Source organism: Streptomyces inusitatus (assembly GCF_014651115.1).
GTDB classification, from domain to species: Bacteria; Actinomycetota; Actinomycetes; order Streptomycetales; family Streptomycetaceae; genus Streptomyces; species Streptomyces amakusaensis.
On the sequence record NZ_BMWG01000002.1, the window covers coordinates 539,864 to 766,266 of the forward strand.

211 protein-coding genes, 1 tRNA gene, 1 other RNA gene, 1 pseudogene and 1 riboswitch (2 of these 215 running past the window's edge) are annotated in these 226,403 nt (G+C 71.2%); of the genes and pseudogenes, 126 read left to right on the forward strand and 88 right to left on the reverse strand.

The window, feature by feature from the left end; genetic code table 11:
• Positions 1–1,141, reverse strand: the 5' portion of a protein-coding gene (glnA2, locus tag IE247_RS06275) for a gamma-glutamylpolyamine synthetase GlnA2 (protein ID WP_190121865.1). The gene continues 221 nt to the left of window position 1, outside the view; only the first 1,141 of its 1,362 coding nucleotides appear in the window; it begins with the start codon at positions 1,139–1,141; its stop codon lies beyond the left edge, outside the window.
• A 240-nt stretch (positions 1,142–1,381) separates the two neighbouring features.
• Here glnA2 and IE247_RS06280 point away from each other — a divergent pair, with 240 nt between their 5' ends.
• From IE247_RS06280 to IE247_RS06290, 3 genes are all read left to right on the forward strand, one after another.
• Complete coding sequence (locus IE247_RS06280; RefSeq protein WP_190121866.1) at positions 1,382–1,753, forward strand: hypothetical protein; 372 nt, start codon at positions 1,382–1,384, stop codon at positions 1,751–1,753.
• A gap of 76 nt (positions 1,754–1,829) precedes the next feature.
• Positions 1,830–2,477 (forward strand): thioredoxin-like domain-containing protein, encoded by a 648-nt coding sequence (locus IE247_RS06285; RefSeq protein ID WP_190121867.1) that lies wholly within the window; start codon positions 1,830–1,832, stop codon positions 2,475–2,477.
• Between the two features lie 5 nt (positions 2,478–2,482).
• Positions 2,483–3,148, forward strand: coding sequence for a DUF305 domain-containing protein (locus IE247_RS06290; protein WP_190121868.1), 666 nt, complete (start codon positions 2,483–2,485; stop codon positions 3,146–3,148).
• A 60-nt stretch (positions 3,149–3,208) separates the two neighbouring features.
• Here IE247_RS06290 and IE247_RS06295 read toward each other — a convergent pair whose 3' ends face one another.
• Complete coding sequence (locus IE247_RS06295; RefSeq protein ID WP_190121869.1) at positions 3,209–3,637, reverse strand: DUF5990 family protein; 429 nt, start codon at positions 3,635–3,637, stop codon at positions 3,209–3,211.
• A 145-nt stretch (positions 3,638–3,782) separates the two neighbouring features.
• Between IE247_RS06295 and IE247_RS06300 the strand changes: the two genes are divergently transcribed.
• Positions 3,783–4,202 carry a CBS domain-containing protein gene (locus tag IE247_RS06300; protein ID WP_190121870.1) on the forward strand — a complete coding sequence of 140 codons (420 nt, stop codon included), beginning with the start codon at positions 3,783–3,785 and terminating at the stop codon, positions 4,200–4,202.
• On the opposite strand, the gene IE247_RS06305 is transcribed toward IE247_RS06300, so the two are convergent.
• The gene (locus IE247_RS06305) at positions 4,187–5,068 is read right to left on the reverse strand and encodes an alpha/beta fold hydrolase (protein WP_190121871.1); all 882 of its coding nucleotides are present in this window, start codon (positions 5,066–5,068) and stop codon (positions 4,187–4,189) included. The two genes, IE247_RS06300 and IE247_RS06305, sit on opposite strands and share 16 nt — an antisense overlap.
• The gene (locus IE247_RS06310; protein ID WP_190121872.1) at positions 5,068–5,742 is read right to left on the reverse strand and encodes a DUF998 domain-containing protein; all 675 of its coding nucleotides are present in this window, start codon (positions 5,740–5,742) and stop codon (positions 5,068–5,070) included. The genes IE247_RS06305 and IE247_RS06310 overlap by 1 nt, the downstream gene beginning before the upstream one ends.
• Positions 5,743–5,834: 92 nt before the next feature.
• On the opposite strand from IE247_RS06310, the gene IE247_RS06315 reads away from it, so the two are divergent.
• The 3 genes from IE247_RS06315 to IE247_RS06325 all read left to right on the forward strand — a co-directional run bounded on the left by IE247_RS06315 (position 5,835) and on the right by IE247_RS06325 (position 9,862).
• A complete protein-coding gene (locus tag IE247_RS06315) occupies positions 5,835–6,263 on the forward strand; it encodes a DUF6153 family protein (protein ID WP_229868715.1) in 429 nt (142 codons plus the stop codon).
• A gap of 79 nt (positions 6,264–6,342) precedes the next feature.
• Positions 6,343–7,953, forward strand: coding sequence for a multicopper oxidase family protein (locus tag IE247_RS06320; protein ID WP_190121873.1), 1,611 nt, complete (start codon positions 6,343–6,345; stop codon positions 7,951–7,953).
• 154 nt (positions 7,954–8,107) lie between these two features.
• Positions 8,108–9,862, forward strand: a complete 1,755-nt coding sequence (locus IE247_RS06325; RefSeq protein WP_190121874.1) for an NAD+ synthase — start codon at positions 8,108–8,110, stop codon at positions 9,860–9,862.
• Between the two features lie 97 nt (positions 9,863–9,959).
• Here the strand turns inward: IE247_RS06325 and IE247_RS06330 are convergent, their stop codons facing one another.
• A complete protein-coding gene (locus IE247_RS06330) occupies positions 9,960–10,991 on the reverse strand; it encodes an endonuclease/exonuclease/phosphatase family protein (RefSeq protein WP_190121875.1) in 1,032 nt (343 codons plus the stop codon).
• A gap of 378 nt (positions 10,992–11,369) precedes the next feature.
• Here IE247_RS06330 and panB point away from each other — a divergent pair, with 378 nt between their 5' ends.
• From panB to IE247_RS06345, 3 genes are all read left to right on the forward strand, one after another.
• On the forward strand, positions 11,370–12,230 hold the full coding sequence (gene panB, locus IE247_RS06335) for a 3-methyl-2-oxobutanoate hydroxymethyltransferase (protein ID WP_190121876.1): 861 nt from the start codon (positions 11,370–11,372) through the stop codon (positions 12,228–12,230).
• Positions 12,231–12,342: 112 nt separating this feature from the next.
• Positions 12,343–13,356: an ATP-binding cassette domain-containing protein gene (locus IE247_RS06340; RefSeq protein WP_190122109.1), complete on the forward strand. Its 1,014-nt coding sequence runs from the start codon at positions 12,343–12,345 to the stop codon at positions 13,354–13,356.
• On the forward strand, positions 13,353–14,234 hold the full coding sequence (locus tag IE247_RS06345; protein ID WP_190121877.1) for an ABC transporter permease: 882 nt from the start codon (positions 13,353–13,355) through the stop codon (positions 14,232–14,234). The genes IE247_RS06340 and IE247_RS06345 overlap by 4 nt, the downstream gene beginning before the upstream one ends.
• 36 nt (positions 14,235–14,270) lie before the next feature.
• Here IE247_RS06345 and IE247_RS06350 read toward each other — a convergent pair whose 3' ends face one another.
• On the reverse strand, positions 14,271–17,576 hold the full coding sequence (locus IE247_RS06350) for an ATP-binding protein (protein ID WP_190121878.1): 3,306 nt from the start codon (positions 17,574–17,576) through the stop codon (positions 14,271–14,273).
• 128 nt (positions 17,577–17,704) lie between these two features.
• Between IE247_RS06350 and IE247_RS06355 the strand changes: the two genes are divergently transcribed.
• The gene (locus IE247_RS06355) at positions 17,705–18,517 is read left to right on the forward strand and encodes a site-2 protease family protein (protein ID WP_190121879.1); all 813 of its coding nucleotides are present in this window, start codon (positions 17,705–17,707) and stop codon (positions 18,515–18,517) included.
• Between the two features lie 35 nt (positions 18,518–18,552).
• Here the strand turns inward: IE247_RS06355 and IE247_RS06360 are convergent, their stop codons facing one another.
• Together IE247_RS06360 and npdG are read right to left on the reverse strand one after the other, a co-directional pair.
• The gene (locus IE247_RS06360) at positions 18,553–18,732 is read right to left on the reverse strand and encodes a hypothetical protein (RefSeq protein WP_308433195.1); all 180 of its coding nucleotides are present in this window, start codon (positions 18,730–18,732) and stop codon (positions 18,553–18,555) included.
• An 84-nt stretch (positions 18,733–18,816) separates the two neighbouring features.
• Complete coding sequence (npdG, locus tag IE247_RS06365; RefSeq protein ID WP_190121881.1) at positions 18,817–19,512, reverse strand: NADPH-dependent F420 reductase; 696 nt, start codon at positions 19,510–19,512, stop codon at positions 18,817–18,819.
• Between the two features lie 106 nt (positions 19,513–19,618).
• On the opposite strand from npdG, the gene IE247_RS06370 reads away from it, so the two are divergent.
• Both IE247_RS06370 and IE247_RS06375 read left to right on the forward strand, forming a co-directional pair.
• Positions 19,619–20,224 carry a hypothetical protein gene (locus IE247_RS06370; RefSeq protein WP_190121882.1) on the forward strand — a complete coding sequence of 202 codons (606 nt, stop codon included), beginning with the start codon at positions 19,619–19,621 and terminating at the stop codon, positions 20,222–20,224.
• Positions 20,225–20,319: 95 nt separating this feature from the next.
• On the forward strand, positions 20,320–21,600 hold the full coding sequence (locus IE247_RS06375; RefSeq protein WP_190121883.1) for an MFS transporter: 1,281 nt from the start codon (positions 20,320–20,322) through the stop codon (positions 21,598–21,600).
• A gap of 44 nt (positions 21,601–21,644) precedes the next feature.
• On the opposite strand, the gene IE247_RS06380 is transcribed toward IE247_RS06375, so the two are convergent.
• Positions 21,645–21,896, reverse strand: a complete 252-nt coding sequence (locus tag IE247_RS06380) for a hypothetical protein (RefSeq protein WP_190121884.1) — start codon at positions 21,894–21,896, stop codon at positions 21,645–21,647.
• A 77-nt stretch (positions 21,897–21,973) separates the two neighbouring features.
• Between IE247_RS06380 and map the strand changes: the two genes are divergently transcribed.
• Together map and IE247_RS06390 are read left to right on the forward strand one after the other, a co-directional pair.
• A complete protein-coding gene (map, locus tag IE247_RS06385) occupies positions 21,974–22,831 on the forward strand; it encodes a type I methionyl aminopeptidase (protein ID WP_190121885.1) in 858 nt (285 codons plus the stop codon).
• 93 nt (positions 22,832–22,924) lie between these two features.
• The gene (locus tag IE247_RS06390) at positions 22,925–23,653 is read left to right on the forward strand and encodes a biliverdin-producing heme oxygenase (RefSeq protein WP_190121886.1); all 729 of its coding nucleotides are present in this window, start codon (positions 22,925–22,927) and stop codon (positions 23,651–23,653) included.
• A 69-nt stretch (positions 23,654–23,722) separates the two neighbouring features.
• On the opposite strand, the gene IE247_RS06395 is transcribed toward IE247_RS06390, so the two are convergent.
• The 3 genes from IE247_RS06395 to IE247_RS06405 form a co-directional block, all read right to left on the reverse strand.
• Positions 23,723–24,478 (reverse strand): PhzF family phenazine biosynthesis protein, encoded by a 756-nt coding sequence (locus IE247_RS06395; RefSeq protein WP_190121887.1) that lies wholly within the window; start codon positions 24,476–24,478, stop codon positions 23,723–23,725.
• 113 nt (positions 24,479–24,591) lie between these two features.
• Positions 24,592–26,301: an HtaA domain-containing protein gene (locus IE247_RS06400; protein WP_190121888.1), complete on the reverse strand. Its 1,710-nt coding sequence runs from the start codon at positions 26,299–26,301 to the stop codon at positions 24,592–24,594.
• A 23-nt stretch (positions 26,302–26,324) separates the two neighbouring features.
• Positions 26,325–27,788: an HtaA domain-containing protein gene (locus IE247_RS06405; RefSeq protein WP_190121889.1), complete on the reverse strand. Its 1,464-nt coding sequence runs from the start codon at positions 27,786–27,788 to the stop codon at positions 26,325–26,327.
• A 200-nt stretch (positions 27,789–27,988) separates the two neighbouring features.
• On the opposite strand from IE247_RS06405, the gene IE247_RS06410 reads away from it, so the two are divergent.
• From IE247_RS06410 to IE247_RS06430, 5 genes are all read left to right on the forward strand, one after another.
• Positions 27,989–29,044, forward strand: a complete 1,056-nt coding sequence (locus IE247_RS06410; protein ID WP_190122110.1) for a heme/hemin ABC transporter substrate-binding protein — start codon at positions 27,989–27,991, stop codon at positions 29,042–29,044.
• Positions 29,045–29,046: 2 nt separating this feature from the next.
• Complete coding sequence (locus tag IE247_RS06415) at positions 29,047–30,183, forward strand: FecCD family ABC transporter permease (protein ID WP_190121890.1); 1,137 nt, start codon at positions 29,047–29,049, stop codon at positions 30,181–30,183.
• Entirely contained in the window at positions 30,174–31,103 is a 930-nt protein-coding gene (locus IE247_RS06420; RefSeq protein ID WP_190121891.1) for a heme ABC transporter ATP-binding protein, read from the forward strand. The genes IE247_RS06415 and IE247_RS06420 overlap by 10 nt, the downstream gene beginning before the upstream one ends.
• An 82-nt stretch (positions 31,104–31,185) precedes the next feature.
• Positions 31,186–32,160 carry an FTR1 family protein gene (locus IE247_RS06425; RefSeq protein WP_190121892.1) on the forward strand — a complete coding sequence of 325 codons (975 nt, stop codon included), beginning with the start codon at positions 31,186–31,188 and terminating at the stop codon, positions 32,158–32,160.
• On the forward strand, positions 32,051–33,049 hold the full coding sequence (locus tag IE247_RS06430; RefSeq protein ID WP_190121893.1) for an SCO2278 family lipoprotein: 999 nt from the start codon (positions 32,051–32,053) through the stop codon (positions 33,047–33,049). The genes IE247_RS06425 and IE247_RS06430 overlap by 110 nt, the downstream gene beginning before the upstream one ends.
• 21 nt (positions 33,050–33,070) lie before the next feature.
• Here the strand turns inward: IE247_RS06430 and IE247_RS06435 are convergent, their stop codons facing one another.
• Positions 33,071–33,862, reverse strand: a complete 792-nt coding sequence (locus IE247_RS06435) for a bifunctional DNA primase/polymerase (RefSeq protein ID WP_190121894.1) — start codon at positions 33,860–33,862, stop codon at positions 33,071–33,073.
• A 129-nt stretch (positions 33,863–33,991) separates the two neighbouring features.
• A complete protein-coding gene (locus tag IE247_RS06440; protein WP_190121895.1) occupies positions 33,992–34,609 on the reverse strand; it encodes a TetR/AcrR family transcriptional regulator in 618 nt (205 codons plus the stop codon).
• Between the two features lie 176 nt (positions 34,610–34,785).
• On the opposite strand from IE247_RS06440, the gene ddaH reads away from it, so the two are divergent.
• Positions 34,786–35,616, forward strand: coding sequence for a dimethylargininase (ddaH, locus tag IE247_RS06445; protein WP_373305514.1), 831 nt, complete (start codon positions 34,786–34,788; stop codon positions 35,614–35,616).
• Between the two features lie 45 nt (positions 35,617–35,661).
• Here ddaH and IE247_RS06450 read toward each other — a convergent pair whose 3' ends face one another.
• From IE247_RS06450 to IE247_RS06460, 3 genes are all read right to left on the reverse strand, one after another.
• The gene (locus IE247_RS06450; RefSeq protein WP_190121896.1) at positions 35,662–36,699 is read right to left on the reverse strand and encodes a small ribosomal subunit Rsm22 family protein; all 1,038 of its coding nucleotides are present in this window, start codon (positions 36,697–36,699) and stop codon (positions 35,662–35,664) included.
• A gap of 41 nt (positions 36,700–36,740) precedes the next feature.
• A complete protein-coding gene (locus IE247_RS06455) occupies positions 36,741–38,234 on the reverse strand; it encodes a multidrug effflux MFS transporter (RefSeq protein ID WP_229868717.1) in 1,494 nt (497 codons plus the stop codon).
• 80 nt (positions 38,235–38,314) lie between these two features.
• Positions 38,315–40,009 carry an alkaline phosphatase D family protein gene (locus IE247_RS06460; RefSeq protein WP_190121897.1) on the reverse strand — a complete coding sequence of 565 codons (1,695 nt, stop codon included), beginning with the start codon at positions 40,007–40,009 and terminating at the stop codon, positions 38,315–38,317.
• A 40-nt stretch (positions 40,010–40,049) separates the two neighbouring features.
• Here IE247_RS06460 and IE247_RS06465 point away from each other — a divergent pair, with 40 nt between their 5' ends.
• From IE247_RS06465 to IE247_RS06490, 6 genes are all read left to right on the forward strand, one after another.
• Entirely contained in the window at positions 40,050–40,838 is a 789-nt protein-coding gene (locus IE247_RS06465; protein WP_190121898.1) for an SDR family oxidoreductase, read from the forward strand.
• A 51-nt stretch (positions 40,839–40,889) separates the two neighbouring features.
• Complete coding sequence (locus tag IE247_RS06470) at positions 40,890–41,219, forward strand: MazG-like family protein (RefSeq protein ID WP_190121899.1); 330 nt, start codon at positions 40,890–40,892, stop codon at positions 41,217–41,219.
• A 329-nt stretch (positions 41,220–41,548) separates the two neighbouring features.
• Positions 41,549–42,100, forward strand: coding sequence for an Rv1352/Rv1906c domain-containing protein (locus IE247_RS06475; protein ID WP_190121900.1), 552 nt, complete (start codon positions 41,549–41,551; stop codon positions 42,098–42,100).
• Between the two features lie 445 nt (positions 42,101–42,545).
• Positions 42,546–45,938 (forward strand): S8 family peptidase, encoded by a 3,393-nt coding sequence (locus IE247_RS06480; protein WP_308433196.1) that lies wholly within the window; start codon positions 42,546–42,548, stop codon positions 45,936–45,938.
• 231 nt (positions 45,939–46,169) lie between these two features.
• Complete coding sequence (locus IE247_RS06485) at positions 46,170–46,739, forward strand: hypothetical protein (protein ID WP_190121901.1); 570 nt, start codon at positions 46,170–46,172, stop codon at positions 46,737–46,739.
• Between the two features lie 100 nt (positions 46,740–46,839).
• Positions 46,840–47,436 (forward strand): dihydrofolate reductase family protein, encoded by a 597-nt coding sequence (locus IE247_RS06490; protein ID WP_190121902.1) that lies wholly within the window; start codon positions 46,840–46,842, stop codon positions 47,434–47,436.
• A gap of 92 nt (positions 47,437–47,528) precedes the next feature.
• Here the strand turns inward: IE247_RS06490 and IE247_RS06495 are convergent, their stop codons facing one another.
• From IE247_RS06495 to IE247_RS06510, 4 genes are all read right to left on the reverse strand, one after another.
• Entirely contained in the window at positions 47,529–48,167 is a 639-nt protein-coding gene (locus IE247_RS06495; RefSeq protein ID WP_190121903.1) for a choice-of-anchor C family protein, read from the reverse strand.
• Between the two features lie 540 nt (positions 48,168–48,707).
• A complete protein-coding gene (gene rph, locus IE247_RS06500; RefSeq protein WP_190121904.1) occupies positions 48,708–51,359 on the reverse strand; it encodes a rifamycin-inactivating phosphotransferase in 2,652 nt (883 codons plus the stop codon).
• 245 nt (positions 51,360–51,604) lie between these two features.
• On the reverse strand, positions 51,605–52,360 hold the full coding sequence (locus IE247_RS06505) for a class I SAM-dependent methyltransferase (protein ID WP_190122114.1): 756 nt from the start codon (positions 52,358–52,360) through the stop codon (positions 51,605–51,607).
• A gap of 755 nt (positions 52,361–53,115) precedes the next feature.
• Complete coding sequence (locus tag IE247_RS06510; protein WP_190121905.1) at positions 53,116–53,586, reverse strand: NUDIX hydrolase; 471 nt, start codon at positions 53,584–53,586, stop codon at positions 53,116–53,118.
• A gap of 294 nt (positions 53,587–53,880) precedes the next feature.
• On the opposite strand from IE247_RS06510, the gene IE247_RS06515 reads away from it, so the two are divergent.
• From IE247_RS06515 to IE247_RS06535, 5 genes are all read left to right on the forward strand, one after another.
• A complete protein-coding gene (locus IE247_RS06515; protein WP_190121906.1) occupies positions 53,881–54,150 on the forward strand; it encodes a hypothetical protein in 270 nt (89 codons plus the stop codon).
• Positions 54,128–54,640: a DUF6879 family protein gene (locus IE247_RS06520; RefSeq protein WP_190121907.1), complete on the forward strand. Its 513-nt coding sequence runs from the start codon at positions 54,128–54,130 to the stop codon at positions 54,638–54,640. Before IE247_RS06515 ends, IE247_RS06520 begins: the two co-directional genes overlap by 23 nt.
• A 78-nt stretch (positions 54,641–54,718) precedes the next feature.
• Positions 54,719–55,513 carry a helix-turn-helix domain-containing protein gene (locus IE247_RS06525; protein ID WP_373305515.1) on the forward strand — a complete coding sequence of 265 codons (795 nt, stop codon included), beginning with the start codon at positions 54,719–54,721 and terminating at the stop codon, positions 55,511–55,513.
• 874 nt (positions 55,514–56,387) lie between these two features.
• The gene (locus IE247_RS06530) at positions 56,388–57,176 is read left to right on the forward strand and encodes a hypothetical protein (RefSeq protein ID WP_190121909.1); all 789 of its coding nucleotides are present in this window, start codon (positions 56,388–56,390) and stop codon (positions 57,174–57,176) included.
• Between the two features lie 82 nt (positions 57,177–57,258).
• A complete protein-coding gene (locus tag IE247_RS06535; RefSeq protein ID WP_190121910.1) occupies positions 57,259–57,855 on the forward strand; it encodes a GNAT family N-acetyltransferase in 597 nt (198 codons plus the stop codon).
• A gap of 280 nt (positions 57,856–58,135) precedes the next feature.
• Here the strand turns inward: IE247_RS06535 and IE247_RS06540 are convergent, their stop codons facing one another.
• From IE247_RS06540 to IE247_RS06565, 6 genes are all read right to left on the reverse strand, one after another.
• On the reverse strand, positions 58,136–58,711 hold the full coding sequence (locus tag IE247_RS06540) for a TetR/AcrR family transcriptional regulator (protein WP_190121911.1): 576 nt from the start codon (positions 58,709–58,711) through the stop codon (positions 58,136–58,138).
• Positions 58,708–59,808: a saccharopine dehydrogenase family protein gene (locus IE247_RS06545; RefSeq protein WP_190121912.1), complete on the reverse strand. Its 1,101-nt coding sequence runs from the start codon at positions 59,806–59,808 to the stop codon at positions 58,708–58,710. Before IE247_RS06545 ends, IE247_RS06540 begins: the two co-directional genes overlap by 4 nt.
• 40 nt (positions 59,809–59,848) lie before the next feature.
• Positions 59,849–60,172, reverse strand: coding sequence for a nuclear transport factor 2 family protein (locus IE247_RS06550; protein ID WP_229868719.1), 324 nt, complete (start codon positions 60,170–60,172; stop codon positions 59,849–59,851).
• A 144-nt stretch (positions 60,173–60,316) separates the two neighbouring features.
• Entirely contained in the window at positions 60,317–61,207 is an 891-nt protein-coding gene (locus IE247_RS06555; protein WP_190121914.1) for a S1 family peptidase, read from the reverse strand.
• 771 nt (positions 61,208–61,978) lie between these two features.
• A complete protein-coding gene (locus tag IE247_RS06560; protein WP_190121915.1) occupies positions 61,979–62,251 on the reverse strand; it encodes a DUF397 domain-containing protein in 273 nt (90 codons plus the stop codon).
• Between the two features lie 4 nt (positions 62,252–62,255).
• Positions 62,256–63,140, reverse strand: a complete 885-nt coding sequence (locus tag IE247_RS06565) for a helix-turn-helix domain-containing protein (RefSeq protein WP_190122115.1) — start codon at positions 63,138–63,140, stop codon at positions 62,256–62,258.
• Between the two features lie 244 nt (positions 63,141–63,384).
• Here IE247_RS06565 and IE247_RS06570 point away from each other — a divergent pair, with 244 nt between their 5' ends.
• Positions 63,385–63,861, forward strand: coding sequence for an ATP-binding protein (locus IE247_RS06570; protein ID WP_190121916.1), 477 nt, complete (start codon positions 63,385–63,387; stop codon positions 63,859–63,861).
• 82 nt (positions 63,862–63,943) lie between these two features.
• Positions 63,944–64,480 carry an NUDIX hydrolase gene (locus IE247_RS06575; RefSeq protein WP_190121917.1) on the forward strand — a complete coding sequence of 179 codons (537 nt, stop codon included), beginning with the start codon at positions 63,944–63,946 and terminating at the stop codon, positions 64,478–64,480.
• Positions 64,481–64,644: 164 nt separating this feature from the next.
• On the opposite strand, the gene IE247_RS06580 is transcribed toward IE247_RS06575, so the two are convergent.
• Positions 64,645–66,081, reverse strand: a complete 1,437-nt coding sequence (locus IE247_RS06580; protein WP_229868721.1) for an APC family permease — start codon at positions 66,079–66,081, stop codon at positions 64,645–64,647.
• 189 nt (positions 66,082–66,270) lie between these two features.
• Between IE247_RS06580 and IE247_RS06585 the strand changes: the two genes are divergently transcribed.
• From IE247_RS06585 to IE247_RS06610, 6 genes are all read left to right on the forward strand, one after another.
• Positions 66,271–67,059: a polysaccharide deacetylase family protein gene (locus IE247_RS06585; RefSeq protein WP_190121918.1), complete on the forward strand. Its 789-nt coding sequence runs from the start codon at positions 66,271–66,273 to the stop codon at positions 67,057–67,059.
• Positions 67,056–67,829, forward strand: a complete 774-nt coding sequence (locus IE247_RS06590) for an SDR family NAD(P)-dependent oxidoreductase (RefSeq protein WP_190121919.1) — start codon at positions 67,056–67,058, stop codon at positions 67,827–67,829. The genes IE247_RS06585 and IE247_RS06590 overlap by 4 nt, the downstream gene beginning before the upstream one ends.
• The gene (locus IE247_RS06595; RefSeq protein WP_190121920.1) at positions 67,826–68,548 is read left to right on the forward strand and encodes an SDR family NAD(P)-dependent oxidoreductase; all 723 of its coding nucleotides are present in this window, start codon (positions 67,826–67,828) and stop codon (positions 68,546–68,548) included. Before IE247_RS06590 ends, IE247_RS06595 begins: the two co-directional genes overlap by 4 nt.
• Positions 68,545–69,684: a C45 family autoproteolytic acyltransferase/hydrolase gene (locus tag IE247_RS06600; protein ID WP_190121921.1), complete on the forward strand. Its 1,140-nt coding sequence runs from the start codon at positions 68,545–68,547 to the stop codon at positions 69,682–69,684. Before IE247_RS06595 ends, IE247_RS06600 begins: the two co-directional genes overlap by 4 nt.
• Before the next feature lie 132 nt (positions 69,685–69,816).
• Positions 69,817–70,878, forward strand: coding sequence for an SGNH/GDSL hydrolase family protein (locus IE247_RS06605; protein WP_190121922.1), 1,062 nt, complete (start codon positions 69,817–69,819; stop codon positions 70,876–70,878).
• 201 nt (positions 70,879–71,079) lie between these two features.
• Positions 71,080–71,517 carry an NUDIX hydrolase gene (locus IE247_RS06610; RefSeq protein ID WP_190121923.1) on the forward strand — a complete coding sequence of 146 codons (438 nt, stop codon included), beginning with the start codon at positions 71,080–71,082 and terminating at the stop codon, positions 71,515–71,517.
• Positions 71,518–71,523: 6 nt separating this feature from the next.
• Here IE247_RS06610 and IE247_RS06615 read toward each other — a convergent pair whose 3' ends face one another.
• Positions 71,524–72,144 (reverse strand): hypothetical protein, encoded by a 621-nt coding sequence (locus tag IE247_RS06615; RefSeq protein WP_190121924.1) that lies wholly within the window; start codon positions 72,142–72,144, stop codon positions 71,524–71,526.
• Between the two features lie 179 nt (positions 72,145–72,323).
• On the opposite strand from IE247_RS06615, the gene IE247_RS06620 reads away from it, so the two are divergent.
• A complete protein-coding gene (locus tag IE247_RS06620; RefSeq protein WP_190121925.1) occupies positions 72,324–73,352 on the forward strand; it encodes a hypothetical protein in 1,029 nt (342 codons plus the stop codon).
• A 26-nt stretch (positions 73,353–73,378) separates the two neighbouring features.
• Here the strand turns inward: IE247_RS06620 and IE247_RS06625 are convergent, their stop codons facing one another.
• A complete protein-coding gene (locus IE247_RS06625; protein ID WP_190121926.1) occupies positions 73,379–75,097 on the reverse strand; it encodes an ABC transporter substrate-binding protein in 1,719 nt (572 codons plus the stop codon).
• 271 nt (positions 75,098–75,368) lie between these two features.
• On the opposite strand from IE247_RS06625, the gene IE247_RS06630 reads away from it, so the two are divergent.
• The gene (locus IE247_RS06630; RefSeq protein ID WP_190121927.1) at positions 75,369–75,908 is read left to right on the forward strand and encodes a hypothetical protein; all 540 of its coding nucleotides are present in this window, start codon (positions 75,369–75,371) and stop codon (positions 75,906–75,908) included.
• An 80-nt stretch (positions 75,909–75,988) separates the two neighbouring features.
• Here IE247_RS06630 and IE247_RS06635 read toward each other — a convergent pair whose 3' ends face one another.
• The 3 genes from IE247_RS06635 to IE247_RS06645 form a co-directional block, all read right to left on the reverse strand.
• Positions 75,989–79,771 (reverse strand): nSTAND1 domain-containing NTPase, encoded by a 3,783-nt coding sequence (locus tag IE247_RS06635; RefSeq protein ID WP_190121928.1) that lies wholly within the window; start codon positions 79,769–79,771, stop codon positions 75,989–75,991.
• A gap of 67 nt (positions 79,772–79,838) precedes the next feature.
• Positions 79,839–80,300 carry a hypothetical protein gene (locus IE247_RS06640; RefSeq protein ID WP_190121929.1) on the reverse strand — a complete coding sequence of 154 codons (462 nt, stop codon included), beginning with the start codon at positions 80,298–80,300 and terminating at the stop codon, positions 79,839–79,841.
• A gap of 46 nt (positions 80,301–80,346) precedes the next feature.
• Positions 80,347–81,621 carry an MFS transporter gene (locus IE247_RS06645; protein WP_190121930.1) on the reverse strand — a complete coding sequence of 425 codons (1,275 nt, stop codon included), beginning with the start codon at positions 81,619–81,621 and terminating at the stop codon, positions 80,347–80,349.
• 195 nt (positions 81,622–81,816) lie between these two features.
• Between IE247_RS06645 and IE247_RS06650 the strand changes: the two genes are divergently transcribed.
• Entirely contained in the window at positions 81,817–82,740 is a 924-nt protein-coding gene (locus IE247_RS06650) for a LysR family transcriptional regulator (RefSeq protein WP_190121931.1), read from the forward strand.
• A gap of 209 nt (positions 82,741–82,949) precedes the next feature.
• Here IE247_RS06650 and IE247_RS06655 read toward each other — a convergent pair whose 3' ends face one another.
• Positions 82,950–83,114, reverse strand: coding sequence for a hypothetical protein (locus IE247_RS06655; protein ID WP_190121932.1), 165 nt, complete (start codon positions 83,112–83,114; stop codon positions 82,950–82,952).
• Positions 83,115–83,496: 382 nt separating this feature from the next.
• On the opposite strand from IE247_RS06655, the gene asnB reads away from it, so the two are divergent.
• The 11 genes from asnB (at position 83,497) to IE247_RS06710 (ending at position 98,091) form a co-directional block, all read left to right on the forward strand.
• Positions 83,497–85,356 carry an asparagine synthase (glutamine-hydrolyzing) gene (asnB, locus tag IE247_RS06660; RefSeq protein WP_190121933.1) on the forward strand — a complete coding sequence of 620 codons (1,860 nt, stop codon included), beginning with the start codon at positions 83,497–83,499 and terminating at the stop codon, positions 85,354–85,356.
• A 72-nt stretch (positions 85,357–85,428) separates the two neighbouring features.
• Positions 85,429–86,811 carry an aspartate aminotransferase family protein gene (locus IE247_RS06665; RefSeq protein WP_190121934.1) on the forward strand — a complete coding sequence of 461 codons (1,383 nt, stop codon included), beginning with the start codon at positions 85,429–85,431 and terminating at the stop codon, positions 86,809–86,811.
• Between the two features lie 3 nt (positions 86,812–86,814).
• Entirely contained in the window at positions 86,815–87,843 is a 1,029-nt protein-coding gene (locus IE247_RS06670) for an ABC transporter permease (protein ID WP_190121935.1), read from the forward strand.
• Positions 87,840–88,679 (forward strand): ABC transporter permease, encoded by an 840-nt coding sequence (locus IE247_RS06675; RefSeq protein WP_190121936.1) that lies wholly within the window; start codon positions 87,840–87,842, stop codon positions 88,677–88,679. Before IE247_RS06670 ends, IE247_RS06675 begins: the two co-directional genes overlap by 4 nt.
• Positions 88,676–90,430: an ABC transporter ATP-binding protein gene (locus tag IE247_RS06680; protein ID WP_190121937.1), complete on the forward strand. Its 1,755-nt coding sequence runs from the start codon at positions 88,676–88,678 to the stop codon at positions 90,428–90,430. The genes IE247_RS06675 and IE247_RS06680 overlap by 4 nt, the downstream gene beginning before the upstream one ends.
• Positions 90,427–92,037: an ABC transporter substrate-binding protein gene (locus tag IE247_RS06685; protein WP_190121938.1), complete on the forward strand. Its 1,611-nt coding sequence runs from the start codon at positions 90,427–90,429 to the stop codon at positions 92,035–92,037. Before IE247_RS06680 ends, IE247_RS06685 begins: the two co-directional genes overlap by 4 nt.
• 134 nt (positions 92,038–92,171) lie before the next feature.
• Positions 92,172–93,503, forward strand: a complete 1,332-nt coding sequence (locus tag IE247_RS06690) for an LLM class flavin-dependent oxidoreductase (RefSeq protein WP_190121939.1) — start codon at positions 92,172–92,174, stop codon at positions 93,501–93,503.
• A gap of 93 nt (positions 93,504–93,596) precedes the next feature.
• Positions 93,597–94,319: a hypothetical protein gene (locus IE247_RS06695; RefSeq protein WP_190121940.1), complete on the forward strand. Its 723-nt coding sequence runs from the start codon at positions 93,597–93,599 to the stop codon at positions 94,317–94,319.
• A 51-nt stretch (positions 94,320–94,370) separates the two neighbouring features.
• Positions 94,371–95,561 (forward strand): 3-deoxy-7-phosphoheptulonate synthase, encoded by a 1,191-nt coding sequence (locus IE247_RS06700; RefSeq protein WP_190121941.1) that lies wholly within the window; start codon positions 94,371–94,373, stop codon positions 95,559–95,561.
• 50 nt (positions 95,562–95,611) lie between these two features.
• Positions 95,612–96,700 carry an AMP-binding protein gene (locus tag IE247_RS06705; RefSeq protein ID WP_190121942.1) on the forward strand — a complete coding sequence of 363 codons (1,089 nt, stop codon included), beginning with the start codon at positions 95,612–95,614 and terminating at the stop codon, positions 96,698–96,700.
• The gene (locus IE247_RS06710) at positions 96,700–98,091 is read left to right on the forward strand and encodes an aldehyde dehydrogenase family protein (RefSeq protein WP_190121943.1); all 1,392 of its coding nucleotides are present in this window, start codon (positions 96,700–96,702) and stop codon (positions 98,089–98,091) included. Before IE247_RS06705 ends, IE247_RS06710 begins: the two co-directional genes overlap by 1 nt.
• Positions 98,092–98,275: 184 nt before the next feature.
• On the opposite strand, the gene IE247_RS06715 is transcribed toward IE247_RS06710, so the two are convergent.
• On the reverse strand, positions 98,276–99,286 hold the full coding sequence (locus IE247_RS06715) for a DUF4928 family protein (protein ID WP_190121944.1): 1,011 nt from the start codon (positions 99,284–99,286) through the stop codon (positions 98,276–98,278).
• 105 nt (positions 99,287–99,391) lie between these two features.
• Positions 99,392–100,630, reverse strand: a complete 1,239-nt coding sequence (locus IE247_RS06720) for a DNA cytosine methyltransferase (RefSeq protein ID WP_229868723.1) — start codon at positions 100,628–100,630, stop codon at positions 99,392–99,394.
• 83 nt (positions 100,631–100,713) lie between these two features.
• Between IE247_RS06720 and IE247_RS06725 the strand changes: the two genes are divergently transcribed.
• Positions 100,714–101,211 carry a very short patch repair endonuclease gene (locus IE247_RS06725; protein ID WP_308433197.1) on the forward strand — a complete coding sequence of 166 codons (498 nt, stop codon included), beginning with the start codon at positions 100,714–100,716 and terminating at the stop codon, positions 101,209–101,211.
• A gap of 292 nt (positions 101,212–101,503) precedes the next feature.
• Here the strand turns inward: IE247_RS06725 and IE247_RS06730 are convergent, their stop codons facing one another.
• The 4 genes from IE247_RS06730 to rnpB form a co-directional block, all read right to left on the reverse strand.
• Positions 101,504–103,387, reverse strand: coding sequence for a DEAD/DEAH box helicase (locus tag IE247_RS06730; protein ID WP_190121947.1), 1,884 nt, complete (start codon positions 103,385–103,387; stop codon positions 101,504–101,506).
• A complete protein-coding gene (locus IE247_RS06735) occupies positions 103,384–104,607 on the reverse strand; it encodes a ParB N-terminal domain-containing protein (RefSeq protein WP_190121948.1) in 1,224 nt (407 codons plus the stop codon). The genes IE247_RS06730 and IE247_RS06735 overlap by 4 nt, the downstream gene beginning before the upstream one ends.
• 93 nt (positions 104,608–104,700) lie before the next feature.
• Positions 104,701–105,477 carry a hypothetical protein gene (locus IE247_RS06740; protein WP_190121949.1) on the reverse strand — a complete coding sequence of 259 codons (777 nt, stop codon included), beginning with the start codon at positions 105,475–105,477 and terminating at the stop codon, positions 104,701–104,703.
• Between the two features lie 254 nt (positions 105,478–105,731).
• An RNA gene (rnpB, locus tag IE247_RS06745) (RNase P RNA component class A) lies at positions 105,732–106,142 on the reverse strand.
• A gap of 77 nt (positions 106,143–106,219) precedes the next feature.
• On the opposite strand from rnpB, the gene IE247_RS06750 reads away from it, so the two are divergent.
• On the forward strand, positions 106,220–107,035 hold the full coding sequence (locus IE247_RS06750; protein ID WP_190121950.1) for a MerR family transcriptional regulator: 816 nt from the start codon (positions 106,220–106,222) through the stop codon (positions 107,033–107,035).
• A complete protein-coding gene (locus IE247_RS06755; protein ID WP_190121951.1) occupies positions 107,032–107,862 on the forward strand; it encodes a hypothetical protein in 831 nt (276 codons plus the stop codon). The genes IE247_RS06750 and IE247_RS06755 overlap by 4 nt, the downstream gene beginning before the upstream one ends.
• Before the next feature lie 38 nt (positions 107,863–107,900).
• Here IE247_RS06755 and IE247_RS06760 read toward each other — a convergent pair whose 3' ends face one another.
• On the reverse strand, positions 107,901–109,352 hold the full coding sequence (locus IE247_RS06760) for an RNB domain-containing ribonuclease (protein ID WP_190121952.1): 1,452 nt from the start codon (positions 109,350–109,352) through the stop codon (positions 107,901–107,903).
• A 193-nt stretch (positions 109,353–109,545) separates the two neighbouring features.
• Here IE247_RS06760 and IE247_RS06765 point away from each other — a divergent pair, with 193 nt between their 5' ends.
• The 4 genes from IE247_RS06765 (at position 109,546) to IE247_RS06780 (ending at position 111,946) form a co-directional block, all read left to right on the forward strand.
• Positions 109,546–109,839 (forward strand): hypothetical protein, encoded by a 294-nt coding sequence (locus tag IE247_RS06765; protein ID WP_190121953.1) that lies wholly within the window; start codon positions 109,546–109,548, stop codon positions 109,837–109,839.
• Positions 109,840–109,940: 101 nt separating this feature from the next.
• A complete protein-coding gene (gene yaaA / locus IE247_RS06770; protein ID WP_190121954.1) occupies positions 109,941–110,741 on the forward strand; it encodes a peroxide stress protein YaaA in 801 nt (266 codons plus the stop codon).
• A gap of 62 nt (positions 110,742–110,803) precedes the next feature.
• Positions 110,804–111,424: a bifunctional 4-hydroxy-2-oxoglutarate aldolase/2-dehydro-3-deoxy-phosphogluconate aldolase gene (locus tag IE247_RS06775; RefSeq protein WP_190121955.1), complete on the forward strand. Its 621-nt coding sequence runs from the start codon at positions 110,804–110,806 to the stop codon at positions 111,422–111,424.
• A gap of 36 nt (positions 111,425–111,460) precedes the next feature.
• On the forward strand, positions 111,461–111,946 hold the full coding sequence (locus IE247_RS06780) for an NUDIX domain-containing protein (protein ID WP_229868725.1): 486 nt from the start codon (positions 111,461–111,463) through the stop codon (positions 111,944–111,946).
• Between the two features lie 31 nt (positions 111,947–111,977).
• Here the strand turns inward: IE247_RS06780 and IE247_RS06785 are convergent, their stop codons facing one another.
• The 3 genes from IE247_RS06785 to IE247_RS06795 are packed head-to-tail and all read right to left on the reverse strand — an operon-like array spanning position 111,978 to position 114,825.
• The gene (locus IE247_RS06785) at positions 111,978–113,246 is read right to left on the reverse strand and encodes a bifunctional RNase H/acid phosphatase (protein ID WP_190121956.1); all 1,269 of its coding nucleotides are present in this window, start codon (positions 113,244–113,246) and stop codon (positions 111,978–111,980) included.
• Positions 113,246–113,989, reverse strand: a complete 744-nt coding sequence (locus IE247_RS06790; protein WP_190122118.1) for a zinc ribbon domain-containing protein — start codon at positions 113,987–113,989, stop codon at positions 113,246–113,248. The genes IE247_RS06785 and IE247_RS06790 overlap by 1 nt, the downstream gene beginning before the upstream one ends.
• Positions 113,986–114,825: a Nif3-like dinuclear metal center hexameric protein gene (locus tag IE247_RS06795; protein ID WP_190121957.1), complete on the reverse strand. Its 840-nt coding sequence runs from the start codon at positions 114,823–114,825 to the stop codon at positions 113,986–113,988. The genes IE247_RS06790 and IE247_RS06795 overlap by 4 nt, the downstream gene beginning before the upstream one ends.
• A 265-nt stretch (positions 114,826–115,090) precedes the next feature.
• Here IE247_RS06795 and IE247_RS06800 point away from each other — a divergent pair, with 265 nt between their 5' ends.
• Positions 115,091–116,326, forward strand: a complete 1,236-nt coding sequence (locus IE247_RS06800) for a hypothetical protein (protein WP_190121958.1) — start codon at positions 115,091–115,093, stop codon at positions 116,324–116,326.
• A gap of 52 nt (positions 116,327–116,378) precedes the next feature.
• Positions 116,379–116,549 carry a hypothetical protein gene (locus IE247_RS06805; RefSeq protein ID WP_190122135.1) on the forward strand — a complete coding sequence of 57 codons (171 nt, stop codon included), beginning with the start codon at positions 116,379–116,381 and terminating at the stop codon, positions 116,547–116,549.
• A gap of 279 nt (positions 116,550–116,828) precedes the next feature.
• Here the strand turns inward: IE247_RS06805 and IE247_RS06810 are convergent, their stop codons facing one another.
• The 3 genes from IE247_RS06810 to IE247_RS06820 form a co-directional block, all read right to left on the reverse strand.
• Positions 116,829–117,782, reverse strand: a complete 954-nt coding sequence (locus tag IE247_RS06810; RefSeq protein ID WP_190121959.1) for a 3-oxoacyl-ACP reductase — start codon at positions 117,780–117,782, stop codon at positions 116,829–116,831.
• A 54-nt stretch (positions 117,783–117,836) separates the two neighbouring features.
• Positions 117,837–118,913, reverse strand: a complete 1,077-nt coding sequence (locus tag IE247_RS06815) for a Zn-dependent alcohol dehydrogenase (RefSeq protein WP_190121960.1) — start codon at positions 118,911–118,913, stop codon at positions 117,837–117,839.
• Between the two features lie 80 nt (positions 118,914–118,993).
• On the reverse strand, positions 118,994–119,950 hold the full coding sequence (locus IE247_RS06820; RefSeq protein WP_190121961.1) for a MaoC/PaaZ C-terminal domain-containing protein: 957 nt from the start codon (positions 119,948–119,950) through the stop codon (positions 118,994–118,996).
• Between the two features lie 356 nt (positions 119,951–120,306).
• On the opposite strand from IE247_RS06820, the gene IE247_RS06825 reads away from it, so the two are divergent.
• The 3 genes from IE247_RS06825 to IE247_RS06835 all read left to right on the forward strand — a co-directional run bounded on the left by IE247_RS06825 (position 120,307) and on the right by IE247_RS06835 (position 123,371).
• The gene (locus IE247_RS06825) at positions 120,307–121,239 is read left to right on the forward strand and encodes an ABC transporter ATP-binding protein (protein WP_190121962.1); all 933 of its coding nucleotides are present in this window, start codon (positions 120,307–120,309) and stop codon (positions 121,237–121,239) included.
• 112 nt (positions 121,240–121,351) lie between these two features.
• Positions 121,352–122,611, forward strand: a complete 1,260-nt coding sequence (locus IE247_RS06830) for a sensor histidine kinase (protein WP_190121963.1) — start codon at positions 121,352–121,354, stop codon at positions 122,609–122,611.
• Between the two features lie 127 nt (positions 122,612–122,738).
• Positions 122,739–123,371: a response regulator transcription factor gene (locus tag IE247_RS06835; protein ID WP_190122119.1), complete on the forward strand. Its 633-nt coding sequence runs from the start codon at positions 122,739–122,741 to the stop codon at positions 123,369–123,371.
• Positions 123,372–123,442: 71 nt separating this feature from the next.
• Here IE247_RS06835 and IE247_RS06840 read toward each other — a convergent pair whose 3' ends face one another.
• From IE247_RS06840 to soxR, 3 genes are all read right to left on the reverse strand, one after another.
• On the reverse strand, positions 123,443–124,876 hold the full coding sequence (locus tag IE247_RS06840; protein ID WP_373305517.1) for an MFS transporter: 1,434 nt from the start codon (positions 124,874–124,876) through the stop codon (positions 123,443–123,445).
• A gap of 67 nt (positions 124,877–124,943) precedes the next feature.
• Positions 124,944–126,149 (reverse strand): thiolase C-terminal domain-containing protein, encoded by a 1,206-nt coding sequence (locus tag IE247_RS06845; RefSeq protein WP_190121965.1) that lies wholly within the window; start codon positions 126,147–126,149, stop codon positions 124,944–124,946.
• Between the two features lie 107 nt (positions 126,150–126,256).
• A complete protein-coding gene (soxR, locus tag IE247_RS06850) occupies positions 126,257–126,721 on the reverse strand; it encodes a redox-sensitive transcriptional activator SoxR (protein ID WP_190121966.1) in 465 nt (154 codons plus the stop codon).
• Positions 126,722–126,921: 200 nt separating this feature from the next.
• Here soxR and IE247_RS06855 point away from each other — a divergent pair, with 200 nt between their 5' ends.
• The 3 genes from IE247_RS06855 (at position 126,922) to IE247_RS06865 (ending at position 129,666) form a co-directional block, all read left to right on the forward strand.
• Complete coding sequence (locus IE247_RS06855; RefSeq protein ID WP_190121967.1) at positions 126,922–127,569, forward strand: class I SAM-dependent methyltransferase; 648 nt, start codon at positions 126,922–126,924, stop codon at positions 127,567–127,569.
• Between the two features lie 135 nt (positions 127,570–127,704).
• Positions 127,705–128,679, forward strand: coding sequence for an N-acetylmuramoyl-L-alanine amidase (locus IE247_RS06860; protein ID WP_190121968.1), 975 nt, complete (start codon positions 127,705–127,707; stop codon positions 128,677–128,679).
• 171 nt (positions 128,680–128,850) lie between these two features.
• Positions 128,851–129,666, forward strand: coding sequence for a hypothetical protein (locus IE247_RS06865; RefSeq protein ID WP_190121969.1), 816 nt, complete (start codon positions 128,851–128,853; stop codon positions 129,664–129,666).
• Between the two features lie 102 nt (positions 129,667–129,768).
• Here the strand turns inward: IE247_RS06865 and IE247_RS06870 are convergent, their stop codons facing one another.
• Positions 129,769–130,203, reverse strand: a complete 435-nt coding sequence (locus tag IE247_RS06870; protein ID WP_190121970.1) for a nuclear transport factor 2 family protein — start codon at positions 130,201–130,203, stop codon at positions 129,769–129,771.
• A 156-nt stretch (positions 130,204–130,359) separates the two neighbouring features.
• On the opposite strand from IE247_RS06870, the gene IE247_RS06875 reads away from it, so the two are divergent.
• The gene (locus tag IE247_RS06875; RefSeq protein WP_190122120.1) at positions 130,360–131,370 is read left to right on the forward strand and encodes an LLM class F420-dependent oxidoreductase; all 1,011 of its coding nucleotides are present in this window, start codon (positions 130,360–130,362) and stop codon (positions 131,368–131,370) included.
• 119 nt (positions 131,371–131,489) lie between these two features.
• Here the strand turns inward: IE247_RS06875 and IE247_RS06880 are convergent, their stop codons facing one another.
• The 3 genes from IE247_RS06880 to IE247_RS06890 form a co-directional block, all read right to left on the reverse strand.
• On the reverse strand, positions 131,490–132,563 hold the full coding sequence (locus IE247_RS06880; protein ID WP_190121971.1) for a prenyltransferase/squalene oxidase repeat-containing protein: 1,074 nt from the start codon (positions 132,561–132,563) through the stop codon (positions 131,490–131,492).
• Positions 132,560–133,321, reverse strand: a complete 762-nt coding sequence (locus IE247_RS06885; protein ID WP_190121972.1) for a class I SAM-dependent methyltransferase — start codon at positions 133,319–133,321, stop codon at positions 132,560–132,562. Before IE247_RS06885 ends, IE247_RS06880 begins: the two co-directional genes overlap by 4 nt.
• 145 nt (positions 133,322–133,466) lie before the next feature.
• Positions 133,467–134,804, reverse strand: coding sequence for a glycosyltransferase family 4 protein (locus tag IE247_RS06890; protein WP_190121973.1), 1,338 nt, complete (start codon positions 134,802–134,804; stop codon positions 133,467–133,469).
• 265 nt (positions 134,805–135,069) lie between these two features.
• On the opposite strand from IE247_RS06890, the gene IE247_RS06895 reads away from it, so the two are divergent.
• Positions 135,070–135,714: a TetR family transcriptional regulator gene (locus tag IE247_RS06895; protein WP_190121974.1), complete on the forward strand. Its 645-nt coding sequence runs from the start codon at positions 135,070–135,072 to the stop codon at positions 135,712–135,714.
• A 13-nt stretch (positions 135,715–135,727) separates the two neighbouring features.
• Here the strand turns inward: IE247_RS06895 and IE247_RS06900 are convergent, their stop codons facing one another.
• Both IE247_RS06900 and IE247_RS06905 read right to left on the reverse strand, forming a co-directional pair.
• A complete protein-coding gene (locus IE247_RS06900; protein WP_190121975.1) occupies positions 135,728–135,961 on the reverse strand; it encodes a ferredoxin in 234 nt (77 codons plus the stop codon).
• Positions 135,961–137,433 (reverse strand): aldehyde dehydrogenase, encoded by a 1,473-nt coding sequence (locus tag IE247_RS06905; protein ID WP_190121976.1) that lies wholly within the window; start codon positions 137,431–137,433, stop codon positions 135,961–135,963. The genes IE247_RS06900 and IE247_RS06905 overlap by 1 nt, the downstream gene beginning before the upstream one ends.
• A gap of 184 nt (positions 137,434–137,617) precedes the next feature.
• Positions 137,618–137,695, forward strand: a riboswitch (cobalamin riboswitch).
• Between the two features lie 135 nt (positions 137,696–137,830).
• Here IE247_RS06905 and IE247_RS06910 point away from each other — a divergent pair.
• The 6 genes from IE247_RS06910 to IE247_RS06935 all read left to right on the forward strand — a co-directional run bounded on the left by IE247_RS06910 (position 137,831) and on the right by IE247_RS06935 (position 144,131).
• Positions 137,831–139,051 (forward strand): SCO2321 family membrane protein, encoded by a 1,221-nt coding sequence (locus IE247_RS06910; RefSeq protein ID WP_190121977.1) that lies wholly within the window; start codon positions 137,831–137,833, stop codon positions 139,049–139,051.
• Positions 139,048–139,707: an SCO2322 family protein gene (locus IE247_RS06915; protein ID WP_190121978.1), complete on the forward strand. Its 660-nt coding sequence runs from the start codon at positions 139,048–139,050 to the stop codon at positions 139,705–139,707. The genes IE247_RS06910 and IE247_RS06915 overlap by 4 nt, the downstream gene beginning before the upstream one ends.
• Positions 139,704–140,858: a CbiQ family ECF transporter T component gene (locus tag IE247_RS06920; protein WP_190121979.1), complete on the forward strand. Its 1,155-nt coding sequence runs from the start codon at positions 139,704–139,706 to the stop codon at positions 140,856–140,858. Before IE247_RS06915 ends, IE247_RS06920 begins: the two co-directional genes overlap by 4 nt.
• Positions 140,855–142,546 (forward strand): ABC transporter ATP-binding protein, encoded by a 1,692-nt coding sequence (locus IE247_RS06925; RefSeq protein WP_190121980.1) that lies wholly within the window; start codon positions 140,855–140,857, stop codon positions 142,544–142,546. Before IE247_RS06920 ends, IE247_RS06925 begins: the two co-directional genes overlap by 4 nt.
• The gene (locus tag IE247_RS06930) at positions 142,543–143,388 is read left to right on the forward strand and encodes an ECF transporter S component (RefSeq protein ID WP_229868727.1); all 846 of its coding nucleotides are present in this window, start codon (positions 142,543–142,545) and stop codon (positions 143,386–143,388) included. The genes IE247_RS06925 and IE247_RS06930 overlap by 4 nt, the downstream gene beginning before the upstream one ends.
• 314 nt (positions 143,389–143,702) lie before the next feature.
• On the forward strand, positions 143,703–144,131 hold the full coding sequence (locus tag IE247_RS06935; protein ID WP_229868728.1) for an aggregation-promoting factor C-terminal-like domain-containing protein: 429 nt from the start codon (positions 143,703–143,705) through the stop codon (positions 144,129–144,131).
• 40 nt (positions 144,132–144,171) lie between these two features.
• Here the strand turns inward: IE247_RS06935 and IE247_RS06940 are convergent, their stop codons facing one another.
• Positions 144,172–145,341 (reverse strand): steroid 3-ketoacyl-CoA thiolase, encoded by a 1,170-nt coding sequence (locus IE247_RS06940; RefSeq protein ID WP_190121981.1) that lies wholly within the window; start codon positions 145,339–145,341, stop codon positions 144,172–144,174.
• A 275-nt stretch (positions 145,342–145,616) separates the two neighbouring features.
• Here IE247_RS06940 and IE247_RS06945 point away from each other — a divergent pair, with 275 nt between their 5' ends.
• Positions 145,617–146,906 (forward strand): cytochrome P450, encoded by a 1,290-nt coding sequence (locus IE247_RS06945; protein WP_190122123.1) that lies wholly within the window; start codon positions 145,617–145,619, stop codon positions 146,904–146,906.
• A 63-nt stretch (positions 146,907–146,969) separates the two neighbouring features.
• On the opposite strand, the gene IE247_RS06950 is transcribed toward IE247_RS06945, so the two are convergent.
• On the reverse strand, positions 146,970–149,066 hold the full coding sequence (locus IE247_RS06950; RefSeq protein WP_229868730.1) for a bifunctional glycosyltransferase 87/phosphatase PAP2 family protein: 2,097 nt from the start codon (positions 149,064–149,066) through the stop codon (positions 146,970–146,972).
• Positions 149,067–149,393: 327 nt separating this feature from the next.
• Between IE247_RS06950 and IE247_RS06955 the strand changes: the two genes are divergently transcribed.
• The 3 genes from IE247_RS06955 to IE247_RS06965 all read left to right on the forward strand — a co-directional run bounded on the left by IE247_RS06955 (position 149,394) and on the right by IE247_RS06965 (position 151,155).
• The gene (locus IE247_RS06955; RefSeq protein ID WP_190121983.1) at positions 149,394–150,095 is read left to right on the forward strand and encodes an O-methyltransferase; all 702 of its coding nucleotides are present in this window, start codon (positions 149,394–149,396) and stop codon (positions 150,093–150,095) included.
• A gap of 146 nt (positions 150,096–150,241) precedes the next feature.
• A complete protein-coding gene (locus IE247_RS06960; protein WP_190121984.1) occupies positions 150,242–150,610 on the forward strand; it encodes an antibiotic biosynthesis monooxygenase family protein in 369 nt (122 codons plus the stop codon).
• Positions 150,611–150,669: 59 nt separating this feature from the next.
• Positions 150,670–151,155: a GNAT family N-acetyltransferase gene (locus IE247_RS06965; protein WP_190121985.1), complete on the forward strand. Its 486-nt coding sequence runs from the start codon at positions 150,670–150,672 to the stop codon at positions 151,153–151,155.
• A gap of 45 nt (positions 151,156–151,200) precedes the next feature.
• On the opposite strand, the gene IE247_RS06970 is transcribed toward IE247_RS06965, so the two are convergent.
• Positions 151,201–153,264 (reverse strand): MFS transporter, encoded by a 2,064-nt coding sequence (locus IE247_RS06970; protein WP_190121986.1) that lies wholly within the window; start codon positions 153,262–153,264, stop codon positions 151,201–151,203.
• Between the two features lie 267 nt (positions 153,265–153,531).
• On the opposite strand from IE247_RS06970, the gene IE247_RS06975 reads away from it, so the two are divergent.
• Positions 153,532–154,194 carry an HAD-IA family hydrolase gene (locus IE247_RS06975; protein WP_190121987.1) on the forward strand — a complete coding sequence of 221 codons (663 nt, stop codon included), beginning with the start codon at positions 153,532–153,534 and terminating at the stop codon, positions 154,192–154,194.
• An 86-nt stretch (positions 154,195–154,280) separates the two neighbouring features.
• On the opposite strand, the gene IE247_RS06980 is transcribed toward IE247_RS06975, so the two are convergent.
• The 3 genes from IE247_RS06980 to IE247_RS06990 all read right to left on the reverse strand — a co-directional run bounded on the left by IE247_RS06980 (position 154,281) and on the right by IE247_RS06990 (position 156,278).
• Positions 154,281–154,541 (reverse strand): superinfection immunity protein, encoded by a 261-nt coding sequence (locus IE247_RS06980; RefSeq protein ID WP_190121988.1) that lies wholly within the window; start codon positions 154,539–154,541, stop codon positions 154,281–154,283.
• Positions 154,542–154,702: 161 nt separating this feature from the next.
• On the reverse strand, positions 154,703–155,287 hold the full coding sequence (locus tag IE247_RS06985; protein WP_190121989.1) for a TMEM165/GDT1 family protein: 585 nt from the start codon (positions 155,285–155,287) through the stop codon (positions 154,703–154,705).
• A 253-nt stretch (positions 155,288–155,540) separates the two neighbouring features.
• Positions 155,541–156,278, reverse strand: coding sequence for an ABC transporter permease (locus tag IE247_RS06990; protein WP_190121990.1), 738 nt, complete (start codon positions 156,276–156,278; stop codon positions 155,541–155,543).
• A 284-nt stretch (positions 156,279–156,562) separates the two neighbouring features.
• Here IE247_RS06990 and IE247_RS06995 point away from each other — a divergent pair, with 284 nt between their 5' ends.
• The 3 genes from IE247_RS06995 (at position 156,563) to IE247_RS07005 (ending at position 158,864) form a co-directional block, all read left to right on the forward strand.
• Entirely contained in the window at positions 156,563–157,234 is a 672-nt protein-coding gene (locus IE247_RS06995; RefSeq protein WP_190121991.1) for an HNH endonuclease family protein, read from the forward strand.
• 265 nt (positions 157,235–157,499) lie between these two features.
• Positions 157,500–157,967, forward strand: coding sequence for a DoxX family protein (locus IE247_RS07000; protein ID WP_373305518.1), 468 nt, complete (start codon positions 157,500–157,502; stop codon positions 157,965–157,967).
• Between the two features lie 243 nt (positions 157,968–158,210).
• Complete coding sequence (locus tag IE247_RS07005; protein ID WP_190121992.1) at positions 158,211–158,864, forward strand: DedA family protein; 654 nt, start codon at positions 158,211–158,213, stop codon at positions 158,862–158,864.
• A gap of 72 nt (positions 158,865–158,936) precedes the next feature.
• Here IE247_RS07005 and IE247_RS07010 read toward each other — a convergent pair whose 3' ends face one another.
• From IE247_RS07010 to IE247_RS34175, 3 genes are all read right to left on the reverse strand, one after another.
• Positions 158,937–159,158 carry a DUF2277 domain-containing protein gene (locus IE247_RS07010; protein ID WP_190121993.1) on the reverse strand — a complete coding sequence of 74 codons (222 nt, stop codon included), beginning with the start codon at positions 159,156–159,158 and terminating at the stop codon, positions 158,937–158,939.
• A 74-nt stretch (positions 159,159–159,232) separates the two neighbouring features.
• Positions 159,233–159,874, reverse strand: coding sequence for a DUF3592 domain-containing protein (locus IE247_RS07015; RefSeq protein WP_229868732.1), 642 nt, complete (start codon positions 159,872–159,874; stop codon positions 159,233–159,235).
• A gap of 27 nt (positions 159,875–159,901) precedes the next feature.
• Positions 159,902–160,144, reverse strand: coding sequence for a hypothetical protein (locus IE247_RS34175; RefSeq protein WP_229868734.1), 243 nt, complete (start codon positions 160,142–160,144; stop codon positions 159,902–159,904).
• A 164-nt stretch (positions 160,145–160,308) separates the two neighbouring features.
• On the opposite strand from IE247_RS34175, the gene IE247_RS07020 reads away from it, so the two are divergent.
• The 5 genes from IE247_RS07020 (at position 160,309) to IE247_RS07040 (ending at position 165,176) form a co-directional block, all read left to right on the forward strand.
• Positions 160,309–161,160 carry a nuclease-related domain-containing protein gene (locus IE247_RS07020; protein ID WP_190121994.1) on the forward strand — a complete coding sequence of 284 codons (852 nt, stop codon included), beginning with the start codon at positions 160,309–160,311 and terminating at the stop codon, positions 161,158–161,160.
• Positions 161,161–161,198: 38 nt separating this feature from the next.
• Positions 161,199–161,906, forward strand: a complete 708-nt coding sequence (locus tag IE247_RS07025) for an 8-oxoguanine DNA glycosylase OGG fold protein (protein WP_229868736.1) — start codon at positions 161,199–161,201, stop codon at positions 161,904–161,906.
• Between the two features lie 122 nt (positions 161,907–162,028).
• Positions 162,029–162,214, forward strand: a complete 186-nt coding sequence (locus tag IE247_RS07030; RefSeq protein WP_229868738.1) for a hypothetical protein — start codon at positions 162,029–162,031, stop codon at positions 162,212–162,214.
• Positions 162,211–162,498, forward strand: coding sequence for a hypothetical protein (locus IE247_RS07035; protein WP_190121996.1), 288 nt, complete (start codon positions 162,211–162,213; stop codon positions 162,496–162,498). Before IE247_RS07030 ends, IE247_RS07035 begins: the two co-directional genes overlap by 4 nt.
• Before the next feature lie 158 nt (positions 162,499–162,656).
• Positions 162,657–165,176, forward strand: a complete 2,520-nt coding sequence (locus IE247_RS07040; protein WP_190121997.1) for a right-handed parallel beta-helix repeat-containing protein — start codon at positions 162,657–162,659, stop codon at positions 165,174–165,176.
• Between the two features lie 99 nt (positions 165,177–165,275).
• Here IE247_RS07040 and IE247_RS07045 read toward each other — a convergent pair.
• Positions 165,276–165,350, reverse strand: a tRNA-Val gene (locus tag IE247_RS07045).
• Between the two features lie 344 nt (positions 165,351–165,694).
• On the opposite strand from IE247_RS07045, the gene IE247_RS07050 reads away from it, so the two are divergent.
• Complete coding sequence (locus IE247_RS07050; RefSeq protein ID WP_308433198.1) at positions 165,695–166,366, forward strand: DUF4097 family beta strand repeat-containing protein; 672 nt, start codon at positions 165,695–165,697, stop codon at positions 166,364–166,366.
• Between the two features lie 36 nt (positions 166,367–166,402).
• Positions 166,403–167,275 (forward strand): annotated as a pseudogene (locus IE247_RS07055) (IS5 family transposase); the annotation flags it as partial.
• 3 nt (positions 167,276–167,278) lie between these two features.
• Here IE247_RS07055 and IE247_RS07060 read toward each other — a convergent pair.
• Complete coding sequence (locus IE247_RS07060; RefSeq protein WP_229868742.1) at positions 167,279–167,818, reverse strand: hypothetical protein; 540 nt, start codon at positions 167,816–167,818, stop codon at positions 167,279–167,281.
• 185 nt (positions 167,819–168,003) lie between these two features.
• Here IE247_RS07060 and IE247_RS07065 point away from each other — a divergent pair, with 185 nt between their 5' ends.
• Positions 168,004–169,371 carry a hypothetical protein gene (locus tag IE247_RS07065; protein WP_190121999.1) on the forward strand — a complete coding sequence of 456 codons (1,368 nt, stop codon included), beginning with the start codon at positions 168,004–168,006 and terminating at the stop codon, positions 169,369–169,371.
• 82 nt (positions 169,372–169,453) lie between these two features.
• Complete coding sequence (locus IE247_RS07070) at positions 169,454–169,681, forward strand: FmdB family zinc ribbon protein (protein ID WP_190122000.1); 228 nt, start codon at positions 169,454–169,456, stop codon at positions 169,679–169,681.
• A 68-nt stretch (positions 169,682–169,749) separates the two neighbouring features.
• On the opposite strand, the gene IE247_RS07075 is transcribed toward IE247_RS07070, so the two are convergent.
• Both IE247_RS07075 and IE247_RS07080 read right to left on the reverse strand, forming a co-directional pair.
• The gene (locus IE247_RS07075; protein ID WP_190122001.1) at positions 169,750–170,409 is read right to left on the reverse strand and encodes a response regulator transcription factor; all 660 of its coding nucleotides are present in this window, start codon (positions 170,407–170,409) and stop codon (positions 169,750–169,752) included.
• The gene (locus IE247_RS07080) at positions 170,400–171,581 is read right to left on the reverse strand and encodes a sensor histidine kinase (RefSeq protein WP_190122002.1); all 1,182 of its coding nucleotides are present in this window, start codon (positions 171,579–171,581) and stop codon (positions 170,400–170,402) included. Before IE247_RS07080 ends, IE247_RS07075 begins: the two co-directional genes overlap by 10 nt.
• Before the next feature lie 118 nt (positions 171,582–171,699).
• On the opposite strand from IE247_RS07080, the gene IE247_RS07085 reads away from it, so the two are divergent.
• Complete coding sequence (locus IE247_RS07085; protein ID WP_190122127.1) at positions 171,700–172,347, forward strand: DedA family protein; 648 nt, start codon at positions 171,700–171,702, stop codon at positions 172,345–172,347.
• A 92-nt stretch (positions 172,348–172,439) separates the two neighbouring features.
• Here IE247_RS07085 and IE247_RS07090 read toward each other — a convergent pair whose 3' ends face one another.
• From IE247_RS07090 to IE247_RS07100, 3 genes are all read right to left on the reverse strand, one after another.
• Positions 172,440–173,279, reverse strand: coding sequence for an HAD family hydrolase (locus tag IE247_RS07090; RefSeq protein ID WP_190122003.1), 840 nt, complete (start codon positions 173,277–173,279; stop codon positions 172,440–172,442).
• Positions 173,276–175,885, reverse strand: a complete 2,610-nt coding sequence (locus IE247_RS07095; protein WP_229868809.1) for a phosphoribosyltransferase — start codon at positions 175,883–175,885, stop codon at positions 173,276–173,278. Before IE247_RS07095 ends, IE247_RS07090 begins: the two co-directional genes overlap by 4 nt.
• Positions 175,886–176,063: 178 nt before the next feature.
• A complete protein-coding gene (locus IE247_RS07100; RefSeq protein ID WP_190122005.1) occupies positions 176,064–177,230 on the reverse strand; it encodes an HpcH/HpaI aldolase/citrate lyase family protein in 1,167 nt (388 codons plus the stop codon).
• 221 nt (positions 177,231–177,451) lie between these two features.
• Between IE247_RS07100 and IE247_RS07105 the strand changes: the two genes are divergently transcribed.
• On the forward strand, positions 177,452–178,261 hold the full coding sequence (locus IE247_RS07105) for a TerD family protein (RefSeq protein WP_190122006.1): 810 nt from the start codon (positions 177,452–177,454) through the stop codon (positions 178,259–178,261).
• An 86-nt stretch (positions 178,262–178,347) separates the two neighbouring features.
• On the opposite strand, the gene IE247_RS07110 is transcribed toward IE247_RS07105, so the two are convergent.
• From IE247_RS07110 to IE247_RS07135, 6 genes are all read right to left on the reverse strand, one after another.
• Positions 178,348–179,082: a TerD family protein gene (locus IE247_RS07110; RefSeq protein ID WP_190122007.1), complete on the reverse strand. Its 735-nt coding sequence runs from the start codon at positions 179,080–179,082 to the stop codon at positions 178,348–178,350.
• Positions 179,083–179,224: 142 nt separating this feature from the next.
• A complete protein-coding gene (locus IE247_RS07115) occupies positions 179,225–180,346 on the reverse strand; it encodes a DUF475 domain-containing protein (RefSeq protein WP_190122128.1) in 1,122 nt (373 codons plus the stop codon).
• Positions 180,347–180,442: 96 nt separating this feature from the next.
• A complete protein-coding gene (locus IE247_RS07120) occupies positions 180,443–181,018 on the reverse strand; it encodes a TerD family protein (RefSeq protein WP_190122008.1) in 576 nt (191 codons plus the stop codon).
• 116 nt (positions 181,019–181,134) lie between these two features.
• Positions 181,135–181,710 (reverse strand): TerD family protein, encoded by a 576-nt coding sequence (locus IE247_RS07125; protein ID WP_190122009.1) that lies wholly within the window; start codon positions 181,708–181,710, stop codon positions 181,135–181,137.
• Between the two features lie 149 nt (positions 181,711–181,859).
• Positions 181,860–182,318 (reverse strand): peroxiredoxin, encoded by a 459-nt coding sequence (locus tag IE247_RS07130; protein WP_190122010.1) that lies wholly within the window; start codon positions 182,316–182,318, stop codon positions 181,860–181,862.
• A gap of 181 nt (positions 182,319–182,499) precedes the next feature.
• A complete protein-coding gene (locus IE247_RS07135; RefSeq protein ID WP_190122011.1) occupies positions 182,500–182,922 on the reverse strand; it encodes a DUF3052 domain-containing protein in 423 nt (140 codons plus the stop codon).
• 519 nt (positions 182,923–183,441) lie between these two features.
• On the opposite strand from IE247_RS07135, the gene aceE reads away from it, so the two are divergent.
• A complete protein-coding gene (gene aceE, locus IE247_RS07140) occupies positions 183,442–186,174 on the forward strand; it encodes a pyruvate dehydrogenase (acetyl-transferring), homodimeric type (RefSeq protein WP_190122012.1) in 2,733 nt (910 codons plus the stop codon).
• Positions 186,175–186,184: 10 nt separating this feature from the next.
• Here the strand turns inward: aceE and IE247_RS07145 are convergent, their stop codons facing one another.
• The 3 genes from IE247_RS07145 to IE247_RS07155 form a co-directional block, all read right to left on the reverse strand.
• The gene (locus IE247_RS07145) at positions 186,185–187,060 is read right to left on the reverse strand and encodes an NAD(P)-dependent oxidoreductase (protein ID WP_190122013.1); all 876 of its coding nucleotides are present in this window, start codon (positions 187,058–187,060) and stop codon (positions 186,185–186,187) included.
• A 97-nt stretch (positions 187,061–187,157) separates the two neighbouring features.
• Positions 187,158–187,562: a peptidase inhibitor family I36 protein gene (locus tag IE247_RS07150; RefSeq protein ID WP_190122014.1), complete on the reverse strand. Its 405-nt coding sequence runs from the start codon at positions 187,560–187,562 to the stop codon at positions 187,158–187,160.
• A gap of 179 nt (positions 187,563–187,741) precedes the next feature.
• Positions 187,742–189,355: an MFS transporter gene (locus IE247_RS07155; protein WP_190122015.1), complete on the reverse strand. Its 1,614-nt coding sequence runs from the start codon at positions 189,353–189,355 to the stop codon at positions 187,742–187,744.
• Positions 189,356–189,541: 186 nt separating this feature from the next.
• On the opposite strand from IE247_RS07155, the gene IE247_RS07160 reads away from it, so the two are divergent.
• The 5 genes from IE247_RS07160 to IE247_RS07180 all read left to right on the forward strand — a co-directional run bounded on the left by IE247_RS07160 (position 189,542) and on the right by IE247_RS07180 (position 194,653).
• Positions 189,542–190,198: a TetR family transcriptional regulator gene (locus IE247_RS07160; protein ID WP_190122129.1), complete on the forward strand. Its 657-nt coding sequence runs from the start codon at positions 189,542–189,544 to the stop codon at positions 190,196–190,198.
• A gap of 183 nt (positions 190,199–190,381) precedes the next feature.
• Positions 190,382–191,593 carry an alpha/beta hydrolase gene (locus IE247_RS07165; protein WP_190122016.1) on the forward strand — a complete coding sequence of 404 codons (1,212 nt, stop codon included), beginning with the start codon at positions 190,382–190,384 and terminating at the stop codon, positions 191,591–191,593.
• A gap of 75 nt (positions 191,594–191,668) precedes the next feature.
• A complete protein-coding gene (locus IE247_RS07170; RefSeq protein WP_190122017.1) occupies positions 191,669–192,538 on the forward strand; it encodes a DUF4429 domain-containing protein in 870 nt (289 codons plus the stop codon).
• 103 nt (positions 192,539–192,641) lie between these two features.
• Positions 192,642–193,976: a sensor histidine kinase gene (locus IE247_RS07175; RefSeq protein WP_229868746.1), complete on the forward strand. Its 1,335-nt coding sequence runs from the start codon at positions 192,642–192,644 to the stop codon at positions 193,974–193,976.
• Entirely contained in the window at positions 193,973–194,653 is a 681-nt protein-coding gene (locus IE247_RS07180) for a response regulator (protein ID WP_190122019.1), read from the forward strand. Before IE247_RS07175 ends, IE247_RS07180 begins: the two co-directional genes overlap by 4 nt.
• A gap of 42 nt (positions 194,654–194,695) precedes the next feature.
• On the opposite strand, the gene IE247_RS07185 is transcribed toward IE247_RS07180, so the two are convergent.
• The gene (locus IE247_RS07185; RefSeq protein ID WP_506005034.1) at positions 194,696–196,033 is read right to left on the reverse strand and encodes a tetratricopeptide repeat protein; all 1,338 of its coding nucleotides are present in this window, start codon (positions 196,031–196,033) and stop codon (positions 194,696–194,698) included.
• A gap of 202 nt (positions 196,034–196,235) precedes the next feature.
• On the opposite strand from IE247_RS07185, the gene IE247_RS07190 reads away from it, so the two are divergent.
• From IE247_RS07190 to IE247_RS07225, 8 genes are all read left to right on the forward strand, one after another.
• The gene (locus IE247_RS07190) at positions 196,236–196,748 is read left to right on the forward strand and encodes a hypothetical protein (protein WP_229868751.1); all 513 of its coding nucleotides are present in this window, start codon (positions 196,236–196,238) and stop codon (positions 196,746–196,748) included.
• A gap of 335 nt (positions 196,749–197,083) precedes the next feature.
• The gene (locus tag IE247_RS07195; RefSeq protein ID WP_190122020.1) at positions 197,084–197,590 is read left to right on the forward strand and encodes an RpiB/LacA/LacB family sugar-phosphate isomerase; all 507 of its coding nucleotides are present in this window, start codon (positions 197,084–197,086) and stop codon (positions 197,588–197,590) included.
• 38 nt (positions 197,591–197,628) lie between these two features.
• Positions 197,629–198,837 carry a DegT/DnrJ/EryC1/StrS family aminotransferase gene (locus IE247_RS07200; protein WP_190122021.1) on the forward strand — a complete coding sequence of 403 codons (1,209 nt, stop codon included), beginning with the start codon at positions 197,629–197,631 and terminating at the stop codon, positions 198,835–198,837.
• A 14-nt stretch (positions 198,838–198,851) separates the two neighbouring features.
• On the forward strand, positions 198,852–200,654 hold the full coding sequence (locus IE247_RS07205; protein ID WP_190122022.1) for a B12-binding domain-containing radical SAM protein: 1,803 nt from the start codon (positions 198,852–198,854) through the stop codon (positions 200,652–200,654).
• Positions 200,651–201,454, forward strand: a complete 804-nt coding sequence (locus IE247_RS07210) for a nucleoside phosphorylase (RefSeq protein WP_190122023.1) — start codon at positions 200,651–200,653, stop codon at positions 201,452–201,454. The genes IE247_RS07205 and IE247_RS07210 overlap by 4 nt, the downstream gene beginning before the upstream one ends.
• Before the next feature lie 64 nt (positions 201,455–201,518).
• The gene (locus IE247_RS07215) at positions 201,519–202,397 is read left to right on the forward strand and encodes a glycosyltransferase family 2 protein (RefSeq protein WP_190122024.1); all 879 of its coding nucleotides are present in this window, start codon (positions 201,519–201,521) and stop codon (positions 202,395–202,397) included.
• Positions 202,398–202,589: 192 nt separating this feature from the next.
• Entirely contained in the window at positions 202,590–203,636 is a 1,047-nt protein-coding gene (locus IE247_RS07220) for an alpha/beta hydrolase (RefSeq protein ID WP_190122025.1), read from the forward strand.
• A complete protein-coding gene (locus IE247_RS07225) occupies positions 203,633–204,841 on the forward strand; it encodes an acyltransferase family protein (RefSeq protein ID WP_190122026.1) in 1,209 nt (402 codons plus the stop codon). The genes IE247_RS07220 and IE247_RS07225 overlap by 4 nt, the downstream gene beginning before the upstream one ends.
• Positions 204,842–204,845: 4 nt before the next feature.
• Here IE247_RS07225 and IE247_RS07230 read toward each other — a convergent pair whose 3' ends face one another.
• Both IE247_RS07230 and IE247_RS07235 read right to left on the reverse strand, forming a co-directional pair.
• Positions 204,846–205,856 carry an aldo/keto reductase gene (locus IE247_RS07230; protein WP_190122027.1) on the reverse strand — a complete coding sequence of 337 codons (1,011 nt, stop codon included), beginning with the start codon at positions 205,854–205,856 and terminating at the stop codon, positions 204,846–204,848.
• Between the two features lie 13 nt (positions 205,857–205,869).
• Positions 205,870–206,295: a MerR family transcriptional regulator gene (locus IE247_RS07235; protein ID WP_190122028.1), complete on the reverse strand. Its 426-nt coding sequence runs from the start codon at positions 206,293–206,295 to the stop codon at positions 205,870–205,872.
• A 113-nt stretch (positions 206,296–206,408) separates the two neighbouring features.
• Between IE247_RS07235 and IE247_RS07240 the strand changes: the two genes are divergently transcribed.
• Entirely contained in the window at positions 206,409–206,873 is a 465-nt protein-coding gene (locus IE247_RS07240) for a GNAT family N-acetyltransferase (RefSeq protein WP_190122029.1), read from the forward strand.
• A gap of 45 nt (positions 206,874–206,918) precedes the next feature.
• Positions 206,919–207,731 (forward strand): serine hydrolase domain-containing protein, encoded by an 813-nt coding sequence (locus IE247_RS07245; RefSeq protein ID WP_190122030.1) that lies wholly within the window; start codon positions 206,919–206,921, stop codon positions 207,729–207,731.
• A gap of 36 nt (positions 207,732–207,767) precedes the next feature.
• On the opposite strand, the gene IE247_RS07250 is transcribed toward IE247_RS07245, so the two are convergent.
• On the reverse strand, positions 207,768–208,430 hold the full coding sequence (locus IE247_RS07250) for a pirin family protein (protein WP_229868754.1): 663 nt from the start codon (positions 208,428–208,430) through the stop codon (positions 207,768–207,770).
• Between the two features lie 109 nt (positions 208,431–208,539).
• Here IE247_RS07250 and IE247_RS07255 point away from each other — a divergent pair, with 109 nt between their 5' ends.
• The 5 genes from IE247_RS07255 to fabF all read left to right on the forward strand — a co-directional run bounded on the left by IE247_RS07255 (position 208,540) and on the right by fabF (position 213,505).
• Positions 208,540–209,724: a PucR family transcriptional regulator gene (locus IE247_RS07255; protein ID WP_190122032.1), complete on the forward strand. Its 1,185-nt coding sequence runs from the start codon at positions 208,540–208,542 to the stop codon at positions 209,722–209,724.
• Positions 209,725–209,813: 89 nt separating this feature from the next.
• Entirely contained in the window at positions 209,814–210,740 is a 927-nt protein-coding gene (locus IE247_RS07260; RefSeq protein WP_190122132.1) for an ACP S-malonyltransferase, read from the forward strand.
• A 17-nt stretch (positions 210,741–210,757) separates the two neighbouring features.
• On the forward strand, positions 210,758–211,759 hold the full coding sequence (locus tag IE247_RS07265; RefSeq protein WP_190122033.1) for a ketoacyl-ACP synthase III: 1,002 nt from the start codon (positions 210,758–210,760) through the stop codon (positions 211,757–211,759).
• 123 nt (positions 211,760–211,882) lie between these two features.
• Positions 211,883–212,137, forward strand: coding sequence for an acyl carrier protein (locus tag IE247_RS07270; protein WP_190122034.1), 255 nt, complete (start codon positions 211,883–211,885; stop codon positions 212,135–212,137).
• A gap of 105 nt (positions 212,138–212,242) precedes the next feature.
• Positions 212,243–213,505 (forward strand): beta-ketoacyl-ACP synthase II, encoded by a 1,263-nt coding sequence (gene fabF, locus IE247_RS07275; protein ID WP_190122035.1) that lies wholly within the window; start codon positions 212,243–212,245, stop codon positions 213,503–213,505.
• Between the two features lie 98 nt (positions 213,506–213,603).
• On the opposite strand, the gene IE247_RS07280 is transcribed toward fabF, so the two are convergent.
• Positions 213,604–214,098, reverse strand: a complete 495-nt coding sequence (locus IE247_RS07280) for a DUF3145 domain-containing protein (protein ID WP_190122036.1) — start codon at positions 214,096–214,098, stop codon at positions 213,604–213,606.
• Between the two features lie 266 nt (positions 214,099–214,364).
• Between IE247_RS07280 and IE247_RS07285 the strand changes: the two genes are divergently transcribed.
• The 4 genes from IE247_RS07285 to IE247_RS07300 all read left to right on the forward strand — a co-directional run bounded on the left by IE247_RS07285 (position 214,365) and on the right by IE247_RS07300 (position 217,911).
• Positions 214,365–215,291, forward strand: a complete 927-nt coding sequence (locus IE247_RS07285; RefSeq protein ID WP_190122037.1) for an SGNH/GDSL hydrolase family protein — start codon at positions 214,365–214,367, stop codon at positions 215,289–215,291.
• 84 nt (positions 215,292–215,375) lie between these two features.
• Positions 215,376–216,653, forward strand: a complete 1,278-nt coding sequence (locus tag IE247_RS07290) for a pyroglutamyl-peptidase I (RefSeq protein ID WP_190122038.1) — start codon at positions 215,376–215,378, stop codon at positions 216,651–216,653.
• A 188-nt stretch (positions 216,654–216,841) separates the two neighbouring features.
• On the forward strand, positions 216,842–217,174 hold the full coding sequence (locus IE247_RS07295; protein WP_190122039.1) for a hypothetical protein: 333 nt from the start codon (positions 216,842–216,844) through the stop codon (positions 217,172–217,174).
• 11 nt (positions 217,175–217,185) lie between these two features.
• A complete protein-coding gene (locus IE247_RS07300) occupies positions 217,186–217,911 on the forward strand; it encodes a carbon-nitrogen hydrolase family protein (protein WP_190122040.1) in 726 nt (241 codons plus the stop codon).
• On the opposite strand, the gene IE247_RS07305 is transcribed toward IE247_RS07300, so the two are convergent.
• Positions 217,901–218,824: an EI24 domain-containing protein gene (locus IE247_RS07305; RefSeq protein ID WP_190122041.1), complete on the reverse strand. Its 924-nt coding sequence runs from the start codon at positions 218,822–218,824 to the stop codon at positions 217,901–217,903. The two genes, IE247_RS07300 and IE247_RS07305, sit on opposite strands and share 11 nt — an antisense overlap.
• A 160-nt stretch (positions 218,825–218,984) precedes the next feature.
• On the opposite strand from IE247_RS07305, the gene IE247_RS07310 reads away from it, so the two are divergent.
• The gene (locus IE247_RS07310) at positions 218,985–221,546 is read left to right on the forward strand and encodes a M14 family zinc carboxypeptidase (protein WP_190122042.1); all 2,562 of its coding nucleotides are present in this window, start codon (positions 218,985–218,987) and stop codon (positions 221,544–221,546) included.
• 90 nt (positions 221,547–221,636) lie between these two features.
• Here the strand turns inward: IE247_RS07310 and IE247_RS07315 are convergent, their stop codons facing one another.
• The gene (locus IE247_RS07315) at positions 221,637–222,650 is read right to left on the reverse strand and encodes an NADP-dependent oxidoreductase (protein ID WP_190122043.1); all 1,014 of its coding nucleotides are present in this window, start codon (positions 222,648–222,650) and stop codon (positions 221,637–221,639) included.
• Between the two features lie 91 nt (positions 222,651–222,741).
• Between IE247_RS07315 and IE247_RS07320 the strand changes: the two genes are divergently transcribed.
• The 4 genes from IE247_RS07320 to IE247_RS07335 form a co-directional block, all read left to right on the forward strand.
• Positions 222,742–223,206, forward strand: a complete 465-nt coding sequence (locus IE247_RS07320; RefSeq protein ID WP_190122044.1) for a MarR family winged helix-turn-helix transcriptional regulator — start codon at positions 222,742–222,744, stop codon at positions 223,204–223,206.
• A 108-nt stretch (positions 223,207–223,314) separates the two neighbouring features.
• Positions 223,315–223,896 (forward strand): hypothetical protein, encoded by a 582-nt coding sequence (locus IE247_RS07325; RefSeq protein ID WP_190122045.1) that lies wholly within the window; start codon positions 223,315–223,317, stop codon positions 223,894–223,896.
• A 130-nt stretch (positions 223,897–224,026) separates the two neighbouring features.
• Positions 224,027–225,070 carry a rod shape-determining protein gene (locus IE247_RS07330; RefSeq protein WP_190122046.1) on the forward strand — a complete coding sequence of 348 codons (1,044 nt, stop codon included), beginning with the start codon at positions 224,027–224,029 and terminating at the stop codon, positions 225,068–225,070.
• A 22-nt stretch (positions 225,071–225,092) separates the two neighbouring features.
• Positions 225,093–226,403, forward strand: partial view of a GAF domain-containing protein gene (locus IE247_RS07335; RefSeq protein ID WP_190122047.1) — the 5' portion only. The gene runs 270 nt beyond the window's last position; the window shows 1,311 of its 1,581 coding nt (coding positions 1–1,311); its start codon is at positions 225,093–225,095; the stop codon falls past the right edge of the window.

Here is a 226,403-nt window from a genome sequence, read left to right on the forward strand (position 1 = left end):
CGTCGTCGTCGGCGCCGGGGGGGAGTTCGTAGCCCTCTTCGATGCCCTTGAGGCCGGCGGCGAGGAGGACGGCGTAGGTGAGGTAGGGGTTGGCGCCGGAGTCGATGGAGCGGACCTCGACGCGGGAGGAGCCGGTTTTGCCGGGCTTGTACATGGGGACGCGGATGAGGGCGGAGCGGTTGTTGTGGCCCCAGCAGATGTAGGAGGGGGCTTCGCCGCCCGCGCCGGCGCTGCGGGCGGAGCCGCCCCAGATGCGCTTGTAGGAGTTGACCCACTGGTTGGTGACGGCGGAGATCTCGGCGGCGTGTCTGAGGAGGCCGGCGATGAAGGAGCGGCCGACCTTGGAGAGCTGGTACTCCGCGCCGGACTCGTAGAAGGCGTTGCGGTCGCCCTCGAAGAGGGAGAGGTGGGTGTGCATGCCGGAGCCGGGGTACTCGCTGAAGGGCTTGGGCATGAAGGTGGCCTGGACGCCCTGCTCCAGCGCCACCTGCTTCATGACCAGGCGGAAGGTCATGATGTTGTCGGCGGTGGAGAGCGCGTCCGCGTAGCGCAGATCGATCTCCTGCTGGCCCGGCGCGCCCTCGTGGTGGCTGAACTCCACCGAGATGCCCATGGATTCGAGCATGGTGATGGCCTGGCGGCGGAAGTCCATGCCGACGTTCTGGGGGGTGTGGTCGAAGTAGCCGGAATTGTCGGCGGGCACGGGGCGGCTGCCGTCCAGCGGCTTGTCCTTGAGGAGGAAGAACTCGATCTCGGGGTGGGTGTAGAAGGTGAAGCCGAGGTCGGAGGTCTTGGCGAGCATCCGCTTGAGGACGTAGCGCGGGTCGGCGAAGGAGGGCGAGCCGTCCGGCATCAGGATGTCGCAGAACATGCGCGCGGTGCCGGGGGCCTCGGCGCGCCAGGGCAGGATCTGGAAAGTGCCGGGGTCCGGCTTGGCGATCATGTCGGACTCGTAGACGCGGGCGAAGCCCTCGATGGCCGAGCCGTCGAAGCCGATGCCCTCGTCGAAGGCCTGCTCAAGCTCGGCGGGGGCCACCGCGACCGACTTCAGGAAGCCGAGCACATCGGTGAACCACAGGCGCACGAACCGGATGTCGCGCTCCTCAAGCGTGCGGAGCACAAATTCCTGCTGCTTATCCATTTCCACCCAATCCTTGCTGGTCAAGCCGCCTGCTCCCCTGAGCATCCCATCCATGGGTTTCAGGCACATTGCGAACCCGGGCTGAGCCCCATTGTGAGTGAGCGGCCCCGGGGAAACGACCCCGGAGCCCGCCCGCCCCCGCCCGGGCGGGCCGGGGCGGCGGGGAAGGGGCCGGGGACGGCGTCTTTAAGCCGCCCCGTATGAGGTGCCCGGGGGCCCGGCTCGCTACGATCTGCGACCATGGGGGGTTCGCGCCTCGGGCCGGGAGCCCGCGTATGGCGTCCCACGGCGCTGCTGAGCGCTGTGGCGACGTTCCTCGGCGCGCTCTTCATCTGTCTGGGCCCGGCCGGTACGGACCATGCCCGGCTGCTGACGACGAGCCCCGCCGCGCAGCTGACCCCGGCGTACTCCTGTCCCTTCGACAGCGGGTCCTGCGGTGTGATGACGACGGTCACCCCCGCCGTGCTCACCCCGCAGCCGCCGGACGCCCCTCCCGTCGCCGACGCGCGGCTGCCGCGCCTCGACCGGGCGGCCCGCTCCAGGGTCCCGGTCAGTACGGCGGCCCGGCCTCGCGCCCCCGATCTGCACGTCCTTCAGGTGCTGCGGACTTAAAGCCTGTCCCGTGGGCCACGCCCCCGATCCGCACCGCCCCGTTTGATCCCCCGCTCTTCGACGAAGGACCACACCCATGGCCACGCGTAAGAACACCGACGACCGCCGCGCCCGAATAGAGGCCCTGCGCAAGGCCGAGCAGGCCCGTGAGCGCCGCAACCGCTTCATCACCATCGGCCTCAGCGCCGTGGTCGTCGCCGGACTGGTCGGCTTCGGCGTCTATGTCATCGACAAGCAGTCCGCCAAGGAGGAGCAGCGCGAGGCCCTGGCCAAGCAGCCGATCGCGGCGGAGAAGTCCTGGGACGCCAAGAAGCTGGGCCGTACCCATGTCGACAAGGCGGTGAGTTACCCGCAGAAGCCGCCGGTCGGCGGCGACCACCACCAGGCGTGGATGAACTGCGACCGCAATGTCTACAAGGAGCCGATCCCCAACGAGAACGCCGTCCACTCGCTGGAGCACGGCGCGGTGTGGGTGACGTACAACGACAAGGCTCCCAAGGACCAGGTGAAGAAGCTTGAGGACCGGGTCAAGGACACCTCGTACACGATGATCAGCCCGGTCCAGGACCAGGCCGACCCGATCATGCTGACCGCTTGGGGCAAGCAGGTGAGCGTGGACAGCGCGAGCGACAAGCGTGTGACGCAGTTCTTCGAGAAGTACATCCAGGGCCCGCAGACCCCGGAGCCGGGCGCGGCCTGCACCAGCGGCGTCAGCGGCAAGTGATGGGCATGACGCGTACGCACTGGGCGTCCATCACGGCGGTGGTGCTCGCGCTGCTCTTCGCCGGAGGCGCGACGCTGGCGACGGCCGGCGACGGCGGGTCCTCCGGGCCCGCCGCGCCGACGGCGGAGTCGGCGGACGCCGGGTTCGCGCGGGACATGTCCGTCCACCATCAGCAGGCGGTGGAGATGTCGTTCGTCGTCCGTGACCGCACGGACGACGAGGAGGTGCGCCGGCTGGCGTACGACATCGCCAATACGCAGGCCAATCAGCGCGGCATGATGCTGGGCTGGCTGGATCTGTGGGGCCTGCCGAAGGTCGCCCCGGACGCCGAGCCGATGGCGTGGATGGCGTCGGGCGGCGGGGACGGGAAGGATCCGCACGCCGGGCACTCCATGGCGAAGGCCGGGGAGGGTTCGCTGATGCCGGGCATGGCGACCGCCGAGCAGCTGGCGCGGCTGGGCCGGCTGAGCGGGGAGCGGGCGGAGATCGAGTATCTCCAGCTGATGATCGTCCACCACAACGGCGGCGTCGACATGGCCGAGGGCTGTGTGCGGCTCTGCACCGTGGGACCGGAGCGGGAACTCGCCCGGGGCATGGTGGACGCGCAGCGCTCCGAGGTCGAGCTGATGGTGGACCTGCTGAAGAAGCGGGGCGCTCAGGTCCGTACCTGATGCCTGGTACCTGATACCTGATCGCTCACGGTTCCCGGGCTGCCCGGGGACCGTGAGCGATCAGCTCGTGGACCAGCTGATCAGGGGCGGGCGGAGGGCCGCGCAGAGCGGCAGGCCCTGGGAGTCCGTGAGGGCGACGGCGGTCTCGGCGGTGCCGCCGGAGGCGATCGCCGCCTCGGGCAGGTCCGCCAGGAAGAGCTTGGCGCGGCGGAACACGGCGAACTCGCCGCCCGGCGGCAGCTCGCCCCAGGTGAGGTAGACGAAGCGCGCACCGCGCCGGCCCTGGACGTGCGGGCCCCGGAAGTCGACGCCGCCGTCGGCGGCGGTCACCGTCGACAGCGGGATCTCGAAGACGGCTTCGGCCGCGTCGGCCCGGACGAGCTGATCGGGCTCGCGGCCGCGCTGGGTGCCGATGTGCACATCGGTCCACTCCCCGCAAACGCTGCCGGGCAGCTCCCGACCGGTGATCCGCAGTGTCAGTGCCACCATGCCGCCCCTCGCTCCCTTTTCTTCATTTTTTCACTCTTTTGGCCTACACCGGTCGCGTACTCCACCTGGCCCAGCCGACGATGGGTCTGGCCCGTGCAGAAGCCACGAAGCCACCACGAAGCCACTTCGAGGAGGCGCGTACGCGATGACGACAGCAAAGGACATCATGCACGCGGGGGCCCAGTGGATCCCCGCGCACGAGACGCTCGACCGGGCCGCGCAGCTGATGCGCGATCTGAATGTGGGCGCGCTGCCCATCGCCGACGCCGATGAACGCCTCTGCGGCATCCTCACCGACCGGGACATCGTGGTCGGCTGTGTGGCCATGGGCCACGACCCGGCGAAGGTGACGGCGGGCGAGATGGCGCAGGGCACCCCGCGCTGGATCGAGTCGGACTCGGGTGTCGAGGATGTGCTCCAGGAGATGGAGTCGCACCAGATCCGGCGGCTGCCGGTGATCGAGGACAAGCGGCTGGTCGGCATGATCAGCGAGGCGGATCTCGCCCAGCATCTGTCGGACGAGCAGCTCGCGGGGTGGGTGGAGCGGGTCTACGCGAGGGGCTGAGCGGCAGCTTCGTCGGCAGCCGAGTCGTCCTCGCCGCCGCCCGCCGGGGCGTCGTCCCCGAGCACCGCGCGGGCCACCGCCTCCGGCTGGTCCAGCATCAGCAGATGGCCGGCGGGGGTGATCTCGCGGAAGCGCGCGCCGAGCGCCAGGGAGAGTTCCCGCTGCCGGGCGGTCCAGCGGCGGCCGCCCGCCGTCGCGGCGAGGACGGTGACGGGCGTACCGGCCAGCGGGTGCCGCTCACGCAGGGCGAGGAGTTCGGCGGCCACGGCACGGTAATGGGCGTTCTCCAGGAGGGCGCCCCTGACAACGCGCGAGGTGGTGTAGCAGCGGTGCACCAGCCCGGCGGGGGCCGGATCGCCGCCGCCTGTCCTGGCGAGCCGGACCGCGGCGCGCCGGGCGAGCGGCCCGAGCGCGGCGGGGACCCCGAGGGCGCTGAGCGCGCCGCCCGCCACCCGGGCGGCGGCCGTGCGCACGGCGGGCGCGGCGGGGGTGCGGGCGTCCTCCTCGACGCTGGAGTCGACCAGTACGAGGGAGGCGGTGCGGGCGGGGTGGAGCCGGGCGAAGGCCTCGGCGTGGAACCCGGCGATCGAGTGCCCGACGACGGTGGCCGGTGCGTCGAGACCGAGCGCGTCGAGCACGCCCGCGATGCGGTGGGCCTCACCGGCGGCGGACGGCGGGACGAGCGCGGGGCCGCTGAGCCCGTGTCCGGGGCGGTCGAAGCGGACCACCGTCCGGTACGGGGCGAGCAGGGGCACCACGGCGTCCCAGTCGAACCAGCCGAGCCCGAGGCCCGCGCTCAGCACACAGGCCGGTCCACTGCCCTCGGCGACCACATGGTGGGGTACGCCTCCGATCCGTACGAACATCAGCGTGCCGCCTCACTTTGGCGCTCCCGCGCCAGGGACAGCGCGAGCAGTCCCAGCCAGACTGCCACGAACAGGACCTGCGACCGCTGACCGGCTCCCAGCGCGTAGGTGCCCTCCCCGGCCGTGAAGGCGGCGACGGAGGCGAGGGTCCAGCCCGTGGCGGCGAGTTCGAGGACGACGAGGGCCGGGCCGAACCGGGCCAGCAGAGGCCAGCGGCGGTGGCGGCGGGCGGCGACGGTGAGCGCGACGATTCCGATGATCGCACCGGTCATGGCGAGGGAGGAGCTGACGGCGTGCGCGGCGTGGGTGGCGGGGACGAGCCCGGCGGTCTCCCGGGCGGCGCACTCGGGGTCGGCGGTGGGCGCGCAGCTCAGCGGCAGCCTGGAGTCGATGGCGGTGGCCGCGCCGAAGAGGGCGACGCCGCCCCAGCCGATGAGGTCCCAGGGGGTGCGGGAGGCGTGGGCGAGCGCCGTCTTCAGTGCCCAGAGCGCTCCGGCGAGGACGAGCAGCCCGGCGGCGAGGTCGGTGGCGCGGAAGAGTCCGCCGAAGGGCTGGTCTTCGGCGGCGAGTTCGCTGACGTAGGTCTGGACGGGGTCGAGGCCGGTGGTGAGGACGACTTCGAGCAGCCAGGCCGTGTAGACGAGCGCCCCGAGGGCTATCAGTACGGCGATCATATGAACAATGATCTCCGACCCGTCGGAACCGGCGGTGCGAGGACCGGACCGGGGTCCGGACACTCCTACCCGGTAGGGGTAGGATCCGCTCCATGGCAAGGGCGTGGAGGGTACGGGGGACGCGGAGGCTGTGGACGCCGCTGCTGCCGCTCGTGCTGCTGTTCGGCCTCGCCACCATGCACACCCTGGGCCATCCCTCCCCGGCCGCGGCCGCCGAACAGGCCCCGGCCCACGCGCAGCCCCACACACAGCCGCAGGCCCCCACCGTCGCCGAACACCCGGCGGCGGACGCGAACCACGGCTCCGCCGCGCCCGGCGGGCACGGCACGGACCCGTCGCTGGTCTGTCTGGCCGTGCTCGGCGTCTGGGGGATCGCGCTCCTCGGAGCCGTACGGGCGTGGCAGCGGCGGCGCGCGCGAGGAGCCGTCCGCGTGCGCGGACTCCGGCCCGGACCCGCCCCCGCACCCCGTGCCCCTCCCCCGCGCACTCTGCTGACGCATCTGTCGGTACTGCGGATCTAGAGCACCCACGCCGCCCTCGCGGCGGCGCGCGGCTCATCCGTATGCCCTTCACCGACATCACCACGAGGTGCACTCAGTCATGCGTACGCACATCACACGCCGCTCCGTCGTCGGAGCCTCCCTCGCCGTCGCCGGGACCGGTGTCCTGGCCGCCTGCTCGTCCTCCGGGGGCGAGGGGAGCGGCGGACACGGCGGACACGGCCAGAGCGGCAAGAGCGGTCAGGAGACCGAGGCCGCCGACGGGTTCGTCGAGCCCGGCGGCAAGGAGGTCGCCGACGCCGAGGCCGCCCGGCGCGGGGGCCCGGAGCGGAAGGTGCGGCTCACGGCCGCCGCCGCGCGGCTCGACCTCGGGGGCGGTCTGACCGTCCCCTCCTGGGCCTACGGGGACCGGCTGCCGGGCAAGGAGGTGCGGGCCACCGCGGGCGACACCCTGGCGCTCACCCTCGCCAACCACCTCCCCGAGCCGACCTCGCTGCACTGGCACGGGCTCGCGCTCCGCAACGACATGGACGGCGTCCCCGGGCTCACCCAGCGGCCCGTCAAGGCGGGCGCGGAGTTCACGTACCGCTTCGCCCTCGCGCACCCCGGCACGTACTGGTTCCACCCGCACTCCGGCGTGCAGCAGGACCGGGGGCTGTACGCGCCGCTGATCGTCGAGGACCCCAAGGAGCCGCTGAAGTACGACCGGGAGTGGGTCGTCGTCCTGGACGACTGGGTCGACGGGGTGGAGGGCTCCACCCCGGACGCCGTCCTCGCCGAACTCAGCAAGGGAATGCGGGGCGGGGGCGGCGGCGGGCACGAGGGCCACGGCGGCGGCATGACCCGTGCGAGCCTGACCGCGCCCGACCCCGAGGGCCCGTCGCGGATGATGATGGGCGCGCGGAGCGAGCTGCTCGGCGGCGACGCCGGGGATGTGGCGTACCCGCACTATCTGATCAACGGGCGCGTCCCCGGCGACCCGTCCGTCTTCCGCGCGAAGCCCGGCGACCGGGTGCGGCTGCGCATCGTCAACGCGGGCGGCGACACCGCCTTCCGCGTCGCGCTCGGCGGCCACGAGATGACCGTGACCCACACCGACGGCTTCCCGGTGCGGCACGCGAAGACCGACGCCCTGCTGCTGGGCATGGGCGAGCGCTACGACGTCCTGATCACGGCGGGCGACGGCGTCTTCCCGCTGACCGCCGTCGCCGAGGGCAAGAACGCCACCGCGCTCGCCCTGCTCCGCACCGGCGGCGGGGCGGCCCCGGCGGCCTCCGTGCGGCCGAAGGAGCTGTCCGGGAAGCTGCTCACCGCCGACCGGCTGCGCGCCGACGCCTCCGTGGCGCTCCCCCGCCGTACCCCCGACCGCACGATCGGGATCGAGCTGACCGGGGGCATGGCGAAGTACGACTGGGGCTTCGACGGGAAGCCGTACTCGCCCGGGCCCCGGCACGAGGTGCGCTCCGGCGAGCGGGTCCGGCTGGTCTTCAGGAACCCCACCGGGATGTGGCACCCGCTCCATCTGCACGGGCACACCTTCGCCCTCGCCAATGCCGCGGGCGGGCCGCGCAAGGACACCGCGATCGTCCTGCCCAACGGGACCCTGACCGTGGACTTCGACGCCGACAACCCGGGCCTGTGGATGATCCACTGCCACAACGTCTACCACGCGGAGGCGGGCATGATGACGGTGCTCGGCTACCGGAAGTAACCCTTACGCGGGCGGCCCGGCCGGTCCGGGCCGCCCTCGGCACCGCGCCCCCGGCACACCGCCCGCGGTCCCCGGCACCGCCCCGGCCGCCCGTGGGCGGTGCCACACCGCTCCACCAGGACATCGCGTCAGAAAGACGATTACACTGGGGGGCGTGCCTCAACTACGCCTCGCCCTGAATCAGATCGACTCGACCGTCGGCGACCTCGCCGGCAACACCGAGTCGATCGTGCACTGGACCCGGCACTCGGCCGAGCAGGGGGCGCATCTGATCGCCTTCCCGGAGATGGTGCTGACCGGCTACCCCGTGGAGGATCTGGCCCTGCGCTCGTCCTTCGTGGAGGCGTCCCGGGCCGCCCTGCGCTCGCTGGCCGCGCGCCTGGCCGACGAGGGCCTCGGCGAGCTGCCCGTCGTCGTCGGCTATCTGGACCGCTCCGAGAGCGCCCAGCCGAGATACGGCCAGCCCGCCGGCACCCCGCGCAACGCCGCCGCCGTGCTGCACCGGGGTGAGGTGGCGCTGCGGTTCGCCAAGCACCATCTGCCCAACTACGGCGTCTTCGACGAGTTCCGCTACTTCGTGCCCGGCGACACCCTGCCGGTGATCCGGGTCGGCGGCGTCGATGTGGCGCTCGCCATCTGCGAGGACCTCTGGCAGGACGGCGGCCGGGTGCCCGCCGCCCGCTCCGCCGGGGCCGGGCTGCTGCTCTCGATCAACGCCTCGCCCTATGAGCGGGAGAAGGACGACACCCGGCTGGAGCTGGTGCGCAAGCGCGCCCAGGAGGCGGGCTGCACCACCGCCTATCTGGCGATGATCGGCGGCCAGGACGAGCTGGTCTTCGACGGCGACTCGATCGTGGTCGACGCGGCGGGCGAGGTCATCGCCCGCGCCCCCCAGTTCTCCGAGGGCTGCGTCGTCCTCGATCTGGAGCTCCCCGCCGCGGGCGAGATCCCCTCCGGAGTGGTCGACGACGGGCTGCGGATCGAGCACGCCGTCATCTCCGCCGAGCCGGTCCCGGCCTATGAGCCCGAGCTGACCGGCGGCTACGCCGACCGTCTCGACGACGACGAGGAGGTGTACTCCGCGCTGGTGGTGGGCCTGCGCGCGTACGCCGCCAAGAACGGCTTCCGCTCGGTCCTGATCGGGCTCTCCGGCGGCATCGACTCCGCGCTGGTCGCCGCGATCGCCTGCGACGCGGTCGGCGCGAAGAACGTGTACGGCATCTCCATGCCCTCGAAGTACTCCTCGGACCACTCCAAGGACGACGCGGCCGAGCTGGCCCGCCGTACCGGACTCAACTTCCGCACCGTGTCGATCGAGCCCATGTTCGACGCCTACATGGGCTCGCTGGGGCTGACCGGGCTCGCCGAGGAGAACCTCCAGTCGCGGCTGCGCGGCACCCTGCTGATGGCCGTCTCCAACCAGGAGGGCCACATCGTGCTCGCGCCGGGCAACAAGTCCGAGCTGGCCGTCGGATACTCCACGCTGTACGGCGACTCGGTCGGCGCGTACGGGCCCATCAAGGACGTCTACAAGACGACGGTCTTCCGGCTGGCGAAGTGGCGCAACCGGGCCGCCGAGGAGCGCGGCCAGACCCCGCCGATCCCCGAGGCCTCCATCACCAAGCCGCCCAGCGCCGAGCTGCGCCCCGGCCAGATGGACACCGACTCGCTGCCGGACTACGACGTGCTGGACCGGATCCTCGCCCGGTACGTCGACCGGGACCAGGGCAAGGACGCCATCGTGGCCGCCGGGTACGACGAGGAGCTGGTGGCCCGGACGCTGAGGATGGTCGACACCGCCGAGTACAAGCGGCGGCAGTACCCGCCGGGCACCAAGATCTCGGCGAAGGGCTTCGGCAAGGACCGCCGGCTGCCGATCACCAACCGCTGGCGCGAGTCGACGCACTGACACACCGACGGCGAAAGGGCCCGCGGAGCGCGGGCCCTTTCCCGTCTCAGGGCACTTCCCGTCTCAGGGCACTTCCCGTCTCAGGGCACTTCCCGTCTCAGGGCCCGAGCCTCACCCGGGCCGCGATCGGCAGATGGTCGCTGTCCGTGCGGGGCAGCGTCCAGGAGGACACCGGCTCGACGCCCTTGACCATGATCTGGTCGATGCGCGCCATCGGGAAGGCCGCGGGCCAGCTGAAGCCGAAGCCGTCGCCCGCCGCGCCCTGCGTCGAACGCATCTGGGACGTCACCGCGTTGAGCGCCCGGTCGTTCATCGTGCCGTTCAGATCGCCGAGCAGCACCACCTTGCCGACGCGCTCGTCGGCGATCGCCTCGCCGAGCGCGTCCGCGCTGTCGTCGCGCTGGCCCGCGGTGAAGCCCGCGCGCATCTTCACGCGGACGGACGGCATATGGGCGACATAGACGGCGACCTCGCCCTTGGGCGTGGTCACGGTGGTGCGCATCGCCCGGGTCCAGCCCATCCCGATGTCGACGGGCTTGGTGCCGGTCAGCGGGTACTTGCTCCACAGCCCGACCGTGCCCTGCACCGAGTGGTACTTGTAGCTGCCGGCGAGCGCCCGCTCATAGGCCCTGACCTGACCCTGGGCCAGCTCCTGGAGGGCCAGCACCTCCGCGCCCGAGGCCGCGACCTTCGCCGCGGTGCCCTCGGGGTCCGGGTTCTCGGCGTTGACATTGTGGGTGGCGACCGTCAGATCGCCGCCCGCCGTGGACTTGTCGGTGAGCAGACCGCCGAAGAGATTGACCCAGACGACGGCGGGCGCGAGCACGGCGATCAGCGCCGTGGCCGAGCGCCGCCACAGCGCGGCGGCGAACAGCACCGGGACGAGGACCACCCCGAACCAGGGCAGGAAGGTCTCCCCCAGGCTGCCCAAGTTGCCGATCCGGTTGGGGATCTGGGCGTGGAAGACCATCAGCAGGGCGAACAGCACGGCGCAGACCGCCAGGACGATGCCGCGCCGCCAGATGTCGGGGTCGTCGCGCCACCGTTCGCGCGGACGCCGGGAGCGGGAATCGGTGACGAGGTCCTCCGGGCCGTCGTTCCCGGTCTCCGTCTTGTACGCCTGCACCATGGAGCTGTCCTTACTGCCTTGCCGCCGTCACACGAGCCTCGCGGATGACACTAGGCGATGACGGTACTTGTCCCGCCTCTCCGGGGGCGGCCGTTCTGTGCCGATGACGAGTGGGCGGCGCGCGTGGTTCCGGATATCGGGCCGGGTGGGGCCGGTGTGACCGAGCACGCATCCCCTCGGGCCGCCCGGCGCGCCGTCCGTACGACGTGGACACCGGCGGCCGGTGACACGCCGTGCCGTCTCACCACAGGTGCCCGCGGGGCGACGCTCCGTGAAGGGAGTGGGCCCCTTCCGTGCAGGCGGCACGAAGTGCCACCATGGGAGGTGATCCGGGGACGCCGTCAGGGCGCCTCGAGATGACACGAGGAGCCGTTGATCATGACGCTTCAGGCTGCCCAGAAGTCCGCCGACAGCAGCAAGGCGCTGTACGGAGGCAAGGGCACTAGGCGCATCACCGTCCACGACATCGCCGCCGCCAAGGAGCGCGGCGAGAAGTGGCCGATGCTCACCGCGTACGACGCGATGACCGCGTCCGTCTTCGACGAGGCCGGGATCCCGGTCATGCTGGTCGGGGACTCCATGGGCAACACCCACCTCGGCTACGAGACCACCGTGCCGGTCACCATGGATGAGATGACCCTGCTGTCCGCCGCCGTGGTGCGCGGCACCCGCCGGGCGCTGATCATCGGCGACCTGCCCTTCGGCTCGTACCAGGAGGGCCCCGTACAGGCCCTGCGCAACGCGACCCGGCTGGTCAAGGAGGCCGGGGTCGGCGCGGTCAAGCTGGAGGGCGGGGAGCGCTCCCTGCCGCAGACCGAGCTGATCGTCCAGGCCGGCATCCCGGTCGTGTCGCACCTGGGGCTGACCCCGCAGTCCGTGAACACCATGGGCTACCGGGTGCAGGGCCGCAGCGACGAGGCCGCCCACCAGCTCCTGAAGGACGCGAAGGCCGCACAGGACGCGGGCGCGTTCGCCGTCGTCCTGGAGATGGTGCCCGCCGAGCTGGCGGCCGAGGTCACCCGCTCGCTGCACATCCCGACCGTCGGCATCGGCGCGGGCGCGGGCACCGACGCACAGGTGCTCGTCTGGACCGACATGACCGGCCTCACCGGCGGCAAGGTGCCGCGCTTCACCAAGCAGTACGCGAACCTCCGGCAGACCCTCGGCGACGCGGCGAAGGCGTTCGCCGACGATGTCGTCGGCGGCGCGTTCCCGCAGGAGGAGCACACCTTCCACTGACCGCTCCCGGCACGACCGACGGCCCGCCGGCCCTCCCCCCCCCGCGGGCCGCCGGCCCGCCCGTCGGCGCTCTGTTGGGGGGCTGTTGGGGGGGGGGGCCAACCGGGGGGGCCTGGCACGGACCGGCCACAGCCCGGCCGGCGGCCGGGCATCCGCCGTCGAGGTGCGGGGGCTGGTCAAGCACTACGGCGGGACCAAGGCGCTGGACGGGGTGGACGTCACCGTCCGCGAAGGCACCGTCCTCGGCGTCCTCGGACCCAACGGGGCCGGCAAGACCACGCTCGTACGCTGCCTGGCCACCCTGATCCTTCCCGACGCGGGCACCGCCACGGTCGCCGGTCACGACGTGGTGCGCGACGCCCGGCGGCTGCGCCGGGTCATCGGGCTCACCGGGCAGTACGCCTCCGTGGAGGAACGTCTCTCCGGCTGGGAGAACCTGTACATGATCGGGCGGCTGCTCGATCTCTCCCGCCCGGCGGCCCGGCGGCGGGCCGACGAGATGCTGGAGCGCTTCGCCCTCACCGAGGCCGCGAAGAAGCCCGTGACGCAGTACTCCGGCGGGATGCGGCGGCGGCTCGACCTCGCCGCGTCGATGGTCGGGGAGCCCGATGTGCTCTTCCTGGACGAGCCGACGACCGGACTCGACCCGAGGACCCGCAACGAGGTGTGGGACGAGGTCGAGCGGATGGTCGCCGAGGGGATGACCGTGCTGCTCACCACTCAGTACATGGAGGAGGCCGAGCGGCTCGCCGACGAGCTGACCGTCATCGACCGGGGCCGGGTCATCGCGGGCGGCGGGGTGGACGAGCTGAAGGCGAAGGTCGGGGGCCGCACCCTGCGGATCCGGCCCAGCGACCCCGCCGATCTGCCCCTGATGGCGCGGGCACTGCGCGAGTCCGGTCTCGACGGGATCGCCGGGGCGAGTGCCGCCCCCGAGGAGGGACAGCTGTACGTACCGATCCTCGCCGACGAGCAGCTCACCGCCGTGGTGGGGCTGCTGGCCGCCCACGGCTTCGGCATCGCCTGGATCGACACCCGGCTGCCCAGTCTGGACGAGGTGTTCCTGGCGATCACCGGCGAGAGGTCGGCCGGGTCCGAGACGCTTCCCGAGGAGGCCGCCGTATGAGTACGAGCACGAGCACGAGCACGACCACCAGTACGGGTACGAGTGCGGGAGTCACCCCGGGGACGGCGGCGCGGACAAGGCCCCCGGCCGGCGGGGACAGCGGCCGGATCACCCCGAGGGCGCATCTGCGGCACATCGGGGCCCTGGTGCGGCGGAACGCCCTTCAGATCAAGCAGGACCCGGAGTCGATGGCCGACGCCGTGCTGATGCCGATCATCTTCACGCTGCTGTTCACCTATGTCTTCGGCGGCGCGATATCCGGCGAGGGCAACCAGGACAAGTACGTCAACTACCTCGTCCCCGGTCTGATGGCCATGATGGGGCTGAGCATCTCCATGGCGGTGGGCACCGGCATCAACACCGATGTGAACAAAGGAGTCATGGACCGCTTCCGGTCCATGCCGATCGCCCGCTCCTCGATACTGATCGCGAAGATCGTCGTGGAGGTCGGCCGGATGACGGTCGCGATGGTGATCCTGCTGGGCATGGGCTTTCTGCTCGGCCTGGAGATCAAGACGTCCGTCCTTGAGCTGCTGGCCGCGATGGGGCTCTCCCTGCTCTTCGGCGCCTCACTCATGTGGATCTTCATCCTGCTCGGTCTCGCGCTGAAGACGGCGCAGGCCGTCCAGGGAATGGCGATGCTGATACTGCTGCCGCTCCAGTTCGGATCGTCCATCTTCGCCCAGCCGTCGACCATGCCCGACTGGCTGAAGACCTTCGCCGACCACAATCCGCTCTCCAACCTCGCGGACGCCTCCCGCGCCCTGATCAACGGTGGTGAGCTGGCCTCCTCCGTCTGGGCGACCCTCGGCTGGGCGGCGGCGATCACCGTCGTCACCGCGCCGCTGGCGATCCGGGCCTTCCAGAAGAAGACCTGACCCCGGGAGCTGGGAGCTGAGCCGTCACGGGGCGGCTCAGACCAGGCCGGCGGCCTCCTCCAGAGTGAGGAGGCCGCCCTCCGCGTAGAAGGCCTCGTATGCGGCGCCGCCGAGCACCGCCCGGACCGCCGCCTCCACCTCCTCGCGGCAGGCGCGCTCGTGGGAGGAGGGGAAGTGGTCCTCGGGGACAAGCCTGTCGGAGGCCGCGAGCAGCCGGGCCGCGTCCGGGGCCCGCTCGGGGCCCCCGGCGGCCAGCGCGCCGGCCGCCGTCACCAGGTGCGACGGGGCCAGTTGGGGCGCGATCATCATGGCGAGCGGCTCCCGGGCGCTGGCGAGCGCCCGTCTGGTGTGTTCCAGCGCCTGCCGGAGGTTGCCGTCGCCGAGATCGAGCCAGGCGATATAGCCGATCATCATGCCCTTGAAGAACTCCATGGTGTGGGAGTTGAACTGGGCGAGCAGCCGCTCGATGTGCTCCCGGGCCTCGGCCCGGCGGTCGGTGCGGCCCAGCCAGAGGCAGAGATAGATCCGGGCGACGGCCGTGCTCTCGTTGTCCGGGCCCTCGTTGTCCTCAAGCACCTGACGGATCATCGCCTCGCCGCGCTCCAGCTCGCCCAGCTCCAGCAGGATGCCGCCGAGCCGGGCCCGGAGCACCCCCACATTCCCCCGCGCGCCGATCCGCTCGGCGTACTCGATGGCGAGGGCGAAGTCCTCGCCGGCCGGTCCGTACTCACCGCGCCGCTCCCTGGCCTCGCCGCGCGCGGAGAGCGCCTGGGCGGCTCCCCAGGCGTCGCCGAGGCGGCGGAATATCTCCAGTGACTCGTCGGCGTCGCGGGTCGCGTCCCCCGCCAGACGGCCCCGGTTGGCGAGGATGCCCGCGCGGGTCTCCAGCGCGCCGGCCAGCTCCCATTCGTACCCGAGGTCCCGGCAGACCCGGATGGTCTCGTCCAGCATGTTCTTGAGCGTCTCGATCTCGCCGGTCATCAGGATGGCGAAGAACCAGAGGATGCCGGGGGTGCGGCAGGTCTGCGGCAGCCCCGGGCGGTAGGCCAGGCTCACCGAGCGCAGCCGGTCCATGCTCTCCGGGCCGACCCAGGCGTCGGCCTCGTGGTTGAAGAAGATGAGATGGATGAGCGCGACGCCCCGGCGGGCCTCCTGGAGCAGCTCGGGCCCCATGGGCGGCGGGGCGTCGGTGAAACGCTCGTAGACCGGGGGCACGGGGGCGACGGGGGGCGCGAACGGGTCGGGGCCGAGCGCGGTGGCCGCCCCGGACCAGTGCCGGGCCTCGGTGCGCAGATCCCGTATCTGCCAGTACCAGAAGAGATGGAGTACGAGGGAGAGCGCCTCCTGCTCGTCCTCGGCGGCGACGGCCCGGCGCAGGGCGGTGCGCAGATTCTCGTACTCGCGCTGGAACAGCTCGATGGCGGCGCGCTGGCCGGGGCCGCGCAGCAGGGGGTCGGTGGTGCGGGCGAGTTCGCGGTAGTGGACGAGGTGGCGGCGTTCGGTCGCGGCCCGGTCGCCCGCTTCGCCGAGGCGTTCGGCGGCGTACTCGGCGACGGTCTCCAGAAGGCGGTAGCGCATGCCGTCCGGGCCGTCGGGGGCGGCGACGACCAGCGATTTGTCGATGAGCGAGCCGAGGGCGTCGGCGATGTCGACGTCCGGGCCACCGGCGCAGACGGCTTCCGCGGCGGCCAGGTCGCAGCCGCCGGAGAAGACGGAGAGGCGGCGCAGGACGGCCCGTTCGGGGGCCTCCAGCAGCTCCCAGGACCAGTCGACGACGGCGCGCAGGGTCTGCTGGCGGGGCAGCACGGTGCGGCTGCCCGCGGTGAGGAGGCGGAAGCGGTCGTCGAGGCGGTCCGCGATCTGCCGGGGGGTGAGCACGCGCAGCCGGGCGGCGGCGAGTTCGATGGCGAGCGGGAGGCCGTCGAGTCTGCGGCATATCTCGGCGCAGGCGTCCGGGTCGTCGTCGGGGGTGAAGCCGGGCCGGGCGGCGGCCCCGCGCTCGGTGAGCAGCCGCAGCGCGGTGGGCGCGGGCAGCGGGCCGACCGGCCGCAGCAGTTCGCCGGGGACGGCGAGGGGCTCTCGGCTGGTGGCGAGGATCCGCAGCCCGGGGCAGTGGGCGAGGAGGGTGTCGGCGAGCACGGCCGCCGCGTCGGCCACATGCTCGCAGTTGTCGAGCACCAGGAGCATCCGGCGGCGGGCGCAGTGCTCGGTGAGGCGTACGAGGGCGTCGTCGCCGTGGCGTTCGGCGGCCAGCAGCTCTTCGGCCCCCGCGCCGCGCAGCACGGTGTGGCGGGCTCCGAGGACGGTGAGGACGGCTTCGGCGACATCGTCCGGGTCGGTCACCGAGGCCAGTTCGGCGAACCAGACGCCGTCCGGGGCCTGTGGGGCGAGCCGTTCGGCGACCTCCTGGGAGAGCCGGGTCTTGCCGGCCCCGCCGGGTCCGGTGAGGGTGACGAGCCGGGCGGAGGCGAGATCGTCGCGCAGCACCTCGATGTCGTGCTCCCGGCCGACGAAGGAGGTGAGCCGGGCGCGCAGGTTTCCCCGGGGCGCGGCGGCCGGGGCCGCTTCCGGGGCGGGGGCCGCTTCCGGGGCTGCTTCCGGGGCTGCTTCCGGATCGGGAGTCGGGGTCGTGAGGAGTTCCCGGTGGAGCGCGCGGAGGGCGGGGCCCGGGTCGGCCCCGAGGCGGTCGGCGAGATCGCGGCGGAAGGTCTCGTACTCCGCGAGGGCCCGCGCGGGGCGGCCCGTGTCGCTCAGCGCGCGCAGCCGCAGCAGACGGAGCGGCTCGTCCAGCGGGTGGGCGGCGCAGAGGGCGGCCGACTCGGGGAGCGCCTCGGCTCCCCGGCCCAGCGCCAGCAGGGCCGTCAGCCGGGTGCGGCGGGCGTCGGTGCGGCGGGCCTCCCAGCGGGACGCCTCGGCGGCCCGGTCGGGCAGATCGGCGAGCACGGGTCCGTGCCACAGCTCCAGCGCCTGGTCGAGGAGGGTCTCCGCCGTGTCCGGGTCGCCGTTCGCGACCGCTTTCGCGCCCTGGGTCGTGAGCCGGTCGAACCGGTGCAGATCCACGTCGTCCGGCTCGGCGCACAGCCGGTAGCCGCCCTCCACGGAGGCGACGGCGGACCGGCCGAGCGCCCGCCGCAGCCGTCCGACCAGGGCCTGCACCGCCCCGGGCGCGTCGGCCGGCGGGTCGCCGTCCCACACCTCGGCCACGATGCGGCCGAGCGGGACCGGGCGTCCGGGCCGCATCGCCAGCACGGTCAGCAGGGCACGCAGCCTCGGTCCGCCGACGGCGACGGGGGTGCCGTCGGCCCGCAGGACCCTGGTGGTGCCGATCAGCGATATACGCACCCGGCCATTGTCCCCGGTGCGGGCCCGCACGGTGGCGCGGCCGAAACCGCGGGGGTTGGGGCCCACCGCGCGTCCGCCGCCTGTACGGTTCGGTCCGCCAGATCCTCGTACGTTCAGGAGTCCCGCCCATGCCCACCACATCTCGCCGCAGCGACTGGCGCGTCAGTCCCGTGTTCCTCGGGATCGTCGCGGTGATGGCGGTGACCGGCTGGGCGGTGTGGACGGACTACGCCGCCTCCGCCGGTCTCGCCGTCTTCCTCTTCGTCACCTCGGCGTGGATCGTGTCGCTCTGTCTGCACGAGTACGCGCACGCCGCCACCGCGCACCACAGCGGCGATCTGTCGATCGGGACCAAGGGCTATCTGTCGCTCAACCCCCTGGCCTACACCCACGCGCTGCTGAGCATCGTGCTGCCGGTGCTCTTCGTGATCCTGGGCGGCATCGGTCTGCCGGGCGGCGCGGTCTTCGTCGAGCGGGGCAGCATCCGGGGCCGCTGGAAGCACAGTCTGATCTCGGCGGCGGGGCCGCTGACCAATGTGCTCTTCGCGCTGGTGTGCACCGCGCCGTTCTGGCTGGACGCGCTGGACGGGGTGCCGCTGGTCTTCCAGTACGCGCTGGGCTTCCTTGCGCTGCTCCAGGTGAGCGCCGCGATCCTGAACTTCCTGCCGGTGCCGGGGCTGGACGGCTACGGGGTGATCGAACCGTGGCTGTCGTACCGGATCCGCCGCCAGGTGGAGCCGCTCGCGCCGTTCGGGCTGCTGCTGGTCTTCGCGCTGCTGTTCATCCCGGCGCTCAACGCGGTGTTCTTCGACGCGGTCGACGCGGTGCTGAGCGTGCTGGGCGTCGACGAGCTGGTGAGCGCCTGCGGCCTCGACTTCTACCGCTTCTGGGAGGGCGAGAGCGAGTACTGCGCCGCGTACACGCTCAGGCCGGCCGGGTAGCCGGGCGGCGGGGCAGCCGGGGCGGCGGGAGCGGGTCAGCCGGCGGCGGCGCGGTCGATCTTCGCCTTGCGGAAGTAGTAGATCGCCATGTTGGAGGAGAGGCCGGCCACCAGCACCCAGACGACGCCGATCCACATGCCCTGGGTGAAGGAGAGGACGGCCGCCACCACGGCGAGCGCGCAGACGACGAGTGCGAAGAGAGCGAGGCGGGGCATGGGGGGAGGCTCCTGTCGGGGTGTATGTCCGTCCCGTCCAGTGTCCCCCATGCCCCGCTCGCGGCCCGCCGGAGGGGGCGAGTGTCAGACGTCGGTGACGCGCAGGCCCGCGTGGGCCTTGTAGCGGCGGTTGACCGAGATCAGATTGGCGACCAGCGACTCCACCTGGTGGGCGTTGCGGAGCCGGCCCGCGAAGACGCCCCGCATGCCGGGGATGCGGCCAGCGAGCGCCTGCACGATGTCGGTGTCGGCGCGGGACTCGCCGAGCACCATCACATCGGTGTCGATCCGCTCGACGGAGGCGTCCTGGAGCAGGACGGCCGAGAGGTGGTGGAAGGCGGCGGCGACCCGGGAGTCCGGGAGCAGGGCGGCGGCCTGCTCGGCGGCGCTGCCCTCCTCGGGCTTCAGCGCGTACGCGCCCTTCTTGTCGAAGCCGAGCGGATTGACGCAGTCCACGACGAGCTTGCCGGCCAGCTCCGTGCGGAGGGACTCCAGGGTCTTGGCGTGCCCGTCCCACGGCACGGCGACGATCACCACATCGCTGCGGCGGGCGCACTCCGCGTTGTCCGCGCCCTCGACGCCCAGTCCGAGTTCGGCGGCGGCGCTCTCGGCGCGCTCGGCGGCCCGGGAGCCGATGATCACCTTCTGGCCGGCCTTGGCGAGCCGGTAGGCGAGGCCGCGCCCCTGGTCCCCGGTGCCGCCGAGGACGCCGACGACGAGGTCGGAGACGTCGGGGAGGTCCCACGGGTCCTTGGGCGCTGTGTTCTGAGTGGAAGTCATGGGCCGACCCTACTCGCAGGTATGGAAGGGGGCGGGGGCTCTCTAATGAGTGAGGTACGGCCGACCGCCCTCCGCGCGCGTGGCGGGTGCTGAAGGATGCGGAGGCATGGACGCCGTACGGGTGGCGCTGTTGCGCGAGGTTCTGACGGGCACCGAGTGGCCGGGCGCGGCCCGGAGGTTCGCGGGGGTGCTGAGATCGTCGGTGGTGCCGCAGGGGGGCGGGCTGCTGCTGGTGGGGACGGAGGAGTACGAGCCCTGGCACATGGCCGCGCATCTGGTGGACGAGGCCGCCTGGTCGGGGCTGCCGGAGCTGGCCCCCACGCTGGTGCGCCACCGCGCCCGGCCGGGCGACCCGCCGCATCTGGGGGTCTGCCTCGGCCGGCTGGAGAGGGTGCGGCGCGGTGAGACGCTGCTCGTGGTCGCCCCGGAGCGGCCCGAGGACGCCCTGCTGGAGCGGGTCCACGACGCGCGCAGGGCCGGTGCCACGGTGCTGGCGCTGGACGGCGGCGACGCCGAGACGCGGGGGCTCGCCCACGAGACGCTGTCGGTGGCGGCGGACGGCTCGGTGGTGGACTTCGACATGGTCCAGCATCTGGTGAGCGCCGCCGCCGGAGAGAACAGCCTCCCCGGCTCCCGCGGCTCCCGCCGCTTCCGCGACCGCCTCTCCCGCCTGGTCGACCAGCTCACCGCCCCGCCCCCGGCGCGCTGGTGAGCCCCTCCGGGGAGGTCGAACGGGGATCCGGGATCGTGTAGGTCACAAGGAATTCGGTTGCCCGGGGCAGTCGGTGGCGCGGACGATGGTCCGTTGTGACGTCGAAGCTCTCCGCGATACTCCCCGATCTCTCCCCCTGGCGGTCCTCCGCCGACTTCCGGCTGCTGTGGGTCCAGGGGCTGATCGCCTACTTCGGCAGCTCGATGGCGATGATCGCGCTGCCGCTCCAGATCAAGGATCTGACGGGGTCCCCGCTGGCGGTCGGCGCGATGGGCGCGGTGGAGCTGGTGCCGCTGATCGTCTTCGGGCTGTACGGCGGGGCGCTCGCCGACTCCATGGACCGGCGGAAGCTGATCATCGCCACGGAGGCGGGCCTCGGGGTCCTGGCGGTGATCCTGATGGTGAACGCGCTGCTGCCGGAGCCGATGCTGTGGCCGCTGTACGTGGTCGCGGCGGGCGTATCGGCGATGGCCGGGCTCCAGCGGCCGGCGCTGGACGCGATGCTGGCCCGGATCGTGCCGCACGACCAGCTGACGGCGGCGGCCGCGCTGAACAATCTGCGCTGGCAGCTCGGCGGGATCGCGGGCCCGTCGGCGGCCGGCCTGGTGGTGGCGTACTCCGGCCATGCCACGGCGTACGGGATCACCCTGCTCGGGTTCGCCGTCTCAGTGCTGATGTGTCTGCGGCTCACCCCCGCGCCGCCCGCGCACGACGCGGAGAAGCCCTCGCTGCGGGGCATCGTGGAGGGCGCGCGCTACGCCTGGTCCCGCCCGGTGCTGCTGGGGACCTATGTCATCGACCTGGTGGCGATGATCTTCGCCTTCCCGATCGCGATCTTCCCCTTCCTCGCGGACGACCTGGACGCGCCGTGGTCGCTGGGGCTGATGTTCGCCGCGATGGCGGTCGGCTCGGTGGTGACGAGCACGATGAGCGGCTGGACCACCAAGGTGCGGCGGCACGGACTGCTGGTGATCTACGGCGCGACCGTCTGGGGTCTGGGCATCGCGGCGGCGGGCTGGTTCGGCAATGTGTGGCTGGTGCTGTTCGCGCTGGCGGTGGCGGGCGCGGGCGACACACTGAGCGGACTCGGCCGGATGACGATCTGGAACCAGACGATCCCGGACGAGCTGCGGGGCCGGCTGGCGGGCATCGAGGTGCTGTCGTACAGCGTCGGCCCGCAGCTGGGCCAAGTCCGCTCCGGCGCGATGGCGGGGTGGACGGGCACCCGGGCGGCGATCTGGAGCGGCGGTGTGGTCTGTGTGGCGGGCGTGGTCCTGCTGACGGCGGCGCTGCCCAAGCTGCTGCGGTACGACTCCGACACCGACGAGGACGCGCAGCTCCGCCGCGCCCAGCGGGAGAAGGCCGCGAGCGAGTAGCCGGTTCCGGTATCGGGGGGACACCGGACCGGCTCACCCGTCCGTCAGGCCCCGGACCCGCCCTTGGGGGCGTCCTCGGGCCCGTCCTCGGGGGCGTCGTGCCACTTCGGGTCGTTCTCCCACTCCTGGTTCCGCTCCCGCGCGGTCGCCATGGCGTGCTCCGCCTCCTCCCGTGAGCCGTACGGACCGAAGCGGTCCTTCGCCGGACACTCGGGGCCCTCCTCGACCTTCTGGTGCTTGAGGCAGTAGTACCACTCGCCCGGTTTGCCCACCGTGCGCCTCTTGAACAGGGCCATCGCCCGCTCCCTTCCCGTCACACAGCCATGCCTTCGAAGGCCATGCTGCCCCACACCCCGTGGTTAGACTCGCTGGCATGTCTGGCCAGTCACTCCTCGTGCCCGGGGAACTCTCCCCCACCCGCTCCGTCCCCGCCGCCATCAGGCGACCCGAATACGTCGGGAAGCCCGCCCCGACCCCGTACAGCGGGCCGGAGGTGCAGGACTCCGACACCATTGAACGGATGCGGATCGCCGGCGGCATCGCCGCGCGGGCAATGGCGGCGGCCGCCGAGCACATCGCCCCCGGGGTCACCACGGACGCGCTCGACCGGGTCGCCCACGAGTACATGTGCGACCACGGCGCCTATCCCTCCACGCTCGGCTATCGGGGCTATCCCAAGTCGCTCTGCTCCTCGGTCAACGAGGTCATCTGCCACGGAATCCCCGACTCCACGGTGCTGCGCGACGGCGACATCGTGAACCTCGACGTCACGGCGTACATCGGCGGGGTGCACGGCGACAACAACGCCACCTATCTCTGCGGCGAGGTGGACGAGGAGTCCCGGCTGCTGGTGGAGCGGACCCGGGAGTCGCTCGACCGGGCGATCAAGGCCGTCAAGCCCGGCCGGCAGATCAACATCATCGGCCGGGTGATCGAGTCGTACGCCAAGCGCTTCGGCTACGGCGTGGTCCGTGACTTCACCGGCCACGGGATCAACACCTCGTTCCACTCCGGGCTGATCGTCCCGCACTACGACTCCCCGCACGCGACCACCGTCATCCAGCCCGGCATGACGTTCACCATCGAGCCGATGCTGACCCTCGGAACGCATGAGTACGACATGTGGGAGGACGGCTGGACCGTGGTCACCAAGGACCGCAAGCGCACCGCCCAGTTCGAGCACACGCTGGTGGTGACGGAGACCGGCGCGGAGATCCTCACGCTGCCCTGAGCGCGCGGCGGAGCGGATTTTTTTACCGACACGGCGTCGGGAACCCATTGACTTAGGTAAACCTAAGTAGGATGATCGGAGGCGGCAGCGGCCATGTCCGCGTGCCGTCCGTTCGTCCGCCCCCTGGTCCTGGAGGTCACCGCCTTGGACGCCATCGCCACCGACACGCCCACCGGTACGCCCTTCTCGACGCTCATCCGGGTCGCCTCGCACGAGCAGCACACCGAGGCGGAGGGCTCCCCCTTCATGGGCCACCTCCTCGGCGGCCGTCTCGGCGTCGACGCGTACGCCCGCTACACCGAGCAGCTGTGGTTCGTGTACCGGGCGCTGGAGGAGGCGGCCGAGTCGCTCAAGGACGACCCGATAGCGGGCCCCTTCATCCAGCCGGAGCTGTTCCGCACAGCGGAGCTGGAGCGGGACCTGGCGCATCTGATGGGCCCCCAGTGGCGTGAGCTGGCCACCGCGCTGCCCGCGACCGAGGCGTACGCCGCCCGGGTCGCGGAGTGCGCGCGCGTCTGGCCCGCCGGGTACGTCGCCCACCACTACACGCGCTACCTGGGCGATCTGTCCGGCGGTCAGATCATCCGCGACAGGGCGGAGAAGACCTGGGGCTTCGAGCGCAAGGGCGACGGCGTCCGGTTCTACGTCTTCGAGCAGATCACCAACCCGGCCGCGTTCAAGCGGGGGTACCGCGAGCTGCTGGACGGGGTGGACACCGACGACCTGGAGAAGCAGCGGATCGTCGACGAGTGCAAGCGCGCCTTCGACTTCAACGGGGCCGTCTTCCGCGCGCTGGACGGCGAGTTCCCGCTCAGCGCCTGAAGCGCCTGAAGCACCCGAGCGATCGCCGAGAGAAGCCCCGCGGGCCCGTGCCCGCGGGGCTTTCCGCCGTCAGCTCATGAGCCGCAGGGCGTCGGCGACGCTGAGGCGGCGGGCGGGGACCGGGGCCGGGCCCTCGATGCCCCGGGCCGGGACGGCGGCGGGGGACGCGAGGCGCACCCGGCCGCCGATCTCCACCGTGCCGTCGGGGCCGGGGGCCGTGAGGATCTGCGAACCCCGGCCCTGAGTGATGTTCAGGGCGCGGCCCAGCAGATCCGTGAGCAGCAGCGCGGCCCCGCCGGTCGCCTCGTCCTCCACGATCGGCCCGCCGCGCCGGGGGAAGCCGCGCGCCCGCACCCGGCCCGCCGCCTCGTCCTCCCACGCCCAGGCGTAGAGCCAGCCCTCGCCGGGCGGCGGCGCGGGCAGCGCGTCCACCTCGGCGGGGGTGGCGTACCGCTGGAGCAGCCTGGGCGGGACCCACTCGGCCCGTGCGGTGATCCAGGTGAACTCCCCGTCGCCGCGCGCCCAGACCGGGCCGGCCTGCACATACAGCTCCGGCAGATCGAGCAGCCAGGCCACGCCGACGAGCGGATGCCCGGCGAAGGGGAGGCGCTGTCCGGGGGTGTGGATGTCGACGGCGCCGCGCTCGGGGTCGTCGACGAAGACGGTCTCGCTGAAGCCGAGCTCGTTCGTGAGCTTCTGCCGGGACGCCTCGTCCGGGTAGCCGCGTGCGTCGCGTACGACTCCGAGCGGGTTGCCGTGCCGCCCGTCGGCGTCGCAGAAGACGTTGAGGACATCGAGCACATGGCGCAGGTCGCGTTCGTTCACGGGGGCATTGAAGCACCGGACGGGCGATGTCGCGCGGGCGCGCGGAACGGCGGCGGGGCCGCACCGGCGCGCGTGGCGTCGGTACGGCCCCGCCGAAAGGGTGCGGGAGCGGGTCAGGAACCGGCTCCGGCCTCCCGGCGGCGGATGGCGAGGACGATGCCCGCACCGGCCGCCGCGATGCCCGCCGAGGCGGCGATCAGCGCGGTGGCGGGGATGTCCGCGCCGGTGGAGGCGAGGGCTCCGCCGGTGGAGCCGCCGGTGGCCGCGCCGCCCGTCGTGCCGCCGGTGGTGCCTCCGGTCGTACCGCCGGTGGTCGAGCCGCCGACGGAGCCGCCGGTGGTGGAACCGGTCGTACCGCCCGTGGTGCCGCCCGTGGTGGAGTCGGTCGAACCGCCCGTCGAGCCTCCGGTGGAGCCGGTGGAGCCGCCGGTGGAGCCGGACGGCGGGGGCTCGGGGAGTTCGGCGCCCTTGTCCAGCGAGACGGCGAGGTTGACCGGGTCGATCGGCTGCTCGCCCGGCTCGTAGAAGCCGCTGAAGGCGCGGTCGTCCCCGGCCTTGGTGAGGACGCCTTTGACATCGGTGAGCTTCACGACGCTGTTCTCGACCTTGAGCGCGCCTGCCGGGACGGTCAGCGTGCCGACCTCGACGTCGTTGTGGACCTCGACCTTGCCCGTCTTCTGGTTCTTGCCCTTGACGTCGAGGACGACCGAGCCCTTGGTGCCGTTCACCTTGACCTCAAAGCCGCTGAACGTCGTGTCGAGGGCGTGGGTGCCCGTCTTCTCGCTGTAGTGGCCCAGGTAGCGGACGCTGCCGTCGAAGGCGACGGAGAGCGACTTCTTGGCCGCGTCGTAGGCGCCCTTGCCCTTGGGGAAGCGGTAGCCACTGGCGGTGGCCTTGGCGCCGCCGGAGAACTGGGCCTCGCCGTGGGCGATCGGGCCGGAGATGTACTTGCGGAAGCGCTCCATGATGCCCCAGTCGAGGTTGCCGTCGACGATCGCGCCGTCGCCGGTGGCCCGGGTCCCGGACTCGGCGGAACCGGAGACGTCGCCCTCGGGCCGGAAGCCCGGGTTCTTCGACGGCGGCGGCGCGGGACGGCCGCCCTCGGGGTCCGGCTCGGGCTCGGGCTTCGGCTCCGGGGCCGGGTCGGGCTTCTCGGAGGGGGGCGGGGACGGCCTGCCGCCGCCGGCCGCCGGCTTGACCGAGAGGGAGACGGTGTCGAGGACCTCGCCCTCCGGGTAGCGGAAGGCGGACGCGCCCTCGGCGGTCAGGGTGGCCGGGATGTCCTTGAAGACGATCGCCCCGCCGGACCCGCCGCCGCCGGGGGTCGCCCGGGTCATGTCCAGTTCGGCGATCGGGATGTCCTCGCGGACCTCGCCGTCGAGGGTGACATCGCCCTGGACGGTGCCGCTCTCGCGGTCGCTGGTCATCCGGACGTCGGAGAGCTTGAGGGTGAAGCGCTTGGCGGTGAAGACGACGCTGCCCTTGAAGGACGTCTTGTTGACATGGCCGTTCATGTCATAGGTGCCGGTGCCATCCGTGAAGGTGAACGGGCCGTTGCCCTCGGCCTGCTTCGCGCCGTCCGCGACCGCGATGTTCCCGGCGCCGACGTACTCCCGGAAGGATTCCTTGAAGCCCCAGTCCAGCGTGCCCGCCTCCAGCTTGATCGCGGAGGAGCCGGCCGGCGCGGCGGCCGCCGCCGTCTTGTCCTCGGCGGCCTTCGAGGTGTCGGCCGCGACCGCCGGGAGGGCGAGTGCGGTGGCTCCGAGCGCGGCGGCGGTGGCCGCCGCCGCGGCGATGACGATGGGTCGGCGGGTCGCTGGCATGGTGGGTGGCTCCTAAAAAAGAATCAGTTCTGGGCCGTACGGCGACGGCGCACGAGGACCAGGGCGATGCCCGCCGCGGCGAGCACTCCCAGGCCGATGGCGACGTAGACCCAGGTGAGGGAGGAGGACTCGGAGGAGTCCGCGGCGGGGGCCGCGTCGGCGGCGGGCTCGGACTCGGTCGCGGAGGGGGTGGGGGTGGGGCCCACATCGCTGCCGAGGTCGGGCAGCGCGGGGAGCGCCGCCTTGTCGTCCACGGCCACGGCGAGGGAGACCGGGTCCATGGCGGTGCCCGCCTTGTACATCGAGCCGAAGGCCTTCGCGCCGCCCTCGGTGAGGGTGGCCGGGGCCTCGGTGAGGGAGGCGAGGCCGTCCTTGGGGGCGAAGTCCTTCGCGGTGAAGGTGACCAGCGGAACGGCCTTGCGGGTCTCGCCCTCGCTGACGACGTCGGCGCTCAGGGTGCCCTTGCCGCCCTTCACCTCGGTGGTGACCTTGTCGAGGGTGAGGTCGAGGTGTTCCCCGGTGAAGCGGACGGAGCCGGCGAAGGAGGCCTTCAGGGACTGCTTACCGGCGTCGTACGTGCCCTTGCCCTTGGGGAAGCGGAAGAGCGCGCCGCCGTCCTGGGCCCCTTCGGCGAGGGTCCACTCGCCCTGCGCGATGGAGCCGGTGACGTACTCGCGGAAGGTGCGGCGCACGCCCCAGTCGACGACGGCGTCACGCACCGGGGCGGCCTTCTTCTCCGCCTTGTCGCCGGACTTCTCCGCCTTCTCCGCCTTCTCCGCGGGCTTGTCGGCGGCCGGGGACTCGGCCGACTTCTCCGGCTTCGCCTGCTCCTGGCCCTTGTCCTGGCCCTGCTCCGGCGCTCCGGCCGCGACGTCGGCGCTCAGGCTGATCGGGTCGAGCGGGGTGCCCTCGGTGTAGAAGCCCGCGAAGGCGGCGGCCCCCTGGGCGGTGAGCGTGGCGGGGACGTTGTTGAGCGCGACGGGGCTGCCGCCGCCCCTCATGTCGATGCCCGAGAGGTTGAGCGAGGCGAAGGCGACCTGGGTCATGGTGGTGACCTTGCCGCTGCCCCGGGCCTTGCTCACCATGTCGACGTGGAGCGTGCCCGCGCCGCCGGAGATCTTGACGGTGGGGCGGCTCAGGGCCAGCTCCAGCTCATTGCTTCCGTCCGGCTTGGTGTGGCCGGTGAACTGGACGCCGCCGGTGAAGGCGGCCTCGAACGCGCCGGTCTCGGGGTCGTAGGCGCCCTTGGCCGAGTGGAAGCGGAAGAGGCTGTCGCCGACGGTGGCGGCGCCCGCCGTGAGACGGAAGTTGCCGTTGGCGATGGGGCCGGTGACGTACTTCTGGAAGGACGACTTGATGCCCCAGTCGAGTCTGCCGCCCTGCACCGAGCGGTCCGCCGCGTGGGCGGTCCCGACCGGGAGCAGGGCTCCGAGCAGGGCCGCGAGAAGCGCGACGGCGAGCACACGGGCCCGTCGATACGGCAGCATGAGATCCCTCCGAGGGGGTACAGCGTCTGGCAGAGCGAGGTAAGGCTAACCTAAGCTATGTCCAGCCTGTACCGGTAGCCCCATGCATTCCGGTTTTGGCTACCGGGTCCGGTTTTCTCAACTCAGCCACCGGCCCGGAACGAGCGGGGGAACGCCCCCCGAACCATGCCGGAAACGGCGTGCCTTGGAACGACAGGACGGTGCCCTCGGTGCTCTCGCAGCCCTCCGCGCGTTCGACGCGCAGATTTCGCCAGGTGGGCGCGGCTCTGACCGCGTTCGCCTTCGCCCTGGTGGCGACGGGCTGTGCGGGTGATTCCGCTTCGCCGGCCGGGAAGGACTCCGCCGCCAAGGGGAAGCCCGCCGTGGCCGCCGACCGGGTCGAGCCGCTGAGCACGGCCGCGAAGCCGCGGCTGCCCGTGACCGTGGAGTCCGAGGACGGGAGGAAGGTCACCGTCGGCTCCACCGACCGGATCGTCCCGCTGACCGGCTCCCTGAGCGAGATCGTCTTCACCCTGGGCCTCGGCCAGAACGTGGTGGCCCGCGATGTCACCGCCACCTTCGAACAGGCCGAGAAGCTGCCCGTGGTGACCCGGGGCCACGATGTCTCCGCCGAGAGCGTGCTGTCGCTGAAGCCGACGGTCGTCCTCGCCGAGACGGTCTCCGGACCCGCCGAGTCCATCCAGCAGATACGCGATGCGGGCATTCCGCTGGTGGTCGTGAAGACCGCGAAGGGCCTCGACGACGTCGGCACCCGGATCGAGAAGGTCGCCGAGACGCTGGGCGTGCCCGCCTCGGGCGCCGAGCTGGAGAAGCGCACTCAGGACCGGATCGCGGCCGTCCAGAAGGACATCCCGCGACCCGCCGAGGGGAAGAAGCCCCGAGTGGCCTTCCTCTATCTGCGGGGCACCGCCTCCGTGTATCTCCTCGGCGGCGCGGACTCCGGGGCCTCCTCCCTCCTGGAGGCGGCGGGCGCGGTGGACGCGGGCAAGGAGTCCGGTCTGACGAAGGACTTCACCGCGATCACCAGTGAGGCGCTCGCCAAGGCCGCGCCGGACGCGATCCTCGTGATGAGCAAGGGACTCGACTCGGTCGGCGGCGTCGACGGACTCGTCAAGATCCCGGGAGTGGCCCAGACCCCGGCGGGCATGGACCGCCGGGTGGTGTCGGTGCCGGACGGGGTGCTGCTGAACTACGGCCCCCGCACCGACGAGGTCCTCACCTCGCTGGTGGACCAGCTGTACGCGAACGGCGAGTGACCATGTCGACCGAGGCCGAGTCCCGCGCCCCCGAGGCGGGCAGCGCCGAAGCGGGCACCGCCGTCCGCCCGGCCAGGACCCCCGTACCCCCGGCGGCGGTCCCCCGGGGCCGCCGCTCCACCGCGTATCTGCTCACCGCCGGACTGCTCGGCGCGCTCTTCCTCGTCGCGCTGGTGTCCGCCGGATACGGCGCGTACGACATCCCGCTCAGCGATGTCATCGCCTCCGCCCGGCACCGGATGGGCCTGGGCGGGCAGCCGCTCGACCGGGTCGGCGAGAGCGTGCTGTGGAATGTACGGCTGCCGCGTGTGGTGCTGGCGCTGCTGGTCGGAGCCTCGCTGGGATGCGCGGGCGCGCTGATGCAGGGCGTGTTCGGCAATCCGCTCGCCGAGCCCGGCATCATCGGCATCTCCTCCGGCGCGGCCGTGGGAGCGGTCGCCTCCATCGCGCTGGGGCTGACCTTCTTCGGCAACTGGACCATCACCGTCTTCGCGTTCGCCGCGGGCCTGGTGACCGTCCTCCTCGTCTACGCGCTCTCCCGCTCCGGCGGGAAGACCGAGGTCGTCACCCTCATTCTCACCGGTATCGCCGTCAACGCCTTCGCGGGCGCGCTGATCGGCCTCTTCATCTTCTTCGCCGACAACGCGCAGATCACCCAGATCACCTTCTGGCAGCTCGGCTCGCTCTCGCAGGCGACCTGGCCCAAGGTGCTCGCCGTGCTCCCGTGCACCGTCCTCGGGCTGCTGATCGCCCCCTTCTACGCGCGCAAGCTGGATCTGCTCTCGCTCGGCGAGCGCTCCGCCCGCCATCTGGGCGTCGACGTGGAGCGGCTGCGCATCGTCCTCATCCTGGTCGTCGCGCTGCTGACCGCCGCCGCGGTCGCCGTCGCGGGCATCATCACCTTCGTGGGGCTGCTCGTACCGCATCTGCTGAGGATGGCGAACGGCCCGGGCCACCGCTTCCTCGTGCCCGGCTCCGCGCTCGGCGGCGCGCTGGTGCTGGCGCTCGGCGATCTCGCCGCGCGGACCGTCGCCGAGCCGGCCGAGCTGCCGCTCGGTGTGCTCACCGCACTCTTCGGCAGCCCGTTCTTCTTCTGGCTGCTGCGCAGGACCCGTCGTAAGCAAGGTGGTTGGGCGTGAGGACTCTCTTCGGCATCCGAGGGCGCGAGCTGCCCGAGCGGCCGGCCCCGGGCGCGGTGCTCGCCGAGGCGCGCGGTCTCCATGTCCGGCTCGGGGGCCGCGAGGTGCTCGCCGGGATCGAGCTGTCGGCGCGCGCGGGCGAGGTGCTCGCGCTGGTCGGGCCCAATGGCGCGGGAAAGTCGACGCTGTTCGGGGCGCTCGCCGCCGATCTGCGGGCCGATCGGGGCACGGTACGGATCGCGGACCGGCCCGCCGGTGAGTGGAAGGCCGGTGAGCTGGCCCTGCGCCGGGCGGTGCTGCCGCAGTCCGCCGCGCTCTCCTTCCCCTTCCCGGTGGAGGAGGTCGTCCGGATGGGGCGGGCCCCCTGGGCGGGGACCGCGCTGGAGGACGAGGACGACGAGGCCGTCGCCGAGGCGATGGCGGCGACGGAGACCGCCGAGTTCACCGGCCGCACCTTCGCCGCGCTCTCCGGCGGCGAGCGCGCCCGGGTCGCCCTCGCCCGGGCGCTCGCCCAGCGCACCTCGCTGCTGCTGCTGGACGAGCCGACCGCCGCGCTCGACCTCCGCCACCAGGAACTCGTCCTGCGCATCTGCCGCGAGCGGGCGGCGGCCGGGGACGGCGTGGTCGTCGTCCTGCACGACCTCGGTCTCGCCGCCGCGTACGCGGACCGGGTCGCGGTGCTCCACGAGGGGCGGATCGCGGCCGAGGGCGAGCCCGCGGAGGTCTTCGACGACGAACTGCTGAGCCGGGTCTACCGGCAGCCGGTGGAGGTCTTCCCGCACCCGCGCTCGGGCGAGCCGGTCGTCGTCCCGCGTCGCGAGCAGCGCTCGCCCAACGCCCCGGTCCCCGCCCCGGTCCCCGCCCCGATCCCCAGCCCGATCCCCAGCCCGGCGAACCGAACGGGCGAACCGAACGGGTGAGCCGACCGAACCTCCTCGCTGATCAGAGCGTCCTTGTGAGCGGTGCTCCACGACGCGTGCGCCGATCGTCGGAGAGGGCGGGATGTTCGACAACTATCTGTTCGGGCTGGGCCAGGGGCTCGCGGCGGGCCTCGCCGTCTGCGTGCTGATCGGGTGTCTGATCCGGACCGGGCGGCGGGAGTCGCCGTATCCGCTGCTGCTCGGCGCGGGGGTCGCGGTCCTCGGCTCGCTCGGGGCGGGCTTCGCGCTGGAGTTCGGCACCCGCTCGCCGGGGCTGACGTTCGAGGCGGCGGAGGTGCTCGGCGGGTTACTCGCGATCGCGGCGGCGGCCGCCGCCGCGAGGCTGGTGCTCCGGATGACGCACGGGGAGCTGGGCGCGGCCCGGCGCGGGCTGTTCGCGGCCGGAGTGCTGCTGGTGGGGCGGGAGGGGGTGGAGAGCGCGCGGTTCGCCTGGTCGGCGGTCCGGTCGGCGATCGACCCCGACGGCTCCGCGGCGCCGCTCGCCCTGCTGCTGCTCGGGGCCGCGACGGCCGTCGGGCTCTGTCTGCCCGCGCTGCGGGCGGTACGGCGGCTCCCGGCGGCCCGCTGTATGCCGTGGACGGCCGGACTGCTGGCGATGGCCGCCGCCGGAATGCTCGGCTCCGGAGTGCGTCGGCTCCAGGAGGCGCGGCTGCTGCCCGGCGCTTCGGACAAGGCGTACGACCTCGGGTCCGCGCTGCCGCCGGACAGCTGGTACGGCACCCTCCTCACCGCGATCGTCGGCGTCCCGGCCGACCCCACCTTCGTCCAGTTCTCGGTGTGGGCGCTCTGTCTGGTCCCCGCGCTCGTGCTGCCGGGTGCCCCGGTAGGCTTCGGGCGGTCAGCCGGGGGCGAGGAGAAGACGACCGATGAGAAGGCCGATTCCGGTGAGAAGGCGGCACACGCCCGGCCCGCGGGGCCGGACCCGGATGCCGTCGGCCGCCCCGGCGGCGCTGGCACTGGCACTGGTGCTGACGGCGACCGGCTGTGTGACGGTCCACGGGGAGCTGGCCGTGGTGCCGGCCGCGACGGAGGCTGAAGCGGCCGAGGCCCTGAAGGAGTTCACCGCCGCCTACAACGCGGCGGACAAGGCGTACGACCCCGCTCTCGCCGCCCCCCGGGTCGCCGGGGCGCTCGGTTCGATCAACCAGGCCGGGCTGAAGTCACGCAGCGTCAACTATCCGGACGGCAACCCCCGGCACACGCCGCTGGAGCTGACCGACCCCCGGTTCACCATCACCAAGAAGGCCGGCTGGCCGCGCTACTTCGTCGCCGACGTCGACTCCAACCGCGACCGGGACGAGGGCGCGCGGGACAACCGCTGGGTGATCGTCTTTCTCCGCAACGGCCCCGGCCAGCTCTGGCGCGCGGCCTATCTGACGATCCTCGCACCCGGCCAGATCCCGGCCCTCAAGACCGGTCAGGACGGCTTCGCCACCCCCGTCCCCGTGGACAGCACCGCCCTCGCGCACCGGCCGCGCGGGCTGAGCGACGCGTACGCCTCCTATTTGCGGACCGGCTCGCCGGGCACCTTCAAGGACGGCCCCCACACCTCCGGCTGGCGCGCCGCCCGCGCCGAGGAGGCCCGCCGCCCCGGCCGCTCCAAGCAGTATCTGGACGAGCCGGTGACGCGCGGCGACTTCGCCCCGCTCGCGCTCGCCACCGAGGACGGCGGCGCGTTCGTCTTCTTCACGGTACGGAACTTCGAGCGGGAGACCGCCGCGAAGGGCGTCCCCATCAAGATCGCCCCCGATGTGCGGGCGCTGCTCTCCGGCCGGGTGAAGTCCTCGCTCACCAAGGAGCGCGTCTCCAGCCAGGCTGTGGTCGTGCCCCCGGCGAAGGACGGCGGCAAGGCGGACGCCAAGGGCGGCGGCAAGGTCGATGTGCTCGGCCGCCTCACGGGCCTCACCTCGGCGAAGGGCGCGTAAGCCCCCCTCGGCGGCCCTCGGTCAGCGGCGGCCCAGCGGCCAGGCGAGACGGTGGTCGGCGTGTTCGTCCTCGGCGTCCGGGTCCGGGGGCTGGTGCTCTCCGGCGTAACGGGCGCAGGCGTCGGTGAGGGTTTCGAGAAGGGTGAGCGGGTCGGGGAGGGCGTGCTCGGGGCCGCGCAGCCAGTGGACGGCGTTCTCCCCGGGGAGCAGCGCCGGGGGTACGAGGACATAGCTGCCCCGGCAGTGCCAGCGCAGGCCGGGGTGTTCGGCCATGGTCTCGGGGCGGCAGTCCAGCTCGCAGGGCCACCACTCGTCCTCGTCCTCGGGGGTGCCCCGGGTGGCGGTGAAGAAGAGGGCCCGGCCCGCTTCGCCCTCGCCGGTGGACTCGGCGACCGGTCCGACCTCGATGCCCTGGTCGAGCAGGCGCTCCAGCGCGGCGCGCCCGGCCTCCAGGGGGACGTCGAGGACGTCGTGGACCATGCCGGTCGCGGTGATGAAGTTGGCCTCGGGCTGTCCCTGGGCCCAGCGCAGGATCTGGGCGCGGTCGGTGGTGGACTGCGTCTGCCAGGCGAAGGAGACGGGGTGCCGGCCGGGCGTGGGACAGCCGATGCGCTCACAGGAGCACCGGTACGCGACGGGGTGGGCGGCGGGTGCCAGGGGCATGCCGGCCTCGGCGACAGCGAGCAGCAGTGACTCGCGGCGGGAGTCGTCGGCCTCGGTGTCCCTGGGGCGCCTGCGCAGCCACTGGGGCAGCCGGCTCTCCCAGGTGAGCCTGTTCTCCGTGCCGCTGTGGCGGCTTCTACCGTCGGCCATCTATCCCCTCACACCTCACGCTCGCCCCAGGTGGTCTCTACCATCGTCCCACCATCCTGCGCCGTGAGCGGCCACGGATCCCCACCGGGGGGCGCACACAGGGGGCGGCCGGGGGCGGGGCGGGGGTGGTCAGGCCCTGGGCGAGAGACCGCCGAGCGCGTAGTCGACCAGGGTGTCGGCGTACTCGTGGGTGAGCGGGAGGGTGCGCAGCATCCAGCGGTGGGTGAGCGGGCCGACAAAGAGTTCGACGGCGACACGGTGGTCGATCCCCGGTCTCAGCTCCCCCGCCGCCTCGGCGGAGCGCAGCCGGTCGACGTAGAGCTGGAGCGAGGGGTTGAGGAGCCGCTCGACGTAGAGGGCGCACAGGGCCGGGTCGACCACTCCCTCGGCGGTGAGTGCGCGGGTGGGCGCTTCGAAGGCGGGGTTGGTCAGCTCGTCCACGGTGGCGCGCAGCACCAGCTTGAGGTCGGCCGCCAGATCGCCGGTGTCGGGGATGACGGGGGCGGTCTCGGTGGCCTGCTCGCCGAGGTCGAGGAAGGCGTCGAGGAGGACGGCGGCCTTCGACGGCCACCAGCGGTAGATCGTCTGCTTGCCGACCCCGGCGCGGGCGGCGATTCCCTCGATGGTGGTGCGGGCGTAGCCCAGCTCGGAGACGAGCGCGAGGGCGGCGTCGTAGATGGCCCGGCGGGAGCGTTCGCTGCGCCGGCCGGCGTCGGGGGTTCTGGTGTTCGGCTGGTTCTCGTTCATGGCACTCAATCTAGCAATGATGGACCGAGACGTTTCGTCTCGATTCAGTATCGACCTTGCCCCTCCCCGGCCCGGACCTGCGACTGAACAGGACGTTCCGGCCCGATTGGCCTCACCATGGCTGCACGGCACGCGGACCGCGTGCCGCTGTCGCAGTCGTCTGTGAGGAGCCCTCATTGCGCTCATCGCTTCATGACGCATCGCCGCGCCGCTATCTGATGTGCCCACCCGCGCACTTCATGGTGACGTACTCCATCAACCCATGGATGGATCCGGCGAAGCCCGTGGATCTGCCGCTGGCCATGACCCAGTGGGAAGATCTGCGGGACCGTTACCGCTCGCTCGGCCACACCGTCGAGCTGCTGGACCCGCGCCCCGGCCTGCCCGACATGGTGTACGCGGCGAACGGCGCGACCGTCGTCGACGGCCGGGTGCTGCTCGCCCGTTTCGCCCATCCGGAGCGGGCGGCGGAGGCGGACGCCCACCGGGACTGGTTCGTCTCGGCTGGCTGGCCCGAGGACCGGATCCAGGAGCCGGTCCATGTCAACGAGGGCGAGGGGGACTTCGCCGTCACCTCGTCCTATGTCCTGGCCGGGCGCGGTTTCCGGTCGAGTCCGCTCTCCCACGGGGAGGCGCAGGAGTTCTTCGGCCGGCCGGTGATCGGCCTCGATCTGGTGGATCCGCGCTACTACCACCTGGACACGGCGCTGTCCGTCCTGGACGACGCCTCGGACGAGGTCATGTACTACCCGGGCGCGTTCTCGGCGGGCAGCCGCGCGGTGCTCGCCCGGCTCTTCCCCCACGCGCTGCTCGCCCGCGAGCGGGACGCGGCGGCGTTCGGCCTCAACGCGGTGAGCGACGGACGGCATGTGCTGCTGCCGCAGGCGGCGGTGGGGCTGTTCGAGCCGCTGCGGGACCGGGGGTACGAGCCGATCGGGATGGATCTGGGCGAGCTGCTGAAGGGGGGCGGCAGTGTGAAGTGCTGTACGCAGGAACTGCGGGAGTGATCAGCCCTGCGGGGCCCGGTCCTGGTGGGCCCGGTCCTGGTGGGGTCAGTCCTGCGGGGGCGGCCAGGGGTCGCCCCACTCCGCGTCGCGGGAGGACTTGTACAGCGGCCCCTGCCGTTTGGTGACCGTCTGCCGGGTCAGCGTCCCGTCCCGGTCGCAGAGCTCCAGCAGCACCAGGCCCTTGCGGATCTGGGGCTTGCGGGTGATCCGCGCCGGGGCGGGGTCGGCCGGGAAGCGGGTGGCCGCCACATAGCTGAACTTCTCGTCCTCGTAGGGCAGCGAGCCTCCCTTCACCTGGCGGTGGAGGGAGGAGCGGCTGACGCGGGCCGAGAAGTGGCACCAGTCGGAGCCGGGCACGATGGGGCACCCGGCACTGTGCGGGCAGGGGGCGGCGATCGTCATACCCGCCTCGATCAGCCGGTCCCTGGCCTCGATGACGCGCTGGTAGCCGTCGGGGGTACCGGGTTCGACGATCACCACGGCGTCGGCCGCGCGCGCGGCCTCGGTGACGACGGCGGCGCGGTCGGCGGCGGTCAGCTCCTTGAGCACGTACGACACGGTCACGAGATCGGTGCTCTCGATCCGGATCGCCGCACTGATACGAGAGCGTTCCCAGCGGGCGGCGCGCAGCGCGGGCACCCCGGAGGCCAGCGCCAGCTCACGCCCCAGCGCGAGCGCGGGCTCGGCCCAGTCCAGCACGGTGGTGAGCGGCCCCGCGCCCCCCTCCGTACCCCCGTCGTCCATGCCTCCGTCGTCCGCCGCCCAGGCCTCGGCCACGGCCCAGCTCGCCGCGCCCGTGCCGCCGCCGATGTCGGTGTGGGTCGCGGGCGTCCACTCGGGTGCGGCCTCGCGCAGCGCGGCGAGTGCGGACCGTACCGCCTCGAAGGTCGCGGGCATCCGGTACGCGGCGTACGCGGCCACGTCCGAGCGGTCGCGCAGCACGGGCGCGTCGGTCGGGGTGGTCCCCCGGTAGTTCGCGATCAGCCGGTCGACGGCGCGCGCGGCCTGGGTGGGCGGCAGCCCGTCGAGCAGCCCGGAGAGGGCGGCGCGAAGGGCTTCCGAGGCAGGGAGGGTGTAAGGCACCCGGAGAGTTTAGGCCGTGCGTCCTGTCCTCCCGTCCCCGGCTACACCGCCGCCGGGCCGCCCGACCGCCGTCGCCACGGGCGGCACATCCCCAGGAAGCACCCCAGCGCCGCCACCGCGCAGACGAGCTGGACCACGGCCATCGGCACGGCCGTGTCCTCCCCGGCGATGCCGACCAGCGGCGAGGCGACGGCCCCGATGAGGAAGGAGGAGGTGCCGAGCAGCGCGGAGGCGGAGCCCGCCGCGTGCGAGGCGCGGGTCATCGCCAGGGCGTTGGTGTTGGGCATGGCCAGACCCATCGCGGCCATCAGGACGAAGAGCCCCCCGGCGACGCCGATCAGTCCGACGTCGCCGAAGACGCCCGCCGTCATCAGCAGCAGCGCGAGCGCCGCCAGCGCGATCACCGACAGGCCGATCCCCAGCACCTTGTCCAGGCTGATCCGTCCCACCAGCAGCTTGCCGTTGATCTGCCCGACGGCGATCAGGCCGATCGAGTTGACGGCGAAGAGCAGGCTGAAGGTCTGCGGGGAGGCCCCGTAGATCTCCTGGACGACGAACGGCGAGGCGGCGATGTACGCGAAGAGCGTGGCGAAGGCGAAACCGCCGGTGAGCATGTAACCGGCGAAGGCCCGGTCGGCGAGGAGTCCGCGCATCGTCCGCAGGGCCTGACCGACGCCGCCGCCGTGCCGCCGCTCCGGGGGCAGGGTCTCGGGCAGCCACTTCACCACCACGAGGGTGAGCAGCACGCCGATCGCCGCGAGCACGACGAAGATGCCGCGCCAGTCGGTCAGCCGCAGCACCTGTCCGCCGATCACGGGCGCGATGACGGGCGCGACGCCGGAGACCAGCATCAGGGTGGAGAAGAAGCGGGCCATCTCCACGCCGTCGTAGAGATCGCGGACCACCGCGCGGGCGATGACGATGCCCGCCGCGCCCGCCAGGCCCTGGAGCAGCCGGAAGCCGATGAGGAGTTCGGCGGTGGGGGCGAAGGCGCAGATGGCGGTGGCGACGACATAGAGGACCATGCCGATGAGCAGCGGCCGCCGGCGTCCCCATTTGTCGCTCATCGGCCCGACGACCAGCTGTCCCAGCGCCATGCCCATGAGACAGGCGGTGAGGGTGAGCTGGACGGTCGCGGCGGGCGTGGAGAGGGATTCGGTGACGGCGGGGAGCGCCGGGAGGTACATGTCCATGGAGAGCGGCGGGAGCGCGGTGAGCCCGCCGAGGACGAGGACGAACAGCAGCCCGACGCGGCGCGCGGCGGCGACCGGGAGCCCGGGGCCCGCCGGGGTGCCGACGGCTTCCGAGGCGCGGACCTCGGGGACCCGGGCCTCGGGGACCCTGGCCTCCGGGACCCTGGCCTCCGGGACCCGGGCCTCCGGGGCCCTGGCCTCGGGGACCCTGGCCTCGGGGACCCTGGCCTCTGGAATCTGGGCTTCCGCCCCCGTACCCGCTCCGGATGCCACCGCCGCCGCGACCGCCGCGCCGGGTATGCGGCTTTTACCGTCGTCCGAGCCGCGCTCCGGCTTCCCCATGACATCTCTCCGTATCGTTGAATCCTGTCCCATGTTCTCAGCTCGCCGGACGGTCCGAGGCCGTCGCACCGGCCGGGACATCACACCGGCTTGAGCCCCGGGTCCCCCGCCTCGGTGACGAAGGACGCGGCCGTGGTGATCGGCGCGCCCGGGACGGTGACGGCGGCGACCGTCCTGAAGTCCGCGCGCGCCCGGCGCTCGGAGAGGGTGACGGTGGTGTAGCCCCGGCGGCCGTTGAAGAACCGCAGGTGCGGGTTGGCGCGGGTGAGGTCCTCGTAGTTGCCGGGCCGGTCGGAACCGTCCCCGCCGCTGCTCACCGAGGTGGTGGCGATCTCGGTGCCGAGGGTGCGGGAGCGGGGGTCGTCCCAGTCGGCCTTGAGGTCGAAGCCGTACGCGACATGCACATCGCCCGTGAGGATCATCAGATTCCCGATCCCCGCGGTCCGCGCCCCGTCGAGCAGCCGCCGCCGGGCGGCCGGATAGCCGTCCCAGGAGTCCATGTCCACCCGGTGCCCCGCGCCGGGCGCGTCCCGCCGCCGGGCGAAGGTCACCTGCTGCGCCAGGATGTTCCAGGTCGCGCCGGAGTCCCGCCAGCCGTCCAGCAGCCAGCGCTCCTGCGCCGCGCCCGTCATCGTCCGCGCCGGGTCGTCCAGCTCGGGCCCCGGCGGGTGCCAGCCGTCCCCGTACAGCTGGTCGGAGCGGTACTGCCGGGTGTCGAGCACATCGAACTGCGCGAGCCGCCCGTAGTGCAGCCGCCGGTAGAGCCGCATGTCCGGGCCCTTCGGCCGCTGCGGCAGCCGCAGCGGCTGGTTCTCCCAGTACGCCCGGTACGCGGCGGCCCGCCGCAGCAGGAACTCCTCGGGCGGCACCCCCTCGGCCTCCGCCCGCCCGGCGGCGTAGTTGTTCTCGGTCTCGTGGTCGTCCCAGGTGAGGACGAAGGGGTGGGCGGCGTGCGCGGCCTGGAGATCGGGGTCGGAGCGGTAGAGACCGTAGCGGAGCCGGTACTCCCCCAGGGTGCGGGTCTCCCGGTTGAAGTGGGCGGGGAGGGTGCGGTCGGTGTACTCGCGCGCGCCGCCCGCCGCGTTCACCCCGTACTCGTAGAGATAGTCGCCAAGATGAACGACGAGGTCGAGATCCTCGTCGGCGAGATGCCGGTACGCGGTGAAGTAGCCCTCGTGGTACGCCTGACAGGAGACGGCGGCCAGCTTCACATCGGTGATCCGCGCCGTTCTGGCGGGGGCGGTACGGGTGCGTCCGGCCGGGCTGATCCAGTCGCCCGTCCGGAAGCGGTAGTGGTAGACGCGGTCGTTGTCGAGGCCCTTGACCTCCAGATGGACGCTGTGGTGCACCTCGGGGTGCGCGGTGACCTTGCCGCGTTTGACGATCCGGCTGAAGCGGGCGTCATGGGCGACCTCCCACTGAAGCGTGATCTTGCCCTTCGGCAGTCCGCCGCCGGGTTCGTGGGGACGGGGCGCGAGCCGCGTCCAGAGCAGCACGGAGTCCGGCTTGGGGTCCCCGGACGCGACACCGAGGGTGAAGGGGTCCGACGCCAGGCGCTTGGCGTCGGCCTCGGCCTCGGCCGCGTGCGCGTGCCCGGAGCCGGGCAGCCCGATGCCGAAGGCGAGGGCCGCCACCGCGCCGCCGACGAGCCCGCGGCGCGGGAGGTACGAAGCCGTCCTCCGCTCCGCCCACCCCTCGGTGATACGGCGGGCGGCGGCGCGGAGTTCGGGGTCGTGGGTGTGGGCGTGGGTGTGGTCCTGGACGGCCTGGTTCATGGGCGCACCCCGTGTGGCCGGGGGTCTACGCTGCGGCCCCATGAACGCTGAGACTGTTTCCCCGAATTCCCCGCATTCCCCGCGCTCCTCGAAGGTCGCTGTCGTGACCGGTGCGGGTTCGGGCATCGGCCGGAGCGTCGCCGTGACGCTCGCGGACGCGGGCTGGTCGGTGGCGGCGGCGGGCCGCAGAGCCGGGGCGCTGGCGGAGACGGCGGCGCTGAGCACCGGAACGATCCTCTGTATCCCCACTGATGTGACGTCACCGACCGATGTGAACACGCTTTTTGCGACAGTATGCGAGCATTTCGAACGTGTCGACCTGTTGTTCAACAACGCGGGTGCGTCCGGGCCGCGCGGCCTCTCCTTCGAGGACATCCCCTACGACGAGTGGCGCGCGGTGGTGGACGTCAATCTGACCGGGGCCTTCCTCTGCGCCCAGTCCGCCTTCCGGGCGATGAGGACCCAGTCCCCCCGGGGCGGCCGCATCATCAACAACGGCTCGGTCTCCGCCCACACGCCCCGCCCGCGCTCGGCCCCGTACACCGCGACGAAGCACGCGATCACCGGCCTGACGAAGTCACTGTCGCTGGACGGCCGGGAGTACGGGATCGCCTGCGGCCAGATCGACATCGGCAACGCGTCGACCGAGCTGACCCGGGGAATGCGTACGGGCGTTCCCCAGGCGAACGGGGAAGTGGCCGTGGAGCCGCTCATGGCGGTGGCGGACGTGGCACGGACGGTGCTGCACATGGCCGAGTTGCCGCTTGAGGCGAATGTGCAGTTCGTGACCGTGATGGCGACAGCCATGCCCTATATCGGCCGGGGCTGAACAAGGCCCGAGGAGGGTCCTCCGCCGGGCCGCGCATGGGACGCTGAACCCATGGATCACACCACCCTCGACCCGATCTGGGACGCCGTAGACCGCCTTCACACCTGGCTCAACGACAACAACACCACCCGCCCGCGCGAGGAAGAGCTGCTGCTGCGCGTCCTCAAACTCTCCGAGGAGGTCGGCGAGGCCGCCCGGGCGGTGGTCGGGGCGACCGGCCAGAACCCCCGCAAGGGCGTCACCCACCGCTGGGAGGACGTCGAGTCCGAACTCTCCGACGTCATCATCACGGCCATGGTCGCCCTCCGCACCCTGACCCCGAACGCGGCGGCGGTACTCGAAGGGCGAGTGGGCGCGGTGGCCGCGAGGTCGCTGGGCTGAGCCTTCCCCATACCGCGCGTCACCGGCGCGTACCCCTACCGGCCGTGTGCGGCGGCCGGGAAGGGTACCCCCCCCCCGGAGCATTTCGAAGGCTTCTCCAACGCCACCGCCTGAAGGTTCGACATCTCGTCCCTCAGGCCGCCTCATGCGGGAGCGGGTCCGGCAGCGCAGGTCCGACAGTGATCACATCGCCTCCCGCCACCCGTCGTACCGGAGAGGTAACAGATCTTGGGGCCGCCACCCCCGCCCCACCCACCCCCGGATACATTCGCTGTCCCCCCACACACACCATCCGTTCACCATCCACGATCCACCAAGGGGAATGGCGCATGAGCCAGCAGTACCCCGGGCAGCAGCCCTATCCCAACCACCCCGGCTACGGCCCGCCTCCCCCGCCCCCGAAGAAGAAGCTCTCCACCGGCGCCACCGTCGCCATCGTCCTCGGCAGCGTCGTCGGCTTCTTCCTCATCCTCGGAATCATCGGCGCCGCCCTCAGCAGCAGCGACCCCACCGACAAAAAGCCCGACACCGCCAAGGCCCCCTCCATCCCGTCCGCCGCCGAGAAGCCGGAGAAGGCAGAGAAGACAGAGAAGGCAGAGAAGGCAGAGGCAGCGGAAACGGCCGAGAAGCCCGCGCCCGCCCAAAAGTCATACAGCAACGGCGACTACCTCGTCGGCGAGGACATCCCCGCCGGCACCTACACCACCCCGGGCGCCAAGAAGGGCCCCTTCGAGTTCTGCACCATCACCACCAAGCCGGCCGAGGGCGAGATGCCCCAGATCAAGAGCGCCAACGCCGACGAGCGAATCATCATCACCCTGACCAAGGCGGACGGGGTGCTCACGGTGCAGGGGTGCGAGCCCCTGACTCCGCGGAAGTAGCTCTCGCGGAGGGGGTGGGGCCCGGGGGTGGCGGGCTGGGATGGCTCGATCCCAGTGATCACAAACGTCCAATCGGCCACGCAGGCCCCGCGCGAGCGAGGGTGTTCCCGCCGTGGTCTGTTCCAGCGCCGCACGGTGCATGTCGGCCCCGCGTGTGCGGGGATGGTCCGCTGGACATGCTGGGCGTACGGCTGCGATCGCGTCGGCCCCGCGCCTGCGGCGGGGAGGCGGATTCCCCGCACCCGGCCCCCCGTACCCCCCCAAGCCAACTAGGACGGCAGCACCCCCCACCCCGTTCATCCACACCGGAAGCGCGACCAGAAGTCGCACCCCCACAATCCATTTCCAGCCATCATTCACCTTTCAATCAACCTCGGAGGCCCGAACTCCACTTCTCCCGGGGTGAGCGAGGCGGCACCGGCTCGCTCAGCCCCCAGGAGGATTTGTGTTCAACAAGCAGCAGCGCGCAGGGGTCTCGGCGCTCACCGTCGCGGTCTCGCTGGCGTTGGTCGCCGGAATGACCGGGGCGGGGACCGCGGCCGCCACCGCTTCCTCGCCGCACGGCGGCAGCAGCAGCGGCAGCGGCGGGAACAGCAGCGGCAGCGGGGTGGCGGCGGAGTGGGTCGCGCTGGTCACCGGGGACAGGGTCAGGGTGGACGGGCAGGGGAAGGTCACGGGCTTTGATCACGGCGAGGGGCGGGAGGGGATAGCCGTACAGACGTACACCGATCGTGGTCACACGTACGCGGTGCCTCATGACGCGCGTGAGCTGATAGCCGACGGCAGGCTGGACCAGCGGCTGTTCGATGTGACCGAGCTGAGCCGGCCGGAGAGCCGGAAGGCGTACCGGGACGGGCTGCGGCTGATCGTGGAGTACGGCGGGGCGGCGGCCGGGACGGGGGCGCGGAAGGCGGTTCGGGCGGCCGGGGAGACGGAGTTGAACCGGTCGCTGAGGACGCTGAACGCGGATGCGGTGACCGCGACGCCGGAGCTGTGGGAGACGCTGACCAGGGGGACGAACAGCGGGGCGCGGGCCACGGCGGCCGGGATCAGCAGGATCTGGCTGGACGGGATCCGCAGGGCGACGCTGGAGAGGAGCACCGGGCAGATCGGCGCGCCCAAGGCGTGGGAGTCGGGCTACGAGGGCAAGGGGGTGAAGATCGCCGTACTCGACACGGGGGTCGACGCCGAGCACCCCGACCTGAAGGGCCGGGTCGTCGCGGCCCAGGACTTCAGCGGGTCCCCGGACGCCACCGACCGCAACGGCCATGGAACCCATGTGGCCTCCACGGCCGCCGGCAGCGGGGCCCAGTCGAAGGGAACCCACCGGGGGGTCGCGCCCCAGGCCGAGATCCTCAACGGCAAGGTGCTGGGCGACGACGGCTTCGGCAGCGACTCCGGCACCCTCGCCGCCATGGAGTGGGCGGTGGCCCAGGGCGCGGACATCGTCAACCTCAGCCTCGGCGGCCGGGACACCCCCGAGATCGACCCGCTCGAAGCCCACATCAACAAGGCGACGGCCGAGACCGGCGTACTCTTCGCCGTGGCGGCGGGCAACGGCGGACCGCAGACGATCGGCTCGCCCGGCAGCGCCGACGGCGCTCTCACCGTCGGCGCCGTCGACCACGCGGACAAGCTCGCCGACTTCTCCAGCACCGGCCCCCGCCTCGGCGGCGGCCTCAAGCCCGATGTGGCCGCGCCCGGCGTGAACATCTCCGCCGCCGCGGCCTCCGGCACCGGAACCGGCACCACCCCGGGCTACGCCTCGATGTCCGGTACGTCGATGGCCACCCCGCATGTCGCGGGCGCCGCCGCCCTCCTCAAGCAGCGGCACCCGCGGTGGAAGGCCAAGGAGCTGCGGAGCGCGCTCGCCTCGTCCGCGCAGGACACCGGGCACACCCCGTACGAGCAGGGCACCGGCCGGATCGTCGTCGACAGGGCGATGAACCAGACCGTGGTCGCCGAGGAGTCCTCCCTCAACCTCGGCAAGCAGGCGTGGCCGCACACCGACAACACCCCGGTCACCAAGAAGATCACCTACCGCAACAGCGGTACGGCGGACATCGCCCTCGATCTGAAGATCGCCGCGCACGGCCCCGGCGGCAAGCCCGTCCCCGCCGGCTTCTTCGCCCTCGGCACGGACCGGGTCACCGTCCCGGCCGGCGGCACCGCCTCCGTCGACTTCACCGCCGACACCCGCGTCGGCACCGACAACGGCCACTTCACGGCCACGGTCGTGGCGTCGTCCGGCGACGGTCAGACCGTCCGGTCCACCGCGGCGGTCGAGCGGGAGGTCGAGTCGTACGAGGTCACCTTCAAGCACATCGGACGGGACGGAAAGCAGAGCCGGAACTTCGAGTCGACGCTGTCGTCCCGGACCGACGGGGAATGGCACTTCGTCAATTCCGCGGACGGCGATGTCACGCTCCGGCTGCCCAAGGGCGAGTACGTCCTCGACGCGCAGTCCCTGATCGACCTGGACAACCCCGACCAGGGGCGCGACATGCTGATCCAGCCCAAACTGACCGTCGACAAGACCCGGACGGTCACCCTCGACGCCCGCCACGCCAAGCCCGTGAAGATGACCGTGCCCGACAAGAAGACCTCCTTCGTCGGCGGATTCATGCAGTTCACCCGGTCCACACCGGACGGCGGCAGCTTCAACGGGTTCTACGCCACCGAGGACTTCGCCCGGTTCCGCGTCGGCCACCTCGGCCCGCAGGTCACGGACGGATCCCTGAAGCAGGTGTGGGCGGGGAACTGGCGCGGAAAGGGCGCCGCCACCGGCACCGGCACCGGCACCGGCACCGGCACCGGCACCGGCACCGGCACCGAGTACAACGCCGCCTCCGGCGGCCCGGTGAAGCGGATCGCCACCGGCTACACCCGCGCCTTCAAGGCCGAGGAATTCGCGACGGTGAAGGTCGGCATCGGCGCCTCGGCCAAGGGCAAGCAAGCCGTCCTGGGCGCGAACCTGAACATGCCGCTCGGCGACTGGGGAGTCTCCGACCTGAGCCTCGCACGCCCCCTCCCCGACACCCGCACCATGTACGTCTCCACCGGCGACAAGGCCAAGTGGAGCTTCTCCTTCCTTCAGCTCGCCGAAGGTGACCCCCAGAACGGCTACCGCGTCGACGCCGGCCTGGACTCCCGGCCCAAGACCTACCCCGCCGGCAAGACCCACAAGGAGACCTTCAACACCGCCGTCTTCAGCCCGGCACAGTCGTCCCTCGCACGCCTCGACGACCGGATGATGGCCCAGGTCCCCCTGTTCTCCGACGGCCGGGGCCACACCGGCTCCTCCGCGACCACGTCCGAGAAGACCACCCTGCACCGCGACGGCAAGCAGATCGCCGAAAGCACCAAGGCCCTGACCCGCGGCGAGCTGCTCCCCATCGGCAGCGAGCCCGGCCGGTTCAAGCTCACCACCTCCGTCACCCGCAGCGCCGCCACCGCCCGCGTGAGCACCCGTATCGACGCCGACTGGACCTTCCGCGCCGGCAAGGCCCCCGCGAACGACGTCGAGACGCTCCCGATCTCCACCGTCCGCTTCACCAACGCCAAGGTCAACAACGACAGCACCGCCCCCGCCGGCGCGACCCAGACCATCCCCCTCCACATCCACGGCGCCGCCGCCAAGGGCAACAACGTCAAGTCCCTCACCGCCCACGCCTCCTACGACGGCGGCAAGACCTGGCGCAAGCTCACCATCACCGACAACAAGGCCACCGTGAAGAACCCCGCCAAGGGCAAGGCCATCACCCTCCGCGCCCAGGTGACCGACAAGCAGGGCGGCACCGCCAAGGTGACCGTCCACAACGCCTTCTTCGGCAAGTAGGCACCGGCAGCACGCAACCGCATCCGCCACTGCGGCGGCCCGGCGGAGCACCTCGTCACGAGGGTTCCGGCGGGCCGCCGTCCGCGTTCGGGGCGCTTCGGAGTGCTTCGGAGTGCTTCAGGGTGCCGCGCGCACTCAACCTGAGGTCGTGGACGCGACTCCGCCGCATGGGGGATGAGCCCGGCCCGCGAGGGTGATCCTTTGCGGTGGTCGCCGGGCCAGGCTGAGGTCATGTCCCCGAAGCTCCTTCACACTCCCCCATCCGTCGACGACACCGAGCGCCCGGTCCCCCGCTGGGCGATGCGCCTCGCCTACGCGCTTCCGTGGCTTCTGCTGCCGTCGTGCCTGTGGCGGCTGCCCTTCGCCTTCCACTTCGAGATGGGCCAGGTCCAGGGACTCGGCATGCCGCCGTACTGGATCAGCGTTCCGTACGTTCTCGGGCTCAGCGTGCTCTCCGAAGCGATCGCGGTCCTCGCGATCGGCCTGGTACGGGGATGGGGCGAGGTGGCACCCTCCTGGATCCCGGTCATCGGCGGCAAGCGCATACGGCCGATGGCGGCCGTCGCCCCGGCCGTCATCGGCGGCCTGGCCCTCACCGCGATGTTCACCGGCATTCCCATCGGCGACGGCAACAGGCTCACCCCGTACGGCGTCATCGAAACCGTCCACTACACCAGCGACGCCTGGCAGATCCTCGCGACGGTGTGCGTCTCCCCGACCGCCCTATGGGGACCGATCATCATCGTCCTGGCCATCGCCTACTACCGTCGCCGTCGGGCAGAGCCCCGAACGGGCGAGTGAGGTGAGTGGGGCGAATGACCGGAGCCACCGGGTGCCATGATCACCCGGTGGCCCCCGGGCCGCGCCCCCGCGACAGCGTGACCAAGCGAAGGGACCTGGCATGCGCAAACTCGTCCACTACATCGGCACCACTCTCGACGGCTTCATCGCAGGCCCGGACGGCGGGGACCCCACCGGCCCGAACGGCTTCTGGCCCATAGCCGAGGACTACGTCCAGCACCTCGTGACCGAGTACCCGGAAACCCTGCCCGTCCAGGCCCGGCAGGCCCTGTCTGTCACGGCCGAGGGCACCCGCTTTGACACCGTGCTCGAAGGCCGGCGCAGCTACGAGATCGGCCTCGCCGCCGGCATCGCCGACGCCTACCCCCACCTCCGCCACCTGGTCTTCTCCCGCACCCTGACCGAGAGCCCGAACCCGGCCGTCGAACTCGTCGCCGACGACCCGGTGGCCACCGTTCGCCGGCTCAAGCACCAGGACGGCAAAGACATCTGGCTGCTCGGCGGTGCCCAGCTCGCGGGCGCCCTGTACTCCGAGATCGACACCCTGATCCTCAAAGTCGGCCCTCTGACCATCGGCAACGGCATCCCGCTGTTCTCCCGCGAAGCCGCCTTCGACCCGCGTACCTGGACACTCGCGGACCACACCGTCCTCAAGAGCGGAGCGGTGTTCCTCACTTACACGCGCGTCAGCGACTGAAGCGACCTCCCGGACAGCCGGGGGCGGCCCCTCGGCCGCGCGCTTCCGTCGAGGCGCGACCGAGGACCCGCAGAACGCCACGTACGCCCTATTTACCTGTGTGCGGCGTCGCGGTGGTCGCAGGAGGACGGGCAGGAGGAGCGGGCCTCGACACGGACGTCGTCGATCACCGGGCCGTTGGCCGCGGTGGGACCCGTGGTGCTGACGAAGGCGATGGTCGTCGTGGAGGCGTTGGCCACGAAGGCGAACTGGCGGTTCACGTACCCCATGGCCGCGTAAGTCTTGCCGGTGACATCGAAGGAGAAGTTCTGGAACTCCTGGCCGTCGATGAGTACCTTGCCCGTCTTCACGGCGGGGGCGGTGTCGGTGGGGTTGCCTGCGAGCGCGTAGGTGACGGTGTACGCGGTGCCGGGGGTGGTGGTGAAGGTCTGGCTCACGGCACTCGTGCCATTGAGATCGACGGACTGGTCCCCCTCGGCCGCCTGCCAGGTCCCGGCGCCGATCAGGTCGACCGCCCCGAGGCTCACGGACCACGGGCCGATGTCCTCTCCCGGGAAGTACGGGGTGAAGAGGTTGGCGGGGGCCCTGGGGTATTCGAAACTGCCGTCGTGAAAACGGCTGACGGGCGGCGGTGCCGCCACCGCGCCGGAGCTGACTCCCGCACCGGCCAGCAGCAGGGCGGCCACAGCGGCGGAAGCGGCGGAAGCGGCGGAAGCGCGTAACGAGAACATGGGCTCTCCCTGAGACGTGAACGCGAACGTGATCGTCAGGCTCGTACGGTCCCGGACGGGGCACTCCTCACCTGCCGGGAACCGACGGCCAGGCTACGGCGACCCGGCCTCCCGGGTGGAGACGCTGTGAGCCGCCCCGAGCGGCGCTTATGAGCGCTGAGCAGCGCTCGGTTCAGCCCCGCGCCCCTTCGACCGCCCCCGGGCGGTGGCCGGCGTCGAGGGCCGGCTGTTGCAGGGGCGGGGAGTTCGGGTGGTTGGGGCTTTCGGAAGGGGCATGCGGGTTACGGTTCTCGTGGTGCTTTTCGTCGGCTTGAGGGACGGATCCAACTGAATGAGATGGGCCTTGATCGCTGACGAAAGGCGAGGTCAGGAAGTGTCGGCCCCGCGCATGCGGGGATAGCCCGGTGATCGCGCAGGTTCCCGGCAAGCCGAACGCGTCGGCCCCGCGCATGCGGGGATAGCCCCCTCGACTCCTGGTAAAGCTGGGCGGCCAGCAGATCGGCCCCGCGCGTGCGGAGACAGCCCCTCCCCTACCAGCCGTCAGGCCAGAACCTCGATGTACCCGTCGGTCCCGTGTACGCGGATCCGCTGCCCGTCCCGGATCAGCCGGGTGGCGCGGTCCACGCCCACGACGGCCGGCAGGCCGTACTCCCGGGCGATGACCGCGCCATGGGTCATCAGACCGCCCACCTCTGTCACCAGGCCCGCGATCCCGACGAACAGCGGGGACCAGCTCGGGTCGGTGAAGGTCGTGACCAGGATGTCGCCCGCTTCGAGGTCGGCATCCGCGATGTCGAGGACGACTCGCGCCCTCCCCTCGACGGTCCCGGCGGAAACCGGCAGGCCGACGAGAGCACCGGCGGGTACGTCCTCGCGGCGGTACGCACCGGTGACGGCCTCGCCGTCCGAGGTGAGCACGCGGGGCGGGGTGAGCGCGGCGTACGAGCGGAACTCGTCCTCGCGCTGCCGGATGAGCCCGTCGTCCACGCGCTGTGAGCGCACGGCCTCGTGGAATTCCGGGAAGGTGAGGAAGAAGACGTCCTCCCGCTCGGTCAGTACGCCGGACCGCACCAGGCGCTCGGCCTCGGCGAGCAGGGCGCGCCGGTAGACGAGGTAGCGGCTGACGATGCCGTACTTCGGGTACTCCCGGTAGCCGATGAAGGTCCGTACCCGGTCGATCATCCGCTTGGTCTCGTCGGCCTTCTGGTCCCCGTCCGGCAGGGCCCGCAGACGGGACAGTACGTCGAGTTCCTTCTCCAGCGCCTTCTGCCGCCCCTGCTCGAAGCGCTGGCCTGCGGCACCCGGTCCAAAGTTCCTGACGTTGTCGAGGATCGCCGGGACGAGTGTGGCGGGCCGCTCGACCCAGCGGGGACGGGTGATGTCGATCTCGCCGACGCAGCGCATGCCGTACCGGTTGAGGTAGCCCTCCAGGGCCTCGCGCGCCTCGGCTCCGCCGGGCAGCTTCACCAACTCGTCGAGCCCGTCCCGGAAGTCCTCGTCCCCGACGCTCCGCAGGAACTCCACCACTTCCGGGTGCGGGCGGATCGCGTCGGCGACGTCGAGCAGCTCCAGTCCCATCTCTGAGGTGATGTTGCCGGGGGCGGACAGGGTGAGCGTGTCGGCCGCGTTCTTCTCACCCAGCCATTCCCGCAGCCGGTCGTTGAGCCACCAGGTGGCTTCCATCCCGGCCATGATCGCTTGAAGGCTGAGCGGATCGGCGAGCACTCGTTTGTGCTCCTCGAAGGCCTCCAGCAGGAAGTCGAACAGCGCCGGTCCGGTCTTCGTCCGGATATCGCGCTCCAGGGCCGCGACGGAGGCCCGGCTGCGTTCGACCAGCCCGGTGACGACCGCCGGATCCGTCGCGACAGGGGCGGGCGGAGCGCCCGCTGCGGCCGGCGGCCCGCTTGATTCCGGGGCCGATTCAGGGTCCGGCTCCGGTTCCGGTTCCGGGAGCAGGGGGATGAAGTCGTCGCGGTCGAGGACGGTCTCCAGCGCGTCCCTGACCAGCGGGTCATCTCTGCCGATCAGGCCCAGGAGGCCCGCCCGGCTCGCGGGCGAGGTCAGATGCCCGGTGGCGTCGACGAACAGCCGCCCGCCGGCCTCCCGCATCGGCGCCATGGCCGTCAGCTGCCACACGGACAGGCCCAGGGGCTTCATGGGGTCGGTCATCATCTGCTGATGGCCGACGGAGACGTAGACACGGTTCTCCCGGTCGCCCGCCTCGGGAACGGGAACGGGGAACAGCGTGGTGATCGGCCGGCTCTGAACGATCCGGAAACCGTCCTCCACCAGGCACCATTCGATGTCCTGCGGTCGGCCGAAGTGCGCCTCGATCCGCCGCCCGAGCCCTACGAGGCGTACGACCTGCTCATCGGTCAGCGTCGGCTGCCGCTGCCGCCGCGGGTCGACCGCGACCTCCCGGGTGCCGCCGGTCGGCAGGGCGAGTACGGCCCGCTGTTTGGCGGCGATGGTCCTGGCGACGATCTCGTCGTCCCGCACCGCGAAGACGTCCGGGTTCACCAGACCGGAGACCAGCGCCTCGCCGAGGCCGAAACCGGCGTCCACGGTGGCGACCTTCCGGTTGCCCGTGACGGGGTCGGCCGTGAACAGGATCCCGGACGCGTCCGGGAACACCATCCGCTGCACGACCACGGCCATCTGGACCGTACGGTGATCGATGCCGTTCCGCCGCCGGTAGACCACCGCCCGTTCGGTGAACAGCGAGGCCCAGCAGCGGCTGATGTGCCGGAGCAGCGACGCCGGTCCCACCACGTTCAGATACGTGTCCTGCTGCCCGGCGAAGGATGCCGTCGGCAGATCCTCCGCCGTCGCGCTGGACCGTACGGCATAGGCGGCGTCCCGGTCCCCGTACCGGGAGAGCGCGCCGATCACCGCCTCCGCGAGATCGTCCGGGACAGCCGCCTCCTCGACGGCCCGGCGGACCTCCGCGCTGAGCGTACGGATCCCCTCCCGGTCGTCCGGGTCCACCCGCGACAACCGGTCGAGCCGGTCCCCGATCGCCGGGATACCCGCCATCACCCGCCGGAAGGCATCCGTCGTCACACAGAAACCGTCCGGCACCCGAACCCCGTCGATCCGCGACAGCCCGCCCAATTGCGCGCCCTTGCCACCGACGACCGCTGTCCGCGTCTCATCGACCTCTTCAAGATCCAGCACATACATCTCAGCCATCGCGACCGGCGCCTCCCACTCCGTCGAACCACCTGCTGGTGGCGTCGGTCGACGATTTTCCGCCCAGACCGGGGCCTTGTGGCAAGCCCCCCAGTGCGCTATAAGTTGAGAACGGCAAGGAGAGCTCTATCCATCTCCTTGCCTTTGTTTTTGGTTCGGGGCCAGTAGGGCTTGGATCCGCCCCAGGACCTCCACCGGCAGTCCGCGCGGCCGTGCGGTCCGGCCAGGGACTGAGAGTCCGGTGTTCATACCTTGCTCGCGACCACCATGTAATTCTCGGCCTCAAGATCGAACGTGCTCAGTTCCGTCTGGAGTCCGACCCGGTGCAGATCGGCTTCGAGTTCCTCGTACCGGTAGGGCCAGCAGGACAGCAGTTCCGAGCGGACAAGAACCAACCCGGTCGCATCAACTTGCGCGATCGCAATCTCGATGTGGTGCTCCTCCTCCCAATGCGGCGCAATCTCCCAGCGGTAGACCACGACGGCATCGCGACCGTTCCGTCGGACGAGTCGGTCACCGATCTCCAGCCGGGAGCCTCTGGCCCTCACGAGTTCCCAAGTGCGGGATGTGAGTACCAAGCGCCCGCCGGGGCGCAGAAGCCGTGACATCGACTCCAGAGCAGCACCCCTGCCTGTCGCGCCCTCGGCGTGGTGAAGCGAGTTGCCAACGCAGAACACCATGTCGAACGTGTCGTCCTGGAAATGGTCGGGCAATTCTTCCCAGTTCGCCCGGATGGCCCGGACGGATGCCCCGAACTCCTCAGACAACTCCGCAGTCCGACGAACCATCCCCTCGCTGGCGTCAGTCGCGACAACCCGCATGCCGCGACCGGCGAGGCCAACCGCCAACTGTCCGGTTCCGCACGAACAGTCGAGGACGTGAGCGTTCGACGGCAGGAGATTGAGGACGTCGTCGTACGACGCAGCGAACTCGGCTGGAGGCAATTTTGCATCCGAGATGAGCCATTCGTACACCTCGGCAAGCACGTCATAGCCTGTCACAACCACTACCTCCGTCACTCGGCAGACTCACGGTAGGGCGCCAGTCCATCAGCGGAGCAAGCCGGATGCCAATGGTTTTCGCGGAGACGATGCGTTCAGCCTCACGGAGCAATTGGGCTGGGCTCAGGAATTGCCCTCGCACGAGCTGTCCCGTCTGACCGACCGGCCCCGCCATTCCTGCCGGACTGGCATAACCAGCCGGGCCGGCCGCTCCACCCGGCGGCCCTTGCCGTGACGGTGGTGAGGGCGGCTTCGGGGCTTTCGGCTCGTCTTTATCGGGCGCGCTTTCGTGAGCGTGCACGGCAGGCCGGTCCTGTCAGCAAAGGTGCAGAGGTGTCCAAGTCGAGCCTCTACGAACCGACGCGAGAGGATCAGGGCCATTGAGGCAGCATCAAGCGGTCCGCCGGGGGGCGGTGCTCTCTGCCCTTCCGTGCACGATGAGCTGGTTCACCGGTCTTCGGCATACTGGCGAGGAGGGGGAACGAGCAGCAGGTGTCTCGACGCGGGCAATCGGCGTTGACCGAGTTGCGGCAGCGGAGGCGGGCGGGCCTCATGCGAACTCGACATGCCGAAGTGCTATTCAGCTGACAAAAAGCCAGGTCAGGAAGTGTGGGTCCCGCGCGTGCGGGGGTGGTCCGTCCTCGTCGGAGAAGCCCAGGTCCGGGAAGGCGTGAGTCCCGCATGTGCGGGAATGTTCCTCAGTCCTGAAGGTTGCGGTTGATCCGCAGGCTACTGAGGGCGCATGGAGCCGAGGGTCACCCGAGGTAGGGAGCCGGCCGGTTCTCCAGGAAGTGGGTCAACCGCAGTCGCTGGGTGTGGTGCATGGGCAGCGCGGCCAGCTCGCCGGGGTCCACGAAGCGGAGTTCTGTGCTCTCGTCAGAGATGGTCGGCGTCCCGCCGATGACGCGCGCCCGGAAGCACACGTTGAACTGTCGCCGTACCTCCCCGTCGCTGTACGCGACGATGTGGCGTGGGTCGGTGTAGGTACCGACAAGGCCCGTGATATCTACGTCCAGCCCGGTCTCCTCCCGGACCTCCCGGACAGCCGCTCCCGGCAGCGACTCACCCATGTCCATTCCCCCGCCCGGCAGCGCCCACAGGCCGTTGTCCCGGCGACGCTGGAGGAGGATGCGGTTCTGGTCGTCGGTCACGACGGCGGATGCCGCGACGACCATGCTGTTGGGCTTCAGGGCGTTCGGGTCGTCGTAATACTCGGTCCGAGCCATGGGTTCAGCCTTCCACGGGGCGAGCGGCCTCCCGCACAGCTTCAAAGCTGCTCGCGCAGGTGTCGAACATCGCTCCTGCGCTACGCCGTGGGAGGTGCCAAAAAGAGGGCCGACAACGAAGGGATTCCGCCGCCTTCCAAAGACCCTGTTCGGATCGGTGCTCGTCGCCCCGAGACAGGCAGGTACGGACACTTCGTCGAGCCCTGGCAAGTTTCGGCAAGTTCCTCGCCTGGCAGCGAAGACAAGGGCAAGCTCAGGTTCGGGAAGTACCACCAGTACCCGAGGAGGCACGTCATGGCACTGCGCATGCTCGGTAAGGACCCGAACAGCCCCGACGGCAACTCGCCCACCGTCTACGTGGACGATGAGGCGGACCGGTACCTCGTGCAGGGGTTCAAGGTTCTGGACGAGGAGCGGCTCGGGCAGATGAACATCCCCGAGCACGAGACGGTGGTGGAGATCCCTCGCTATATGGTGCAGTTCTTCCTGCCGAGCGACAGGAAGACTGCCGCCGAGGACGCCGAGCCGGAGGTACAGAAGGGTGTCGAGTATCCCGACGTTTAAGGAGCTGTTCCGCGACTGCCAGAGGACGGCGATCCATCTGGAAGCACGCGATGCCTACAGCAAAACGGACTCGGCCTTCGTCGACTGGAAGGCCGGAGAGTCCATCGATCCCGCCGAACGCTGGAGTGGCTGGCTCTCCATCGTTTCGGAAGCGGTCTCGCGGGGTGTCGAGGTACGTCGGGCGCGCATCGTGTCGACGCCCGTCAGCGAGTACATCCGCTTTGAGCACGAGGTCACTCAGGGCCTCAACATCAAAGCGGGCGAGCAGGTGCGATGGCTCCCCCGACGGAGCGCGTCGGACCTGCTCCTTCCGGGCAATGACTTCTGGGTGTTCGACTCCCGGCTGCTGTACCTGAACCATTTCGACGGGGAGGGCGAGGCCACAGAGCCAGAGATCACTGACAACCCGGAGATGGCCAAGCTCTGCGGATCGGCCTTCGAGGCCGTCTGGGACAGGGCGATTCCACACTCAGAGTTCGAAACGCACTGACACTTCACATAGGACCGTCATCCCGCAATGGAACCGCCGGCATCTTCGAGCGCACAAGAAGCCCGTAAAGCACTCGGGATGCGCCTGGCAGAGATCCGAGCAGCGGCCGGGCTCACCAAACGAGCCCTGGCCACCATTCTGAGCTGGCACGAGTCGAAGGCTTCGCGCTTCGAGAGCGGCACTCGCACGCCCTCGGAGCGCGATCTTCGCGATTGGTGCAGGGCATGTGGCGCGGAGGGCGAGGTGGAGGATCTCGTCACGACGGCCCGCGGAATCGAGGGCATGTATGTCGAGTGGCGCAAGATGGAGCGCCATGGACTCAAATGGGCTCAGCAGTCAGCCCTACCGCTCTGGGAGCGAACGCAGCAGTTTCGCTTCTATTCACCGTGGCTCGTACCCGGCCCGGTGCAGACGGCTTCCTACATCAAGGCTCTGCTGTCCGCGATCCGAGACCGTCGTGGTGTGATCGACGACGTGGAGTCGGCCGTCGCCGTCCGCCTTGAGAAGCAGCGGATCGTACACACACCTCGCACGTTCGCCATCATCCTGGAAGAGAGTGCCCTCTACCACCGCATCGGCGGCACAGAGGTGATGGCTGACCAGCTCGGCTACCTGCTGAGCGCCATGGCCTTGCCCAGGGTGAGCCTCGGCATTATTCCCCGTACCATCGATCGCCCGCTCATGCCTGTAGAGGGCTTCTTTATGTTCGACGAGCACACAGTCAAGGTTGAACTGGTTTCCGCTCATCTCACAGTCGTCCAGAAGCATGAAATTGCCTTGTATGCAAGGACGTTCGGCGAGCTGGGCGAACTTGCCGTACACGGGGCCGCTGCACGTGAGCTCATCACCGCTGCCATCGAATCTCTAGGGTGAACACCTGGCAAGTTTCGGCACACTCCTGGAATCTCACCCCTCCCCCTTTCTAGATTTACCAGCACGGCGGAAATCGTGCTCTGGAGGGGTAAGTGATGACTGCGGAAATTACAGGCACGGCGATGCGAGACGCTGACGGCCGAGATCAATGTGAAGCAGCCGTGCGAGATCGCCGACTATACGAAGGCGTTCCAGGGGTTGGGCGGGATGGCTGTATACGGTTCGAAGGCCCGGAAGTTGATCGAGTCTGCGATCGACGCTCTCTGAGCTTGCGCGCAATTCTCCGCAACTTCGTTGCCTTCCCTCCTGCCGCATCGGCAAGGTTGTCGCACTGTCCAAGCACTGCACGAAGGGTGCTGATCCCCACCCAACGGCCCGGGCATTGGACGAAAAACTCAGCCCTGCCCTCTGACGGGCCTGTTTCCCATCCACGGAAGGAATCGCCATCTCAGTGATCGCTGCCAGAGCCGTCGCCATCATGGATCCGACCGCTCTTTACGCCACATGAGGTGATCTCGGACTTCTCGTCGGCCCTCTCGTGGAGGTCTGCGAGGAGGGACCCGCCCCGGCATCAGCTCGGGAAAGCACACCGGGGCGGGCTGTAGGTGCACAACGGCCCGCAGGCGGACTCCGGGTCGCCGTACCCCAGAGGAGGGTACCGCTTGTCCCTGAAGGAAGCACTCCCCCGCAAGGCCGCCGTCCACGGCGGCGACGACGACGCCGACAACACCGATATCGAGGACGGCGACGGCCAGGGCGGAAGCGGTTCGCCCGGCCACTGATCGCCGACGGGGCTCCGGTCGAGGATCGGGGCCCCGTCGGCCGCCATGCCGAACTGCTCACCGATGTTCTCCCTCTCTGGGGTCTCTCTGCCATGCATCTCTTGGTCGTCGACTGGGACTACTTCTTCCCCACCCCCGCGGCAGGCGGGCCACAAGGACCGCACGACGATCTTTTCAAGTGGCCGGTCGCCGAAGACGAGTTCCACACGGAAACCGTCTGGGAGGCACGGCACCGCGACTTCACAGCGGCCGGTGTCGAGCTGCCACAGGTGACAGGCTGGCGGGACTTCTGGCGCAGGTTCCGGTTCTCTGCCGGAACCGTGCTCGTCCACGCCGACAGCAACGCGTGGGCGGGACTGCTCTGGCCCTCGGACCTCGGCCGGCCCGAGGAGCGCTGGGATTCGGTGCACCTGTACGACGCCCACCATGACGCCGGGTACCGGCAGAACCACCGGAGCTTCGAGGAGTGGAGAACCTCGGGCGACGGCATCCGGTGCGAGTCCTGGATGCTCGCGCACCACTGGGCCGGGGCTTCCCTCCACGTCCGCTTCCCGCCTTGGCGACAGTCGCTCGACCGCCCTCGGGAGGAGCCACTCGTACCCGTCGACATGACGATCGACGACGGTCGGGCACCGGCCGCCGTCTTCGATCTGGTCTTCGTCTGCCGGTCCGGCGCATGGGTGCCGCCGTGGTGCGACGGGGCGTTCACCGAGTTCCTTCGCAGCGCCCCGCTGCCGAAGACCGTGTTCGGACGGAACCGCTGGGTACATCCCCGTCCGGACCCGGCCCGGATGACGGAGGTGAAGCGGGGGCTGTACGCGAAGGTCGAGGAGATGAATCGCGCCGGGGTGGGGGAGGCTCTGGGTGGGGGCAGGGAGTGAAGGAGGGCCCTGGGTAGGGGCCAAGCAACCGCAGCGGCAAAGCGCCTGATCACGTAGGGGTGCGGGTGTTACCGTCCTCCGCATGCCTGAACTGATCGCTCCTACTGGACGGTTGCATTCCTCGTGGCTCACGGCGCGGGACGAGTGGCAGCCTGGTGCTCACCAGGACGGGGCCGGCCTGCGTCTGGCCGGTGACGATGACCTGGACCGCCCAGAAGGGTTCACCTCATGGGCTGAGCGGCTGCGGCAGCAGTCGGACCGGTCGCTGCCTGTCGGGGAAGGGCGCGTCCACGCTACCCACTGGTGGATCGTGGACGGTGAGACGTACCTCGGGGCCATCGATCTTCGTCACTACCTGAACGCCCTCCTGCTGGAAGGCGGCGGACACATCGGCTACAGCGTTCGGCCCTCCGTCAGAAGACGCGGACTGGCCTCGTGGGCACTGGGAGCGGTTCTACTCAAGGCACCGGCCCTCGGTCTGGACCGGGTCCTCCTCACCTGTGACGACGGCAACGTCGGCTCAATGCGCACCATCGAAAGCAACGGTGGCGTCCTCGAAGATGTGCGCAGCACCGAGACCGGGGTCAAGCGCCGCTACTGGATCACCCTCAACGACGCCAGTCAACGACTGACGTCGAACACTGCCGTACAGGAGCTACTGCCTGGTGGTGCAGGGTAGTTCAGCCGCTTCCGCCTTCGGAGGGACCTCATGAATTATGGTGCTCGGGTGGGAGCTGGACGGACGGCTCTGGGCGCGAGCCAACTAAATGAAACGGGCCTTGATCGCTAACAAAAGGCCCGGTCAGGAAGTGTTGGCCCCGCCCGTGCGGGGGTGGTCCGCTCGGAGTCCGCCGGCGGTCCCCTACTCCTGGGTTGGCCCCGCGCGTGCGGGGGTGTTCCGATCCCAGCCACGATCGACGGGGTCCGCGCCCTGTCGGCCCCGCGCGAGCGGGGCCACCTCACCTCCCCGTCAAAATCCCCAACGCCGTCCGCAAAATCACCCCATCCGTCGCCCCCGACGGACTCCCCCCCACCCCCGACCGCATCAGCGAGCTGCCCTCGATCAGCGCGATGAAGGTCTCCGCCCGGGCCCGAACCTCCTCGGCCGGAACGTCCGGCGCGTGAGCGCCGATCCGAGCCGCGACCAGGTCCGCGTACTGGACGTAGAAAGCTCGAACCGCCGTCGCCACCGACTCGTCGCGAGCGGCGAGCGCCCAAAGCTCGACGAACACCCGAACCAACTCGGCGTCGGTCTGCTGAGCGAGAAGAACCGCGACGAGATCCCCCAGAGGCGCGTCCGGAGACGAGGGAACAGCAGCGGCCACCTCGTCCAAGGAGCGTTGGAGGATCCGGGCGAGAAGCTCGGACACCAGGGCGTCGCGGGTCGGGAAGTAGTACTGGAGGTGGCCTAGACGGACGCCCGCTGTGTCGGCGACCGCGCGGAGGGAGAGGGCTGAGTGGCCGCCTGCGATCAAAGTCGCCTCGGCGGCGTCCAGGAGGGCGGCGCGGCGGGCGGTGCCCTTGGCGGTGGTCATGCCGCCGCCTGGGAGGGGGTGTCGGCGAGGGAGGTCGAGACACCGAGGTCGGAGAGGGCACCCAGGACAGTCCCGGGGAGCGGGTGGGACTCCGGGAAGACAACGCCCGCACGGGCTGCGGGAGCGCCGTCTTCGCCGAGCACGCGGCGGAGGCCGAGGAGGCCGCCCATGGCGGTCATGTGGGCCTGGCCGAGCGGGTCGGTCACGGTTGCGGTCAGAGAACCACCAGGCCCTTGGGCCTCGATGCGGAGGATGGCGGTGCCGCCTTCGCCCGGGGAGTAGAGGAGGCGGTGGCGGAGGGGGCGCCAGCGGGGGGAGCGGGTGCGGCGGAAGAAGCCGGATTTGGCGAGGGTGAGGAGGGTGGTGGTGGAGGTGGGGTTACTGAAGCCGAGGCGGGTGGAGACGGTGTGGGGGTTGAGGGTGAGGGGGAGGGTGAATTGTTCGGGGGTGTCGATGCGGGCGACTTTGGTGCGGTGGGGGCCGATGGGGAGGGTGCGGGGGGAGGTGAGGGGGGTGACGACGGTGGGGTGGCCGGATTGGAGGATTTCGAAGTCGACGCCGAGGCGGTCCATGAACTCGACGGAGTCGACGCCGGCGCGGTCGGAGAGGTCGTAGCGGATGGCGGTGTCGAGGGTGTCGAGGCCGCCGAGGCGGTCGGCGAGGGCGGTGGCGACCAGGGGGACGACGCCGCCCATCCAGCCGGAGGAGAGGAGGACGGGGGCGGAGGGGGAGGCCAGGGAGGTGAGGGTGATGGCGCGCTGCATGCGGGCCGTCCAGCGGGTGACGTCGACGTAGGGGATGCCGCCCGCGAGGGCGGCGCGGAGGACCCGGTCGTCCGGGTCGTTCACCAGGCTGACCACCGCGCGTACGGAGGCCCCGAAGGGCTCCGGCGACGCCAGGTCCCACCGCCTGGCCTCGGCAGAACCCTCCGCCGAGATCTCGGCGCACAGGCCCGCCGCCTTCTCCGGGGAGCGCCCCGCCAGCAGCAGCGGCCACCGGCCACTCACCGCCCGGGCCAGCTCCGCCCCCACCGTTCCATACCCGCCGACCAGCAGCACCGGTCCGGCAGCGTCATGCACCAGCTCGTCATTAACCATAAGCCCGACTATAGGTCATGCGACCTAAAAACGCTCACCCTCACGCCTGGCCGGTCTCGAAGCGGGTGATTTCACCGTCTGTAACAAGAAAACGCCACTTCGTACGCATCTCTCCCCACACCTCATTCCAGAACCTCACCACCAACCCCCTCCCGTCCTCCGACTGCGACTCCACCTCCATCCGCCCGCGCGGCGCGAAGATCTCCTTCTCGGTCCACTCGGTCAGATTCCGCTCACTCCCGTCGTCCGCCATCGTCGCCCCCGGGGCCAGCGCCGCCCGGAAAGCCGCCCTGTCCCCCGCGTTCACCGCCGCCACGAACCTCCGCACGGCAGGGTCGATCAGTTCCTCCACAGTCAGCGGCACGGGAGTCTCCAAAAGCAGAAACAGACACGGGCACTCCATCCGTATCCCGGACCGCCGCTCCCCGCCCCCCGGCATACGCCAAACGCACCACAAGCGGCCCCCGCCCGAAGGCAGGGGCCGCGCGGAGCGCCGGAGGGGGAAGGCTTAGAAGACGCTCAGGCCGTGGATGCCGAGCGGGCGGGTGACCGGCTCGTAGAAGGTGATGCCGCCGGAGGTGCAGTTGCCGCTGCCGCCGGAGAGGAGGCCGTGGGCGGTGTTGCCGCTGAAGAGGGGGCCGCCGGAGTCGCCGGGCTGGCCGCAGACGTTGGTCTGGATGGTGCCGTAGACGACCTGGCCGCCGCCGTAGTTGACGGTGGCGTTGAGGGCGGTGACGTTGCCGGTGCGCCAGCCGGTGGTGGAGCCGCTGCGCTCGACGCGCTGGCCGACGCTCGGGGTGTTGGCGTTGACGATGTCGCGGTAGGTGCCGTTGTGGAGGTAGACGCGGCCGTCGGCGTTGGCGTTGTTGGCGTGGCGGATCACGCCGTAGTCGTACGTGGGGAACTGACCGGCGGCCACGTTGCCGAGGGTGCCGCCGCCGAAGGTCCAGGAGGGGCGGCCGTTGGTGCAGTGGCCGGCGGTGAGGGCGTAGTAGACGCCGCCGCCGACGACGTTGAAGCCGAGGGAACAGCGCGCACCGGCACCGTAGATGGCCTCGCCGCCCGCGATGAGACGGTTGAACTTGCCGGGGGTGTGCTTGATCTGAAGGGCGCCGGACTGGTCTCCGGCAGTCTTCTTGATCTTGGCTATCTCGGCGGCGGAGACGGTGCTGTCGACGGTGACGACGACCTTGCCGGTGGCCTTGTCGGTGTACCAGGAGGTACCGCCGATGTCGGCCTTCAGGACGCCGTCGCTCGCCTTGGCGAGCTGGGCGGCGCTGGGGGCGGCGGTCGCGTGGGAATCGGCCACGGCAGTGGGGGCGGCGAGGGCGGCGGCGGTGACCAGGCTGGCGGCGACGGCGAGCAGTCGCGCACCTCTGGTGAACTTCTTGACCTTCACAAATCCTCCAGAATCCGGGGCCCGTTCGATGTCCGGGCCCACTGCGGCGCAGACGACAGTCCCCCGACAATGCGGCAGTCATGGGCCTGTCAAACGGCGTGGTACGGATCCTGGGTGCCCTGCGCCGTCGCGACAAGCTCGCCTTTTGGCCGCACTACGCGCGTTGTGGTGGAGAAGTCCACACGGTGGCGAAATCGGGCCCCCGGCTTTCCGCAGCGAATCCAGTGGTGTGGACAACTGGCGCAAGGGCGACACCCAGCCACCGAATGGACTTTCGTCGGATTCCGGCAAATGTGTGCGCGCCGGTCAGTACCGAGTGATACGTGAAGATCCCGTGCAGGTGTTTCCATCAGGGAACTCAGAGCGGATTGGCTGCTCATCGTCCTCTTGACAAGGAGCGCAGGATCACCGGAATCAATGTCCCGCCATACGGTGTTCACTCGGGCGACGAAAGATCCACGCCATTCCGGAACGTGCCACGGGCACTGCCGACCACTCCCCCGGCCCGGTTCCTGAGAGTCGGCTGTGCGGTGCCGGGGAGATTGGGCCGTCAAGGGGCACGCGTGGCCAAATGCGAGTACGGAAAGCGCTCACCGGAATCGGCCAACGTCCGCCGTATGGGCCGATTGTCCTCTTCGATCACGGGGGGCGCGTGTCTGGTTTATGCGCGGCGCACATGCTGGGGGCGCACAACCGGAACCGGTACGCATGAGAACGGGCCACCTCGCCGTACGAAGACGAGGTGGCCCGTGGGGTGGAGCGGTACGGCTGTTAAAGATCGCCGGACTTGAGAGAGGTGACGAAGCCCGCCCATGCGGAACCCTCGAAGACGAAGGCGGGGCCGTCAGGAGTCTTGGAGTCGCGGACCGCTATCGCGTTGGGGAACAGGGCCGCCTCGACGCACTCGCCGCCCTGAGCGTTGCTGTAGCTGGAAGTGAACCAGCGGGCTCCTTCCAACTGCGCCACCTCCACGCACTGACCGCCCTGGGCGTTGCTGTAGCTGGAGGTGAACCAGCGGGCCTCAGCCAGCAGTTCATTGGTCATCTGCTCAGTACTCCTTTATCGCTTCTCGGATCATGCTCAGGGATTCCTTCGGCCCCAGAGCATCGGCTTGGAGCTCCGTGAAGGCCTCGTCGTACCGTGTCACGTCCGCTGTGCTGCGGACCACTTGAGCATCGACAAGTCCCTCCAGGTAGACGATGGGCTTCATCGCCTCACTCTCCCGGAAGCGCAGGAGGGTGAAGGCGCCATCCATACCCACATGCGCGCCGCTCTTGAAGGGGATCACCTGGACTCGGACTGAAGGCAGCGAGGACGCGACCTCGGCGATGTGCTCCAGTTGAGCCCGCATCACCGCCGGGCTAGCCGTCTGGCGGAGAAGCACCGCCTCATTGATGACTGCGGTGAAGCGGAGGGGGAGTTCCGCTCTGCGCAGGACCTCCTGGCGAGCCATCCGGACCGCCACCCACTTTTCGATGCCCTCGGCGGCGTTCCCCTTCAACACTTGCTGATGGAGCCCTCTCACATACTCCTCCGTCTGGAGCAGGCCCGGGACGTACTCCGCCTCGTACTTGTGCATCGAGGCCGCCGTCTCCTCCAGCCCCAGATACGCCTTGAACGTCGGGCTTATGGCCGGCCTGTACTCATCCGTCTGCCACCAGTCCTTCTTCGTCTTCGTCACCGCCGCGTACGCCGTCAGCAGCGCCCGCTTGTCCGCGTCCGCCCCGTACATGTCGCACAGCGCGATCACGTCCGACGGCTCCACCGACGCGTTCTCCCCCGTCTCCAGCCGGGTCAGCTTCGACGGGCTCCAGAGCAGCCTTCTCACGACCTGGTTGGCCCTCAGCTCCGCCGCCAGGCGAAGTTGCCTTAACTCAGTACCCAAGTGCAGACGGCAGAGAGCCGGCGTGGCCGACTCAATGTTCGTGATCATCTGCTTCCTCCCCGCACGCGTTATCCAGTGTGTCGGCGATGGTTCCGCCAAGGCAAGAAACGTTCTGCGCCACAGCAGGAGCTTCTGCGCTGCTTCGAACATGCCACGAAATAGAAGCAGTTCCCGCAGAACTTTGATTTCAGAAGCCCCTTGAGACGGCACCTACAGTAGCGCTCCCGGTGCCATCCTGGACGCGGATTCATCGCCCCGAAGTTCAACGAGGCACCCAGCAAAAGGATTCGCGATGCCCGGACCCTTCAACTCCCCCACCCACCGGCCAACTTCGGCCAACGGCAGCAGCACCCCGCCGCCCGGTCTCGACCCCCACACCGCCCGCATTCAGCGGATCAAGCTCTCATTCCCGCCGGAAGCCGATTGGGTCGTACGCGTCCGCCATCTCTCCGGCGCAATTCTGTATCGCAATGGACTGACCGACCCCGATCTTCTGCACACCACCGAACTCCTGGTGAGCGAGATCGTCACCAATGCCATTACCCACGGCGGCGGCGAAGAGGTCAGCTTCACCCTGGAATGCGACCCGCGCCGGGAGATCCGTATCGAAGTGGACGACCACGGGAGCGGCGTACCGAGGATCCGTTACCCCAGTCACGACGACGAAAGCGGACGCGGGATGCTGCTCGTCGACCTGCTGGCCCAAACTTGGGGAAGAAAGGGCTCTTGCACCTGGTGCACCGTGCCGACACAAGAAGTGGTGGCCTGACGATTCGATCGAGAAATATCGAATCGTCGGACGATCCGGCCGGAAGACCTGGTCGGGCGCAGCACGGAAGCAGGTGGCGTGTATGCCTGTCGCGGACAGCGACATCGTGAAGGCACTCACGAGTTATATGCATCAGCATCCGGCGGAGACAGGGGCATTGATGCCGCTGTACGACGCCATACGGGACCACTCCTCGCAAGGGGGGTGTCTCCATGAGAATCAGTGCCCGCTGGTGAAGGCGGCTGCCCTGGTGGTGGACGAGCAGGAACGGGTGCTCGCCTTCAGCCATCGGACGTGGTGGGCGCTGGCGGAGGGTTCGCCGCTGCCGCACGACGAGTCGATGGGGGCGGCGGCGCTGCGGGTGCTGGGCGAGTTCGCCGGCATGGAGGGCGTGTGGGCCGTGCCCGGGGCCGAGGATCCGATCGCGGTGGATGTGATCTGGGCGGCCCCGGAGGAGGGGCATCGGCTGAGGTTCGGGTTCCGGTATCTGTTCCGGGCGCACTCGCGGGCGCTGCCCGCCCGGCTCGTGGCCAGCGGTCGGGCCAGATGGGTGCCGATAGCGGAGATCGCCCCCCGGCTGGCGGAGCGGCTGATCGCCCGCATGGCGCTCCCGCTGTGAGTCCACGGGCCGAGCAGATCGCGTGCATCCTGTCCGTACTCGCCCTGACCGGGACGCTGGCCTGGGCGGTGCTGGGGGGTGCGCGCTGAGACGTACGGACATGGCTGTGGGTCTCTCCGGGCGGAGAGACCCACAGCGCCGTCAGACCTTCGTTCAGACCTCGTTCAGACCTTCGTACTGCCCGGAGTGATCTCCTCCGGGCCCGGGGCCAGCTCCTCGCCGCCCTCCTCCATGTGCAGCTCCGGGGGCTTGCGGGTGAAGAAGCGGGTGGAGACGGCGAGGAGGATCACGCCGACCGCCATCCAGAGGAGGCCGACGACGAAGGTGTCGCCGGTGAGGCTGGTCCAGAGCCAGACGGTGCTGGCGAAGCCCAGGCCCGGGAGCAGGCCGTTGATCAGGAGCGAGCGGGCTCCCAGGCCATTCTTGCGGCCCCGGCCGAAGAGGTAGTGCTTGATCACGCTCAGGTTGACCATGGAGAAGGCGGCCAGCGCACCGAAGTTGATCATTACGACGGCCTGGTCGAGCGTGAGGACGGTGGAGAGCAGGGCCACCGCTGAGACCGCGAGGAGCGCGCCGACCGGGGTGCCGAATCTGGGGTTCAGCCGACCGAAGAGGCGGCGGGGCAGCAGGCCGTCACGGCCCATGGAGAAGATGATCCGCGAGACGCTGGCCTGGGAGACCATCGCCGAGCCGAAGCAGCCGAGGACGTACACCGCCGTGAAGGCCCCGCTCAGGGCGGAGCCCCCGACGGTCTCCATCAGCTCCGCGCCCGCCGAGTCCGGGTTGGTGAAGTCGTTGTCGGGGCGGACGAGCGAGCCGACCCAGGCGACGAGGATGAAGAGTCCGCCGCCGATCGCGGTGGTGAGGATGATGCCCAGCGGGATCGTGCGGCGCGGGTTGTGCGCCTCCTCGGCAAGCGTGGAGACCGCGTCGAAGCCGAGGAAGCTGAGCGCCAGGATCGCCGCGCCGCCCGCCAGCAGCGACCACTGGCCGGACTCGGGGATGAAGGACTGGAGCGCGTCGCCCGCCGAGACCTGGGACTCGATGCCGCCGAGGGTGACGAAGGTGATCAGGAGCAGCGCCGTCACACCCATGACGATCGCGGTGATACGGCTGACGAACTTGACCCCGAGGACGTTGAAGACCAGCACCACCAGGAGGACCAGGACGCTCCACACGCCTTGCGGCACCCCGGGGAACTGCGCGTGCAGATAGATGCCCGCCAGCAGGAAAGACACCATGGGGAGGAAGAGATAGTCGAGCATCAGCGTCCAGCCGGTCAGAAACCCGACATGGCCGCCGAACACCTTCTGTGAATACTTGTACGCGGAGCCGGCCGCCGGAAAGCTGCGGACCATCCGGCCGTAACTGTGTGCCGTCAGCATCATCACGCCGAGTGCCAGGACATATGCCGCCGGGAGATGTCCGGCGGTCTCGTCGTTGACGATCCCGTAAGTGGTGAAGACCGCGACGGGCGACATGTAAGTGAGGCCGAAGAGCACGATCGCGGGCAGCCGCAGCACTCGGGTCAGCTTGCCTGTCGACTGTCCTGTCGGCTGGGGCGTCGGCTGGGGCGCTTTCTCAGTTTCGCTACTGGACACCGGCTTGATTCCTCTCCGCGCCCGTCGGTTCAACGGGAGTTCAATCGATGCCCGAAGAGTGGCAAAACCCGGCGGTGACCGACATACGTAATCTTACGGAGTTCGGAAAACTTCCCAGGTCGTTAGCGTGTTCCTCGTTCCCGCACGGAGAGAGGACCCCTTATGTGGCCAGCAGGCTATAGGGCGGCTTTGGCGCTGACGGTCGACTTCGACGCCGAGGAATTGTGGCTCGCCGAGGACCCCGCGAACGCCTCGCGGCCGGGGGTTCTCTCCCAGGCCCGGTACGGGGCCGAGGTCGCCGTCCCGCAGCTCCTTGAGATGCTCGACCGGCTCGCGATACCGGCCACTTTCTTCGTGTGCGGCGGCGACGCCGAAAGATATCCCTCGATCATGGAATCCATGGTCGAACGGGGGCATGAAATCGGCCATCACGGCTACTCCCACCGGTCTCCGCATCTCATGGAGCGGGACGAGGAGGCCGAGGAGCTGGCGCGCGGGCTGGCGGTGCTGAGTCAGTTCACGGACCGGGTGGCGGGGTATCGCTCCCCGTCCTGGGACATCAGCCCCCACACCCTGGATCTGCTCGTGGAGCACGGCTTCGACTACGCGTCCAACATGATGGACGCGGTCCTCCCATACCCGCATGCCCGGCACGACCTGGTGGAGATCCCCGTCCACTGGTCGCTGGACGACGCTCCGCACTTCTGGTTCGACGCGACGAGCTGGGACAAGACGATCCGGTCGGCGCGCGAGGTGGCCGAGCTGTGGGAGGAGGAGACCACCGCGATCCACGACGGCGGAGGTCTGGTGACGCTCACCGTCCATCCGCAGATCATCGGGCGGCCGGGGCGGCTGCGGATGCTGGAGAGGTTCCTCACCGGGGTGCGGGAGCGGGAGCGGGACCGGATCTGGTTCGCGCGGTGTGACGAGGTGGCCCGGGTGACCCGTACGGCTGCGGCTCCGGGGGTGCGGTCGTGAAGCGCCGTACTCGTACCGCCGTCGTCACCGGGGCCGCGCGCGGGATCGGGCACGCGATCGCCCGGCGGCTGGTGCGGGAGGGGTGGAACGTCCTGCTCTCGGACATCGACCCCGCCGTGGTCGAGGCCGCCCGGGTGCTGGGCGACTCCGCCGCCGCCGTGATCGCCGACGTGTCCAAGCCGCGCGACGCGGCGCGTACGGCGGAGGCCGCCGTGGCGGCCTTCGGGGGCGTGGACGCGCTCGTCGCGAACGCCGCCGTCGGCGGGCCCGACACCCCTCTCCTCGACACCGACGACGACGCGATCCGCCGGGTCTTCGAGATCAACTTCTTCGGGGTGCTGCACAGTGTGCAGGCGGTCCGGCCGCTGCTGGCCGAGTCCGCCGAGGGCGGCTCCGCCGGGCGCATCGTCGTCGTCGGCTCCCTCTTCGCCCAGCAGCCCACGCCCGGCGCGGGCGCGTACAGCGCTTCCAAGGCCGCTGTGCACTCCCTGATGCGCACCCTGTCGCTGGAGCTGGCCCCGCACTGCACCGTCAACGCCGTCGCCCCCGGCTATGTCATGACCGACATGCACCGCGAGGAACTCGACGCGCGGGCCCGGCGGGCCGGGCGCTCCTTCGAGGACGAACGGGACAGACTGGCCGCCGAGGTGCCCCTCCGGCGGCACGGGACGGGCGCGGACGTCGCCGACGCCGTACACCATCTGCTCTCCGGCGGCGACTACATCACCGGGCAGACCCTCAACGTCAACGGAGGAGTGTTCACCTCATGAGTTTTGTTGTTCCGGGGCCGCGCAGGCTCGTCGTCACCGGGGCCGGGTCCGGCATCGGGCGCGCCACCGCCGCGCTGGCCGCCGCGCGCGGGTGGACGGTCGCCGGGCTCGACCTCGCCGAGGTGGAAGGGCTCGTACCGTGCGACATCACGGACGAGGACTCCGTACGCGAAGCCTTCCGGCAGGTCGACTCCCTGTGGGACGGGCAGGCCCCGCACGCCCTGGTGCACTGCGCCGGCGTCTACCGCTTCAAGCCCGCGACCCTCACCACCGCCGCCGACTGGGACGCGGTCGTGAACCTCAACGCCCGGGGATCGCTGCTGGTCGCCGCCGCTGCCGCCGAGCGGATGACCGCTTCCGGCGGCGGGAGTGTCGTCCTGCTGTCCTCGATCGCCGCCGCGCGCGGGGACGCGGGTGAGCCGAGCGCCGCGTACAGCGCCAGCAAGGGCGCGGTGGAGGCCCTGACGCGTCAACTGGCGGTCGAGTGGGGACCGTACGAGATCCGCTGCAACGCGGTCGCGCCCGGGGTGATCGACACCCCGATGACCACCGTCTCCCACCATCCGGAGGCTTTCGAGCAGGTGCTGCGGCGCATTCCGGCGGGCCGACTGGGGACTGCGGAGGAAGTGGCGCGGGTCTGTCTCTTCCTCGCCTCCGAGGAGTCCGCCTATGTGAGCGGGACCGTCATCGCCGTGGACGGAGGGCAGGGCGCGTCATGAGCGAGATAGCGATGATCCGGGTGAAGGGCGGGGCGCGCGAGCGCGGGCTTGTGTATGGTCGCGCCGCCGGGGAGCGGGTGCGGCTCTCCCTGGAGAACTACGAGCGGGTGTACGCCACCTTCGCCGACCTGCGGTGGGACGCGGCGACCGCGCTCGCCGAGACGTACATCCCGGCGGTCGAGGCGTTCGACGCGAGCGCGCTGGAGGAGATGGAGGGGATCGCGCTGGGGGCGGGTGTCGCCTTCGAGGACATCCTCGCGCTCAATCTGCGGACCGAGATCCTCTTCTCCGGGAAGGCCCGGAAGCTGTCGTCTCTGGAGGCGCGCCCTCCCGGCGAGTGCACCTCCTTCTGCGATCTGCGCGGGCCCGAGCCCGTCGTGGGGCAGAACTGGGACTGGATCCCCTTCTCACACCAGACCGTCGTCGTCCTCGAAGCCGTCCCCGAGACCGGGCCCCGCTGGGTCTCGGTGGTGGAGGCCGGACTGCTCGCCAAGTTCGGCATGAACTCGGCGGGGGTGACCGTCCTGACCAACGCGCTGGTCACCTCGCTGGACCGGGGCGAGCCGGGGATGCCGTACCACCTGCTGCTGCGTGCCCTGTTGTCGTCCGAGTCCGTCGACGCCGCCGTGGAGCTTCTGCGCTCCGCGCACCGGTCGTCGTCCGCGAACTATCTGATCGTGGGCGGCGACGGGCGGGGTGTCGACGTCGAGGCGCGGCCCGGCGGTGCCGACGATCTGCGCCTGCGGCGCGTGGAGCGGGGCGAGTTCCTCGTACACGCCAATCACTTCCTCGGCGGGGACGCCGATCTCGCTTCGCGCGGCGTCGACCACGGGCCGCGCGTCATGCCCGACACCCTCTTCCGGCAGGAGCGCGCCACCGCTCTGGCCGAGCTGATGCCGGTGCCCTCGGTCGCCGGGTGGCACGAGGTGCTGAGCGACCACGCCAACTACCCGGACGCGGTGTGCTGTCACCCCGATCCGCGCGAGGAGGAGCCTCTTTCGCGGGGGTCGACGGTGGCGAGCGCGGTGATCGAGCCGGGGCGGGGGCTGATGCATCTGGTGCTGGGGCATCCGTGCGCGGAGCCGAGGGTGACGTACGACTACGGGGAGTTCCTCGGTATGAACGATCCGGCATGAAAGACCGGCATGAAAGATCTGACTACTTAGCCCGATTGGGGATCGTTGGGCCGGTTGGTCAGCGGGTGAGGCGCCTTCGCCCGGAAGGTCGTGTTCCAGTGCCGGGCGTCTTCTGCCGATCCTGGAGGATTCATGCGACCCCCTGTCCTTCTTCCGCGTACGCGAGCGCTGGCGGTGGCGCTGGCGCTGGCCGTCGGGCTCACGCTGGCGGCGTCCACGCTCGTGCCCTCCGGCTCCGCCGGGGCGTCCGATCAGTACGAGTGGGCCGCGCTGGGCGACTCGTACACCGCGGGCATCTTCATCGGCGACCCACGACCCGCGTTCGGCGACGCGTCACGGGACGGCTGCGACCGCACCACCAACGCCTACCCCGACATCGTCGACCAAGAGCTGGCCCAGTTCCCGCCGGGCAAGCCCGTCCGGCTGACCGACGTAAGCTGCGGCGCCGCCACCATCGCCCATATCGCCAACGCCCGGCAGACCCCGCTCAGCCCCGTCCAGCCCCCCACAGGCGGCTGGCCCGCGGTGGACCCGCAGACCCTGCGAGCCAAGCTGAGCGACCAGACCGACATCGTCACCATCGGCATCGGCGGCAACAGCCTGTCCTTCGGTGAGATCCTGCTGAAGTGCCTCGAACAGGGCTCGACCGGCAAGTCCTGTCGCGAGTACTACACCAACCCGCCCGAGGGCGAGGAGACCATCCAGGACAAGCTGGCCCGCGTCCAGGACGAGTACATCGAGATGCTCGCCAAGGTGCACCAGGCCGCCCCCAACGCCAAGGTCATCACGGTCGGCTACCCCGCCGTCCTCCCGGAGACGGGCAGCGACTGCGATCGCCTCTCCCTCACCGAACTCGGCGCGATCACCCACGCCGACGTCGACTGGCTCCGCGACGACGTCCTCAAGCCGCTGAACACCACCATCCAGCGAGTCACGGACTTCTTCGGCGACCGCTACGTCGACGTCTACTCCTCCAGCATCGGCCACGACGCCTGCCAACCCGCCGAAACCAAGTGGATCGAGGGCATCTGCGGCGACGCGGCCGATTACTGGCCCACCAACCTCCCCGGCGCTCTGCCGAGCTGCGCCACCATCGGCAAGCGGGCCACCGTGGTCCACCCGAACGCCGCAGGGCATGCCGATACCGCCGTGCACGTCGAGCGGGCGATCCGCATCAGTCTGTTGGAACGCTGATCGGGCGGGCGGCCAGCTTGCCACTCACAGGGCCGGCTGGTGCGATACCTACTCACCACATATCCGGACGGGAACGGCCAGGTGCGGAGCCGGGCCTCCGGGCGCGAGACCGGCCAGTCCCTCCACGTAGACGGTGGCTGGATCCTCCACTGACCCCACCAAGTCCACCAATCCCACCACCGGAAAGCCGGGACGAGCACCGTGATCGAACGAGTCCGCGCCATCCTCCTCACCCCACACAACACCGTGCTGCTCATCAAGCGCATCCGTCCGGGGACGCCCCCGTACTGGGTCGTCCCCGGCGGGAAGGTGGAGCCCACCGACGCCGGTCTCGAAGACGCGCTGCGGCGCGAGATCCACGAGGAGATCGCGGGTGTGCCCACGGTGCTCCGGCTCTTCCATACGCTGGAAAGCCCCGGTGAACGGCAGTACTTCTACCTCGCCACGATCGAGGCATGGGCGTTTGAAGCGCGGACCGGGCCGGAGTTCGGTGAGGAGGGGCGCGGGGAGTATCTGCTGGAAGAGGTCGCGCTCACTCCTGGTGCGCTGGAGGCCGTCAATCTTCAGCCGCGAGAGATCGCGTCTCTGCTCGGGCGGGCGGTCTCCGGCTCCGGCTTGGGCGTGCTGGAAAGGCCCTGATCGGGGTCAGAACGTGTCCTCGATCGCGCCGATCGGGATGCAGTCGTCCTCGGACAGGTTCTTGCAGAGGGTCGCACCGGTGAGGTCCGCTTTTTCTGGGACGAACTGCCAGACCCAGCGGTAGTAGACGGTGTTCGCGCGGAGGGTGCCGAACATCGGGACGCCGTCGGTGCTGCCGGAGAAGAGGAACTGGTCTTCTGTCATGTGGTCGGTCCCGTCTTCGAGCATGCCTCCGTTCAGATTTGGATCGTCGGTTTTGAGGCGCGGGTAATTGATCGCCAGTTCTTGGGCGACCGGTGCCTGGATGCTGCGGTTGGGCGGGTCGGCCTCCACTCGCAGCAGGAGGGTCATCGCCTTGGTCCCTGCGGGCGGGGGGTCGGCGGGGAGGTCCACCACGGTGCGGGCCGCGATGATCTGCACCTTGTAGGTGTAGTTGGCTTTTACGTGCAGGGCCGGCTTGCGGGCCGGGGGGATCGTCGGGCGGGTCGGCTGGTCGGTGGCGTTCTTGCCGGGGCCGGTGGACATGGACGGCGAGTTGGGTGAGCTGGGGGCCGAGGGCTTGGCGCTCGGTTTGTCGCCGTCGGCGGTGGACGGGGTGTCTCCGCCGCAAGCGGTCAGGGCGGTCATGAGGGCGGCAGTCGCGCACGCCCATCGCATCGGGGCGAGAGCCCCTCGGATTCTGTTCACTGTTCCCCCGGTTCGGACATATGACGATGAGCTGATGATCACTCTAAAGGTGAGTGGTCGGGTGTTGAACCGGCTCTGGGGGAAGGTCCGTTGTCAGTGGGGCTTCCTATGCTGAAGGCATGGAGATCAGCAAGGGGACGCTTGAGGATGCCTGGGGGCGGACGGCCGCCGGGCATGCGCTGCTTCACGGGGTCGGGCTGCCGCAGGTGGTGCTCTCGGAGGAGGAGTTGGACGAGTGGGAGGGGTGGGACGGGGCGGAGGGCGAGGGTCTGGCGCTGGTGCTGGACGAGGACGGCACTGTGCACGGCTATCACGGCGCCTATCGGGAGTCCTTCGTCACCCGGGACCTTGAGCAGGTGCTTTATCTGATCGCCGAGGCGGCGATACGCGAGCGCGGCGGCAGTCCGGCGGAGACCGCTGAGGCGCTGGGGCGGATTGATCCGCTCTGGGGGCGACGGTTCCGTACCGGCGGTCTGGATGGCACGGGGGTGGTCGAGGCGTGTGGACGGGACCCGCTGGAGGGGTTCGCCTGGATAGCGGATTCCTGGCGGGAGCAGATCCCCTATACGACTCTGGCCTTCTTCCGTGCCGAGCCGGGGCGGACCGTGGACGCCTCACAACTGGCTCTGTTGTACGGGGCCGATCCCGGGCAGGTCGCGGCCGGTACCCGGCTCAAGGACTTGCGGGCTGGGGACGGCGGTCGCGCCCACTGGGACCGTCAGTGGGACAGCTTCTGCTTCGGGCAGTCCGGTGAATGGGCCTTCCTGCTCTATCACGACACCCCGCCGAAGGCCCGCGCCAACAGGGCCGCGTACGACGGGCTCGGGGTCGGGGAAGGTGTGTGGCTGACCGCCACCTTGGGCAAAGCCATCTACACCTTCTCCTATGTGAAGGACGGCCAGAGCGTCAACGACGACATCGGCGCGCTGGAGCTTCTCGCGTACGACCACGGCCGCTCCCCCTATCTCCGGGGCGGGAAGCTGGACTTCCTCAACCGCGCCTTGCGCCGCGCCGAGCTGGACCATCCCGAGCTGACCAACACGTATCAGCTCTACTTCCACGCGCTGGAGGAGTCCCTCGGGCTGGGGCTGCCGCGCCGGGAGTTCGCGGAGGGGGAGGTGCGGGCCGGGTACTGGACCGGGAAGTAGCGGGGGGGCGGCGAGGGGCACCGGGCTCAGGCGATCGTCAGGATTTCCTGGCCCGCGTCGGAGAGGCGGTAGGTGAGGGTGGGCTGGGAGAGGCTCGCGTCCGCGGTGTCGTAGGGGTAGCCGCGGACGGACTGGCCGGGCTCGGCGAAGAGGTAGGTGCCGTTGACGCCTCGGTAGGCGGAGTCGCGGAGATAGCCGCCGACGGCGCCCGGGCGGAGGGAGCCGGTGACGGAGAAGGCGGCGTGGACCATGCGGATCTGGTCGTAGGCGGCGCTGGCCTGGCTGCGGCCGGGGGCGGAGCCGAAGGCGCGGGCGTAGGACTCGGTGAAGCGGCGGCCCAGGGGGTCGTCCGGACGGCCGGTGACCGTGGACCAGATCACTCGGGCGGCCGGGTGCTCGATGCGGCGGGCGAAGCCCGGTACCGAGGGGGTGTAGATGTGGTAGGTGAGCTGGTCGGGGCTGTGGGCGGTGATCGCGTTCTGGAGCGCGGCGGCGGTCTCCACGACGAGGTGGGAGACGACGACGACCTCCGGGCAGTCGGCGAGGACGCCCGCGATCAGCTCGTCCACATGGTCGACGGCGAGACCGACGCGGTGGGTCGACACGACCGTCCAGCCGATCTCGCGGGCGCGGCTCTCGAAGGTCTCGTCGGTGACCGCGCAGCCGTAGCCGTCGAGTTCGATCACGGCGATGCGGGGGGCGCGGTCGGCGGGGCCGGTGGTCCGGGAGCCGCGCAGATAGGCGAGCAGCGCCGACTGGTAGGCCGTCTCGGAGGGGCAGGTCGAGAAGACATGGCCGAGGCGGCGCGGGTCCTCGCGGACCGCGTCGACGCTGCGGGTCCAGGTGTTGGTGTGGAGGAAGGGGCGGCCGAAGCCGGCCGCGAAGTCGAAGATCCCTGAGCTGAGCGCGCTGGCGTAGCTGCTGGTGATCGCGTCGACGTCCGCGGCGACGAGCGCGGCCAGGCCCTCTCGTACGGAGGTCTCGTCCAGCGGGTCGACCTCGACGAGGACGTGTTCGAGGGGGCGGCCGCCGTCGGCGGTCAGTGTGTTGACGTCTCGGACGGCGAGGGCGGCGCCCTGCGCGGTCTCGCGGCCGTCGGCGGCGAAGGCTCCGGCGACGGCGATGGTGCCGATGCGGACGGTGTCGCGGGGTGCTTTTCGGGGCTTGGCGGTGGTGGCCGTCGCAACGGCGTCCGTGGTGGTGGCCGTGGTGGCGTGGCGCTCGACGTCCAGGACGCGGATGCCCGAGCGCTGCTCCACGCCGCCGGGGATCGGCAGCCGGATCAGATCGCGGTCGACGGCGAGGGCGCTGAGACCGGCGCGGGAGTCCTGGTCCAGCTTCTTGAGCAGCCGCTCGACCTGGGTGGTGACGGTACGGACGCTGGTGCCGAGGCGGCTGGATATCTCACGGTTCGCGAGGCCCATCGCGACCAGCGAGATGATGTCGATCTCGCGGGAGGTGAGCCCCGCGGGCGGGCCGTCGAGCGGCTCCAGGGTGACTGTGATCGTCTGCCGGTCGCGCTCGCTCGGCCCCAGCGCGCACCAGGACCAGTCGCCGTCCTCGCACCAGAGGAAGCGGGCCGCGCTCATGCCGGAGGCGTGGAATCCGGCGATGCGGCGGAGGAGGGGGGCGCTGATGCCTTCGGTGGGGGCGTTCCCGTCGGCGGGGGTGAGGGTGACATCCCAGGTGCCGGGAGTGCCGGGAGTGCCGGGAGTGCGCTCGGCTTGAGGCTTCGGCGATCGCACGGCGGCTCCTCCCTTCATCGGGACGGCTCGCGCCGGCCCGCCCTCGCGACGGAACCCCCGCGCTCAGCACGATAGCCGCGAAGGACGGCCAGGGGAATACCAGCCATGGCCTGAAATCGCGCCTGAAGTTGATCCACTGAATTGTTTCCGCTGGTGAAACGGGGTGCGCAACAAACCTGCGGCGGCGAAAGCTGATGTCGAACAGCGGGGAGCCCGCCGGATCCGACCGGCCGGACCCCACTCCTATCCACCAGTGCAAGGGGCACCACCGATGAACCGACGCCTGAGCGCCACGCTCGCCACCGCAGTCCTCGCCGGCAGCCTGACCGCGATATCGACCCCCGCTCAGGCGGCTCCCGTGCCGGGATGCGTCGACGCCGGCAAGGTCTTCCGTACGATCAGCGCGAAGTCCACCAAGTGGGTGCCGACCAACATCCACAGCGACTGGGCGCGGCCCGGCGTGAACATCACGTACGCCAAGAACAAGACCGGCTCCTGGACGCTGACGAACACCATCGGGGCGAAGGCCGAGCTGAACGCCGTCCTGGCCAAGGCGAGCGCGTCGTACGACGTCGCGCTCGCCAAGACCTGGAGCAAGTCCGACACCTGGAGGTACTCCGCCAAGGTGGAGAGGAAGGCCGGCAAGACGAAGGGCCGTCTCATGATGTTCCACGAGGCGAAGAGGTTCGCCGTGAAGAAGACCCTCGTCTACAACAAGAGCGGCCGCTGCGCGGTCAAGACGGTCTACAAGAAGACGCTCACCGCGCCGGTGAAGCGGAACGTGAATGTGTGGGGCATTCAGTACAGCTGAACCGTCTGACCGGGGGGGGGATCGGGGGACCCGGGGGGCCGGGGCGCTGCGGTACAGGGGGCCGCAGCGTCCCGGCGGGTTCAGCAGATCTCGCGGAACGGCAGGTCGGGCAGGTGGACCTGCCATTCGGCGCGGGAGAGCCCGGAGCCCGCGCGCTCGCAGACGGCGGCGGCCAGACGCGCGGGGCCCAGGTCGTACGACTGCACCTCCGTGTGCAGGCCCGCCGTGCGCAGGGTGCGGCCGTCGGAGGTGAAGGCGAGGGAGAGAACGGGGTCGCCGGGGGTGGGGAGGGGGGATCCCAAGCGGCGGCTGGACTCGACGTCCCAGAGCTGGACGCCGCCCTCGCCCTCCCCCACGGCCAGGGTCTTCCCGTCCGGTGAGAAGGCCAGGGCGGTGACTCCGTACTGGGGCAGCCGCACCAGTTCGTCAGCGGTGTAACTCATGGCGCTGTCGCTCTCGGTGCCGCCGTCGATGCCCGGGAGCCTCGCCAGACGCTTGCGCATTCGCCCGTCCCAGATGGTGACGCGGCCCTGGGCGTCGCCCACGGCGAGACGGGACCCGTCGGGGCTGAACAGAAAGGTCTGAGCGTCCTCCTCCATGAGGATCTGCGGTGTCACACGGCCGGTGCGGAGGTCGGCGACCGCGCCTCCGGTGCCGACGAGGGCGGTCGCGTCCCGCCGTACGGCCAGCGGGGAGCCGCCGATCCCGGAGAGCGTGCCCGCCTCGCGGCCCTGCCCCGCCCGGCGGATGTCCCAGATCTCCACGGTGTCCTTGTCACCCGTCAACCTGGCTGTGTAGAGCCGGTGTCCGTCGGCGCTCAGGGCGAAGGGGCCCGTGCCGGGGCGGCCCTCCCGGTCGGGGGCCGAGCGTACGGTCGCGTGCTCCCTGCGGTTCGCCACGTCCCAGACGATCAGCCGGTCGGTCGCGTAGTCCCAGTAGGCGTAGTACCGGCCGTCGGCGCTGAGCACCGAGGTGAGGTCGCAGTGCACCGCCGCGCTCTCCCCCGGCTCGGTCTCCTGCGGCACGCACGGCTGCCCGGGCGGCTCGCCGACGGTCTTGCCGCTGTCCACGTCGACCAGGCGGAACCCCTTCCGCCCGGTGGTGTTGGCCACCAGGGCGAGCGTACGGCCGTCGGCGGAGAGCTGCTTACGGACATGGTCACCCCGCGTCCACCCGCCCGCCGTCGCCCGTCCCAGATCCAGCGACCGCACCTCGTTCTCGTCCATGTAGCGCAGGACACCGGCACCGGTATCGAGGGAGAACTCCTCCACCGTCTCCACATTGACCAGGGAGTGCCGGAGCACCGGTGCCTCGTGGGACGACAGCCGCCACAGCAGCAGTTCGCCGGGGCCCGAGGTGACCAGAAACGCGCCGTCCTCACTGAACCGCATCACCCTCGGCCGTTTGCCCGGCAGCCCGGGCAGCTCCCGGCCCGAGGCGAGGGCCCATCTGCGGACCCCGTCGTCGGTGGCGACGGCGACCGAGCGGCCGTCGGGGGCGAGGGCGAAATCGCCCCAGAGGCAGGACCGCTCGCCGCCCGGCCGCTTCCCCCAGGGCGCCGCGAGCCGCTCGCGCGCGGCGATGTCCCAGACCTCCAGCGGATGTTCGTCCCCGCACAGGGCCAGCAGCCGGCCGTCCCCGCTCAGCGCCAGCTCCGAGAGGCCCGATTCCCGTTTCGGCCCCTTCACCGACAGCAGACGACGGCCGTCGCGCACGTCCCAGACAGTCACGGAACCGTTCAAGGTCTCCACGGTCAGCAGGCCGCCGTCCCGGCCGAAAGCGAGCTGCGCCACGTCCCCCACGTCGAATCGCCGGGTGATCCGGGCGGCCCGGACGTCCCAGATCGCCACCCCGCCGCCCTCGCTCAGCAGCGCCAGGCTGCGGCCGTCCGGGGCCACCTCGGCGCCCAGCCCCCAGTGGCCGACCGGACCCGGGTGGGTGCGCGTACGGCGGGGATCGCGCAGATCCCAGCTTCTGACGCGGTCCTGCCCGGCGACCACCAGCGTCCGGCCGTCCGCCGTCAGACGCACGCTCTCCTCGCCGACGGCACCGAGATCATGTGTGGTGAACGTGTCGGCCTCCCGCTGCGACACCGCCCCCAGCAGCGCCGACCGCGTCTCCGTCGTGTCCGCCAGCCGCCATGCCGCGACGCTCAGCCGCATCGCGCGCTTCGGGTCCGTGAAGCGCAGGGCCTCGGCGACGGAGGCGATGCGGCGGGCCTCGGCCTCGGTGTGGCGGCGGTCGGCGGTGGTGTTCTCCTGCCAGGCGACGACGCCGGCGATGAGGGCGAGGACGAGGAGGAGGGTGAGGGTGGTGAGGAGGGTGCGGCGGCGGCGGTGTTCGGTGGTGGCGGCGGTGCGGGCGGTGGTGAGGAAGATCTGTTCGAGGGGGGTGAGGGCGGCGGACTGTTCGGGGTGGGAGAAGTGCTGTTCGGCGGTGGCGAGGCGGGTGCCCCGGTAGAGGGCGCCGGGGTCGCGGCCGAGGTCGTGCCAGAGCTGGGCGGCCTCGGTGAGACGGCGGTGGGCGCGCAGGCGCTCGCGGTCCTCGTCGATCCAGGTGTGGAGGCGGGGCCAGGCGGTGATGAGGGCCTCGTGGGCGAGGTCGGCGGAGTCGTCCCTGAGGGTGAGGAGACGGGCGCGGGCGAGGCGGTCCACGATGTGGGCGGTCTCGGCGGGGTCGCCGAAGGAGAGTTCGGCGACGGGGACGGGGCGACGGGTGTCGGGGGTGCCGTCGCCGGGGGTTATCAGGCGCAGGAGGACGAGGCGGGCGAGGTCGCGCCGCCGGTCGGAGAGGGTCTCGTACACCTCCTCGGCGGTGTGGGCGATCGCGCCGTGGGCTCCGCCGGTGGCCTCGTACGCGGCCATGGTGAGGGTGCGGCCCTTGCGGCGGCGCCAGGTCTCGCGCAGGGCGTGGGAGAGAAGGGGGAGGCCGCCGGGTTCGCCGTCGACGTCTGCGATCAGACGGGCGGTCAGCTCGCGTTCCACGATCAGACCGGCGGCATGGGCGGGGCCGACGACGGTCTCGCGCAGCTCGGCCTGGGTCATCGGGCCGACCAGGAGGGAGGAGTCGGCGAGGGCGTCGGCGAGGGAGCGGTGTCCGGCGCAGCGGGCGTAGAAGTCGGCGCGGACGGCGATGACGACGCGCAGTCCGCTGTCCGGTGCGCGGGCGGCGAGGAGCCGTTCGATGAATTCGGCGCGCTCGGCCGGGTCCGTGCAGAGGGTGAAGACCTCTTCAAACTGGTCGACGACGACGAGGGTGTCGCCGCCGAGGGTGTCGCCGCCGGACGGTTTGGGGGTGAGGGCCGCCGCGTGGGTGCGGAGCGGGTGCGGGCCGGGGGTGAGGATGCGAATGGCGGCGAGTTCGCCGGACCGGGAGCGCAGGGCGGGTACGAGACCGGCTCTCAGCAGGGACGATTTTCCGCTGCCGGACGGGCCGAAGACCGCCGCGAAGCGTCTGTTGAGCACCAGTTCGCGGGCCGCTTCGATGAGCTGGTCGCGGCCGAAGAACCGTTCGTGGTCGGCGGGTTCGAAGCGGGCCAGGCCCTGGTACGGGGAGTCCGCGCCGTCGTCCTCCGCCGCGCTCCGCGCCGCCACCTCGCCGGAGATCTCGCGCCAGCGGCCCTCCCACTCCTCGCACTGCTGCTGGTCGCCGCCGCAGGCCCGGACGTACGCGAGGACGACGGCGAGCGAGGGGAACTGCTCGCCGCCGGCGGCCCGGGAGAGCGTGGTCACGGAGTACGGGACCTGCTTGGCCATCGCCCGGTAGGTGGGGCCGCCGGCCTCCTGGCGCAGCTTGCGCAGCTCGTACGCGAACCGCTCCACCGGTCCCGCCGACGGATCGACCGGTGCCTCACGACGCCCCACCGCTGGCCCTGCCTCTCCCCCGCCGCCCTCCGGGCTGCTCCGGGGGTCTCTTCCGACGGGCGTCAACCTACCCGGCGGGCCGGGACGGCTGGAGGGAGAGGCCCTCGGGGGAGATCAGCCCCTTCTCCGGGTGGGCGCGGAAGGCGGCCCGCCAGACGGTGGGTTCACAGCCGGGGCCGTTGGGCTGCTCCTTCACCAGTTCGGCGGTCTTGGTGTCCTTGAGCGGCTTGCCGCCCTTCGCGGGGGTGACCGTCAGTTCGACCGGCAGTTTCTTGGGGCCGATGTCCTCCGGCAGCCGTATCGACAGACTCGCGAACGGATCCTCGGGGTTCCGCGAGGTCGCCTCCTCGCATTCGCCGTTGGCGCAGACCCTGATCGTCGCGCCTCCGGTCCTGTCGAAGTCGGCGGGCTGCCAGACGACGGAGACCGCCGAGTCCATGCCCTTCTTCGTGCAGTTCAGGGCTGTTTCGGTGGTGCAGCCGGTCAGGGCCAGGACTGGCAGGGCCGCCAGGAGGAGAGTTTTCCGCATGCCGGGAATATTCGCCGCCCGGCGGTGGTGAGTCCAGGGAGAGGTCTCATGGCCTCGGCTCGGCGGTCGCGGTCGCGGTCGCCGCCTCGGCCTCGGGCTTGGGCTTCTCCGGCGAGGTCGGGCCCGGGCCGAGGATTCCGACGAGGAGGGCGACGGCGGCGAGGGCGACGGCGCTCCAGAGGAGTGTGGTGATGCTGGCCGCTTCCACGACGGTGCCGCCGAGGAACGCGCCCAGGGCGATGGCGGCGGTGAAGACGCCGACGTAGAGGCCGGTCACCTGCTCGACGCGGGAGGGGGCGGCGTGGGTCATCCAGATCTGGCAGCCCACCGAGAGACCGCCGTACGTCAGACCCCAGAGGGCGACGCTGATGCCGGTGAGGATGGGGACGGTGCTGAAGAGGGCGAGGAGGGCTATGGACGCGCCGATGCCGGTGGTCAGGCCGAGGATGGTGGAGCGGGAGCGCTTCATGGCGATCGCGCCGGTGGCGAAGTTGCCGATGAGACCGAAGAGGCCGTAGACGAGGAGGACGAGAGCGATGCCGCCCGGCGCCAGCCCGGTGCGGTCCTCCAGGACCGGCCGTACATAGGTGTAGGCGGCGAAGTGCGAGGTCACGATGAAGACGATCAGCACCAGGCCGACGACGACGGCGGGGATGCGCAGCAGGGACTGCTGGACGGCGGCCTGGCCGTCCGCGCCGACGGGCGTCTCCGGGCGGGGCAGCCGGGGCAGGGTCAGCACCAGGCCGGCGGCGAGGACGACCGCGACGGCGGAGAGGATGCCGAAGGCGGAGCGCCAGCCCCAGGCGTTGCTGATGACGGTGCCCAGGGGGACGCCGACGACCGAGGCGGCCGCGACGCCGCTGACGGTGGCGGAGACGGCCAGTCCGATGTTGCGGGGGGCGACGATCCGGGTGGCGACGGCAGCCGCCAGGCCCCACACCGCTCCCATGCCGAGACCGAGGACGATCCGGGAGACGACGAGCATGCCGAAGCCGCTCGCCAGCACGGTCAGGACGTTTCCGAGGGCCAGCACCAGCATCGACACGGCGAGCACCAGACGCCGGTCGAGCCCGCCCAGGAAGCGCGGTACGGCGGGGGCGGTGACGGCGGTCACCAGTCCGGTGATGGAGAGGCTGAAGCCCGCCGTACCGGGAGAGATGTCCAGGCCGTCGGCCATGGGGGTGAGGACCCCGACCGGAAGCATCTCGGATGTGACGACCACGAAAGTGCTCAGCGCCAGGACCACGACCGCGAACCACTGCCACGGGGTGGTGTGCGCGGAATCAGGGCCGGTGTTCTGAACCGGTGCTTGCGAAACCATGACCCCAACCAAGCAGCGCGCCGGGGCGGGAACAACAGCGATCTCCTCAAGGTTCCATGAGCTGGAGTAATCGATACGGGTGCGGGTGCACGATCCCGGTGCAGGTTTTCCGGTGCAGGTTTTCCGGTGCAGGTTCTCCGGTGCAGGTTCTCCGGTGCAGGTGCAGGTGAGGGCGAAGGGGAAGGGGAAGCGGCGATGAACCAGGTCCATATTCAGGAGATCGAGTGCCTGCTCGTCCTGGCCGAGGAGCTGCACTTCGGCCGGACGGCCCGCCGGCTGGGGTGCTCGCAGAGCCGCGTCAGCCAGCTCATCGCCTCTCTCGAACGGCGGGTCGGCGTCCGGCTGGTCGACCGCACCAGCCGGAGCGTGGGGCTCAGCCGGTTCGGCGCGCAGTTCGCCGACGAGGTGCGCCCGGCGTACGAGACGCTGAACACGGTGGTCGCGCAGGCCCGTGAGCGCGCCAGCAGCGGGACTCTGCGCCGGCTGAGCATCGGCTTCCACGGCAGTGTGTACGAGGAGCTGACCGAGGCGTTCCGTCGGCTGCGCGCCCATCACGACGTGACGCTGGCGCTCTGCGAGATCCCTCTGGGCTCGCCCTTCTCGGCCGTGCTCGACGGCCGGATCGACGCCGTCGTGGCCGAACTCCCCGTCAATGACCCCGCGTTGACCATCGGGTTCCACTTCCCTCCGCAGGACCGGCTGCTCGCCGTCTCCTCCGCGCACCCGCTGGCCCGGGGCGACCGGGCGGACGTCGAGGAGCTGGCGGGCCTGGACATGATCCATCCGATCGGGGACGCCCCCGACTACTGGATGGCCGCCCGGGTGCCGCACCGCACCCCGCTGGGCGCGCCGATCCGTTCGACGGCGGGCATGACCACCGTGCAGGAGGGGCTCGCGCTCGTCGCCTCGGGCGAGCACGGCATGCTGGTCTGCCGGCCGCTGGCCGAGCGGGCCAGCCGCAGCGACGTCCGCTATCTGCCGGTCGAAGGGCTCGATGAGCCTTCGCAGATGGGACTGATCTGGCGTACCGACCGCACCACCCCGCAACTGCTCGTTCTCTCCCAGCTCCTCCAGGAGGAGTTCACGCGCGCGAAGGAGACCGAGCCAATCCCGGTGTGAGCTGGGCCAGTTGGGTTCTGGCCGGGGCGGCCGAATCCAACTCATCTCACATTGCGAGAAGTTGAGGGGTAAGTTCTTGCGTTGGCACAACACCTACTGCGATCCTCGCTCCTATGATCACTCCGACCCGCACCGCCGACACGCTCCCCGGCGTGCAGTGTGCCCCGGTCATGTGCGTCTGTTGTCAGAACTGAACCCTTTGAGAACGGTCAGGTTCTGATCCACCGCCGGTTCGTCGCACGCCGCAGCGCCGACGCCGGCAACAACGCCTCCGGAGTCACCACGATGGCGAACGCCGCCACCCCCACCCGCACCATTCCGGTGAGACACAGCCGTACATCGGGACGGCCCACCCAGCAGTTCGGATCCCCCATCGGCGGGGAGTGTAGGTAGCCGGACCCGCCCCGGCCGCAGGCCGCGCGGAGCACGGCGCGACGACGCGCCGGTGAGCGCGCGTCCGCACGCCGCGCCGGGCGCCTTCACCACCTTCACCTTCTTCTCCAGCGGCCCGGCCGCCGGAACTTTCACGCTCGCCCGCGGTTCCGCCGTGGCTGAGCGCCTTCCACAGCCATGCCCCTGAGCTCCTGAGCCCTTGACGGCTCCGCGCTGTCCGCCGTCGCCGTCGCCGTCGGACACAGGGCTGCGCTGTCGACAAAGCGACCCGTGACGCCGTCACCCGTCTCTCTTTGCCGACCCCATCAACAACACCCGCATCGAATCCGATACGAGGGATCCGAGAAACGAGAGGGATTTGCCATGTGCGGAATAGTCGGGTGGGTCAATCTGACCGGACTCGGTCCTGACGCGCGGGCCATCGCGGAGAAAATGAACGACGAGCATGTCCGCCGGGGCCCGGACGGGTCCGGGGTATGGCTCTCCCGGTTCGCGGTGCTCGCGCACCGAAGGCTTTCGGTGATCGATGTCAAACACGGGGAGCAGCCCATGCTCCTCCCTTCAGAGCCGGGCTCCGACACCCGTTTCGCGCTCACCTACAACGGCGAGCTGTACAACTACCTTGAGCTGAAGAGCGAGTTGACCTCGCGCGGCCACAAGTTCCGGACGTCGAGCGACACCGAGGTGCTGCTCGCCGCCTGGGCCGAGTGGGGCGTGCGCGCCGTGGAGCATTTCAACGGGATATTCGCCTTCGCGGTCTGGGACAACCGGGAAGAGACGCTGTGGCTCGTCCGCGACCATCTCGGCGTGAAGCCGCTGCACTATTACCATGACGGCAATGATCTGATCTTCGGGTCCGAGGCGAAATCGATTCTCGCGCATCCGGACGTCGTCACGGCGGTCGACGAGGACGGTCTTCGACAGCTCGCGCTGCCCTTGCTGAAATTCCCGGGAACCAATCCCTACAGCGGGATTTCGGAGGTACTTCCGGGCCAGATCCTGGAATTCTCCCGGCGGGGCGTCCGTACGATCCAGTACTGGGACATCAAGGACTTCATCGGCCGTCCGACCGAGTCGGAGAACCTCGGCGACGCGGTCGAGCGGCTGCGCTCGCTGCTGGACGACACGGTCGCCCGGCAGACGATCTCGGACGTGCCACTGTGCACCTTCCTCTCCGGCGGTCTGGATTCCTCGGCCGTCACCGCGATCGCCAATCGGCTGCCCGGGCGGGACGGAGTGAGCTCCTTCTCCGTGGACTTCTCCGACGCGGGCGACTCGGCCGACTCGCGGTCCGCTCAGGACCGCAAATACGCCCAGGAAGCGGCCGATCACATCGGCTCGCGGCATTCCAACATCGTGCTGGACAGCTCGCTGCTCGCCGGTGTCGATGTGCGCGATGCCACGATTCTCGCGCGGGATCTTCCCAATGGCTTCGGCGATCTCGACACCAGCCTTCTGCTGCTCTGCAAGGAAGTGCGGAAGCACGCCACCGTCGCGCTCTCCGGAGAGGCGGCCGACGAGATCCTCGGCGGCTACCGGTGGTTCCACGAGCCCGGGGCGGTGCGGGCGGACACCTTCCCGTGGATCGCCGACACCCCCGCCCACGGCTATCTCCATCAGCGCGTCCTGAGCACGATCGACCCCGAACTGGCCCGGTCGCTGCGCCTTGACGAGTATCTGCGCGACGAGTACTCGACCGCCATCGGCGGGCTCTCCTTCGACCGGGGCCTGAGCAAGGGGGAGCGACGGCACCGGGAGATCATCTACCTCGCCACCAGCTACTTCCTGCCGATGCTGCTGGACCGGACCGACCGGCTGAGCATGGCCAACGGCCTTGAGGTGCGCGTCCCGTTCTGCGATCACCGGATCGTGGAGCACCTGGTGACGCTGTCGCAGCACATCCACAACGCCGGTGGCCGGGAGAAGGGCGTACTGCGCGACGCGGTGAAAGACCTGCTCCCGGTGGGCGTACTGGAGCGGAAGAAGTCGCCGTACCCGACCACCCCGGACCCGGACTACTCGCGGCAGCTCGAAGAGCAGTTCGCGAGCGTCGTCGCCGACCCGCCGGACGGGCTCTCGGACATCTTCGCCCCGCATGTGCTCTCCCCCGGCAAGGTCACCGACCTGGCGAGGTCCCACGGCCTCGTCAGCAATTTCGAGGGAGAGGTCGTCCTGAACTTCGCCTCGTGGTTCCGGCAGTACTCGCCGAAGCTCGCCATCTGAGTACCTCCACGTCCACTTCCCCTCATTCATCTGAATTCACCTGAACTCATCAGAACAACCCGGGAGAGCGACTTGTCCACGTCAGACAGCACATCAGACATTCAGCGGCAGACCCGTGACCACCTCTGGCTCCACTTCACCAACCACGCCAAGCTCTCCGCCGGTGGCGAAGTCCCCGTCTTCACCCGGGCGGAAGGCTCGTATCTCTGGGACGACAAGGGACGCCGACATTTCGACGGCCTCTCCGGACTGTTCGCCGTCAACGCCGGACACGGCCGCCCCGAGCTGGCGGAAGCCGCCGCCAAGCAGATTCGCGAACTCGACTACTTCCCGATCTGGAGCAGCGTCCACCCGCGTGCGGCGGAGCTGGCCGAGGCCCTCGCGGAACGCGCTCCGGGCGATCTGAACCGCGTATTCCTCACCAACAGCGGCGGCGAGAGCGTCGAGACGGCCTGGAAACTCATCAAGCAGTACTTCAAGGCCATCGGACAGCCCAGCCGGCACAAGGTGATCAGCCGGACCATCTCGTACCACGGAACCAGCCACGGCGCCCTCTCCATCACCGGGCTCCCGGGGCTGCGCGCGCCTTTCGAACCTCTCGTACCGAGCGGGCACAAGGTGCCGCACACCGATATCTACCGCGCGCCGGAGCATCTGCGCGACGATGAAGTCGCCTTCGGCCGCTGGGCGGCGGACAGAATCGCCGAGGCGATCGAGTTCGAGGGCCCCGAGACGGTCGCCGCGATCTTCCTTGAGCCCGTACAGAACTCGGGTGCGGCGATCCCGCCGCCCCGGGGGTATTTCGAGCGGGTCCGCGAGATCGCCGACAAGTACGGGGTGATTCTCGTGTCGGACGAGGTGATCACCGCCTTCGGCCGTATCGGCGAATTCTTCGCGATCAATCGATACGGCATCACGCCCGACATCATCACCGGCGCCAAGGGGCTCACCGGCGGAGTGATCCCGGCCGGCGCGGCGATCGTCAGCGACCGCCTCTTCGAGCCGTTCACCAAGAAGGAGAACACCTTCATGCACGGCCTCACCTTCGGCGGCCATCCGGTCGCCGCGGCGGTGGCCCTGGAGAACATCGCGATCTTCGAGCGCGAGAAGCTCAACGAGAACGTCCGCGCCAACGAGGATCTGTTCGGCTCCACCCTGGACAAGCTCCGGGATCTGCCGATCGTCGGCGACGTACGCGGAGCCGGGTACTTCTGGGGCGTCGTCCTCGTCAAGGACAAGGAGACCCGGGAGCCGTTCACCGCGCAGGAGCGCCGCCGTCTCCTGGACGAACTGCTCGGCCCGGCGCTGCGGGAGGCCGGACTGCATGTCCGGCTCGACGAGCGCGGAGACCCGGCGATCCTGCTGGCTCCCCCGGCCACCGTCGGCCGTGAGGAGTTCGAGTTCATCGAGCAGACGCTGCGCGGAGTCCTCTCCGAGGCCTGGGAGAGGTTCTAGAACGTGAGACTGCCCCCGCACCCGGATCGGCCCGGGACCACTTCCCCGAAGCTGTCGGCGGCGGCACGCGCGTCGACCGTCGCGTACGTGCTGCGCCGCTGCGGGTACTTCGTGGTCGTGGTGTTCTCGGTATACACGCTTTCGTTCTTCCTGCTCTACGCGTTGCCGAGCGATCCGGTCGCCCTCATGCTCGAACGCCGCTCCGCGGGTGCGGGGGGCAGCACATCCGAACAGGTCGAGGCGCTGCGTGCGCAGTACGGTCTCGACCAGCCACTGCTGGTCCGTTACATCGAAACGCTGGGACAGCTCCTGAGCGGGGACCCCGGTACCTCCTTCCAGTCGGGCAGACCGGTTCCGGAGATCATCGGGGCGGTGGCTCCGAACACCCTCGGACTCGCCGCGGGCGGGCTCGTCATCGCGATCCCGCTCTCCCTCGCCCTGGCGCTGGCGACCTCCTGGCGGCAGGGGAGCGCACTCCACCGGATGCTGGTGAACGTACCGGCGCTGGTCGCCGCGGTCCCCGCCTTCTGGCTCGGACTGCTGCTGTTGCAGCTGTTCTCCTTCACGCTGGGATGGGCCCCGTCCGCCGGAGGCACCGGGCTGTCCGCGCTGGTACTGCCCTCCGTCGCGCTCGCCCTGCCGGTGTCCGCTTCGCTGACCGCCGTCCTCGTACGCGGTCTGGACGACGTCCAGCGGGCCGACTTCGTGGAACTGCTGCGCGCCAGGGGGCTGCCCTGGCGGCGCGTCTACCTCGCCCATGTGGCACGGAACGCGCTGCTGCCCTTCGTGACGCTGGCGGGGCTGACCGTCGGCGGGGTGCTGGTCGGCACCGTGATCACGGAGACGGTGTTCGCGAGGGCCGGACTCGGCCGGCTGCTCGCCTCCTCGGTGGAGACGCAGGACGCGCCGGTGATCCTCGCGATCGCGGTGCTGGCGGCCGTGCTCTTCGCCGCGGTCAACCTCGCCGTCGACCTTCTCTATCCGATCCTCGACCCGAGGACGCGTCACCGAGGCAGTGGAGCCCGCGCATGACCGTCACAACAGCACCACCCATCACTTCGAGACGGCGGGCCTCCTCCGTGCCCGTCCTCGCGCTGGCCTTCCTCGGCCTCGCCGGGGTCGCCGCCCTGCTGCCGAAGGCCGTCGCACCCCACGACCCCTTCGCCCAGGACGTCTCCCAGCGGCTGCGTCCGCCGTCCGCCGAGCATCTCTTCGGCACGGACGAACTCGGCCGCGACCTGCTCAGCCGGGTCGTCCACGGCACCCAGGCGAGCCTGTCGATCGCCCTGCTCGCGGTGGCGTTCGCCTTCGTCGCCAGCCTGGTCATCGGTCTGACGGCGGGCTACTTCGGGGGCGTCGTCGACCGAGTGCTGATGGCCGTCGTGGACGTACTGCTGGCACTGCCCTCGCTGCTGATCTCGCTGCTGATCGTCTCGGGGCTCGGCACCGGCGCGGTCAATCTCGCCGTCGCCGTGGGCATCGCCTCCGTCCCCGCCCTGGCCCGGGTCACCCGCGCCGAGGTGCTGGGCGTCAGCGCCCGGACCTTCGTGGAGGCCGCGAAGGGCTTCGGGCTCCCTGGGCGGCGCGTCCTGCTGCGCCATGTCCTGCCGCACGCCCGGGGCCCGATCACCGCGCTGGTCGCGCTGGAGCTGGCGACCATGGTGCTGTCCGTCTCCGCCCTCAGCTTCCTGGGGTACGGGACCCAGCCGCCGGACCCCGAGTGGGGCAACCTCATCGCCGGAGGCCGCGACTACTTCGCGACGGCCTGGTGGCTGACCACCCTGCCCGGCGCGGTGCTCGCGGGCGTCGTCCTCGCGCTGCACCGGGTGGGGCGCGGGCTCGGCGGCTCGGAAGTGGGGCCCGCATGAGTATCGTCGAGAAGGCTGCGGCCCCGGGCACGCTGCTGCGGCTGGAAGGGCTCCGGGTCGCCTACCCGGGAGGACCGGCGGCGGTCGACGGGCTCTCCGTCACCGTGCCGTCGGGCAGCTCGGTCGCCATCGTCGGCGAATCCGGCTCGGGCAAGTCCACCACCCTCCACGCGCTCCTCGGACTGACACCGCGCACCGCGCACGTCAGCTTCGACCGGCTGGAGTTCGACAGCGGAAACGGGTCCGGGGCCGGGGCCGGGGCCGGGGGGCTGCGGCGTATCGAGGACCCGCGCGAACTGCGCGGGCGCTCCGTCGGACTCGTACCCCAGGACCCGATACGGTCGCTGGATCCGCTGATGCGGATCGGGGCCCACTTCGCCGAGCTGCACCGGCACTTCCTGGGCCTCACCGACCGGGCCGAGAGCCGCGTACGCACCATCGCCTCGCTCGAAGCGGTCGGCGTCGACCGGCCCGAACTGCGGCTGAGGCAGTATCCGCACGAACTCTCCGGCGGACAGCGGCAGCGGATCCTCATCGCGCTCGCCCTCATCGGCGAACCGCGGCTGCTGCTGGCCGACGAGCCGACCTCCAACCTGGACGCCACCGTCCAGCGGCGGGTGCTGGACCTCTTCGACGAGGTACGGACGGCACGCGGGCTCTCGGTGCTGCTGGTCACCCATGACATCGCGGTGGCGGGCGAACGCGCGGACCACCTCGTGGTGATGCGCGCCGGACGCGTCGTGGAGTCCGGGACGGCCGACGAGGTACTGGGCGATCCGAAGGATCCGTACACACGGCAGCTCCTGACCTCTCTGCCGAGCGCGCTCCCGGCCCGGCCCGCCTTCCGGGCCGAGTCACCGCCGAGGGTCGTGCTCGAAGCGCGCGATCTGACGAAGTCGTTCGCCGGGGGGAGGGGGCAGGAGCGCGTCGACGCCGTACGGGAGGTGAGCCTCACCCTCCACCGGGGGCAGACGGTCGCCGTCGTCGGCGAGTCCGGGGCCGGGAAGTCCACGCTGCTGCGGCTGCTCACCGGGCTGGAGCGCGCGGACTCCGGGGCCGTCCTGCTGGACGGGGACGAGGTGCGCGGCAGTGGGGGCGGCGGAGGCGGGGGCGGCGGTGGCCGGTTCGACCGGTTCGGGCGGAAGGCGCGCGCGGACTTCGCCCGGCGGGTGCAGCTCGTCTACCAGAACCCGGCGCGCAGCCTGAATCCCTCGCTCCCGGTCGGGCGCGTCATCGCGGAGCCGCTGGAGGCGCACCGCGTCGGCGGGGCGCGATCGCGGGCCGAGCGGGTACGGGAGCTGCTGGAGCAGGTCGAACTCCCCGCCGACATCGCCGAACGGCGTCCGGGGCAGCTCTCCGGCGGGCAGGCGCAGCGGGTGGCGATCGCCCGCGCGCTCGCCCTCGAACCCGAGGTGGTCGTGCTGGACGAGCCGGTCTCGGCGCTGGACCAGGCCGTGCAGTTCGCCCTGTTGCGGCTCCTCGGCGAGTTGCAGCAGCGGCTGGGCATCGCCTATCTGCTCGTCTCGCACGACCTCGGGGTGGTGCGCGCCGTCGCCGACGAGGTGATCGTCATGCACCGGGGGCGGGTGGAGGAGCGCGGGGCCACGGGGTCCGTGTTCACGGCTCCGGCCAGTCCTCGTACGCGGGCGCTGCTCGACGCGGTGCCGGTCCTCAAGTCCTCCCTTTCCCTCTCTTCCTCTGCTTCTTCTGTTCCTTCTGCTTCTTCTCACGACAGGACGTCACAACCATGAGTCGCGCGACCCTGACGCGCTTGTTCGCCGCTTCCGGAGCCGCCGCGCTCCTGCTGACCGGCTGCACGAGCGGAGTCGACGCTTCCGCCGGCGCCGGCGCGGATACGACGCGTCTGCGTGTCGCGTACGGCTGGTATCCGACCTGCTTCGACTACGGGCAGTCCAATCCCTTCGCGCTCTTCGGCAGACAGGTGCTGGACACCCTGCTGAGCGAGGATCCGGAGACCGGCGAGTTTGAACCGTATCTCGCCAAGTCCTGGAAGAGCCTGGACGGCGGGCGCGCCTACGAGTTCACGATCCGCGACGGGGTGACCTTCAGCAATGGCGAGAAGCTGACCGCTCAGGTCGTCGCCGACAACTTTGAAACGCTGTGGAAGCTGGCCGAGCAGGGCGTCTCCCCGACGCCCGGCGCGTATCTCCGCAACTACGACCGTGCCGAGGCCCTCGACGCGCGGACCGTGCGGGTGTCGTTCAAGAAGCCCAACGCCGGGTTCCTCCAGGCCAACAGCGAGGGCCAGTTCGGGATCATCGCCCCCGAGTCCCTCGCGAAGAGCCCGAAGGAGCGCTGCGCCGAGGGGACGATCGGCTCGGGGCCGTTCGTGCTGGACGAGGCGGTTCAGGACGAGCGGGTCGAGTACGTCAAGCGGGAGGGGTACGACTGGGCCCCCGACGCCTACGGCCGTGACGGCGCGGCCTCGCTGGAGCGGGTGACGATCCAGATCGTGCCCGAGGAGAGCCTCCGGGCCGCCGGTGTGGTGTCGGGCGAGTACGACCTCGCGTACTCGATGACCGAGACGGGCCTCGCCCAGGCCAAGGGCCAGAACGGGGTGAAGACCGTTCTCGCTTCGGACCGCAGCGTGGTGAACACCTTCGTCGTCAACACCGCCGATCCGGTGCTCGCCGACCCGGCGGTGCGGCAGGCGATCCAGCGCGGGATCAACCGTGAGGAACTCGTCAGCGCGTTCTACGGGAAGGGCGTCGAGCCCGCCACCGATGTGGTCTCCCCCGGCCATCCCTCCTACAAGGACCGGGGCGAGCTGCTGGGCCACGACCCCGAGTACAGCGCGTCCGTCCTCGACCGGGCCGGCTGGGTGAAGGGCAAGGACGGGATCCGGGTCAAGGACGGCCAGCAGCTTCGGCTGTCGCTGGCCTTCTCCGCCGGTGACATCGGCTCGGCGGAGTCCGGCTGGGAGTATGTGAAGAACGGGCTCGCCGACATCGGCGTCGCGATCGACCTCAAGCGGGTCTCCGACGCGGAGCAGGCCGACCTCCGCAAGTCCGGGAAGTGGCAGCTCGCGGTCTACCAGGGCGCGAGCCGCGGCGACGCGGACGGGATCGCCGCCTTCTACTCCACCCGGCTCTCCACCTGGGCCGGGCAGTCGCCCCGGCCCAAGGCCGACGGGCCGCTCGCCGAGCAGGCCGCCACGGTCGATCCGGAGAAGCGGCACTCGCTGGTGGACCGGGCGGTGACGGAGATCGTCACCCAGGCGTACGGGATCCCGCTGTTCGACTCCGCGCAGGTGCTGCTGGCGCGCTCGGCGGTGCGGGACCTCACCTTCCCGGTCAACGCGTGGGAACCGATCCTCTACCGCGTCACGAAGAAGTGACGCACTGATCCCACGAGGGTGGCGCACCGGCGGAGCCGCTGTGCGGTGCGCCCCTCCTCAGAACGCTCCCCGCCCGCCTCACGCGTCCCCCCACGTGAGCGGCGGGCGGGGAGTGAACCACCTGAAAGGAAACAATGTCCACCTCGTCACCCACCTCGTCACCCACCTCGTCGCCGGTCGCGTCGCCCGTCGTCGGCCGGCGGACCGGCGGTGCGCCGATCCTGCTGCTCAACGCGCAGTACCTGCCGACCAGCAAGGACTGGCGGACGGAGGGCGGCCGCGCCGACTCCCCGTTCCATCTGGGCACCTTCGTGAGGGAGGCCCAGCGGGCCGAGGCCGCCGGGTTTGACGCGCTGTTCCAGGCCGACTTCTCCGGTGTGAACCGGGCCGCGCTGCGCTCGGGTCCGCCGCTCCAGCTCTTCGAGTCGTTCCAGGCCGCCGCCGTGATCGCCGGGGCGACCTCGCGGATCAAGGTCATGCCGACCGTGTCGACGATGTACGCCCACCCGTCGGCGTTCGCCCGCGGCCTCGCCAGTCTGGACCGGCTGTCCGAGGGCCGGGCGTGGATCAATGTCGTCTCGTCCTTCCGGCCGGGCACCGCGATCGGCGTCAAGCGCGAGGTCTCGCGCTCGCGGCACCACGCCCAGGCCGAGGAGTTCCTCAAGGTCGCCAAGGAGCTGTGGGCGAGCTGGCCGCCGGAGGCGAACACCCCGGACCCGGTGACGGGCCACTACATCCGCGAGGAACTGATCAAGGACGTCGAGCACCAGGGCGAGTTCTACCGGCAGTCCGGCCCCATCGACATGGCCCCCTACTCGGCCGCGTTCCCGTTCACCCTCCAGGCCACGTCCTCGCTGACCGGGCTGCGGCTGGCGGCCCGTACCGCCGACGGCGTCTTCGCCGGAACGGCCACCCTGGGCGCGGCGAAGGAGCTGCGCCGCATCCTGCGCCGGGAGGCGGTGGCGGCGGGGCGGCCGGCGGACAGCGTGGCGCTGCTGCCGGGCAGCTACATCCATGTCGTCGGCACCCGCGAGGAGGCGGAGCTGCTGCTGAGCGCGGAGCGCGCGCGGACCGAGGTCTTCGGCGGGCGACTCGCCCTCGAACAGCTCCGGGCACGGTATCCGGGGCTGCGGCTGGACGGGGTGGGCCCGGCCGACCGGATCCCCGCCGATCTGATCTCCGAGGACCCGGACGAGGTGTTCGAGGAGTTCGGATCGCGCTATCTGCCGCTGTGGGATCTCGCCCGGACGGACGGACGGAAGCCCGGGCGGACCGTGGGCGAATTCGCGGCGGAGGTGATCTCGCTCAGCGAGCACGCCCGGTTCATCGGCACGGCGGAGCAGATAGGCGATGAGCTGCGCCGCTGGTACGAGGAGGGCGGGGTGGACGGATTCCAGACGATTCTCGGGAATGAATTCGAGGCGCTCTGTGAACGGGTCGTTCCCCGGTTCCTCGGCAAGAGCTGAATCACGCACGTTCAACGGAACACGCTCAACGGAACACGTTCGACGGAGCACTTCAACGGAACACGTTTCAACGGAGCAGGAGAGGTATCACGCATGACCGAGATCCAGCAGGTTCCGGCCACCGCCACCGCCACCGTCGCCACCACCACCACCGCCACCGTCGCCGAGCACGCGAACGCGAACGCGGGCACGCTGACCGACTCCGCACGGCGCACCGCCCTGTGGAAACGACGCCTCTTCGAAGCGGAGGCGGGGCTGACCCGCTTTCTGGTCGAGGCCCGGGCGGGCGTGCACATGCAGGAACTCCTGAAGGTCAAGCACGACATCTTCGAATCGCTCCCGGAAGGCGAGGAGGAGCAGGAGTGGAAGGCGGCGTTCTTCCGGGGGCAGGCCCTGATGGAGAAGTTCGTCGTCGGCCACTTCGGCCTCGGCGACCTCGCGGCCTGGGCGATGTCCAACAGCACGATCTACGCGGCCGTCGACCCGGGCCCCAAGCACGACGCCGTCATCCCGCTGGAGCGGCTGAACGCGCAGGCCGATCTCTACGACTCCGACACCGAGTGGGTCGAGCACGACGCGGATCGCGCGGTTCTCCGTATACGGCACTGCGCGATCTGGGACTACCGGGAACTCGCCCGAAAGCGGGGCGTCACGATAACCCTCCGGTCGCCGTGCGAATACTGCGTTCCCGCGACGACCGGAATGATCACCAATAAGGGGCTCAGCGCCACGCACGAACTCACCGAGGACCAGAGCGGCAAAGGATGCGTCTGGACCACGTCTCGCAGCGTCTCCCGGCCCGCCGAGGGCCACTGAGCCCACCGAGGGCCACTGACCGTGCTGTTCTCTTCGAAAGGGTGACCCACCATGGCTGGACAGACCGGACTCGATCCGCATTCGACCGCCGACACCGAATGGGAGCTGTTCCGCACACTCCCCGCCCGTCAGCAGCCCGAATGGCCCGACCGGGACGCGCTGCGCGACACACTGCGCGCGCTGCCGCCGCAGGATCTCGTGAGCCGTGAATCGGTGAACGAACTCAAGCGCGAACTCGCCAATCTGGACGCGGGCGGCGGGCTGATCCTGCAACTCGGCGACTGCGTCGAGAACATCGAATCCGATGTGAACGCCGACACGCGCAATATGATCGCCTTCCTCACCCACTTCCGCTCGCATCTGCGCACCCGTACCGGCCGTCATGTCGTCGGCGTCGGACGGTTCGCCGGGCAGTACGCCAAACCGCGCTCCCAGGACCACGAGGTGGTGGACGGGGTGACCCTGCCCAGCTTCCGCGGTCCCATCGTCAACTCCCCGTACCCGTCGGAGCAGGCCCGCAGGCCCTCGCCGGTCCGCGTCGCCGAGGCGCACGCCGCCTCGCTGACGTCGTACGCGGCGATCGCGGACTACCACCGGGCGACCGCGAACCTCGACCCCGTCTGGTCGAGCCACGAGATGCTGCTGCTGGACTACGAACTCCACTTCCTGCGCCGGGGCGAGGACGGCCACCATCTCGCCAGCACCCACTGGCCGTGGATCGGGGCGCGCACCCGGCAGCACGACGGGGCGCACATCGCGGTCGCGGCGGCCCTGAGCAACCCCGTGAGCGTGAAGATCGGACCGGACACCTCACCGGAGACCGCCGCCGAGCTGGCCGCCACCCTCAACCCCCGGGACGAGCCCGGCAAGATCACCTTCATCAGCCGTATGGGCCACACCCAGGTGGAGCGGCTGGCGCCCATCGTCCGACGGGTGCGCGAGCGGGTCGAGCATGTGCACTGGATCAGCGATCCGATGCACGGCAACACGGTCACCAGCTCGTACGGGTTCAAGACGCGCCATGTCGAGCACATCGCCGCCGAACTCACCGCCTTCCAGCGGATCCTCATCGACGCGGGGCAGCGTCCCGCCGGCCTCCATCTGGAGGCCACCCCCGACGATGTGCACGAGTGCACGGAGAACGGCGTCGAGCCGCGCGACCCCGCCCGCTACCGGTCGCTCATGGACCCCCGGCTCAACCCCGAGCAGACGGCACAGGTCCTGAGCCACTGGTTCATCTGAACCGGCAGAACCGGCCGAACCCAGCACCTCAAGACGGAGAAGCAGAGCCCATGACACGTTCCATCCTCGACATCGAAGACTCCGCCACGGCGACCACGGCGATCGACCCCGAGGAGTTCCTGCGCGCCGCGCTGCGCTGGCACTTCTCGGAGGAGACCGGTTCCCCGCTGTGGCTGGCCCTCGCCAAGGAACTCGACTTCGATCCGCTGACCGACATCCGCACCTTCGCGGACCTCGGAAGATTCCCCGACATAGCCGCGGAGCTGCGCGACCGGCCCGTAGAGGACCTGATCCCCAGGGGACTGGCGGACGAGCCGCCACCCTCCGTCTTCGAGACCGGCGGCACCACCGGGTCCCCCAAGCGCCTCCTCTACACCGAACGCTGGGTGAAACGGGCCCTCGGCTGGAAGACGGCCGAACTCCAGGAGGCGGGTTTCCCCGTGGGCCGGCCCTGGCTGGTGGCGATGCCGTCGGGCCCGCACGCCTTCGGACACACCACCCGTCTCCAGGCCAAGGCCCTGCGGTCCGTCCTCCACACCGTGGACCTCGACCCGCGCTGGGTGAAGAAGCTGATCGCGGCGGGCCAGAGCCCCGCCCCGTATCTCGCTCATCTGATCGACCAGTTCGGCCACATCATCCGCTCGCAGGACATCGCCGCCATCACCACCACACCGCCGATCTTCTCCGAACTCCTCCTCCACGAGGAGCTGGCGGAACGGCTGCGCGGATCGCTCAAGTACCTGGCCTTCGCCGGGGCGCACCTCGACGAGGACACGTACGACCTCATCGCCCAGACCCTGCCGGACACCGTGATCCAGAACATCTACGGCAGCACGATGATCCTCACCACCGCGAAGCCGCGCGCCGCCACCGAGGCGTCGGCCACCGTCTACGACGGCTACTCGCCGTTCGTCAGCTTCGCCGTCGTGGACCCCGAGACCCGGGAGCCCGTGGAGTTCGGCGAGCGGGGGCAGGTGCGGATGACCCATGTGAGCAGCGGGATGTTCATCCCCAACAACTTCGAGAGGGACTCCGCGATCCGGGTGCCCGCTCCCGAAGGGGCCGTCGGCGACTCCCTCAGCTCGCCCGCGCCGCTCGCCGCGTTCGACGGCGAGCCCGTCATCGAGGGGGTGTACTGATGAGCACCGGCCCCTCCCCCTCCGGGGAGCTGCTCGCGCTGCCGCTGCTCACCCACCGGGGCACGCACAGCACCCGCGCCCGGGAGATCGTGCACGGCGTCGACGGCCGCCCTCTCGCCTCCCTCTCCCTCAGCCCCGATCTGCTCATCTCACAGAGCGTCCTCGCCCAGGGGCGCGCCTCTCCCCTCGCTCCCGAGGAACGCGCCCAGCGCCTCCTGGAGGCGTCCCGGCGATTCCTGGAGGACGACCTCGGCGGGATCTCCTTCGCCCGGCACCTCACCCATGTCAACCAGGTCTCCGGGCACAACGCGCCGCTCACCGAGCAGCTGAGCCGCGCGGTCGCCGCCGCGATCGCCGAAGCGCCCGCCCGTGCCGACCGCGCCAGGCCCAACGGCTCACTCCGCTCCTGGGAGGAGGCCGCCGAAGGCGGCGGCAGCGGCGTCTGGACCCGGCGCGGCGAGACCCTCGCCGCCGTCCTCTCCGGCAACGCCCCCACCATCCAGAGCGGCTGGCTCCAGGCCCTCGCCCTCGGCTACCGCGTCGCGGTGCGCCCCTCGCGCCGCGAACCCTTCACCGCCCACCGGGTCGTCCTCGCGCTCCGCGCCGCCGGTTTCCCCGACACCAGCGTCACCTGCCTCCCCACCACCCATGAGGGGGCCTCGACCCTGCTGCGCCGCGCCGACCTGGGCTTCGTCTACGGAGGGGAGGACGTCGCCGCCAAATACGGCGCCTCCCCCACCATCAAGGTCGGCGGCCCCGGCCGCTCCAAGACCCTTGTCGCCCACGACCGTCTCACCCCCGAGACCCTCGACTCCATCGCCCACTCGGTCACCGCCCTCTCCGGCTCCGCCTGCGTCAACACCACCGCCGTCCTCGTCGAGGGCGACCACGAACGCTTCGCCCACGACCTCGCCGCCCTCCTCCGCGAACGCGCCGCCGACCGCCAGACCACCGACCACCACCTCGGCCCCCGCGTACCCTCCCGGTCCGCCGACACCCTCATCGGCCATCTGGAGCGCACCGCCTCCCACGCCCGCCCCGCGATCCCCCTCGAAGAGATCGCCACCCCCCACCCGGACGGCGGCGTCGTCCTCGGCCCCGCCGTCTTCACCCTCACCGATCCGCATGACAGGCTCATGGCAACCGAGCTGCCCTTCCCCTGCGTCTGGGTCGCCCCCTGGACCAAGGCCGACGGCATCGCCCCCCTGCGCGACTCCCTCGTCATCAACGCGATCACCCGGGACGCGGACCTCATCAACACGCTCCTGCACGACCCGAGCGTGAAGAATGTGCACGTCAACGCGCCGACCGTGCACAGCGACGGGAATCTTCCGCACGAGGACTACACGGGGGACTTCCTGATGCGGAACAAGGCGGTGGTGTCCTTCTGAGGGCCCCGCGCACCGGGCCCTGAGCGACTTGAACCCGGCCCCGCCGTGTGATGGCGGCGGGGGCGGGTTCTCGGGTTCACGCCCGGCGCACGGCCCGAGACAGCACAGGTCTCTCCGTCCTTGACCGCCGCAATGAAGGCTGCGAAGGCAGGCGCGGGTCAGAGCCCCCGGACGACTGGGTTAATCAGAGGTTCTCGGGTATCTGGATCTTCAGGGACTTGTCGGCCTCAGCCTGGTCGATGCGGAAGTTGTACTCGGTGAGCAGTCGGCGCATGCCGTCGCGGACGGCGGCTTTGCCGAAACTCGCCATCTCTTCGATGTTGGTGCCCACGAAGTCCTCAATGGACTGAATGGCGACCCGGTCCGCCATCCCGAGATCCTGGGCAATCTGCGTGGCACCCACGACACGGTTGTCGGGGACAAGGACCCAGGGTCGGTAACCATGGCGCAGGTTGTGGGCGCAGCGCTCCTTGAAGACCTTCTCACCAGGAGACATGGTGACGTGGATCGCAGTGTCGCCGATCTGATAGTCACCCGCGCGGCCGGTCTGCACATCGGCGGTGGTGTAGCTCTCGATGTTGACGTCTTCACCCGGGAAACGAAGAGCCAGCTTGGCACCGACAAGATGCTGGACGATGGCGCCCGCCGTATTGCCGCCACGCTGACGGCCGGCTTCGATGAGCGCTGCCACGGATGTCCGTACCGGGTTATCGGGGTTTATTTCGGCCTCAATCCGCTTGCGGCCGAAATGGTCCTCCTGCACGCGGCCCACAAACCATGCCTGCAGGAGGGAGGCGAGGACGGCGCGCTCGGCAGCAGAGCAGTCGTCGACGCCCGCTTCGGGGCCCTGTTCGTTGAGAAGCGCGGCAATGGCACGGGCATGGCTGATCGTCGCCCGTGAAGTGCGTCCGCCTTCTCTCGTGAACGAGCGGGTTTCGCCGTGCTGAGCGAGAAGCTTATGCGCCTGCGAACCGCCTGCGGTCTTCACCTGCGAAGGCGCTAGATAGTGCTCCGGCTCAAGCGGGTAGTGCTCGGCGAAGAACTCCGTCACGTACAAGCCCGCGCACATGACGTTGGTATTCACCCTGCCATTGGCGTCGCGCAGGCCCTCATACCAGGTTCGCAGGGCGTCAGTGAGGACTCCGGCGGCTTCTTCGATTCCGGTCGTGACAGCTTCGGGCTGCGGGGCGACCATATGTTCCTCCTGGCGTACGGGGACAGCTGCGGCGTATACGCGGGCATGGGGGTGCTGGATCGATCATCATGGACATGGTCCGGGCGGCCTACGGCCCTAGCGGGCTCAGTACGAGCGCAGCGCGTCCGCGTGACGAGGGTCAGGGACCTGGCAGCCCGCGAGCGAGCCGACGAGCAGCGGCTGCAGGTAGTGCTTGGCCAGCCAGGAGACGGCGTCGACGCAGACAGCATCACCGAACCCCATGATCGACTGATTGCGTTTGGCGGGGAGCACGTACTCGTCGGCGCCCATGAGCTTGGCGTACTCCCGCGCGGTCATCCAGCGGACGCGCAACGGCTCGCCCTTGCGCATGCGTACGACGGCTTGCTTGGACGAGCCGCCTCGTGCGGTGCGCAGGCAGCCGGCCACGTCGTCGGCGCGGATCTCCCAGGCTGGGGTGCCGTTGCGGGTTCGCCGGTACGCGGTGCGGTACGAGACCTCGGGTTCCTGACTCAGCTCCTCCACACGACCGCGGTTGATCTCGGAGAGCTGTGCGGAGAACTTGGCCACGCGGCCGCCGTCCCACCACTCCACGTCCGGGTCCTCGTCCCCGTCCACCAGGTCCGTCCAGCCACTTCCCCGCAGCGCGGGGGGTTCGGGCAGGAGGGTGCGGTGCGTGTCAAGGGTCGCGTCGTCGAGGACTCCGTCCAGCCAGGACGGGCGAAGAGCGGTGTTGGGCAGCCCGTCGGAGACAGGTTTCGGCAGAGTGCTGGCGATCACGAACAGACGCGGCCTGGACTGCGGTACAAAACGGCGTGCATCCAGCGTCACGACGTCCACCCAGTAGCCGAGACTGTTCAAGGATTCGACGGCTGCTTTCAGGTCGGCGCCCTTGTGGCTGGTGGCGAAGCCGTTCACATTCTCGATCGCGATCATCGGGGGCACCACGCCGTCGCGGTCCCCCATCGCCTTGACGACCTTGATGAAGTCCCAGAAGGTGCTCGAGTGCTCGCCCGCGAGTCCCGAGCGTCCACCCGCCAGCGACAGGTCCGTGCAGGGGAAGGAGGCCCAGGCAAGCTGGACCGGGCCGGGAGCCGAGGGAGAGCCGATGTCGCCCGCGATCTCCCGCACGTCACGCAGTACGTAGTGGCCCTCCTCGTCCCGGAAGTGGCCCGTGTACATCTCCTGCTTCTGCGGGTCGAGGTCATTGGCCCAGGTGACCTCGAAATCGACTCCCGCCCGCTCCAGACCGAGACGGGCCAGCCCGATCCCGGCGAAGAACTCGGCCACCTGGAGCCGCGCCGTAGGAGCCGGGGCAGCGGCGGAGGCGGTGGCCTCGGAGACGGGGAAGAGGGTCGCAGTCACCCGGCTGATGTTACGGGAGAGGACCGACCGCAAAGGGGAGAGCCTGGAGGCAGGAGCCCCTGGAGTGCGTCTACGGTATGTCCATGGTTGCGAGTGCCGGGTCCGCGCGGGGAACAGCTCCGGAGAATTCGGACGGCGAGAGCGGACGGAAGAGATCAGCGGCATCGTGGGCTTCTTCGGATGCCTCCCGAGCGAGCATGCGCGCGAACCGGAGCCGGGACACCGGGCCGGAGCTGGCTCTGCGGCGCGCCGTGCACGGGCGCGGTATGCGGTACCGGGTCGCGACCCGCCCGATCAAAGAGCTGCGGCGTACCGCAGACCTGGTCTTCACTCGCGCCAAGGTCGCCGTATTCCTGGACGGCTGCTTCTGGCACGGCTGCCCCGAGCACCACACCGTCGCCGTCCGCAATGGCGCCTACTGGGCCGCGAAGGTCGAGCGGAACCGAGCCCGGGACACGGATACGGACCAGCGGCTGACAGAAGCGGGCTGGGTGGTCGTGCGCGTCTGGGAGCATGAGGACCCCATCGAGGCCGCAGCCCGTGTGGAGGCCGCCGTGACCGAGGCGCGGCGCGCGGACTGAAGCAGCCGACGAACCGACCGGCCGACAACAGCACACCCTGCTGCCGGAGCGGAGTGAGGCAGCTCACCCTGCTCGGAAAGCGTCCCTCGGAATCACCCAGTGAGAACCGCCTCGCCCGGCGCCATCGACCCCGCCAGGACAGTCGTCGCGGACAGCCCGGTGTGCACCCGACAGCAAGGCGGAGCCATGGCAGCGGAAGGCGCCAAGAAGCATACGCTCCGCACATCGCGGGCCGCCGCCCCGCCGAGCGCCAGGTACAGAACCGGATACCGCGCCGTGGCTGGGAGGATCGTCATCGCCGCCGGGCCAGCGCACTGATCAGCGCCGTCTCATCGTCGCCCAGCACCGGCGAGACGGCCTCGTTGACATCGGGCTCGGGGAGCGCCGCCGCGACGAGACCCGGGTCGTTCATCAGCTGGGACAGCACGACGACCTTTTCACGGAGTCGGCCCTCCACCGTCTCGTCAATGGTGCCCTGGCTCAGCAGCAGGGTGAAGCGGGTCTCCACGTCGTCGCTCAGACCCAGCCTGTGAATGCGGTCCTGGCTCTGGAGGTAGTGCCCCGCGTTGAAGGTGCGGTCGAGGTAGACGGCATGGTGGCACCAGTGGTGCAGGCTGACGCCTTCGCCGCAGGCGGCGGGGTTCGCCAGGAGAACCGTGCAGTCGGGGTCATTGCGGAACCGGTCGAACTCTGCGTCACGGGTGAGCGCCCCGGGGGCAGCACCGTCCGCCGGAGGGACCCCGCCGTGGACGATCGCGGGCTGAAAATCGATGAGGAGATCGCCGAGAAGTTTCAGGTTCCGTACGAACGTCGACCAGACCAGTACTTTCTCGTTACGGGCTGCGGCGTCCCGCACGATCTGCTGGATTCTGCGGTACTTCCACGGCACCTCGTACTCGGCGTACTGCTGCAACAGCAGGCTGAGCGGCTCGTCTCCGCGCAGCTCGAACGGCGGATGGGTGAACTCGGCCTGATCGTGCTCATCGGAGCCTACGACGAGGAGCGAGGGGTTCGTGGCGGCTTCAAGCAGATACATCATGATCCGGCCGAGTCTGCCGAAGCGTCGCCGGTCCTTCGTGCCGAGAGTGAACTCGCCCCGATAGGTGCCCTCCAGTGCCTCGTAAACGGCCTTCTGAACCTGCCCCATGGGCTGGAGTTCGACCGTGAACTTGGTGGGCGGCAGCCCCAGACGTGACTTGGGCGTCCGCACGAAATAGCGGCTGACCGCCTGACTGGTCTCAGCCACTACATCCGGATCGCGCCCGTCCCGTTCCGAGTAAGCGCGCCGGGGGAGGATCTTGTGGTCCTGCCCGGGGTAGAGAAACCGGACCGGGGCCACCAGGTCGTACGCCCCTTGTGGGGCTGGGGTTCCGGTCAGGACGTCCCGGCGCCGGGCCGCGTAGGCGAGGTCGAGCACGGCGCGGCCGTGCACTCCGTGCTCGCCCTTCTTGATCCGGTGAGCCTCGTCGAGCACCATCTGCGTGGGCCGTCGGTCGATGTACTCGCGTATACGGTCATAGTCGGCCGCCACACGGTTGTAGTTGGTCAGAAGGATCTCAAGGTCGTCGCGAATGAGCGTCCGGGGGCCACCATGGACGGCCAGCGTCGGCACCGGGTTCAGGCACGCGGCGGAGTCCTCCTTCCATGCCTGGAACGCCGCGATGGGGGCGATCACCAGAAGCTGCTCGACCTGCCCCCGGGCGCGGCCGAGTGCGAAGCCCGCAAGCGCCACCGTCGTCTTTCCCGCGCCGGGCACCGAGAAGTCAGCGCCGTGGGGCAGACGGAGAAGTCTGGCGAGGTTCTCCAGTTGAAAAAGCCTGAGCGATCTACGGAAACCGGCTGCGGAGAGTTCTTCCGCCAGATCACCGCCCTCGGCCTCCGGGGTATCCGTCAGGACGCTCTCCCGAGTGCGGCGGTCCTCGGTCAGCGTACGGAGTTGCCGAGTGAGCGCTTCTCCGAAGTCGAAGGGCTGGCGAAACTTCCTGCGCATGGCTGCGACAGCCTCCAGCTCGGCGAGGAAGACATCGACGCGCGCCTCAATCACATCGTGCGCGCCTCCGACGATGCCGCGCGCGAGCACCGCCTGAAGTCGCGCCCACGCACCGGCACTCGCTCCCGGCCCTCGCCGCAGCACGACGACCGGCCGCTCACGTCGCTCCAGCTCCGCAGAGATCACCGGCTCTCCCGGATCTCCGCCAGCGCCTTCTCAAGTCGACGGATCTGCTCCTGAAAAGCCGCCTCGCTCCAGTCTCCATGGGTCCGCGCCTTGGGCAGCAGACCGGGAATGCGCTGAAGCTCGGCCATGGCTTTCTCGGCTCGCTTCAAGGGCGCTTCCACAGCATCCTGCTCACGGCTCCGTTCGTCGGCCTCGTGCGCCGCCGCAGCGACGACATTCGCAAGGCTGCCGATGACCTGCTCCATATCGACGCGAGTGCCGTCCGGCAGTTCGACGACCTCTTCGCGGCGCTGGGTCGCGACGAGGTCGAGAAGATCCGAGAACGGCGAATCCGGTGCCTCCTCCCCCAGGAACTCGCTCAGCACATCGGTCGGGTCAAAGGCGGTCCGCGGGCCACGCGCCGCTTCGAGAACCCCTTGGAGCGTCGGCTCGCTCGTCAGTTCCCGCTCCACGAGCTGAGCGGCGTCGTCGCGCCGCAGATGGCGCAGCTGACGATAGTTGACCCCCGAGAGAATGCCCGCGAAGTAGACGCTCTTGATGCTTTCCCCTTCCAGGGCGGGCCTACTGCGGAGATGCTTGGCAAGCTCCTCGAAAGCCGACTCATTGTCGGTGAAGTCGAGGTGCAGCCTTGTGCCCTGGGACTGATCCACCAGCTGATGCACCAGCAGCAGTTTCTCGTGCTGCGTTTGAACATGGCCGACTTGGCGGTGCATCTGAGCAGCGACGTGGTCCCAGTTCCTGCCGGACAGTTGGTACAACTCCTCGATCATCAGGGCCTCGTTGATCCACGAGTAGTCTTCCCTGAAATCGTGGGCCACCTGAAGCTCTGCCTCAAGGAACAGAATCTCCTCGGCCGTGGCGTCCTTCGGCAGCACGAAGCAACGCACGTACGCGAAGTTACGGTTGCCCTCCCGCAGAAGCAGGCGGAGTGCGGCCGTACGCCGGTTGCCGTTGATCAGCACACCGTCCGCCGTCACGATCGCCGGCTCCTGCTGGCCACGCTCCAGCAGATCGTCCTTGAGGTCGCCGAACCGCTGCTGGCCGGTCAGAATGGCGAACTGCGCTTCCTGCGCCTCGCTGCCCAAGGGGTCGGCCGTGAACAGATCGGTCCGTCCTCGCTTCCGTACCTCCCGCAGCTGCTCCGCCTTGGTCCGGTGGTTCAGAGTGGAGAAACGAACCCACTCGGTCTCCAGTTCAACCAGGCTGAGGTCCTTGTCCATCCGTGGCCATGCCTGAACCGGACTGCTACCGACCCTGGACCTCGCGTCCAGGAATGCGCTGCGGTCGGGGTCGAGACTCTGAAAGCTCACGGGTCAGCTCCTGTACTTGGTGACTTGCGCGGGGCCGAACCGCGAGACGATGACACTGTGGTCTTCCCGGCCACGCCGCTGGAACCCCACATGCCCGATGAACGAGGGGGCCTGGGCCGCCGAGATCCCGAACGCACTGAGCAGAAGCGCCGGGAAGCGCCGGGGCGTTCCACCGTCCCAGTTCCACTCTGTCGCACCCTGATCGCGGTCCGGCATGACGTAGACGCACGGCGGCGGAACGATGACCCCGCCCAGATCGACGGAGTACCCCTGCTTCGGGCAGCGGCGCTCCGGGCCGCCGCAAAGTTCGTTGTGGAAGATGACACCGTCGAGGGTGTCGGGGAGATCGCCGAAGAAACGCTGCCGGAGGCGGTTCACTCCCTTGGCGACATGTTCGCCGGGCTGGTATTTCATGCTGTCGCAGAGCCACCACAGATACGTCTCGTCGGCCCAGTCGGGCACGGACCAGCGGACGCTGCTGTGCGCACCGTCGGGGCACCCCTTCTGGATGATCGCGACATCTCCGACGCCCTGAACCGTCAGGCGGTAAACGGTGTCGCTACCGTGTCTCGGCGTCTGCAAGCGGCTGACGATCCCTCTGTTCACCAGCCCTTGGAGAAGAGCGGTGAGGAAAGCCTTGCGGTCGGCGACACCGGCGCTCTTGCTGCCCCGGATCCTCTCGATGGCGCCCGGGAGCGCCGCTACGAACTCATCCTGCGACAGACCATGGCGCGTCAGCACCTCGGTCTGACCGCCGAGATTCCGAATCAGCTGGGCCACAGCGTCGACGACATGCTCTGGAGGAGCCCCTTCGTGCCTACACGGTGCCGCACTCTGGGCATGCATGCCCGATCCCCCCTCTGCGCCCCGGCTCAAACCCCGTCGGCATGGCCGACAGGAACCACCGCTATGCCACGGAGAACAGCATCCCGGGTACACAGAAATCATACGTGCCGCTGATAGACCTCTGCCTCTGTCTTCACACCGTCGCAGACGACCGCGCCCCGGCCGGGGCCGAGGCGGGTGTTAGGGGGCAGACGAGTCGGGCTGTACGCCGGGTTCTGTGCCCCGGGACCTCGCGGTCGTCGGGGCGACGGCCATCCATCTAGGACCGGTGTTGCCACCGGCCTCGTGCGGTCTACCCGCGGACTCGGGCGGGCAGCCCTCGAACGTCCGCGCAGGGCCGCCGGTTGGGGCGGCCCCTCTTGACCTTGCTCCGGGTGGGGTTTACCTAGCCGCCTGGGTCACCCCAGGCGCTGGTGGTCTCTTACACCACCGTTTCACCCTTACCGGGGTCCGTATGAATACGGTCCCCGGCGGTCTGTTTTCTGTGGCACTGTCCCGCGGGTCACCCCGGGTGGGCGTTACCCACCACCCTGCCGTGTGGAGCCCGGACGTTCCTCGGGGGGATCCGGAGATCCTCACGCGGCCGTCCGCCCGGCTCGTCTGCCGTGTGGACCATGCTACCCGGCGGGGGCGGGTGGGTTGACCTTGTCGCGACGTCATGGTTTCCACTGGGGGCATGAGGATCGGAGAGCTCGCCGCGCTGGCCGGCGTGACCACTCGTACCGTCCGGCACTACCACCGGCTGGGGGTGCTGCCCGAGCCGGGGCGGCTGGCCAATGGGTATCGCGAGTACGGGATCCGGCACGCGGTGGCGCTGGCGCGGGTGCGGAGGCTGACGGGGCTGGGGATGGGGCTGGCGGAGGTGAGGGAGGTGCTGGCGGACGAGGCGGGGGTGGAGCTGGTGGAGATTCTGGGGGAGCTGGACGCGGATCTGGCGCGGCAGGAGGCGGTGATCGCGGGGCGGAGGGCGCGGCTCGGGGAGCTGATGAGGCAGGCGCGGGAGGGGCGGCTGCCGGCCGAGGGGCCGGTGTCGCCGGAGCTGTACGGGCTGCTCGGGGCGGTGGGAGCCGGGGATTCCGGGGATTCCGGCGTGGCGGCGAAGGACCGGAGCCATCTGGCGCTGCTCGACACGGTGCTCGGGGAGGACGATCGGGAGCGGTTCTTCGGGGCGCTTCGGCCGTTCGCCGACGACGAGGCCCTCGCCGGGCGGGTGCACGGGTTGTACGAGCGGCTGGACGCGCTCGCGGACGCGGAGCCGGACGATCCCCGGGTGGGGCCGCTCGGGGACGAGCTGGCGGCGGTCGTGCCGGAGGAGCTGGTGCGGCTGATGGGCGAGCAGCGCCTTCCGCTCGGGGACTCCTTCGGGAAGGCGCTGCTCGCCGACTTCACGCCCGCCCAGGCCGCGACCGTCCGGCACATGGTCGCGAAAATCGCGGCCCGGGCTCGGGCCGGGGCTCGGGCCGGGGCCGGGAGAGACGAGGGGGCGGCGTGAGGGGCGGCGCTCGGATCGCGGTGTGGGGCGTACTGCTCGCGGAGATCTCGCTGCTCGTCGCGCTCGCCGCCGGGGCCCGGCCGCCGTACGGCGTGGTGCTCGCCGCCGAGGTGCTGGTCGTGGCCGCCGTCGGGTGGCGTGCCGCCGTGTTCGGCAGGCGGTACGCGGCCGAGCGGCGGGCCGGGGCCGGGAGGCGGGCGGCCTGGGCCGGGACGGTGCGGGCGCTGGTGCCGCTCGTGCCGCGGAGGCTGATCGCGCACGAGGTGCGGGCGGTGGGGAGCATCGGGCTGTGGGTGCTCGGGCGGCGGCACGGGGTGGGGCGGGGCGCGTACGCGGCCGGGTACACCGGGCCGCAGACGGCCGTGATGTGGTCGATGATCGGGGTGGCGCTGGTCGAGACGGTCGTGCTCGCCGTGGTGCTGCCGTGGCCGCTCGCGCACCGGGTGATGCTCGTCGTCGATGTGTACGGGGTGCTGATGGTGACGGGTCTGCACGCCGCCTGTGTCACCCGGCCCCATGTGGTGGAGCCGGACGGCTCGCTGCGGATCCGCTACGGCGCGCTGTTCGAGCTGCGCGTGGCGGCCGGGGAGATCACGGGCGTACGGGTGGACCGCAGGTTCCCGGTGGGAAAACTGGTGCAGGCGCGCGAGGACGGCTCGCTGGAGCTGATCGTCGGCGGGCAGACGACCGTGGCGGTGGAGCTGGCCGGGCCCCTGGCGTACACCCGGCCGCTGGGCGGGCGGGGGACCGCGCGCACCGTCCGCTTCCACGCGGACGATCCGCAGGCGCTGGTGGCGGCCGTGCGGCGGGCACAAGCACAGGCCTGAGCGAGAAGGGCTGAGCGAGAAAGGCTGAGCGAAGGGGCTCAGGCCGGGACGAAGAGGACCTTCGCCGTGCCCGGGGCGGCCCGGGCGAGGCGTACCCGGAGCCGCTCCCCCAGCGGGAGCGGGCGGGGGCTCTCCACCCGGCCCACCACCGCCGGGTCCTCCAGATGGACCATACCGACATGGACCGTGCCGGTGTCCGGCTCGCGCTCCCGGACGTCGATCACACAGCCGTCGAAGACCTCGCCGACCCGGCCCGAGAGCAGCGCGGCCTCCACCAGGTCCACGGACTCCCGCTCGACCGTGTTGGCTCGGCGGGAGCCGTCCGCCATCTCGCCGGGGAGGGCGTCGAGCGCGGCGAGCACCCACTCGGGCACGCCCTGCCCGGCGCGGGCCGCGAGACAGAGTTCGCCCGTGTAGCGGTCGATCAGCCGGCGCAGCGGCGCGGTGCAGTGGGTGTACTCGGCGGCGACCGCCGCGTGGATCGCCGGGGAGGGGACTTCGCCGCCGGTGAAGACCGTGTACCCCGCGCCGCGCAGCAGGGCCGTGCACTCCTGGAGGAAGGCCGCGTTCCGGGGGCGGCGCGGGTCGAGGGAGCGGATGAGGTCGGCGTACGAGACATGGTGCGGCCAGTCGATGCCCAGGGCCTTCGCCGAGCGGCGCAGCCGGGCGACCGCGCCGTCCGGGGCGGTGGGGAGGGTACGGAGGACTCCGGTGCCCGCGGTCGTCATGATCTCGGCGGCGGCCATGCCGGTGAGCAGGGAGATCTGGGCGTTCCAGCCGTCGGCGGGGCGGGGTGCGCGGTAGGAGAGGAGGTACGCGCCGTTCTCTTCGGTGATCTCCTGCTCGGGAACCTGGAGGGAGATCCCGCCGCGTTCCCTCTCCAGCGTCTCGCGCAGTGTTCCGATCTCCTTGAGCAGGGCGAGGGGCTCTTCGGCGGCGCCGGTGTCGATCAGCCGCTGGGCCGTCCCGTAGTCGAGCCGGGCGCGGCTGCGGACGAGTGCGCGGTGGACGTCGGCGGAGTGGGTGCGGCCCTCGGCGTCGAGGTCGAAGCGCCAGAGGAGGGCGGGGACCTGCTGTCCCGGGAGGAGGCTGGCGGCGGCCTCGGAGAGCGCCCGCGGGTGGAGCGGGATCTTCCCGTCCGGGAAGTAGAGGGTCTGTACGCGGCGGTGGGCCTCGGTGTCGAGCGCGCCGCCCGGGGTGACGAAGGCGGCGACGTCGGCGATGGCGTAGTGGACGCGGTAGCCGCTGCCGTGGCGGGCGAGATGCATGGCCTGGTCGAGGTCGGTGGAGCCCGGCGGGTCGATGGTGAAGAGCGGGACGCCGGTCGCGTCGGTCTCCGGGAGCCGTGGGGCGCGCGCCGCCTCCGCCGCCTCGGCGAGCGCCTCGGGCGGGAACTCCCCCGGGACGCCGAGCGCCTCGCGCACCTCGCGCAGCGCGGTGCGCAGCGGGGCCTCGGCTGCGCCGGTGGCGTGGATCAGGCGGCGGGGCATGGAACCGAGCGTAGGCCGCGCGGAGGGTGTCGGCATGCCGGGCGGCAAAGGCCCTGGGGGCGGCGGCGTCCAGGCGCGGCCCGGGCGGTCACCCGCACGGGCGACTGTGGGTACAGGGACGGCTACCCTACGTTGACCTTCGAGGGGGCCGGCCCGCTCGGGCGGCCCCGAGTCATCGATCGAAGGATTCCCCGTGCGACGTATCGCCTCCCTGCTCGGCTCCCTCGCGGCGGCCGTGGCGCTGACCGTCACCGTCCCGCACTCCGCCGCGTTCGCGGCGAATGGCGCGATCATGCTGAACGGCACGGTGCACCAGCAGCCCAGCGGCTGCTACCCCAGCGACCGGCGGCCGTTCCAGGTGAACAACCGGACGGATGAGATCGCTCTCGTCTTCGCGAGCCGGGACTGCTCGGGGCCGGTCCTCCAGGTGGTCGCGCAGGGCGAGCCGACCGTGTCCGAGCAGGGCAGGAGCCTGTACATCCCCTGATGGCGGCCGGGTGGGGCCGGGTGGGCCGCGTACCCTGGCGCGGGGTGGTTTTTCCCCCGGTGACCCGGGTTGCCCGGGTGGAACGTGTGAGGAGAGGGTCCGTGCTCGTACTTTTGCCGCCGTCGGAGGGCAAGGCCGCTTCGGGGCGCGGGGCCCCGCTGAAGCCCGAGTCGCTGTCGCTGCCCGGGCTGGCCGAGGCGCGCGCGGCCGTGCTGGACGAGCTGGTGGAGCTGTGCGCCGCCGACGAGGAGAAGGCGCGGACGGTCCTCGGGCTGAGCGAGGGGCTGCGCGGCGAGATCGCGAAGAATGTCGAGCTGCGGACGGCGGGCACCCGGCCGGCCGGGGAGATCTATACGGGCGTGCTGTACGACGCGCTGGGGCTCTCGACCCTGGAGCCGGACGCCCGGCGGCGCGCGCGGTCCTCGCTGCTGGTCTTCTCGGGGCTGTGGGGCGCGGTGCGGGTGGGCGACCGGATTCCCTCGTACCGCTGCTCGATGGGGGTGCGGCTGCCGGGGCTCGGCGCGCTGGGGGCGCACTGGCGGAAGCCGATGGAGTCGGCGATTCCGGAGGCCGCCGGGCGGGGGATGGTGCTGGATCTGCGGTCCTCGGCCTATGCGGCGGCGTGGAAGCCGAAGGGCGCGCTCGCCGGGCGGACGGCGACGGTGCGGGTGCTGCACGCGCAGTTGGTCGACGGGGTGGAGAAGCGCTCGGTGGTGAGCCACTTCAACAAGGCGACCAAGGGCCGGATCGTACGGGATCTGCTGATCTCGGGCGCGAGGCCGAAGGGTCCCGGTGAGCTGGTGGAGACGCTGCGGGAGCTGGGTCATGTGGTGGAGGCGCAGGCTCCGGCGCGGTCGGGGCAGCCGTGGGCGCTCGATGTCGTGGTGAGTCAGATCCACTGAGCCTGTTGCGCGGTGTGCAACGTGCGTTGCGTATCGCGCGGGTGCCACGGCAGGATGAGCGCATGACCTCCGTGCTGGATCTCGCGCCCGTCGTTCCCGTCGTCGTCATCGAGGACGCCAAGGACGCCGTACCGCTCGCGCGTGCCCTCGTCGCGGGCGGGCTGCCCGCCATTGAAGTGACGCTGCGGACGCCCGCCGCCCTCGACGCCATCCGTGCCATCGCGGCCGAGGTGCCGGACGCGGTCGTCGGCGCGGGCACCGTGATCTCCGAGGCGAATGTGGACGCGGCCGTCAAGGCCGGGGCCACGTTCCTGGTGAGCCCCGGGTGGACGGACCGGCTGCTGGACGCGATGCGGGCCTCGGGCCAGGCGCTGCTGCCCGGAGTCTCGACCACTTCCGAGGTCGTCGCGCTGCTGGAGCGCGGGGTGAGCGAGATGAAGTTCTTCCCCGCCGAGGCGGCCGGCGGCACCGCCTACCTCAAGTCCCTCTCGGGACCGCTCCCCCAGGCCCGCTTCTGCCCCACCGGCGGCATCTCGCTCGCCTCCGCCCCCTCCTATCTGGCACTGCCCAACGTCGGCTGCGTCGGCGGCACCTGGATGCTCCCCGCCGACGCGCTCGCCGCGAAGGACTGGGCCCGCGTGGAGTCGCTGGCCGCGCAGGCCGCCGCCCTGCGTACGAGCTGACAGTTCGTTTTGTGGGTGTGAAGGCTGAGGCGTGAGGTGAAGCGCGTACCCCGGCGGGCCGCGCGGATCGCGGTACTGGATCCGGCCGGTGCCGTCTTTATGTTCCGGTACGACAACGAGGAGGTCGGCGTCCACTGGGCGCTGCCCGGCGGTGGTCTGGAACCGGGCGAGGATCCACTGCGGGGTGCCGTGCGCGAGCTGCGCGAGGAGACGGGCTGGACCGATGTGGAACCCGGTCCGGCGCTCTGCCGGTGGGAGCACGACTTCACCCGGGCCGGGGTGCCGGTCCGGCAGCGCGAGGTCATTCACCTCGGGTACGGGCCCCGGCGCGACCCGGTCGGGGATCTCACCGACGCGCACGCCGAGGACGCGATCCTGCGCTGGCGCTGGTGGTCGCCGGCCGAGCTGTCCGCCGCCGCGGAGGCGCTGTGGCCCCCGCGGCTGGCGGAACTGCTGGACGGCGTACGGCGGGACGGGCCGCCGCGGACCCCGGTGGAGCTGGGCTTCGTCCCGAACCGGTGAACCGACCAGGCGGCTCAGGCGGCTCAGGTGATCAGCCGCGCAGGTGCGAGGTGTCGTTGAGCAGCCGTACGGACGCGTTGCCGTCGGAGTAGTACGCCACCGCCGAGAGGGAGGCGGCCGACAGCTCCATCCGGAACAGGGACTCGGGCGGTGCTCCGAGGGCCAGGCGCACCAGGGTCTTGATGGGCGTGACATGCGTGACGAGGAGGACCGTACGGCCTGCGGAGCGGGCGGCGATCCGGTCGCGGGCCGAGGCCACGCGGCGGGCGACGGTGGCGAAGTTCTCGCCGCCGCCGGTGGGCGCGGCCTTGGACGAGCCGAGCCAGGCGGCGAGATCGTCGGCGTACCGCTCCTGGACCTCGGCGAAGGTCAGCCCCTCCCAGGCTCCGAAGTCGGTCTCGCGCAGCCCCTCCTCGACGCGGACGTCGAGGTTCAGCCGGGCGGCGACCGCTTCGGCCGTCTCGCGGCAGCGCTTGAGGGGGGAGCTGACGATCTCCTGGACGGTGCCGCGCGCGGCGAGGGCCGCGGCCACGGCCTCGGCCTGACGGCGGCCGGCCGGGGAGAGCGAGGGGTCGCCGCCGCCGCTGCCGGAGAAGCGCTTCTCGGGGGTGAGGGCGGTCTCGCCGTGCCGGAGCAGGACGAAGGTCGCGGGCGCGCCGAGATCGGCGGAGGCTCCCCAGCCGACGGAGGGGGCGGCCGTGAGCGTACCGGCGGTGGACCCGGATCCGTTCTGGCCTGCGGAAGCCACGGCCGCCGGTGCTGAAGCCGCCGATCCGGCGAGGGCCGCGCGGGCCTTCGCCGCGCCCGCGCTCGCGTCGCCGACGATCCGGGCCGCCGCCTCGTCGCGGGCGGAGAACTCCGCCGTGGAGCGGGCGGGCTCCCACTGCTTGCCCCGCTTGCCCGCGTCCATCGCCTCATTGGCGAGCCGGTCCGCGTGCTTGTTCTTCTCGCGCGGGATCCACTCGTAGGTGACGGACGACGGAGGGTGGACCTTCGCCGCCTGCGCCGCGAGCGGCTTCATGTCCGGGTGCTTGATCTTCCAGCGCCCGGACATCTGCTCGACCACCAGCTTGGAGTCCATGCGGACATGGACCCTGGCCTCGGGGTCGAGCGCGTGCGCGGCCTTCAGGCCCGCGACCAGGCCCTTGTACTCGGCGACATTGTTCGTGGCGACGCCGATGAACTCCGCCGCCTCGGCGAGCGTCTCGCCCGTGGCGGCGTCGATCACCACCGCGCCGTAGCCCGCCGGGCCCGGGTTGCCCCGGGAGCCGCCGTCCGCCTCGACGACGAACTTCCGCATCAGATGCCGGACTCGGAGGTACGGATGAGGATGCGGTGGCAGTTCTCGCAGCGGAGGACGGCGTCGGCGGACGCGGCGCGCACGTCGTTCAGCTCGGTGATGTTCAGCTCCAGGCGGCAGCCCTCGCAGCGGCGCTGGTAGAGACGGGCCGCGCCGACGCCGCCCTGCTGGACGCGGAGCTTCTCGTACAGCTTGAGGAAATCGGCGGGGATGACGGCGGCGACGGCCTCGCGGTCCTTGGTCACCGACGCGGACTCGGCGTCCAGCCCCGCCTGCGCCTCGTCCCGGCGGGCGGTGGCGTCGTCGGTCTTGGCCTGGACGGCCGTGACACGGGCGGTCAGCTCGCCGACGCGCTCCTGGACGGACTCGCGGCGCTCCATCACGTCGAGGACGATGTCCTCCAGGTCGCCCTGGCGCTTGGCCAGCGAGACGATCTCGCGCTGGAGGCTCTCCAGGTCCTTGGGGGAGGCGACCGCGCCGGAGTCCAGACGCTGCTGGTCGCGCACGGCGCGCTGGCGCACCTGGTCGACGTCCTGCTCCGCCTTGGTCTGCTCGCGGGCGGTGTCGCTCTCCTCCGTCTGCGCCGCTACCAGCAGGTCGCGGAGCTGGACGAGGTCTTTGGTGAGCGATTCGATCTCGGCGTGCTCGGGGAGCGACTTGCGCTTGTGGGCGAGCTGCGACAGGCGTACATCGAGGGCCTGGACTTCGAGGAGTCGGATCTGGTCGGCGGGCGCGGCGTTCAGTTGGGGGCTCCAGGAGAAGAGAATCGGGATGACCAGGGATCGGTGACCGTGCGCGAGACATGGACCCGCAGGTTCCAGCCCTGCCGGTCGGAGATTTCGTCGAGCTGGGCGGCCGCCAGCTCGCACCAGGGCCACTCGGTGGCCCAGTGCGCGGCGTCCACCAGCCCGAGCGGTGAACGCTGGGTGGCTTCGGACACGGGGTGATGGCGCAGATCGGCGGTGAGGAAGGCGTCCACTCCGGCGGCGCGTACGGCGTCGAAGAGGCTGTCGCCGGAGCCGCCGCTGACCGCGACCGTACGCACGAGGGCGTCCGGGTCGCCCGCGAGGCGGACGCCCTGCGCGGTGGCGGGCAGCCGCTCGGCCGCCCGCCGGGCGAACTCCCCGAGGGTCTCGGGGTGGTCCAGCTCACAGATCCGGCCGAGGCCGCGACGGCCGGCCGGATCGCTCGCGTCCGGGATCAGGGGGCGCACGACGCGGAGGTCGAGCGCGCCCGCGAGGGCGTCGGAGACGCCGGGGTCGGCACTGTCGGCGTTGGTGTGGGCGACATGGAGCGCGATGTCGTTCTTGATGAGGGTGTGCACGACACGGCCCTTGAAATGACCGGCCGCGACCGTCGTCGTACCCCGGAGATAGAGGGGGTGGTGGGTGATGATCAGCTGGGCGCCCAGCTCGACCGCCTCGTCCGCGATCTCCTGAACCGGGTCGACCGCGAGCAGCACACGCAGGACCTCGGCGTCGGGGTCGCCGCAGACCGTGCCGACGGCATCCCACTGCTCGGCCCGCTCGGGGGGCCAGAGTGCGTCGAGGGCGGCGATGACTTCAGACAGACGGGGCACGCAAACAGGTTACCCGCGCCACGCGGGGGCGGGGCCCGGGCGGGGGCCCGGACCTGGGGAACCGCCACGGCCCCCGGGACCGGCAGCGACCTTTCGGCCACCTTGGCCGAGGGCTGTCGTACCCGTACCGCAGTACGTACAAGCACAACCGCCTCTCCAGCACAGCGGAATCACGATCCGACCACCCTTATGTGTGAACAGGCCGGTCTGGTGTTGTTCGGCAGGAAGTGCGAAACCTAACTTCGTCACTGGAGGTGACTGACCGATGACAGTCTGTGCCATCGAGAATGCCACGGAACGGGCGACGAAGGCCGGTGGCGGGACCGCCGCAGGGATCGGCGAAGGGACTACAGCAGGGACCGGTGAAGGGACTACCGCAGGGACCGGTGAAGGGATCACGATCACCGCGAACGGCGCGTACGCGGCCCGGCTCGCGGGAGCGGGTGAGGCGCTCTTCGCCGAGCGGTGGACGCTGGACGGGCCCGAGCCCTACGCCGTACCGCTGCCGCTCGGCCAGCCCGAGGAGCGCGGCACCGATGTGCTGCCGCTCACCGACGGGCGCGTGCTGATCCGGCGGCGGGTGACCGGACGGCATCTCTTCTCGCTGGTGTACCCGACCGGACCGGGCACCGGGGAGATCCCGCTCGGCGGGGTCGAGTCGGGCGAGCTGCGGCTGCTGCCGCCCGCGCCGGACGGGACCCGGGCCTACGCCGTGGTGCCCGGGGAGCGCTCGACCTCGGTCTGGCTGGTGGCCGGGGGCACCTTCGGCCCCGAGCATGTCGCCGAGGTGCCCGGGCACTGCACGGGCGGGGTGTGGCTGGACCGCACGGGCCGGATGCTGGCGCTCGACCGGCGGCTGGGGCGGGGGCCGGTCAAAGCGGTGACGGTGGATCTGGCGCGGGGCGGGGAGGTGTCGCCGCTGCTCCAGATCGCCGAGGGGAGCGACGACCGGCTGCTGCTCGCGGAGCCCGACAGCGGACTCCTGCTGATCAGGTCGAACGCGCCGGGGCAGGAGCGGCTGGGGTGGGGGGTGCTGGGGAGCCACCGGCCGGTGCGCTTCCCGGAGAGCCTGCGGCCCGCCGGGTGCGCGGTGACGCCGTTCGCGGTGCAGTCCGGACAGGCGCTGCGGCCCGAGAGCTGCGGAGTGGCGCTGCGGATCGAGGGGCCTGCGGGGAGCCGGGTGGGGGTGTGGCGGCCGGCGGGGCGCAGGCTGCATCTGCTGGCGCCGCCCGCCGGATGGCTGGCGGGGGCCGGGACCTGGAGCGGGGACGGGGTGCTGGGGCTCCCCTGCGTCAGGGACGCGGAGGGGTGCGGGGTGGCACGGCTGGACGCGGCGGGAGTGTTCGCACGGGAGGGAACACCATCGGGCCCGCCTGGTGTTACGGCCGTATCGGCCGGGCCGGGCGCGCGGGCTGTGCCGATCGCGCCGGTCGCACCGGCCGGTCGCAGGCCCGTGCCTTTGCAACAGGCTCCGCTCATGGGGCGGATGGGGCTTGGTTAAACTCTGCGGGCTGCGAAGTTATTAGCGATCACGCACTGGGGGAAGTTTTCAGATGTCTGATGCACGAACCGTCACGACTGAGGGTCGTCAGCACGGGCTGGAGGAGTCGGAGAGGGAGAGGGAAAGAGCGGGGAAGCACCGGGGAGTCGCTGCCGCGCAGGAGGAGCCGGCGGCCGAGCCGCACGGCAAGCACCGCAGGCCGTCGATGGACCAGGCTTCCTGACCACTGCCTGGGCCACCGCATCGCACCGCACCGCATGGCTCGGTGCTGTCGAATCCCGCGTCTCGAATCCCGATCTCGCGTCTCGCGCTCTCGCACCTCGCGTCTCGCGTCTCGCACTCCGAGTCGCCGGCTCACCTCACGTTCACTGAATTCCGGCCGCTGACTCACGGCCACTGAATTCGCACCGGGCCCGCCCGCCCCCAGAGCCCCACCTCTGGGTATCGGGCGGGCCCGGCTTTCTCCCGGGGCCGGGCCCCGGGCACTCCGGCCCGGGCACACTCACCGCCCCCGCTCGTGGCGCAGCCCCAGCACCTCCGCCGCCGCGAACGTCACCCCCGGCGGGCCCGCCGCGTAGTACGGGGTCAGCACCGCGTCCAGCTCCTCGTAGGTGAAGACCTCTTTCGCCGTGTCGAACCGCGCCGCCACCCTGGGCCGCTCCACCACCGCCACCAGACCGCCGTGGACGACGAGCAGTTGGCCGTTGACCGCCGAGGCTGCGGGCGAGGCCAGATAGCCGACGAGCGGCGAGACATGCTCGGGCGAGAGCGGATCGAGCGCCCCGGGCTCCGGCTCCGCGAAACCGGCGAAGACGTCCTCGGTCATCCGGGTCCGCGCCCGGGGGCAGATCACATTCGCCGTGACGCCGTACTTCGCCAGCGCGAGCGCCGTGGAGACCGTCAGCCCGACGACGCCCCCCTTGGCCGCCGCGTAATTCGGCTGCCCCGCCGACCCGGCGAGGAAAGCCTCCGAAGAGGTGTTGACGATCCGGCCGTAGACCGGCCCGCCCGCCGCCTTGGAGCGCTCGCGCCAGTGCGCCGAGGCGAAGCGGGTGGTGTTGAAGTGGCCCTTGAGGTGGACCCGTACCACCGTGTCCCACTCGCTCTCGCTCATCGAGAAGATCATCCGGTCCCGGAGGATGCCCGCGTTGTTGACCAGGATGTCCAGCTTGCCGTACGTGTCGACGGCGAGGCCGATCAGCTCGCGGGCCCGCTCGTGGTCGGCGACATCGCCGTGGTGCGCGACCGCCGTGCCCCCGGCGGCGCGGATCTCCGCGACGACCTCGTCGGCCGGGGCGGCCGAGGCCGCGCCCGAGCCGTCGCGGCCGGGCGCTCCGTAGTCGTTGACGACCACGCTCGCGCCGAGGCGGGCCAGTTCGCGCGCCTCCGCGCGGCCGAGGCCCCGGCCGGCCCCGGTGACGATCGCGGAGAGTCCGTCGAGCGGTTGCTGGGACATCCGATTCCCCTTCGGCTTCCGGCTTCGATGTCTTGGTGGGTGGGTGCGGGGGCGTCAGATCTCGACGCAGGTGCGGAGCGCCTCCCCCGTACGCATCTGCTCCAGCGCGTCGTTGATCCGGGCCAGCGGCACCCGATGGGTGATCATCGACTCCAGGTCGACGCGGCCCGCCCGCCAGAGCGCGATCGCCCGCTCGTAGGAGGCGAGCACGTCCCCTCCCCCGTACATCGACGGCAGGATCCGCTTCTCGTCGAAGAACAGCTCGAACATATTGAGCCGGAGGAAGTCGTCCATCGAGCCCGCGCCGACGACGCAGAGGGTGCCGCCGCGCCGCGTCGCCTCGTACGCCGTACGGGCGGTGGCGGACTTGCCGACCACCTCGAAGACATAGTCGAAGCCCTCGCCCCCGGTGATCCGCTTCCGCGCGTCGCCGAGACCTTCGGGCGCCACCGCCTCCGTCGCGCCGAAGCGGAGGGCCGCCTCGCGCCGGGAGGCGATGGGGTCGACGGCGACGATCCGGGCCGCGCCCTTGAGCCCGGCGCCCTGGATCACGGAGATGCCGACGCCGCCGCAGCCGATGACGGCGACCGAGGAACCGGCCGCCACCTCGGCCGTGTTGATCGCCGCACCGAGGCCGGTGGTCACTCCGCAGCCGATCAGGGCGGCGATGTCGAAGGGCACGTCGTCGGGGATGGGCACGGCGCAGGCCGCGTCGATCACGGCCTCCTCGGCGAAGGTGCCGGTGCCCGCGAAGCCGAAGACATCGCCGCCGGGGCGCCTGAAGTTGGGGGTGCCCGCGTTGATGAATCCGGCCAGGCACAGCTGGCCCTGGCCGCGCCGGCAGGAGGGACACGTACCGCACGGCGGAAGCCAGCAGACCAGGATCCGGTCCCCCGGCCGGAGCCCGGTGACCCCGTCGCCGACCTCGACGACCTCGCCCGCGCCCTCGTGGCCGGGGACGAACGGCGCGGGCTGCGGCAGGACTCCGGTCATCGCGGAGACATCGGAGTGACACAGTCCGGTGGCCCGCATCCGGACTCTGACCTTCCCCGGGCCAAAGCCCACGGCCTCGACGTCGTCCAGCACATCGAGCTTCGGCTGCCCGGTCTCGTGGAGTACGGCTGCGCGCACGGTGCGGCTCCTCTCGCGGTTCCGTTTCGGGTTCCGGTTCGGGTTCCGGTTCGGGTTCCGGTTCTCGGTGGGGGCGGGGCTCAGGCGTGCTCGACGACGGTGTCCGCGAGCACCGGCGCGTCGTCGCGTTCGACGGCGGTGACGGACGCCCGGACATGGTCCGTCCCGTTCCACATCCGGATACGGAGGGTCTCGCCGGGGAACACCACCCCGGCGAAGCGGGCGGTGTACGAGCGGACCCGGGCCGCGTCACCGCCGAGCAGGGTGTCCACTACCGCCTTGAGCGTGATTCCGTACGAGCAGAGGCCGTGCAGGATGGGCCGGTCGAAGCCCGCCCGGGCGGCGAACTCCGGGTCCGCGTGGAGCGGGTTGAGGTCGCCGGAGAGGCGGTAGAGCAGCGCCTGGTCCTCGCGCGTCCGCCTCTCCACCGTCTTGTCGGGTTCTCCGGAGGGTGGTTCGGCGCGGACGGAGGGGCCCCGGTCGCCGCCGAAGCCGCCCTCGCCCCGGACGTAGAGCTGGGATTCGCCGGTCCACAGCGGGCCTTCGGCGTCGGAGACCTCCGTGCGCAGCACCAGGACCGCCGCCTTGCCCTTGTCGTACACGGCGGCGATCTTGGAGGTGGAGAGGGCGGCGCCACGGGGCGGGAGGGGCCGGTGGACGCGGACCGACTGGCCGCCGTGCAGGACGGAGGCGAGGTCGATGTCGACGCCCGGGCCGATGTTCGGTCCCGTGCCCGGGCCGATGTTCGTGCCCGGGCCGATGTTCGTACCCGGGCCGATGTTCGTACCCGGGCCGATGTTCGTACCCGGTGGGGTGGCCGTACCCGGTGGGGTGGTCCGGGCCACCGCGCCCGCGACGGTGGCGAAGCTCGGCAGCACCTGAAGCCGGGACTCCAGGGTGTAGCGGAGTTCGGCGGGGTCGGTGGCGGGGACTCCCGCGCCGATGCCGAGGTGGTAGAGCTGGACGTCCCGGTGGTCCCAGCCGATCTCGGCACGGCGGGGGGCGGCGGCGACGGCCCTGACGGGGTCGATGGGCATGGGCTGCTCCCTCGCTGGTCGGACGGGGTCACAAGCGGGTTCGGGCAGGCGCGCGGGCGGGAGACCTCGGTGCGGACGTCCGCACCGCCGGCCGCACCGAGGTCGTCACAGGGGGCGCGCGGAGCCGGTGACCGGGCGCCCGTTCTAGAACGCGTTCCAGAATTGGCCGGTCCCCTGTATAACGCAGGGCCCGGCGGTTGTGAAGAGGGTTGACGGGATGTCAGATGGGGGGCGGGGCGGGTGCGGCCGCGAGTGGCTCAGGGGGTGGACGGTGGGCGGGCCGGGACATTTGTCACTGCCGAGTCCGTACATTGCGCATCTGCCGTGCGCGCGGGAGCGTCCGTAGCGTTGCTCCCATGACCCAGACTCCCTCTGCGGCACCCGCTGTGAACCTCGGCGGGGCTGCCAAGTCCTTCGGTTCCACGCCCGCCGTGGACGGCGTCGACCTCACGGTCCGGCGCGGTGAGACGGTGGCGCTCCTCGGCCGTCACGGCTCGGGGAAGTCCACCGCGATCAGTCTGATGCTCGGTCTGACCGCCCCCGACTCGGGCGGCGTCAGCCTCTTCGGCGACTCCCCGGCCCAGGCGGTGGCCCTGGGGCGGGTCGGCTTCATGCTGGACGACTGCCGGCCGATCCCCCGGACCACGGTCCGGGAGCAGATAGCCTTCGCCTCCCACACCTTCCCGCGCCCGCTGGCCGTCCCCGAGGTGCTGCGGCTGGCCGGTCTCACCGAGTCGGCCGACCGCCGCGCGGATCTGCTCTCCGACGGCGAGGTACGGCGGCTGCGGTTCGCCCTCACACTGATCGGCGACCCCGAGCTGATCATTCTGGACGAGCCCACCGCCGGTCTGGACGCCAGGGCGCGCACCGCCTTCTGGGCGGCCGTCCACGGATACGCGGGGCGGGGCAACACCGTCGTGTTCTCCACCCACTATCTGGAGGAGGCCGACGACAACGCCGACCGGATCGTGGTGATGGACCACGGCCGGATCGTCGCCGACGGCAATGGCGAGGAGCTGCGGCGCTCGGCCGGCGGCACCGTCGTCGCGGTCGATCTGGCCGGCCGGGGCAGCCATGGCCTCACCGAGCTGCCGGGCGTGGTCTCCGTGGAGATACGGCGCGACCGGGCCCGGCTCGCCACCACCGACGCCGATGCCACGGTCGTCGCCCTCGCCAGGATGGACGCCATACGGGGTCTGGAAGTCGCCCCCGTCTCCCTCGAAGACGCCTTTCTCGCTCTGACCTCCCGGCTGGAGGCGACCTTGCTGGGCGCCTCGCTCGCCCGGTGAGGGGTGCCGCACGGGGAGCCGGACCCTCGCCGTGCGCGGGGCTCCGGCCGTCTCGTACCGTCGGTGCCCGAGGGCGGTACGGCACCGCCCTCGGGGGAAGCGGGAACCAGCGATGTGGATGAAGAGAATCGGGGCGCACCCCAGTGAGCTGGGGCCGCCCAGCAGCTTCGCGATGCTGCCCTGGCTGCTGTTGGGGACGGGTGCACTCTCCACCCTGTTCCAGGGCGGGACCCCCTACCCGTGGATCGGCGCCATCGGGCTGCTGGTCTTCAACACCCTCTATGTGAACCTCGCCTTCCGCGCTTTCGACAAGACCACCCGGGAGGCTCCCGCCACCCGCTGGCTGCTGCTGGCCCTCGCCGTCGTCGGCTTCGGGCTGGCGGCCGGGTACGGCGGAGCCTGGCTGCTCTTCTTCCCGCTGCTCGGGCTGGCGACGGGCACGGTGCTGCGCGGCCGGCAGGTGAAGATATGGATCGTCCTGCTGACGGTCGGGGCGAGCGGGGTCGCGTTTCTGCGGGAGGGCTGGGGCGCGGTCGGCATCGCCTACGGGACGTTCATCTCGGGGATGGTGTCGACGGCGATCCTCGCGCTCTCCGAGGCGGTGGGGAAGCTGCTGGAGACCCGGCAGGAGCTGGCGCGCATCGCCGTCGAGAAGGAGCGGCTGCGCTTCTCCCGCGATCTGCACGATCTGCTCGGGCACACGCTGTCGGTGATCGTGGTGAAGTCGGAGGTCGCCCGGCGGCTGGGGCCCAAGGACATGGAAGCGGCGCTGGCGGAGATAGCGGACATCGAGTCGGTCGGCCGGCAGGCCCTCACCGAGATCCGTGAGGCGGTCACGGGCTATCGGGAGGGCACCCTCACCACCGAGCTGGACCGTGCGCGGCTGGCGCTGACCGCGTCCGGGATCGAGCCCGTCGTCCATCAGTCGGGGACGCCGCTCGCGCCGCAGACGGCGGCGCTGCTGGGGTGGGTGGTGCGGGAGGCGGTGACCAACGCGGTGCGGCACAGCGCCGCGACGACCTGTGAGATCACGGTGCGCGGGACGGCGGACCGGGCCCGGGTCACCGTCGTGGACGACGGCGTGGGGGTCCCCCCGGCCGACGGGCGGGCGGGGGATGCCCCGTTCCCCACGGATCCGGCGGATCCGGCGTCGCGGGCGGACGGGACCGGGCTGCGGGGGCTGGCCGAGCGGCTCGCGGCGGTGGGCGGCTCGCTGGAGGCCGGTCCGCTCGGCCGTGGCGGTTTCCGGGTCAGCGCGGAACTGCCGATGGACGACGACCCGATGGCGTTCCTCTCCGGGCCGAGAGCGGAGGCGATACCGGGGGCCGCCCGGTCGAGCGCCGCGTACCGGACACCGGGGTTCGAGGGCTGACCGCCTCACCGCCTCACCTCCGCCCCGTGGTGCCCCGTGCCCCGCGCCTCGTGCCCCGGCACGGTGTGGTCCCGCCCGGCGAAGGGGGCGGGGCGGCGGGCGGGCCTACGATGACGCCGTGGAAGAGATGCCCCGGGACCACCGGCCCGCCAAGTCCGTACGCCTGCTGCTCGCCGAGGACCAGGGCATGCTGCGGGGAGCGCTGGCGATGCTCCTCGGGATGGAGCCCGACATGGAGGTGGTCGCCCAGGTGGGCCGGGGTGATGAGATCACCCCCAAGGCTCTGGAGGTGCGGCCCGATGTGGCCCTGCTGGACATCGAACTGCCGGGGCGCAGCGGTCTGGACGCGGCGGCCGAGCTGCGGGACGAGGTCCCGGAGTGCCGGGTGCTGATCCTGACGACGTTCGGCAGGCCGGGGTATCTGCGCCGGGCGATGGAGGCGGGAGCGGTGGGGTTCCTGGTCAAGGACGGGCCGGTGGAGGAGTTGGCGCGGGCGATCCGGCGGGTGCTGACCGGGGAGACCGTGATCGATCCGGCGCTCGCGGCCGCCGCGTTGAGCGCCGGGCCAAGCCCGCTGACCGCGCGGGAGCGGGATGTGCTGAACGCGGCGGTGGACGGGGCGACCGTGGCGGACATCGCGGGGGCGGTGCATCTGTCGGAGTCGACGGTGCGGAACTATCTCTCGTCCGCGATCGGGAAGACGGGCACCCGCAACCGTATGGAGGCGGTGCGGGCCGCCCGTCGTCAGGGCTGGCTGTAGCGCCGGGCGGTTCCGCCGGGGCCGTTCGGTCAGGGCTGTTGGGTCAGGGCTGTTGGGTCAGGGCTGTTGGGTCAGGGCTGTTCGGTGCGGCGGGGCAGCCAGAGGAGGCAGAGCATGGCGCAGGTGAACAGCAGGCCGGTGCCGACCCGGAAGGCCAGCGCGTATCCGGCCGCCAGGTCCGCCGGGGCGGTGCTGCCGCCGGTGCGGGAGGCGGCGACGGTGGAGAGCACGGCGAGGCCGAGCGCGCCGCCCATGGTGCGGGAGGTGTTGATCATTCCGGAGACCAGGCCCGCGTCGCCCGGCTCGGCCCCGGCGGTGGCGAGGGAGGCGAGCGGGGTGGCGGCGAGGCCGATGCCCATCATCATCAGGATGCCGGGGCCCAGGATCGTGGTGAGGAAGGTGCCGTCGGCGGTCATCAGGGACTGCCAGCCGAAGCCGGCGGCGGCGATCAGCGCTCCGGCGGCGGCGATGTTCACGGCTCCGGCCCGTGCCATCAGCCGGGGGGCGAGTTTGGAGCCGATGATCACGCTGATGGAGCTGGGGACGAGGGCCAGGCCCGCTTCCAGCGGGGTGTAGCCGAGCACGTTCTGCGCGTACACCGTCATGAAGAACCACATGGCGAAGGAGGACGAACCACAGAGCATCATCGTCACATTGGCCGCCGTGACCGCCCGGGAGCGGAAGAGTTTCAGCGGCATCAGCGGGGCCGCCGTCCGCGACTCGACGGCCACGAAGAGCCCGAGCAGGGCGAGACCGGCGGAGAGCGGCAGCAGGGTGGCGGCGGCGGTCCAGCCGGACTCCTCGGTCTGGACGATGCCGTAGGCGACGGCGGCCAGGCCGCCCGTGACCAGGATCGCGCCCGGGAGGTCCAGTCGGCGGCCCGCGCCGGCCCGGCTCTCGGTGAGCCAGATCGCCGCGCCGAGCAGCACCAGCGCGCCGATCGGCACATTGATCAGCAGCACCCAGCGCCAGGAGAGCAGATCGGTGAGGACGCCGCCGACGAAACCGCCGGCCGCGCCGCCCGCCGCGCCCACCGCCGACCAGGTGCCGATCGCCCGGGTGCGGGCCGGTCCCGGCGGGACGGCGGCGGTCACGATGGTGAGGGTCGCCGGTGCGAGCACGGCGGCGCCCAGGCCCTGGACCGCGCGGGCGGCGAGCAGCTGCCAGCCCTCCTGGGCGAGGCCGCCCGCGAGGGAGGCGGCGGTGAAGAGGCCGAGTCCGAAGATGAAGGTCCGCTTGCGGCCGAAGAGATCCGCCGCCCGGCCGCCGAAGAGCATGAACCCGGCGAACGCGATGGAGTAGGCGTTGAGCACCCATTGCAGACCTGTGGTGGAGAGCCCGAGGTCGGCGCGCATCGAGGGGAGCGCCACATTGACGACAGAGACATCGAGGACGACGAGGAACTGACCGGCGCTGGCGGCGAGGATCACCAGCCAGGTACGGGCGGGACGGGCGGCGGAAGGGGATATTCGGCTCTGCTGGGCATCTGCCGGGGCTTGGACCATGGCTGTCATGGTCTCAGCCGTGTTCGGGTCCGTACATCCGGATATCGGGGTGGTTCGGGTGAAGGCTCTACGTCTTGCGGAACAGGGTGACGACGGCGGCTCCGCCGAGGCCGATGTTGTGGGCGAGGCCGACTCCGGCTCCGGGGACCTGGCGGGGTCCGGCCTCGCCGCGCAGTTGCCAGACCAGCTCGGCGGTCTGGGCCAGTCCGGTCGCGCCGAGCGGATGCCCCTTGGAGATCAGCCCGCCGGAGGGGTTGACCACCCATCGGCCGCCGTAGGTCGTCGCGCCGCTCTCCACCAGCTTCCCGGACGCGCCGTCCGGGCACATGCCGAGCGCCTCGTAGGTGAGGAGTTCATTGATCGAGAAGCAGTCGTGGAGTTCGAGGACGTCGACGTCCTCGATGCCCAGCCCCGAGGACTCGTAGACGGCGAGCGCCGCCGCCCGTGACATCGGCCGCCCGACGACGTCGACGCAGGAGCCGGAGTCGAAGGACGCGCCGGTGTCGGTCGTCATCGTCTGGGCGGCGATCTCCACGGCTCTGGCGCGCAGTCCGCGCTCGGCGGCGAAGCGTTCCGACACGACGACGGCCGCCGCCGCGCCGTCGGAGGTGGGCGAGCACTGGAGCCTGGTCAGGGGTGCGTGGATGGTCTTGTCGGCGAGGATCTCCGCGATGGAGTAGACGTCCTGGAACTGTGCGCGGGGGTTGAGCGCCGAGTGCCGGTGGTTCTTGGCGGCGACGGCCGCGAGCTGGGCCTCGGTGGTGCCGTGGCGGTCCATGTGCTCGCGGGCCGCGTTGCCGAAGATCTGCGCGGCGGGCGGCGAGGCCGCGAAGCCGTGGCCCGCCGCCATCACCCCGTAGTGCCGGGCCACGGGCGAGGCCGCGAGGTCGCCGCCGCTCGCGCCGCCGCCGAGCGCGCCCTTGCGCATCTGCTCGAAGCCGAGGGCGAGCACACAGTCGCTGATGCCGCCCGCCACGAGCTGACGGGCCATCATCAGCGCGGTGGCGCCGGTGGCGCAATTGTTGTTCACGTTGTAGACGGGGACCCCGGTCAGCCCCAGTCCGTAGACGGCGCGCTGACCGGCCGTGGAGGGCTGTAAGCAGTGGCCGACGGGGACCTGTTCGACGTCCGCGTACGAGATCCCGGCGTCGGCGAGCGCCTGGGAGCCGGCCTCGACGGCCATGTCCCCGTAGGACCAGTCCCTGGCCCCGGGCTTCTCGAACCGGGTCATACCGACGCCGACGACATAGCTTTTCGCGTGGCTCTTCGCCATGGTGCGCTCTCTCCTTCGGTCACCGGGGAGCCCCCGGCCGCAGGGTAGAACACGTTCCTGTTCGATGGTAGGCCCGCCGTCATGGCGGCCTGCGGAAGCGGGCACCGCTACGGACAGGTCTCCGGCCCCGGCAGCCGGCGGGGACCCGGGCCCTGTTCGGCGAGGTCGTCGCCGGGGTTGAGGACCCGGCAGCGGTGGAGGGAGAGACAGCCGCAGCCGATGCAGCCGGTGATCTCGCGCTCCAGCTCCTCGATGGCCCGCCGGCGGGCTGCCAGCAGGTCGGCCCAGTGCCGGGAGATGCGCTCCCAGTCGCGCTTCCCGGGCATCCGGCCGTTCGGCAGGGTCGCGAAGACGTCGGCCACCTCGGAGAGCGGGATGCCCATCCGCTTGGCCACCAGGATCAGCGAGATCCGCCGCAGCACATGCCGGGGGTAGCGGCGCTGATTGCCCCCGGTGCGCTCTGCGGAGATCAGCCCCCGCTCCTCGTAGAAACGGACCGCCGAGGCGGCTATCCCCGTCCGGCTGGCGACCTCGCCGACGGTGAGCAGGTCCGTCGGAGCCTTCTCGGCCATTCACCTCGACCTCACGTCGACTCGGAGTCCCAGCGTATCCACCGCCCTCCGGGCACGCCCAAAGCCCCGGCGGAGATACGGCGTGATGGGGTGCTCCCGGGCGACGGGTCCCGGGTGCCGGGCGACGGGCGACGGCCCGGGAGCACCCCGTACCGTCGAGAGGCACACACCCCGCCCCGCCTCCCGGAGGAACATCCGCCATGCACGAAGCCGTCCCGCAGCCGGAGATACTCGCCGCCTTCGAGAGCGCCAAGGGATTCATGCCCCGGGTCGAGGGGCTCGCCCTGTACGCGGCCGCCGTGGCGGCGGGGGCGCTCGGGCTGCCGCTGCTGGAGGTGGGGACGTACTGCGGGCGGTCGACGATCCTGCTCGCCGACGCGGCGCGGGCGGCGGGCACGACGGCGGTCACCGTCGACCACCACCGGGGCAGCGAGGAGCAGCAGGAGGGGTGGGAGTACCACGACCCGTCGGTGGTGGACCCCGAGGTGGGGCGGATGGACACACTGCCGGCCTTCCGGCGCACTCTGCACCGCGCGGGTCTGGAGGACCATGTCATCGCGGTGGTCGGCCGCTCCCCGCAGGTGGCCCGGGTCTGGAACACCCCGCTCGGGCTGGTCTTCATCGACGGCGGGCACACCGACGAGCACGCGAACGGCGACTACGAGGGATGGGCCCCCCGGCTGGCCGTCGGCGGGCTGCTGGTGATCCACGACGTCTTCCCCGACCCGGCCGACGGCGGCCAGGCCCCGTACCGGGTCTACCGGCGGGCGCTGGACTCCGGCGCGTTCACCGAGGTCTCCGTGACCGACTCGCTGCGCGTGCTCCGGCGTACCGGCCCCGGCGTCTGAACCCTGGGGCCCGGCGGGCCCGTACGGCCACGGCGGCGGGTCCGTCCGTACCGGTCCCGGAATCGTCCCCCTTGTCCGGCGCACCGGGCCGGGGCGCACCGCGCGGACGGGCGGCGATCCCCTACCATCGCGCAGGTGTCGTACGACGAGACCGGCCGCCCCCGCCGCCAAAGGCCAGGCCCGCCCGCCATCGCCGCCGCCGTGCTCGTGCCGGCGGCGGCGCTCGCGGGGTGGCTGGCCATAGAGTCGGTGAGCGGGGCCCAGGAGAGCGGGGCCGGGAAGAGCGCGCCCCCGCCGTCCAGCGCGTCCGCGTCATCACCCGCACCCGCGCCATCAAGTGCGAGTACGGGCACGGGCACGGGTACGGGTACGAGCCCCGGGGGCGGCGGCGGCCAGGGCCCGCTCCACGGCCGTACGATCGTCATCGACCCCGGCCACAACCCCGGCAACTTCCGGCACCCGGACGAGATCAACGCGCTTGTGGACATCGGGACCAACCGCAAGCCGTGCGACGCGACGGGCACCTCGACCGACGACGGCTACACCGAGGCCGCCTTCACCCGCGATGTCTCCCGGCGGCTGCGCGCCCTCCTCGAAGAGCGGGGCGCGCGGGTCGAACTGACCCATGACGGGGACCGGGAGTTCGGCCCCTGTGTGGACGAGCGCGCCCGGATCGGCAACCGGGCCCGCGCCGACGCGGTCGTCTCCGTCCACGCCGACGGCGCGGCCAGGGGCAGCCGGGGCTTCCATCTGATCCTGCCCGGCCCGGTCAGGGCGGGCGATGCGGACACCCGGAAGATCGTCGGCCCCTCGCGGGAGCTGGGCGAGCGGATCGCCGGGGCCTTCGCCCGCACCACCGGGAGCGAGCGGTCCAACTACATCGGCGGCGGCACCGGACTGGATGTGCGCACCGATCTGGGCGGGCTCAATCTGTCCACCGTGCCGAAGGTGTTCATCGAGTGCGGCAATATGCGAGACCCGGCGGACGCGGCGCTGCTGACCAGCGCCGGATGGCGGCAGCGGGCCGCGCAGGGGATCGCGGACGGGCTCCGCGCCCATCTGTCCGCACACCCGGAACCGCCTCCTCCGGCCCCTTCGGGGACGAGATGACTCCCGACGCCCGGCAGACGACCGGAACGGGCAGACGATAGATTCACTCCCACGAGGGGGAGCCCACTCCCGGTCCCACCCCGGGCTCCACCCCGGCCCCGCGCCACGCACACCGCCCCGGGGCGGCAGCGAAGACCGCCCCGATGAGACGACCCAAGAAGGACTTTTTACGTGAACATCCGCTCCCTCACACGAGGTGATGGCGTGGTGATCGGAGCAGCGGTACTGCTGTTCATCGCCTCGTTCCTGGATACGATCGACTGCTCCGGCGCCCTCTGCGGTGATGTGCCCAACGCCTGGGACAACGGCTCCCTGCTGCTCGGCGTATATCTGGCGGGCATCATCAGCGCGGTTCTGATCGTCCTCTCCCATCTGCTGCCCCGGCCCCCGAAGCTGCTCGGCATCGAGCTGGGCCACTTCGGCATCGCGCTGGCGATCTTCACGGCGTGGTCCGGGCTGGGTGGGATCTTCGACCCGGCGGGCTCGTTCAACGGCGAGCTGGACCCCGACGCGGGCACCGGTCTGATCCTCGGCTTCGTCGCGGCCCTCGTGCTGGCGGCGGGCGCGGTCGGCGGCCAGCTCGTCCCAGCGCTCAAGGCCCCGCTCCTCGGTGCTCCGCGCCCGGCGGCCCCCGCGCCCTACGGCGGCCAGCCGCAGAGCGGCTACGGCTACCCCGGCGCGCAGCAGCAGCCGTACGGCGGTCAGCAGCCCGGCCAGTCCCAGCCCTCCTACGGCGGCCAGCAGGCCCAGCCCGGCCCCGCCGCCGCGCCGCAGCCGGCCCCGGCGGCCGACTTCGCGCCGTTCTGGTTCGCGGTGCCGGTGGCCCGTCCGCTGTACGGCGAGGACGGCTCCCCCACCCCGATCGCGGAACTCGCGCCGGGCACCTGGTACCTCGCGGTCGAGCAGCGCGGCGCGGGCCTGGTCGCCCAGACGCAGGACGGCCGGCGCGGAGTGCTCCAGGACACCTCGGGCATCCAGCGCGGCTGAGCCGCCGGGAACACACGAAGGAAACAGACGAAGGAACAGACGAAGGGGTGCCGCCGGAGCGAATCCGGCGGCACCCCTTCGTCATGCGTCATGCGTCATGCCTCAGCCGAGGTTCTCTCCCCAGCCGCTCTGGATCATGGTCTGGAACGCCCATGCGCCATTCCGCTTGATCAGGATGTCGGCGTACCTCGGCAGCTGCTGGGGCTCTCCGCCCGAGGTCATGACGGAGTCGGTGAAGACGATCACCATCGCGGGCGAGAGGAAGACGGGCGTACGGGTGGACTCGAAGCTGATGTCCTCACCGGCCCCGCCCATCACCTGGGTCATGGTGTCGATGAACCGCTTCCGGTCCCACTGGGCCGCCGCGCCCTCGCCCTTGGAGTCGTCGCTGACCAGGTTGAGGGGGAAGACCGCGACATCGGCCATGCTCTCGATCCGGTGCTCGGCGCTGTACTTCTCGTAGACGGCGAACCATGCGTGGATCTCGGCCAGCTCGTCGGCGGTGGGGGTGTAACCGGCGTCGGGCAGCAAGGACATACGGATTCTCCCGTTCGGAACGATCACGCTCGGACAGTCGGGAACGTTATCCCCGTTTCCTCGACTAGTCAAACTTGATTAGCCACTCCCTTCTCTCCGGCGGGCGGCGGGCGTAATCTGACGCACCATCAGATAGAAGGCGGTGGGAACGTGGGACTGCGACTGGGACTGGCGCTCGGTCACTGGGGCCGGGCCCCCGCGCCCGGCCGGCTCGCTCTCGTACGGGAGGCCGAGCGGCTGGGCTACGACTCGGTGTGGACCGCCGAGGCCTGGGGCTCCGACGCCTTCACCCCGCTCACCTGGATCGCCGCGCACACCTCGCGGATCAGGCTGGGCACCGCCGTCGCGCAGATGGCCGCCCGCGCCCCCACCGCGACCGCGATGCACGCGCTCACCCTGGACCATCTCTCCGGCGGACGGATGCTGCTCGGCCTGGGCCTGTCGGGACCGCAGGTGGTGGAGGGGTGGTACGGCAGACCCTTCCCCAGCTCCCCGCTCACCGCGACCCGGGAGTATGTCGCGGTGATCCGCCAAGTCCTGCGCAGACAGGGCCCCGTCGAGCTGGCGGGCCGCTTCCACCCGCACCCCTACCGGGGGCCGGACGGCACCGGGCTCGGCCGGGCCCTCAAGCCGATCACCCACCCCCTGCGGGCCGGGCTTCCGCTGCTCATCGGCGCGGAAGGGCCCAAGAACATCGCCCAGACGGTCCGGATCGCCGACGGCTGGATCCCGCTCCACTGGTCCCCCTCGGGCGCGGGCGCCCACCGCGAGGCGCTCGCCGCCGCGCCCGAGGGCTTCATGGTCGCGCCGATGGTGCACGCCCGGGTCTGCGACGACGTCGCGGAGGGGCTGCTGCCGGTCAAGGCGGCGCTCGGCTTCTACATCGGGGGCATGGGGCACACGAGCCGGAACTTCCACGCCGATCTGATGGCGCGGACGGGGTACGAGTCAGAGGCGCGGCTGATCCAGCGGCTGTTCGCCGAGGGGCGGCGGGAGGAGGCGGTGCGGGCGGTGCCCGACGCCTACGCCGACGAGATCTCGCTCGTCGGGCCCAGGGAGCGGATCGCCGAACGGCTCTCGGCATGGCGGTCCGGGCCGGTGACGGATCTGCTGCTGACCGCCCCGGACACACTCACCCTGCGGACCCTGGCGGAGCTGGTGCTCTGACCCGCCCGGGACCGGGGGGGCGGAGCTGGTGCTCTGACCCGCCCGGGACCGGGGGGGGCGGAGCTGGTGCTCTGACCCGCCCGGGCCCGGGGCTCTGACCCGCCCGGGCCGTACGAGGGTCAGCGCTCGCAGCAGTCGGGGGCGAGCCCGCTCGGCAGCCGCTCCCCGCCGAAGACCGCGGTGGTCGCCTCGTCGCCGCCGAGCGCGGCGACCGCGAGCAGCAGTGAACCGGCCGTCCAGGAGGTGCGCTCCTCCGGCCAGATCGCCCGCTCGCCCTCGAAGACATAGCCGGTCCAGTACATGCCGTCCGGGGCGCGGAGGTGCGCGAGGGACTGGAGTATCTCCAGCGCGCGGTCGGACTCCCCCATCACCCAGAGCGTCAGGGCCAGTTCGCAGCTCTCGCCGCCGGTCACCCAGGGGTTGGGCAGGACACAGCGCACACCGAGGCCGGGGACGACGAACTCGTCCCAGCGCTCCTCGATCCGGGCCTTGGCCTCCGGGCCGGTGATCGCGCCGCCCAGGACCGGGTAGTACCAGTCCATGGAGTAGTGGTTCTTGTCCAGGAAGCGTTCGGGGTGGCTCCGCACGGCGTGGGCGAGCGCGCCCGCCGCCAGCTCCCAGTCCGGCTGGGGCTCCTCGCGCTCGTCGGCGATGGCCAGGGCGCAGCGCAGCGCGTGGTGTATCGACGAACTGCCGGTCAGCAGCGCGTCGGTGACGGGGGTGCCGTCGGCCTCGCGCTTCCAGCCGATCTGGCCGCCGGGGCGCTGGAGCCGCAGGGTGAACTCGACGGCCGCGTACACCATGGGCCACATCCGGTCGAGGAAGGCCTCGTCGCCGGTGGCGAGGAAGTGGTGCCAGACGCCGACGGCGGCGTAGGCGCAGAAGTTGGATTCGCGGCTCCGGTCGGTGGGCCGGTCCGGGTCTCCGTCGTGGTAGGCGGCGTACCAGGAGCCGTCCTCGTTCTGGTGGCGCAGCAGCCAGGCGTACGCGCGTGCCGCGGCCTCGTCCTCGCCCGCCGCGTCGAGGGCCATGGCGGCCTCGATGTGGTCCCACGGGTCGAGGTGGTGGCCTCGGAACCAGGGGATGGCACCGTCCTCGCGCTGGGTGGCGAGGATGCCCGCGACGGTCTCGGCGGCCTCTTCGGCGGTGAGGACGCCGGGCAGGACCAGGTGTTCGGTACGGGGTGTGGTCATGCCTTCGCCCCGGTCTCGACAGCGGTCGCGGTCTCGGCCTTGGGGAGCTGGGGCTTGGTGGCGTAGGCGACGAAGCTCTTGCCGATCAGGGGGTTGAGCGCCTGTTCGGCGAGCCGGGTGGCGAGCGGCTTCTTCATGATGTCCCAGACCAGGAGCTGGTGGTACGCCTTGACCGGGAGGGCCTTGTCGTTGTCCACGCCGAAGGCGCATTTGAGCCACCAGTAGGGGCTGTGCAGCGCGTGGGCGTGGTGGGTGCCGTAGGGGACGAGGCCGGCCTCCTCGATCCTGGCGAGGAGTTCGTCGGCCTTGTAGATGCGGATGTGGCCGCCCTCGACCTCGTGGTAGGCGTCGCTGAGCGCCCAGCAGATCTTCTCGGGGCCGTACCGGGGCACGGTGACCGCGATCCGGCCGCCGGGCTTGAGGACGCGCACCATCTCGGCGAGTACGCCCTTGTCGTCGGGGATGTGCTCCATCACCTCGGAGATGATCACGACGTCGAAGGACTCGTCGGGGAAGGGGAGGTTGAGCGCGTCGCCTTCCATGGCGGTGGCGGTCGCGCCCTCGGGGGCCTCGCCCTCCTCCTTCATCGCGGCGAACCACCGGGCGACCTCGCGGATCTCCTCGGCGTTCCGGTCGAGGGCGACGACCCTGGCTCCGCGCCGGTAGCACTCGAAGGCGTGCCGTCCCGCGCCGCAGCCCAGGTCGAGGACGCGGTCGCCCGCCGCGAGCGGAAAGCGGGAGAAGTCGACGGTCAGCACAGGTTCCCGCTTTCGCAGTCGAGGGTGGGGAGACAGGGACGGAGACGGGGACGGAGACGGGGACGGAGACGGGTTTCGGCGGGGCGGCGGTACGGGGTGGGGAAGGCGGAGGCGGGCGGTGCGGCGGCCGGGGTGTGCTGCCGGGTCAACGGGCCACCCGGGAGATCGCCGCGCGGTACAGCTCCACCGTCCCCTGCGCCGCTTTCGTCCAGGTGAACCGCTCCAGCACCCGCTGCCGTCCGGCCGCGCCGAGCCTGGCCCGGAGTCCGGGGTCGCCGAGGAGGCGGCCGAGCGCGGCGGCGAGCGCCGCCGCGTCGCCGGGCGGGACGGCGAGACAGCTCTCGCCGTCGGGTCCCGAGACCTCCGGGATCGCGCCGCCGGTCGTGGCGACCAGCGGGGTGCCGGTGGCCATCGCCTCGGCGGCGGGCAGTGAGAACCCCTCGTACAGCGAGGGAACGCAGGCGATCTGCGCGCCGCGCACGAGGTCGACCAGTTCGGCGTCGGTGATGCCCTTGACGAACTCGATGGCGTCGGCGAGGCCGTGGCGGGCGATGGCCCGGGCGACCGGGCCGTCCTCGGCGCGCTTGCCGACGACCACGAGATGGGCGCCGGGGTGTTCGGCCCGGAGCAGCGCGAGCGCCTCCACCAGGTGGACGAGGCCCTTGAGCGGCACATCGGCGCTGGAGGTGGTGACGATCCGGCCGGGGATCTCCGGGACGGCGGGGTCGGGCGAGAAGAGGTCGGTGTCGGCCCCGATGTGGACGACGTCGACGCGGTCCGGCCGTACGCCGAGGTGCTCCACGATCTCCTGCCGCGAGGAGCCGGAGACGGTGAGCACGGACGGCAGTCTGCGGGCGACTCGGCGCTGCATACGGGTGAAGCCGTACCAGCGGCGTACGGAGGCCCGCCGGCGGCGGCTGTCGGCGGCGGCCAGGTCGAGCTTGCGGTCGACGGTGATGGGGTGGTGGACCGTGGTGACCAGGGGTGCGCCGAGGTCGCCGAGGAGTCCGTAGCCGAGGGTCTGGTTGTCGTGGACGACGTCGAACTGTCCGCGCCGGGCGGCGAGATGGCGGCGGGCGCGCAGGGAGAACGTCAGCGGCTCGGGGAAGCCGCCGGTCCACATCGTGGCGACCTCCAGCGCGTCGATCCAGTCGCGGTACTCGTCGCGGCCCGGGGTGCGGAAGGGGTCGGGGCTGCGGTAGAGGTCGAGGCTGGCGAGTTCGGTGAGGGTCACGCCCTCGTCGAGCACGGGGTAGGGCTGGGCCCCGATCACCTCGACGCGGTGGCCGAGACGGGCCAGTTCGCGGGAGAGATGGCGGACGTAGACGCCCTGGCCGCCGCAGAAGGGGTTGCCCTTGTAGCTGAGGAGAGCGATCCGCAGGGGCGGGCCGCCGTCGGCGGCAGCGGCGGTGGTGCCGGAGCCGGCGCGAAGTCCCTTTTCCGGGCTCGCGTGAGGGCCGGCCTCGATGGCCTCAGCGGTCACTCACGGCCCCCTTCATCACTGCGTTTCGCCGGAGCGTAACCGCTCGCGCTAATCTAGAACAAGTTTCAGACTTGGTCGCTCAACGAGCTTCGAATCTACCGGCAGGTAGCGCCGGTGTAAGGGCATGAACAGGTGATTCGCACCACGGCGGGCGCGCTCTCGTGCCGCGTGGCCGTTCCGTGTCCGATACTCGCCCGGTAGCCGCCCGGCGCGGGTGGCGCACACACGCGGAACGGGACGATCCGCCTCGTGAGGAACGGGACATATGACAGCCGAAGCCAGGCCTGAGGGGCCCGCCTCGCCGCCGCTGACAGAGCGCCAGGAGGCGCGCCGCCGCCGCATCCTGCACGCCAGCGCCCAACTGGCGAGCCGGGGCGGCTTCGACGCGGTGCAGATGCGCGAGGTGGCCGAGGCGGCCGGTGTCGCGCTGGGCACGCTCTACCGGTACTTCCCCTCCAAAATCCATCTCCTGGTCGCCACCATGCAGGACCAGCTTCAGCATCTGCACACCACCCTGCGCAAGCGCCCCCCGGGCGGGGAGAGCGCTGCCGAAAGGGTGACCGAAACCCTGATGCGGGCGTTCCGGGCCCTCCAGCGCGAACCTCATCTCGCGGACGCGATGGTGCGGGCGCTGACCTTCGCCGACCGTAGTGTCAGCCCCGAGGTGGACACCGTCTCCCGCCAGACCACGGCGATCATCCTGGACGCGACGGGCCTGGCCCACCCCACCCCCGACCAGCTCTCGGCGGTCCGGGTGATCGAGCACACCTGGCACTCCGCGCTGATCACCTGGCTCTCCGGGCGCGCCTCGATCGCCCAGGTGCGGATAGACATCGAGACGGCGTGCCGTCTGATCGACCTGCCCGCCCCCGACCGCCCGGGCCGCCCCGGCCGCCCCGGCCGGTCCTGAACCCGCCCCGGCCTCAGTCGTCCGGCGGGAAAACCGGCTGCCCGCTCCCCACCAGCCTGATCGCGATCGCCTCGACCGGGCAGCTCTCCGCCGCCTCCAGCACCGCCTCACTCGCCTCGGCCTCCGCCCCCACCGGATGCGCCTGCCTCGCCCCGTCCAGCCGGAACCCGTCCGGCGCGGCCCCGGCGCACATGCCGGAGCCGATGCAGAGACTGCGGTCGACCTCGATGTGCCAGCGATCCCCCATCAGTCGCCTCCGTCACTCGTGTGTCCAGCGGGCAGATGGATCATCTTGTGCTCCAGATAAGCACCGTAACCCTCGGGTCCCAGCTCCCGCCCGATGCCGGAGTGTTTGTATCCGCCGAATGGGCCGAGCATGTCCAGGCTGAAGGTGTTGACGCTGTAGGTGCCGGTTCGGATGCGGCGGGCGAAGCGGATGCCGCGGTCGGTGTCGGAGGTCCAGACGCTGCCGCTGAGGCCGTAGTCGGAGTCGTCGGCGATGCGGGCGGCGTCGGACTCGTCGTCGTAGGGGAGGAGGCAGACGACCGGGCCGAAGATCTCTTCGCGGGCGATGCGCATGGTGTTGTCGACTTCGCCGAAGAGGGTGGGCCGGACGTACCAGCCGTGGTCCTGGGCGGCGGGCGGGCGGGGGCCGCCGGTGAGGAGGCGGGCGCCTTCGCGGAGGCCGGTCTCGATGTAGTCGAGGGAGCGGGTGCGCTGGCGGCGGGTGGCGAGGGGGCCGACCTGGGTGGCCGGGTCGAGGGGGTCGCCGACGGTGAGGGAGGAGGCGGCGGCGGTGAGGGCGTCGGCGATCTCCGGGTAGCGGGAGCGGGGGGCGAGGACGCGGGTCTGGGCGACGCAGGCCTGGCCGTTGTTCATCCAGGCGGCGGGGACGATTCCGGCGACGGCGGTTTCGAGGTCGGCGTCGGGGAGTATCACCGCGGCGGATTTGCCGCCCAGTTCGAGGGTGACACGGGTGAGATGGCGGGAGGCGACCTCCATGACGCGCTTGCCCGCCGCGACGGAGCCGGTGAAGGAGATCTTGTCGACGCCCGGGTGGCCGATCAGATATTCGCTGATCTCGCGGTCGGCGGGGAGCACCGAGAGGACGCCTTCGGGCAGTCCGGCCTCCTGGGTGATCTCGGCGAGGAGGTAGGAGTCGAGGGGGGACTCGGGGGACGGTTTGAGGATCGCGGTGCAGCCGGCGAGGAGCGCGGGGGCGAGCTTGGCCGCCGCGGTGAACTGGGGCACGTTCCACGGCACCACGGCGGCGACGACGCCGACCGGCTCGCGGCGGATCAGCAGGGGGCCGAGCGCCCCGGCGCGGGTCTCCTCGTGGGGGAAGTCGCGCGCGACCGTGAGGCAGGAGTCCCAGACCATCATCGCGCCGAGGGCCTGGGCGAGCACGCTCCAGGAGTACGGGGAGCCGCTCTGGGAGCTGATGGAGCGGGCCAGCTCCTCATGGCGTACGGCGATGGCGTCCCTGATCCGGCCGATCACCGCGGCGCGCTCGGCGAGCGGCAGCCGGGGCCAGGGCCCCTGGTCGAAGGCGGTGCGGGCGGTGGCCACCGCGCGGTCCACATCGGCGCGGGAGGCGTGCGGGACCCGGCCGATGATCTGTTCGGTGTGGGGCGAGACGACCTCGATGGCCGCGCGCCCGAGCGGGTCGGTGAACCTCCCGCCGATGAAGAGCTTTCCGTGTTCCACCAGCTCCGCCATGGCCGCCGCCCTCCGCGTCGCCCCGACCGACCGCATCTGAAAATCTGACACTGCGTCAGAACAGATATCACCTCCCAAGGCGACGGGCAATGCCCCCGGCGGCGACAGTAAGCGGGGGCTTACCCTCCGGATAATCGCCCGGCGGCCGGTAGAGTGGGCAGGTCGTCATCACACCCGTACGGGGGGAAGCCGGTGCGAATCCGGCGCTGACCCGCAGCCGTGAGCCGTTCCCCGACCCGTCGGAAGCGGCGAGCCGGAATGCTCCGTACGCGACCGTGAACGGCTCGCGCCACCGGCGGCCCGCCGGTGACCGGCACCGTCGAGGAATACGGAACCGGAGCCCTGGTGCCTTGAGCGTGCCCGTGCCCGGCTCCCGCAGGAGAGGCCAGCCCCGCCCATGACCACCGTTCGCCGCCGCGGCGCCGCAGCGCTCGCCGTCTCCGCCGTCCTCGGTGTGGCCATCGCCTCCGCCGCCGTGCCCGCCGCCGTCGCCGCGCCCACCCCCTCGCCCTCCCCCGCGCTCCCCGCCGGTCTGTACGGCACGGGCGACCCGACCTACGACGGCGTCTGGCGGCAGTCCCTGGCGCTGCTCGCGCAGGACACCGCCGGGGTGAAGCCCGCGGACAAGGCCGTCGAGTGGCTCACCGGCCAGCAGTGCGACAGCGGCGGCTTCCTCTCGTACCGCGCGGACACCGCCGCCCCCTGCGCCGCGAAACTGCCGCTGGACTCCAACGCCACGGCGGCGGCCGTACAGGCGCTCGCCGCGCTCGGCGGACAGGACAAGGCCGTGGAGAAGTCCGTGGACTGGCTGACCTCGGTGCAGAACGCCGACGGCGGCTGGGGCTACAACCCCGGCGGGGCCAGCGACGCCAACTCCACCTCCATCGCGATCGGCGCGCTCGCGGCGGCCGGGGCCAAGCCCGCCGAGGTGACCTCGAAGGACGGGAAGTCCCCGTACGACGCGCTGCTGACCTTCGCCACACCGTGCGACAGCAAGGAGCGCGGGGCCTTCGTCTTCCAGCCGAAGCAGCCCGGGATCGTCGCCGACTCCACCGCCGCCGCCGTGGTCGGCGCGAAGGGCCAGGGCCTGGTCGTGAAGGCCGGACCGAAGGACTCCGGCGGTACCGTCTGCGAGCCCGCCAAGACGATCGAGGGCGCGGCCCACAACGGCGCGGCCTACCTCGCGACCGCGCTCGCCAAGACCGGCCATCTCCTCACCCCGCCGATGCCCGGCTCCACCGACCCGGCCGAGAAGCCGGACTACGGCAACACCGCCGACGCGGTGGTCGCACTGACCGCCCAGGGCATGACCGAGCAGGCGAAGAAGCCGCTGGCCTGGCTGGAGTCGAACGCGGCGGACTGGGCGAAGGAGTCGGGCCCGGCGGCGTACGCGCAGCTCATCCTCGCCGCCGACGCCGCCGGGACCGACCCGGCGGACTTCGGCGGGACCGACCTGGTGGCGAGCCTCAACGCGACGGGCCCGGAGCCCCAGGCCGAGAAGAAGCCCGCCGAGGACTCCGGCACCGACGCCGGCACCTGGTGGTTCATCGGCGCGTTCTTCGCGGCGGCGGTCGGCGTGGGCGTGCTGTTCGGCGGCCGTCGCAAGTCCCAGCGGTGAGGCGCGCCCGGCCCCTGGTGTCGTGGGCCCTCGCCGTCGCGGCCGCGCTGACGCTGCTCGGCGCGGGACCGGCACAGGCGGCGGGCTACCGCTACTGGTCGTTCTGGCAGGGCGACGGCACGGCCTGGACGTACGCGACCGAGGGCCCCGCCTCGGCCCGACCGGCCGACGGCTCCGTCAACGGCTTCCGCTTCTCCGTGAGCGAGAACAGCTCGGACTCGGCGCGCCCGCGCCGGGCCCCCGACTTCGCCGAGATCTGCGGGACGACCCCCGCCGAGCCCGGCGCCAAGCGCGTCGCCCTGGTCATCGACCCGGGCACCCGCGAGGACGCGCCCGAGGGCGAGACCCCGCAGCCGCTCCGCGCCGCCTGCGCCCAGGTGCCCACCGCCGCGACCTCGGCGGACGCCCTGGCCGCGGTGGCGAAGCCGCTCCGCTACAACAGCCAGGCGCTGCTGTGCGGGATCTCCGGCTACCCGAGGACGGGCTGCGGCGACCAGGTGTCGTCCAGTGAATCCGCCCGGGAGACGGCCTCTCCCGAGCGGGCCGACGGCGACTCCGACGGCGGCGGCCCGGCCCTGGGCGCGATCGCCGGGGTCTGCGCCGTCGCCCTGCTCGGCGCGGGGGCCCTCTGGCAGTCCCGCCGCCGCGGCCGATGAGCAGCGGAGCGGCCACCGCCCGGTGGGGGCGGTGGCGCGCGCCCGAGGCGGACCGGCGCAACGCGGTCCACCCGGGGGCCTGGTGGCTCTGGGCGCTGGGCCTGGCGGTCGCCGCCTCCCGGACCACCAACCCCCTGCTGCTCGCGCTCGTCGTCGCCGTGTCGGGCTATGTCGTCTCCGCCCGCCGCACCGACGCGCCCTGGGCCCGCTCCTATCTGGCCTTCGTCAAGCTCGGGCTGCTCGTCATCGCCGTACGGGTCCTCTTCTCCACCCTCCTCGGCTCCCCCATCCCCGGCTCCCACCTCCTTCTCACCCTCCCCGAGGTCCCGCTGCCCCAGTGGGCGCAGGGCATCCGGATCGGCGGCCCGGTCACCGCCGAGCAGCTCGTCTTCGCGCTGTACGACGGGGCGAAGCTCGCCGCCCTCCTCATCTGCGTCGGCGCGGCCAACGCCCTCGCCAACCCGGCCCGGCTGCTGAAGTGCCTGCCGGGCGCGCTGTACGAGGTGGGCGTCGCCGTCGTCGTCGCCATGACCTTCGCGCCGAACATGGTCGCCGACGTCGCCAGACTCCGTACCGCCCGCCGGCTGCGCGGCCGTCCCACCGGCGGGATCAAGGCCATCGCGCAGATCGGGCTGCCCGTGCTGGAGGGCGCGCTCGAACGCTCCGTGGCCGTCGCCGCCTCGATGGACGCGCGGGGGTACGGGCGGAGCGCCGACGTGCCGCGCGCGGTGCGCCGCACCACCACCGTCTGCACCCTGGGCGGGCTCCTCGGGGTGTGCGCCGGGTCCTACGGGCTGCTCGCGGCCGAGGGCGCGGGGTACGGGCTCCCGCTGCTGGCCGCCGGGCTCGCCGCCGCCGTGGCGGGACTGCGGCTGGGCGGGCGGCGCTCGCTGCGCACCCGCTACCGTCCCGATCTCTTCGGCGCGCGCTCCTGGCTGGTGGCGGGTTCGGGCGCGGCGGTCGCGGCGCTGATGATCTGGGCCGGTTCGGTGAACCCCGAGGCGCTGCATCCGTCCGTCGTGCCGCTGGTCGCGCCCGTCCTGCCGCTGTGGCCCGCGCTGGCGGTCGCGGTGGGGCTGCTGCCCGCGTTCGTCGCGCCCGTGCCCGCCCTCGCACCGGCCGTCACACCCGTACTGAAGGAGTCCTCGTGATCCGGTTCGACGCGGTGTCGGTCACCTACGACGAGGCGGCGCGGCCCGCGCTCCAGGGCGTCGATCTCACCGTGCCCGAGGGCGAGCTGGTGCTGCTCGTCGGCCCGTCGGGGGTCGGCAAGTCGACTCTGCTGGGCACGGTCTCCGGGCTGGTCCCGCACTTCACCGGCGGCACCCTGCGCGGGCGGGTCACCGTGGCAGGCCGGGACACCCGTACCCACCGCCCGCGTGAGCTGGCCGATGTGGTCGGCACGGTCGGCCAGGACCCGCTGGCGCACTTCGTCACCGACACGGTCGAGGACGAGCTGGCGTACGGCATGGAGTCCCTCGGCCTCGCCCCCGCCGTGATGCGCCGCCGGGTCGAGGAGACCCTCGATCTGCTCGGGCTGGCGGAGCTGCGCGAGCGTCCGATCGCGACCCTGTCGGGCGGACAGCGGCAGCGGGTGGCGATCGGCTCGGTCCTCACCCCGCACCCGAAGGTTCTGGTGCTGGACGAGCCGACCTCGGCGCTGGACCCGGCGGCGGCCGAGGAAGTCCTCGCGGTGCTGCAACGGCTGGTGCACGACCTGGGTACGACGGTGCTGATGGCCGAGCACCGCCTTGAGCGGGTGGTGCAGTACGCGGACCAGGTGATCCTGCTGCCCGGGCCGGGGCAGGCCCCGGTGCTGGGGACCCCGGCCGAGGTCATGGCCGTGTCGCCGGTGCATCCGCCGGTGGTGGCGCTGGGGCGGCTGGCGGGCTGGGAGCCGCTGCCGCTGTCGGTGCGGGACGCCCGCCGCCGGGCCGCGGCGCTGCGGGAGCGGCTGGCCGACGTACCCGTACCGCAGCCGACGGCCGCTCCGGAACCGGTCCTCGCACCGGCACCGGCACCCACGCCCGGCGGTCGGAAGGGATGGTTCCGGCGCTCGTCGGCACCCGCCGCGGTTCCCGCTCCCCCGGGGGCCACCGCCGCCGTGGACCGTCTCACCGTCCGCAGGGGCCGGATCACCGCCCTCCACGAGGTGGGCCTCACCCTCGCCCCCGGCGAGACCGTCGCGCTCATGGGCCGTAACGGAGCCGGGAAGTCCACCCTTCTCTCCGCCCTCGTCGGCCTCCTCGAACCCACCTCCGGCACGGTCTCCGTCGGCGGTCTGACCCCGTACCGCACCGCGCCCGCCGAGCTGATCCGGCGGGTCGGCCTGGTGCCGCAGGAGCCGCGCGATCTGCTGTACGCGGACACCGTGGCCGCCGAGTGCGAGGCCGCCGACGCCGACGCGAACGCCCCGGCGGGCACCTGCCGCGCCCTGGTGGACGAGCTGCTGCCCGGAGTGCCGGACACCGCCCACCCCCGCGATCTCTCCGAGGGCCAGCGGCTCGCGCTCGCCCTCGCGCTCGTCCTCACCGGACGCCCCCCGCTGCTGCTGCTCGACGAGCCGACCCGGGGCCTCGACTACGCGGCGAAGGCCCGGCTGGTCACCGTGTTGCAGGGGCTCGCGGCGAAGGGGCACACCATCGTGCTCGCCACCCACGACGTGGAACTCGCCGCCGAGCTGGCGCACCGGGTGGTCATCCTGGCCGACGGCGAGACAGTCGCCGACGGGCCGACCGCCGAGGTCGTGGTCTCCTCGCCCGCCTTCGCCCCCCAGATCGCCAAGATCCTCGCCCCGCAGCACTGGCTGACCGTCACCCAGGTACGGGAGGCGCTGTGAGCCGCTTTACGGAAAAGCCCGCCGCCAGACCCATCAGGCTGGGCCCGCGCTCCATAGCCGCGCTGGCCCTGGTCAGCGCCGTGGGAGTGATCGCCTTCGGCTGGCCGCTGCTCGCCGACCCCGGCTCCGGGCTGATCGCGCACCGCGCCGACGCGCCCTGGCTCTTCGCCGCGCTGCTGCCGCTGCTGGTGGCCGTGGTCGTCGCGACGATCGCCGACACCGGGATGGACGCCAAGGCGGTGGCCATGCTCGGGGTGCTCGCCGCCGTCGGGGCCGCGCTGCGCCCGCTCGGCGCGGGCACTGCGGGCCTGGAGCCCATGTTCTTCCTGATGGTGCTGAGCGGGCGGGTGCTGGGCCCGGGGTTCGGCTTCGTCCTGGGCTCGGTGACGATGTTCGCGTCCGCGCTGCTCACGGGCGGGGTGGGGCCCTGGATGCCGTTCCAGATGCTGGCGATGGGCTGGTTCACCATGGGGGCCGGACTGCTGCCGGGCGCGGACCGGATCAGGGGCCGGGCCGAGGTATTGATGCTCGGGGCGTACGGCGTCGTCGCGGCCTTCGCGTACGGCACGGTGATGAACCTCCAGGGCTGGATCCTCGTCGGCGGGCTCTCCTCCGGGATCTCCTTCCACCCCGGGGACCCGGTCCAGGAGAACCTGGTCCGCTTCCTCGCCTACTGCCTGGCCACCTCCCTCGGCTGGGACCTGGGGCGCGCGGCGCTCACCCTCGTACTGACGCTCGTCCTCGGGGCCACCGTCCTCAAGGCGCTGCGGAGGGCGACCCGGCGGGCCGCCTTCGAGGCGCGGATCACTTTCGAGGACCCCGCGCGGGCCCCCCGCGGGTGAGGCGGCCCACAGGGCTTTGGTCCTCCACTAGGCGGGGCGTAGACATACGGGGGCGGCCGGGGGCACCCGTACCCCCGCCGCCGCTCCCCCGACGGGGGTACGGGTACGAGCCCGGCTAGTAGCGGACGCCGTTGCCACCCGCCCGGCGGGCCCGTACAACTGATCAGGTCGCCGGGCACGGCGGCCCGCCCCACCCGCCGCTCGGCGAGGCAGGGCCGGGCCGGGGCCGTGCCACCGGGCGGACTCCCTCGTACCGACGCGGGGTCCGGCATGCCCGGGTGCGACCGACCTGTTCCCGACGTTAGGCGCTCTCTGTGTCCCGCTCCGTCCTCAGCCGTATCTCCCTGCGCCCCCGCACCGCCCTGCTCGGCTCGGCCCTCGTGGCGACCTCCGCCGCGATGGTGCTGGGTGTGAACGCCCCGTCGGCCTCCGCCGCGCCCACCGCGGCCGAGACCGCCTCCGCGAAGGCGGTCGCAGAGAAGATGATCAATGACAGGGCGCAGTTCGACTGCTTCAGCAAGATCGTCACGCACGAGAGCAACTGGGACGTGAACGCGCAGAACCCCTCCAGCGGCGCGTACGGGCTGGTGCAGGCCCTGCCGGCCGGGAAGATGGCGACGGCCGGCGCGGACTGGAAGACCAACCCCGAGACCCAGATCGAATGGGGTCTCGACTACATGAAGGACCGCTACGGCAGCCCGTGCGCGGCCTGGACCACCTGGCAGACCCAGGGCTGGTACTGACCCCTCTGCGGGGTGACCCCGCAGGCTCACCTGCGGGTCCCTAGAGTCGCTGGATGATCGTCCCGGTCGCCAGTGCGCCGCCCGCGCACATGGTGATCAGGGCGAATTCCTTGTCCGCGCGCTCCAGCTCGTGCAGGGCCGTGATGATCAGGCGCGCGCCGGTCGCGCCGACGGGATGGCCGAGCGCGATCGCGCCCCCGTTGACGTTGACCTTCTCCAGGTCCTGGTCGAAGACCTGCGCCCAGCTCAGCACCACCGAGGCGAAGGCCTCGTTGATCTCGACCACATCGATGTCGCGGAGCGACATCCCCGCCTTCCCCAGCACGGCCCGTGTCGCGTCGATCGGCCCGTCCAGATGGAAGTGCGGATCGGCCCCGACCAGCGCCTGAGCGACGATCCGGGCCCGGGGGCGCAGCTTCAGCGCCCGGGCCATCCGCTTGGAGGCCCACATCATCGCGGCCGCGCCGTCGGAGATCTGCGAGGCGTTGCCCGCGGTGTGCACCGCCGTGGGCATGACGGGTTTGAGCGCCGCGAGCGCCTCCATGCTGGTGTCGCGGAGACCTTCGTCCCGGTCGACCAGCCGCCACATGCCCTGCCCCGCGAGCTGCTCGTCCTCGCTGGTGGGGACCTGGACCGAGAAGGTCTCGCGTTTGAACCGCTCCTCGGACCAGGCGGCGCGGGCCCGCTCCTGGGAGAGCAGCCCGAGCGAGTCGACCCGCTCGCGGGTCAGCCCCCGGCGGCGGGCGATGCGCTCGGCCGCCTCGAACTGATTGGGCAGATCCACGCTCCACTCGTCCGGGAAGGGCTTGCCCGGCCCGTGCTTGGAGGCGCTGCCCAGCGGCACCCGGGACATGGCCTCGACCCCGCAGCTCACGCCCACATCGATGACCCCCGCCGCGATCATGTTCGCGACCAGGTGGGACGCCTGCTGCGAGGAGCCGCACTGACAGTTCACGGTCGTCGCGGCCGTCTCATAGGGAAGCCCCATCGCCAGCCAGGCGTTGCGCGTGGGGTTCATCGACTGCTCACCGGCGTGGGTTGCCGTGCCGCCGACTATCTGTTCCACACAGTCCGGCTGGATCCCGGTGCGGCCGAGGAGTTCGCGGTAGGTCTCGCCCAGCAGATAGGCGGGGTGCAGGGCGGCGAGCGCGCCTCCCCGCTTGCCGATCGGCGTGCGTACGGCTTCGACGATGACGGGTTCCGCGGCCATGGCTCGTCCTCTCCTGACAGGCGTCGGCGTCCCGGCGCCCGACCTCGTCGGCATCCCGGCACTCCAGGGCGGACCTAGTACACGTTCTAGTTCTGCCGCCAGTCTCATAAGGACCACCCGTCCTGCGCAAGGGCCTTGCAAGCCCTTACTGGAGCCGCCCGGGGCGACCGGTCCAGCCGTGCCCCTTGCCTCTTGAAGCACTCCTCACTACCTTTCGGGCGACTTCTGATGGGTCGTCAGAGATGCTGCCGCCCGTGCCAGAGCTGGAGTTGCCGATGCCCTGCCCCCATCTGCCGGAAGGGTTCGACTTCACCGATCCCGAGCTGCTCGGGACCCGTGTGCCGCACCCCGAGTTCGCTCTGACGAGACAGACCGCCCCGGTGTCCTGGGTCCCCCAGCGGCGCGGCTCCTCGGGCTTCGACGACGAGGGCTACTGGGCGGTGACCCGGCACGCGGACGTCAAATACGTCTCCACGCGCCCTGAGCTTTTCTCGTCCTTCCTCAATACGGCGGTCATCCGCTTCAACGAGTCGATCCAGCGCGACCAGATCGACGTCCAGCGGCTGATCATGCTCAATATGGACCCGCCGGAGCACACTCGCGTACGGCAGATCGTGCAGCGCGGATTCACCCCGCGCGCGATCGGCTCGCTGCGGACCGCGCTCCACGACCGCGCCCGGCGGATCGTGGCCTCGGCGCTCGGCGCGGCGGCGGACGGCTCCTTCGACTTCGTCAGCGAGATAGCGGTGGAGCTGCCGCTCCAGGCCATCGCCGAGCTGATCGGCGTACCGCAGGAGGACCGGGCCCGGATCTTCGAGTGGTCCAACACCATGGCCTCGTACGACGATCCCGAGTTCGCGGTCACCGAGGCGGCCGGGATCGAGGCGACGGTGGAGTTCCTCTCGTACGCGATGGATCTGGCGGCGGCCCGCAAGAAGTGCCCCGCCCAGGACATCGTCAGCCGGCTGGTGGCGGCCGAGGGGGCGGGCAATCTGTCCTCGGACGAGTTCGGGTTCTTCGTGATCCTGCTGGCGGTGGCGGGCAATGAGACCACCCGCAACGCGATCACCCATGGGATGCACGCTTTTCTGACCCACCCCGAGCAGTGGGAGCTGTACCGGCGGGAGCGCCCCGAGACGGCGGCGGAGGAGATCGTGCGCTGGGCCTCGCCCATCGTCTCCTTCCAGCGCACCGCCACCCGGGATCTCACCCTGGGCGGCCGGGAGATCCGCGAGGGGGACCGGGTGGGGCTCTTCTACTCGTCCGCCAACAACGACCCCGAGGTCTTCGACCGGCCGGAGGTCTTCGACATCACCCGCGACCCCAATCCGCACCTCGGGTTCGGCGGCGGCGGCCCGCACTTCTGCCTGGGCAAGTCACTCGCGGTGATGGAGATCAATCTGATGTTCGACGCGCTGGCGGACGCGGCGCCGGATCTCCGGCTCGCGGGCGAGCCGCGCCGGCTGCGCTCGGCCTGGCTGAACGGGATCAAGGAACTCCAGGTCACCAGGGGCGGCGGCCCGAGTGTGCCGAGTGGCGGAATCGGGCGCGCGGGCGGATCCTGACTGAACGCGGCGATCCACCCCAGGGGGTACGGGAACCTTCCGTACCCCCTGGGGCAGCGCGCGCTACGACGGGGGTCCGGCCGGGACCGCCGCCTGCGGCTCCTGAGGATCGCCCGGGTCCTTCGAGTGGAGGGCCTTCCGCGGCTCCCCGCTCCCCCGGGGCTCCCGCGCGGCCGGGACCTGAACCGGAACCGGGGCCGGGCCCTGAACCGGAATGGTCTCGGGGACGGCGGCGGACCCCTCCGTACCCTCCGCGTTCTCCTCGCGCAGCTCGCGCCGGCCGGAGAGCAGATAGGTCAGGGCGAAGCCGGAGACGACGACGACCGCGCCGCCCAGCGCGTCCAGGATCCAGTGGTTCGCCGTGCCGACGATGACGACCAGCGTGATCAGCGGGTGGAGCGTGGCGAGCAGCTTCATCCACAGCTTCGGCGCGAGCAGTACGACCACCACGGCGCACCACAGCGACCAGCCGAAATGCAGCGAAGGCATCGCCGCGTACTGGTTGGTGACCTGGGTCAGCGGGCCGAACTCCGGATTGGCGAGGTCCTCGGTCCGGTGGACGGTGTCGATGAAGCCCATGCCGGGCATCAGCCTCGGCGGCGAGAGCGGGTAGAGCCAGAACCCGAGCAGCGCCAGCAGGGTGGCGAGGGCGAGCGCCGAGCGGGCCCAGCGGTAGTCCGAGGGACGGCGGACGTAGAGCACGCCCAGAATCAGCAGCGGGATCGGGAAGTGGAACGAGGTGTAGTAGAAGTTGAAGACGGCTTCCAGCCACTGGGTCCGCACCACCGCCTGGTTGGCCCAGTGCTCGATGTCGATGCCGATGGCCTGCTCGATCGAGATGATCTGCCGGGCGTGCTCCCGCGCCGCCTCCACACCGCCGGTCGCGGCGAGGCGGATCTGCGAGTAGACGGAGTAGCCGACCCTGATCACGATCAGTTCGAGCAGCAGATTCGGCCGGCTCACCACGCGCCGCCAGAACGGCAGCAGCGGGATCCGGCTCCAGCGGGACGGCAGCGGCCTGCGGTACTCGGTGGGGACGGGCTGCCCGAAGCCCGGCGAGGTCCGAAGGAGGAACGGCACCGCGCAGGCCGCCGCCAGGGCGGCGATCAGCACCGCGTTGTCGCGGACCGGGTGGAGCACGGCGATGTTCGGCAGCAGCATCTTGGCCGGCAGGGTGAGCGCCAGCACCGTCAGCACCGGCCACAGCATCCGGTCCGACCAGCTCTTGCCGACCCGGCCGACGACCGCGAGCAGCACCCACAGCAGCTGGTGCTGCCAGGTGGTGGGCGAGACCGCGACGGCGACACAGCCGGTCACGGCGACGGCCAGCAGCAGCTGGCCGTCCTGGGCGTAGCGCACCGCGCGGCGCAGGCCCAGCCAGACCACCGCGGCGGCGAGCGCCAGATAGAGAGCGATCTCCAGCGGCCCTTCGAGGCCGAAGCGGAGCAGCGCGCCGTGCAGCGACTGGTTGGCGAGCCCGTCGGGATGGGTGCCGAGCCCGGCCCCGGCGGCGTGGTCGATCCAGTACGCCGACGAGTCGCCGGGCATCGCGGCCCAGGCCAGCGCCGAGCAGACGGCGAAGGTCGCGGCCGAGGTGATCGCCGCCCGGCGGCGGCCGGTGAACCAGAGCAGCGGGGCGAAGAGCAGCACGGTGGGCTGAAGCGCGGCGGCGACGCCGATCAGCAGGCCGGACCGTCTCTCGCCGCGCGCCACGAAGCAGCCGAGGAGGACGAGAAGGACGGGGATGACGCTGGTCTGGCCGAGATGGAAGCTGTTGCGCACCGGGAGCGAGAGCATCAGCAGGCTGAGCGCGACCGGGGCCGCGAGCAGCTGACTGCGGCGCGAGACGGGCCCGGGGAGGGCGCGCGCCACGACCAGGGCGATGCCGGCGACCAGCAGCAGGGTGCCGAGGGCCCAGGCGATGCCCAGGGTCTCTTCGGCGGCGTGGGTCAGCGGTTTGAGCACCAGCCCCGCGAAGGGGGTGCCGGTGAACCGGTCGGTGTCGTACAGCGACCCCTCGACCCGCAGAACGCCGTTCTCGCCGATCCAGGCGTCCAGTTCCATGAAGCGTTCGCCGGGGGGCTGTCTCAGGACGGCGGCCGTCTGCCGTATGGCGAGAACGGCGGCCACGAGCCACAGGGCGATCCTTGCCGCACCCATCCTCGAATCCGTCGTCGCACTCCCGCGCACGCTGTGCTCCGCGTTCGCCACGTCGCGCCGCGCCTCCCCTACGTTCCGTTGTGTCCGGTTCTGCTCGGTGTCCCGAAGCCTTGCCCCAGAGCCTTGCACTGCCCGGTCGAGGAGACTCGGGCAACCCCCTCTTTGCCTGACCGCCGTCGGGATCCCGATGCCCGGCGGCGGCGGACGGCATGACGGGGCACGACATGCCTGAAGGGGCCGTGGGGGGACCTCAGGCCGTGGCGCGCACTCGCCCGTCACGGCTGCCGGGCCCGGGCCCGGAACCCCTCACTGGCATAAGTTTGACGTATGAATCAGAAGTCTCAGCAGCCCCTGGCGCGGAACCCTGATGTGTGGAGCGCGGTCGACGGCTATGTCACCGATCTGCTCGCCCCCGACGACGAGGCGCTGACCTCGGCTCTCTCGGCGAGCGACCAAGCGGGCCTGCCGCAGATCGCGGTGGCGGGCAATCAGGGCAAATTGCTGTATCTGCTGGCGAAGACCCAGGGCGCGCGCAGCGTGCTGGAGATCGGCACCTTGGGTGGCTACAGCACGATCTGGCTGGCCAGGGCGCTGCCGGAGGGCGGCAGGCTGATCTCCCTGGAGTACAGCGAGGCCCATGCGGAGGTGGCCCGCGCCAATCTCTCCCGCGCGGGTCTGGACGGGATCGCGGAGGTGCGGACGGGGGCGGCGCTGGAGACGCTGCCGAAGCTGGCGGCGGAGCCGGGGGCGGGCCCGTTCGATCTGTTCTTCATCGACGCGGACAAGAAGAACAATCCTCATTACGTGGAGTGGGCGCTCAAGCTCTCCCGGCCCGGCAGCGTGATCATTGTCGACAATGTGATCCGCGGCGGCGCGGTGCTCTCCGGGGAGGGCGCGGACGAGGCGGTCACCGGCACCCGGGAGATGTTCGAGGTGGTGGCCCGGGAGCCGCGCCTGGAGGCGACGGCGATCCAGACCGTGGGGACGAAGGGGTACGACGGGTTCCTGATCGCCCGGGTCCTGTCCTGACCCCGGCCGTCCTCTGAAGGGGCGGTCCCGGCTGAAGGGGTGGTCCCGACTGAAGGGGTGGTCCCGACTGAAGGGGTGGTCCCGGCGACCGTACGCGGCAGCGCGGCGGGTACCGTCGGGACCACCTCTATGCGAAGGATGTCCCTGTGGCCAGCGTGGTGAAGATCAACGTTCTGACCGTCCCCGCCGAGCAGCGCGAAGTGCTGGAGAAGCGCTTCGCCTCCCGTGCCGGATCCGTGGAGAGCGCCGACGGCTTTGAATGGTTCGAGCTGTTGCGCCCGCTGGAGGGCACCGACGACTATCTGGTCTACACGCGCTGGCGCAGCGAGGCGGATTTTGAGGCGTGGATGGCCGGTTCCATGCGCGGTGCGCACGGCCAGGCGGCCGGCTCCGGGCAGGGCGGTCCCGGGCAGGGCGGCGAGGGCGGCGAGGGCGGCGAGAAGCCCAAGCCCGCCGCGACCGGTTCGACGGTGTGGTCGTTCGAGGTGGTCCAGTCGGCCGCCCCGAAGGCCTGACCTGTCTGAGCCATAAAATCGCTGGTCAGCGGTGCGGCGGCTGAGGTAGAGAGGGTGCTGTGAACCACTGGACCTTCGCCCCCGAGGCCGTCGGCACCCCCGACGCGAGCCTGCTGCGCCATGACTACTACGACGAGGTCGCGAGCCGCTACTGGAAGCGGCCCGCGACCGCCGAGGAGATAGCCGGCGGGCTCGCCGGGGACGGCGCCGAGCTGCTCACCCCGCCCACCGGCGAGTTCCTCGTCGGCCGGTACGGCGGCGAGGCGACGGCAGCGGCCTGCGGCGGAGTCCTGCTGCTGGACGCCGACCGCGCCGAGCTGACCCGGGTCTATGTGCGGCCCGCGTTCCGCGGCAAGGGGGGCGCGGGGCTGCTCCTCGACGCGCTGGAGGAGCGGGCGCGCGGGCTGGGGGCCCGGCGCATGGTGCTCAACACCCGGCTCGACCTGGTCGAGGCCCGTGCGCTGTACACCCGCCACGGCTACGCCGAGACCCCCGCGTACTGCACCGGCCCGTACATGGACGTCTGGTACGCCAAGGAGCTGTGAGCGTTGCGAGCTGCGAGCTGTGAGCTGTGAGCGCCTCGGGGGCTCTCACGGCGCGCGGTGGTCCCGGGGCGGCCCGGGGCCGCCCGGCCGCTCGCCGTCCGATCCGCACAGCTCCGCGTTGAGCTCCTCCACCAGCTGTACGAGGTCGGTGGGCCGGTCCGGCCCCCACCAGTCGCCGAGCAGTTCGGCGAGTGAGTCCTCCCGGGCCTGGGCCAGCCGGACGGCGGCCTGGAGTCCGCTCTCGGAGAGCAGCAGCTGCACCCCCTCGCGCCGGACGAGCCCGCGTTCCTCCAGCTGCCGCGAGGCGTTGGTGATGGCCTCCAGCGGTACGGGGGTGGTGTCGGCGAGCAGGCCGGGTTCGACGGTCCCGTGGCGGCGGATCCGCAGCAGCACCCAGCTGGCGGCCGGGAGCAGGTCGTACCCCGCCTTGGCGGTGATCCGCTCGTACACCTCGCGGCGGCCGTCGCGCGAGCCGAGCACCGACAGCGCGCGGGCGCACTCCTCCCGGGAGGAGCGTTCGACCGGGTTGGAGGCGAGGGTCTGGCTGGGGTCGGGGGCGGTGACCGAGCCGCGCAGCGGGTCCTCCCTGAGGAACCAGGCGACGATGAAGGCGAGCACCACCACGGGCACCGCGTACAGAAAGACGTCGGTGATCGCGGAGGAGAAGGCGTGGATCACCGGCTGGCGCAGTCCCGGCGGGAGTTTGGAGATCGCCTGCGGGTCGGCTGCCAGCTCCCCGGCGTCGGCCCCGGGGGGAACGGGCCGGCCCCGGAGTGCGTCGGCGAGCTTGGTCCGCAGCCCGTTGGAGAAGACCGTGCCGAAGATGGCGACGCCGAAGGAGGCCCCGATGGAGCGGAAGAAGGTCGCCCCGGAAGTGGCGACGCCCAGATCCTCGTAGCGGACCGCGTTCTGCACCACCAGCACCAGCACCTGCATGACCAGGCCCAGACCGGTGCCGAAGACGAAGAAGTAGACGCTGATCTGCCAGTTGGAGCTGGTCTCGGTGAGCCGGTGGAGCAGCAGCAGCCCGATCGCGGTGATCCCGGTCCCGAGGATGGGGAAGATCTTCCACCGTCCGGTGCGGCTGACGAGCTGCCCGGAGACGGTGGACGCCAGCAGCAGCCCGATCACCATCGGCAGCATGTGCACGCCCGAGAGGGTGGGGCTGATGCCGTGCACGACCTGGAGGAAGGTCGGCAGGAACGTCATCGCGCCGAACATGGCGAACCCGATGATGAAGCTGATGACCGCGACCAGGGTGAAGGTGCGGATACGGAAGAGCCGCAGCGGCAGCACCGGCTCGGCGGCCCGGCGCTCGACCCGGATGAAGACCGCCAGCAGCACCGCGCCGAGCACGGCGAGCCCGATGATCTGCGGTGAGCCCCAGGCCCAGGTGGTGCCGCCGAGCGAGGCGACGAGGACCAGACAGGTGGCGACGGAGGCGATCAGGAAGGTGCCGAGGTAGTCGATGGTGTGCGGGGTGGAGCGGACCGGGATGTGCAGCACGGCGGCGATGACGAGCAGTGCGACGACGCCGATGGGGAGGTTGATGTAGAACACCCAGCGCCAGCTGAGATTGTCGGTGAAGAAGCCGCCGAGCAGCGGGCCCAGCACACTGCTCGCGCCGAAGACCGCGCCGAAGAGCCCCTGGTACTTGCCGCGCTCGCGCGGCGAGACGATGTCGCCGACGATCGCCATCGACAGCACCATCAGCCCGCCGCCGCCCAGGCCCTGGAGCGCGCGGAAGCCGATGAGCTGGGGCATGTTCTGGGCGATGCCGCAGAGCGCGGAGCCGATCAGGAAGATGACGATCGCGGCCTGGAAGAGCTTCTTGCGGCCGTACTGGTCGCCGAGTTTCCCCCACAGCGGGGTGGCGGCGGTGGAGGCCAGCAGATAGGCGGTGACCACCCAGGAGAGATGTTCCAGGCCGCCCAGCTCGCTGACGATGGTGGGCAGCGCGGTGGAGACGATCGTCTGGTCGAGGGCGGCGAGCAGCATCCCGAGCAGCAGGGCCCCGATCGCGACCATCACGGAGCGGGGATTCTGGCCCTCGCCCGGGGCCGGGCCGCCGGCCGGGCTCGGGGGGCTGCCGCTCGCTTCCAGCGCCATGGGCGATCTCCTCGGGTCCGCGTCCTCTCCATCGTGTGGGGTGCGGACGGTTACGGCCTGCGGAGAGGGGCCGGGGGTGGGGCCGGCGGGCGCGGGGGTGGCGTTGTGGCGCTTTGGTTTGTATCCTATTGAAACAAAGTGGCTTCGTCCGTACTCCCTGACCGGCGGGCGAGGCCGCTTGACTCTTCACCCTCTCTTCCTTCTTTCTTTCCTTCCGCGCGGTTTTCGAGGAGTGTCCGCGGTCGCCACGGAGTACGGAGCACCTCGATGCCGAAAGCCAGCCTGACCGCCCGCGCCCTCCTCCTCGACATGGACGGCACCCTCGTCAACTCGGACGCGGCGGTGGAGCGCATCTGGCGGCAGTGGGCCGAGGGGCACGGGCTGGACCCGGACGAGGCCCTCAAGGTCGTCCACGGCCGGCAGGGGTACGCGTCGATGGCCGAGCTGCTCCCGGACCGCCCGATGGAGCTGAACCACGCGGAGAACGCCGAGATGCTCGCCCGCGAGACCGCCGACGTCGAGGGCGTCGTGCCCATACCCGGCGCCGCCGCCTTCCTGGCCTCCGTCGCGGATCTCCCCCACGCCCTGGTGACCTCGGCCGACGCCGCCCTGGCCCAGGCCCGGATGACGGCCGCCGGCCTGCCGATGCCCGAGGTCCGCATCACCGCCGAGTCCGTCGGCGCGAGCAAGCCCGACCCCGAGGGCTTCCTCAAGGGCGCCGCCGAACTGGGCTTCACCCCCGCCGACTGCGTCGCCTTCGAGGACTCCGCCGCCGGCATCACCGCCGCCCGCGCCGCCGGCACCCTCATCATCGGCGTCGGCCCCCGCGCCCTCCCCCACTCCCCCGACCTCCACGTACCGGACCTGACCCACCTGGAGATCACCGCCGCCCCGGACGGCCTGATCACCTTCCGCCGGAGGGCCTCCTAGCGAAGCCAGGGGGACGCGAACCTGGCCCCACGAGACCTGGAGGCCGCCCCGCAGAGCTCCCGGTTCAACTCCGGGAGCGGGCACGCTTACTCGGTAGCACGCGGCGACTGGCTCCTCGCGGCCATCGCCAGCGCGACAATCCATCCGATCAGAGTCCACCCGAGTAGCAGATTGATCACGAGAACCGATCCGCTGTTCGGGACGTTCCGAGTGAAAGCCACTATCGTCGGTACGAAGTAGGCGATAAATAGAATTACGCCAACAGCCACTGCAATAACCGTCGCACCATCACCAAACACTGTCGCCTCCACAAGGCGGTTGGCTTCCGATGATTTCAGCTGGCTCATCATCCCTGACTTTCACCGGCTGTACAGATGCCGTGCCCCAGAACACCAGGGTCTGGCACCTGCTCGACTTTCCTCCGGAGACCGCACGCCTCAACCACTGAGCAGCACCGGACGTGCGGCCCACACCCCTCCCGCCCCGGGAGCCCCCGGAGCCCCCGGCCTCACCCCGTGATCGCCTCGTACAGGCTGAACCCGGCCAGCGCCAGCATCAGCCCCGCGGCCACCTTCGTGATCAGCTTCAGCGGGACGTACTTCATCAGCGTCCGCCCCCCGAGGATCCCGATCCCCGCCACCGTCCACAGCGCCAGCACCGCGCCCAGCCCCACCGAGACGGGGTTGTCGTAGCGGGCCGCCAGGTTCGCCGTCATGATCTGGGTCAGATCGCCGAACTCGGCGACGAGGATGAGCATGAAACCGGCGCCGGAGACCTTCCAGAAGGACTGGTCGGCCGGGGGCTTGATGTTCTCGCCGTCGTCGTCGTGCTTCCTCAGCAGGAGCACCAGCGCACCCGCCAGGAAGAGCGCGCCCACCACGGCCTGCACCAGCCGGTGGGGCAGCAGGGTCAGTACGCTGCCCGCCGCGATCGCCAGCGCCACATGGACAGTGAAGGCGGCGGCCACGCCGGCGAAGACATAGGAGGCGCGATAGCGGGTGCCCAGCATCAGACCGGCGAGGGCGGTCTTGTCGGGGAGTTCGGCGAGGAAGACGACGCCGAAGGTGATCGCCATGACAGTGAAGCTGATCACGGTTGGGATTCCTCAATCGATCGGGGCTGCCGCACCGAGAGACCAAACGTGAAAGAGGGGTCGCTTCGGCCCGGCAGCGTCAATAGGACACTGCGGCCGAAGGTCTCGCTGGCGGATCAGTACGATCCGCCTCCGGGCGCCGGCCGGACCCGAGGGTCCAGCAGTATGTCGACGGTCCGGCGAAGAGCTACTCCCCTTCTGCTCCGTTCAGGGTACGCCACCCCCGTGCGGCCCGCCCTCCCCGCGCCCGGCCTCATCCGTCGCGGCGCAGCTTTCCGCGCGCCACCAGCTCCAGCACCACCGCGACCGCCACCGCCTGCACCGCCATCAGCCCGACCAGCACAAACAGCTGTACGGCTCCGGCGAGGAGCGGGGACGCGCCGCCGAGCAGCATCCCGACGAACGCTCCCGGGAGAGTGACAAGGCCCACGGTCCTGGTCTGGTCGAGCCCCGGGAGCAGCGCGTCCGCCGCCGAGCCGCGCGCCACCTCCAGCCGGGCGTCGCGGTCGAGGAGGCCGAGCGCCATGCCGGCCTCCACCTCTCCGTGCCGGATCTTCAGCTCGTCCAGCGCGCGCCGCCCCGCGAGCACGGTGACGGTGAGCGCGCCGCCGATGAGGATCCCGGCGACGGGGACCAGCGCGATGCCCTTGAGGGGTACGAGCCCGGTGAGCAGCAGCGCGGCCAGTACCGGGAAGACGCCCGCCGCGATGGGCGCGGCGGCCCACCACCAGCTCGCGCCCCGGGTGATCCGGCGGCCCGCGGTGCGCACGGCGACGGCGTACATCAGGAGGACGAAGCCGAACAGCAGCGGCAGGGAGCCGACCACCCAGCCGATGACGAGGGAGACGGCGGCGAGCTGGACGGCGGCCCGCGCCCCCGCGATCACGATCTCCCGGGCCCGTCGGAGGTGGGCGAGCGCGACCACCGTCGCGGCCACCGCGAGGAGTACGGCCAGGACCGCGCCGAAGGTGGCATTGACCGTCAGCAGCACCCGGCAACCCTACGCCCACGCCCGGCCGCCGGTCGGCCGGCCGCAGGGCCCACCTCGCACCCGAACAAGTGTCAGAACCACGCACCTCCGAAATCCGTACACACCCCATCAGCAACCCCGGCCACTTCACCGGAATGTGTTGATCCGTCAGAACACTTGATCTGTCGTGTCCATGTCGTCACCCTGTTGTCGAGGGCCTGCCAACACCGCCGGCCCGATGGTCCAGCCCCGCCGCCCGGACGTCCGGCGGCGGTCCGGCTCCCGCCACCGACCAGGAGTTGAAGATGTTCAGCCGCTACGCGCGTCACCCCCGCAGCAGCGCCACCGTCCGCCGTGTCACCGCCCTGGCCGCCACCGCCGCACTCGCCCTCACGGGACTGCTCGCCACCGCCCCGGCCGCCCAGGCGGCACCGCCCACTCCGGTGGACGGGGCCACCGCGCGCTCGTACCTGGCGGGGCTGACCGTACGGACCGACGGGTCCTCCAGCGGCTACAGCCGCGACAAGTTCCCCCACTGGTCGACCCAGTCGGGCACCTGCAACACCCGTGAGGTCGTCCTCAAGCGCGACGGCGTCGGCGTGGTGCAGAACTCCAGCTGCGCGGCGGTCAGCGGCAGCTGGTACTCGGAGTTCGACGGCGCGACCTGGACCGCGGCCTCCGACGTGGACATCGACCACCTCGTGCCGCTCGCCGAGGCCTGGCGCTCGGGCGCGAGCGGCTGGACCGCGGCGAAGCGCCAGACCTTCGCCAATGACCTCGTCCAGCCGCAGCTGATCGCCGTCACCGACAACGTCAACCAGGCCAAGGGCGACAAGGACCCGGCCAAGTGGCTGCCCCCGCGCACCTCGTACATCTGTACCTACGTCCGGATGTGGGTGCAGGTGAAGCACTCCTACGGTCTGAGCGTCGACACGGCGGAGAAGAGCGCCCTCCAGTCCGCGCTGGCCGGCTGCTGACCGACGGCTTACCGGCGGCTTACCGATGGCCGACCGGTCGGTGGCCTACGGGCGACCCACCGCTGACCGGCGGCTTACCGGCCGCCGGTCAGCCGGTGACAGGGAGAGGGGCCGGAATAGGGCACAGTCTCGTTTTAGTCGGATATTCGACATGAGATTCCTATGAGAAACACCCTCCGATTGAATGTTGAACTTGCAAGCAATAATCGCGTCTCCCTAGCTTTGGCTCATTGGTTCCCTGTCCCCCACACAGCAGGAGTCCCCCATGGCCAACACCTCTCTGCCCGCGAAGCTCGACCAGTCCCAGCCCTATGTCATAGGCGCGTTCCGCATCGTCATCGGCCTGCTCTTCGCATGTCACGGCGCGGCCTCGCTCTTCGGCGTCCTGGGCGGCGCGCACGGCGGCGGCACAGTCGAGACCGGCGCCTGGCCGGGCTGGTACGCGGCAGTGATCCAGCTGGTCGGAGGCGGTCTGGTGATGCTCGGCGTCGGCACCCGCAGCGCCGCCTTCATCTGCTCCGGCTCGATGGCGTACGCGTACTTCGTGGAGCACCAGTCGGCGGGCCTCTTCCCGCTGGAGAACAGCGGCGAGGCCTCCGCGCTGTTCTGCTGGGCCTTCCTGCTGCTGGTCTTCACCGGCTCGGGAGCCCTGTCGCTGGACAAGCTCTTCGGCTCCCGCGGTTCCGACCGCACCCGGGAGAAGGGCCGCGATTCGGCCACCGTCGCCGCCTGATCACCCCGGCCGAGCGCCCGGATCCTCCCCCAGGAGGGCCGGGCGCTCCGCTCTCTCCCGGGGCCTTCCCCAGAGGCCGACCGGGCCCGAGTCTGAATTCAGGACAGAAAGTGATGATCACAACATTGATGACCCCTGGGTGATCTCTCGGCAAAGCCCCGGCGTACGCTGTACAGCTGATACTGCCGCCAAAATCGACCGCTTCCCGCGTCGCGGCACGTCCACGAAACGGAGCGAGTCAAGGTGCTAGAGAGTCTGGGGTCGCTGACCAGCAGCCCCTGGATCTACGCAGTGGTGGCCCTCTCCGTACTCCTCGACGTCTTCCTGCCGGTGCTGCCGAGCGGTGTGCTGGTGATCGCCGTGGCGACCGCCGCCGCGGCCGGCTCGGCCACCGCCACCACGGTCGCCGGTGCGGCCGAGCAGGTCCCGCGCGAGGTGCCCTCGCTGCTGATCCTGGTGTTGTGCGCGGCCACCGCCTCCGTACTCGGCGACTTGATCGCCTATCGGCTGGCCCGGCGCGGCGGACACCGCTTCGACCGGGCGATCGCCAAATCGCGCAGGCTGACCAGCGCACAGGCCCGCCTCGGCGCGACGCTCAGCCGCGGCGGCGGGGCGCTGGTCGTGATCGCCCGCTTCGCCCCGGCCGGCCGCTCGGTGGTCTCCCTGAGCGCGGGTGCCACCCACCGCAAGGTGAAGGACTTCCTGCCCTGGTCGGCCCTGGCCGGAGTGGCCTGGGCCGGTTACAGCGTGAGCCTCGGCTACTTCGGCGGCCAGTGGCTGGGCGCGAGCTGGGTCGGCGCGGCGGTCTCGGTGCTGGCGCTCTTCGGCGCGGGCGCGCTCGCCGCGTACGTCATGCGCAGACGGCCGACGGCCGCCCCGGCCGCCGCCGAGGCCTGAAGAGCCTGAACCGGCCTGACCGGCCTGACCGGCCTGACCGGCCTTAAAACCGCCCGCCCTGGGACCACTGTCTCAGGGCTTTGCCATACCCCGGACCTCCAGCCCTTCCAGGAGCACCCGAGTCGCCTCCGTGATCTCCTCGACGGCACGCTCGAACACCTCCTTGTTGTGCGCGGCGGGGGCCCGGAAACCGGACACCTTCCGTACGTACTGAAGGGCTGCTGCGTGGAAATCCTCCTCGGTGGCCTGCTCGGGGAGGACCGGCGGACGGAGAGTCTTGATACTGCGGCACATGCCTTCAGTGTGCACCCGCCCGGTGCGCTCCGGGGCTGTTCCGGCGGATCGCGAGGGACGGCGGATCGCGGGGCCTAGTGGATCGTGAGGCCGCCCCCGGCGACCGCCTCGTCCAGATCCACGCCGTCCAGGGCCGCCGGGGCGGCCAGCACCACCGGGATCGCCCGCTCGTCGCCCGGGGCCGCCGGGTCGAACCAGACCACCGCGCGATCGCCGGGGCGCGGCGGGGCGGCCCGGTCGAAGAGCCCGGTCTTGGTCACCCAGCGGTCGATCCCCGTGTGATCGGTGAACTTCACGACGAAGCGGATACGGGGCCGGCCCATGATCTCGGTCCCGGTCGCGGCGGCCTCGGTGACCTCGCCCCGGGTACGCCGCCCCGTCGCGAGAACCTCCCTGGTCCGCGCCGCGCGCCGCCGCCGGACCCGCTCGTACAGCAGCGAGAGGACGATCCGCAGGACGGCGACGGACAGCAGCAGCGCGGGAACCCAGTACCGCGAGGTCCACGCCAGCCACGCCGCCGCGCCCCACTCCTCGCCCGGCAGCCCGCTCGCGTCCACGAAGACGCCGGGCTCCGGGGCGGGCGTCCAGAACGAGCGCGCGCCGAAGAAGAACCCGAGGGCGATGCCCACGGCGACGACCGCCGTCGAGAGGGCCTCCTGAAGGTTCAGCCCGATCCGGGCGGCCAGCCGTCTCCTCGGCCCCAGGCCGCTGAGCACCCCGGCGAACGCTCCGGCGAAGGTCGCCTAGAAGAACCCCGGCAGATCGTTGACCGGCTCCGTGTCCTCGGTGAGATAGCCGGTGCCCACCGGGTAGGCCGCCATGTCGGCGATCCCCACCCCGAACAGACCCCAGGCCCCGCCGAAGACCAGCAGCCCCAGCGCCGTACCGACGCCGAGGACCGGACCCCGGCTCCGGCTCCGGCTCCGGCTCCGGCTCCGGGCCAGCTCTCGTCTCCGCCGCTCGGCGGCCGGATCGACCGTGCTCATCGCTGCCCCCTGCGCGCTCGCACTCCCGGCGTCCGGCGGACCGGAGCGAAGTACCGGGAAGCATAAGACAGTTGTCCCCACCGGGACCCGAGGCAGTCTTGCGCGCGCGGCACGAGGGCTGCTGCCATAGCGGCACGGTCGGCGCTGCTGCGGGAGGGGTCCGGGTGGAAGAGCTGAGGGTCACCTCGTGGCAGCGATTCGGACATGACCGTCTCTATGTGAATCTTCCGGACGGTACTACGGTCGCCTGGGCCGACCGGGCCAAGGGCGAGGTCACCTTTCTGCGGCCGAGCTACCGCGACGCGGTCTTCGACGCCCTCGCCCGGCACACCCCCGGCGACGCACCCGGGCACCCGGCCGCCGCCCCCCGTTCCCCGGCTCCGGCACTGCCGCCGCTGACCCCGGAGGACGACCTCAGCTCCCGCCGCCCCGGCGCGGCACTGCGCGAACTGCTCGACGATTCCGGCCCCGGGCTGCTGGAACGCCTCCTCGACCGGCTGCTCCGGCGCGGCTCGGACTGGGACTCCTGGCGTCAGGGCCTGATCGGCGAGCGCCGGGTCGGAGCCGAGCTGAACCGGCTGACCCGGCACGGCTGGCGGGTGCTGCACTCGGTGCCGCTCCCGCGCGACGTCGACATCGACCATCTGCTGATCGGCCCCGGCGGGGTCTTCTGCGTCAACACCAAGCACCACGAGCGGAAGTCCGTCTGGGTCGGCGATCACACCGTGAAGATCGACAACGGCCCGCCCCGGCCCCATCTGATGAAGAGCCGCACCGAGGCCCGCCGGGTCCGCGCCGTCCTGGAGCGGTTCTGCCCCTTCGCCGTCCCCGTCCAGCCGGTACTCGTCTTCGTCGGCGTCACCCGGCTCGATGTCGCCGCCCCCGACCTCGATGTCCGCGTCTACCAGGAACGCCAGGTCGCCGCTCTGGGCCCGCTGTCCGGCGCGCTCACCGCCGCCCAGGTCGAGCGGGTCTTCGACGTGGCCCGCGACCGGCGCGTCTGGCTGGACGCCTGACACCCACCGGCCGGCCCGCTCCAGGGCATCCTTGCCCCATGACGATTCAGGGGGACATGGTCGAGCGGTTGCGACCGCTGGTCGAGGCCTGCCAGGACCGTGAGCAGGGAGCCGTACGGTTCCGTCCGGCCACCTGGCGCCCCTGGCTGGAACCCCACGGCGCGACCCGCGTCCTCTCCGCCGGAACCCCCGCCCCCGGCTTCCCCGCCGGGGACCGCCACCTCACCCGCGGCGATCTGGCCACCCTGCGCGACCGCGCGGACGACCGCCCCGACGGCCTCCGCGACCTCTTCACCGCCACCATGATCTGGGGCTCCGGCACCAGCAACGGCCGCGGCCCCCGCCACACCGCCGCCGCCCTCTCCGACCCCCGGCTCCCCCGGACCCTCCGCGCCACCCGCGACGCCGTCCGGGCCGGAGAGCTGCGCCAGGCCTACGAGCGCTTCGCCGTCCGAGGCGTCGGCCGCTCCTTCTTCACCAAGTGGTTCGCCGCCGCGGACGACCGGGACGCCGCCTCCCCCCGCGCCCTCATCCTCGACGACCGCGTCCTCCGCTCCCTCAACCGCCTCGGCTGGTCCAGCGCGACAGCGGCCGGAAGCCGCCGCCGATCCCTCCGTTACGTCACCTACGTACACTCCATGCACGCCTGGGCCGAGCCCCTGTCCCTGGACGCCTCCCGGCTCGAATGGATCATGTTCGAACTGAACGGGCAGGTGGGCACGGGGACCGGGTCGCCCATCGCCTGATCCGCCGGTCATAACCCGTCAGAGTGAATTCACGCCACCACCGCTCCGACCGCCGATACCCTGCGCGGGACATGACCGACTTTGCCGACGAAGCCCGTTCCCGAGCAGCCCACTTACTCCGCATGGCCCGCACCGACGACGCCGTCCAACGCGCCCGCATCATCGCCTACGCCGCCAGCACCCCCGACCCTCCCCTCATGGGGCCCCAAGGCATTCACACCACCGGCTGCCCGGTATGCGCGGGCACCATGTGGCTCCAGCGCGAGATCCGCGTCTGCGCCTCCTGCGGACACATCGAGGACACATGATCTGCCTCCGCTGCGGACTCGCCCACTCCCGCGAAGACAACACCGGCCTCCAAACCGTCCTCGCCGCCCTCGACCACGTCCTCGACACCCTCCACCCCACCCGCGCCGCCGACCGCCACATCACCCGAGCCCTGGAGGCCCAGATGGGACAGACCATCCAGACCCGCGGCTGCCCCAAATGCGGCGGCACCATGTACCGCACCGTCGACACCGACCCCGACGGCAATCAAATCGGCGCCCCCCAATACGTCTGCTCCAACCACACCTGCGGCACGGTCGAATGAACCCTGCCCGGGGAAGCGCTTCTTCTTAGGTCCGCCGTCCGGGGATTCGTGATCTGCCGCACCGGCAAAACCGACTACACGGCCGTCGGCTGCACCGTCGGCGGTCGAGCGTGGATCAGCGGCTCCGGTTCCCACTGGCTCGACCGAGGACCCCGACCATGACTCTGTACACCTTCGGCGGGACGCCCGCCGATGTTCTGACCGACCCGACCGGCAATGTCCTCGCGGACCATCCGGTACTGGTGCGCGCCGCCACCACCGGGGCGATCGTCACCACGCTCTACGAGGCGGACGGGGTGACCGCGATCGGCGCCCTCCGCACCAACCCGTCCGGCAGCGCGGCACCGGGCGCGATCCGGCTGTTCAAGGCCGCGGACGTGCCCGCGATCGAGTACGAATACGAGTCCGGGGCCGGAGCCGGAGCCGGAGCCGGATCCGGCGGCGGGTCCAGCGGCGGGTCCGGGTCCGGCGGCGGTGCGGGGACGCGGGTACGCCGGTACCGGACGGCGTGGGAGTCGGCGCGGGCTACCCCGGCGGGCGCACCGGGCCCCGCGGGTCCCACGAGTCCCACGGCCCCCACCGGGCATCTCTTCCCGGTGACCGGCGCGGTGGGCGACGGCATCACCGACGACCGCGCCGTGATCCAGGCCCAGCTGAACGCGGCCCGTGACGCCGGCGGCGGAACGGTGGTCCTTCCGCCGGGCCGGGTCTACGGTGTCGCCGACTTCCTGACGGTGTACGACAACACGGTGATCTCGGCCTACGGCGCGACCGTCAAAGCCATCGCCAACACCGGCATCCTGCGGAACTTCCTGAGCTCCGAGACCTTCGCCGGGTACACCGGCCACTCCCGGATCCAGGTGCTGGGCGGCGTATGGGACGGCAACGCGGCCGACGGAACCACGGGCAGCGTCACAGCGATGGTGAACGTGATCGGATTCGTCCACTGCGCGGACGCCACCGTACGGGACGCGATCATCCGCGACACCAGTTCGGCACACGGCGTGGAGATGAACTCCGTCGACGGCGGCCGGGTGATCAACTGCCGGTTCGAGGGGTACCGCGACAACTCCGGCACAGCGTCACGGCGGTACTCCGAGGCGGTACAGATCGACCTCGCCAAATCCGGCAGCTCGTCGATCGGGCTCTTCGACGACACCCCGGCGAGGAACATCCTCGTCCAGGGCTGCTACTTCGGCCCCTCGGCACGGCTCGGACCGTTCGGACGGGCGGTCGGCTCGCACAGCAGCGCCCCCGGCGTCCACTACGACAACATCCAGATCCTGAACAACAGAATCGACTCCACACTCCAGGAAGGCGTCCACGGATTCGGCTGGCGCCGCTCAGTGATCGCCAACAACATCATCGAGAACACCGGGCTCTCCGGCATCGAAGTGACCGTCCCCGATCCGGCGACGGCCGGATACGCCCTCACTTCCCACTCCGTCGTGATCGCGGGGAACGTGGTCGACAGCCCGGCCGGGGAGTCGGCGATCCGGGCCATCGGCCACGCCACCGCGAAGCTGAGCGGCGTACGCATCGACGGCAACACCCTCCGCGACGCGGCCTCGACCGGCATCCAGGCCGAGCACTGCACCGCCCCCGGCATCACGGGCAACACGATCGACTCCACCGGTTCGACGGGCATCTTCGCTCACTACAGCGACGGCGCGTCGATCGAGGGCAACACACTCCGCGCCACCGGCTCCAACGCGATCAACGTCAGCGGGAGCGTCAGCGCGGCGATCACCGGCAACCACATCGACACCACCACCACGAACCACGGCGTCTACATCGGCCTCGGCGGCGACCGCACGACCGCCGGCCGGGACGCCGTCATCACCGGCAACAAGATCCGGAGGGCCGGGAGCGCGGGCATCCGCCTGTCCACCTCCGCGACCGGCTGCCTCGCCACGGGAAACCAGATTCGCAGAGACGGCGGAACCACCGCGAGCGGAATCTCCCTCGCCGCGAACGCGACCGGAGCGATCCTCCTCGGCAACGACCTCAGCAAGAACGCCTGGAACGCGCCCACCGCACTCGCCGTCTCCACCGCCGCTCCCGTCACCGGCGGCGGCGAAACGACCACTCTGCCCGGAACCAACATCGTCGACACCGACCTCACCCCGGGGCACGCCCTGGAATCGGCCCTCCGGCCGCCCGGCAGATACGAGACCACGAGCCGGCTCCGCTGCGGCACCGCGTCCACCCCCCTCAGCGGCGTCCTCAACCTCGTACCGATCTGGCTTCCACGGGGCCTGACCATCTCCAACATCAGCTTCACCTCGGGCACCATCGGCGCGCTGTCCCCCACCAACCACTGGTTCACCCTCCACGACGCCTCCCGAGCGGCCCTCGCACGGACCGCCGACCAGACCACCGCCCCCTGGCCCGCCGACACCACGAAAACCCTCGCCATCGCCCAGACCACGACAGCGAGCAGCGCCCCCTCCTTCACCACCGCCTACGCCGGGCTCCACTACCTCGGCATCATGATCGCCGCCGCCACCCCGCCCACCCTCATCAGCGAGGGCACCCTCACCGCCCTCGCCTCCACCCCACCCGGCCTCGGCGCGACCAACACCAACCAGACCACACCCCCCACCCTCACCGACGGCACCTTCACCACCGCCGCGTTCACCGGCAGCGCGCTCCTGGCGTACGCGTACGTCACCTAGGGTCCGGCTCCCTGGAGTCGATCTCCTAAAAATCCCCTGAAACGACAGCAGCGGAGTCCCGGACCAAGGTCGGTCCGGGGCTCCGCTGCTGTTCAACCATGGTGGGCGCGGACGGTTTCGAACCGCCGACATCTGCTTTGTAAGAGCAGCGCTCTACCCCTGAGCTACGCACCCGTGGATGAGAGGACAGCGTACATGGCGGAGGGCCCTGACTCGCAAACCCGTTCTCGCGGGTCAGGGGCGGGAGGGGGCAGGGGGCGGAGGGGGGATAGCCCCACCGTGGGGAGGGTGGGCGGCCGGATCGTGGTGGGGGTGGGGGGCTCATAGCGTGGGGGGACATCGCTTGGGGAACCGCTGGGGGAATGATCTTGATGGCCGCGAACACCGTCGTCACCGCCGTTGACCGTGCTGCCGCTCGGCGGGGCCGGCTCGTCCGGGTCGCTGTGGGGATCGGGGGTGGGGGGATGTTGATGGGGGCGCTGGTGGGGTGTGGGAGTGCGGAGGCGGAGGAGGCGCCGGTGGAGCGGAAGGCGTTCGCGCTGGAGGGGGATCGGTTGACGGTGGACAGTGACAATTCGGCGGTGGAGGTGGTCGCGGCCGATGTGGAGAAGGTGGAGGTGAGCAGGCAGATCGATGGGTGGGTGTTCGTCGGGAGCGGGCCCGAGGCCTCGTGGCGGATGGAGGGGGAGCGGCTGGTTCTGCGGATGGGCTGCAAGGGGATCGTCAGTGACTGTTCGGGGCGGCAGACGGTGAAGGTGCCGCGTGGGGTCGCGGTGACGGTGGTGGATGAGAACGGGGGCGTGACGGCGTCCGGGTTCAGTACGCCGTTGAAGATCGATTCGGGCAACGGCGATGTGACGGTGCGGGACACGAGCGGGGCGCTCGACCTGGTGAGTGACAACGGGACGATCACCACGGAGAGGGTCACGGCGAAGACCGTGCGGGCGGTGTCGGACAACGGGGAGGTCCGGATCGGGCTGAAGGCGGGGGCCGTGCCGGAGCGGGTGGAGACGGTGAGTGACAACGGGGGGATCAGGATCGATCTGCCGCGCGCGGGGGCTCCGTACGCGGTCACGGCGGAGAGCGACAACGGGACGGTGGACGTCGACCCGGCGGTCGGCTCGGGTGGGACGCGGGTGGTGAGCGCCCGGAGCGACAACGGGTGGGTGAAGGTGCGCGCCGCCGACTAGAGGTGTCTCTTTGACCGGTTGGTCAGTTGATCGGATGTGTCCGTCCGGTTAGTGATCACTGATGCGATGTGGGGCCGGATCGAGCCGCTGGTGCCGACCGGTCCGGCCCGCGGTCGGCGATGGGGTCGATCACCGCCGAACCTTGGAGGCCATCGCATGGAAGTGCCGAACCTGCTCGCCCTGGCGGGACCTGCCGGACGAGCTCGGCTCGTTCCAGACCGCCCGCAAACGGCTGATCCGGTGGGCCGTGGACGGCACCTGGGAACGCATCTTTGCCGCGGTCCTGGCAGCGGCCGAGGGTGCTGACGACATCGGCTGGACCGTGTCGGTGGACTCCGCCGTCTGCCGAGCTCACCAGCATGCCGCCGGTGCCAGGAAAAAGGGGCTCCAGGCCGGGCCGAACCCGACGACCATGCGCTCGGACGCTCCCGAGGCGGTCTCAGCACGAAGGTTCACCTCGTCGGCGGCAGCCGTGCACGCCCCCTGGCTCTCCGGGTCACCGCAGGCCAGGCAGGCGACGCCCCGGCCTTCGAGACCGTCATGGCCGGCATCCGTGTTCCGCGAAGCGGACCTGGAAGACCGAGGACCCGACCCGATGCCGTCCTCGCAGGCCGCGCGTACTCATCCCGCGCGATCCGAAGCCACCTCCGCCGACGCGGAATCCGCGCTGTCATTCCCCAGCCGTCCGACCGGGTCGGCCACCGTCTGCGGCGAGGCCGCCCGGGTGGCCGACCACCCGCTTTCGACGCCGAGGCGTACAAGCAGCGCAACGCGGTCGGACGATGCATCAACCGGCTCAAACAGTGGCGTGGGCCGGTAATGCGAACGGACAAGCTCGCGATTGCCTACCAGGCCGCACTCCACCTCGCGGCCATCCTCATCCGGGCCCGCAGACGACCCACGAGAGAAGCTTCAGGACTGATGGCCGATGTCAGGAGCGTGTTCTTTGAGGAATGCGCCCGCGTGGGCCGCCGCTTCTTCCGCGGTCGCGTAAAGCGTCCCATCGGCGACCGTGCCGGATGTCCCATCAGCGCCCTTACCCGTCCAGCGCCAATCGCCGGAAGGCGACTGCACCAGCTCGGCAGTCCCTCCGAACAGCGCAAGTGTGCTTCTGCCCGCCGCCGCAGGTGTCGGGCGACTGACGGCGTCGGGCCATTTCTTGCGGGCGCCCTGCCGGGTGATGCCCCAGACGGCTCCCAGCTGCTCATAACTCGCGCCGTAGGAGCCGGCGGTTGCTGCCGCCCGCTCCGCCAGCCGCTTGGTCTCGACATCCACCACCTTCCAAGCGGCCAGGACGGACAGCGCCACTTCGGCGGGATTCGCATCCCACATACGGTCCGCGGGCAGCCCGGTCTCTCGGGAGCGGATGGCCGAGGCCAGGGGATTCAAGGCGTCGTACAGGGCCTTGTCGAGCTCTGCCTGCTCTTCTGGGGTGATCTCAGAGGGCATCATGCGACAACTATAGTTCCCGATACTGTCGACGTAAACTAAAGTTTCCGCACCGCATCGGTTGCACCTCCGCCGCATCAGAGAGACAGGCTCCAGGGGTGGCTGGACCGGGGGGTCTCGGCCCGTGTGTTCGCTGGTGCCAGGTGCGAGAATGTACCGGGTACGGCGACGCAGCACGGGAGAGGGATGTGACGGCGACACACACGCGGCCGCACGCGGGAGCGACAGCGAGTGCCGTCAGGGATGTGCTGGCCTTGGTGTTGCTGCCGGTGCCGCTGGTGGCGGCCGTGGTGGCGGGGGCGTTCACCGGGGGTGGGTCGCGGCGGTGGTTCGGGGGGCGCGGGGAGAGTCAGCGGGCGGAGGCGCAGGCGGCGAAGGACGCGGCGGCTGCGGCCTTTTATGAGCTGGACACCGCGCAGCGGGATCTGCGGATCTCGATCGAGACGATCACGGCGGTGGACAGCTCGGCGGGGGCGCGCCGGGCGGTGGAGGGTTTCGAGGCGCTGGGGCGGCGGATCGACGAGGTCAGTCACCTGTATATCGCGGCGGTCGACGCGCATGATCTGGACCGCGACGACCTTGAGCCGGCGGTCGCGTCGCGGGCGCGGGACGAGCTGAATCGGGCCAAGGGGGAGCTGGCCGGGGTCAAGGCGGAGCTGGACCGGTTCGGTGCGGGGCTGGGGCCGCTGCTGGACACGGCGGAGTCGCAGCTGGCCCGGCTGGCGCCGGCCGTGGAGCGGGCGAGAGCGGCGCTCCTCGCCGCGAGCAATGCTCTCGATTCGGTGCGGAGCTCTGGAATGCGGGCGGACTCGCTCGCCGCCCGGCTCGCCGCGCTCGCCCCGGAGCTGACGATGCTCAATCAGGGCGCGGGCCGGCACGGCGTCCCCGAGACGCTGCACCGCGCCGACCGGGTGCTGCGCGACGCCGAGGCGGTACGGACGGAGGCGGAGCGGCTGCCCGAGCGCGCGGCCGAGATCGATCGGCGGCTGGTGTCCCTGCGTACCCGCGCCGAGGCGCTCACCACTCGTGCCGGTTCCGTCGAACCGGTGCTCAGCGAGCTGCGCCGCCGTTTCAGCGCCGCCTGCTGGCAGGATCTTCAGCCGGTGCCCGAGCAGGCGTCGCTCGGTGTCCGGCAGGCCGAGGAGAAGCTCCGGGAGGCGGCCGAGGCGCGTGAGGAGCAGCGGTGGCCGGACGCGACCGCGCTGCTCGGCACCGTACGGGCGCTGCTGAACAGCACCGACGAGGCCGTGTCGGCGGCCGGGGACCGGCTTCGGCGGCTCGACGCCGTCGCGAAGGATCCGCAGCGGGAGATCGACCGCACACGGTTCGCGCTGCGCGACGCGCAGCGGCTCGCCATGTCGGGGCGGCACACCCCCGACCCCCGGCACGCCGGGCCGCTGGACAACGCCGTCGCCCGGCTGGACCGGGCCGTCGCCGCCCTGGAGGGCCGTCACCCCGACTACTGGCGCTTCCTCACCGAGAACGAGGCCGTTCGCGCCGACGCCACCCGGGTGGTGGAGCGGATCAGGGAGGAGCGGGGCGCGGCCGGGGCGTAGGCAATCAGACAAAGCCGCCGACGCCGCGAGCAAGCCTCTTCGGCACAGGGAGAGTTCGGCGCGGAACGCGTAGCCTGAGGGCATGCCCCGATACGATTTCCGCTGCCGCAGCTGCGGCGACACCTTCGAAGTGAACCGGCCGATGGCCCAGTCCTCCGACCCCGCCGTCTGCCCCTCGGGCCATGACGACACCGTCAAGCTGCTGTCCGCCGTAGCCGTCGGCGGGTCCTCGTCCGCGTCCGCCCCCTCCCCCGCTCCGGGCGGCGGTGGCGGTGGCGGTGGCTGCTGCGGAGGTGGCTGCTGCGGCTGAGCCGAGCTTGAGCTGAACCGAGCCGAGACGCCATGACGGCTCCGTGCCGCAGGCCGAGCACGGAGCTGTCAGCCGCCCAGATAGCGGAGGACCGCCAGCACCCTGCGCGAATACCCCGTCGTCCCGGTCAGCCCCAGCTTGTCGAAGATCGCGTTGATGTGTTTCTCCACCGCGCTCCGCGACACCGACAGCCGCAGCGCTATCGCGCCGTTGGCGTGCCCCTGCGCCATCTCCTCCAGTACGTCCCGTTCCCGCGCCGTCAGCCGGGAGAGCGGGTCCACCCGGCTGCCCCGGGTCAGCAGCTGGCGTACGACGTCGGGGTCGAAGGCGGTCCGGCCCCGGCCCACCCGGTCCAGGGCGTCGAGGAACTCGTCTATCTGGACCACCCGGTCCTTCAGGAGATAGCCGACGCCGCCGGTGCCGGGGCCGCCTTCGTCGGAGGTCAGCAGCTCGGTGGCGTACCGCTTCTCCACGTACTGGGAGAGCACCAGCACGCCCACCCCGGGCCATCGGCGGCGGATCTCCAGGGCCGCGCGGAGGCCCTCGGCGGTGTGGGTGGGGGGCATACGGACGTCGGCGACGACGACATCGGGGGGACGCGCCTCGACCGCTTCCAGGAGTTGTCCGGCGTCGCCGACCGCCGCGAGGACCTCATGGCCCTCCTCGGCGAGGAGCCGCACCAGGCCCTCCCGCAGCAGGGTCGAGTCCTCGGCCAGTATTACGCGCACGGCAGCTCCGCGGTGATCGTGGTGGGTCCGCCGGGCGGGCTGTGCACCCCGAACCGGCCGTCGAGTGCGGCGACCCGGCTCGCCAGTCCGGTGAGGCCGCCGCCCGCGGGGTCCGCGCCGCCCGAGCCGTCGTCCTCGACGCTCAGCCGCAGGGTCGCGCCGTCGCGCCGCAGGCTCACTCCTATCCGGGTGGCTCCGGAGTGCTTGACCACATTGGTGACCGCCTCGGAGACCACGAAGTACGCGACGGTCTCCACCCGCCGGGCGGCCGGGGGCGTCACCTCGTACTCCACCCCGACGGGCAGCGGGGTGCGCTCGGCGACCGTCTCCAGGGCGGCGTGCAGCCCGGCCTCGTCCAGCACGGTGGGGTAGACCCGCCAGGCGACCTCGCGCAGTTCGGCCAGGGCGCGGCGGCTCTCCTCGTGGGCCTGGAGGAGGAGGGCGTCGGCGCGTTCGGGGTCGCGGCCCCGGCGGGCGCGGCCGAGGAGCATCCCGAGAACCACCAGCCGCTGCTGGACCCCGTCGTGGAGGTCGCGTTCGATGCGGCGGCGTTCGTCGTTGACCGCGTCCATGACCTCGGACCGGCTGGCGGCGAGCTGGGCGATCCGGCGTTCGAGCAGGTCCTGTCGGCTGGGGCCGAGGAAGCGGCGGGCCAGGGCGCTCTCCAGGAGAACGGTCCCGTAGACGCCCTGCGCGGAGAGGATGATGACGAAGAGTCCGAGCAGACCGGCTCCGACGACCGCCAGCGGGTAGTCGATCGTGGTGACGAACCAGCCGAAGAGGGCGATCGTCACCCAGGAGAGCCCGGTGAGCGCGCAGCCGAGGATGAGGCCGCCGAGCAGCCCGAGCGGGATGCGGGCGGCGGCGTAGCGGGCGGCGCGGGCGGGATCGCAGGGGGTGGCGGGCGGCAGTTCGCGGAGGCGGTCCCCGTAGAACTTCTCCAGTCTGCGCAGCTCGATTCCGGTCGCCCGGGTGGCGAGCGCGGCGAGGGCGCGGGAGGCCGCCGGGCGTCCGCGCGGTGAGGCCAGGGCCGGCAGCAGGGCCACGCCCGCGAAGAGTGCGAGAATCAGTTCAAGCACGGCGGTGGCGGCCCCGACGGTCAGCCCTGCCGCGTAGCGCGCACTCCGTGCCGCGACCGCCCGGCCGGCCACCCGGTCCACTGCTTTGTCCATGACCGGTCACGCTAGCCGGTCGCCCCGGTCCGCACACTGGGGTGCACCGCAGGGAAGCCTGTGGCGTACTTCAGTCTTTCTTCAGCTGCGGTCTTCTACCGTGAGAGGCATGCATTCCATGATCATGAGCAGCGCTGCGGCTAACGAGAGCAGTGCTCCGGGTTTCGTCACCAACCTGATGGACACCCTGGGAGCGCCGGGGGCGGGCATCGCCATCGCGCTGGAGAATCTCTTCCCCCCGCTGCCGAGTGAGGTGATCCTGCCGCTGGCGGGGTTCGCGGCGAGCACCGGGCAGATGAATCTGTACGCGGCTCTGCTGTGGACGACGGCGGGCTCGGTGATCGGCGCGCTGGCGCTGTACGGCATCGGGGCGCTGCTGGGGCGCGACCGTACGATCGCGATCGCCTCGAAGCTGCCGCTGGTCAAGGTCTCGGACATCGAGAAGACGGAGGCGTGGTTCGCCAAGCACGGCACGAAGGCGGTGTTCTTCGGGCGAATGATCCCGATCTTCCGATCGATGATATCCGTGCCGGCCGGTGTCGAGCGGATGCCGATCCCGATCTTCCTCGCGCTGACGACGCTGGGCAGCGCGATCTGGAACACGATCTTCGTGATGGCCGGATATCTCCTCGGGGAGAACTGGACCGAGGTGACCGCGTACGTCTCCACCTACTCCAAGGTGGTGCTGGTGGTGGCGGTCCTCGGTGTGCTGGCCTTCATCGGGCTGCGGGTCTTCAAGCCGGGCGCGGGCAGCCGGCGCAGGTGATCCCCGGCGGGGTGATCCCCTGCTGACGGACAGACCCTGAGGCCCGCCTTCCGGAAAGCCGGAAGGCGGGCCTCAGGCGTACCCGGGAGAACCTAGGCGGCCAGGAAGCGGCGGAGGATCTCCTCGCCCGCCGCGACGCCCTTCTCCGCCAGGAGTTCCACATGGGGTGCGCTCCAGGCGGTCTCGGCGAGTTCGCCGTGGCCGGGGCGCCAGGCGCGGTCGGCGGCGAGGAGGAGATCGGCGTCGAGGAGGGAGTCCCCGGCGGCCAGCACCCGGTCCGCGCCGACGCGGTGGGCGATCTCGCGGACGGCGGCGCTCTTGGTGAGCGGCCGGGGCACCGCGTAGACCTTGCGGCCCTGGAGCGAGACCGACCAGCCCCGGGCGTCGGCCCACTCGGCCAGCTCTTCGAGCCACTCCTCGGGCATCCGGGCGCGTTCGACGACGAGATAGGCGAAGAGATCCTCGGCGGTGCGCTCCTTGAGCAGCCAGGCCGGGTCGGCGGCGGCGCTCAGATGCGCGGTGACCTCGGCGAGCGGCGCGCACTCGCCGGCGAGCCTGCGGGCGACCCGGCGCCGCCAGTCCTCGTCGGACACCCCGTCGACGAGGATGTGCCCGCCGTTGGCGCAGACCGCGTACGCGGGCGGGGGGCCGGGGAGGCGGATACGGCCGTACTGCTCGCGGGTGCGGGTGGTGGCGGGCACGAAGACCGTCTCGGCGGCGAGCCGGGGCAGCAGCCCGGCAGCGGTCTCGGTGACGTACGAGAGCGGTCTGGACTCGTACACCTCAACGCAGAGCAGCCGGGGGGCCAGCGCGTCGGGGCCGGTGAGATGGAGGGCTCCGGCGGAGTAGATGAGCGTACGGTCCAGATCGCTGGCGACGAGAGCGCCGGGGGTGGTGCCGGGGACGCCGGAGGTGGTGCCGGGGGTGCTCACAGGGCCGTCACCGCCGTGCCGTCCGCGCCGGTCGCGCCCCGGGTGTAGCGGGGGTGGATGAGTCCGACACAGCTGTACGGGAGTTCCCCGACCTCCTCGACGGGGACGCCGCGCTGGGCGGCCAGCAGCCGTACGTGGTCGAGGTCGGCCCCCGCTCCGGCGCGGGCGAGGATCTTCCAGGGGACGCGCCGCAGCAGTACCCGGGTGGTCTCGCCGACGCCGGGCTTCACCAGGTTCATGTCGTGGATGCCGTACTCCTCGCTGATGCGCTCGACGGCGGCCCAGCCCTCCCAGGTGGGGGTGCGGTCCGCCGACAGCCGCTCGGCGGTGTCGGCGGCCACGGCGTCGGCGACCTCGGCGAAGCGGGCGGCGACGGTGTCCAGGAAGTGGCCGGAGAGGTCGGTGTCCGCCAGCTCGCGGTAGAACTTCGCGCCGTGGAAGTCGTCCGGGCCGACGAGGTCGGAGCGGAGGACCGTACGGGAGATCAGCCCGGAGACGGTGGAGTTGAGGCAGGCGGAGGGGATGAGGAAGTCCTCGCGGGTGCCGTAGGTGCGGACGCAGCCGCCGGGGTCGGCGAGTACGGCGATCTCCGGGCTGAAGTCCTTGAACTCGGCGGACTCCGCGAGCGCGGCGGCCAGTTCGCGGGTGATGGCCCCCTTGCCGGTCCAGCCGTCCACGAAGACGACGTCGGCCGGGTCGTGGTGCTCCCGGAGCCAGCGCAGGGCGTTGGCGTCGATGCCCCGGCCCCGGACGATGGAGACGGCGTAGTGCGGGAGGTCCAGGCCGTGGCGCCACTGGGCCCAGCGGCGCATCAGGATGCCGACGGGGGTGCCTGCGCGGGCCAGTGAGACCAGGACGGGCCGGGCGGAGGCGGTCTCGGCGAGGACGGTCTCGGTGACGGCCCCGACGGCCCTGGCGATCCGGGCGGCGGAGCCGTCCAGCGCGGTGTGGAACAGCTTCTGGTACTCGGCGCTGGGCTGGTACTCGACGGGGAGCGATTCGGCGTAGTGCGCGCCACCGCTCTGTATCGCCTCCTCGCGCTCCTCGGTGGGGGCCTCCAGCTCGGCGTCCGAGAGGTCCTGGAGCAGCCAGCCGACCTCGGCGGGGGCGTAGGAGGAGAAGCCGGGGCCCCTGAGCGGGGCGGGGAGGCCCGTCGCGGACGTGGACCTCGAAGGCGGCGGCGTCGGGATCGGCTCGGGCTTCATGGCGGGCCCTTCGGGTACGTGGCTGGGCACGACGGCGAGCAGCACCCGCGGGACGTGGGCGGCGAGCCGGGAGGCCAGACCGCCGGGGGCGTGGAGCGCGGGGGTGTCGGCGGCCGAGTCGACGACGGCGACGACGGCGTCGAATCCGCCGCCCGCGACGTTGTAGGCGTAGCGCTCGCCGGGGCCGTCGGCCGGGTCGTCGTGGGCCGGGAAGGCCAGCCGGGTGCGGATGGCGTAGCCCGGGTCGTCGACGGTGAGGACGGGTGAGCGGGTGGTGGTGGAGTAGCGCACCTCGGCGTCGGTGAGCCGCTCCAGGGCGGTGCCGAGGCGGAGGGGGGCGTACATCAGCTCCTCGAAGCCGAGGACGAGGACGCGGCGCGGCGGGGGTGTGCCGGGGTTCCCGCCCGGGCCCGGGCCCGGGTCTGGGCCTGGGTCTGGGCCTGGGTCCGAGCCCAGGCCCAGGGCTTCGGCGAGGCGGGCGGCCATCGCGGGGAGGGCCGCCTCCAGCCGGTCGCGGTGGGCGGGGAGGAAGCCGTGCCGTCCGCCGTCGGGGAGGCCGGCGGGCCAGCCGAGGTCGACCCGCCGCACGGGGGACGCACCGGAAGCGGGCGTGGGCCCGGGGGCGGGGGCGGGCCCGGGGGCGGGGGCGGGCCCGGGGGCGGGGGCGGGCCCGGGGGCGGGGGCGGGCGTGGGTTCGGGGGCGGGATCGTACCGGGCCACCAGGGCCTGGCCCCGGGCCAGCACATCGTCCGGGAGGCTGACGGTGCCCGAGGCCAGGGCTATCAGATCGACCCTCGCGCCCATCTCCTCCGCGAAGGACTCCAGCCGTCGGCGGTCCGCCGCCGAGCGCATGTCGACCAGCGCCACGATCACATAGCGCTCGCGCGGGAAGACGCGGTGCAGCTCCCGGACGGTGCCGAGGACCGTGCTCCCGGTGGAGAACTCGTCGTCCACGAGGACCAGCGGGCCCGGGCGGGTCAGCAGGCCGGGGTCGGCCGGGAGGAGGAGGTGCGAAGTGGCGTGGGAGTGGGCCTCCTCGAAGCCCCCGGCGGCCGGCACGCCCGGGACCGGGCGGCGGGTGGAGTGCAGATAGGGGGCGAGCCCGATGCCGTCCGCGACCGAGTGGCCGAGCGCGGTCGCGGTCTCCGCGTAGCCGACGACGACCGCGCGGGCGGCGTCCCCGTCGCCCAGCAGGGCGCGGACCCGCAGGCCGAGGTCGCGGCCGGCTCCGTGCACGACGGCGGGGGATGTGGGCACATGCTTGCCCAGCACCTGGGAGACCAGCAGATGCGCCCGCTTGGGGTTGCGGCGCAGGGCGAGCCCCAGCAGCTCGGGGAGCCGCTCATCGCCCTCCAGGCCGATCCCCAGCCGCTCCGCGACCCATGTACCCGACCAGACCACCGTGGCGCTCTCTTCTCTCTTCGTCGGCCGGGGGTCCGTCCGCCCGGCAGTCCTCGTCGTCGGCGGCCCGCTCGCGGGTCCGCCGGTCACCGCCATTCTCCGGCCGCCGTCATCGGCCGGTCACCGCCGTCCGCCCGGCGCCCCGGCACCCCGGCACCCCGGCACCCCGGCACCATGGTCATTCGCCGGTGATACCGGCCGTGAGCAGCTCCACGAAGCCGATCTCCTCCCTTGCGACGCCGAAGGCCTCGGCGCGCAGCAGGGTGCGCTCGGCCCAGGCCCGGTGCGGCTTCACCTCATTCATCTTGTTGGTGTACGAGGAGCGCAGCACCCCGCCGCCGCCCTGTTCGGGGCGGAGGATGTCCTGGGCGTCGCTGTACTCCTCGTGACTGACGACCGACAGCGCGTGCACGGGCAGCACGTGCGAGGGGTGGATACAGGTCTTGCCGGTGAGCCCGTTGGCCCGGTCCAGCTCTATCTCCCGGAGCAGACCGTCCAGGTCGTGTTCGATGAGGGTGTTGCGCACGGCTTCGGCGCTCACCTCCAGGAAGGGGCTGCGCCGCAGCTGGGGCTTGAACATGCGCTCCTGGCGGCGGAAGTACTCCCAGACCGGTCCGGTGACGGTGTAGCCGGTGCCGTCCGCGCGGCCCAGCACATTGACCACGTCGCCGATGACGGAGGCGACGATCTGGACGTCGTACGCGGTCATGTCGGGCGAGCGGCGCAGCCCGTAGGCGGAGCAGAAGTCGGTGACGCCGAGCCGCAGGGCCAGTACCCGGTCGCGGTACTTGTCCACGGTGCGGGCGATCCCGGCGAGGGTCTCGGCGCGGGACTCCAGGTGGAGCAGTTCGGGGGATTCCAGGACCGGCATCGCGAAGAGCCGGTGGCCGGCGGCGGCCTCGGCGGCGGTAAGCGCCTCCAGGAAGGGGACGCCCCGCTCTTCGGTGAATTTGGGAAGGACGAAACCGGACAGTCTTCGGATGGTGTGGCCGAGTCTCCGGGTGAGATCGGGGATCTGGGCGGGCTCGCGGACCCGGATGAAGAGCAGCGGCAGCTCACCGCCGCGCTCGTCGAGGTCGGCGAAGTGGTGTACGAGGTTCTCCTCGGCGTCGGCCACCTCGGCGTCGGCGATGGAGTCCTCCAGGCAGAGGACCATGGAGACCACTCCGCTGCCGATCTGCTTGCGGATGTCGTCGGCGAGCCTCGGACGGGTGGCGGGGCTGTAGAGCGTGGCTCCGAGGGCCGCCGCGAGTATCCGGGGCGAGGACGCGGCGGTGAACTCGCCGGGCTGGCGATGAAACAGCCGTTCGCGAACGGTGGGCGCGATTTGCCCGAAATGATGCATATAACTCCCCCGTACTGCCGGGCGGCCCGCCTTACTGACGTGGCCGGTAATAGTACGTACAGATGTGTGTCATCAGTTCCCGGAGTCCGTGAACTACCGGTAACACCTGAATGCTCTCCATATGTACCCCACGGGAGCCGGGGACCCCTCACCCCGCCCGCCGGGGGCGGCGGCCCCCGGCACTCGCGCCGCATTGTCCGGGCCGCCCCCGAGAAGGCAGGATGACGGGCATGACGCACGCGATGATGAAGGGCTCGAACGTTCCGCTCCACGCCACCGCGGTACGCGCCGTACTGCGCTGGACCCCGGGCCCCGGCCTCCCCGATGTGGACGCCTCGGCCCTGCTCCTCGGCCCCGACGCCCGCGTGCGCTCCGACGAGGACTTCGTCTTCTACAACCAGCCGCGCCACCCCTCGGGGCTGGTACGACGGCTGTCGAAGAAGCGGGTCGGCGACCATCTGACGGACACCGTCGAGGCGGATCTCGCCTCGCTCGACCCTTCCGTCGACCAGGTGGTGCTGGCCGCCTCCTCGGACGGCGACACCTTCCGGCAGGTGCACGACCTGCGGATACTGCTGTACGACGCCGCCCTGGCCGATGGCGAGCCGCTGGCCGTCTTCGATGTGCGGGCGGAGACCGGCCAGGAGACCGCGATCATCTGCGGCGAGCTGTACCGCCGCGGGGACAGCTGGAAGTTCCGCGCGGTGGGGCAGGGCTATCCGACCGGTCTGGTCGGTCTCGCCACCGAATTCGGCATCTCGGTGGACGAGAACGCGGGGGCCGGGGCGGAGCCGGGCGCGATGCCCGCGCCCCCGGCACGGCCGCCGGCCGCGCCCGCCCCGGCGTACGGCTATCCGCCCGCCGTGCCCGAGCGGCCCGCCGCCGATCCGGCGCGGCCCGCCTACGGCTATCCCCAGCCGGACTCGGGCCGGGGCCGGGCCGGCTACGGCTATCCGCAGCCGGCCGCCGCCTTCGTCCCCGATCCGGATTTCCGGCTGCCGCCGATGGGGCCCCAGTTCATCCGGCCCTGAGCCGTCCTGCCCCGAGTCGTCCGGCCCCGGGTCGTCCGGCCCCGATCGGCCCGGAGCCCCGGTGGACGGGATCTCGCGGGCGCGCCCTACGCCCGGGTCTTGTAACCGCGGCCCCACTGGAGGCCCCAGCCGTAGAGTCGGTCCAGCTCCGCCTGGAAGCCGTAGACGAACTTGACCTCGCGGCGGACCACCAGCTCCCCCTTGACGTTCTCCAGGGAGAACACCGCGCAGGAACGGGCCTGCGGGGCCTGCTCGTCCAGCTCTATCTCCACCCGGGGGCCGCTGCTGGGGTAGAGGGTCACCAGGGCATGGGTGCGGTCGAAGGCAGGCGTCTGGTCGTAGATGTAGACGAAGAACAGCAGGCGCTTGATCTCGGCGTGGTGATCGAGATTGACGTAGATCGTCTCGCCGGTGCCCGAGCCGAACCGGTCGTCGCCGCTGAGCCGGACGTACGGCGGCTCATTGGCCGAGCCGAGGAAGTCCCCGAGCGGCTGGACCACGCCCTTGCTGCCGTCGGCCAGCTCGTAGAGACAGCCGAGGTCGAGGTCGACATTGACCATGCCCTGGGTGTGCGCCTGGACCACTTCCGGTTTGAACAGCTTGAAGGGGTGCCGCAGCAGCTGTCCGCTCTGCCGTGACTTGCCCCCGAAGTCGGAGGCGCGCATCCGCCAGGAGAGGTTGACGCGCAGATGGCCGGTCGCCGCCCCCTGCTTGGTGAGCGACACCGAGGGCCGCCGCCGCGTCAGGGCGATGGAGTTGGCCCCGACACCCATGTCGAACTGCGCCGATCTGCTCTGCCACAGGCTGTCCCAGAAGGCCATGCCCCGCCCCCAGTCCTCTCGTCGAACCCCACCCGAACGCTTGCGCGCCGCGCGGGGCGGCCCGAGGACGGCGCCTCGAAACCGCCCCGCTCAGAGCGTTCCTCATTCCACCGCCGGTCACACCCCGGCGACGGAGTGCGGCTCAGGCTTTTTTCTCCAGAACCTTCTGCCGGGCCGCGATCGCCCGGTTCCGCCGGATCGAGGACCAGAAGGACCAGCCGATCAGGGCGACCCCGACGAGACCGGTGATGGCCTCGGGGATCTCGTACTGGATGGACACCAGCAGGATGACGGCCAGCGCACCGATCGCGTAGTGCGCGCCGTGCTCCAGATAGACGTAGTCGTCGAGGGTGCCCTCGCGGACCAGATAGACGGTGAGCGAACGGACGTACATCGCGCCGATGCCGAGGCCGAGCGCCATCAGGACGATGTCATTGGTGATGGCGAACGCGCCGATGACCCCGTCGAAGGAGAAGGAGGCGTCGAGGACTTCGAGGTAGAGGAACATGAAGAAGGCCGCCTTGCCGCCGACGGCGACGGCCGTGACCTTCTTGCCGCTGCGCCGGGCCTTCTCCTCCTCCTCGTGCTCGCGCTCCTCCTCGTCCTCCAGTTTCTTCTCGAAGTACCCGGAGAGTCCGCCGACGACGAGATAGGTGATCAGGCCGGCCACACCGGAGAGCAGTACCGTCTCCGCCTTGTCGGCGTGTCCGCCGCCGTGCTGATGGGCGCTCTTGGCGAAGGTGGTGGCACTGATCAGCAGCAGGATCAGGGCGATGCAGACCGACAGCATGTCGACCTTGCCCAGCTTCGCGAGGGGCCGCTCCAGCCGGGCGAGCCACTTGATCTCCCGGTCCTGGAAGACGAAGTCAAGGAAGATCATCAGAAGGAACATGCCACCGAAGGCGGCGATCGACGGATGGGCGTCGGTCACCAGTTCCTGGTATTTGTCCTTGTCGTTCAGTGCCAGTTCGACGGCCTCGATGGGGCCGAGCTGGGCGCTGACGGCCACGATGAGGACGGGGAAGACGAGCCGCATGCCGAATACGGCGATGAGAATGCCGATGGTGAGGAAGATTTTCTGCCAGAAGGCATTCATCTTCTTCAGGATTCCGGCGTTGACGACCGCGTTGTCGAAGGAGAGTGAGATTTCGAGGATGGACAGGATCGCGACGATCCCGAACCCCGCCCATCCGCCGTAGAGCACCGCCGCGACCAAACCCAGCGCGGTGACCGCGAAGGACCAGCCGAAGGTTTTCAGAACCACTGGCACCCAATCGTTTCCGTGGGGGCCCTCCCCGACGGATCCTCGGGGGAGGGACGCCCCCGCGCCGAGTGCGGGTTTCCCGCTCCGTGCGCGGATTTATGAAACATTGACCCCGAAGTCTAGAGCGATGCCCTTCAAGCCCGACGCGTACCCCTGGCCCACCGCGCGGAATTTCCACTCGGAGCCGTACCGATACAGCTCACCGAAGATCATCGCGGTCTCGGTCGAGGCGTCCTCGCTCAGGTCGTAACGCGCCAGCTCCTGGCCGTCCGCCTGATTGACCACCCGGATGAAAGCATTGCTGACCTGGCCGAATGCCTGGCCTCTGCGGTCGGCGTCATGAATGGACACCGGGAAAATGATCTTGTCCACACCGGCCGGCACCTCGGCGAGGTTCACCAGCAGCGACTCGTCGTCGCCGTCGCCCAGACCGGTGAGATTGTCACCGGTGTGCTCGACGGAGCCCTCGGGGCTCTTGAGGTTGTTGTAGAAGACGAAGTACTCGTCGCCCAGGACCCGGCCGCCGCCGCAGAGCAGCGCGCTCGCGTCGAGGTCGAAGTCGGCCCCGGTGGTGGTACGGACATCCCAGCCGAGCCCGATCAGCACCTGGGTGAGGTTCGGTGCGGCCTTGGAGAGGGAGACATTGCCTCCCTTGGCGAGCGTGACGCCCATGATCTGGATCCTCCTCGACGACAGACGTGGCCACAGACGGGCCGGACGCCCGCCGCCGCGCCCGGTGAGGGACTCGGCGGCGGGCGGTGCCGGAACCCGCGACGGGGACCGTCCGGTCAGACGTTGACCCCGAAGTCCTGCGCGATGCCGCGCAGGCCCGAGGCGTACCCCTGGCCGATGGCGCGGAACTTCCACTCCGCGCCATTGCGGTACAGCTCGCCGAAGACCATCGCGGTCTCGGTCGAGGCGTCCTCGCTCAGGTCGTAGCGGGCCAGCTCGACATTGTCGGCCTGGTTGACCACGCGGATGAACGCGTTGCGGACCTGACCGAAGGACTGGCTGCGGCTCTCGGCCTCGTAGATCGAGACCGGGAAGACGATCTTGTCGACATCGGCGGGGACACCCGCCAGATTGACCTTGATCTGCTCGTCGTCGCCCTCGCCGGCGCCGGTGAGGTTGTCACCGGTGTGCTCGACCGAGCCGTCGGGGCTCTTGAGGTTGTTGAAGAAGACGAAGTTTCCGTCGTTGGCGACCTTGCCCTCGGCGTTGGTCAGCAGAGCGCTGGCGTCCAGGTCGAAGTCCGTGCCGGTGGTGGTACGGACGTCCCAGCCCAGGCCCACGAGAACGGCCGTCAAACCGGGCGCGGCCTTGGTCAGCGAGACGTTGCCGCCCTTGCTGAGGCTGACTCCCACGAGTCCCTCCATTGGTTTCAGGGGCAGCGCCCCCATGGTGCGTCGGTGTTCGGATCAACGAATGGATCCTAGTGACCGGTTCCCGCGCGAGACAGGCTTTGGCGCGGGCGGTCGTGGCGGCCCGGGCCGGCCGAAGGATCCGGGGGCGGTCAGAGCGCCTTGAGCGCGGTGATGTACTCGTTCAGGTCACGGGCGTCGGGGAGGCCGTTGACGACGCTCCAGCGGACGACGCCCTCCTTGTCGATGACGAAGGTGCCCCGGACGGCGCACCCCTTCTCCTCGTCGAAGACGCCGTACGCCCGCGAGACCTCGCCGTGCGGCCAGAAGTCCGAGAGCAGCGGGTACTCCAGGCCCTCCTGCTCGGCGAAGACGCGCAGGGTGTGGATGGAGTCGTTGGAGACGGCGAGGAGCTGGGTGTCCTCGTTGACGAACTTCGGCAGCTCGTCGCGGAGCTCGCACAGCTCGCCCGTGCAGACGCCGGTGAAGGCGAAGGGGTAGAAGAGGAGGACCACATTCTTCTCGCCGCGGAACTCGGCGAGGCTCACCGTGCGCCCGTGGTTGTCCTTGAGCGTGAATTCGGGGGCCTTGGTGCCGACCTCGATCGCCATGACGGGTGGATCCCTTCACTGAGTCCGTTCGGGTGATGGGTCCACCCTAGGTGCCCCGGGGGACCCGCGGGGCACTCCGGGGGCGCGTCCGGGTGTGCCAAGGCCCCCTCCGGGCGATGCCCGGAGGGGGCCTGGAACTCATGTCCCGGTTCAGGATCCAGGACTCACTCTCTGTGACTGCTCAGCGCTTGGGGGCCACCAGCCTGCTGCCGGCCCAGTCCTTGGCCACGCTGATGCTCTTGGTCTGAGAGAGCCCGGCGGTCTGGGCGGCCTCGCTGATGTCGCTTGGCTCGACGTACCCGTCCCGGCCGGTCTTCGGAGTCAGCAGCCAGATGAGACCGCCGTCCTCCAGAAGACCGATGGAGTCCACCAGTGCGTCCGTCAGATCTCCGTCCTCGTCGCGGAACCAGAGGACGACCACGTCGGCGACGTCGTCATATTCCTCGTCCACGAGATCCTGGCCGGTCACGGACTCGATGCCTTCGCGGAGATCCTGGTCGGCGTCGTCGTCGTAGCCGATCTCCTGGACCACCTGTCCGGGCTCGAACCCCAGCCTCGCTGCTGGGTTGGTCCGCTCCTCCGCGTGGTCCGCGGTCGCGCTCACGGCTTGCCTCCTGATCATGTTCGGTAGATGCTGCGGCCCCGCGCGTACGCGTGGCGTTGGCCGTAGTCCACACGGGCGGGGCGGATCGCGCAAGTACCCGGCCGTCCAGACCGCCGAAACGGTGATGTTTGCGCCCGTCTCGACGCAACTCCAGACACGTTCGGCCACGACCCGTGCAATGTGCCACACCATTCGGACTTGTTTGCCACTTTACGTCCACAGAGCGGCGCGATCGGAACCGAACACCCAAACGGAACGCTTTACGGGCATGGGCGTAACATTACGCTTTGCCCGGGCGCGCGAGCCCCGGACAAGCCCTTGACCCGGTCGCCCGCGTCAACACGGGGCCGGTCCGGAAGCCGGAGAGATCAAGGGTTACCCCTCGGTAGAGATGAAGTTTGCCTCCCCGGGGTACACGATGGAGGCGGTGCCGCACCGCCCGACCCTCTCCGCCTCCGCGGGTCCCCACGGGACGCTCCCGCGCGAAACCGCGGAACCTCCGAGCAGCGAAGGAACAGCGTGGCTTCCGGATCAGATCGCAACCCGATCATCATTGGCGGCCTGCCCAGCCAGGTCCCGGACTTCGATCCCGAAGAGACCCAGGAGTGGCTGGACTCCCTCGACGCCGCCGTCGACGAACGCGGGCGGGAGCGGGCCCGGTATCTGATGCTCCGGCTCATCGAGCGGGCCCGGGAGAAGCGCGTCGCCGTGCCGGAGATGCGCAGCACGGACTACGTCAACACCATCGCCACCAAGGACGAGCCCTTCTTCCCCGGCAATGAGGAGATCGAGCGCAAGGTCCTCAACGCCACCCGGTGGAACGCGGCCGTGATGGTCTCGCGGGCGCAGCGCCCGGGCATCGGGGTCGGCGGGCACATCGCCACCTTCGCCTCCTCCGCCTCCCTCTACGACGTGGGCTTCAACCACTTCTTCCGGGGCAAGGACGGCGGTGACGGCGGCGACCAGATCTTCTTCCAGGGCCATGCCTCCCCCGGCATCTACGCCCGCGCCTTTCTGCTCGACCGGCTCAGCGAGGCCCAGCTCGACGCCTTCCGCCAGGAGAAGTCCAAGGCCCCTGACGGCCTCTCCAGCTATCCGCACCCCCGGCTGATGCCGGACTTCTGGGAGTTCCCGACCGTCTCCATGGGCCTCGGCCCCCTCGGGGCCATCTACCAGGCCCGGATGAACCGCTACATGCAGGCGCGGGGCATCGCCGACACCTCCGCCTCGCACGTCTGGGCGTTCCTCGGCGACGGCGAGATGGACGAGCCGGAGTCGCTCGGTCAGCTGTCGATCGCGGCCAGGGAGAATCTGGACAATCTCACCTTTGTCGTCAACTGCAATCTCCAGCGTCTGGACGGTCCGGTACGCGGCAATGGAAAGATCATCCAGGAGCTGGAGTCGCAGTTCCGGGGCGCGGGCTGGAATGTGATCAAGCTGGTCTGGGACCGTTCCTGGGACCCGCTGCTGGCGCAGGACCGCGACGGCCTGCTGGTCAACAAGTTGAACACCACGCCGGACGGCCAGTTCCAGACGTACGCCACCGAGACCGGCGGATATATCCGCGAGCACTTCTTCGGCGGGGACCAGCGGCTGCGCGCCATGGTCGCGAACATGACCGACGAGCAGATCCTGCATCTGGGGCGCGGCGGCCACGACCACCGCAAGGTGTACGCGGCGTTCGCGGCGGCCAAGGAGCACAAGGGGCAGCCGACCGTGATCCTGGCCCAGACCGTCAAGGGCTGGACGCTGGGGCCGAACTTCGAGGGCCGCAACGCGACCCACCAGATGAAGAAGCTGACGGTCGACGACCTCAAGGGCTTCCGGGACCGGCTGCACATCCCCGTCACCGACGCCGTACTGGAGAGCGGTCTGCCGCCGTACTACCACCCCGGCCCGGAGTCGGAGGAGATCCAGTACATGCACGACCGCCGGCGCGCGCTGGGCGGCTATGTGCCGAGCCGGGTGGTGCGGGCGAAGCCGCTGGCGCTGCCGGACGACAAGACGTACGCCTCCGTGCGGAAGGGCTCCGGCCAGCAGTCGATCGCCACCACGATGGCGTTCGTCCGGCTGCTGAAGGATCTGATGCGGGACAAGGAGATCGGCAGGCGGTTCGTGCTGATCGCGCCGGACGAGTACCGCACCTTCGGCATGGACTCGTTCTTCCCGAGCGCGAAAATCTACAATCCGCTCGGCCAGCAGTACGAGTCGGTCGACCGTGAACTGCTGCTCGCCTACAAGGAGTCGCCGACCGGCCAGATGCTGCACGACGGCATCTCCGAGGCCGGGTGCACGGCGTCGCTGATCGCGGCGGGCTCCGCTTACGCCACCCATGGCGAGCCGCTGATCCCGGTCTATGTCTTCTACTCGATGTTCGGCTTCCAGCGGACCGGGGACCAGTTCTGGCAGATGGCCGACCAGCTCTCGCGCGGCTTCGTGCTGGGCGCGACCGCCGGGCGTACGACGCTGACGGGCGAGGGGCTCCAGCACGCGGACGGCCACTCCCAGCTGCTGGCCTCCACCAACCCGGGGTGTGTGGCGTACGACCCGGCCTACGGCTTCGAGATCGCGCACATCGTCAAGGACGGTCTGCGCAGGATGTACGGCGAGAGCCCCGAGGACATTTTCTACTATCTGACCGTCTACAACGAGCCGATCCAGCACCCGGCCGAGCCCGCCGACGTCGATGTGGACGGCATCCTCAAGGGGATCCACCGCTTCAGCGCCGGTACGGCCGGCTCGGTCCCGGCGCAGATCCTGGCCTCCGGGGTGGCGGTGCCCTGGGCGCTGAACGCGCAGCGGATCCTCGCCGAGGAGTGGGACGTACGCGCCGACGTCTGGTCGGCGACGTCCTGGAACGAGCTGCGCCGGGAGGCCGTCGAGGTGGAGCGGTTCAATCTGCTGCACCCGGAGGAGGAGGAGCGGGTGCCGTATGTGACCCGGAAGCTGACCGGGTCCGAGGGGCCTTTCGTCGCGGTCTCGGACTGGATGCGCTCGGTGCCCGACCAGATCTCGCGCTGGGTGCCCGGGCGGTACGGATCGCTCGGCGCGGACGGCTTCGGTTTCGCGGACACGCGCGGCGCGGCCCGGCGCTACTTCCACATCGACGCGGAGTCGATCGTGCTGGGGGTGCTGACCGAGCTGGCCCGGGACGGCAAGGTCGACCGCTCGGCGCTGAAGCAGGCGGTGGACCGCTACCAGCTGCTCGACGTCCGGGCGGCCGACCCCGGTTCGGCGGGCGGCGACGCGTAGGGGGCCGGAGTCAGGCAGCCCCGGGGGTCGCGAGGTGCTCGACGAGGCGGGTGAAGCTGTCGTCGGCGTGGCCCGCCGCGATGCCCCGCTCGAAGAGCGCCAGCACGGCGGCGGGGAGCGAGTCGTCGACCCCGGCGTCCCTCGCCGTCCGTGCCACATGGTCGATGCTGGCGGCGCCCATGGAGAGCCTGTCGGCGTCCCCGGTGTGCTGTCCGGCGTCGACGCGCGAGGCGTAGAAGCCGAAGATGTCGGGCATTCCGGCGACCGTGCCGGAGAGATGGGGCAGTATCTCCCCGGCGTCGATCCCGCTCTTCCGCGCCACCGCGAGGGCGTGCAGGAAGGCCAGTGAGGTCGTCCAGAAGACGCCAAGCTGGAGCTGGTAGTACAGCGCGGCGAGGCCCGGGTCCTCGCCGCGGTAGTCGGTCCTGGTGAGAACCTCCAGTACGGCCCGGTTGGCCTCGAAGACGTCCCTCGGGCCGCTGTAGTAGGTGAACGTCTCCGGCCGGCCGATGCCCTCGGGGGACGCCTGCACCCCTCCGGTGAGGTGGCGCGCGCCGTGGCCCGCAGCCCAGGCGGCCGCCGCGCGCGCCTTGTCCGGGGTGTCCGAGCTGAGGTTGACGAGGGTCTTCCCCGGCAGCGCGGCGGCGGCGGGTTCGAGGATCGCGTACATGGCGTCGTAGTCGGTCAGGCTGAGGACGGCGAGTTCGCCCGCGGACAGGGCCTCGGCGGGGGTGGCGGCCAGTGAGGCGCCCCTGGCGACCAGGTCGTCCGCCCTGCTCGCGGTTCGGTTCCACACGGTCACCGGGTGACCTTTCGCGAGGAACGCGCCGGCCATGGCGCGTCCCATCGGGCCCAGTCCGATGACGGTGATCGGCTGCTCGCTCATTCCGGCTCCTGTCGCCCCGAGGGGACTAGATTGATCGTTCTATCTAGCTATCGGGGTCAGGCTAACACCCTTTCCCCCGGGCGCGATTCGGTGCCGCTCAGCTCTCCCGGACCATGAACGCCCGCACCTGGAAGGGGGTGTTCGGCGTCCAGACGCCCGAGCCCGGGTAGGTGTCGAACTCGCCGGTCTCCTCGCACTCCGGGGACTGGTGGACGGTGACGGGCCGGCCGGTGCGGTTGGCGAGGGAGAGGGCCGTGTCGCCCGGCGGGAGCGGGACACAGCTGTCGGTGCCGGTCTCGTACAGCTCATGGGTCTGGCGGAGGCCGGTGAAGGACTCCCCGGCCCAGAGGCAGAGCGCACCGGGAGGGCACTCGCCGAGCCGGGCGGCGGCGGCCGGGGCGGCGGTGGCGGTGGCGGTGGCGGCAGCCGGGGCGGCGGTCGGCAGGAGCGCCGCGAGGGCCAGGGCGGTGGCGGCGGCGGCAGTGGTGGTGGCAGTGCGCATGGCGGTCGGCTCCGGTATGTCGTACGGATGATGTGACCGCACTCTGGCGGGCGCGGCCCGGCGGCGGGAAGGGGTCCGGAGGGAGATCACCCGCATAGGGGACAGCCCCGCCGGGCTGGGCCTGGCGGGGCTGTGGGTGACGCGGTGCGGGGACGGTGTGCCCGGCGGCGGAGTGGGGGTCAGATGTGGGCCGCGCCCGCGCCCGCCTGGGCGTTGGCGCCGCGCTTGGTCAGCAGGGCGATGAAGACGGCCACCGCCGCGACTCCGGCGGCGACCAGGCTGGCCAGCCCCATGCCCGACATGAAGGTCTCGTGGGCGACATCGCCGATCTTGGCCGCGATCTCGGGCGGGGTGCCCGGGGTGACCGGGGGCACGCCCATCTCGACGGCCTTGGAGGCCTCGTCGAGCTGTGCCTCGGTGAGCGGCGGGAGCTTGGCGTCGGCCCAGTTGCCCGGGAGGTCGGTGTCGACCCGGGAGGCCATGACCGCGCCGAGCACCGCTGTGCCGAGGCTGCCGCCGATCTGCATGGCGGCCTGCTGGAGCCCGCCGGCGACACCCGACAGCTCCATGGGCGCGTTGCCGACGATGACCTCGGTCGCGCCGACCATGACCGGTGCGAGGCCGAGGCCGAGTGTGGCGAACCAGAGGGACATGGTGAGGCTGCCGGTGTCCGTGGAGAGGGTCGACATGCCGAACATGGCGATCGCGGTGAGCGTCATACCGCCGGCCAGCGGGATGCGCGGACCGACCTTGGTGATCAGCGCACCGGCCAGCGGAGAGCCGACGATCATCATTCCGGTGAGCGGGAGCAGATGGAGTCCGGCGTCGACCGGGCTGAGGCCGTGCACATTCTGGAGGTAGAAGGTGACGAAGAAGAGCCCGCCCATGAAGGCGATGGCCATCAGCACCATCAGCACCACACCGGCCGACAGCGGCACCGAGCGGAACAGCTTCAGCGGGATGAGCGGCTCCTTGACCCGGCTCTCCCAGAAGGCGAAGAGCGCGAAGCAGGCGACGGCCGCGAGGATGAAGCCCCAGGTCTTGCCGCCGCCCCAGCCCCAGCTCGGCTCGGGGGCCTTGATGAGCGCCCAGACCAGACAGAACATCGCGCCGGAGAGCAGCAGGATGCCGGGGATGTCGAAGGATCGCGGCGCGTTCTCCGCGCGGTGGTCCTTGAGGATCACCAGGCCGAGGACGAGCGCGAGGACGCCGACCGGGACGTTGATGAAGAAGACCGACTGCCAGCTGACATGCTCGACCAGCAGACCGCCGACGATCGGGCCGCCGGCCGTGGACGCGCCGATGACCATGCCCCAGATGCCGATCGCCATGTTCAGCTTCTCGGCGGGGAAGGTGGCGCGCAGCAGGCCGAGCGCGGCGGGCATCAGCAGCGCGCCGAAGAGGCCCTGGGCCACCCGGAAGACGACCACCATCGGAATGGTCTCGGAGAAGCCGATGGCGGCGGAGGCGATGGCGAAGCCGACCACGCCTATGAGGAAGGTCTGTCGATGGCCGAAGCGGTCACCGAGCTTGCCCGCGGTGATCAGGCTGACGGCGAGGGCGAGGAAGTAGCCATTGGTGATCCACTGGACGTCGGCGAAGGTGGCGTCGAGGTCGTCCGCGATGGCGGGGTTGGCGATCGCGACGATCGTGCCGTCCAGCGCGACCATCATCACGCCGACGGCCACGACGACGAGGGTGACCCACGGGTGACCCCTGAGCCCCTTCGACGGTGCGGGGGCTGGGGACTTGGGGTCTTTCGGCGGTGGGGCGACGGCGGTCTGACTAGTCATGCCGTCAGGCTAATGTCAGCCACTGACAGTTGACAAACTGTTTCAGTAGTCGGTAACTGTCACATATGCGCCCGGTTCGGACCGGGTGCTCGGAGAGGCAGTCGTGCCGAGACGAGAAGTGGGGACTGTGTGACGGTCGGGCCGGCGCCGGAGGCGACAGAGCCGCGCGAAGGACTGCGTGTGGGACTGCGTGCAGGACTGCGTGCGGGACCGCCTGAAGGGCTGCGCGAGCGGAAGAAGCAGCTCACCCGCGAGGCGCTGGTGCGGGCCTCGCTGGAGCTGTTCATCGCCCAGGGGTACGAGCGGACGACCGTGGACGAGATCGCCGAAGCGGTCGAGGTCTCCCAGCGCACCTTCTTCCGGTACTTCGCCGGCAAGGAGGAGGTCGCCCTCGCCTCCCAGAGCCGGATCGAGGCCCACGTCAAAACCCTGATGCGGGCGAGGCCGCCGGAGGAGAGGCCGTTCGAGGCGATGCGCAACGCGGTGCTGGCCGGCTGGGACAGCCTCGGCGAGGCGATCGGGGAGTCCGTTCCGGTCTCCCTCCACATGCGCAGCTATCTGCTGATCGAGTCGACTCCGGCGCTGATCGCCGCCCATCTGCGCCGCTCCATGGAGCTGGAGGAGGAGATGGCCGCGCTGATCGCCGAGCGGGAGGGGCTGGACGCATCGGACCCCCGGCCCCGGCTCGCGGTGGCCGCCTTCAGCGGAGTGATGAAGGTGGCCGGGCGGCTGTGGAGCCAGGGCGACGATCTGAGCGTGCGGGCGCTGCGGGATCTGATGGTGGCGTCCCTGGACAGCTTCGGCCCGGCGATGGCGGCGGACTGGCGGAGCCCGGCCCCCTGACGTGACGGACCCGGCGACCGGACCGAACGGACCCGGCGGGCGGCAGGCAGGTCCGGGAGACCGGAGCGGGCGGACCCGGCGGGTCGGCAAAGGCTCGCCCCTTCCCCTCCATTCACCCTTGAACACGTGATCTGCCTCACGGTCCGGGCGAGCCCCCGCGTGCTTCTCCTAGGGTGTCCCGCAGTGACTTCCTTCGACTCCTCCCCCACCATCGCCTTCTGGCGAATGCTGCTCGCGCTGGCCGTGGTGTTCCTGATGCTGGCGACCACGGGCTGGACCGCCGTACGTCATCCGAGCGCCCCGCCCCAGCTGGCCGAGGCCGAACTGAGCGACTGGCGCGAGGTCCGGATCGGCGGTCGGCCCCTCCCCGGGACCACCGAGCCGCCGGGCCGCCTCGCCGCCTTCTTCGCCTCGCTCGGCAATGTCCAGCGCACCCGGCTCGCCACCCGCTTCCCGCTGATCGTCGGCAATCTCAACGGCGCTCCGACCGCCCTCCGTTACCGCGCCAACCGGGTGGCGATCGCCCGCTCGCTGAAGCTGGAGCGCGGCCGGGCCCTCACCGCGAGGCTGAGCGCGGACGGCCGGCACCAGGCCGGGCTGCTGATACACCGCTACGAGACGCTGATGAGGCCCGGGCGCCAGATCCTCGCCTTCGACCCGGCGGGCGGCGGCCGGGTCGCCGAGGTCTTCGGCGACCTCGAACGCGCCGAGCGCGTCTCGGTGATCGTCCCGGGCGTCGACACCCGTCTGGTCACCTTCGAGCGGACCAGCGGGAAGTACTCGGCCCCCGCCGGCATGGCGGAGTCGCTGTACGCCGCCCAGCGGGCCGCCTCCCCCCGTACTCGTACCGCCGTCATCGCCTGGGCCGACTACACCGCGCCCGTCGGAGTGGGGATGGACTCCGCCACCGGACGGCTCGCCCACAAGGGCGCGGTACGGCTGGCCTCGCTCACCGAAGCACTGCCCGGTAAGTCCGAAGTCGCCCTGTTCTGCCACAGTTACGGTTCGGTGGTGTGCGGGGTCGCCGCGCGGCGGCTGCCGGACCGGGTCACCGATATCGCGGTCGCGGGCAGCCCCGGGATGCGCGCCGAGAATGTGGCGGGGCTGCGGGCCCGCGCCCGGGTCTGGGCGATGCGCGACGGGGACGACTGGATCGAGGTCGTACCGCATCTGGAGGTCGGCGGGCTGGGGCACGGCGAGGACCCGGTGGCCCCCGAGTTCGGGGCCCGGGTGATGTCGGCGGCGGGGGCCGTCGGCCACAGCGGATATTTCGAGCCGGGTACCGAGAGCGTGGTCAACTTCGCCGAAATAGGGGTGGGCGCGTACGGCGGTGTGAGCTGTGCGAGCGAGGACGACTCCTGCCACCGTGATATTTACGGAGATGCGGCGGCCTGACGCGCGTAGAACCTCATGAACAACAGTTGAAACTGAGGGGCGACGCGCGGGCGCGTGACGCCTACGATGATGCGTATGGGTGATGTACTGGCGGGAATTCAAGCCACGTGGGAGTTCGAGTCAGACTCCGTGCTCATCCGCTTTGAACGGGGACACCGCACGCCGAAGCTGTTTCAGGCGCTCCGCGAACGCCGCATCCCCCACGAGGCGTTGGCATCGGTGACACTCTCCCCGGGCAAGCGGGGAACGACGGTGCTGCGCGCGGCACCCCGAGCCGGGGCGGATCCGCTGATGGAGGCGGCCGCCGGACAGCTGAGAGAAGAGTCCGATCCGTACCGGTTGGTGATCCCCGCCGACCGGGCGGCGCTCGCGCTGCGCTGGGCCGACGAGCTGCGCGCGGTGCTCCCGCGCGACGCGGACCAGCCCGCCGACCGCTACGCGGTGGCCGCGCCGTACGCCGTGCCCGACGCGCCGCTTCAGTTCAAGGCGTACGACGGCCGGGCGTCCTTCGACGGCCGGCACGTCGGCTTCCGCTGGTCGCGCACGGGCGCTTCGTCGGCGAAGTGGAAGGTGGGTGACCAGAACTTCCCGGTCCAGGAGCTGACCGGGGTCGAGTGGCGCACCCCGGAGGCCGCCGACGGCCATCTGCGGCTGCTGCTGCGCTCCGAGCCCAGCCGGCCCGCGCAGCCGGAGAAGGACCCGGCGGCGGTGGTGTTCGGGCCGCGCGGCGGGCCGCTGCACGAGTCGCTGCCGTTCGCCGCCGCCGTGCTGGAGTCCGTCCAGAAATCGGCCAGGACCCCGGCGATGGCCCTGCGCGGGGGCGGGCGGCGGGATCCGGCGGACATCGCGGAGCGGATACGCCACCTCGGGGAGCTGCATCAGGCCGGGCTGGTCACGGACGACGAGTTCAGCTCGAAGAAGGCGGAGCTGCTCGCGGAGCTGTGAGCCGCCGCCCGGCAGGGTGCGCGTGTCATACCCGGGTACGACAGCGGGGCGGCTCCGGGGTATGACGCCCGGAGACGGTCCCGCTGCCTACCCTGATCGGGCCATGACCAAGACATCACCTCCCTCACCCCCCTCACCTCCGCGAACGCCGCAGGTCCCCCTGTCACGCGCCGCCCGGCGGAATCTGCTGCTCCTCGCGGACGGTCTCCGCACTCCCGCCGAGTACACCGGACCGCTCCTCGGCTCGTCCGCGAGGCCCTGGCTGCGGCGGGTCCCCTACGTCCTGGCCTTCGCGGCGGTCGCCGCCCTGCTGCCGGTCACCATCCAGGTGCTCAACGATGTCTACGGAATGACCAACGGGGTCGCCGCGCTGCTGGCCACCGCGCAGACCGCGCCGCTGCTGCTCGCGGTGACCCGGCCGCTGGAAGCCTGGTGGATCGTTTTCGCCGCCGCCTTGATCGGCGCCGTCGCCCTGATGCGCGCCCCCGGGACACCGGAAGAAAGCTGGCCGTGGACCCCACCGCTGATCGTCGGATATCTGCTGCTGATGGTCGCCCTGGGCGTACGTGAGCGGCACCGCACCCTGGTGGCCGTCTGGCTGATGACGGGCCTGGCCGGGCTTGTCTTCGAGCTGATCTCGTCGGAGCGCACCGACGGCACCCCTGTGGTGCTGTTCTTGGTGAGCGGTGCCGTGCTGCTGCTCACCGGTGCGCTGCGGGAGCAGCGGGAGGCCCAGCGGCGGCTCACGGCGCAGGAGTCCATCAGCGAGGCGGAGCGCGGCAGGCGCACCCTGCTGGAGGAGCGCGCCCGGATCGCGCGGGAGCTGCACGACATGGTCGCGCACCACATGTCGGTGATCACGGTGCAGGCCGACTCGGCCCCGTACCGGATCGAGGGCCTCCCGGAGGCCGCCCGCGAGGAGTTCGCGGCGATCGCGGCGGGCGCGCGGGAGTCCCTCGGCGAGATGCGCCGGCTGCTGACGGTGCTGCGCAGCGACGGCACGGACGGCGAGCTCGCCCCGCAGCCCGGGCTCTCCCGGCTCCAGCAGCTGGTGGAGGCGACCGTACGGGCGGGGGTGCCGGCCGAGCTGTCGCTCGCGGTGGATCCGGCGGTGGTCCCGCAGGCGGTGGATCTGTCGGCGTACCGGATCACCCAGGAGGCGCTGGCCAATGTGGTGCGGCACGCGCCGGGCGCGGTGACCCGGGTGTCGGTCTCGTCGATCGGCGAGGATCTGGTGGTGCTGGTCGTCAACGGCCCGGCGGACTCGCCCCGGTCGCCGCTGGAGTCCACCGGGACCGGGCACGGGCTGGTCGGCATGCGGGAGCGCGTACGGTTGACCGGCGGCACGCTGGACACCGGTCCGCTGCCGGACGGCGGTTTCCGGGTGGCCGCGCGTCTGCCGATGGCGACGCCCGCGACCCCGGAGGACGCCGAGTGACCATCCGCGTGATCATCGTCGACGACCAGGCCATGGTGCGGGCCGGATTCGCCGCGCTGCTGTCGGCGCAGTCGGACATCGATGTGGTGGGCGAGGCCGCCGACGGCCGCGCGGGGGTGACGGCCGCCCGGGAGACCCACCCCGACGTCGTGCTGATGGACGTCCGCATGCCCGAGATGGACGGCCTGGCGGCGGCCCGCGCGATCCTCCGGCCCCCGCCGGGCGTGGTCCACATCCCCAAGGTGCTGATGCTCACCACCTTCGACGTCGACGACTATGTGTACGAGGCGCTCCGCGCCGGGGCCTCCGGTTTCCTCCTCAAGGACGCCCCGCCCGCCGACCTCATCGCCGCCGTCCGCGTCGTCGCCGCCGGCGAGGCCCTCCTCGCCCCCTCCGTCACCCGCCGCCTCATCGCCGAATTCGCCGCCCAGCGCCCCGCGCCCTCCCGCAAGGACCCCTCCCTCCGTCTCAAGGGCCTCACCCCCCGTGAGACCGAGGTCCTCGAACTGATCGCCCGTGGCCTCTCCAACCAGGAGATAGCCACCCATCTCGTCGTCGCCGAACAGACTGTCAAGACCCACATCGGCCGCGTCCTGGCGAAGCTGGACCTCCGCGACCGCGCCCAGGCCGTGATCTTCGCGTACGAGTCGGGGCTGGTGCGGCCCGGGACGGGCTGACCCGGTCCCTATTACTCCTGGTTCCGTCCGGCCGGCTGTTGGTTACGCCCGCCGGGCAAGGAGCGTGGCGGCCCTTTGGGCAAGGACCTGTGCGTCCACATCATTCGGGTAGCGGGCGAGGCGCATGCGCATGTCCTCGGCGGAGTCCCGTACGCGGGTGGACTGGACGCCTTCGGCGCAGTCCAGGAAGTCCTTCCAGACGGTGAGCGCTCCGTCCAGGTCGCCCTGGCGGAGGTGGATGGCTCCGAGGTGACCAAGGACATTGGCCCGGCTGCGCCGCCGGTCCAGGCCGTGGACGGCGAGGGCCTGGTGGAGCTGAACACGAGCTCCGTCAAGATCTCCCATGTGGGCGAGGATCAGCCCGGAGGAGTGCGCCCAGCGCCCGATGGTGAAGTGAGAGGCCCACGAGGTGCCGGTGGGGGCATCGGCGGTGCGCTCGATGGAGTTCTGGGAGGCGGTCAGGCTCTTGGCTGCGAGCTTGTGGTCCCCGTCCAGGGCGGCGGCCTCGGCGAGTGTGGACTGGTAGTAGGCCATGATCCGGGGATCGCTCAGCCCTTTGGCCCGGTCCACGCACTTCTCCGACAGAGCCAGGGCTCTCGCGTGGTGGCGGGGGCCGAGTTCCATGGCCTGGACCGCCATGCCGCGCAGGGCCGTGGCCGCGAGTTCCGGCTCATTCGCTTCGTCGGCGAGCCGGTAGGCGTGCGTGTAGTAGCCCCGGGCGATGTCGCCGGCGTCGTCGTCGGGCCGGTCCTGGGTCATCCAGCCGATGAGATGGGCGAGCCGCGAGGCCTCCGCGTACAGGTCGCGGCCGGTGGCCTCGGTGTAACGGCCTTCCAGCCACGGCCCGACGTTCTGGGTGAGGTAGCCGACAGCGAGGTGACGTACATGCCCGCCGCCGTACTCGGCGGCGTTGTCGCCAAGGACTTGAACCATCTGCCGGATGGCTTCCACCTCCCCACTGCCGACCCGTACGGCACCCACCGGAGCGGACAGGACCCGCCGGGTGATGGCGTCGGCGTCGGGCACACCGAGGAAGGACAACGCGCCACCGCCGGAGGAGGTCAGGAAGCTGCGACGGTCCATGCTCTCGTTCCTTCCCAGGGCCAGGACTGAAACCACGGTATCGACAGAATCGGCGATCCGGGCAGAGGATTCAGCCTCTTGATCCAGCTGTAAGACCTGGATGACGTACGGCCTCCAGTGTTCTCCCGGGGTGCGGTCACCGCTCAACAGCTTTCGCGCGTACTGGCGGCTCATGCTGTCCGGGCCCTGACCTGCCGCGATACCCAGCTCCCTGGCAAGTTTGGAGGGACCCCAACCGCGCTGCTCGCAGGCGTCGCGGATGAGGTGATCAATACGGCGGTTTCCCTCATGTGCCATGGCCGACCGGCCCTCTCGCCCGTGGGTTACGCAGGACTACGCGGGGTTACATGTTGGGTCCTCCCGCCCTCCGGAGCCAGGCGGTTGAGTGGTTTTCCACCGACCGGTACCCCGCTGGAACAGGCGGAGTACCGGTCGGCCCACAGCAGCGAGACCCGGAGACGGATCGCTGCGCCACTCCTGCGAGGAGACGGAGGCACCGGTGACCGTGCGAGGAAGGCAGCGCGGCAAACAGCCCGGGGCCACTGTTGCCCGGGGCCAAGCAGGCGGCGGGGACGGCTGGACAACCCCCGCCACTCGTCTGACGCTCCCCTACCCCACCGCACCGCCCCTCAGCGGCGGGCCCATCGCCAACGGCAGCGCCACCCCGGCGGTGCTCTACATCTGCGTCGAGCGCAGTCCGGACGCCCCTGGCCTCGCCGAGGAACGAGCGGTCGAGGAAGGCCACTCGTTCGCCGAGCAGCGCGCACTGCGCATCCTGGCGGAGATCACCGACCCTTACGGCGAGCCGGACCCGGCGAGGCGCACGGGCTGGCTGCGCGTCCGGGCGATGGCCGAGGACGGTGCCGTCTCCGTGGTGATCGTCCGCTGGCCGAACGCGATCAGTCCCGTCTCCGCTCTGCGCCAGGGCGAGATCACCTGGTTCCGGGAGCTCGGCGTACGGGTTCTGTTCTCCTGGGCTCCGCTGGCCGCGCGGAAAGCGGAGGGCTGGTGAGCGGGCCGGTACCCGGCCGAAGGGGCGGGGCTTGCGCGGGCCCTGGCCCTGCTCGGCCTTCTCGGGCTGCTGCCTCCGGTCGTGATTCTCGCTCCGTACGTCGCCGACGCGGCCGAGGCCCGGCAGACGGCCGTCTCGCGCCCGGATCCGCCGACGCAGCCCGATGAACCGCCGGCCTGCCGGTGCGACCCGGGCGGCAGGCGGGCCCGGTGAGCCGCCGTGGCCGGGAGAGCGTCGAGTCCGCTGTCCTGATCGGCGTGGTCGCCGTGCTTCTCGCCGCCCTCGCCCTCGCGGTGATCTGACCCGTGATCCCTCATTGACCGAGGAGGACGCGCATGCGCGCGCATCGGAACAAGCTCCGCGTGGTGGTCGGCTCCGACCCGGCGGGCCGTGAGTACAAGAACACCCTCGCCGCCGACCTTCGCGTGAGCCCTCTGGTGACCGCCGTGATCGACATCGGGGCCAACGACCGGACCCGCCGCCCGTATCCGGAGGTCGCCTTCACAGCCGCCCAGCTCGTCGCCGACGGCCAGGCGGACCGCGCACTCCTGGTGTGCCACACGGGTCTCGGCATGGCCATCGCCGCGAACAAGGTCCGGGACATCCGGGCCGTCACCGCCCACGACCCGCTGTCCGTCCGGGCCTCGGTGTTCTCCAACAACGCCCAGGTACTCGCCTTCGGCCAGGGGGTCATCGGGCTCGCCCTGGCACGGCACCTGGTCGCGGAATGGCTCACCTGCTGCTTCGAGACAGCGTCCTCGGCCGCCGTGAAGATCGAGGCGATTCGCGCCTTCGAGCATCAGCAGCATCACGCTGCGGCCGCCCCGGACCAGCCCCGCTGAACCACACACCCTTCGCACTCCCCACGAGGAGGGACCTGATGCCCACGAACCCCGCCACGGTGCCGCGTACGGCCGCGAACCTGCGCTGGCCGGTGGAACCCGCCCAGGGCGGCTGGTACACCGAGGACGAGCACGAGGCCGTCCGGCGAGTGCTGGCCGAGTCCGACGACTGGCGGACCGGCTGGAGGCCCGCGTCGTACACCGGCACCTTCGAGGACGCGTTCGCCGCCTACACCGCCGCCGCCCACGCGGTGACGTTCAACTCCGGCGGCACCGCGCTGGAGATGGTGCTGCACCACCTCCGGCTCACGCCCGGGGACGAAGTGATCTCCTGTGCGATCAACTTCGTCGGACCGCATCTCGCGGTCATCGGCCAGGGCGGCAGCCTGATTCTCGCCGAGCCCGACCCGCTCACCCTCAACCTGGACCCCGTCGACACCGAGCGGGTGCTCACCACCCGCACCAGGGCGATCCTGATCACTCACTGGAACGGTGCCGCAGCCGACCTGCGCCCCTTCCTTACCCTGGCCGAACGCCACCCCCACCCCGTGCACGGCCCGCCCCGGATCATCGTGGACGCCGCGCGGTGCTGCGGCGGACGCACCCCGTCCGGCCAAGTAGTCGGAGCCGAGGGCTGGGCCACGGTCTTCAGCTTCGAGTCGAAGAAGCTCATGACCACCTTCGGCCAGGGCGGCATGGTCACCACAGACGACCAGGCTCTCGCCGACCGGTTGCGCACCCTGCGCACCTACGGCGGCCGGGACCGGTGGGGCGTCAACCAGATGATGACCAAGGCCCAGGCCGCAGTGGGCCTGGTCCAGCTCACCCGGCTGGACGGGATGAACGCCGCCCGCATCGACCGGGCCCACCGCCGCACCCAGCGTCTGACCCACGTCGCCGAGCTGGCCCTTCCCCCCACCTGGCACGACAGACAGCACCTGTACTACCGGCACAACCTCCTCGTACCCGCGTCCTGGGCCGGTGACGGCCGGGACCAGCTGATGAACGTGCTCGCCGAGCGATACGGCGTCGGCAGCATCGTCAGCGACCCGGTGACCTACCTCGGCCACCGTCTGATCCGCCGCCACACCAACGACCAGCGCTGCCCCCGGGCCGAACATCTGGCCTCCCGCCTGCTGTGCCCCTGCCTCCACCCCCGGATGGTGCCCGGGGACGAGGCCGCGATCTGCGACGCGATCCAGCAGGCCACCGAGCACATCGCCCGCACCCACGGCACCACCGAGTGAGAGGTCGAACCCCGGTGTCCCAGCTCCAGCAGGAAACCGACGCCATCCGGGCTCGGGAGATCCCCGTAGCCGACCCCTACCCGCCCAAGGACCCCACCGGGCTGTTGCGCATGGTGTTCCTCATGCCCTTCGGCCACGCCTACAGCCTGATGTGCAACGGCCCGATGAGCCTGCACGACCTCATCAACCGCACCCCGGGCATCCCGGCGGTCGCCGAACGCGCCATCCAGTACGACTGCCTGGTACGCGACGGGAACCGGCTCACCACCCCCGACGGCGAGCCCTACCGCAGCATCGAATCCGCCGCCCCGGTCAACGAGGCCGACGTCGTCGGGATCTCCGTCGTCAACTCCGGCGACCTCCACAGCGTGTTCCGCCTTCTGGACCTCGCCGGCATCCCCCGCCGCACCGCCGACCGGACCCCCGGCGTCCACCCCCTGGTGATCGGCGGGAACAGCGGCCTGGCCGATCCCGAACCCCTGGCCGACTACCTCGACGCCGTGGCCATCGGCGAAGCCGAACAATCCCTCCCCGAACTCCTCCGCATCCTCCGCTCCCACCACACCCGTCCCGACGACAACACCTCGCTCCACGAGCGGCTCGCCCGCGTCCCCGGCCTGTACGTGCCCTCGATGTACACCTGCGACTTCCTCCCCGGCGGAGGCGTGAGCGCGATCCGGCCCCGCAGGCTCACCGTCCCGGCGGCCGTCCACGCCCAGTACCTCACCGTCGCCGATCTGCACCCCGCCCACTTCTGCTACCCCATCACCGACGGCACCGCCGCCGGCATCCACCCCGTCCTCGGCTGCCAGCACACCTGCGGCTTCTGCAACCTCGGTGTCCCCGACTTCCGACAGACCCCCCTTGCCCTTCTTACCGACTACATCGACCGGCTCGAACACCACCGGGTCCGGACAATCATCATCAGCGCGCCGACGTTCACCCAGTACAAGCACCGCCGTCCCCTGCTGGAACACATCCGCGCCTACGCCGACCGGGCGGCGGCCGAGGGGGAGAAGGTCACCACGATCATCGGCTCCATCCGCGCGGACGAAATCAGCGCCGACTACCTCGAAGCCGTCACCGAACTCGGCGACTTCGGCCATCTGTTCACCGAACTAAACCTGACTCAGGCCCGGGGCATCATCACCATCGCCCCCGAATGGGCCGCCCCCGACCTTGTCGCCCTGTATGGCAAGACCCAGAAACGCGAACGCGTGAACAAGGCCATCGACCTGTGCCGCCGAAGCGAACACGTCAACACGATCATGCTCTATTTCATTGTTGGAGCCCCTGGCGAACGCCCCGCCGACCGCCTCGCCATCGCCGACTACGCCCGGGATGTCCGCGAGCGGCTCGGGCATCCGGACGGCACGGTCATCGTCAAGCTGCACCAGTTCATGCCAAAGCCCGGCACCCCGAGCCAGCGCCTGCGGATGGCCGACCCTGACGTGGTCCTCACCTACGGGGACCAGATCGGCGAGCGGCTGCGTGAACTGGTCGGCGACACCGAGTACGAGAAGCACTACCGGGTGCTCTACGGCGAGACGAGCCGCATGCACCTCGAAGTCGTCTGCTCGCGCGGGGATCGGCGCATCGGCCATGTCCTGGAAGACCTCTACGACGCCGGAACCGACCTGGGGACCCTCACCAAGGGCGAACTCCTGGACGCACTGGGCAAACGGGGCCTGGACTACGACCGTCATCTGCGGCACATGGACGAGCCCGTACTCCCGTGGCACACGGTCAACCGTGTCAACCCGGCTGCCGAGCGAGAGTTCGCCACTGCCCTCGCCGCCCGGGAGGCTCAGGAATGAAGGGACGCCTGCCGCTGCATCCGGGCAAACACATCCTGCCCGCAGTGCCCGACCCCGCCGAGCACGCCGCCTACGTCCGAGAGCGGGAGCCTGCGGCGACACTGGCGGATCTCGACGGAGTGGTCCTCCTCTATCAGCGACACATGGTCAAACAGGCCGTTTCCCGCCATGCCGCCCGCCGTCTGGACTGGGTCCGTGCCGACCTGCGCGTCCTTGAATACCAAGGCGGCGAGGCAGGCATCTGTGGGGGCTTCGGCCCGGGAGCCCCCGCAGCCGCCCTCGTACTGGAACAGCTCATCGCCCTGGGCGCTCGGCGCGTCATCACCGTCGGCACCGCCGCCTCCCTCCGCGCGGATCTGCGCCCCGGCGACCTCGTCGTGTGTGACAGCGCATTGCGGGACGAGGGAGTCTCCCACCACTACCTGCCGCCCCGAGCGCACATCACGCCCTCGCCGCACCTGACCGGCCACCTTGCCGACAGCCTCCGCGCCCTGGACGTGCCGGTGCGGCAAGGCCCCACATGGACCACTGACGCCCCCTACCGGGAGACCGCCGCCGAGATCGCCGGATACGGCAGCCTCGGCGTCCTGACCGCCGATATGGAGGCCGCTGGCGTCTTCGCCGTGGCTGAGCACCGAGACATCGAAGCGGCAGCCGTCTTCGCCGTCGCTGACACCCTCATCGACCGCCGCCCCCGCCAGGACCACACCGGCACCCAAAACGCCCTGAACACCGCGCTGGAAGCCGCTCTGGACTCCCTCCGGGCCGCTCCGCACCTCTTGGATCCGGGGCTAAGGTAGGGGCCTTCCTCTCGGCGACGACGGGCCCGTGCGCCCTCGCCCGATCAGCAAAGGACCCGTCCTCGTGAGCACTGTCGCAACCCGGCCCACCGTCGGTGCCGTGGTCCTGACGATGAACGACCGGCCCGAGGAGTTCCCCCGGGCGATGGCCTCGCTCCTCGCTCAGGAAGGCGTCGACCTGGACGTGGTCGTGGTCGGCAACGGCTGCGTGCCCGAGCAGGTGGCGCCCGGGGTGCGGACCGTCGCCCTGGCGGAGAACGCGGGCATCCCCGAGGGGCGCAACATCGGGGCCGCGAACGTCACGGGCGATTATCTGTTCTTCTTCGACAACGACGCGATCCTGCCGACCGCCGACACCCTGGCCAGGCTCGCCGCCGAACTCCGCAGCGACCCGGCCCTGGCGTACGCGCAGCCCCGCATCACCGACCCCGACAGCGGCGTCACCCTGCGCCGCTGGGTGCCTCGTCTGCGTGCCTCGGACCCGGAGCGGGCGGGCATCGTGACCGTCATGGCCGAAGGGGTCGTCATGATCCGCCGCTCGGCCTTCGATGCCGCCGGGGGGTGGCCGGGGCACTTCTTCCTCTTCCACGAGGGAATCGACCTGGCCTGGCGGCTCTGGGACCAGGGCGGCACCGGCCGCTATCTGCCCCGGATCATCGTCCATCACCCGGCGACCGATCCGGCCAGGCACGCCACCTTCTACCGCCTCGGCGCCCGCAACCGGGTCTGGCTCGCCCGCCGCAATCTGCCCCGCCTCCTGGTGCCGCTCAACCTGGCCACCTGGATTCTCCTCACCCTGTGGAGAACCCGCGACCGGGCCGCCCTCAGGGCCTCCCTCGCCGGATTCGGGGAGGGGCTGCGCGGCGGATACGGCGAACGCGCGCCGATGAGCTGGCGCACGGTCGTACGGCTCACCCGCGCGGGCCGGCCGCCCGTCTTTTGAGCAGAGTCGGCGAGATGCGCCAGGCTCACCGGGGCTCTGCCGGTTCACCCGGGCGAAGGGCCGAGAGCCCCGGTGACACCCCCCGTACCCCGGTAGCACCCGGGAGATGGCTCCCCGGGGTGACGCCCCCTCACCCGTCCGCTTCCTACTTTCCTCCCGTCACACCGGTACGGGAGGAAAGGGGCGGGGACCATGCGCCGTCGCAGGAGGAGGACGCTCGCGGCGCTCGCGCTCGCGGTCACGGTGGTGGGCGGGAGCGCGGGGTGGGCGTCGGGGAGCGGGGAGTCGGCGGTGACCGGGCCGCCGCCGGGGGCCGGGGCGTGGGAGCGGGACCGGGGGCTGGGGCGGGAGCTGCCGGACGCCGGGGGCGCGCGGCCGGAGCGGGTCGCGGAGTTCTTCGCCGGGCTGAGCGAGGCGGAGCGGGAGTATCTGGTCCGGCGGCATCCGCTGGTGGTGGGCAATCTCGACGGGGTGCCCGTGAAGCTGCGGTACGAGGCCAACGCCCGCGCGGTGCGAGGCACTGAGCACGCCCGGCTCGCCGCCCCCGGCCGGCGGATTCTCGCCTTCGACCCTCGGGGGCGCGGGCAGGTCGCCGAGGTGTACGGGGATCTGGAGCGGGCCGGGAGCGTGGCCGTGGTCGTGCCGGGGGCGGACATGGACGCCGCCCGCTTCGACCGGGCGAGGGACCCGTACGGCACCCCTGCCGGAATGGCCCGGGCGCTGCGTACCGCCACCGGGGACCGGACCGCCGTCATCGCGTGGACCGGTTACACCACCCCCGTCGGCATCGGTCTGGACGCCGCGTCCGGGGAGCTGGCCGAGGCCGGGGCGGCGCGGCTGGTCCGGTTCACCCAGGGGCTCCGGGCGGTCGGGGCCCCGAGGCCCAGCCTGTTCTGCCACAGCTACGGCTCCGTCGTCTGCGGGCTCGCCGCGAAGGAGGCCGGGGCCTCGGACATCGTCGCCCTCGGCTCCCCCGGGATGCGCGCCGACTCCGTCGCCGAGCTGGACACCGGGGCCCGGGTCTGGGCCGCCAAGAACGCGTCGGACTGGATATCCAAGGTCCCCGGCGTACGGCTCCTCGGGCTCGGCCACGGCCGCGACCCCGCCGAACCCGGCTTCGGCGCACGGCGCGTCCCGGCCGAGCGGGCCCAGGGGCACACCGGCTACTTCGCCCCCGGCACCGACTCGCTGGCCGCCTTCGCCGCCATCGCGCGGGGACGGACCGGTGAGGTGCGATGAGAAGCGCGTACGCCAGGGCCGCCGCCCGGATCGAGGCGCGGACCCCCGCCCACCGCGACCGCGCGATCGACGGGCTGCGCGCCCTCGCCCTGCTCGCCGTGCCCCTCGGGCACTGGCTGCTCGGCGGACTCCCCCTCGACCCGGACGGCGCGCTCCGCAACGCCAGCCCGCTCGCCTCCTTCGGCTTCTTCGCGCCCGTCAGCTGGGTGCTCCAGATGCTGGGCGTCTTCTTCCTGGTCGGCGGGTACGCCTCGGCCCTCTCCTACCGGCGGCACGACGGCCCCACCGGGCAGTGGCTGCGCCGGCGCGTCGCCCGGCTGGGCCGGCCGGTGCTCGGGGTGGCCGCCGTGTGGGCGGTGCTGGCGCTCGCGCTGTACGGGCTCGGGGTGCCGGTGACCACCCTGCGCACCGGGTCGACCCTGGTCGTACAGCCGCTGTGGTTCGTCGGCGTCTACGCGGTGATCACCGCGCTCACCCCGTACTGCGTACGCGCCGCCGCCCGGCTCGGCGTCTGGTCGGCGGCCCCGCTGCTCGGCTCGGTCGCCGTCGTGGATCTGCTGCGGTACGGGCCGTACGCCGATGCCGTGCCGTCCTGGCTGAGTCTGCTGAACATCCTGCCCGGCTGGCTCTTCGCCTATCAGCTGGGCGTCGCCTGGGGCGCCGGGCGGGTCACCGCGCGGCACGCCCGGGCGCTGCTCGCCGGGGGGATCGCGCTGTTCGCGCTGCTGCTGGCGGTGTTCGGCTACCCGGCGTCCATGGTGGGAGTGCCGGGCGCGGAGCGCGCCAACTCCCATCCGCCCTCGCTGCTGGTCCTCGCGCTCGCCGCCGCGCAGAGCGGCGCGGCGGTCCTGCTGCGCGACAGGATCGCGCGGCTGCTGGCCGGGCCCGCGCTCTGGGCCCCGGTCGTGGTCGTCAATCTCTCCGCGATGACGATCCTGTGCTGGCACCAGACGGCGATGCTGGCGGCGGCCGTCCCCGCCGCCCGCCTCGGCGCGGTGCCCGGCCTCACCACCGCGCCCGACACCCTCGGCTGGCTGGCGGCCCGTGTGGCCTGGCTGCCGGTCTTCGCCGTGCTGCTGGTGGTCCTCGGCCGGTACGCGCGGGTGCTGGAGGCCCCGTGGCCGAGCGGTACGGGAACGGCCACCGCCCGGCGTACGGCGGCGGGGGTGCTGGCGGCGGGGTTCGCCGTCTTCGCCCTGAGGTGACCCCTTACTCGCGGGCCGCCGAGGTCGAGGACATGTCCGGATAGCGCTCCCCCGCCACCTGTCCGGCGATCGGCTCCAGCAGCGCCAGCTCCGCCGGGGAGAGCGTCAGCCGGGTCGCCGCCACGTTCTCGCGGAGCCGCTCCGGCTTACGGGTGCCCGGGATCGGCACCACGGCCACCAGGCCGTGGACCTCGGCGCGCTGCTGCACCCAGGCCAGCGCCACCTGGGCGAGGGTCGCGCCGTGGGCCTTCGCGATCCGGCGGACGGGTTCGAGGAGCGCCTCATTGGTCTCGGCGTTCGCCCCGGAGAAGCGCGGCAGATCGGCGCGGAAATCGCCGTCCGAGACCGCGCCCGCGCGGAACGAGCCGGTCAGAAAGCCGCGCCCGAGCGGCGAGTACGGCACGAAGGCCACCCCCAGCTCCGCCGCCGCGCCGACCGCGCTGTCCTCCACGTCCCGGCTGAAGAGGGACCACTCCGACTGAAGGGCCGCGATGGGGTGCACGGCGTGCGCCTCGCGCAGCTCGGCCCCGGTGACCTCGCTCAGACCCAGCCGCCGCACCAGACCGCGCCGTACCAGATCGGCCATCGCGCCGACCGATTCGGCGAGCGGCACGGCCGGGTCTCGGCGGTGCATGTAGTAGAGGTCGATGACCTCGGTCCTCAGCCGCCGGAGGCTGCCCTCCACGGCCTGGCGGATGTACGCCGGGTCATTGCGCACCCCTCGGAAGCCGTCGTCCTCACCGCGTGCGATGGCGAACTTGGTGGCGATGGTGATCCGGTCGCGGTGCGCGCCCAGGAAGGGGGCGAGGAACTCCTCGTTGGCCCCGCGCCCGTACATGTCCGCCGTGTCGAAGAGGGTGACTCCGGCGTCCAGCGCCGCTTCGAGGGTCTCGCGGGCCGCGGACTCGTCGGTGTGCCCGTAGAACTCGCTCATGCCCATGCAGCCCAGGCCCTGCACCCCGACCAGGGGTCCGTCCGTGCCCAGTCGTACTTGGGCGATCGTGTCCTCGCTCATCGGATGTCCGCTCCTACTCCTCGGGCGATGTCTGCATCGCGTCCGAATAAACCTCGATCTTGTGGTCGAGCACCGCGAGGGTGTCGTGCAGCTCGGCGATGCGGCTGAGCACATCGCCCCGGGTCCGCACGAGCAGCTCGCGCCGCGCGCCGATGGTGTGCCCGCCCTCGCGGGTCAGCTCGGCGAAGCGGACCATGTCCGCGACCGGCATCCCGGTCAGCCGCAGCTTGCCGACGAAGGCCAGCCAGTCCAGGTCGCGGTTGGTGAAGCGCCGCTGCCCGGTGTGCGACCTGTCCACATGGGGCATCAGCCCGATCCGCTCGTACCAGCGCAGGGTGTGCGCGCTGAGCCCGGTGTGGGCGGCGACCTCGCTGATCGTGTAGCGGTCCTGCCCTTCCGGGCGGGGGAGCGCACGGCTACTGCTCTCGGTCAGCGTCATGCCGCCAACGCTAAAACCTTCGAGTGCGCTCGAAGCAAGCGGAAGCGCGGGTCCGGCGGAATACGGCGGAAACCGATGGCCGGTTCCACCGTCCCTGTTCTAGCGTGCGCCCCATGAGCCACGCACGCCTCGCGAAGCCCGAAGACGCCGAAGAACTGATCCGCCTGCGACAGGTGATGCTCGACTCCTACTGGGGGAAGGGCGGCGACACCGACTGGCAGCCGCTCGCCCTGCCCGCCCTGCGGGCCAGAATCGCCGAGCGCCCCGACGAGCTGGGCGCGTACGTCGTGGACCGCCCCGGCGGCGGGCTCGCGGCCTGCGCGGTCGGCAGCGTGGGCTACCGGATCGGCGGCCCCGGGAATCCGCACGGCCTCGGCGGGTATCTCTTCAGTGTCGCCACCGACCCCGACATGCGCCGCCGGGGCCACTCCCGCGCCTGTGTGGAGGGGCTCCTCGGCTGGTTCCGCGAGCGGGGCGTCAGCCAGGTCAATCTGCGGGCCTCGCCCGAGGCCGAGCCGCTCTACGCCTCCCTGGGCTTCGTCCGCACCCCCGACCCGGCGATGCGGCTCGTCCTCTAGGGCCTCGTAGCAGCGGGTGGGGCGGCAGGCTTTAGGCTCGTACGCATGGAGAGCCTGGCGATGATCGAGAACTGGCCCGTGCCCACCGCGGCGGCGGCCGTCGTACGAGCGGACGGCACCCTCGCCGGCTCGCACGGGCCCCTCGGGCACCGGTTCCCGCTGGCCTCGGTGACCAAGCCGCTGGCGGCGTACGCGGCGCTCGTCGCGTACGAGGAGGGCGCGGTCGAGCTGGACGAGCCGGCCGGGCCCGAGGGGTCCACGGTCCGTCATCTGCTGGCGCACACCTCGGGGCTGGCGTACGACGAGCACCGGGCGGCCTCGGCCCCCGGGGCCCGGCGGACCTACTCCAACGCGGGGTTCGAGGCGCTCGCCGACCACATCGCGAAGGCGACGGACATCCCCTTCGAGGAGTATCTGCGCCAGGCGGTGCTGGACCCGCTGGGCATGACGTCCACGACGCTCCAAGGCTCGGCCGCCAAGGACGGGGTGTCGACCGTGGCGGACCTGGTCCGGTTCGCGGCGGAGGTGCAGACGCCCCGGCTGCTCGACCCCCGTACCGTCCTGGAGGCGATGACCGTCGTCCACCCGGGGCTGGACGGGCTGCTCCCCGGCTACGGGCGGCAGCGGCCGAACGACTGGGGGCTGGGCTTCGAGATCCGGGACGGCAAGTCCCCGCACTGGACCGGGAGCACGTCCTCGCCGCGCGCCTTCGGCCACTTCGGCCAGTCGGGCACCTTCCTGTGGATCGACCCGGACGCGGGGGCGGCCTGTGTGGCGCTCACCGACCGGCCCTTCGGGCCCTGGGCGATCGAGGCCTGGCCCCCGTTCACGGACGCGGTCCTGGCCGAACTGCGCTGACCCGGGAAGCCGGGGCGGGGGGCTGGGGCGGGGGCGTCAGCCGCCCATCTCCCAGACCAGGATCTCGGCCCGGTGTGGGGACACCCCGGTCAGCTCCGGGGCCTCGCCGCCGGTGATCCGCGCCGAGTCCCCGGGCCCCAAGTCCTCCCCGGCCAGCCGTGCTTCACCGCGGACCACATGGACGTAGACGGCGGGCGCGGCGGGCAGCGCGACCCGCTCCCCCGCCGCCGGGCGGAGCACATGGAGCAGCGCCCCCGTGCCCGGGAGCCGGTAGGCCGAGCCGTCGCCGGGGCCGCGCACCACTTCGTACGAGGGCTCCCCGCCGGGCTCCGGCGGGACCAGCCACATCTGGACGAAGACCAGCGGTTCCCGGCCGTCGTTGCGCTCCTCGTGGCGGACGCCGGAGGCCGAACCGAGGCGCTGGAGGTCCCCGGGGCGCACGACGGTGGCATGGCCCGCCGAGTCGCGGTGGGTGAGTTCGCCCTCGGCCACCCAGGTGACGATCTCGGTGTGGCTGTGCGGGTGTTCGGCGAAGCCCGCGCCGGGGGCGAGGCGTTCCTCGTTGCAGGCGATGAGCGCGCCGAAGCGGAGGTTGTCGGGGTCGTAGTGGGGCCCGAAGGAGAAGGCGTGCCGGGTGTCGATGCCCGAGTCCGGTTCCCCGCCCCGGTAGCGGTCCGCCGAGCGGCGTACGTCAATCACTCCCCCACCGTAGGCCAGAGCCCGCACGGGCCCGACCCAGGCCCTGTCCACCATCCGGACCGGGGCCCAGCACTTAGCTCCGCCGTCCGGATAAGGCACTCTTGTCCCCGTGCCCGAACCCGCAACGAACGACGCCCACCCGCATTCCGCGACGCTGCGCCGCCTGGAGCAGTCCTCCGGAAGGCTCGCCGCCAATGCCATCGCGCGCATGGACGAGACGCTGCCCTGGTACCGGGCGATGCCACCGGAGAACCGGTCGTGGATCGGTCTGGTCGCCCAGGCCGGCATCGCCGCGTTCACCGAGTGGTTCCGGCATCCGGACACCCCGCAGGCCATCTCGACCGATGTCTTCGGGACGGCTCCGCGCGAGCTGACCCGGGCGATCACCCTGCGCCAGACGGTGGAGATGGTGCGCACCACCATCGAGGTGATGGAGACGGCCATCGACGAGGTCGCCGCCCCCGGCGACGAGTCGGTGCTGCGGGAGGCGCTCCTGGTCTACGCCCGGGAGATCGCCTTCGCGACCGCGCAGGTGTACGCGCAGGCCGCCGAGGCGCGCGGGGCCTGGGACGCCCGGCTGGAGTCGCTGGTGGTGAACGCCGTGCTCTCCGGCGAGGCCGACGAGGGCGCGATCTCCCGGGCCGCCGCGCTGGGCTGGAACTCCCCCGACAATGTCAGCGTCATCCTCGGCACCGCGCCGGACGGCGACAGCGAGCTGACGGTGGAGGCGATCCGCCGGGCCGCCCGGCACGCCAAGCTCCAGGTGCTGACCGGGGTGCTGGGCGACCGGCTGGTCGTCATCGCGGGCGGCAGCGACAGCCCGCTCCAGGTGGCCAAGGCCCTGATCGGCCCGTATGCGGCGGGTCCGGTGGTCGCGGGCCCCGTGGTGCCCGATCTGTTGGCCGCCACCAAATCGGCGCAGGCGGCGGCGGCCGGGCTGAAGGCCTGTTCCGCGTGGCAGGATGCTCCGCGACCGGTCCTGGCGGACGACCTCCTGCCGGAGCGGGCGATCGCCGCCGACCCGGCGGCGCGCGAGCAGCTGGTGGAGGAGATCTACAGACCGCTGGAAGAAGCCGGATCGGCGCTGCTGGAAACCCTCAGTGTCTATCTGGAACAGGCGAGCAGCCTCGAAGGCGCGGCACGAATGTTGTTTGTTCACCCCAACACGGTGCGCTACCGGCTACGACGTGTGACAGACGTCACCGGATGGTCACCTTCCGATGTACGCTCCGCGTTCACTCTGCGAATCGCGCTCATCCTCGGACGCTTGGCCGACGGAGATTCACAGACCTAGACTTTTGTGGGACACCAACAATTCCCCTGACGGTTCTTCGTCCCTGTCCTCACGGGCGGCCGAGGCCGTACACAAGAGAGAGTGTGAGAGTGCTCGTACTCGTCGCTCCCGGCCAAGGCGCTCAGACGCCCGGCTTCCTGACTCCCTGGCTCGACCTGCCCGGCGCGGCCGACCGTGTCAAGGCCTGGTCGGACGCCATCGATCTCGACCTCGTCCACTACGGCACCAAGGCCGACGCGGACGAGATCCGTGACACCGCCGTGGCCCAGCCGCTGCTGGTCGCGGCCGGTCTGCTGGCCGCCGCCGAGCTCGGCGAGCTGTCCCCGGGCGCCGTCGCGGGGCACAGCGTCGGAGAGATCACCGCCGCCGTCCTCGCGGGCGTGCTGGACGAGGTGTCCGCGCTCGGCTTCGTCCGGGCCCGCGGGCTGGCGATGGCCGAGGCCGCCGCCGTCTCCGAGACGGGCATGGCCGCCCTGCTGGGCGGTGAGACCGAGCAGGTCGTCGCGCATCTCGAAGGGCTCGGTCTGACCGCGGCCAATGTGAACGGCGCGGGCCAGATCGTAGCCGCGGGAACCGCCGAGCAGCTGGCCGCCCTGGCCGAGGACAAGCCCGAGGGCGTCCGCCGGGTCGTCCCGCTGAAGGTGGCGGGCGCGTTCCACACGCACCACATGGCACCGGCCGTGGCCGCCCTTCAGGCGCGTGCGGCACAGCTCACGGTCTCCGACCCGGTCGTGCCGTACATCTCCAACAAGGACGGCGCGGTCGTCTCCTCCGGCGCCGAGGTCGTCGCGCGGCTGGTCGGCCAGGTGGCCAACCCGGTGCGCTGGGACCTGTGCATGGAGACGTTCGCGGCACACGGCGTCACAGCGTTGCTGGAGGTCTGCCCCGGTGGCACGCTCACCGGAATCGCCAAGCGCGCGCTGCCCGGTGTGGCCACGCTGGCGCTGAAGACCCCGGAGAATCTCGACGCGGCGCGGGTGCTCGTCGCCGAGCACTCAGCCGCCGACGCAGCCTGACAAGGAGAGCCGTAGAGATGGCGAAGATCAAGCCCAGCAAGGGCGCTCCGTACGCACGGATCATGGGTGTGGGCGGCTACCGTCCCGTCCGGGTCGTGCCGAACGAGGTGATCCTCGAAACGATCGACTCCTCCGACGAATGGATCCGGTCCCGCTCCGGCATCGCCACCCGTCACTGGGCCTCCGAGGAAGAGACCGTGAGCGCGATGTCCGTGGAGGCCGCGGGCAAGGCGATCGCCGACGCCGGTGTGAGTCCGCAGCAGATCGGCGGCGTCATCGTCGCCACGGTCTCGCACTTCAAGCAGACCCCCGCGGTGGCCACCGAGATCGCGGACAAGATCGGCGCGATCAAGCCGGCCGCGTTCGACGTCTCGGCGGGATGCGCGGGCTTCGGCTACGCGCTGACCCTCGCCAAGGGCATGGTCGTCGATGGCTCGGCGGAGTATGTCCTGGTCATCGGCGTGGAGCGGCTGAGCGATCTGACCGATCTGGAGGACCGGGCGACGGCCTTCCTCTTCGGCGACGGCGCGGGCGCGGTCGTCGTGGGTCCCGCGAAGGAGCCGATGATCGGCCCGACGGTCTGGGGCTCGGAGGGCGACAAGGCCGACACGATCACGCAGACCGTGGCGTGGACCGAGTACCGCGACGGCACCGTGGACCGGTTCCCCGCGATTACGCAGGAGGGCCAGGCGGTCTTCCGCTGGGCCGTGTTCGAGATGGCGAAGGTCGCCCAGCAGGCGCTGGACGCGGCCGGAATCAGCGCGGACGACCTGGATGTCTTCATTCCGCACCAGGCCAATATGCGGATCATCGACTCGATGGTGAAGACTCTGAAGCTGCCGGAGCATGTCACGGTCGCCCGTGATGTGGAGACCACCGGCAACACCTCGGCCGCCTCGATCCCGCTCGCGATGGAGCGGCTCCTGGCGACCGGACAGGCCAAGAGCGGCGACACGGCGCTCGTCATCGGCTTCGGGGCGGGTCTCGTCTACGCGGCAACGGTCGTTACCCTCCCCTAGTCGAACCGGATCTTCCGGGCCGGTCTCCCGCTTCCGAGCGGATTCCGTTCCGGTTTACCCCGGAGTGGCTGCCGGATCCTCCGGACGCCTCACTCTCTGTTACAGAATCGAAGGAGCGCCACTATGGCCGCCACGCAGGAAGAGATCGTTTCCGGTCTCGCCGAGATCGTCAACGAGATCGCCGGCATCCCGGTCGAGGACGTTGAGCTGGACAAGTCCTTCACCGACGACCTGGATGTCGACTCGCTGTCCATGGTCGAGGTCGTCGTCGCCGCCGAAGAGCGCTTCGACGTCAAGATCCCGGACGACGACGTCAAGAACCTGAAGACCGTCGGCGACGCCGCGGAGTACATCGCCAAGAACCAGGTCGCCAAGTAGCCGGTCCGGTTCCCGGCACGGCCTGACCTCTCAGGCGCGCTTGTCGCCACCTTCCGGTGGCGTCGTGCACATTCAGCACCCCCTACACGTGGAGAATGAATTCCTGTGGACTCGACCAATCGCATTGTGGTCGTCACCGGTATCGGCGCAACCACACCGTTGGGTGGCGACAGCGCATCGACCTGGGAAGGCATGCTCGCCGGACGCTCCGGAGTCAAGCTCCTGGACGACGAGCGCTTCGCCGACCTCCCGGTCAAGATCGCCGCGCGTGCGGCGGTCGACCCGAGTGAGGTTCTGCCCCGTCCGCTCGCCCGCAAGCTGGACCGCTCGGCGCAGTTCGCGCTGATCGCGGCCCGGGAGGCGTGGGCCGACGCGGGTTACACCGCTCCGGCCGGCGAGGACGAGAAGATCGAGCCGGCGCGGCTCGGCGCGGTGATCGCGTCGGGCATCGGCGGTGTCACGACTCTGCTCGACCAGTACGACGTACTGAAGGAGAAGGGCTCGCGGCGGGTCTCCCCGCACACCGTGCCCATGCTCATGCCGAACGGCCCCTCGGCCAATGTGGGCCTGGAGGTGAACGCCCAGGCGGGCGTGCACGCCATGGTGTCCGCGTGCGCCTCGGGCGCCGAGGCCATCGGCTACGCCGTGGAGATGATCCGCAACGGCCGGGCCGATGTGGTGATCGCCGGCGGTACCGAGGCGGCCATCCACCCGCTGCCGGTGGCGGCCTTCGCCAACATGATGGCGATGTCCAAGAACAACGAGGAGCCCGAGAAGGCCTCGCGCCCCTACGACAAGGGGCGGGACGGCTTCGTCCTCGGCGAGGGCGCGGGCGTCGTCGTCCTGGAGTCGGCCGAGTTCGCGGCCCGGCGCGGTGCGCGGGTCTACTGCGAGGTGCTGGGCCAGGGGCTGTCCGCGGACAGCCACCACATCGCGCAGCCGGAGCCCGGCGGCCGGGGCATCGCGGCGGCGATGCGCCATCTGCTGGAGACCACGGACCTCAAGCCGGACCAGGTCGCGCACCTCAACGCGCACGCCACCTCGACGCCGCTGGGCGACATCGCCGAGATCAAGGCGCTGCGTCAGGTGCTCGGCGACGACCTCGACCATGTCGCGGTCTCCGCGACCAAGTCGATGACGGGTCATCTGCTGGGCGGCGCGGGCGGCATCGAGACCGTCGCGACGGTCCTGGCGCTGTACCACCGCCTCGCGCCTCCGACAATCAATGTGGACGAGCTGGACGAGGAGGTCGACGCCGACATCGTGCGCGGCGAGCCGAGGCCGCTGCCGCAGGGCACGATCGCGGCGATCAACAACTCGTTCGGGTTCGGCGGCCACAACGTGGTCCTCGCGTTCCGTACCGTCTGACCGACCGTCTGATCCGTTCGCCCGTAGACACGGACAGCTGAGGCCCGCATCCCCGGTGGGGGGTGCGGGCCTTGTCGTTCCTGTGGGGGGCGGCGGGGTCAGACCACCTGGTGGAGCCAGCGGACCGGCGCTCCCTCGCCCGCGTGACGGAAGGTCTCCAGCTCGTCGTCCCACGGCTTGCCGAGCAGCTTCTCGATCTCCGCCGCGAGATCGGTCTCGCCCTGGGCCGCCCGGAGCAGCGCGGCCCGCAGCCGGTCCTCGGGGATCAGGATGTCGCCGTGCATCCCCGTCACGGCGTGGAAGATGCCCAGCTCGGGGGTGGCGCTGTAGCGCTCGCCCTCCGCCGTGGCACAGGGCTCGGCCGTGACCTCGAAGCGCAGCAGATGCCAGCCCCGCAGCGCCGAGGCGAGTTTGGACGCGGTGCCCACCCGGGCCTGCCAGGAGAACTCCGCCCTCCAGGTGCCCGGAGAGGCGGGCTGGCGGATCCAGTCGAGCTGGACCCGCACCCCGAGCACCCCCGCCACCGCCCATTCGACGTGCGGGCACAGCGCGCGCGGTGCGGAGTGGATGTACAGAACGCCGCGTGTCGTCACCGGGACCTCCAGTGTGGGACGAGGATCGCCTTCCCAGCGGCCTCAGTAAACAGCATCAGGAGTTAATCTCCACAAAAGGGACAGCATGTGACGTGATGTAATTTACCGAAACAACCGGAGCGTCTGGGCACGATGCTCTGGGGCGACGGGGAAAAGCTACCGTGCGTAGGCGGCCGCGGGGTGACGTAATGTCGGTCCTGGGGCCGTACGCACCAAGCTTTCACTCGGCAGGACCTCGGGGGCGCCGGATTCGAAGGGGAACGGGGATGCGCGAGAAGCGCCAAGCCCATGCCATCAGACGGACGGGGGCGCGGCGGACCGCCGCCGCTCTGACCGCCGCCGCACTGCTCACGGCCGGTGCGCTCACCGGATGTGACATGTCGTCCGACTCCCGGGCCAATGGCGCGCCCGCCAAGAAGCCCCCGGCTCCGGCCCCGCCCTGGGACCGCAGCCCGGACACCATCGCCGCCGTCGGCGACTCCATCACCCGCGCCTTCGACGCGTGCGCGGTGCTCTCCGACTGCCCGGAGGCCTCCTGGGTCACCGGCACCGACGACACGGTGCGCAGCCTGGCGAGCCGGCTGATCGGCGAGCCGGCGGCCATCGCCGAGCGGGCCTGGAATTACGCCCGGACGGGTGCCGAGATGGCCGATCTCGGCGGGCAGATGAGCAGGGCCGCGGCCAGAAAACCCGATCTGGTCACGGTGATGGTCGGCGCGAACGACGCGTGCGCCGACTCGACTGAGCTGATGACACCGGTGGCGGACTTCCGGACCTCGTTCCAGGATGCGCTGCGGGAGCTGCGGCGAGCGGCTCCCAAGTCTCATGTGTACGTATCCAGCGTGCCGGATCTCAAACGGCTCTGGTCCACCGGCCGGGACGACGCGCTCGGCCGGGCGGTCTGGGATCTGGGCATCTGCGCCACCATGCTGGGCGACGCGGAGGATCTGAGCGCCAAGGCCGACCGCCGGCGGGCCCTGGTCCAGGGCCGGGTCGTCGCGTACAACAAGGTGCTGAAGGACGTCTGCGCCAAGGACGAGCGCTGCCGGTACGACGGCGGCGCCGTCTTCGAGCACCGCTTCACCGAAGAGCTGCTGAGCCGCTGGGACTGGTTCCATCCGAGCAAGGACGGACAGAGCGCCCTCGCCGAGATCGCCTACCGGAACATCACGGCGGCCCGCCCGCCGCTCTGACCCCTCAGGCCGAGAGGGCCGGATCTAGCCAGGAACATGATCATGGGGCGATACTTCCGCCACCCCCGACGGAAGGATCGCCCCATGTCCCCGATAAGCGCCCGAGCCGCCGTGATCGGCGCTCTGCTGCTGCCGCTGACCCTGACCGCCCCGCTGCCCGCCTCGGCCGCCGACGCCTCCCGGGCCCCGGCCCCGGCTCCGGCCCCGGCTCCGGCGGTCACCGTCGAGGAGGCGCGGCTCGACCGGGCCGTACCCCGGGAGATCCTGCGGCGGAGCGGTTTCGACACCGTGGCGCCCGGGTTCGCGAGGGCGCTGGACGGCGCGCGGAGCCACCGGCAGGCCGAGCGGGCGGTGGCGCGCCACGGCTCGGCGCTGTGGGAGCGCGCAGTGGACCGGGCGCAGGGGCGCGGGCCCTCGGTGGGCGATCTGAGCCGGGACGACGACCGTCCGCTGTACTGGGCGCGGCTGGCGATGACCCGCGAGCTGCGCCAGTGGCAGCCCGACTTCGGGGTGAGCGAGGACCGGCGGGCCCGCCTGCTGGACCGGCTGGAGCGCGCCTCGCGCGGCCAGGACTCGATGCACACGGGCGACCGTGACGGCGGCCGGAAGGGCCACCGGAACCTCAAGCGGATCGTGATGACGGGCTTCGACCCGTTCACCCTGGACCGGGACGTCCGGATCAGCAATCCGTCGGGGGCGACGGCGCTGGCGCTGGACGGGACCGTGATCCGTACGGCGGACGGCCCGGCCAGGATCGAGACGGCGGTCTTCCCGGTCCGCTGGCAGGACTTCGCGGACGGCTCGGTGGAGTGGACGCTGCGCGGGCAGCTTTCGCGGGCCGATCTGTTCACCACGGTCAGCCAGGGGCGGCCGGGCCGGATCGACATCGAGCGGACGAACGGGGCCTGGCGGGGCGGTTTCCCGGACAACGAGACGGTCTCGCGCACGGAGACGGTGCCGGTGAGCGATCCGGCCTCGCAGCCGCAGTGGACGTCCTCGACGCTGCCGCACACGGCGATCCTGGCCGCGGCCACGGGCCGCTTCCCGGTCTACGACAACACCTCGGTCAAGGAGATCCCGGCGGGCGGCACGGCGGTCGTGACCAACCCGGCCGGTCCGACGCCGGGTTCGACGGCCCGGGAGGGCGGCGGCGGCAACTACCTGTCGAACGAGATCGCGTACCGGGCGACGCTGCTGCGGGACCGGCTCGGGCTGGACGTCCCCGGGGGCCATGTGCACACCCCGGTGCTGGAGTTCGGTCCGGGGAACACCACGGAGATCACCGACCCGGTCTTCGTGAGGAACCGGCTGGACATCATCGCCCAGGTGCGGGAGATCATCCGGGTGGCGGCCGGGTCGTGACGGACCGGTGGCCGGACCGGTGGCCGGGCCAGTGATCACCGCATGGGCCGATCATGATTGCCGGGGGGTCGGCCAGGGGTAGCGTTCTGATGCCACGGCGGTACGGGGGGCCTCAAGGGTCCCCGTACCGGCCGAGCACACAGGCTCGAACGACGGACGCCGGCAGGCGTCTCGAAGGGAGCACGGTGATGGGCGGGGGAACGCATGAGGCACGGCTGTTGCCGTGGTCCAGTCCCGAGGGCAAGCCGTGTTATCTCGACGGCGACGGCACGGGCTACATCTCGCGGGTCGCGGACACCATAGAGAACGTCCAGCTCGGCATGGCGGGCGATTTGCTCGTCCACGCCGACGATCTGCTCGCGGAGGGCGGGGTCGCCCCGGACCGGCTGAGGCTGACGCTGGAGCAGCTCACCGAGGCGCTCCGCAATGTCCACCGCATCGCGGAGAGCCGGGGCGCGCGGCTGCCCGCGGCCCCCGAGGACCCCGCCGACCCCATGGACCCCGTGGACGATGTGGCGTAGATGATGGGCCCATGAAGATAGCAGCGGCTCAGTTCAGCTCCGTGCCCGGCGATGTCGGGGCCAATGTCGAGACCATGCGGGATCTGGTGCGTACCGCCTCCGAACAGGGGGTACGGCTGGTTGTCTTCGCCGAGTTGGCGGTGACGGGGTACGGCATGGAACTGATCGCCGGGGATCCCGGGCTGTGGCTGACGGAGGACGATCCCCGGCTCGGGCCGGTGCGCGAGGCGTGCCGGGAGACGGGGACGGCCGCCGTGGTCAACGCGGCGGTGCTGACCGCGGACGGGCGGCCCGGGATCAGTTCGCTGGTCATCGGGCCGGACGGGGAGCGGCTCGCCCGCTACGACAAGCGGAATCTGCACGGTGTGGAGCTGGACATCTGCGCGGCGGGCACGGAGGACGGCCGGTTCACGCTCGACGGCGTCCGTTTCGCGCTGGCCGTCTGCTACGACAACCGCTTCCCCGAGCTGGCCGAGCGCGCCCGGAAGGACGGCTGCCAGGTGTATCTGGCCAGCTCGGTGCTGGAGGAGGGGAACGACTCCTTCGAGTCGGTCTATCCCGTCCGCGCCCGGGAGAACGGGCTGTATGTGGTGATGGCCAACCAGGTGGGCCCCAGCGACATCGGCGTCTGCCCCGGCGACAGCGGGATCTGGGGCCCGGACGGTACTTCGCTCGCCACCGCCGCCCAGTCGGATCCCGGGCTCGCGGTGGCGGAGCCGGTGTTCGTCAGCCGTTGAGGTAGGGGTTTCCGGGGGCGGGGGCGCCCTGTCCGTGCCCCTGGCCGTATGCCTGGCCGTGTCCCTGGGGCGGGCCGTGGCCCTGCTGCGGGGAGGACCAGACCTGGGGCTGGGGCCGGTCTCCGGCCACCGGGTGGCCCGCGTCCGCCGCCGGGGGCTCCGGGGCGACCGGGGCGTCCGGGCGCAGCTCGCGGACCATCAGTGTCGCGCCCGCCACCGCGCCCGGCATCAGGAACACCGCGACGAACGGCACCAGATAGGCGAGCGCCAGCGGGACGCCGAAGCCCAGGGTCATCATCCGGCGGCCCTTGAGCAGCGCCAGCCGCTCCTTCAGCTCGACGCCCCGGCGCTGGAGGGCGACCGCCGTCAGCTCCTCCGCGAGGAAGTAGCCCGTGACACAGAAGCCGAGGACCGGCACCACGGTCTGGCCGACGACCGGGATGAATCCGGCGGCGAAGAGCAGCACTCCGTAGAACGTCACCCGCAGCACGATCCGCAGCGAGTCCCGCCCGGAGATCCAGAGGTCGCGCCAGAGCGACAGTCCCGACTCCGGGGCGTGGCCGCCGCTCTCGCCGCGGTCGACCTCCTCGGAGAGGGACTCGTAGAACGGCTGCCCGACCAGCAGGGTGACCGCGGTGAAGGTGATCACCGCGAGGAAGAGCCCGAGGACGAAGAGCAGGGCGGTCAGAAAGCCCCGGAAGAGGCCGTCCCACGGCGAGGACCAGTCGTCGGCGAACGGCGTCGCCCAGCCGACCAGGTCGTTCGCGCCGTAGGCGAGGCCGATGAGCGCGCCCGCGTACAGCACCAGGGTCACCAGACCGGGCAACAGCCCGATGCCGAACCAGCGGCCGTGTGCGCCGACCCAGCGCTGGCCCTTCATCAAGTAGCCGAAACCCGCCCCGAAATCACGCATGGGGCCACCCTATCCGGCCCGGTCGCGCACCCGTCCGGGAGCGATTCGTAGGAAACACCCCTTGATTGTTTCCGGCCTCACCAGGTAAACCCTGCGTACTGATCGTTGCGGCATACATGTCATGGCGATCGACCCCCGCTCCCCCCGGAGGGACTCACGCATGGGCATTTCCAGACCCGTCCTGGTCACCACCGCCGCGCTCGCCGTGGCCGTGCTGCTGGCCCCGGCCCCGGCGACCGCGCTCCCCGCTTCCGTCGCGCTCCCCGGAGAGCCTGGGCCGCCCGGCGGCCCCGGGCCCTCGCGCGAGCGCGGTGGCGGCGACCCGGCGCTTTCCAGGGCGCCACTTTCGGCCACCGCGGAGGCGCTCCGCCACGGGACCCCCTCGTTCGTCAAGGACCGGGGCTATCCCCGGCGTACGGCCCTCAAGTCCCCGGCGGCCAATCCCGCCGACAAGTCGATAAAGCTCGGTCTCATTCCGTACCACTCGATAGCGCCCCGCCTCAACGAGCTCCAGAAGCTGAGCGACCGGGTCAGTGTGGAGGTGGCCGGCAGGTCGGCCAACGGGCGTGAGCTGTATCTGGTCACCGTGACCGCGCCGGAGAGCGCGGGGCAGGTCCGCGAGCAGGAGCGGATGCGGGAGCGAATAGAGAACTCCCCCGCGTCGGCGGCCCGGGACAAGCAGCTGAAGTCCGCGTACAAGACGCCGGTCTTCATCAACAACAACATCCACGGCAATGAGTGGGAGGGCACGGACGCGGCCCTGAAGCTCATCGAGGAGCTGGCGAAGGCCAAGGACGCCAAGACGGCCGGGCTGCTGGCGAAGAACCGGATCTATCTCAATGTGACGGCCAACCCCGACGGCCGGGTCGCCGGCACCCGGGCCAACGCCAACGGCTTTGACCTCAACCGCGACTTCATCACCGCCTCGCAGCCCGAGTCCCGGGCGATCCGTCAGCTCGCGATCGACAAGCAGCCGGCCGTCATGCTCGATCTGCACGGGTATGTGAACGGCACCCTGATCGAGCCGACGACTCCGCCGCACGGCGAGAACTACGAGTACGACCTCTTCCTGAAGAACTCGTACGCCAACGCGCTCGGCATGGAGAAGGCCGTCAACGGGCTCGGCTACACCGCCGAGAAGGACGGTGTGAAGCCGGTCGAGATCCCCTTCCGGGACCAGACGGAGGGCTGGGACGACTGGCCGCCGATCTTCACCCCGCAGTACATGCCGTTCCAGGGCGCGGTGGCCTCGCACACCATCGAGTTCCCGATGCGGGTCAACAACCAGTCGTACGAGACACTGCCGGTGGAGGAGTTGCGCCGACGGTCCGCGATCAACACCGACATCGCGGGCGCGGCGATGCGCGCCACCCTCGACTACACCCATGCCAACCGGGGTTCGGTGATCGCCGACCAGATCGAGACCTTCCGGCGCGGTGCGGCGGGCGAGGCGCAGCGGCCGGTGTCGGAGGAGACGGTTCCGGGTGTGCCCGGGATCGGTCCCGAGGATGTCTACACGACGACTTTCCCCCGGGCCTATGTGATTCCGGCCGGGCGGGGTCAGCGCAGCGCCACGGCGGCGGGCCGGCTGGTGGACCATCTGGTCGCCAATGACGTACGCGTGGAGCGTGCGCTGATGTCGTTCCGGCTGGCCGGAAAGACGTATCCGGCGGGTTCGTACGTGGTGGACATGCGTCAGCCCAAGCGCGGCATCGCCAATGTGATCCTGGCCGAGGGCCGGGACATCAGCCCCGATGTGTCGGCGATGTACGACATCTCGGGCTGGAGCCTGGGGCTGCTGTGGGGCGCGACGGTGGACAAGGCCGTCAGCGGCGAGCTGCGGGTGCTGGGCCGTCCGGTCCGCGCCGCCGCGCCGACCGGTTCGGTGGCCCGCCACGGTGATCTGCGGCTGCGGCTGGACGACCCCCGGGAGCTGGCGGCGGTGAACTCGCTGCTGGCGCAGGGCGTCAAGATCCGGCGCACGGCGGACGGCGCGGCGATCGTGCCGGGCTCGGCGCGCAGGCACGCGGCCCTGGTCGCGGAGCGTTTCTCGGTGGTGTTCGACTCGACGAAGGAGCGCGGGGTCGCGCCTCTGGAGCGGACCCGGGTGGCCGCGGCGGGCACCGCGGGCGAGCAGTTCGCGCTGCGGGAGATGGGCTTCGACGTGGTGCCGGTGTCGACGGCGATCCTCAACGCGGGCTTCGACTGGCGGGGCGTCGACGCGCTGTTCGTGTCGACGGGTCTCAGCCACGCGGCTCTGACGCCGGCGGCGCGCGACGCCTTCCGGGACAGCGGGGTCGCGGTGGTCGGTCTGGGCGCGGACGGCGCGGCGCTCACCGGTGCGGCGGGGCTGTTGCAGGCCACCGCCGTGGAGGGCAACGGCGACGCCAACGGTGTGGTGCGGGTGTCGAACGCCGGCGGTGTGATCACCGGTGGCGCTCCGGGCCACACCTTCGTCTACTCGCCGGTGTGGTTCACCGGGCTCGGTTCGGGCGTACGGGTGGACCAGTCCTACGGCGGCGGCAATCCGCTGGTCTCGGGCCACTGGCGGGCGGGTGCCGACGGCACGGGCGGCCCGGCGGACGCGGCGGGCAAGCCGTCGGTCGTCAGCGGGACCTCGGCGACGGGGGCGAAGGTGGCGCTGTTCGGCACCGAGCCGCTGTTCCGCGCGCACCCGAAGGGTGTGTTCGCGCAAATCGGGCGCGCGCTGCTGAACCACTGAGTCACTGACCGGATCCGGACGAGCGGCGAAGGGCCGCACCCCCGCGTACCGCCGGGGGTGCGGCCCTTCGCCGTGCGGGTGCCGGACGGGTCAGACCGAGACGAGCATCTTTCCGGTGTTCTCGCCGCGCAGCATTCCGACGAACGCGTCGTAGCCGTGCTCGATGCCCTTGACCACGGTCTCGGCGTACTTCAGCTCACCGGCCGCGATCCAGCCGGCGGTGTCGCGGACGAACTCCGGCTGGAGGTCGAAGTGGTCGGTGACCAGCAGGCCCTGCATACGCAGCCGCTTGCCGATCATCAGGGGGAGATTGCTCGGGCCGGGCGCCAGTTCGGTGTCGTTGTACTGGGCGATCATTCCGCAGAGGGCGATCCGGCCGTGGAGCCTGAGCGAGCCGAGCGCGGCCTGGAGGTGGTCGCCGCCGACATTGTCGAAGTAGACGTCGATCCCGTCGGGCGCGGCCTGCTGGAGCTGTTCGGCGACGGAGCCGTTCTTGTAGTTGAAGGCGGCGTCGAAGCCGTACTCCTCGGTGAGCAGCTTGACCTTCTCGTCGGAGCCGGCCGAGCCGATGACCCGGGAGGCGCCCTTGATCCTGGCGATCTGGCCGACCTGGCTGCCGACCGCGCCCGCCGCGCCGGAGACGAAGACGGCGTCGCCCTCCTTGAAGGAGGCGGACCGCAGGAGCCCCGCGTACGAGGTGAGGCCGGTCATGCCCAGCACGCCCAGATAGGCGGAGAGCGGCGCGAGGGAGGCGTCGGCCTTGACGGCCTGCTCGGCGGGGACCTCGGCGTACTCCCGCCAGCCGAGGTTGTGCACCACATGGTCGCCGACGGCGAAGCCCTCGGCGGCGGAGGCGACGATCTCGCCTACCGCGCCGCCCTCCATCGGGTGGTCGAGCTGGAACGGCGGGAGGTAGGACTTCACATCGTTCATGCGGCCGCGCATGTACGGGTCGACCGAGAAGTAGAGATTGCGGACGAGGATCCTGCCCGGGCCGGGCTCGGTCACGGGGGCTTCGCGGAGGGCGAAGTCCTCCTTCTTGGGCCAGCCGAGCGGGCGGGCGACGAGCTGCCATTCGCGGCTGGTGGCGGGAAGTACGGACATGGCTCGCTGCCTCCTGAGGGATGTTTCACTTACTGAAACAACCATGCTGCGAATATTTTATATTGTCAAATATTTAACGTACGATGTCGCCATGGCTTCCCACTCCCGCCCCGACCCCGTGACACTCGACGTCATCGATCTGATCGGCGATGTGGTGGCCCGCTATCACGCGGAGTACGAGCAGGCCGCCGCCCAGCACTCGCTGACCGGCGCGCAGGCCAAGCTGCTGGGGCTGCTCACGCTGGAACCGACGCCGATGCGCCGGATAGCCCGGAAGCTGAAGTGCGAGCCGTCCAATGTCACCGGCATCGTGGACCGGCTGGAGCAGCGCGGCCTGGTCGAGCGCCGCGCCGACCCGAACGACCGCCGGGTGAAGATCGCCGCGGCGACCGACGAGGGCGTGCGCACGATCTGCCGGCTGCGGGACTCCCTGGACTTCGCCCGCGAGCCGCTGGCCGGGCTGACGGAGGGCGAGCGCGAGACCCTGCGGTACCTGCTGCGCCGCATGCTGGGCGAGACCCCGCCGGGCGAGGACCCCGCAGGACCGGCCGCCTGAGGCAGGTCCTGCGGGCCGGTCCTGCGGGCCGGTCCTGCGGGCCGGTCCTGCGGGCGGTCCTGAGGCCGGTCCTCCCGTCTGAGGCCCGGCACCGGGCAGGATGGCGGTATGCACGCGGTCGCGCCCCTGGGGCCCCTCGATTTCCAGCTCGTACTGCTGCGCCGGATGGCCGACTACCACCCGGAGCTGGTCGAGGACGCCCGCCGGGAGCTCGGGGTGTCCGCCGCCGGGATGCGGGAGGCGAACCGCCGCTGGCAGGCGACGGTCCGCTCGCCCCGGAGCCGGGGCGCGCTCGCCCGCTACCGCTCGGTGCTCGGCGAGCCGGAGCGGACGGAGAGACGCGCCGTGGGCGATCTGGAGTGCGAAGCACTCCAGTGGCCGGTGCCACTCTGGCCGGATCTGCGGTTTGAGGTGCTGGCGGCCGCAAAGGGCGGCGGCGCGGTGTGGAACGAGTGGCTGGTGCGCGCGCCCGGCGCGGCCTCGCCCGGGCTGAGGACGGCGGAGGATCTGACGCCGTGGTCGTGCACCGTGGACGAGGCCGCGCGGGCCTTCGCTCCGGCGGTTCCGGCGGAGGGCTCGGCCCCGGGGCGATGGCGGCTCGCTCTGACGCTGCCCGGCGGGGAGCGGGGCGTCGCGGAGTTCACCTGGGGCCTGTTCCAGCGGCTGTCACGGCCCGGCGGGGCCGGCTGAGCCCTGGCCGTGCCAGGCCGAGCGGCCGGGCCGACCGGGTCGGCGGGCCCCCCGACCGGCTCACCCAGCGCGCGGTGGCCGCCACCCGGCCGGACGATGCCTTCAGGTACCGCACCCGGGAGGATCCGCCGTGACCGTCAGTCTTGAGCGGCTGCGCCGCTGCCATGTCGCCGTCGACCTGGGCGCAGCCCGTACCAGAGTCTTCGTCAAGGGCGTGGGGCTCGTCGTGGACGAACCGAGCGTCGCCGCCGTGAACACCCGTAACGGCGCGCTCATCGCGGTCGGCGCGCTCGCGGAGAAGATGACCGGCCGCACCCCCGGCTACATCCAGGTCGTCCGCCCGGTCTCCGGCGGCACGGTCGTGGACATCGAGATGGCGCAGCGCATGCTCCGCCATCTCCTCGGCGAGAAGCTCCGCAGACAGCTCCGCCGCAAGCCCCGGCTGCGGGCCGCCGCCTGCACCCCCCATCTCAGCGATCCGCTGGCGCAGCGCGCCGCCGTGGAGACCCTGGTCGGGCTGGGGGCGCGCCGGGTCGAGCTGGTCGACACGCTGATCGCCGCCGCGGTGGGCTGCGGGCTCCCCGTGGAGCAGCCCACCGCGACCATGATCATGGTGTGCGGGGCGGCCACCACACAGATCGCGGTGCTCTCCCTCGGCGCGATCGTCACCGCCGAGCGGATCCCCGTCGGCGGCAACGCCATCGACCACGCGGTGATCCAGCATCTGCGCACCCAGCACGAGCTGATGCTGCCCAGCCAGTCGGTACGGCCGCTCCAGCTCGCGCTTCAGAGCAATGGGCTCCATTCGCACGGCCCCGAGTCGACCGAGATCCACGGCCGGGACGTGGCCACCGGTCTCGCCCGCTCGGTGCTGGTGGACACCGCCGCCGTACGGAACGCCATCCACACCCCACTGACCTCGGTCATCGACGGCATCGGCAAGGTGCTGCGGGACTGCCCGCCCGACCTTGTCGCCGATCTCGCCGACCGGGGGATCATGATGGTGGGCGGCAGCGCGCTGCTGCCCGGCTTCGATCAGATGCTGCGGGACGCGACCGGGATGCCGGTGCGGATCGCGGACCGGCCGGACATCTGCGCGGTACTGGGGCTCGGTGCGATGCTGGAGGGCAAGATCCAGCCACTGGTGCTCAACCCGCTGGCCGAGGTCGGCTGAGCACGGAGGCGAGGCGACGGCGGTGGGCGATCCCGGCGGGGCGGCGGGCACGGCATCGGGCCCGGAGGCTCGGCTTCCGTTGCTGCTGGAGGCCGTGCTCAGCGTAGGCACCGACCTCGAACTCCCCGCCACGCTCCAGCACCTCGTCGACACCGCCACCGAACTCGCCGGGGCCCGCTACGGGGCGCTCGGCGTCATCGACCCGGAGCGCGGGATCCTCACCGAGCTGTTCACCTCCGGGCTGAGCCAGGAGGAGCGGGACCGGATCGGCCCTCTGCCCAGCGGGGAATCCGGGCTGGTGGGACTGCTCGTCCAGGATCCGCAGCCGCTGCTGATCAACGATCTCTCGGCCGATCCCCGCTCCTCGGGCGTGCCCGAGGGCCACCCCGTGATGCGCTCGCTGATCGGGGTGCCGATCCGGGTCCAGAGCGAGGTCTTCGGCAATCTCTATCTCTCCGAGAAGCGCGAGGGCGCCTTCACCGAGGAGGATCTCGCGGTGCTGCGGGTCCTCGGCTCCCAGGCCGGGATCGCGATCGGCAACGCCCGGCTGTACGAGACAGCCCGCCAGCGGGAGCGGTGGATCGCGGGCGCGGCGGCCGTCACCACCGCCCTGCTCACCGGGAAGAGCCCGCAGGACGCCCTGGCCACCGTCGCCGAGCAGGCCCGTATCCTCGCCGGGGCCTCGGCGGGGGTGGTGCTCCAGCCCACCGACGAGGGCGGGATGGAGATCGTCGCCGCCTCCGCGGTGGACGACCCGGGCGACATCGTGGGCACCACCATCGCGCCCGGCTCCCCGGTGCTGGAACAACTGCTGGGCGGCGAGCCCGTGTTCATCGAGGACTCGGCGACCGACCCCCGGATGACGACCCCCGTACGCACCCGCTTCGGCCCCTCGATGATGCTGCCGCTCCAGAGCGGGGGCCGGCTGATCGGCACCCTGGCGCTGCCCCGGCGGCGGCAGGGCGACCCGTACACCGTGGAGGAACGGCTGCTGGCCTCGCAGTTCGCCTCCCAGGCGGCGCTGGCGCTGGTGCTCGCCGACGCCCAGCACAACCGCGAGCGGCTGGCGGTCTTCGAGGACCGCGACCGGATCGCCCGCGATCTGCACGACCTCGTCGTCCAGCGGCTGTTCGCGACGGAGATGATGCTGGAGTCGACGCGGCGCAGGGCGGCGGGCGGGGAGTCGGACGAGCTGCTCGGCCGGGCGGTGGACGAGCTGGACTCGACCATCCAGGAGGTGCGGACGGCGATCTTCGCACTCCAGCAGCCGCCCGCCGACGCGCCCGCCAGCTTCCGCGGCCGGGTGCTCCGGGAGACCGGCGGCGCGGCGGCG

What these genes read in the sequence shown, in the direction of transcription:
- IE247_RS06280 (WP_190121866.1), top strand. Translation starts at nt 1,382, where the DNA reads ATGGGGGGTTCGCGCCTCGGGCCGGGAGCCCGCGTATGGCGTCCCACG.
- IE247_RS06285 (WP_190121867.1), top strand. Translation starts at nt 1,830, where the DNA reads ATGGCCACGCGTAAGAACACCGACGACCGCCGCGCCCGAATAGAGGCC.
- IE247_RS06290 (WP_190121868.1), top strand. Translation starts at nt 2,483, where the DNA reads ATGACGCGTACGCACTGGGCGTCCATCACGGCGGTGGTGCTCGCGCTG.
- IE247_RS06295 (WP_190121869.1), bottom strand. Translation starts at nt 3,637, where the DNA reads ATGGTGGCACTGACACTGCGGATCACCGGTCGGGAGCTGCCCGGCAGC.
- IE247_RS06300 (WP_190121870.1), top strand. Translation starts at nt 3,783, where the DNA reads ATGACGACAGCAAAGGACATCATGCACGCGGGGGCCCAGTGGATCCCC.
- IE247_RS06305 (WP_190121871.1), bottom strand. Translation starts at nt 5,068, where the DNA reads ATGTTCGTACGGATCGGAGGCGTACCCCACCATGTGGTCGCCGAGGGC.
- IE247_RS06310 (WP_190121872.1), bottom strand. Translation starts at nt 5,742, where the DNA reads ATGATCGCCGTACTGATAGCCCTCGGGGCGCTCGTCTACACGGCCTGG.
- IE247_RS06315 (WP_229868715.1), top strand. Translation starts at nt 5,835, where the DNA reads ATGGCAAGGGCGTGGAGGGTACGGGGGACGCGGAGGCTGTGGACGCCG.
- IE247_RS06320 (WP_190121873.1), top strand. Translation starts at nt 6,343, where the DNA reads ATGCGTACGCACATCACACGCCGCTCCGTCGTCGGAGCCTCCCTCGCC.
- IE247_RS06330 (WP_190121875.1), bottom strand. Translation starts at nt 10,991, where the DNA reads ATGGTGCAGGCGTACAAGACGGAGACCGGGAACGACGGCCCGGAGGAC.
- panB (WP_190121876.1), top strand. Translation starts at nt 11,370, where the DNA reads ATGACGCTTCAGGCTGCCCAGAAGTCCGCCGACAGCAGCAAGGCGCTG.
- IE247_RS06345 (WP_190121877.1), top strand. Translation starts at nt 13,353, where the DNA reads ATGAGTACGAGCACGAGCACGAGCACGACCACCAGTACGGGTACGAGT.
- IE247_RS06355 (WP_190121879.1), top strand. Translation starts at nt 17,705, where the DNA reads ATGCCCACCACATCTCGCCGCAGCGACTGGCGCGTCAGTCCCGTGTTC.
- IE247_RS06360 (WP_308433195.1), bottom strand. Translation starts at nt 18,732, where the DNA reads ATGCCCCGCCTCGCTCTCTTCGCACTCGTCGTCTGCGCGCTCGCCGTG.
- npdG (WP_190121881.1), bottom strand. Translation starts at nt 19,512, where the DNA reads ATGACTTCCACTCAGAACACAGCGCCCAAGGACCCGTGGGACCTCCCC.
- IE247_RS06370 (WP_190121882.1), top strand. Translation starts at nt 19,619, where the DNA reads ATGGACGCCGTACGGGTGGCGCTGTTGCGCGAGGTTCTGACGGGCACC.
- IE247_RS06380 (WP_190121884.1), bottom strand. Translation starts at nt 21,896, where the DNA reads ATGGCCCTGTTCAAGAGGCGCACGGTGGGCAAACCGGGCGAGTGGTAC.
- map (WP_190121885.1), top strand. Translation starts at nt 21,974, where the DNA reads ATGTCTGGCCAGTCACTCCTCGTGCCCGGGGAACTCTCCCCCACCCGC.
- IE247_RS06390 (WP_190121886.1), top strand. Translation starts at nt 22,925, where the DNA reads ATGTCCGCGTGCCGTCCGTTCGTCCGCCCCCTGGTCCTGGAGGTCACC.
- IE247_RS06400 (WP_190121888.1), bottom strand. Translation starts at nt 26,301, where the DNA reads ATGCCAGCGACCCGCCGACCCATCGTCATCGCCGCGGCGGCGGCCACC.
- IE247_RS06405 (WP_190121889.1), bottom strand. Translation starts at nt 27,788, where the DNA reads ATGCTGCCGTATCGACGGGCCCGTGTGCTCGCCGTCGCGCTTCTCGCG.
- IE247_RS06415 (WP_190121890.1), top strand. Translation starts at nt 29,047, where the DNA reads ATGTCGACCGAGGCCGAGTCCCGCGCCCCCGAGGCGGGCAGCGCCGAA.
- IE247_RS06425 (WP_190121892.1), top strand. Translation starts at nt 31,186, where the DNA reads ATGTTCGACAACTATCTGTTCGGGCTGGGCCAGGGGCTCGCGGCGGGC.
- IE247_RS06430 (WP_190121893.1), top strand. Translation starts at nt 32,051, where the DNA reads ATGCCGTCGGCCGCCCCGGCGGCGCTGGCACTGGCACTGGTGCTGACG.
- IE247_RS06435 (WP_190121894.1), bottom strand. Translation starts at nt 33,862, where the DNA reads ATGGCCGACGGTAGAAGCCGCCACAGCGGCACGGAGAACAGGCTCACC.
- IE247_RS06440 (WP_190121895.1), bottom strand. Translation starts at nt 34,609, where the DNA reads ATGAACGAGAACCAGCCGAACACCAGAACCCCCGACGCCGGCCGGCGC.
- IE247_RS06455 (WP_229868717.1), bottom strand. Translation starts at nt 38,234, where the DNA reads ATGGGGAAGCCGGAGCGCGGCTCGGACGACGGTAAAAGCCGCATACCC.
- IE247_RS06460 (WP_190121897.1), bottom strand. Translation starts at nt 40,009, where the DNA reads ATGAACCAGGCCGTCCAGGACCACACCCACGCCCACACCCACGACCCC.
- IE247_RS06465 (WP_190121898.1), top strand. Translation starts at nt 40,050, where the DNA reads ATGAACGCTGAGACTGTTTCCCCGAATTCCCCGCATTCCCCGCGCTCC.
- IE247_RS06470 (WP_190121899.1), top strand. Translation starts at nt 40,890, where the DNA reads ATGGATCACACCACCCTCGACCCGATCTGGGACGCCGTAGACCGCCTT.
- IE247_RS06475 (WP_190121900.1), top strand. Translation starts at nt 41,549, where the DNA reads ATGAGCCAGCAGTACCCCGGGCAGCAGCCCTATCCCAACCACCCCGGC.
- IE247_RS06485 (WP_190121901.1), top strand. Translation starts at nt 46,170, where the DNA reads ATGTCCCCGAAGCTCCTTCACACTCCCCCATCCGTCGACGACACCGAG.
- IE247_RS06490 (WP_190121902.1), top strand. Translation starts at nt 46,840, where the DNA reads ATGCGCAAACTCGTCCACTACATCGGCACCACTCTCGACGGCTTCATC.
- IE247_RS06495 (WP_190121903.1), bottom strand. Translation starts at nt 48,167, where the DNA reads ATGTTCTCGTTACGCGCTTCCGCCGCTTCCGCCGCTTCCGCCGCTGTG.
- rph (WP_190121904.1), bottom strand. Translation starts at nt 51,359, where the DNA reads ATGGCTGAGATGTATGTGCTGGATCTTGAAGAGGTCGATGAGACGCGG.
- IE247_RS06510 (WP_190121905.1), bottom strand. Translation starts at nt 53,586, where the DNA reads ATGGCTCGGACCGAGTATTACGACGACCCGAACGCCCTGAAGCCCAAC.
- IE247_RS06515 (WP_190121906.1), top strand. Translation starts at nt 53,881, where the DNA reads ATGGCACTGCGCATGCTCGGTAAGGACCCGAACAGCCCCGACGGCAAC.
- IE247_RS06525 (WP_373305515.1), top strand. Translation starts at nt 54,719, where the DNA reads ATGCGCCTGGCAGAGATCCGAGCAGCGGCCGGGCTCACCAAACGAGCC.
- IE247_RS06530 (WP_190121909.1), top strand. Translation starts at nt 56,388, where the DNA reads ATGCATCTCTTGGTCGTCGACTGGGACTACTTCTTCCCCACCCCCGCG.
- IE247_RS06535 (WP_190121910.1), top strand. Translation starts at nt 57,259, where the DNA reads ATGCCTGAACTGATCGCTCCTACTGGACGGTTGCATTCCTCGTGGCTC.
- IE247_RS06540 (WP_190121911.1), bottom strand. Translation starts at nt 58,711, where the DNA reads ATGACCACCGCCAAGGGCACCGCCCGCCGCGCCGCCCTCCTGGACGCC.
- IE247_RS06545 (WP_190121912.1), bottom strand. Translation starts at nt 59,808, where the DNA reads ATGGTTAATGACGAGCTGGTGCATGACGCTGCCGGACCGGTGCTGCTG.
- IE247_RS06560 (WP_190121915.1), bottom strand. Translation starts at nt 62,251, where the DNA reads ATGACCAATGAACTGCTGGCTGAGGCCCGCTGGTTCACCTCCAGCTAC.
- IE247_RS06565 (WP_190122115.1), bottom strand. Translation starts at nt 63,140, where the DNA reads ATGATCACGAACATTGAGTCGGCCACGCCGGCTCTCTGCCGTCTGCAC.
- IE247_RS06570 (WP_190121916.1), top strand. Translation starts at nt 63,385, where the DNA reads ATGCCCGGACCCTTCAACTCCCCCACCCACCGGCCAACTTCGGCCAAC.
- IE247_RS06575 (WP_190121917.1), top strand. Translation starts at nt 63,944, where the DNA reads ATGCCTGTCGCGGACAGCGACATCGTGAAGGCACTCACGAGTTATATG.
- IE247_RS06595 (WP_190121920.1), top strand. Translation starts at nt 67,826, where the DNA reads ATGAGTTTTGTTGTTCCGGGGCCGCGCAGGCTCGTCGTCACCGGGGCC.
- IE247_RS06600 (WP_190121921.1), top strand. Translation starts at nt 68,545, where the DNA reads ATGAGCGAGATAGCGATGATCCGGGTGAAGGGCGGGGCGCGCGAGCGC.
- IE247_RS06605 (WP_190121922.1), top strand. Translation starts at nt 69,817, where the DNA reads ATGCGACCCCCTGTCCTTCTTCCGCGTACGCGAGCGCTGGCGGTGGCG.
- IE247_RS06615 (WP_190121924.1), bottom strand. Translation starts at nt 72,144, where the DNA reads ATGACCGCCCTGACCGCTTGCGGCGGAGACACCCCGTCCACCGCCGAC.
- IE247_RS06620 (WP_190121925.1), top strand. Translation starts at nt 72,324, where the DNA reads ATGGAGATCAGCAAGGGGACGCTTGAGGATGCCTGGGGGCGGACGGCC.
- IE247_RS06630 (WP_190121927.1), top strand. Translation starts at nt 75,369, where the DNA reads ATGAACCGACGCCTGAGCGCCACGCTCGCCACCGCAGTCCTCGCCGGC.
- IE247_RS06640 (WP_190121929.1), bottom strand. Translation starts at nt 80,300, where the DNA reads ATGCGGAAAACTCTCCTCCTGGCGGCCCTGCCAGTCCTGGCCCTGACC.
- IE247_RS06645 (WP_190121930.1), bottom strand. Translation starts at nt 81,621, where the DNA reads ATGGTTTCGCAAGCACCGGTTCAGAACACCGGCCCTGATTCCGCGCAC.
- IE247_RS06650 (WP_190121931.1), top strand. Translation starts at nt 81,817, where the DNA reads ATGAACCAGGTCCATATTCAGGAGATCGAGTGCCTGCTCGTCCTGGCC.
- IE247_RS06655 (WP_190121932.1), bottom strand. Translation starts at nt 83,114, where the DNA reads ATGGGGGATCCGAACTGCTGGGTGGGCCGTCCCGATGTACGGCTGTGT.
- asnB (WP_190121933.1), top strand. Translation starts at nt 83,497, where the DNA reads ATGTGCGGAATAGTCGGGTGGGTCAATCTGACCGGACTCGGTCCTGAC.
- IE247_RS06675 (WP_190121936.1), top strand. Translation starts at nt 87,840, where the DNA reads ATGACCGTCACAACAGCACCACCCATCACTTCGAGACGGCGGGCCTCC.
- IE247_RS06680 (WP_190121937.1), top strand. Translation starts at nt 88,676, where the DNA reads ATGAGTATCGTCGAGAAGGCTGCGGCCCCGGGCACGCTGCTGCGGCTG.
- IE247_RS06685 (WP_190121938.1), top strand. Translation starts at nt 90,427, where the DNA reads ATGAGTCGCGCGACCCTGACGCGCTTGTTCGCCGCTTCCGGAGCCGCC.
- IE247_RS06690 (WP_190121939.1), top strand. Translation starts at nt 92,172, where the DNA reads ATGTCCACCTCGTCACCCACCTCGTCACCCACCTCGTCGCCGGTCGCG.
- IE247_RS06695 (WP_190121940.1), top strand. Translation starts at nt 93,597, where the DNA reads ATGACCGAGATCCAGCAGGTTCCGGCCACCGCCACCGCCACCGTCGCC.
- IE247_RS06700 (WP_190121941.1), top strand. Translation starts at nt 94,371, where the DNA reads ATGGCTGGACAGACCGGACTCGATCCGCATTCGACCGCCGACACCGAA.
- IE247_RS06705 (WP_190121942.1), top strand. Translation starts at nt 95,612, where the DNA reads ATGACACGTTCCATCCTCGACATCGAAGACTCCGCCACGGCGACCACG.
- IE247_RS06710 (WP_190121943.1), top strand. Translation starts at nt 96,700, where the DNA reads ATGAGCACCGGCCCCTCCCCCTCCGGGGAGCTGCTCGCGCTGCCGCTG.
- IE247_RS06715 (WP_190121944.1), bottom strand. Translation starts at nt 99,286, where the DNA reads ATGGTCGCCCCGCAGCCCGAAGCTGTCACGACCGGAATCGAAGAAGCC.
- IE247_RS06725 (WP_308433197.1), top strand. Translation starts at nt 100,714, where the DNA reads ATGGTTGCGAGTGCCGGGTCCGCGCGGGGAACAGCTCCGGAGAATTCG.
- IE247_RS06735 (WP_190121948.1), bottom strand. Translation starts at nt 104,607, where the DNA reads ATGGACAAGGACCTCAGCCTGGTTGAACTGGAGACCGAGTGGGTTCGT.
- IE247_RS06750 (WP_190121950.1), top strand. Translation starts at nt 106,220, where the DNA reads ATGAGGATCGGAGAGCTCGCCGCGCTGGCCGGCGTGACCACTCGTACC.
- IE247_RS06760 (WP_190121952.1), bottom strand. Translation starts at nt 109,352, where the DNA reads ATGCCCCGCCGCCTGATCCACGCCACCGGCGCAGCCGAGGCCCCGCTG.
- IE247_RS06775 (WP_190121955.1), top strand. Translation starts at nt 110,804, where the DNA reads ATGACCTCCGTGCTGGATCTCGCGCCCGTCGTTCCCGTCGTCGTCATC.
- IE247_RS06785 (WP_190121956.1), bottom strand. Translation starts at nt 113,246, where the DNA reads ATGCGGAAGTTCGTCGTCGAGGCGGACGGCGGCTCCCGGGGCAACCCG.
- IE247_RS06800 (WP_190121958.1), top strand. Translation starts at nt 115,091, where the DNA reads ATGACAGTCTGTGCCATCGAGAATGCCACGGAACGGGCGACGAAGGCC.
- IE247_RS06805 (WP_190122135.1), top strand. Translation starts at nt 116,379, where the DNA reads ATGTCTGATGCACGAACCGTCACGACTGAGGGTCGTCAGCACGGGCTG.
- IE247_RS06810 (WP_190121959.1), bottom strand. Translation starts at nt 117,782, where the DNA reads ATGTCCCAGCAACCGCTCGACGGACTCTCCGCGATCGTCACCGGGGCC.
- IE247_RS06820 (WP_190121961.1), bottom strand. Translation starts at nt 119,950, where the DNA reads ATGCCCATCGACCCCGTCAGGGCCGTCGCCGCCGCCCCCCGCCGTGCC.
- IE247_RS06825 (WP_190121962.1), top strand. Translation starts at nt 120,307, where the DNA reads ATGACCCAGACTCCCTCTGCGGCACCCGCTGTGAACCTCGGCGGGGCT.
- IE247_RS06830 (WP_190121963.1), top strand. Translation starts at nt 121,352, where the DNA reads ATGTGGATGAAGAGAATCGGGGCGCACCCCAGTGAGCTGGGGCCGCCC.
- IE247_RS06835 (WP_190122119.1), top strand. Translation starts at nt 122,739, where the DNA reads ATGCCCCGGGACCACCGGCCCGCCAAGTCCGTACGCCTGCTGCTCGCC.
- IE247_RS06840 (WP_373305517.1), bottom strand. Translation starts at nt 124,876, where the DNA reads ATGGTCCAAGCCCCGGCAGATGCCCAGCAGAGCCGAATATCCCCTTCC.
- IE247_RS06845 (WP_190121965.1), bottom strand. Translation starts at nt 126,149, where the DNA reads ATGGCGAAGAGCCACGCGAAAAGCTATGTCGTCGGCGTCGGTATGACC.
- soxR (WP_190121966.1), bottom strand. Translation starts at nt 126,721, where the DNA reads ATGGCCGAGAAGGCTCCGACGGACCTGCTCACCGTCGGCGAGGTCGCC.
- IE247_RS06855 (WP_190121967.1), top strand. Translation starts at nt 126,922, where the DNA reads ATGCACGAAGCCGTCCCGCAGCCGGAGATACTCGCCGCCTTCGAGAGC.
- IE247_RS06870 (WP_190121970.1), bottom strand. Translation starts at nt 130,203, where the DNA reads ATGTCCTTGCTGCCCGACGCCGGTTACACCCCCACCGCCGACGAGCTG.
- IE247_RS06880 (WP_190121971.1), bottom strand. Translation starts at nt 132,563, where the DNA reads ATGACCACACCCCGTACCGAACACCTGGTCCTGCCCGGCGTCCTCACC.
- IE247_RS06895 (WP_190121974.1), top strand. Translation starts at nt 135,070, where the DNA reads ATGACAGCCGAAGCCAGGCCTGAGGGGCCCGCCTCGCCGCCGCTGACA.
- IE247_RS06900 (WP_190121975.1), bottom strand. Translation starts at nt 135,961, where the DNA reads ATGGGGGATCGCTGGCACATCGAGGTCGACCGCAGTCTCTGCATCGGC.
- IE247_RS06905 (WP_190121976.1), bottom strand. Translation starts at nt 137,433, where the DNA reads ATGGCGGAGCTGGTGGAACACGGAAAGCTCTTCATCGGCGGGAGGTTC.
- IE247_RS06910 (WP_190121977.1), top strand. Translation starts at nt 137,831, where the DNA reads ATGACCACCGTTCGCCGCCGCGGCGCCGCAGCGCTCGCCGTCTCCGCC.
- IE247_RS06920 (WP_190121979.1), top strand. Translation starts at nt 139,704, where the DNA reads ATGAGCAGCGGAGCGGCCACCGCCCGGTGGGGGCGGTGGCGCGCGCCC.
- IE247_RS06940 (WP_190121981.1), bottom strand. Translation starts at nt 145,341, where the DNA reads ATGGCCGCGGAACCCGTCATCGTCGAAGCCGTACGCACGCCGATCGGC.
- IE247_RS06945 (WP_190122123.1), top strand. Translation starts at nt 145,617, where the DNA reads ATGCCCTGCCCCCATCTGCCGGAAGGGTTCGACTTCACCGATCCCGAG.
- IE247_RS06950 (WP_229868730.1), bottom strand. Translation starts at nt 149,066, where the DNA reads ATGGGTGCGGCAAGGATCGCCCTGTGGCTCGTGGCCGCCGTTCTCGCC.
- IE247_RS06955 (WP_190121983.1), top strand. Translation starts at nt 149,394, where the DNA reads ATGAATCAGAAGTCTCAGCAGCCCCTGGCGCGGAACCCTGATGTGTGG.
- IE247_RS06970 (WP_190121986.1), bottom strand. Translation starts at nt 153,264, where the DNA reads ATGGCGCTGGAAGCGAGCGGCAGCCCCCCGAGCCCGGCCGGCGGCCCG.
- IE247_RS06975 (WP_190121987.1), top strand. Translation starts at nt 153,532, where the DNA reads ATGCCGAAAGCCAGCCTGACCGCCCGCGCCCTCCTCCTCGACATGGAC.
- IE247_RS06980 (WP_190121988.1), bottom strand. Translation starts at nt 154,541, where the DNA reads ATGAGCCAGCTGAAATCATCGGAAGCCAACCGCCTTGTGGAGGCGACA.
- IE247_RS06995 (WP_190121991.1), top strand. Translation starts at nt 156,563, where the DNA reads ATGTTCAGCCGCTACGCGCGTCACCCCCGCAGCAGCGCCACCGTCCGC.
- IE247_RS07000 (WP_373305518.1), top strand. Translation starts at nt 157,500, where the DNA reads ATGGCCAACACCTCTCTGCCCGCGAAGCTCGACCAGTCCCAGCCCTAT.
- IE247_RS07010 (WP_190121993.1), bottom strand. Translation starts at nt 159,158, where the DNA reads ATGTGCCGCAGTATCAAGACTCTCCGTCCGCCGGTCCTCCCCGAGCAG.
- IE247_RS34175 (WP_229868734.1), bottom strand. Translation starts at nt 160,144, where the DNA reads ATGAGCACGGTCGATCCGGCCGCCGAGCGGCGGAGACGAGAGCTGGCC.
- IE247_RS07025 (WP_229868736.1), top strand. Translation starts at nt 161,199, where the DNA reads ATGACGATTCAGGGGGACATGGTCGAGCGGTTGCGACCGCTGGTCGAG.
- IE247_RS07030 (WP_229868738.1), top strand. Translation starts at nt 162,029, where the DNA reads ATGGCCCGCACCGACGACGCCGTCCAACGCGCCCGCATCATCGCCTAC.
- IE247_RS07035 (WP_190121996.1), top strand. Translation starts at nt 162,211, where the DNA reads ATGATCTGCCTCCGCTGCGGACTCGCCCACTCCCGCGAAGACAACACC.
- IE247_RS07040 (WP_190121997.1), top strand. Translation starts at nt 162,657, where the DNA reads ATGACTCTGTACACCTTCGGCGGGACGCCCGCCGATGTTCTGACCGAC.
- IE247_RS07060 (WP_229868742.1), bottom strand. Translation starts at nt 167,818, where the DNA reads ATGATGCCCTCTGAGATCACCCCAGAAGAGCAGGCAGAGCTCGACAAG.
- IE247_RS07070 (WP_190122000.1), top strand. Translation starts at nt 169,454, where the DNA reads ATGCCCCGATACGATTTCCGCTGCCGCAGCTGCGGCGACACCTTCGAA.
- IE247_RS07080 (WP_190122002.1), bottom strand. Translation starts at nt 171,581, where the DNA reads ATGGACAAAGCAGTGGACCGGGTGGCCGGCCGGGCGGTCGCGGCACGG.
- IE247_RS07085 (WP_190122127.1), top strand. Translation starts at nt 171,700, where the DNA reads ATGATCATGAGCAGCGCTGCGGCTAACGAGAGCAGTGCTCCGGGTTTC.
- IE247_RS07100 (WP_190122005.1), bottom strand. Translation starts at nt 177,230, where the DNA reads ATGCATCATTTCGGGCAAATCGCGCCCACCGTTCGCGAACGGCTGTTT.
- IE247_RS07105 (WP_190122006.1), top strand. Translation starts at nt 177,452, where the DNA reads ATGACGGGCATGACGCACGCGATGATGAAGGGCTCGAACGTTCCGCTC.
- IE247_RS07110 (WP_190122007.1), bottom strand. Translation starts at nt 179,082, where the DNA reads ATGGCCTTCTGGGACAGCCTGTGGCAGAGCAGATCGGCGCAGTTCGAC.
- IE247_RS07120 (WP_190122008.1), bottom strand. Translation starts at nt 181,018, where the DNA reads ATGGGCGTCACGCTCGCCAAGGGAGGCAATGTCTCCCTCTCCAAGGCC.
- IE247_RS07130 (WP_190122010.1), bottom strand. Translation starts at nt 182,318, where the DNA reads ATGGCGATCGAGGTCGGCACCAAGGCCCCCGAATTCACGCTCAAGGAC.
- IE247_RS07145 (WP_190122013.1), bottom strand. Translation starts at nt 187,060, where the DNA reads ATGAGCGAGCAGCCGATCACCGTCATCGGACTGGGCCCGATGGGACGC.
- IE247_RS07150 (WP_190122014.1), bottom strand. Translation starts at nt 187,562, where the DNA reads ATGCGCACTGCCACCACCACTGCCGCCGCCGCCACCGCCCTGGCCCTC.
- IE247_RS07155 (WP_190122015.1), bottom strand. Translation starts at nt 189,355, where the DNA reads ATGACTAGTCAGACCGCCGTCGCCCCACCGCCGAAAGACCCCAAGTCC.
- IE247_RS07170 (WP_190122017.1), top strand. Translation starts at nt 191,669, where the DNA reads ATGGGTGATGTACTGGCGGGAATTCAAGCCACGTGGGAGTTCGAGTCA.
- IE247_RS07175 (WP_229868746.1), top strand. Translation starts at nt 192,642, where the DNA reads ATGACCAAGACATCACCTCCCTCACCCCCCTCACCTCCGCGAACGCCG.
- IE247_RS07185 (WP_506005034.1), bottom strand. Translation starts at nt 196,033, where the DNA reads ATGGCACATGAGGGAAACCGCCGTATTGATCACCTCATCCGCGACGCC.
- IE247_RS07195 (WP_190122020.1), top strand. Translation starts at nt 197,084, where the DNA reads ATGCGCGCGCATCGGAACAAGCTCCGCGTGGTGGTCGGCTCCGACCCG.
- IE247_RS07200 (WP_190122021.1), top strand. Translation starts at nt 197,629, where the DNA reads ATGCCCACGAACCCCGCCACGGTGCCGCGTACGGCCGCGAACCTGCGC.
- IE247_RS07210 (WP_190122023.1), top strand. Translation starts at nt 200,651, where the DNA reads ATGAAGGGACGCCTGCCGCTGCATCCGGGCAAACACATCCTGCCCGCA.
- IE247_RS07220 (WP_190122025.1), top strand. Translation starts at nt 202,590, where the DNA reads ATGCGCCGTCGCAGGAGGAGGACGCTCGCGGCGCTCGCGCTCGCGGTC.
- IE247_RS07225 (WP_190122026.1), top strand. Translation starts at nt 203,633, where the DNA reads ATGAGAAGCGCGTACGCCAGGGCCGCCGCCCGGATCGAGGCGCGGACC.
- IE247_RS07230 (WP_190122027.1), bottom strand. Translation starts at nt 205,856, where the DNA reads ATGAGCGAGGACACGATCGCCCAAGTACGACTGGGCACGGACGGACCC.
- IE247_RS07235 (WP_190122028.1), bottom strand. Translation starts at nt 206,295, where the DNA reads ATGACGCTGACCGAGAGCAGTAGCCGTGCGCTCCCCCGCCCGGAAGGG.
- IE247_RS07240 (WP_190122029.1), top strand. Translation starts at nt 206,409, where the DNA reads ATGAGCCACGCACGCCTCGCGAAGCCCGAAGACGCCGAAGAACTGATC.
- IE247_RS07245 (WP_190122030.1), top strand. Translation starts at nt 206,919, where the DNA reads ATGGAGAGCCTGGCGATGATCGAGAACTGGCCCGTGCCCACCGCGGCG.
- IE247_RS07265 (WP_190122033.1), top strand. Translation starts at nt 210,758, where the DNA reads ATGGCGAAGATCAAGCCCAGCAAGGGCGCTCCGTACGCACGGATCATG.
- IE247_RS07270 (WP_190122034.1), top strand. Translation starts at nt 211,883, where the DNA reads ATGGCCGCCACGCAGGAAGAGATCGTTTCCGGTCTCGCCGAGATCGTC.
- IE247_RS07285 (WP_190122037.1), top strand. Translation starts at nt 214,365, where the DNA reads ATGCGCGAGAAGCGCCAAGCCCATGCCATCAGACGGACGGGGGCGCGG.
- IE247_RS07290 (WP_190122038.1), top strand. Translation starts at nt 215,376, where the DNA reads ATGTCCCCGATAAGCGCCCGAGCCGCCGTGATCGGCGCTCTGCTGCTG.
- IE247_RS07295 (WP_190122039.1), top strand. Translation starts at nt 216,842, where the DNA reads ATGGGCGGGGGAACGCATGAGGCACGGCTGTTGCCGTGGTCCAGTCCC.
- IE247_RS07300 (WP_190122040.1), top strand. Translation starts at nt 217,186, where the DNA reads ATGAAGATAGCAGCGGCTCAGTTCAGCTCCGTGCCCGGCGATGTCGGG.
- IE247_RS07305 (WP_190122041.1), bottom strand. Translation starts at nt 218,824, where the DNA reads ATGCGTGATTTCGGGGCGGGTTTCGGCTACTTGATGAAGGGCCAGCGC.
- IE247_RS07310 (WP_190122042.1), top strand. Translation starts at nt 218,985, where the DNA reads ATGGGCATTTCCAGACCCGTCCTGGTCACCACCGCCGCGCTCGCCGTG.
- IE247_RS07315 (WP_190122043.1), bottom strand. Translation starts at nt 222,650, where the DNA reads ATGTCCGTACTTCCCGCCACCAGCCGCGAATGGCAGCTCGTCGCCCGC.
- IE247_RS07320 (WP_190122044.1), top strand. Translation starts at nt 222,742, where the DNA reads ATGGCTTCCCACTCCCGCCCCGACCCCGTGACACTCGACGTCATCGAT.
- IE247_RS07325 (WP_190122045.1), top strand. Translation starts at nt 223,315, where the DNA reads ATGCACGCGGTCGCGCCCCTGGGGCCCCTCGATTTCCAGCTCGTACTG.